Here is a 230,686-nt window from a genome sequence, read left to right on the forward strand (position 1 = left end):
CGCCGAGCAATCAGTGCGCCGAGTGCGTGCGGTTCGGGCGGTGCGTGTGCAGCGTCGAGGCCCGGACCGTGCCCGGCTCAGGCTCCGCGCTCGGCGACGAAGCGCCGCGCCACCGAGAGATCCTCCTCGCCGAGGCCCGCCGCGACCAGCTCGTCGTACGCGCCCCGCAGCGCACCGAGCAGGGCGGGCGAGGTGCCGGTGTCCTCGGCGACGTCGGCCGCGAAGCCGAGGTCCTTGGTCATGTACGCGGCGATGCCGCCGGGGGAGTAGTCGCCGGTGACGAGCTTGTCGCGCTTGTCCGCCAGCAGCGTCGAGCCCGCGTAGCCGCCCTCGAGCACCTCGAACAGGTCCGCCGGGGCGATGCCGCTGCGCTCGGCGAGGACGGTCGCCTCGGAGATCGCCATCATCGTCGCGCCGACGATCATCTGGTTGCACGCCTTCGCGACCTCGCCGGCGCCCAGCGGGCCGAGGTGGCGCACCGTCCCGCAGGGGTCCAGCAACGTGCGCGCCCGCTCGACGTCGGCCGACTCACCGCCGGCCATGATCGACAGCGTCCCCGCCCGCGCCCCGGCCTCGCCGCCGGAGACCGGCACGTCCACGAGGCGCACCCGGCCGCCCGTCTCGCCGACCAGCCGGTCCGCGAGCTCGCGCACCCCGCGCGGGGAGCTCGTCGAGCCGATCATGAGCAGCAGCTCCGTGCCGGCGGCGAGCAGGGAGTCCGGGCCCTCGAGCATCGGGGTGAGCTGGGGCAGGTCCGGGAGCATCACGAGGATGGCGTCGACCTGCTCGGCGAGCTCGCGAGGGGTGTCCGTCCAGGTCGCACCGGCCTCGAGCAGTGACGCCTTGCGGGTGCGGGAGTGCACCGCGAGGGTGCCGTGCGCGGCGAGCAGGTGGCCGGCCATCGGCTCTCCCATCGACCCCAGGCCGATCACCCCCAGGCGTGCGCGGGCGGGCGAGAGCGTGGAGGAAGCGTCATCGATTCGCATGGCGACAGACTACGACAGTCCACTGGGCTGGACGCTGTTCACTCCACTGAATCTGGGGTACGCTCGCCCCGCAGTCACCGCAGACCGTCCCGTCCGAGCGAAGGAGCTTCGATGACGACCACCCCCGAGCAGTCGGCCCCCGCCGATGCCGCCCGCCCCCGCGTCGTGATCGGCGTGGACCTCCCCGAGGAGCTCTGCGCCCGCATCGCGCAGGCCGAGCCGCGCGTCGAGGTGGTCCGCGACCACGAGCTCTACCGCCCCCGCCGCTTCCCGGCCGACTGGGACGGCGACCCCGCCCACCAGCGCACCGAGGAGCAGCAGCGCCGCTTCGAGGAAATGGTCGACAGCGCCGACGTCCTCTTCTCCCTCCCCGACGTCGACCCCTCCCAGCTCGCGCGCACCGCGAGCGCCAACCCGCGCCTGCGCTGGGTGATGACCATGGCCGCCGGCGGCGGCTCCCAGCTGCGCGCCGCCGGCCTCGCGCCCGAGCAGCTCGAGCGCATCGCCGTCACCACCAGCGCCGGCACCCACGGCGGCCCGCTCGCGGAGTTCGCCCTGCTCGGCGTGCTCGCCGGCGCGAAGACCCTGCCCCGCCTCCTCGCCCAGCAGCGCGACCACGACTGGTCACCGCGCTGGGAGATGCGCCAGCTCGACACCATGCGGGTGCTGGTCGTCGGCCTCGGCGGGATCGGGAAGGCCTGCGCTGCGCTGTTCCACGCCGTCGGCGCGACCGTGCTGGGCACCACCCGCTCCGGCGCCCCTGTCGAGGGCGTCGACGAGCTCGTCCCGATCGAGGAGCTCGCCGGTGCGGCCGCCGACGTCGATGCGATCGTCGTGACCCTCCCCGGCACCGACGCCACCGTCGGCCTCGTCGGCCGGGAGGTGCTCGGCGCCGTCCGGCCCGGGACGATCCTGGTCAACGTCGGCCGCGGCACCGTCGTCGACGAGCTGTCGCTGCTGGACGCCCTCGAGGCCGGCCAGATCGGCTTCGCCGCCCTCGACGTCGTCGCCCGCGAGCCGCTCACCGCCGACAGCCCCCTCTGGGATCACCCGAACGTGCTGATCAGCCCGCACACCGCGGCGCTCGACCGGCGCGAGGAGGAGCGGATCGTCGCGCAGTTCATCGAGAACCTCCGCCGGTTCCTGGACGGCGAGGCGCTCGCCAACCGGGTCGACACCGTCGAGTTCTACTGAGCCGGCAGGTCACCATGCCCGAGACGACCCGCGACCCCGCCCCCGCCGTCACCCGCGCGCTGCGCGTGCTCGAACTGCTCGAGCAGTCGGGCGGCGCCCCGCTGACCCTCTCCGACCTCGCCCGCGCCCTCGGCGCCGCGAAGTCCTCCACCTCCAACATCTGCGCCGTGCTCGAGGACGGCGGGATGATCCGCCGCGTCGAGGCGGGCTACCGCCTGGGCCGACGCACCGCCGAGCTCGGCGGCGCCTTCGCCCACGAGTTCAACCAGATCCGCGAGTTCTACGGCGTCGTCGAGGCCGACCCGGTGCTGCGCGGGGAGGTCGTGCAGGTCGCGATGCTCGACGGGGAGTACTCCCTCTACCTCGCCCGGCACGAGGGACGCGCCCACCGGCTCGGCACCCCGCTCGGCTCCCGCCTGGCCGCCGTCACCACCGGCGCCGGGCTCGCGATGCTCTCGCGACTGGACGACGCCCGCGTCGACGAAGCCATCGCCCGCACCGAGGCGCCCGACCTGCCGCCCGCGGAGCAGATCCGCGCCCAGATCGCCGAGACCCGCGAGCGCGGCTGGTCCGTCGACCCCGGCCGCGGGCTGGAGGGGATCTGGGGCGTGGCCGTGCCGCTGGAGCCCTGGCGACCCACCGACCCGCCCCTCGCCCTCGGCGTCGCGCTCCCCGCCGCCGAGGCCGACGAGCAGACCCTCGAGCGCCTCGGCCGCGCCGCCCTCGGCGTCGCCGCCCAGCTCACCAACCCGTTCCTCCGACCCGCCGGCTGACCCCGGCGCAGAACACCCCCGGGGCCCGTCGGCCCCTCTCTGAGCCATCGAAGGAGATGTCCCATGAGCTCCACCCCCAGCCCCACGACCCCGCCTGATGCGGTCGCCGCGGACGCGGACCGCGAGTACCAGGCGAACCTGCGCCGGGCCACGCTCTCCTCGAGCGTCGGCAGCGCGCTGGAGTACTTCGACTTCGCGATGTACGGCCTGATGACCGCCCTGGTCTTCAACCAGCTGTTCTTCGACCAGTCGAACCCCGCGATGGCCCTCATCGCCGCCTTCGGCGTCTACGGCGTCGGCTTCGCGGCCCGCCCCATCGGCGGCCTCGTCTTCGGCCTGCTCGGCGACAAGGTCGGCCGACGCTTCGTGCTGGTCACCACGATCGTGCTGATGGGCGGCTCGTCCATGCTCATCGGCGTGCTGCCCACCTACGAGTCCGTCGGCGCGCTCGCGCCCGCGCTGCTCGTGATCCTGCGGCTCGCCCAGGGCTTCGGCGCGGGCGCCGAACAGGCCGGCTCCACCGTGCTGATGGCCGAGTACGCCCCCGTGAAACGGCGCGGCTTCTTCTCCGCCCTGCCCTTCGTCGGCATCCAGGCCGGCACCCTGCTGGCCGGCCTCGCCTTCTCCGCACTGACGCTGCTGCCCGAGGAGCAGTTCCTCTCCTGGGGCTGGCGCCTGCCGTTCCTCGCCTCCGTGGTGCTGATCCTGGTGGCGCTGTGGATCCGGGCGAAGCTCGAGGAGACCCCCACCTTCGTGCACCTCGAGAAGCGCGAGCAGACCGCCGAGCGGCCGCTGCGCGACATCTTCACCAAGGGCCTGCCGGGCGTGGTCACCGGCATCGGCCTGCGCATGGCCGAGAACGGCGGCTCCTACCTCTTCCAGTCCGTCTCCCTCGCCTTCGTCACCTCCGCCGCGATCGGCCTGGACCGCGGCTCCGTCGCCTGGGGCGTGACCCTCGGCAGCCTCATCGGCGTCTTCTCCGTGCCGCTGACCGGCGCGATCTCCGACAAGGTGGGGCGAGTGCCCGTCTACCGCTTCGGCGCCGTGTTCATGCTGGTCTACAGCTTCCCGGCCTGGTGGATGCTGTCGCTGGGCAGCACCGGACTCTCGATCGCCGTGGTCGCGATCGGCATCGGCGTGGCCGTGAACTCCATGCTCGGCCCGCAGTGCGCGATGCTCCCCGAGCTCTTCGGCAACCGTCACCGCTATCTCGGCGTCGCGATGGCCCGCGAGCTCTCCGCGGTGCTGGCCGGCGGCCTCGCCGGCGTGCTCGGCGCCTCCCTGATGGCCTGGACCGACGGCAACTGGATCGTGCTGGGCCTGTACATGGCGACCCTCGCCGCGATCACCACCGCCTCCACCTTCCTGGTCCCCGAGACCCGCGGCCGCGACCTGCTGCGCACCGAGGACGCGATCCGGCTGTCCACCACTGAGAAGGACTCCGCCTACGAGGCCGAGGCCGCCGTCGTCCCCGGCTCCGGCGGCGCGGACGAGACGTCGCGCCCCGCACGGGCCTGAGATCCTCCAAGCAGGCCCGGGCCCGCTCCACGGCCCGGGCCTTCTCGTCCGACCGCGCCCCTGCACGTCCCTCACGAAGGAGAGACATCGTGTCCGACCTGTTCGACCTCACCGGCCGCACCGCCCTGGTCACCGGCTCCACCCGCGGCATCGGCCGCGCGCTCGCCACCGGCCTCGTCCGGGCAGGGGCCCGCGTGATCGTGCACGGCCGGGACGCGGGACGCGCTGCTGCCGCGGCCGAGGAGATCGCCGCAGCCGTCGCCGCGGAGCGCGCGGGCGCGGCCGACGGGACGACCGCCGCCGACGGGACCGGCGTGGGCGCCGAGGCGACGGGCGGGGCCGGCGAGGTGCCGGAGGTCCTCTCGGCCGGCTTCGACGTCACCGATCCCGCCGCCGTCGACGCGGCGCTGACCGAGATCGAGGCCGCGCACGGCACCCCGGACGTGCTGGTCAACAACGCCGGTATCCAGCGTCGGGCGCCGATCGCGGAGTTCGCCGACGAGGACTGGGATGCGCTGCTGGCCACGAACCTCTCCGCCGCCTTCTACTGCGCCCGCCGCGTCGCCCGCGGCATGATCGCGCGCGGCAGCGGGAAGATCGTGCAGATCGGCTCGGTCCAGTCCCAGCTCGCCCGCCCCTCGATCGCCGCCTACAGCGCGACCAAGGGCGGGATCGCGATGTTGACCAAGGGGCTCGCGGCGGACCTCGCCCCGCACGGCATCCAGGTCAACACCCTCGCCCCCGGCTACTTCGCCACCGAGCTCACGAAGGCGCTGGTCGAGGACGAGGAGTTCTCCGCCTGGGTCACCCGCCGCACTCCCGACGGGCACTGGGGCGACGTCGAGGACCTCGTCGGCCCGCTGGTGTTCCTCGCCTCCGACGCGAGCCGCTTCGTCAACGGCCAGACCCTCCACGTCGACGGCGGGATGACCGCGGTGGTGTGAGCGGCCGGGCGGGCACAGGACGACTAACCGGGAACGCGGGGAAGGAGCTACGGATCCCGGCCCGCCGCCGGTCGGAGGAGCCGCGTACCCTACGAGCTGTGAGCTCCTCGTCCCGCCGCCCCACCTCCGCCGACGTCGCGGCGCGTGCGGGTGTCTCGCGGGCCACCGTCTCGATGGTGCTCAACGGACGTGTGGAGGGGACGGTCGCCGTGGCCACCCAGCAGCGCGTGCTCGCCGCCGCCGCCGAGCTCGGCTACACCCGCTCGGCCCTCGCGATCTCCCTCAAGGAGCGTCGCTCGCGCACGATCGGTCTCATCACCGACGAGATCGCGACCTCGCCCTTCGCCGGCCGTATGGCGCGCGCCGCCTCGATGGTCGCCGCCCGGCACGATCACCTCGTGATCACCGTGGACCTCTCGCTGCGCGACCACACCGTCGAGGATGCCGCCCGCCTCCTTGCCGAGCGCCAGGTGGACGGACTGCTCTACGCGACCATGGGCCGCATGAGGGGCCCTCTCCCCGTCGTGCCGCCGGGGATCCCGCTGGTGCTGGCGAACCACGAACCTGTGCCGCCCGGGGCGGACGAGCGCGGCGAGGGTGCCGAGCTGCCGCCCACCTTCGTGCCCGACGACTACGGCGGCGCTCGACGTGCTGCTCGTCGCCTGGTCGAGGCCGGTCATCGGCGGATCGCCATGCTCTCCGGCGACGATCGCTCCGTGGCCGTTCTCGAGCGCGAGGCCGGCTTTCGTGACGAGCTGGCGGACGCAGGCCTCGAACCGCGGATGGTGAAGGCGGGGTGGCAGATCGACGACGGCTACCGGGCCGCCGCCCGGCTGTTCGCGGGGGAGGACCCGCCGACGGGAGTGTTCTGCATCCGTGACCGGGTCGCTGCCGGGGTGCTCCAGGCCGCGGCCGCGGCGGGCATCGCCGTTCCAGGGGATCTCTCGGTGATCGGCTTCGATGACGAGGACTTCTTCGCCGAGCGGCTCGTTCCGAAGCTCACGACGATCGCCCTGCCCCACGAGGAGATGGGGCGCCGGGCGATGGCTGCGCTGTTCGCGCGACTGGAGGGCGAGGCGGCGGGCGACGACGCGGGTCTCGTGGTCGTCGACTGCCCGCTCGTCGAGCGGGAGTCGGTGGGGATGGCTCGGGGGCGCTGACCTCGCTCGACGTCCGCTGCGAGGGCTGGTCGAGGCAGGACCGGTGGTGCTCCGCCCGGGTCTGGGCCGGCTCCGGGACCGGGCTGGTCTCGGGCTGGGCGAACCGGCCCGCGTCATGGGTTCCGGGCGCTGCCGCGGAATCAGGGTTGACACGTGTGAAAGCTGCGCCGCATACTGGTTCCGGGCGACTTCGACACGTGTGCAAGCGGTGAGTCGGCGAGGACGCCGGACAGCCGCATCGACGCGCACCTCCTCCCTCGACCCGCTTCGACCGTCCCGACTCTCGACGAAGAGGACCGCATGGCCAGCCCCTCCACCCTCACCCGCCGCGCCCTCCTCGGCGCCGGCGGCGCGGCAGCCCTCTCCGGCACCGTCGCCGCCTGGCCCCGCCTCACCGGCGCCGACATCCCCGGCCGCGGCCAGGACGCCCTGACGATCCTGATCCTCGGTACCTCGCAGGACGCGGCCGGGCGTCAGGCGATCGCGGACGGCTTCATGGAGACCCATCCCGACATCCCCGTGCTGATCCAGTCGGTGCAGGCCACCGACTGGGGCGACTTCTTCGCGAAGATCCTCACGATGGTCGCCTCCGGCACCCAGCCCGACATCGTCTACACCGCCACAGAGGGGGCGCAGCTCTTCGCCGAACGCCTCGCGCTGCCGCTGGACGACTACCTCCTGCGCGACGCCGAGGAGATGAAGGACTACTTCGAGGACGTCCACCCCAGCCTCATCGAGGCGTTCATGTACAAGGGCTCCCTCTACCAGCTCCCGCTCGACTTCAACGCCGCGAACATGTACCTCAACCTCGACGTCCTCGAGCGCAATGGCCTCGAGATGCCGGGGGAGGACTGGACGAAGGACGACTTCACCGAGCTGCTGCGCGGCATGAAGGGCGACGCCACCCCGTACTACTGGACCAATCGTCTCTTCGGCGGGATCGTGCCCTGGCTCTACGTCAACGACACCTCCTTCCTGATCGAGGAGCGGGCGAGCGGCGGCGAGGACTTCTGGTCCACCTTCTATCCCGGCGAGCAGCGCTCCGGCGGTTATCTCTGGACCGGCTCCAACGCGACCGACGACCGCGTCCACGAGAGCTTCGAGCACCTGCGCGGCCTCGTCGGCGAGGGCCTCGCCGTGCGTCCCGAGGAGGGCGGCGGCAACACCCTCGTCGGCTTGTTCGCCTCCGGTCGCATCGGCACCACTCCCGCGGGCGGCTACTGGGTGCAGGGGCTCGCCGAGGGCGGCATGCGTCCCGAGCAGTACGACGTGCAGTTCTTCCCGCGCTGGAAGACCCAGCGTCACCAGTTCGGAGGCGCCGGATACGCGGTCATGAAGACCACCGACAAGCCGGACCAGGCCTGGGAGTGGATCAAGTACACCGCCTCGAAGGAGGCGATGGAGCTCGCCTTCCCGACCCCCTCGACCACTCCGACCCGGCGCTCGATGGTGAACGACTCCCTGTACACCGGCATCGGCCCGGAGCACTGGTCACGCTTCTACGAGACCCTCGACCGCTTCCCGTCCACCGGACCGATCCCCGCCCCGCCGCAGCAGGCCGCCGTCGAGACGGCGCTCATCCGCAATGTCTCCACCGCGCTGTCCGGCGGTCCTGAGCAGGTCGCGCGGTCGCTCGCGGATCTGGACGCCGACCTGCTCGCCGTCTTCTCCGAGGAGGACCCCTCATGACCGCCGATCGCGACAGCGCCCTGCTGCGCTGGCTCTTCCTCGCCCCGACGATGCTCGGCATCGGCATCTTCGTGGTGCTGCCGATCGTCGGCTCGCTCGCTCTCGCCTTCTTCCGCTGGGACATCATCACCTCCCCGCAGTTCGTGGGGCTGGAGAACTTCGCCGACCTCGCCACCGACCGCACCGTCGGCATCTCCTTCCTGAACACCGCCGTGTTCGTGGTCGTCGCGGTCGCCGCCCAGCTCGTCATCGCGATGCTGCTCGCGGTGCTGGTCAGCTCCCGGATGCCTCCGTGGCTGCGGGTGTTCTTCCGCTCGACCTTCTTCTTCCCCCTCGTGCTGTCCGCGGCGAGCGTCTCGATCCTCATGAAGTACCTGTTCAACGAGAGCTACGGCGTCATCAACTGGCTGCTCTCGCTGGTGGGGATCCCGGCCGTGCCCTGGCTGACCAGCCCGCAGTGGGCCATGGTCGTGGTGATCGCGGTGTACGTGTGGCAGAACTTCGGCTTCTCGTTCCTGCTCTTCATCGGCGGCCTGAGCTCGATTCCCACCGAGATCTACGAGGCCGGCTCCATCGACGGGGCTACCGGCTGGCGCCAGTTCCGCCATCTCACCCTGCCGCTGGTGAGTCCCACCGTGCTGGTCGCCTCGGTGATGGCGATCATCTCCGCGCTGCAGGTCTTCGACCAGCCCTACGTGCTCACGCGCGGCGGGCCCGGGGACTCCACCCGCACGGTCGTGATGGTCATCTACGAGAGCGCCTTCCGCGAGCTCGAGTTCGGGCGTGCCAGCGCGATCGGCCTGGTCCTCATGGTCCTGATCATGCTCGTCACCGCCGCCCAGTTCCGCCTCGCCCGACGCTTCGTCTTCTATCAGTGAGCCGCGCTCCCGCCGTCGCGAGCGCCCCTGTCCCCGTCCGGAAGGACCCCCGATGACACGCCGCCTGCCCGCCCTCGCCAAGTACTCCGCCCTGTTCGTCGCCGCCGTGCTCACGCTCGGTCCGGTGTGGTGGACGTTCACCACCTCGCTCCGGCCCGCCGCGGAGTCCTTCAGCCTCCCCCCGAGCTTCTTCCCCACGTCACCGGACTTCTCGAGCTACACCGCGGTGTTCGAGCAGATCGCGGTGCCGCTGCTGGTGCTCAACAGCGCCCTGGTCACCGGGGTCGTCGCGATCGGGCAGATGCTCACCGCCGCGATGGCGGGATACGTCTTCGCCCGCATGGAGTTCCGCGGCAAGAACGCCCTGTTCGCGATCGTGCTGTCGACGATGATGGTCCCGGTGCAGGTCACGATCGTGCCGGTGTTCATGATCATCCGCGGCATGGGGCTCTCCGACACGCTGCTCGCGCTGATCCTCCCCGCGATCCCCACCGCCTTCGGGACCTTCCTGATGCGCCAGTACTTCCTGGGGCTCCCGCTCGAGCTGGGAGAGGCCGCGGCGCTCGACGGCGCGAGCCCCTGGCGCACCTTTTTCTCGATCTACGCGCCGCTGGCGCTGTCCGGCATGGCGATCGTGGGCGTCCTCGCCTTCAACTACCACTGGAACGAGTTCTTCCGCCCGCTGATCTTCATGATCTCCGAGCAGAACTACACCCTGCCGCTCGGCCTCGTGACCCTCCAGGGCAACCTCGGCACGGGTTCGATCTCGGTCGTGCTGGCGGGAGTGATCCTCTCGATGGTGCCCGCCGTGGTGGTGTTCCTCTTCGGCCAGCGCTACCTCCGCGAGGGCCTCACCGCCGGGTCCTCGAAATGACCCCTGCCCACCGTCCCCGCCCCCACGTCACCAGGAGCAGCATCACGATGACCGCCACGCTCGACCTCGGCTTCCCGGCCCTCCACCGCGTCCACCCTCTCGGCTGGATCAACGACCCCAACGGCATCCACCGCACCGCCGACGGCCGTTGGCACGTGTTCTTCCAGTACAACCCCGCGTCCACCCGCCACGAGCACATCCACTGGGGGCACATGTCCTCCTCGGATCTGGTGAGCTGGCGCGAGGAGCCGCTGGGCCCCGTGCCCCGCCCGGGAGAGGCCGACCAGGACGGCTGCTGGAGCGGCGTCGGACTCCTCGACCACGCGCCCGACGCGAGCGCCGCCGAGGATGCCGAGCTGTCCGCCGGACCCGTCGCAGGCGAGCCCGGTGCTCCCGCCGTGCCCACACTCGTCTACTCCGGGGTCGACGGGATCGAGAACCAGCTCGCCCGCGTGCTCGTCACCCGCCTCGATGAGAGCGGCACCGAGCTGGTCCGCACCGGCGTGGTCGCCGCCGAGGTGCCCGAGGTGCCCGGACTGATCGGGATCCGCGACCCCTTCGTGTTCACCTACGGCGGGAAGCGCTGGGGGATCCAAGGCGCGGGGGTGCGCGAGGGCGGTCGCTTCGTGCCGACGCTGCTGCTGTACTCGTGCGAGGACCTCGAGAACTGGGAGCTCGTCGGCACGCTGCTGCACGGGGACGACCCTGTCGCCGCCGAGCACTCGCCCGCCGATCTCTGGGAGTGCCCGCAGCTCGTGCCCGTCGGCGGGCGCTGGGTGCTGCTGCTGTCCCGCTGGGGGCACCCTTCCACCCACGAGCGCTCCACCCTCCAGGTCGACTACCTGGTGGGGGACCTCGTCGACGGCCCGGACGGCGCGCCGCGCTTCGCTCCGACCGCCGGGGGGCAGGTCGACATCGGTCCCGACTTCTACGCACCCCAGGCCGTCGTCGACGCCGAGGGCGGCCGGGTGCTGCTGTGGGGCTGGTCATGGGAGGGGCAGCAGCGCAGCCAGGAGCAGACCGACGCCCAGGGCTGGGCCGGAGCGCTGACCTTCCCGCGGGAGCTGCGGCTCGACGGGGAGGAGCTGCGCAGCGCGCCGGTCCCGGAGCTGCGCGCGCTGCGGGCCGAGGCGCTGCCCCTGGAGGCGGCGGACGACGTCGACGTGCCCGGGGCCACCGGGGCCGGCGGCACTGTCGAGCTCCTGCTCGAGACTCCCGCGCGGGCCGAGGTGCGCACTCGCGGGGCCGTCACGGTCGAGATCCTCGGAGCCGACGGCACTGCGCGCGAGGTTCTCTCGGCCGATGACGGACCCGCGACGCTGTTCCTCGACGCGAGCCTCCTCGAGCACCTCCCGGACGCGGTTTCCCCGTGCACTCTGCGCTTCTACCCGGCAGACGGCGATCGGGTCCGCGTGCGCGGGGCGCTCGCCGAGGCGTGGGCGCTCGAGCTGCCCGGGCGCTGAGCCTCCCGCCGCGGCATCCCGAGCGCTGCCGGGTCCGGTTCCCCCGATCCGAGGCCCGGCACCGTCGGTGGCATGGTCGGTCACGGGCGTCTGGCGTACCTCTATGCCTATATAGGCATAGAGGTACGCCCTGCGCCAGTAGTCGACCATGCTCTGCGGGCTGCGGGCTGCGGGCTGCGGGCTGCGGGCTTGGGGCTGGGGGCGGTGGCTGCAGGGTGCCTGGAGCTGAGTGCGCCCTGGCCCTCCGCGGGCGGGGTGGGCCGGGTGTCAGCGCACCCCGAGCGGCAGCATCTCCGCGAGCGCCGTGCGCCAGCGCGCGAGGTCCCAGCCCTGCGCGGCGACCCAGTCGTCGTCGAAGTAGGTGTCGGTGTAGCGGTCGCCCGGATCGCACAGCAGCGTCAGCACCGAGCCGGTCTCGCCCGCCTCGCGCATCTGCGTGATCAGCTGCGCAGCGGCGATGAGGTTCGTGCCGGTCGAGGCGCCGACGCGCCTGCCGAGCACCTCCGAGAGGTGGCGCGCCGCGGCGACGGAGGCGGCATCCGGCACCCGGATCATCCGGTCCACGACTCCGGGCACGAAGCTCGGCTCGACCTGCGGGCGGCCGATGCCCTCGATCCGCGAGCCGGACCCAGTGGTGAGATGCCGATCCTCCTGCACCCATCCGGGGAAGAACGCGGAGTTCTCCACGTCCGCGACGCAGAGCGAAGTGGGCAGGGATCGGTAGCGCAGCAGGCGACCGAAGGTCGCGCTGGTCCCGCCGGTGCCGGCGCCGACCACGATCCAGCGAGGCACCGGATGCGGCTCGAGCTCGAGCTGGGCGAGGGCGCTGACGGCGATGGAGTTGTTGCCCCGCCAGTCGGTGGCGCGCTCGGCGTGGGTGAACTGGTCCAGGAAGAGCCCGCCGAGCTCGTCGGCCAGGCGCTGCGCCTCCCGGCTCATGTCCGCCGCGCCGTCCACGACGTGGCACTGCCCGCCGGCGAACTCGATCAGCGCGATCTTTCGCGCGCTCGTGCCGCGCGGGACCACGGCCACGAAGGGGATGTCGAGCATCCGCGCCACGTGGGCCTCGCTCACGGCGGTCGAGCCCGACGACGCCTCGATCACCGGCATCCCCGGTCGCAGTTGTCCGTTGACCAGGGCGAACAGGAACAGCGAGCGGGCCAGGCGGTGCTTGAGGCTGCCGGAGGAGTGGGTCGTCTCGTCCTTGAGGTAGAGCTGGATGTCCCAGTCCTCGGGCAGATCCAGGCGCACCAGGTGGGTGTCGGCGCTGCGGCGCCCGTCGGCGTCCAGGCGGTGGATCCGCTCGGCGACCCAGGCCCGCAGGTCCTCGTCGCTGCGGTCGACGTCCTGCAGGGGCTCGGGCCACAACGCGCTCTCGGTCATGGCACGACGGTACCGACTCGCGCTCCTTCAGGCCGGGGAGAGCTCAGACGCGGCCCGGGGCGGCGGCGTCTGCGAAGGCCGACAGCAGCAGCACCGTCGAGGCGCCGACGATCGCGACGGCGAGCCGTGCCGGGGCGACCGACGGCGTGTTGAGCGTCCCCCTCCCCAGTGGCGCAGCTGGGTCCAGACGGCGAAGGCGATGACGACGGCAAGGAGCGCGGAAGGAGCAGGGCGCCGCTCAGGGCGTGCGCAGCGCCCCGAAGGTGAGGCGGCGCCGCAGCGTGAAGCCGAGCTTCTCGTAGCCGGCGATCGCGGCGGTGTTCGCGGCGGAGGCGTGCAGCAGTGCCCGGTCCCCGCGGCGCTGGATGTAGTGGGCGACGTCGAGCACGAGGCGGGAGGCGAGGCCCTGCCGGCGGTGCTCGGGATGGACCGCGACCGCGCTGATCTCGGTCCAGCCCTCGGGGTGGAGGCGCTCGCCGGCCATCGCGATCAGCTGCCCGTCCCGTCGGATCCCCACGTAACGGCCCATCTCGTGGGTGCGCGCCTCGAAGGGCCCGGGCCTGGTCTGCGCGATCAGGGCGAGCATCTCGTCGGTGTCGGCCGCTCCGAGCTCGACCGCCTCCGGCTCGGGGCGCGGGGCGAGGCGGTCGGTCTGGACGAGCTGCACGCCCGGGATCTGGAACTCCGGCGCCCAGCCGGCCGGCAGCAGCGGATCGGCGTGGGAGACGGAGACCACGGCATCGTGCCCGAACACGTCGAGGATCGCGTCCCATACGTCGGGGTGCTCCCAGTCGCGCACGCCCACGAAGGGGGAGACGTCCTCCGGATAGCGAAGCACGTGCTCGTTGCCGATCGCGAGCTCGCGGTGGGCGCCGGTGAGCGAGGACCAGGCGGGGTTGTCGAGCACCGGATGCTCCGCGCCCGAGGGGGCGTCGGCGCTCCCGACGTGGGGCTGTTCGTCCAGCGGCATGCGGTGTCCTCGTGCGGCGGAGCGGGCGTGACCGGGCCACGCTACTCCCGACGGGGCATCGGCGCGCAGCTCTGTCACTCCGCGTGAACGGCGGGGGCCGGCGGGGCTCGGGGGTGATGGGGGCGCGGCCGACGAGGACGATGCCCACCGCTTCGTGAGAAAAGGCGAGTTGTCATTGAGGTAAAGAGGTCGTAAAGTCATCGGCGAGCGGTCCTCGCGACCGCGACCCGGACGGCCGCTGCGGAGCGCGCGGCGACGGGGAACCCCCAGGGGAGGTCGGGATGTCGAGGACAGTGACGTCGAGGACAGCAGGGGTGGGTGCGGCGGTGTCGGGGGACACCGGGGCACGAGGGGCTCGCCGCGGCACGAGGCTGCGCGGAGGGGCGTCCCTCGCGGCGCTGCTCGCCGCCGGTGCGCTGCTGGCGGGCTGCGGGACGGCCGTGCCCGAGGCGGCCGACGCCGAGGGCCCGGAGCCGGCCGCGGTCGCGATCCCGGCCCCGGCCGCGCCGGAGCAGGACGGCGCGGCGGCGGACGACGCGGCAGGGAACGCCTCCGGCATCGTGACGACCGGGGGTGAGCAAGGTGAGGGCGGCCAGGGCCAGGACGGCGATGGCCAGAGCGGCGACGAGCAGGGCCAGGGAGGCGACTACCAGGGCGAGGACGCCCCGGGCCCGTCCGCGGCGGACCTGCCCGCCTCGTGGGCCGGCACCTACTCGGCCGAGAGCCTTCCCCTCGGCGGCGGGTATCTCGTCGTGCAGAACCTCTACGGCGAGCACCGCGGGGCCACGTCCCTGGAGGCCTCCGACATCGCCGGCCAGGAGTACTTCGCGAGCAGCGGAGCGACCTGCGAGGGCGCGGCGACCCTCGCCGGCGACACCGCCGACTGCGTCCTGCCCGACGACGGCCGGGGCATGGGCGAGCAGACCGCTGTCGTCCACCTCGTCCCTGCGGCGTTCGGCGCGACCTCGCTGCTCGTCGAGGTCGGCGTCACGGACGGCCTCGCCGTCGCCGAGGCCCCGCAGGGCATCGGCGGCCTGAGCGCGGCGGTGCCGAGCGAGGTCACGCTGGAGGAGGTCGAGGGCGCCATGGTCACCGCGGTGATGATGGCCGACAGTCCCGAGGGTCCGCTGCCCGAGGAGCTCGACGTGCGATGCGAGCTGCGCGACGGCGGCCGGCACGCGCTGTGCGAGATCGTCGGCACCCCCGACGGCGGCGGCGACGGCAGCTGGTACGGCACGCTGCAGCCCGGCTACGGCAACTACGTCGTGCTCGCCACGAAGCTGCCCGCCTGACCTGAGACCGCCGGGCCGCCGGCGGTGCTCAGGCGAAGGGCGCCGAGGCCTCGTCCAGGGCGGCGACGTCCTGAGCGGAGAGCTCGAGAGCCGTGCCTGCGAGGAGGGCCGGCAGCTGCTCGGGCGTGCTCGCCGAGGCGATCGGGGCGGTCGTGCCCTTGGCCAGCAGCCAGGCGATCGCGACGGACGCCGGCTCCGCGTCGTGCGTCGCGGCGACCTCGGTGAGCACGTCCACCACGGCCAGGGCGTCCTCGGTGAGATTGTCCTCGACCATGCCCTTGCGGGCGCGGCCCTCGAGGTCCTCCTTCGTGCGGTACTTGCCGGTCAGCAGGCCGGAGGCGAGGGAGAAGTAGGGCATGACGGCCGCGTCGAACTCGCGTGCGATCGGGGCGTAGTCCTTCTCGTACGCGGCGCGGGCCAGCAGGTTGTAGTGCGGCTGGATCGCGACCGGCACGGTGAGGCCCTCGCGGGTCGCGACCTCGAACCACTCCCGCATGCGCTCCGGCGAGAAGTTCGACAGGCCCAGGTGGTGCACCCTGCCGGAGCGGACCAGGCCGTCGGCGATCCGCACCTGCTCCTCGATCGAGACCTCCTCGTCGTCGTAGTGGGCATAGTAGAGGTCGATGCGGTCGGTGCGCAGCCGCTCTAGCGACTCGTCCAGCGCCGCCTCGACGTTCGCGGCCGACAGGCCCGTGCGCGACGGCTTCGCGCCGACCTTGGTGGCCAGCACGATCTCCTCGCGATTCCCGCGCGCCTCGAACCATTCGCCGAGCACCGTCTCGGAGTCGCCGCCCTCGCTGCCCTCGGCCCAGGCGGCGTAGGCGTCGGCGGTGTCGATGAAGCTGCCGCCGGCGGCGACGAAGGCGTCCAGCACGGCGAAGGACGTCTCGCGGTCCGAGGTCCAGCCGAAGGTGTTCCCGCCGAGGTTCAGGGGGAGCACCTCGAGGTCGGTGCGGGGCAGACGGGTCAGGGATGCGGTCGGAGCAGAGGTCATGGAGCACTCCTCGTGACGTTGCGGGGCCGGGTGCGTCCGCGCCCGTCGGCTCTCGGGCCGCGGGCGCGGCGGTGACCGGCCGGTACGCGCACGACGCTAGCGCGCCTCCCTGACCGGCGGCCGATGCCGTCCGGGGGCGGGGCGAGTGGCGTGGCAGCTCGGGCGCCGCGCGGCGCAGTCGGCGGTCGGCGCGAGGTTCGTCGTCCAGCCCGGTCCCCGGGAGGTCGACTACCGTGGCCGTGCCCGCCCCGCCGGGCCCCGACCAGCCCCGGAAGGAGCACGGCACGTGCCGAACGCCCAGGACCCCAGCACCCCGGACCCCGACCCCCGCGCACCCCGCCGACCCGCCCCGAGGGCCGTCGCGCTGGTGCTGATCGGGATCATCCTGCTCCTCTCGATCGGTGCGTACGCGCTGGTCACCGCCTGGCTCGGCTGAGCCTGCCGCGCCGTCGTCGGCAAGGGCCCGCGACCCCCGCCGCTCCGTCGTGCCCGTCCTCTAGGCTCGATGCATGAGCACGGGACGGGGGACGCCCTCCGACTACGACTGGGAGGACGGCGCCGACGCGCCGGACGCCTCCGACCCGTCCGCGCGCACCCCCGCCGACCCCGCCGCCCTGCCCGCGCTTCCCCGCCGGGGCGCGCGTGCCGTCCCCTCGCGCGACCTCACGGCCGACGTCCCCGCCTGGTCAGCGGGGGCCGAGGCCGACGCGACCGGCGCGGCCTCCGAGGAGCCCTCCGGCATCCCCGACGGCCTCTTCGACACCCCCGCCGAGGGCCCCTACGGCGCGCCGTCCTTCACCTACGACGCCCTGGAGGGGACGCCCGACGAGGAGCGCCGCGACGGCCGCCTGCCCGCCTGGGTGATCCTCGCCATGGTCGCCGTGCAGGGCGCGGCCGCCGTCGCGATCGTCGCCCTCGTGCTCGGCGCCGGGCAGAACCTGCTCGGCGGCGGTGCGGCGGATCCGTCGGCCGCGCCGTCCTCCGCGCCCGCCACCCGCTCCGCGCCGCCCGCGCAGACCGAGCAGCCGCGCGAGCCCGGCACCGTCCTCGACGCGGACGGGCGCGAGGTCACCGACGGCACCGGCGGCTACGACCGGCCCGCGACCGTCGGCGAGCACACCGTCGCCTGGAGCGTCTGGACCGGCGGGACGCTCAGCGTCACCCCGCTGGCGGTCGACCTCGACGCGACCCTGCCCGGTGCGAACGGCGAGGGCGCCATCCAGGAGGGCTATCGCCTGGTCCTGGTCGAGTACGAGGTGCGCTACGACGGGACCGGGCACCTCGCGCCCGCCGAGGAGCTGTGGCTGACCGGCGAGTCCTCGCGCACCTACTTCCCGGACGTCGGCGAAGGCCTCGTCCCGGACCCGATGAAGCGCATCACCCCGCTCGCCGACGGGGCCAGTGCCCGCTTCCACAGCGCCTTCGTGGTGCCCGAGGCGGAGGTGGAGAGCTTCCGGCTCGGGGTCGAGACGTTCAGCGGAGAGGTCCTCTACTTCGCGACCACCTGAGCGCGCCGTCGGCTGGTGGTCGCCGGCGCCCGGGCGCCGGCGCGTCGGCCGCGAGCCGGGGGCTTGCGGACCGGAGGGGCGCGGGACGGAGGAAGCAGGCCGCGTGCGCTAGCGTGAGGGTGCCCCGCGCAGGGGCAGCGCACCGCACCGGGGGAGGGGCGGCGACGACCGCGGAGCGGCGCGCCGCAGGAGGGGTCGACATGCAGCCCACGCCGCCCACCCAGCCGCTGCCCGAACACCGCCCCCGCACCTCCTTCTACGTCGCGGTCGCCGCCGTCTCGGTGATCGCGGGACTGCTGCTCGGCGTCGGCGGCTTCTTCGGGATCCGGGCGCTGCAGGAGCCGCCCTTCCCGGGCGAGGAGGAGGTCGCGACGGAGCAGACCGTCCCCGAGGGCGGCGAGGTCCTCGCCGAGGCCCCCGTCGGCCCCGACGAGGCGGTGGCGCACGACGCCGTCGTCCCCTTCGAGCCGACCGAGGACAGCGGCCGCGTCGACGTGCGGATCACCGCCGTGGACTGGGACGCGACCGAGGAGATCCGGGAGACGAACTCCCTCAACGACGAGCCCGCCGAGGGGATGAAGAACATCATGGTCACCTTCGAGGGGGTCCATCGCGGGGAGAAGCCCTTCGCCACCTACGGCGGTCACTGGGTCGACGTCACCTACGTGGCCGCCGACGGCACCGAGTACAAGAACGGCGCCCAGGCCACCCCGCTCTACGACGAGATCTCGCAGAAGGAGACCGCCGTGCCGACGGACGAGATCCTCTCCCAGCAGGCCTTCGTGGTCCCCGAGGGGATCCGGGGGGAGGGGCACTTCGTGCTCACCCCGCGCGCGGGCGATGTCCAGGAGGGCATCTGGATCCGTGCGAGCTGAGGCGGTCGGACGGAGCGGCCCCGGTGGACACCCGGCCCCGACCTGGGGCATGATCTACCTGAAACCCGCAGTATCAGACAACTGTGCGGCACTCGACGACGAGAACGCGAAAGGCCCCTGATGAGCAGCTACACCGAGCACGTCACCCGAGTCGTCACGGAGGATCGCGAGCATCCCGGACTCGGCACCGTGGCCGTTCTGACCTTCGCCCCGCCGGAGGGCGAGGAGCGCCGCCCCGCGACCCTCGGCCCCCGTTCCATCGACGCCGTCACCGGCGCGATCGCCGCCGCGCTCGACCGTGCCGAGGCCGGGGAGATCCGCGCAATCGCCCTGACCGGCACCGGCCGCACCTTCCTCGCCGGCGCCGACCTGTCGATGTTCGCCGACCCCACCGCCGCCGAGAACGTCCGCGCGATGACCCGCGCCGCCCACGACCTGCAGGTCCGCGTGCGCACCAGCCCCGTCCCGATCCTCGCCCACCTGAACGGCGTCGCCCTCGGCGGCGGCCTCGAAGTCGCGCTCATGGCCGACGTGCGCACCGCCGCCCCCGGCGTGCGCGGCATCGGCCTGCCCGAGACCAGCCTCGGCATCCTCCCCGGCTGGGGCGGCACCACGCTGCTGCAGTCCGTCGTCGGCGCGGAGACCGCCGTGCGGATGATCCTCGAGGACCCCGCCCGCGACCGCCAGCTCACCGCCGAGAAGGCCCAGGAGGCCGGGCTCGTCGACGAGATCGCCGCCGACCTCGACGAGGCCCTCGAGCAGTTCGCCGCCCTGGTCGCCGCCCACGTCGACGTCGACGAGACCGACACCGACGTGGTCGACCCCGCCGTCGTCGGCGAGACCGCCCCGGCCGGAGCGGCCGGCGCCTGGGGCGGCCGCGCCCCGGCCCTGCCCGCCGCCGACTCGCCCGAGGCCGAGGAGCTGCTGGACGCGCTCGACGCCCCGCACAGCCCCGCCGAGACCCGCCGCGCCTGGGCGCAGCGCCTCGAGGCGCAGGGCGCCCCCGCCGTCGGCCGAGCCCTGATCCTGCTACAGCAGCTGCCCGGCTCCACCCTCGAGGACGCCCTGACCCGCGAGGGTGACGCGCTCGCCGAGCTCGTCCGCAGCGATGCCGCCTCCGCGTCCCTCTACTCCGCCGAGCTGCTGCGCCGCGGCAAGCCCGGCCGCACCCCGGTCGAGGGCGCGCGGGAGACCACGCGCGTCGGCGTCGCCGGCGCCGGGCTGATGGCCTCCCAGATCGCGGCGCAGCTCGCGCTCGGCCTGCAGGTCCCCGTCGTGATGCGCGACCTCGACGAGACCATCGCCGAGAAGGGCCTGGCCGCCGCCCGCGACGTGATCGCCCAGACCGCCGCCCGCGGTCATCTCGACGAGCAGACCGCGACCGCGATCGCCGAGAACCTCTCCGCCACCACCGACCTGCAGGAGCTCGCCGGCTGCGACCTCGTGATCGAGGCGGTGCCGGAGGTGCTGACGATCAAGAAGTCCGTCTTCGCCGAGCTCGAGGGCGTCCTCGCCGAGGACGCGCTGCTGGTCACCAACACCTCCTCGCTCTCCGTGTCGAAGATGGCCGAGGACCTGGCCCGCCCCGAGCGGGTCGTCGGCCTGCACTTCTTCAACCCCGTCGCGAAGATGCCGCTGGTCGAGGTGATCCACACCGAGAAGACCGATGAGCAGACCCTCGCCACCGGTCTCGAGGTGGTGCGCCGCCTGCGGAAGTTCGCGGTGCGCAGCGCCGACGCGCCCGGCTTCATCGTCAACCGACTGCTCTTCCGCGTGCTCGGCGGGGTGCTCGCCTCCCTCGACGCCGGCGCGGACCCGGTGGAGGTCGACGCCTCCCTCGACGCGCTCGGCATGCCGATGCGCCCCTTCGAGCTGCTGGACCTGGTGGGGCTCGGCGTCGCCGACCACGTGGGCCAGGTGCTGCTCGAGGAGCTCGGCGACCGCTTCCACGCCTCGCCAGGGCTCGGCGTCATGGCGCAGGGCGGCGTCCACTTCACCGAGCGCAGCCGCACCTCCGTGCACCCGCCGGTCTCCCCGACGGTCGCGCAGGTCTTCGGCGAGGGCGAGCGCCCCGCCGGCATCGAGCCGCTGGTCGGCGAGGCGCTGCTGGAGAAGGTGCGGGCCGGCCTGGCCGAGGAGATCCAGCTGATGATCGAGGAGGGTGTGGTCGAGCAGCCCGAGCAGGTGGACCTCGCGCTGATCCTCGGCGCGGGCTTCCCCCGCCACCGCGGCGGGATCACCCCCTATCTCGACGCCTCCGGCGCCTCCGAGCGCACCACCGGCAGCGCCTTCCACGGGGAGCGGTTCACCGCGGGGCGCTGAGCCCGGTCCTGACGGGGGCGGCCGTCGCGCGGAGACGCGCGGCGCCGCCCCCGTTCTCGTGCGCGGAGCATCGTGACCGGACTGCGACATGGGGAGAGCTGAACGGCGCCTGGACGCGCTCTACGATGACGCGGACGGACCCGCGCGGGTTCGTGCAGAGCACGTCCCGTCAGCAGAGAGGGGTCGGCGCCGCAGTCGGCGCCGGAACGGACCATGTCGCAGCCACCGCAGAACCCGTGGGGTCAGCCCCCGTCCGACGACCAGCACGGCCAGCAGTCCGCGAACGGCGGCTACGGGCAGGGCCCGCAGCCCTATGGCCAGCAGCAGGGCTACGGCGAGGAGGGGTACGGGCAGCAGGGGTACGGCCAGGGCTCGCCGAGCGGTGCCTACGGGCAGCCCTCCCCGAACTCCGGCTACGGCCAGGATCCGCAGGGCTGGGGTCAGGCGCCGTCCGCCGCGCCCGCCTTCGGGGCCGACGGCCAGCAGCCCTACGCCCAGCACGCCGAACCGCCGAAGAAGTCCTCGAAGACCCCGCTGATCGTCTGCGCGGGCTGTGCGGTGCTGGCCCTGATCGTGCTCCTCGTCGGCGGCGGCATCTTCCTGTTCACCCGCGACGGCGGGGAGCCCACGGACGACCGGACCACCTCGGAGCAGGCCACCACCGAGGACGGCGAGGAGACCTCCGAGGAGCCGACCGAGGAGGAGACCTCCGAGGAGGCGACGAACGAGGAGGCCACCTCGGAGGAGGCGACCGAGGCCGCCGCCGACGGCAAGGGCACCAAGGACGCCCCCTACGCGATCGGCGAGAAGTTCACCGTCGAGGACGGCGAGGGCGGGACCCTCGACGTCACCATCGGTGACGTGAACTGGGACGCGACCGACGAGGTCATGGGTGCCAACGAGTTCAACGAGGAGCCCGGGGAGGGCGAGACCTACATCCTCGTGCCGGTGTCGATGACCTACCACGGAGACGGCACGTCGGAGCCCGGCTTCTCCCTCATGGTCGACTACGTGACCGAGGGAGGGAACTCCTACAGCGACGCCGGCTCCGTGACGCCGAAGAGCTGGCTCGACGTGGGCACCCTCCACGACGGCGGCACCGGGGAGTGGGAGATCGGCATCCTGATCCCGGCCGACCAGGCGAAGAACGGCCACTTCGCCGTCTCCCCGCTGCTGAACTTCAGCGCTGAGGACGTCTGGGTCAAGGCCGCCTGAGGCCGAGCCCGCCACCATGACGGCCCGCCGGCTTCCGGAGCGCACCGGAAGCCGGCGGGCCGTCGTCCGTGAGGGGCCGCGCACACTGCGCTGCGGGGCGAGCCGCGGGCGCTGATGCCGGTGGGGCGGGGACCGGCCCTCCGGTCGTCCGAGGGAGTCGGCTGCAGCGTCCGTCGGCAGTCCAGCGACGGGACCCGCTCAGCGGCGGGGCGCCGCCCAGCTCTCGAGCCGCTCCAGCGCCTGCTCGATCGTCGCGCGCGACTTGCAGAAGGCGAGCCGCAGGTGCGAGGAGGCGTCGCCCGCCTCGCCGTCGCGGTAGAAGGCCGACAGCGGGATCGCGACCACCCCGGCCTCCTCGGGGAGGCGCTCGGCCAGGGCGCGGGCGTCGCTCTCGCCGAGCGGGCCCGCGTCGGCGACGGTGAAGTATCCGGCCTCCGGCACGCTCACCCGGAAGCCGATCCGGCGCAGACCGTCGGTGAGCAGGTCGCGCCGAGCGCGCAGGTCGGCGGCGAGATCGTGGAAGACCGTCGGATCCATCCGCAGCCCGGCGGCGACCGCGGGCTGGAAGGGAGCGCCCGAGGCGTAGGTCAGCCACTGCTTGACCCCGGTGATCGCCGTGATCAGCTCGGGCCGCGCCGTGATCCAGCCGATCTTCCACCCGGTCACGGCGAAGGTCTTGCCCGCCGAGGAGATCGAGATCGTGCGGTCCTGCGCCCCGGGCAGCGTCGCCGGCGGCAGATGGGCGGGGCCGAAGGTGAGGTGCTCGTAGACCTCGTCGGTGACGATCAGCGCATCGTGCCGCTCCGCCTCCTCGACGATCGCCTGCAGCGCCTCCACCCACAGCATCAGACCGGTGGGGTTGTGCGGGGTGTTCACCAGCACCAGGCGGGTGTGCTCGGAGAACGCCGCGCGCAGCGCGTCCCGGTCCACGTCCAGCACCAGGTCCCCGTCGTCGGCCGCCGAGCCGGTGCCTGTGGCGGAGCCCGGCCGGGAGGTGATCGGGACGGTGCGGTGCACGCCGCCCGCGAGCGCGATCAGCGCCGCGTACTGGTCGTAGAACGGCTCGAGCGTGATCACCTCGTCGCCCGGCTCGACCAGCGCCAGGATCGTCGCGGCCAGCGCCTCCGTCGCCCCGGTCGTGACCAGCACCTCCGTGGCAGGGTCCCAGCGCAGTCCGTACCAGCCGGCCTGATGCTCGGCCACGGCCTCGCGCAGCTCCGCCTCGCCCGCACCCGGCGGGTACTGGTTGCGGCCGCGCCGGATCGCGTCGATCGCCGCCTCGGCGACCAGGGCGGGCGGGTCGTCGTCGGGATAGCCCTGCCCGAGGTTCAGCGCGTCGTGGGCGGCGGCCTTCGCCGACATCTGCGCGAACACGGTGGGACGGGCCTGCCCGCCCACGAGCAGGCCGGCAGCGGCGGCGGCACGGGTCCAGGGACCGGAGGAGTTCATGGGCCCGAGTCTCTCAGAGCCGCGGAGCAGTACGGCAGCGATCGCCGGGGTGACGAGCGGCCCGATGCTCAACGGCGGGGGAAGACCAGCCGCCCGTAGGTGACATAGCGGAACGAGGTCGAGACGATCTGGCCGACGAAGGTGCCGGAGATGTTGTCCGCGAGCGGGGAGTCCAGTCCCAGCACGTACCGCGAGAACGCCAGGCAGGCGAGCTGCAGCCCCGTCGCGATCACGTTGACCAGGATGAACAGCATGATCGAGCGGGTCGTGTCCGGGCGGGGCCGGTCCCCGAAGGTCCACAGCCGGTTGCCCAGATAGGTCAGGCACGAGGCGACCGCGATCGTGAGCACCTTCGCCGTGAGCGGGCTTCCGTGCATGATGCCCTCGCCCCAGCCCTGCGTGGGATGCCAGAACACCAGCAGGTTGTACATCGCGGCGTCCAGCAGGAACACCAGCCCGCCGACGACCAGGAACTTCAGGGTCGAGCGGAGGTGTTCGTCCACCAGCGCGCCCGCCCGGTCGCGGAGGGAGTGTCGGGAGCCGGCCGACGGATCGGAGGTCGTGCCCTGGGCCGGGCCGCCGTCGGCCGACGGTCCGGCCTCGTGCGCTGCGCTCGCGGGGGCCGTGCCGCCCTCGGACAGGGGGGTGCCGCGGAGCGTGGTGGACGGAGCGCTGCGCCCCGTCGTCTCGTCCGGCGACAGCACGCCCGGCACTGTACCGGACCCGGTACCATCGTGGACCTGCCGCAGCGACGGGTCGGCGGCGCCGTACGTAGCGCCCGGCCCTGGGAGCGCGCGGCACCGACCGCTGCGACGGGAGGCGCCCCCGAGAGGTGCGCCGGCCCTGGGAGCGCGCGGTCACGTCGCCCGACGGCGCCCGTCCCCGGACGGCACCCGTCACGAGGCGGAGCTCGTCGGCCCCCGCGCCGCAGACCGCCTCGGCGACACCGACGCACACACTCCGAGAAAGGCCCCCATGACTCACGTCGCCCTGACCATCGCCGGCTCCGAGGCCTCCGGAGGTGCCGGCGCCCAGGCGGACATCAAGACCTTCCACCAGCTGGGCACCTTCGGCGCTGCGGCGCTGACCTGCATCGTCTCCTTCGACCCCAAGAACGACTGGAGCCACCGCTTCGTGCCGCTGGAGCCGCAGCTGATCCTCGATCAGATCGAGGCGAGCACCGCGGTGCACGACATCGACACCACGAAGATCGGCATGCTCGGCACCCCCGCCACGATCGAGACCGTAGCCGGCGCGCTCGCCGAGCGGTCCTTCACCAACGTCGTGCTCGACCCGGTGCTGATCTGCAAGGGCAACGAGGGCGGCTTCGCCCAGGACACCGACGACGCGCTCAAGGCGCAGATCCTGCCGCTGGCCACCTTCGTCACCCCCAACCACTTCGAGACCCTGGCGCTCTCCGGCATGGAGAGCATCGAGACGGTCGAGGAGCTGGCCGAGGCCGCGAAGCGCATCCACGAGGCCTTCGACGTGATCGTGCTGGCCAAGGGCGGGGTCGTGCTCGAGGGCGAGGACGCGGTGGACGTGTTCTACGACGGCGAGCAGACCGTCGAGCTGCGCAGCCCCAAGATCGGCCAGGAGCGCGTCAACGGCGCCGGCTGCACCCTCGCCGCCGCCGTCACCGCCGAGCTCGCCAAGGGCGCCACCCCGCTCGAGGCCGCCCGGACCGCGAAGGCCGTGGTCACCAGCTCCATCGAGAACCGCCAGAAGGGCCACACCCCCTTCGACTCCGTCTACCAGGGCAAGTACCAGGGCTGACGGGTCCCGGGGCGGCCCGGGGTCGGCGACGCCGGGCCGCGCGGCCTCCCGGGGCCGGCCCGTCGGCCATCGACTGGCAGGTTTCGACCGGTATTCCGGCGGCCGCCTCAACGGGTGAGGGCCGGACGCCTGTCGGGGAGGGGCCGGTAGCCGCGGGGCGGGAAGCCGCCGCCGGCGACCGACAGGGCGGTCAGGCAGAGCGCGTGCGGGAAGCCGGTGCCGGGTGGTGCAGACGGGGTGGCTGGGCCGGAGACAGGAGCGGGGCAACCGGCCGGCGGACGACTGAGCAGGGCGGGGGAGCGCGGCTTACCGCCCCCGGCCACGGTCACGAATACATCCCGACATCCGATCAGCGCCCCCCTCATGTGGACAGATGTCGCCGGGGGCAGCATTCTCGGAGCATGAACGAGCGCACCACGCCGCCCGACTCCGACGTCGCGGGGCAGGACCCGACCCGCCCCGAGGGCGCGCCCCGCACCGGCGAGCCCCTGATCTCCGTGCGCGGCGTCGACAAGCTGTTCGGCGACTTCCAGGCGCTGAAGGGCATCGACCTCGACATCCACCGCGGCGAGGTCGTCGCCCTGATCGGCGCCTCCGGCTCCGGGAAGTCGACCCTGTGCCGCTGCCTGAACCGGCTCGAGACGATCACCGCCGGGGAGATCACCATCGACGGGGAGCGGCTGCCCGAGGAGGGCAGGGAGCTCACCCGCCTGCGCGCCGACGTCGGCATGGTGTTCCAGAGCTTCAACCTCTTCCCGCACCTCAAGGCGATCGACAACGTGACCCTCGGCCCGCGCAAGGTGCGCGGAGTGCCGAAGGCAGAGGCGGACCAGCAGGCGATGGAGCTGCTGGAGCGCGTAGGCCTCGCCGACAAGGCGAACTCCCTGCCCACGGCGCTGTCCGGAGGCCAGCAGCAGCGCGTGGCGATCGCCCGGGCGCTGGCGATGAAGCCCAAGGCGCTCCTCTTCGACGAGCCGACCTCGGCCCTGGACCCCGAGGTGATCAACGAGGTCCTGGACGTCATGGCCGAGCTCGCGAAGGCCGGGATGACGATGCTCGTGGTCACCCACGAGATGGGCTTCGCCCGCCACGTCTGCGACCGCGTGGTCTACATGGACGCCGGCGAGATCGTCGAGGAGGGCGAGCCCGAGCAGTTCTTCACCGCCCCGCGCAGCGACCGCGCCAAGGCCTTCCTGTCCAAGATCCTCGCGCACTGACCCCGGCGCAGCCCGACGCTCGCGCCGCCGCCCCTCGCACACCCCGACCCCCGCTCCGCCCGGAGCGCACGCAGAAACCGGAGAGACCCATGAACCCCACGAGCTTCCGCCCCCGCCGCCGGGCCGTCGTCGCCGCGGCGGCCGCCCTGCCCCTGGTGGGCCTGGCCGCCTGCGCTTCCGACACCGGTGACGGCCCCGACCTCGGCGGCGGCGCGGACGGCGGCTCCGACGGCGGCGGCGAGGGCTCGGCCTTCGCCGACGTGATCGCCTCCGGCCCCGTCGCTGCCGAAGACGCCGTCGCCGGCAGTGCCTGGGCCGCCGCGATCAAGGAGAAGGGCCAGCTGATCCGCGGCGGCACCGTCGCCAACCAGGTCTTCTCCCTCGCCTCGACCACCGGCGGGCAGCCCACCGGCTTCGATGCCGGCATCACCCAGCTGCTGGCCAAGTACATCCTCGGCGAGGGCGGCGAGGAGAAGGTCGAGTACATCGACACCACCGTCGAGACCCGCGAGACCCTCGTCCAGAACGGGACCGTGGACTGTGTGATCGCGACCTACTCGATCACCCCCGAGCGTCTCGAGGTCATCGACTTCGCCGGCCCGTACTACCTCTCCGGCACCGCCATCCAGGTGCGCACCGAGGACGCGGAGTCGATCTCCGGGCCCGAGGACCTCACCGGCAAGAACCTGGTCACCCAGGCGAACTCCACCGGCATCCAGGCGATCGAGGAGTTCGTGACCGATCCCGGCGATGTCCAGACCCTCCCGGACAACGAGTCCTGCGTCGCCGCGCTCAAGCAGGGCCGGGCCGACGCCTACGTGCTCGACCAGGGCGTCCTGCTCGGCAACTCCGCCGCGGACCCCGAGGTCACCGTCGTCGGCGAGCCCTTCGTGGACGACCCCTACGGCGTCGGCCTGTCCAAGGACGCCGAGGGCGCGGTCGAATTCGTCAACGCCTTCCTGCAGGAGATCATCGACTCCGGCGCCTGGGAGAAGCTGTGGACCGCCACGATCGGCGAGGTCATGGACACCGAGGCCCCCGAGCCGCCCGTCCCCGGCGAGCTGCCCTCCTGACGGGCTGAGCCGCCCGGCCGACGGACGGGCCGCCGGCCCGTCGGCCGGGCGTCGGCCCGCAGACCGGGCGTCGTCCCGTCGGCCGTCCTTGTTCCCTTCCCCGATCGCACCGAGAGGCCCCTGATGGACGCCATCCGCGAGAACATCCCGCTGCTGCTGCAGGGCATCGGGACGACCGTCGCCCTGACGGTGCTCGGCTACGTGTTCGCGCTCGTCGTCGGCACCGTGATGGCGGTGGCGCGGGTCAGCCCGATCCCGCCGCTGCGCTGGGCGGCGACCGTGTACGTCGAGATCTTCCGCAACATCCCGCTGCTGAGCCTGCTGATCCTCATCTCCTTCGGCCTGCCGGACGTCGGGCTGCGCCTGCCGTACTTCTGGTGCGGCGTGCTGGGGCTGACGCTGTCCTCGGCCGCGTTCGTGTGCGAGAACGTGCGCTCGGGCATCAACACGGTGCCCGTCGGCCATGCGGAGGCGGCCCGCTCGATCGGGCTCGGCTTCTTCGGCACGCTGCGCCACGTGGTGCTGCCGCAGGCGTTCCGCTCGATGGTGCAGCCGCTGGTCAACGTGTTCATCGGCACCGTGATCGGCTCGGCGCTGTGCTCGGCGATCGCGGTGCAGGAGGTCACCTGGGTGACGCAGACGCTGAACATCCGCTACGCCCAGGCGGTGCTGATGTTCCTCATCGCCGGCGCCGTCTATCTCGTGCTGTCCCTCGGCGGCGCCGCTCTCGGCGGGGCGATCGAGCGGGCCGTCTCCCCGGGCGGTCGCGACCGCTCGCGCGCGAGCAAGGCGCTCGACGTGACGGCAGGAGCCCAGGCATGAGCTCAACCGCCACCCAGGTCCTCTTCGACGCGCCCGGTCCGAAGGGCCGTCGGCGCATCCTGCTGCTGTCGGTCCTCAGCGTGGTCGCGATCCTCGCGCTGCTCGCGGGGGCGCTGTGGCAGTTCCGGTCCAACGGCCAGCTCGACCCGGGCAAGTGGATCGTATACCTGCGGGTGGACTACCTCGCCTTCCTCGGCCAGGGCCTGTGGGGAACCCTCAAGGTCACGGCGCTCGCCGCCGTGGTCGCCTTCCCGCTCGGCCTGCTGCTGGCGCTGGCGCGCCTGTCCCGCTTCCGGGTGCTGAGCACGCTCGCGGCGGTGTGGATCGAGTTCTACCGCGGCATCCCGATGCTGCTGGTGGTCTACGCGTTCCTGCTGGCCCTGCCCGCCTTCGGTGTGACCTTCCCGCGGTTCTGGATGCTGGTGATCCCGATGATCCTGGTCTCCTCCGCCACCACGGCCGAGGTGTTCCGCGCCGGGATCAACGCCGTGGACCGCGGCCAGCACGAGGCGGCCGCTGCGATCGGGCTCTCGCGGCGCGATGCGATGGCCTCGGTGATCCTGCCGCAGGCGGTGCGCCTGGTGCTGCCGAGCCTCATCCTCGCCCTGGTCACGCTGCTGAAGGACTCGACCCTCGGCTACGTGGTCAGCTACAACGAGCTGCAGTTCCAGGGCAAGACGCTCGTGTCGATCACCCGCTACCTGGTGCAGACGTACCTGGTGGTCTCGGTGATCTACATCGTCATCAACTTCCTGCTCACCCGGATCGCGCTCGCGCTGGACGCGCGGATGAAGGCCCGCGCCGCCGCGGGCTGAGCGCGGCGGGGCGGGCTTCGGCCGCACCGGCTCGTCCCCTCCCTCGATCCGTCCCGTAGGGCGACCGGCGCGACCGCTGTCCCATCGGCCGCCCCGCCCTCGCCCCCTCCAGGAAGGCTTCTCCCATGTGCCGTCTGCTCGGCGTCGTCTCCCGCGGCGCGCTCCCGCTGCCCGAGGTGGTCCCCGGCGAGCTGCCGCTGTTCACGGCGCTCTCCGAGCGGCACAAGGACGGCTGGGGCGTGGCCTCGTATCCCGCGGGCACGGGGGCCGACGGGGGCGACGACCCCGCCCCGATGCTCCCGCTGCTGCGCCGCGGCACCGACACCGCTCTCGCCTCGAACGACTACGGGGAGGCGGTCGCGGAGGCGCGCGGCGAGGCGATCGTGGTGCACCTGCGTCGGGCGAGCGTGGGCCTCGCGCTGACCCCCGAGAACACCCACCCCTTCGTCGAGGGGGAGATGACCTTCAGCCACAACGGTCAGTTCGACCTCTCCGACGAGCTGCGCGAGCGGATCCTCGCTCGCGGCGGCCGCGCCCCGCTCGGCACCACCGACTCCGAGCTGTTCCTCTCGCTGGTCACCGCCAGGGCGGGCGAGCTCCCGCCGCGGGAGGGGCAGACGGACTGGGCGCTCGCGATCCAGCACGCGGCCGCCGAGCTCACCGCGCTGACGATGGAGCTCTTCGGCCGCCCGCCCGAGTCGCTGAACTGCCTGCTCACCACGCCCGGCACGCTCGTCGCCTTCGCCCAGCACGACCCGCCCCAGGCCCCGGCCGATCAGCCGGCGGAGGTGTACGACCTGCGCTGGCGCGCCGACCACGACCGGGTGCTCGTCTCCTCGACCGGCTACCCGCAGGCGGGCTTCGCGACCTTCGCACAGGGGGCGGCGCTGACCGTGCACCGCGGCAGCCTCCGCGTCGAGGAGCATCCGCCGCTGGGTCGGTGAACGCGGCGGACCGAACGGCCTGGCGCGGCCCCGCGCGTCGGGCCACTCGATAGGGTTGGTCCCTCCGGCAGTGACAGCTCGTCGGCCCGACCGCCCTGGGAGGCCTCGTGATCGGTTTCGAGAACGTCCGCAAGGAGTATCCGGGCGGCACGCTCGCGGTCGAGGACTTCACCCTCGAGATCGCGTCCCACGAGGCGGTCGCGCTCGTGGGCACCTCCGGCTCCGGCAAGACCACCCTGATGCGGATGATCAACCGCATGGTCGACCCCACCTCCGGGCGGGTCACCATCGACGGCGAGGACGTCGCCGCGATGGACCCGGTGCGACTGCGCCGCTCCATCGGCTACGTCATGCAGGCCTCGGGCCTGCTGCCCCACCGCACCGTGCTGGACAACATCACCACCGTCCCCGTGCTGCGCGGCACCGCGAAGGGCGAGGCGCGCGAGCGGGCCCGCGAGCTCATGGACACCGTGGGCCTGGACCCGGAGCTCGCCTCCCGCTATCCCGCACAGCTCTCCGGCGGCCAGCAGCAGCGCGTCGGCGTCGCCCGCGGCCTCGCTGCCGACCCGAACATCCTGCTCATGGACGAGCCCTTCGGCGCCGTCGACCCGATCGTGCGCGAGGAGCTGCAGAGCGAGCTGCAGCGCCTCCAGCGCGATCTGCGCAAGACGATCGTCTTCGTCACCCACGACATCGACGAAGCCTTCCGCATCGGCGACCGCGTCGTGATCCTCCGCCCCGGCGGCCGGATCGCCCAGGTCGGCACCCCGCAGGAGATCCTCGCCGACCCGGCCGACGACTTCGTGGCCAGCTTCGTCGGCGCCGACCGCGGCGCCCGCACCCTGCACGTCGAGCATGTCGACGGCCGCGACGTCGTCGTCGACGCGGACGGGCGCGCCGCCGGGGTGCTCGCCGGCGCCCCCGCGGCCGACGGGGGCCGCGAGGGCGAGCGCGGGCAGGAGCGGCCCCGGTGAGCTGGGTCCTCGACAACCTCGACGTGATCGCGGGATACGCCGGCGCGCACCTGGTCCAGGCGCTGCCGCCGATCCTGCTCGCCTTCGCGCTCTCCCTGCCGCTGGCGAAGCTCGCGAACTCCCGCGGCTGGCTGCGCACCGGCGTGACCACCACCTCCGGGCTGATGTACGCGATCCCGTCCCTGCCGCTGTTCGTGCTGCTGCCGGGCCTGATCGGCACCGGCGTGCGCAGTCCGCTGAATATCGTCGTCGCCCTGACCCTCTACGGCCTCGCGCTCATGGTCCCCACCGCCTCCGACGGCTTCCGCTCCGTCTCCCGCGATGTGCTCGGCTCCGCGACCGCGCAGGGCTTCGCCCCCGTCGCCCGCTTCTGGCAGGTTGAGCTGCCGCTGGCCGGACCGGTGCTGCTGGGCGGGGTGCGGGTCGTCGCGGTCAGCACGATCTCGCTGGTCACCGTCGGCGGTGTGCTCGGCGTGCCGAGCCTGGGGATGCTGTTCGTGGACGGGGTGCGGCGAGGGATCGTCGCCGAGATCGCCGCCGGCGTCGTCGCGACCGCCGCCCTCGCGCTGCTCACCGATGCGCTGCTGGTGCTGCTGGGCCGGGCGCTCATGCCCTGGCACCGCGGGCGGAAGGAGGGCAGGCCGTGAACGAGAACCCCTTCGCCGGCGCCCTCGAATGGCTCTCCGACCCGGTGCGCTGGACCGGGCCGTCCGGGATCCCCCTGCGCACCGCCGAGCACCTCGGCTACACCGCGCTCGGCGTGCTGGTCGCGGCGCTGATCGCCGTGCCCGTCGGGCTGTACGTCGGCCACACCGGCCGGTTCAAGGGCCTCGCCGTCGGCGCCGCGGGCGCGGCCCGCGCACTGCCCACCCTGGGCCTGGTGACCCTGTTCGCGCTGCTGGTGGGGATCGGGCTCACCGCGCCGCTGCTCTCCTTCGTGATCCTGGCGATCCCATCGCTGCTCGCCGGGGCCTACTCCGCCGTCGAGTCCGCAGACCCAGCGACAGTCGACGCCGCCCGCGCCCAGGGCATGACCGAATGGCAGATCCTCACCCGGGTCGAGCTCCCGCTGGGGATGCCGCTGCTGGTGGGAGGGGTACGCGGCGCGACCGTGCAGGTCGTCGCCACCGCCATGCTCGCCGCCTATGTGGGCAGCGGCGGCCTGGGCCGGTACATCTTCCAGGGCCTCGGCTCCCAGGACTATCCGCAGATGATCGCCGGGTCACTGCTGGTCATCGTGCTCGCCCTCGTGCTCGACCTGGCCCTGCTGCTGCTCCAGCGCGCGACCGCACCGCGCGGGACGGCCGCCGCATGAGTCCCGACCGTTCCCTCCCCGCCGCACGCTCCGTCCGACCTCACCTCCCAGGAGAACCCTCATGAGCATCCACAGCACCCGTCGTCACCTGCTGGGCGCCCTCGGCGCTGGCGGGCTCGCTCTCGGCGCCGCGGCCTGCGGCAGCTCCGACCCCTTCGAGGAGGACGGCGGCTCCGGCGCCGCCGGCTCCGACGGCGGCGGCGAGGCCCCCGCGGGCACGCTCGCCATCGGCTCCCAGGCCTACTACTCCAACGAGATCATCGCCGAGCTGTTCGCGCAGGTGCTCGAGAAGGCGGGCTTCACCGTCGACCGCCAGTACCAGATCGGCCAGCGCGAGGTGTACATGCCCGAGCTCGAGGCCGGGTCACTGGACCTGCTGCCCGAGTACCTCGGCAACCTCCTGCAGCACTACGAGTCCGACGCGGGCTCCGCGAGCCCCGAGGAGATCCGCTCCTCCCTCGAGGAGGCCCTGCCGGAGGGGCTGCGCGTGCTCTCCTTCGCCGAGGCCTCCGACCAGGACTCGTACACCACCACCTCCGATTTCGCCTCCACGCACTCCCTCAGCGCGATCGGCGACCTCGCCGGCGTCGAGGAGGACCTGAAGATCGCCGCGAACAGCGAGTTCGAGACGCGGCCCTACGGCCCCGAGGGCGCGAAGGCCGTGTACGACGTCGACATCGCGGTGGTGCCCGTGGAGGACTCCGGCGGTCCGCTGACCGTCCAGGCCCTCCTGGACGGGGACGTCCAGCTCGCCGACATCTACAGCGCCGATCCCTCCATCGCCGAGAACGACCTGGTGGTGCTCGAGGACCCGGAGTCGATGATCCTGCCGCAGAACGTGGTCCCCGTCGTCTCCGAGAAGATCGACGAGCAGGCGGCCGAGGCGATCGAGAGCGTGATCGCCGAGCTCAGCGCCGACGACCTCGTCGAGCTGAACCGGCAGAGCGTCGTGGACCAGGCCTCCAGCGCCGACATCGCCACCGGCTGGCTGACGGAGAAGGGCCTGCTCTGATGCGCATCGTGGTCACCGGGGCGAGCGGCAAGGTGGGCGGCGAGGTCGCCCGCCTGCTCCACGGGGCGCCCGGGGTCACGCTGCGCCTGGTCGGCCGGAGCCTCAAGCGCCTCCCCGCGCTCGAGGGCGTCGAGCAGGCGCAGGCCGGGTTCGGCGACGCGGACGCCTGCGCCGCCGCCTTCGACGGGGCCGACGCGCTGCTGCTGGTCTCCGCCGGCGAGGCCGAGGACCGGCTCGACCAGCACCGGACCGCGATCGACGCCGCCGCCCGTGCCGGGGTCCGGCACGTGGTCTACACGTCCTTCCTCGGCGCGTCCGATGACGCGGGCTTCACCCTCGCCCGCGACCATGGCGCGACCGAAGAGATGCTGCGCGGCTCGGGGATGGCCTGGACGTTCCTGCGCGACAGCTTCTACGCCGACGTGCTGCTCGACTTCGCCGGCGACGACCGGGTGATCCGGGGCCCGGGCGGCACGGGACGCTGTGCCTTCATCGCCCGCCGCGACGTGGCCGAGGTCGCCGCCCGGATCTTACGCGACCCCGCCCCCTACGCCGGGCGGGCGCTGGACCTGACCGGCCCTGTCGCGGTCAGCCTCGCCGAGGCGGCGCTGCTGATGACGCGCGCGACGGGGGAGGAGTACGAGTACGTCGACGAGTCGATGGCCGAGGCCCGCGCCTCCCGTGCCCCCTACGGCGCACCGGACTGGCAGGTCGAGGCGTGGATCAGCACCTACACCGCGATCCGCGACGGCGAGCTCGATCTCGTCTCCGGGCACGTCCAGGAGGTCCTGGGGCGGGCGCCGCTCGGCCTCGAGGAGGCGGTCGCCGACCCGCTGTGAGCGGGGGAGGGGCTCCTCAGCCCGGGCTCACCGCGCCGAGCCGGCGGGAGATCGCGTCGGCGGCGGCACGGGTCCGGGCGGCGAGCTCGGGGAGCTGCTCGGCCCCGCCGCGGTAGAACGGCGCCGCGAGCAGCACCGCGCCGACGACCTCCCCGCGGTGGTCACGCACCGGCGCGGAGAGGGAGACCTCGTCCTCGGAGGTCTCGCGGTCGTTGAGCGCGTACCCCTGCTCCCGCACGCGGGCGAGCCGCTCCATGTAGTCGCCGGTCTCCCACCCCTCCTCGAGACGGATCGTGCCGGCAACGACCAGGGCCTCCGCTACGGCGGGCTCGAGGGCTGCGAGGAGCACCTGCACGGTCGAGCTCAGCGCCGTGCGGTAGTGGCTTCCGAGCACTGAGGTGTGCTTGATCTGATGGCGGCTCGGGACCTGCTCCACCGTCACCGACGCCGCGCCGTTCCAGACCGCGAGCGCGGAGGTCTCCCCGGTGCGCTCGGCGAGCTCCCGCAGGTCCTCGAGCGCGACCCGGCGCACGTCGAGCTCCGCCAGCAGCGGCCCGGCCACGGCGATCAGGCCCAGGCCCAGCCGGTAGCGGCGGGAGGCCTCGTCGCGCTCGACCACCCGCTCCTGCTCGAGGGTCGCCAGGATCCGCGAGACGCTCGACTTGTGCAGGCCGACCTGCTCCGCGATCTCGGTGACGCCCTGCTGCGGATGCTCCACGGTGAAGCAGCGGATGATCCGCAGGACGTTCACGATGACGGAGGCGCCGCGGCCGCTCTCGGAGCGCTCCTGCTCGTTGGTGCTGGTCATCCTCGAATCCTATCGGCGCCGTCGTCCCCAGGGGCCTCGCCGCGGGAGACCGTGTCGGTGGAGGGCTCGTCGCGGGAGGCCGATTCGGCGTCGCGTGCGGCGAGGGCCTTGCGGTACGAGCCGAAGCCGCTCATGTCGAAGTGCCCCGTCGGCCCCCATGCCACGAGCACCTGCAGCGGCTCGTCGCCCTCGCAGGCCAGGTCGTGCTCGATGCCGGCCGGGGCGCGCAGCGCGTCCCCGGGGCCCAGCAGATACGTCTCGCCGTCCTGGCGGATGCGGGCCCGCCCGGAGAGGACCAGGTAGATCTCCTCGAGCGACGGCTCGTCATGGGCGTGCATGCCCTCGTAGGCGCCCGGGGCGAGGGTCCAGGTCTGCAGCGCGACGGGCAGCTGCGAGCTGCCGGCGAAGTGATGGCGGATGCGGAGGTCACCGGCGCCCTCGTGCAGGGTGTGCGCGAACTCGTGCACGCCGGCCCGCTCGACGGGGTCGTCCGACTGGTCGGGGGCCGCGGGCCGGTGCTGCGGTGTCTCCGGGCTGCTCATGCGGGGCTCCTGGGGTCGGGGATCGGGCCGGCAGGCGGTGAAGATGGTCGTGAGGCGGCTCAGGGCGTACCAGTACGCCTATATAGGCGTAGTGGCACGCCCAGCGCCCGTGATCGACCATGACCGATCATGCCGCTCTGGTCGGGTCGGGGCGGGGCAGCACGGGCGGGTGCGGCGGGGACGAGGACGCCGGCCGGCATCGTCCGCGGGTGCGGTGATGCCGGCCGGCGTCCCCTGTGCCTGATCAGGCCGGGATGATGTTGTGCTCCGGGCCGAAGGGGAACTTCGTGATGTTCTCGGCGCCGTCCTCGCCGACCACGAGGATGTCGTGCTCGCGGTAGCCGCCCGCGCCGGGCTGGCCCTCGGGCACGGTGATCATCGGCTCCATCGAGACGACCATGCCCGGCTCGAGCACGGTGTCGATGTCCTCGCGCAGCTCCAGGCCGGCCTCGCGGCCGTAGTAGTGCGAGAGGACGCCGAAGGAGTGGCCGTAGCCGAAGGTGCGGTTCGGCAGCAGGCCGTGGCCGATGTAGATCTTGTTCAGCTCATGGGCGATGTCCTTGCACACGGTGCCGGGCTTGATCAGCTCGATGCCGGCGCGGTGCACCTCGACGTTGATGTTCCACAGGCGCAGCGACTCCTCGTCGGGCTCACCGAAGAACAGCGTGCGCTCGAGGGCGGTGTAGTAGCCGGTGGGCATCGGGAAGGCGTTCAGCGACAGGATGTCGTGCTCCTGCACCTTCCGGGTGGTGGCCCAGTTGTGGGCGCCGTCGGTGTTGATGCCGGACTGGAACCACACCCAGGTGTCCCGCACCTCGCGGTGCGGGAAGGTCTTCGCGATCTCGCGGGTCATGGCCTCGGTGCCGGCCAGCGCCACCTCGAACTCCTGCACACCGGCGTGGACGGCGTTCTTGATCGCCTCGCCGCCGATGTCGCCGATCCGCGCGCTCTCCTTGATCACCGCGATCTCCTCGGCGGACTTGATCATCCGCTGGCGCATCGCGTCCTGGGAGACGTCGACCAGCCCGGCGCCGGGGAAGGCGTCCTGGAGGCGGCGGAGGATCTGCAGCGTGACGGTGTCGTCCTCGATGCCCAGGCGCCTCGGGTCGGTGATCCCGCGCTGGGCCAGGGCCTGCTGGAGCGCGTAGTAGAAGTTGTCGCGGTTCCAGTCGGTGTAGACGATGTTCTCGCCGTAGCTGGTGCGCCAGGGCATGCCCGCGTCGATGTTCGCGGTGATGGTGCAGGTGTCGTCGGCGGTGACGACCATGCCGTAGGAGCGGCCGAAGTACGTGAACAGGAAGTCCGAGTAGTACTTGATGCCCTGGTAGCTGGTGAGGATCACGGCGTCGAGGTTCTTCTCGGCCATGATCCTGCGCAGGCCGCTGAGGCGGCGCTCGAACTCGGCGTCGGAGAAGGTCAGCTGCTGCTTCTCGCCGTTGTGGAGGACCTTGAGGCGCTCGAGGTCGTTGACGGAGGTTGCGGTGGTCGCGGTCATGATTGTCTCCTTCGGCGGGGCACGGCACGGTACGTGGCCTTGGTGGTTGCCTTGAGTGCAACCCTGTTGCGTCAGTGTTGCGCGTGAGGGGCGTCACGTCAAGCGGTTCGGGGAGGAAGTTGCTGACCCGTGATGGTGGGGCGGGCGGAGGTGGGATCGGCGATGCAGGCGGGGCCGGCGGGGCCGCCCGGCGGACGACGAGCCCCGCCCCTCGCCCGAGGCGGACGCGGGGCGAGGCTCGTCGAGGTCAGAGTCCGAGCTCGGTGCGCAGCTCCGCCGCGAGGTCCGCAACGGTCTGCGTGAACAGCAGCTCGCCCTTCTCGGCGCTCGCGCCGTCGGGCGCCGAGAGGCAGCCGGTCTCCGGCGTCCGCTCGGGCACGACCGGCAGGCGGTCGAAGCGGTACGGCGCGGCGGGCGGATGGCTCACCGCGCGGTCCATGTGCACCAGCTCCGGCCGCAGGTGCAGCAGCAGCGCGGTCTCCAGCACCCCGCCGTGCTCCACGTCCCAGCCGGGGAACCCGCCCGGGTAGACGACCTCGAGAGTCGGCGCGGAGACGTAGTCCCAGTAGGACAGCAGCACCACCGACTGCTCCGCGCCCGGGGCCAGGCCCAGGTCGCGCAGCGCCAGGTCCGCGCCCTCGTAGAGGAACTGAGTGTTCTCGTAGTGGCCGTTGAGCACCACCACGTGCCGCACGCCCTGGGCGAGCAGGGCCCGGATCAGCTGGCGCGCCTGGGCGATGAGCGCATCGGCGTCGAGGCTGAGCGTGCCGGGCAGGTGGTTCCCTCCGCCCGAACGCTGCTGGGACTTGTACCCGAGCGTGAACGGCTCGAGCACCTTCGCCCCGGTCTGCTCGGCGACGGCGGTCGCGACCGCCGTGGAGAGGATCGCGTCGGTCCCCAGCGGCAGGTGCGGGCCGTGCTGCTCGAACGCCCCGGTGGGCAGGATCGCGACGGCGCTCCCGCCGCCCACCCACTCCTCGTACTCCCGGGCGGTCATCGTCGCCAGACGCACGGTGCGGGCGGGCCCGTCGGCCGACGGGAGGTCGGGCGTGGTGGGCTCTGTCATCGGTAGTCATCCCTTCGGTCGTCGTGCCGGCGGATCGTCTGCGGGGGCACGAAGGTGCCCTCGCCGACGCCGCGCTTGGGGTCGGGGATCCCGTCCTCGTCGACGAACTCGTCCTCGGGGCGGGGCTCGGGGTCGTTGATCTCGCGCTCGGTCCGCACGACCGCGGCGTTGCGGCGGCGCAGTCGCCGGATCAGGTTCACGATCATCAGGATGATCACGAAGGAGAACGGGAAGGCGCCGATGATCGTGCCGGTCTGGACGGTGTCCACCACGGCCGCGCCGCCGAGGGACAGCAGCACCGCCGCGACGGTCGCGATCGAGATCACGAGCACCACGCGGAAGGCAGGGCCGGACTTTTTGGGGGCCGAGACGAACTCCGCCAGCGCGTAGGTGCCGGAGTCGAGGCTGGTCACGTAGTAGGTCGCGACCAGCACGGTCGCCATGATGATGAGGAGGATGCCGATGCCCGGCACCATCTCCAGCATCCGGAACAGCGCCACCGAGAGGTCCTCGTTCACTGCCTCGGAGATCACCAGGCCGTTCTGGTCGTCGTAGCGGATGCCGGCCGAGGCGATGACCGCGGTCCACACCATCACGATCAGCGAGGGCACGATCGTCACGCCGAGCACGAACTCGCGGAGCGTGCGGCCGCGGGAGATCCGGGCGATGAAGCCTGCGACGAAGGGTGAGAACGCGATCACCCAGCACCAGATGAACACGGTCCACGGGCCGTTCCAGAGCTCGTCCCAGGGGGCTCCGCTGCCGGCGGTCTCGGCCTCGGTCCAGAAGCTCATGGCCGGGAAGGAGGCGAAGAAGCCGCCGAAGGTCTGGAACATGTTCGAGAGGATGAAGATCGTCGGCCCGAAGACGAACACGCCGACCACCAGCACGATGCTGAGCACGGAGTTCAGCTCGCTGATCCGCTTCATGCCCTTGTTCACACCCATGAAGGCGGAGACGGCGGTGAGCGCGCCGAGCACGACGATCACGATCATCCAGACCAGGGGGCCGGAGGCGACCCCGGTGAAGGCGTTCAGGCCCGAGGAGAACTGCATCGCCGCGAAGCCGAACGAGGTCGCCAGTCCCAGCACGGTCGCGATGATCGCGAGCAGCTCGATGACCACGCCGGCGGGGCGGCGCATGGCCGAGGGGAGGATGTCGACGGTCGCCTCGCGGAAGGTGAGGGTCTTGCCGAGGTTGTGGTGCGAGTAGGCCAGGCAGATCGCGACCGCGCAGTACATCGCCCAGGCGGTGGGACCCCAGTGGAAGTAGGTCCAGATGATGCCGGACTGGCCGGCATTGCCCATGTCCGAGGCCACCGGGGCGCCGTCGCGCAGCATCATCGGCTCGGCGAGGGACCAGAAGATCAGGCCCACGCCCTGCCCGCAGGCGAAGAGCATCGAGTACCAGGCGAAGTTGCCGTGGGCCGGCCGGGCCTTCGGGCCGCCCAGGCGGATGCGGCCCAGCGGGCTGATGCACAGCCACACGCAGACCGCCACGGCGATCAGCGAGTAGAGCACGAACCACCAGGTGAACCCGCCGGTGACGAAGGAGCGCAGGTTCGAGATGAGGTTCGCGGAGGCGTCGGGTGCGAGGATCACCGCGATGACGACGCCGACGATCAGCAGCGGCGGCAGCACCATGATGATCGTGCGATCCAGCGCCGGGATCTGGAATCCGCGGAAGCGGGGGAGGTCGACCGTGCGCTCATCGGCGCGGGAGGCGCCCTCGGGCGTCTCCGCCGCACCTTCGCGGTTCTCGGGCTCAGGGGGCGAGGACGGGTCCTCGGCGCCGGAATGGTTCGTCTCTGTGGTCGTCATGGGACACCCCTCGGGATGGTCGGTGCGGCCGGGCCTACGACGATCGTTCTCGATCGCTCGACGGTCCGCGGGACTGATTCCCCTGCACTGTTGCGTTGGTCACAACGCGGTTGCCCAATCATTCACGTGGCGGCGGTCACAGTCAAGGGGGTTCTGGGGCACGGCGCGCCGCGCGGCACCTGTGAGGCGCCCACGCGACGCGTCGGGCGCTCAGGGGGCGGCGAGCTGCTCCTGCTCCTCGCGGGCGGCCTGTTCCCGGGCGGCCTTCGGATCGTACGAGTCGCCCTGGAGGATCAGCGCGACCAGCCCGAGCAGCGAGAGCCCCATGATGAGGAAGGCCGGCGAGTACGAGTTGTCCGTGACCGAGATCAGCCAGGTCGCGATGAACGGCGCGGTGCCGCCGAAGATCGCGTTGCCGAAGTTGAAGGGGATCGCGAAGCCGGAGAGGCGCACCTGCGGCGGCACCGCCTCGACGAAATAGACGGCGAAGGTCGAGTCGTTGAGGCTGAACAGCGCCACCAGCGAGATCTGGATCAGCAGCACGCCGAGGAAGCCGGACTGCCCCAGCAGCACGAAGGCCGGGTAGCTCAGCAGGATGAACCCGATCGCGTTGATCAGCAGCAGTCGACGCCTGCCGAAGGTGTCCGAGAGCCAGGCGCCCACGAAGATCAGCGGCAGGTAGAGCACCAGCGCGAGCGAGAGGATCAGGCTGGACTGGAAGGCCGTCAGCCCCAGCTCGACCTCGATGTAGGTGGCCATGTAGGTGAGCACCAGGTAGTAGCCGCTCGCGTTCACGGCCATGATGAAGAGCATCCGCAGCATCGAGGGCCAGTGGCCCTTGATCAGCTCGAGCAGCGGAGCGGTCGCGACCGCCTCCTCCTGCTCCATCTGCTCGCGCACCGGCGAGTCGGAGACCTTGCGGCGGATCCAGCGCACCACGATCGTGAGCACCGCCGCGGCGAGGAACGGGATCCTCCAGCCCCACTCCTGCACGGCCTCCTCGGGCAGCAGGCCGTTCAGCAGCGAGGCCATCACCGACGCACCGAGGAAGCCGGCCGACGTCGCGATCGGGACGGTCGAGACCCAGCGGGCGCGCTTGTGCGCCGGGGCGTGCTCGGCCAGCAGCACCGCCGCGCCCGAGTACTCGCCCGCGGCGCAGAAGCTCTGCAGCATCCGGGCCGCGAGCAGCAGGATCGGGGCAGCGAGCCCGATCGTGGCGTAGCCGGGCAGCACGCCGATGGCGAAGGTCGCCAGCCCCATGCCCACGATCGTGAGGGTGAGCGTGCGCTTCGGGCCGATCCTGTCGCCGAAGTGGCCCCAGAACAGCCCGCCGATCGGTCGGACCAGGAACGAGAGCGCGAAGACGCCGAAGGTCTGCATCAGCGCGATGCCGGGGTCGGTACTCGGGAAGAACACCTGGGCGATGGTGGTGGCGAGATAGGCGTAGCTGGCGTACTCGAACCACTCGATGAAGGTGCCCAGGCCGACGGTGCTGAGCGTCAGCCTGACCTGGCCGCGCTCGAGCCGCGTCGCCGCGGCCGCGGTCGCATGGGAGGGGGTGCTGGACATCGGGGCTCCTGTCTTCCTCCCGCCGTCGGGAGGGGCCGTCGGCTCGCTCGGGGGCGACGCGGGAGGAGGTGCGCGCCGGCGAACTCGTGCGTTGCGTTCAGTACAACTGAGTTGCCAGCATGTCCTGTGGGCTGGGTCACGTCAAGGAGATCGGTGGCCCGTGACCGTCTCGTTGCACGCCGGGCCGGATGCTGGTTTCAGAGCACCGTGCGGATGGAGGACTCGAACTCCGCGACGTGCTGCGCGACGAGCTCGGCGGCGCGGTCGTCGTCACCCGCGAGCATCGCGTCGAGCATCTCCCGCAGCTCGGTGACGTGCGAGGTCAGGCCCGGCAGGCGGTGCATCGCCACGCACCAGATGCGGGTGGAGAGGTTGTCCAGGCGCAGCAGCGTCTCGGCGAGATAGACGTTCCCGCAGGCGCGGTAGATCGCGCGGTGCACGCCGACGTCGACCTGCAGGGCATGGCGCGGGTCCGCGGCCTCGGGCTCGGCCTCGAGCGAGTCGAGTGAGCGCAGCGACTCCTCGAGGGCGGCTCGGGCCGAGGGATCCTGGTTCGCGGACGCGGCGCGGACCGCGACCGGCTCGAGCGCCGCGCGCACCTGGGTGATCGCCGCCAGCGCCGTGATGTCGACCGTGGTGGCGAAGGTGCCGCGGCGGGGATAGGTGACCACGAGATGGTCGAGCTCGAGGTGCTTGATCGCCTCACGCACCGGAGTGCGGCCCACGCCGAGCCCCTCGGCGATCCGGCCCTCCTGGAGCGGCTCGCCCGGGGCGATCTCGAGCATGATCAGCCGGTCGCGCAGGGCCAGGTATGCCTGCTCGGCGAGCGAGGCGGGGGAGGTGCCGAGGGGCGTGGTCATCTCTGCTCCTGAGCGTCGGGGCGGCCGGTATTGACACCGGATGTGTCCCACCCTACAGTGAGCGACCAGTGATATATCAGTCACAGTCGACTGGTCGACACACGCTCCGTCCGGCTCACCGCCGGCGACGGCGCGCCCCGTCCCCCTCTGCGAAGGAACCCTCCATGGCCGACCTTCTTCCCGAGCATCCCGATTTCCTGTGGCACTCGCCCGAGCCGAGGTCCGGCTACGACGTCGTGATCGTCGGCGGCGGCGGCCACGGCCTCGCGGCCGCCTACTACCTGGCCTCCCGCCACGGCATCACGAACGTCGCCGTGCTCGAGCGCGGCTGGCTGGCCGGCGGCAACATGGCCCGCAACACCACGATCATCCGCTCGAACTACCTGTGGGACGAGTCGGCGATGATCTACGAGGCCTCGCTGAAGCTGTGGGAGCAGCTGCCCGAGGAGCTCGAGTACGACTTCCTGTTCAGCCAGCGCGGCGTGCTCAACCTCGACCACACCCTCGGCGACGTGCGCGGCTCCGTGCGCCGCGTCAACGCCAACAAGCTCAACGGCGTGGACGCCGAGTGGCTCGACCCGAAGCAGGTCAAGGAGGTCGTGCCGATCCTCAACATCTCCGAGGACATCCGCTACCCCGTCCTCGGTGGCACCTACCAGCCCCGCGCCGGCATCGCCAAGCACGACCACGTCGCCTGGGCGCTCGCCCGCAAGGCGGACGAGATGGGCGTGCACATCATCCAGAACTGCGAGGTCACAGGCGTGATCGTCGAGAACGGCCGCGCCGTCGGCGTCGAGACGACCCGCGGCCGGATCAACGCCGGGAAGGTCGCGCTCGCCGCGGCCGGGCACTCCACCGAGGTCTCCGAGACCGCCGGCGTGCGCCTCCCCGTCCAGTCCCGCCCCCTCCAGGCCCTGGTCAGCGAGCTGTTCGAGCCCGTCCATCCCGCCGTCGTGATGAGCAACCACGTGCACGTCTACGTCTCCCAGGCCCACAAGGGGGAGCTCGTGATGGGCGCGGGCGTGGACCAGTACAACGGCTACGGCCAGCGCGGTGCCTTCCACGTCGTCGAGGACCAGCTCGCCGCCGCCGTGGAGCTCTTCCCGATCTTCTCCCGGGCCCGCGTGCTGCGCACCTGGGGCGGGATCGTCGACGTCACCGCCGACGCCTCGCCGATCATCTCGAAGACCGAGGTGGACCAGCTGTACGTCAACTGCGGCTGGGGCACCGGCGGCTTCAAGGCCACCCCCGGCGCCGGCTTCGCCCTCGCGCACACGATCGCGCACGACGAGCCGCACGAGATCAACACGCCCTTCACCCTCGACCGTTTCGAGACGGGCCACCTCATCGACGAGCACGGCGCCGCCGGCGTCGCCCACTGACCGCGCCCCGGCGCCACGACCCCAGGAGGCCACCATGCTCCTCATCGACTGCCCCCACTGCGGACCCCGCAACGAGGTCGAGTTCCACTACGGCGGCGAGGCCCACGTGCCCTACCCCGAGGACCCCTCGGCCCTCGACGACCGCGAGTGGTCCCGCTACCTCTTCTACCGCGCCAACACCAAGGGCATCCTCGCCGAGCGCTGGCAGCACTCGGCCGGCTGCCGCAAGTGGTTCAACGCCCTGCGCGACACCCGCACCTACCGCTTCGAGCGCATCTACCCGATGGGCTCCCCGCGCCCCGACCTGCCCGGCCCCGAGAAGGTCCCGGCCGACGCCGCCGAGCCGGACCGCTTCGCCTCGATGACCACCACCGAGGGACGCACCGACGGCTCCCTCGCCGATCCCTCCGCCGCCGGCAGCGCCGCCGACGGCTCCACCCCTGCCCCCGAGGCTCGCACCGGGAACGAGGACGACCATGCCTGAGAACCAGACCCCCCGCCGCGGCCCCGCCCACGGGGTCGACCCCGCGCGGCCCCTGACCCTCACGGTCGAGGGCGAGACGCTGCCCGCGCTCGCCGGCGACACCGTCGCCAGCGCCCTGCTGGCCGCCGGTCGCCTGGCCGTGGCCCCCTCGATCTACCTCGCCCGTCCCCGCGGCCTCATGGCCGCCGGCCTCGAGGAGACCAACGCCCTGATCACGGTCCACGACCGACGGGAGGACGGGGTCGACGAGTCGATGCTCCCGGCCACCGCGGTCGAGGCCGTCGACGGGCTCGAGGCGAGCCTGCTCAGCGGGCTCGGGACGCTCGACCCGCGCGAGGACCGCGCCTACTACGACCACAAGCACGTCCACACCGACGTGCTCGTCGTCGGCGCCGGCCCCGCCGGGCTCGCCGCCGCCCGTGAGGCGGCCCGCTCGGGCGCCCGCGTCATGCTGCTGGACGAGCAGCCCCTCGCCGGCGGCTCGCTGCTGTCCTCTCGGGGCCTGCGGATCGACGACCAGGACGCCATGGACTGGGTCGACGCGACCGTCGCCGAGCTGCGCCGCACCGAGGACGTCACCGTGCTCGAGCGCACGAACGTCTTCGGCAGCTACGACTCGAACTACATCACCGCCCTGCAGAAGCGCACCGACCACCTCGGACTCCCCGCGGAGGGCGCGGACGGCGGCCGCCCCGGCGTCTCCCGCCAGCGCGTCTGGCACATCCGCGCCAAGCAGGTCGTGCTCGCCCCCGGCGCGATGGACCGCCCCGTCGTGTTCGCGCACAACGACCGCCCGGGCGTCATGCTCGCCGCGGCCGTGCAGACCTACCTCAACCGCTTCGGCGTCGCCGCGGGCGAGGACGTCGCGGTGCTGACCACGAACGACTCCGCCTGGGAGCTCGTCGCGGATCTGCACGACGCGGGCGTGCGCCTGCCCCTCGTGCTCGACTCCCGGCCCGAGCCCAGCGCCCGCGCCGCGGCCGTCCTCGAGGCGACCGGCGTCGACGCCCGCTTCGGCTGGTCCGTCGTGGACACCGTCGGCGGCGGCGACGGGGACCGCCTCACCGCGGTGCAGATCGCGCCGCTGGGCGCCGACGGCGAGATCGCCGGTGAGGTCGAGACCGTCGCCGCGGACCTCCTCGCCGTCTCCGGCGGGCTCTCCCCGCTCGTGCACCTGCACTCCCAGCGCCAGGGTCGGATCCAGTACGACGAGGCGCTGACCTCGTTCGTCGCCGTCCCCTCGGTCGAGGACCAGCACCTGGCCGGCTCCGTGCTCGGCACCGCCGACCTCGCCGGCGCTCTCTCCCAGGGCGCTGAGGCCGGTGCCGCCGCCGCGACCGCCGCCGGACACCCGGTCTCGGCGAAGGCTCCGCAGGCCGAGGCGTCGGCCCCCGTGGCACCGGCCCGGCCGCTGTGGCTCGTGCCCAGCCCGGACAGCGGTCCCGTCTCCGCGGCGACCGAGGACCCCGAGCGCTGGCGCGAGCACTTCGTGGACCTGCAGCGCGACCAGACCGTGCGCGACGTGCTGCGCGCGCTGGGCGCGGGCATGCGCGCCGTCGAGCACGTCAAGCGCTATACCTCGATCAGCACCGGCGCCGACCAGGGCAAGACCTCCGGCGTCGCCGCGATCGGCGTGATGAGCGTGCTGCTGGGGGAGGAGGACCTCGGCGGGATCGGCACCACCACCTACCGGGCGCCCTACGCCCCGGTGAGCTTCGCCGCCCTCGCCGGACGCCGCCGCGGGCAGATGTTCGACCCCGCCCGCATCACCTCCATCCACCAGTGGCATCTCGAGCACGGCGCCGTCTGGGAGGACGTGGGCCAGTGGAAGCGCCCGCGGTACTTCCCGCAGGGCGAGGAGGACATGGACGCGGCGGTGCTGCGCGAGTGCGCCGGCGTGCGCGACTCCGTCGGCATGATGGACGGCACCACCCTGGGCAAGATCGAGATCCGCGGCGCGGATGCGGCGCGGTTCCTCAACCGCATGTACACCAACGGCTTCCTCAAGCTGCCGGTCGGCAAGGGCCGCTACGGCGTGATGTGCGGGCCCGACGGCATGATCATGGACGACGGCGTCACGCTGCGCGTGGCCGAGGACCACTTCTTCATGACCACCACGACCTCGGGCGCCGCCGCCGTGCTCGACCACCTCGAGGAGTGGCACCAGACGGAGTGGCCGGAGCTGGACGTGTCCATGACGTCGGTGACCGAGCAGTGGGCCACGATCACCGTCGCCGGTCCCCGCTCCCGCGACGTGATCGCGAAGGTCGCCCCCGACCTCGACGTCTCCCAGGAGGCGTTCGGGTTCATGGAGTTCCGCGACACGGTCCTGGCCAGCGGCATCCCGGCCCGGATCCCGCGGATCTCGTTCTCCGGCGAGCTCGCCTTCGAGATCAACGTCGAGGCCTTCTACGGGCGGACCGTGTGGGAGGCCGTGCACGAGGCCGGCCAGGAGTTCGGCATCGTCGTCTACGGCACCGAGACCATGCACGTGCTGCGCGCCGAGAAGGGCCTGATCATCGTCGGCCAGGACACCGACGGCACGATCACCCCGCAGGACGCGAACATGTCGTGGATCATCGGCGCGAAGAAGAAGGACTTCGTGGGCAAGCGGTCCCTGGACCGCCCGGACTCCGTGCGCGAGGACCGACGCCAGCTCGTCGGCCTGCTCAGCGACGACGGCAGCACGCGCCTCGAGGAGGGCGCGCAGATCGTCGACGCCGACACCCCGATCACGCCCGAGGACGGGCCCGTGCCGATGATCGGCTGGGTCTCCTCCTCGTACCTCTCGGCGGCTCTCGACCAGCCGTTCGCGCTCGCCCTGGTCGACGGCGGCCTCGGCCGCATCGGCGAGAAGGTCCGCTCCCCGCAGGGGGACCGGATCATCGACCTGACCATCACCTCTCCCGTGCTCGTCGACCCCGAAGGAGCCCGCCGTGACGGCTGACAGCACCACCCCGACCACCTCGATGGACGTCCTGGAGCCGCTGCGCGCCGCCCCCGCCCGCCATCTGACCGACCTGATGGAGGGAGCCGCCGTCACCGGGGCGCGCGCCGTGACCCTGCGCGAGCACGAGTTCGCCGTGCAGATCGGCCTGCGGGCCGTGCCCGGCGAGCAGGGCGCGTCGGCGCTCGAGTCCGTGCTGGGCGTGCCGCTGCCGACGGCGCACGGCGAGGTGACCGGCGACCTGGACGGCCTGCACGTCCTGCGCCTCTCGCCGGACGAGTTCCTCGCCGTGGACGTCTCCCGCCGACAGGAGCCCGGCGTCGAGGCGCCCTACCAGGAGGCGCTCGAGGAGGGGGTCCCCGGCCAGGCAGTGGACCTCTCCGCCAACCGCACCGTGCTGGTGCTCGAGGGCCCCGGCGCCCGCGAGGTGCTCGAGAAGAGCGTCGCGCTGGACCTGCACCCGCGCGTGTTCGGCGTCGGCCGGGCCGAGGCGACGCTGCTGAGCACCATCCCGGTGGTGCTCGTGCGCAGCGGCGAGGAGACCTGGCGGATCCTGCCCCGCGCCTCCTTCGCGGACCACATGGTGCGCTGGCTCGTCGACGGCATGACGGAGCTCGGCTCCGCCTGCCCGGAGGAGGAGTCCGCGCAGCGCTCGGTGCGCCCCGCGCAGCACGCCTGAGCTCGCCCGCGGCACGGCGCGAGGGGCCGACGGGATCCGTCCGTCGGCCCCTCGCGCCGTGCCCGGCTGCTCCCAGGGAGTCCCTGCGCCGCGGTGAGCAGGCAGTTCGACCGCCCGGTCGTCGCGGCGTGACATCGCGGAGCTTCCGCGGCAGGGTGGAGGGATGAACACAGAGCAGACCCATCTGACCGTCACCCGCACGATCGACGCCCCCTCGAAGGACATCTTCGGCGTGCTGACGCTCCCCGCGCGCCACCACGAGTTCGACGGCTCCGGCTTCGTCCGCGCCTCCGACGACACCGAGCGGATCACCGCCGCGGGCGAGAAGTTCGTGATGAACATGCACGGCGACCACATGGGCGGCGACTACCGCACCCACAACTTCGTCACCGCATACGACGAGAACAAGATGGTGGGCTGGAAGCCGGCTCCCGAGGGGGAGGACGGCAGCGCCCCCGAGGGCCCGAAGGGCTGGGAGTGGCTCTACGAGCTCACCCCGCAGGGCTCGGACGCGACCGAGGTGTCGCTGACCTACAGCTGGTCCGACGTCACCGATCCCGAGCTGCTCAAGCAGATCCGCTTCCCGATGATCCCCGAGGAGGATCTCGAGCAGTCGCTGAACCTGCTCGCCGCCGCGGTCACGAAGGACTGACCTCGCAGGACGCCCGCCCTCCTGCCGGGGCGGGCGTCCTCGTGCGCGCAGACCGCCCGCACCCGTCGGCCGGAGGAGGAGCCTCGCCCGAGCCGCCGATCTCTGGCACGCTTCGTGCAGACGGCGACGACGCCGCCCCGACCCGAGGAGCACCGCCATGGCCGACGCACAGTCCCTCCCCGCCGACGCCCCCGTCCCCGACGAGATCGTGCACAGCGTGCTGATCGACGCGAGCGCGGAGAAGGTGTTCGCGGTCGTCCGCGAACCCGGCTGGTTCATCAACGACGGCGAGCACCGCGAGCACGAGATCACCACGTCGGGCCCGGTCACGCACGTGGTCGATCCCGTCCACGGCAGCTTCCAGCTCGCGATCGAGGCGCACGAGCCGCCGAACCGCGTCGCGTTCCGCTGGCTCGGAGGCGGGCTCGGCGAGATCTCCGACGCCCCGAACAACACCGTCGAGTTCGTGATCGACCCCGCCGGCACCGCGGCCCGGAACCGTGTGCGGCTGACCGTGCGCGAGCGCGGCTTCGCGAAGCTGGGCCTGGACGAGGCGGTGCGGCGGCGCAACTACGAGGAGAACCTCCACGGCTGGCAGCTGGAGCTCGACCTCGCCAAGCGCCTAGCGGAGAACGGTCGCAACGGCACCGGTGCGCCGGAAGCCGCCGAGGACGCCCAGGAGTGACCGCCCGCAGCGCCGGAGCACCTCCGGCGCCGTGACCGGAGCGTCGGCCGCCCTCCCGTGCCCTGCCCTCGCCGGGCCGTCGGCCCGCGGCATGCCCCGTCGGGCTCTCCCCGCGCACGTCCCTCGTCGACCCCGTCCCGTGCCCGGCCGCGCCCCAGGTGAGCGGACTATCCTCGAGGGATGGGCAGGGTCACCGACAGCACGCGGATCCGCACCGTCCGGGTGCGGGACGGGAAGCTCTACGCCGGACGCAAGGGCGACCATGTCGCCGTCGAGGAGCCGCTGGACATCCGCCTGAACGGGCAGCAGCTCTCCCTCACCATGCGCACCCCCGGGAACGACGTCGAGCTGATCCACGGCTTCCTGCACGCCGAGGGTCTGATCCGTGACCGCGAGGACGTGGCCGAGGCCCGCTACTGCGACGGCGCCGTGGTCGACGCCGGCAGCGGCTTCGCCCAGAACACCTACAACGTCATGGACTTCACGACCACCCGGCCGCAGCTGCTGCCCCAGGTCGCGCGCGCCTTCACCACCACCTCCGCCTGCGGGGTGTGCGGTGCGGAGAGCATCGACGCCGTCCGGCAGAAGAGCCGCTACACGCTGCTGCAGTCCTGGGTGGCGGACCCGCACGTGATCCTCCGCGCCGCCCGCGAGCTCTCCGACCAGCAGGCCGTATTCGCCCGCACCGGCGGCGTCCATGCCGCCGCGCTCGTGGACCTCGAGGGGAACCTGCTCGTTGTCCGCGAGGACGTGGGCCGGCACAACGCGGTCGACAAGGTGATCGGCTGGGCCCTGCTCGAGGACCGCCTGCCGCTGCGGGACTGCTTCCTGCTGGTCTCCTCCCGGGCCAGCTTCGAGATCGTCCAGAAGGCCTGCATGGCCGGGATACCGCTGGTGGCCTGCGTCTCCGCCGCGAGCTCCCTCGCCGTCGAGACCGCCCGCGAGTTCGGCCAGACGCTCGTCGGCTTCACCCGCGCGCGGGAGGACGGCGACGGCCGCATGAACCTCTACACCCACCCCGAGCGCCTCGACCTCTCCGCCGCCGAGGGCTGAGAGAAAAGAGGTCCGGCATGGCCTCCGTGCCCGGTAGGGTGCGTGGGTGACCAGCGACGACGCCGCCCTTCACCAGTTCTGGGCCGAGGCCCGCACCGCCCGCCCCGAGCTGCCCGCGCAGCTGCCGGAGGCATGGGCGTTCGGCGCCACCCCCGAGCACGCCGACGGGCTCCTCCGCCTCGTGCTCGACGGGGTGAAGACGGGGACCGCCTCCTCGCTCTGCGACTACGAGGTCGACGGGGACCCGCTCCCGGAGGTCGGCGAGCTGTCCATCATCCTCGACGGCAGCGGCGCGCCCCGCGCGGTGCTGGAGACCACGGAGGTCGTGACCGTCCCCTTCGACCAGGTCACCGCCGAGCACGCCCGCTCCGAGGGGGAGGGCGACCGGACCCTCGCGGCCTGGCGGCAGATCCACGAGCGCTTCTGGACCGAGCACTCGCACGGCGGCTTCGCCCCGGACATGCCCGTCGTCTGCGAGCGCTTCCGCCTGATCCACCCCCGCTGACCGCATGATCACTCGGGTGACTGCCTGATCCCCGGCGGCGGCCGCTCGTCCCGCCGTCCGGCAGCCCTTCCCGACCGCGTCGCCCCGCCCGGGCGCCGACCGGTCGCGATCGAGACGTGGATCTGTCTCGTTATTCGCCGCCATACCGACACATAGCCACGTCTCGGCATCGCGAGGATGGGGGCCGGCGGACGGCGTCGTGGGGCTGGGGCAGGGCAGAGGTGCTGCCGTGCAGAGCAGGGCGGGTCGCCTCAGCGCAGGGCGAGCAGCGCCGTGGCGGTGACCGCGTCGATGACCAGGTCCGTCGCGACCCCGGCCCGCAGCGCCGCCCGCAGCGGCAGCGCCTTGCGAGAGCCGGAGGCGACCAGGAGGCGGCGCGGGATCCGGGCCAGGCGGTCCGGGGCGGTGCCCGAGCCGCGCGCGTTCATGGCGATGTCGCGGAAGGTGCCGTCGGCCCGCAGGAACACGGTGCACACATCGCCCACCGCGCCGTCGGCCCGCAGCGAGCGCAGGTCGGCGGCCGTGAGGTAGTTGTGGGTGTAGACGTGGCTGGGGACCTCCGCGTCGAAGGCGCCGACGCTGAACACTGCGACCGTGGCCTGCGTCTGCGTCTCCAGCACCCGCTGCACCGAGCGCTCGTGCCACATGGCCTCGCGCGTCGCGGCGTAGTCGAAGAAGGCCGGGACCGGGAACTGGTGCACCGTCGCGTCCCATCGCTCCGCCGCCCGGGCTAGCACGGTGGCGATATAGGTCAGGCCCGAGCCCTCGACGTTGATCGCGCCGTTGAGCTGCACGATCCGCATCCCGGGAACGGGGCGTGGTCGGACCGTGCTCAGCAGCGCCGCGACCGTCGTGCCCCAGGCGACCCCGAGCGTGGAACCGGGCTCGAGCATCTGATCGAGCAGCTCCGCGGCTTCCTCGACCACGGCGGCGAGGCGGTCGCGCTGATCACCCTCGGGCGGATCCGGCACCACGTGCACCCTCACCCCGTATTGACGGGCGATGCGTCGTCCGAGGTCCTCCACGCGATGCGCCTCGGGCGGGCGCAGGGTGATCTGGACCAGACCTGCCTCACGCGCGTCCCGCAGCATCCGTGACACCGTCGAGCGGGACACCCCGAGCTCCCCGGCGATCGCCTCCATGGTCTGGCTCTGCCCGTAGTACATCCGTGCAGCGGTGAAGAGGTCCTCGAGCCGGGAAGCGGGGGTCATGGACACCAGTCTTGCACGTTCGTGCACCAGGCTTGCGCGATGCTGCACGCCCGTCCCAGGATGGCCGCGTCACCGCCGCGGAGAGCGCGACGGGCCCGGCCGCGAGCGCCGGGATCACCAGGTGCCGATGCGAAGGAGCAGCCAGCGTGTCCGAACAGCAGCGATCCGCACTCACCCCCGAGGGCCGCGGCGAGCACCTCGCCCGCCTGCGCGCCACGACCCCCGAGAACCCGCTGGACGTCCTCGTCGTCGGCGGCGGGGTGAACGGGGCGGGCGCCGCCTTCGACGCCGCGACCCGCGGCCTGTCCGTCGGCCTCGTGGAGTCCCACGACTGGGCCTCCGGCACCTCCTCCCGCTCCTCCAAGCTCATGCACGGCGGCCTGCGCTACCTGCAGATGCTCGACTTCAAGCTGGTCGCCGAGGCGCTGCGCGAGCGGGACCTGCTGCTCGAGCACACCGCCCCGCACCTGGTGAAGCCGATCAAGTTCGTCTTCCCCTTCTTCAAGAAGGTCATCGACCGCGGCTTCATCGGCTCAGGCGTCATGCTCTACGACGCGATGCAGTCCCTGGGCCGCAAGCGCGCCGTCCCCTTCCACCGCCATCTCCTGCACGACAAGATGCTCGAGGTGTTCCCGGCGCTCGACGGCGACAAGGCCGTCGGCGCGCTCGAGTACTACGACGCGCAGATGGACGACGCCCGCTTCGTGATGATGCTGGTGCGCTCCGCCGCCCAGCTCGACGCGTCGGTCGCGAACTACACCACCGTCGTCGATTACCTCCACGAGGGCGAGCGCGTGGTCGGCGCCCGGGTGCGCGACGAGGAGAGCGGCGAGGAGTTCGACGTCCGCGCCCGACAGGTCATCCTCGCCGGCGGCGTCTGGACCCAGGACCAGCAGGAGCTCGCCGGGGCCGACGCCGGCCTCGAGGTCCTCGCCTCCAAGGGCATCCACGTCACCGTCGCCCGCGACCGGATCCCCGCCGTCCCCGACACCGGCATCATCACCCAGACCGAGAAGTCGGTGCTGTTCATCATCCCGTGGGACGAGTACTGGGTCATCGGCACCACCGACACCCCCTGGACCGAGGACCCCCGCGACGTGGGCGCGACCTCGGACGACATCGACTACGTGCTCGAGCACGCCAACGCCGTGCTCGCCGACGACCTCACCCGCGAGGACGTCATCGGCGTGTACTCGGGCCTGCGCCCCCTGCTGCAGCCGGTGAAGAAGGGCTCGGACAAGGGCTCGACCAAGGTCTCCCGCGAGCACACCGTCATGCAGGTCGAGCCCGGCCTCTCCGCGATCGCGGGCGGCAAGTTCACCACCTACCGCGTCATGGCCGAGGACGTCGTCGACTTCGCGATCAAGGACACCGAGCCCGGCCGCCCCTCGCTGACCCGCTCCGTCCCCGTCATCGGCGCGCAGGGCTACGCGGCCCTGGTGCGTGACAAGGCGGAGATCGGCCGACGGCACGGCTTCGACGAGATCCGCACGGACCGGCTCCTGTTCCGCTACGGCAGCCTGCTGACCGACGTCCTCGCCCTGATCGACGAGGACCCCTCGCTCGCGACCCCGCTCGAGCATGCCCCCCGCTACCTGCGCGCCGAGGTGGTCTATGCCGCCCGCGCCGAGGGGGCCCGGCACCTCGCCGACGTGCTCGAGCGCCGCACCCGTCTGGACTACGAGACCCGCGACCGCGGTGTCGCGGCGGCCGACGAGGTCGCCGCGCTGCTCGCGCCGGAGCTCGGCTGGGACGAGACGGCCGTGCGCGCCGAGGTCGACGCCTATCGCGGGTACATCGAGGCCCGTCTCGCCGGGGAGGCCACCGTCTCCGATGCCGAGGCCGCCTCCCGCATCGCGGCCGCCGCGGAGGTGCCCACCCGCGGCTGACCCAGAACCCCTCCCCGGTCGTGATCCGGCCGGGGAGGCTCTCCGCGGGCGACTCCGCCCGCGGACCATCGGCGGGCAGGACCCGCCCCTCTCCCCACCAACTGGATGCCACCGGTCCCGCAGAGCTGCGGGACCGCTCGACGAGGAGGCCCCATGGCAACCATCTTCCTGTACGAGATCGCCGGCACGGCGATGCTCACCCTGCTCGGCGGCGGCGTCGTCGCCAACGCGATCCTCGGCAAGACCAAGGGCAACGGCGGCGGCTGGCTGATGATCAACTTCGGCTGGGGCCTCGCGGTCTTCGCCGGCGTGTACGTCGCCTACAAGACCGGCGCCCACCTGAACCCCGCGGTGACCCTCGGCCTGGCCGCGAGCGGCGGCGACTACGCCGAAGGGATCCCCGTGACCTTCGGGAACACCATCGCCTACCTGCTGGCGGAGCTGATCGGCGCCTTCCTCGGCGCCGTCCTGGCCTGGATGGCCTACAAGACCCACTACGACCAGGAGACCGACCCCGGCACGATCCTCGGCACCTTCTCCACCGGTCCGGAGATCCGCTCCTACGGCTGGAACTTCGTCACCGAGGTCATCGCGACCTTCGTGCTGGTGTTCGTGATCATCATGTTCGGCAGCACGCCGAGCGGACTCGGCCCCCTCGCGGTCGCGCTGCTGGTCGTCTCGATCGGCGCGTCCCTCGGCGGGCCCACCGGCTACGCGATCAACCCCGCCCGTGACCTCGGCCCCCGCCTCGCCCACGCGATCCTCCCGATCCCGCACAAGGGCAGCAGCGACTGGGGCTACTCCTGGGTCCCGATCGCCGGCCCGATCGTCGGCGGTGTCCTCGCCGGCCTGGCGAGCTTCGCCTTCTGACCCGGCCCGCACCCCTCCACAGCCGGGCGGTTCCCGTGCGCCGCGCGGGGCCGTCCGGCACCATGACCACCACCTGTTCATCACCACGAAGGAGTTCCGATGACCGACTCGACGAAGTACATCCTCTCGATCGACCAGGGCACCACCTCGACCCGCGCGATCGTCTTCGACCACGCCGGCCAGATCGTCTCGACCGGCCAGCAGGAGCACGAGCAGATCTTCCCCAAGTCCGGCTGGGTCGAGCACGACCCGATGGAGATCTGGCGCAACACCCGCTCCGTCGTCGGCTCCGCGCTGACCGGCGCGGAGATCAACCGCCACCAGCTCGCCGCCGTCGGCATCACCAACCAGCGCGAGACCGCGGTGGTGTGGGACAGGAACACCGGCGAGCCCGTCTACAACGCGATCGTCTGGCAGGACACCCGCACCCAGAAGATCTGCGACCGCCTCGCCGGCGACGAGGGCGCCGACAAGTACAAGGAGCGCGTGGGCCTGCCGCTGGCGACCTACTTCTCCGGCCCCAAGATCGCCTGGATCCTCGAGAACGTCGACGGCGCGCGCGAGCGGGCCGAGGCCGGCGACCTGCTGTTCGGCAACACCGACTCCTGGCTGGTGTGGAACCTGACCGGCGGCGTCAACGGCGGCGTGCACGTCACCGACGTCACCAACGCCTCGCGCACCATGCTCATGAACATCGACACCCTCGACTGGAACGAGGACATCGCGAAGGACATGGGAATCCCGATGTCGATGCTCCCGGAGATCAAGTCCTCCTCCGAGGTGTACGGGTACGGCCGCAAGAACGACCTCCTCATCGACACCCCGATCGCCGGCATCCTCGGCGACCAGCAGGCCGCGACCTTCGGCCAGGCCTGCTTCGAGATCGGCATGGGCAAGAACACCTACGGCACCGGCAACTTCATGCTGGTCAACACCGGTGAGGACCTGGTCCGCAGCGAGAACGGGCTGCTCACCACCGTCGCCTACAAGATCGGCGACAACAAGCCCGTCTACGCCCTCGAGGGCTCGGTCGCGGTGACCGGCTCGCTCGTGCAGTGGATCCGCGACAACCTCGGCCTGATCAAGGACGCCCCGGAGGTCGAGGAGCTCGCCAAGAAGGTCGACGACAACGGCGGCCTGTTCGTGGTCCCGGCGTTCTCGGGCCTGTTCGCCCCGCACTGGCGCTCCGACGCCCGCGGCGTGATGGTCGGCATGACCCGCTTCCACAACAAGAACCACATCGCCCGCGCGGTCCTGGAGGCCACGGCCTTCCAGTCCCGCGAGGTGCTCGACGCGGCGATCGCGGATGCCGCCTCCGAGGGCGTGGAGCTCACCGAGCTCAAGGTCGACGGCGGCATGGTCATGAACGAGACGCTCATGCAGTTCCAGGCCGACATCCTCGGCGTGCCCGTGGTGCGCCCGAAGGTCATCGAGACCACCGCGCTCGGCGCCGCCTACGCGGCCGGCATCGCGGTCGGCTACTGGGAGGGCGAGCAGGACGTCATCGACAACTGGGCCGAGGACAAGCGCTGGGAGCCCCAGATGGACGAGGAGACCCGCGACCGCTACATGCGCCTGTGGCGCAAGGCCGTCGAGCGGACCCTCGACTGGATCGACGACGACACCGAGGCGCTGTTCGGCTGATCGACGAACTGCGGGCGCGGAGCGGTCGGCGAGGGACGAGCCGCCCGCGCAGCGCCTGCGGGAGGAGATCAGCGCGGAAGTGCGGCTGATCGACGTACGGACGCCCGGCATCCCGAGGGGTGCCGGGCGTCCGCGCGTCCGCAGGGAGGTCACCGTCCGGACACGGGACGAGGTGATCGGCGTCACGTCGGCGTAGGATTCGCGGCACCTGCCCTTCCGGGCGCCGGTACGGTGGCGCGTCGTCCCCGGCCGGCCCGTCGGCCCCTGCGAGCGAGGACGCCCGCGGCGGTCGCGGTGTCGGACTGTCCGCCCTTCCCCACCAGAGATCGGAGACTTCCATGGAGCTCGCCTTCAAGCTGGTCGCCCTCGTCGTGTATTTCGGCGGCATGATCGGCATCGGTCTGTACGCCTTCCGCAAGACCGAGGGCGGCGAGGACTACATGCTCGGCGGCCGACAGTTGCACCCCTTCGTCGCGGCACTCTCCGCCGGGGCCTCCGACATGTCGGGCTGGCTGCTCATGGGCCTGCCCGGCGCGCTGTACATGAGCGGCATGGTCGAGGCGTGGATCGCGATCGGCCTGACCATCGGCGCCGGTCTGAACTGGATCTTCGTCGCCCCGCGCCTGCGCCAGTACACCCAGATCGCCGGCAACGCGATCACGGTGCCGAGCTACTTCGGCAACCGCCTCCACGACCGCACGAACATCCTGCGGATCGCAGCGGGCCTGATCATCCTGGTGTTCTTCACCTTCTACGTCTCCTCCGGCATGGTCGCCGGCGGCGTGTTCTTCCAGTCGATGTTCGGCGGCCCCTACCTGACCGGACTGCTCCTCGTGGGCGGCGTGACGATCCTGTACACCCTCTTCGGCGGCTTCCTCGGCGCGAGCTACACCGACGTGGTGCAGGGCCTGATCATGCTGGTCTCCCTGATCATCGTGCCGATCACCGCGATGTTCGTCGTCGGCGGGCCGACGGCGATGTTCGCCTCGGTGCGCGAGGTCGACCCCTCCTTCGGCTCCCTCGTCTCCGGCGGCACGTGGGTGGGGATCCTCTCCGCCGTCGCCTGGGGCCTGGGCTACTTCGGCCAGCCCCACATCATCGTGCGCTTCATGGCGCTGCGCTCCTCGCGCGACGCGAAGTACGGCACGATCGTCGGGATGAGCTGGATGATCCTGTGCGTGACCGGCGCCGTGTTCACCGCGATGGCGGGCCTGGCCTACTTCCAGCAGAACCGGGACGTGCAGATCACCGACGCGACCAACGGCGAGTCGGTGTTCCTCGACCTCGCACAGATCCTGTTCCATCCGCTGATCGCCGGCATCCTGCTGGCGGCCGTGCTCGCGGCGATCATGTCCACGATCTCCTCGCAGCTGATCGTGACCACCTCCGCGCTGGTCGAGGACATCGTCGGCGGCGTGGGCGTGAAGCTCAGCGACGGCGCCAAGCTCTGGGGCGGACGGATCGGCGTGCTCGTGGTCTCCGTCATCGCGGTGATCCTGGCCCTGGATCCCGAGAGCTCGGTGCTGGCGCTGGTCGCCTTCGCCTGGGCGGGCTTCGGTGCCGCCTTCGGGCCGATCGTGCTGCTGTCGCTGTTCTGGCGACGGCTCACCATGGCCGGGGCCGCCGTGGGCATGGTCGCGGGTGCGGTGGTCGCCTTCGTCTGGGGCCAGTCCTGGGGTGCGGAGAAGCAGCCTCTCGATGTCACCCTGGGCCTCTTCGGCGGAGAGCACCTGTACGAGATCATCCCCGGCTTCGCGATCTGCCTCGTGCTCGCGGTCGTGGTCAGCCTGATCACCCCGCAGCCGCCCGCCAAGGCGATGGAGGAGTACGACGACATGCTCGACTCCCTCGCCACCGGCGTGGCCCGCGACCGCTCGGCGGAGGCGACGACCGCGTCCTGAGCGCGGCCACCTCGGCCGGGGCCGCACGATTCTGCGCTCCTGGCGTGACCTCACCGGCCATACGGCCCCGAGGTCACGCCAGGAGCGCCTTCGTCGTCACGGCCGGACGACCGGGGAGCGTCGGGGTCAGTCGTCCGCGTCGGTGTCGTCGGGATCGCCGAAGAGGTTCTCCTCGGCGGGGCCGACGACGCCCGGACGCACCGAGAACAGCGAGCCGGCCTCCGGATCGTCCCCGTCGGCCAGGTTCTCCCGGCTGGTGGTGATGAACAGGGTCCCGCGGTCCTCGCCGCCGAAGGTGCAGGCCGTGACCTGGCGCGCCCCCACCGAGATCCGCTCGGCGACCCCGCCCCGCTCGTCCAGGCCCAGCACCTGCGAGCCGCCGAACATCGCCACCCACACCCGGCCCTCGGCGTCCAGGCACAGCCCGTCCGGGCCGCCGTCCTCGCCGGAGAGGTCCGCGAAGGGCCGGCGCTCGACGAGCCCGTCGGCGTCGGACCAGTCGAAGAGGTCGACCCGTCCGGTGGGGGTGTCGATGTAGAAGGCGCGCGTCCCGTCGGCCGTGAAGGCGAGGCCGTTGGAGATCGTGAGGTCCCCGAACTGCTGGGTGGTGGTGCCGTCGGGCATCAGGCGCCACATCGCGGCGGCGCCGGGCCGCTGGTCATAGGCCATCGACCCGCACAGGAAGGAGCCGTCCGGCGCGATCGCGCCCTCGTTCATGCGCACGTCCTCGTCCCACAGCGGTGGCAGTGCGCGGATGGACCCGTCGGCGTCCTCGAGGCCGAAGCCCTTCTCGAGGGCGAGCACCGCCCCGCCGTCGGCCGCAGGGCGCACGCAGGCCACGACCGGGCTCGGGGTGGGCAGGCGCCGAGCCGTCCCGTCGGCGCCGAGATGCAGCATGTCCCCGGCGAGCATGTCCACCCAGCGCAGGCCGCCCCAGGTCTCCGACCAGTACGGCCCCTCCGCATGGTGGCAGAGGGATTGGGTGAGTCGATCGGCATGCATGGGGCTCCCCTTCCGGGCGCTGGATGCGGTCGACCGGCGCGCGGAGGTGCCGGTGGGGCCACCGTACGGGGTGCGCGGGAACGGCGTGCGGGAGTCCCGGCCTCAGTGCTCCTGCATCGCCGCGAGCGCGTGGGTGATCTCGTAGGTCGCGGGGTAGAGGTCGCGGTAGAGCCGGTACAGCTCGTCGTACCGCTCGCGCCGCGCCGTGTCCGGGACGATCTCGTGATCGGTGGGGTTCCAGCGGGAGACGTCGGTGCCGTGGGCGAGGCGCGCGGCGAGCATCGAGCCGCCGTAGGAGGCGCCGACGACGCGCCGCGGTATCCGCTGGACCAGGCCCGTCACGTCGGAGACGATCTGCGGCCACAGGTCGCTGCGGGCCCCTCCGCCGACGGCGACGACCCGGTCCAGGCTGAGCTCGGCCGCGGTGAGGGTCTCGAGGTGGTGGCGCACCCCGAAGGCGGCGGCCTCGAGCGCGGCGCGGTAGAGGTCCCCTCGGTTGTGGGAGAGGGTCAGGCCCGCGATCACCCCACGGGCGCCGGGGTCGGCGATGGGGGAGCGCTCGCCGGCGAAGTAGGGGAGCATGACCAGCCCGTTCGCGCCGGGACCGCTTTCCTCCGCCTCCGCCAGAAGCTCGTCGAACTCCGGGGAGCCGGTCAGCTCGCGCAGCCAGCCGGTGATCGCCCCGGAGGAGGCCATGCCGCCCGAGAGCGCATAGGCGCCCGGCTCCACCCCGGAGGTGGGCCACAGGGTGCGGCTCGCGACGGGCTCCACGGTGGTCGCGACGAGGAAGGTGGTGGTGCCGTACATCAGCATCAGGTCGCCCGGGGAGGCGGCGTCGACGCTGACGGCCTCCGCCCAGGCGTCGATGGTGCCGGTGATGACGGGGGTCCCGGCGCGCAGACCGGGCACGAGCCGCGTGATCGCGCTCTGCACGGTCCCCGCCGCCTCGCCCGCCCAGCGCAGGTCCGGGAGCTCGAGGCCGGGGCCGACGCGCTCGGCCCACTCGGGATGCCACGTCTGGTGGCGCAGGCTGTACATCGGCGCGGACTGGCTGGCGCTGACGTGGTCGAGCACGTACTCGCCGGTGAGGCGGAAGGCGAGATACGAGGCCGGCATGAACAGCCGACGCGCCCGTGCGTAGACCTCCGGCTCGTGCCGGGCGACCCAGGCGACCTTCGGTCCGGCCGCCTGCGAGGTGAGCATCCCGCCGCAGTGCGCGACGATCTCCTCCCTGCCCAGCACGTTCGTGAGATGGCGGATCTCGTCGCCCGCGCGGGTGTCCACGCCGTAGAGGATCGCGGGGCGCACCGGCTCGCCGCGCTCGTCGGTGAGCAGCACGCAGGGGCCCATCCCCGAGACGCCGATCGCGGTGACCTCCGCGGTCACGTCCGCGGCGCCGTCGGCGGTGAGCTCGCGGGCGATGTCCAGGAACTCGTCCCACCAGATCTCCGCGTCCATCTCGACGTGGCCCGGTGCGGGGCGCGAGACCGAGTGCTCGCGCACGGCGGTGGCGAGGATGGTCCCGTCGAGCGCGACGAGGGTGCCCTTCGTGCTCGAGGTGCCGACGTCGACCCCCAGGACGGCGGGGACCCTCGCGCCGGCGGGCGCTCCGGCCGGACGGGGCACAGCCGCCGTCGGTGAGGCGGGCTGCTCTGCCGGCCCTGTGGGCGCTGGCGACGCTGCCGAGGAGTCCGACGGAGAGATCCGCGGAGCAGGAGTCGTCGCCCCCGTGCCTGCCGTCATCGCGCCGCCTCTCCGTGCCGTCATCGCCGCAGACCATCCTGCCACCGACGGCCCTGCCAGAGGCGCAGGACGGGCCCTGTTCCGCAGCACCGCCCGGCGTTCATTAGGATCATCGGCGCGAGCCCTGCCGCCCCGGGGCCCGGACACGGCCTTCACGGAGAGGGAGGAGCATCGATGCTCGAGACCGCGATGGACCTCCAGCTGCTCCACCGCGCCGCCTCCGCCTACTACGTCGACGGGGTGCGACAGGCGGAGGTCGCCGAGCGCCTGGGCGTCTCCCGGCCCACGGTCTCCAAGCTCCTCGCCGAGGCGCGACGGATCGGGATGGTGCGCTTCGAGGTGCTCGAGCCGCCCACTGCCGACCTGCCCGATCTCGGCGCCCGCCTGCAGGACGTGCTCGGCGTCCGCTCCGTGCGCATCGCCCCGGGCAACCAGGTCCAGCGCGACTACCGCGGCATCGGCGACCTGCTGGGGGAGGAGCTGCGCTCGCTGGACCTGCAGCGGGGCGATGTGCTGCTGATCTCCTCGGGGAAGACGACCTACGCCGTCAGCGGCATGCCCGGGCTGCCCGAGCTGCCGGGAGTGGTGATCGCCCCGACCGTCGGCGGGCAGCAGGAGACCGACCCGTCCTTCCAGACCAACGAGATCGTGCGCCGCTTCGCGGACCGCACCCGGGCCGAGCCGAGGTTCATGTTCGCCCCGGCGAGCCCCTCGGAGCAGCTCTGGGAGTCGCTGCAGGCCGACCCCAGCTTCCGCGAGATCACCGACCTGTGGGCGCGGGCCCGCGCCGTGGTGGTCGGGATCGGCGAGCCCTACCGGGGTCGCGCGGCGCTGACCTCCGTGGTGCCGCGCGACGAGACGGCGCTGCTCCCGGCCGTCGGCGACATCAACCTCCACTTCTACGACATCGCCGGGCACCCGGTGAGCTACCCCGGCTCGGAGCTGCTGGTGCGCCCGCCGCGCGCGCTGCTCACCGCGCTGCCGACCTCGATCGCGATGGCCGCGGGGGAGCGCAAGGCGCCCTCGATCCTCGCCGGCGCCCGCACCGGGCTGTACACGACGCTGCTGACCGACGAGCCGACGGCCCAGGCCGTGCTCGCGCTCGCCGTCTCGATGGGCTGACCCCGCCCGATCCGCCCCTTGACAAGCTTCTGACCTGCGACACTCCTGCGTGGAACATTTGTGCTTGACGTTTGTTCCCGGCCTGCCTAGAGTGTTCCTGGTCAGGCCCGACCCGTCGGCGCGCCCTGTGGGGCCACCAGGCCGGGCGGAACGTATCGAAGGAGATGTGTCTCTGTGAGCCAGCTGCCCGCCACCATGCAGGCCGTCGTCATGCATGCCCCCGAGGACTACCGCCTCGAGGAGCGCCCGGTCCCGACCCCCGCCGCCGATGAGCTCCTGATCCAGGTCGAGGCCGTCGGCGTCTGCGCCTCCGACCTCAAGGCCTACGCCGGCGCCGCCAAGTTCTGGGGCGACGAGAACCGCGACCGCTGGGTCGAGCCGGGCATCATCCCCGGCCACGAGATCACCGGCACCGTCGTGCAAGGCTCCGACGAGATCCTCGCCCACCACGGCGTCTCCGTCGGCGACCGCATCGTCGTCGAGCAGATCGTCCCCTGCGGCGAGTGCATGTACTGCCAGCGCGGCTGGTACTGGATGTGCGCCCCGCACGACATGTTCGGCTTCAAGCACTACCACGGCGGCATGGCCGAGTACATGATCGTGCCGAAGCTCGCCCGCGCCCACCGGATCTCCAAGGACATCGCCCCGCAGCACGCCGCCTACGCCGAGCCGCTGTCCTGCTCGATGCACGCCGTCGAGCGCGCCGAGCTGCAGTTCGACGACGTCGTCGTCATCGCCGGCGCCGGCCCCATCGGCCTCGGCGCGATCATCGGCGCGGCCCACAAGAACCCCAAGCTCGTCATCGCCCTCGACTTCGACGACGACAAGCTCGAGCTCGCGAAGAAGTGCGGCGCCGACCTCACCCTGAACCCCTCGAAGGTCGACATCTACGAGGAGATCCGCGGCCTCACCGGCGGCTACGGCGCCGACGTCTACATCGAGTGCACCGGCCACCCCAGCGCCGTCCCGCAGGGCCTGAACCTGCTGCGCAAGCTCGGCCGCTTCGTGGAGTACTCCGTGTTCAAGGAGAACGTCTCCGTGGACTGGTCGATCATCTCCGATGACAAGGAGCTCGACGTGCGCGGCGCCCACCTCGGCCCGCACACCTGGCCCGCCGCCATCAAGATCATCGAGAAGGGCGACCTGCCGCTCGACGAGATCTGCACCCACCAGTTCGGCCTCGCCGACTTCCAGAAGGCCCTCGACTCGGTCGCCGACTCCGCCGGCGCCTCCGTCAAGGTCTCCATCCTCCCCGGCCGCTGAGCACGGCCCCGCTGATCCCGGATCAGCCCTGACGGGGCGGCCGACGCCTCGATGATGTCGTCGGCCGCCCCGTGTCTCTCCCCCTCGCACACAGGAGTGCCCTTATGAGCGCCGTACCCTCGACCACCCAGGCCGGACCCGCCGTCCCGGCCGCCGGGTCGTCCCAGGAGACCTTCCTGGACCGACTCGGCATCCCCCATCCGCTGCGGTGGGGCTTCCTCGGCGTGCTCGTCTTCATGACGGGCAACGGCGTGGAGACCAACTTCGTCTCCCCGCACATGGCGAACGTCTTCGGCGGCGGCGACGAGATGATCAATGTCGCCGCCACCATCATCACCTTCTACTCCCTCGCCTCTCTGGTCGGCTCGTACCTCGCCGGCGCCCTCTCGGACCTGTGGGGCCCGCGCAGGGTGATGCTGCTCGGCCTCGTCGTCTGGCTGGTGTTCCAGGCCGCGTTCCTGGGCGCGCTGTCCACCGAGTCGATCCCGCTGGTGGCCGCGACCTACTTCTTCCGCGGCTTCGGCTTCCCGCTGTTCGCCTTCTCCTTCCTGGTCTGGGTGAACGCCGTGGTGCCCAAGGAGCGCAACGGCGCGGCAGTCGGCTGGTTCTACGTCATGTTCACCGGCGGCATGCCCACCATCGGCTCGCTCGTCGCGATCGGTCTGATCCCCGCCTTCGGCGGCGGCTTCTTCGGCGAGCGGTGGGCCATGGCCGTCTCCTCGCTGATCGTGATCGCCGGCTTCCTGATCGCCTGGCTCGGGGTGCGCGAGAAGCACGGCTCCATCCGCCTGGCCCCGGAGGGCGAGACCTCCCGCCAGGTGATCTTCTCGGGCGTGCACCTCGCGTTCACGAACAAGCGCGTGATGATGGGCTTCCTGACCCGTCTGATCAACACCGCCCCGCAGTTCGGCATGTTCATCATCCTGCCCACCGTCATCGCCGAGACCCTCGGCTGGGGGCAGAGCCGCTGGCTGCTGATGACCTCGATCGTCTTCGCCGGCAACATCCTGTTCAACGCCGCCTTCGGCGCCCTCGGCGACCGCATCGGCTGGACCACCACGGTGCGCTGGTTCGGCATCGTCGGCTCCGCGATCGGCCTGCTGCTGTGGTGGTACGTGCCGCACTGGGTGCCGGCCGGCTCCGACTGGGGCTTCGTCGTCGCCGTCATCGCGGGCACCGTCTTCGGCATCCTGCTGGCCGGCTTCGTGCCGCTCGGCGCGATCATGCCGGCGCTCGCCCCCGACCACAAGGGCGCCGCGATGGCGATGTACACGACCGCCGCGGGCGGTGCGACCTTCCTCGGCTCGGCCGTGGTCGCCGTCGTCCGCCCCTGGGGAGGGGACGTCGGCGTGGTCTGGGCGTTCGTGGGCCTGTATGCCCTCGCCTTCCTGATGACCTTCGCGCTGAAGGTCGACCAGCCCCGCGTCGGCAAGAAGGAAATCGCCGCCGCCGAGGCCTGATCCGCGCCCCGGGGGCCGACGGGATGACCGTCGGCCCCCGGGCCCCGTCCGCCCCGACCGATCCGCCCGCTCGTCCGTCGCGCCCCGCCCCGCGCGCAGCGCCCGCCGGCCCCGTCCGCCCACTGCTTCGAAGGAGTCCTTCATGACCTCCGCCATCAGCCCCATGTTCGACCTCACCGGGCGCACCGCCCTCGTCACCGGCGGCGCGAAGGGCCTCGGCCTCGCGATGGCCCGCGGCCTCGCCCAGCACGGCGCCCCGATCGTGCTCGCCGACATCGACGACGCGACCGGCGAGCAGGCCGCGAAGGACCTCGCCGCCGAGACCGGGGTGGAGGTCTCCTACCGCCACCTCGACGTCACCGACCAGGCGATGGTCGAGAAGGTCGTCGCCGAGATCGACCAGGAGGTCGGCGGGATCGAGATCCTGCTGAACAACGCCGGGCGCACCATCCACCACCCGGTCGAGGACGGGGACGGCGAGAAGTGGCGGGCCGTGATGTCCCTGAACCTCGACGGCGTCTACCACGTGCTCTCGGCCGTCGGCCGGGCCATGCTCGAGCGGGGCCGCGGCAGCATCATCAACACCGGCTCCATGAGCGGCATCATCGCCAACGTGCCCCAGACCCAGGCCTCCTACAACGCCTCCAAGGCCGCGGTCCACAACCTCACCCGCTCCGCCGCGCTCGAGTGGGCCTCCCGCGGCGTGCGCGTGAACGCGATCGCGCCCGGCTACATGCGCACCGAGCTGACCCGCGGCTTCTACGAGGAGGGCGGCGAGCAGATCGACATCTGGAACGCGATGACCCCGATGTCCCGCCCGGGCGAGCCGGAGGAGCTCGCCGGCGCCGCCGTGTACCTCGCTTCCGACGCCGCGAGCTTCGTGACAGGCTCGATCCTGTCGATCGACGGCGGCTACACCGCCGCCTGAGCCTCGGCGGCCGACGGGCCACCCCGTCGGCCGCCGAGCCCGTCGGCCGAGGCGCCGTGGGGGCCGCGGCCCGCCGCCGGCCCCGCGCCCGTCACCAAGGCCGCCGTGCCCGCCCGGCGCCGGCCCAATGGCCGTCGCACATGCCCCCATCCGCACCGACCCCGCCGATCCGGAGAGACCCGATGACCTACCTGTTCGATGACCCCCAGACCTTCCCCTCCGACGCCGTCGAGGGCCTGGTCGCCGCGCACCCCGAGGAGCTGCTGCGCGTGCACGGCGGCGTGGTGCGCGCGAAGCGGACCCCCGCCGGGCAGCCCGCGCTCGTCGTCGGCGGCGGGTCCGGCCACTACCCGGCCTTCGCCGGCTGGGTCGGCCCTGGCTTCGCCCACGGCGCGCCCTGCGGGAACATCTTCTCCTCGCCGTCCTCCGACCAGGTGTACTCGGTCGCGAAGAACTCCGAGAACGGCGGCGGCGTGATCCTCGGCTTCGGCCACTACGCCGGGGACGTGCTCCACTTCGGCGTCGCCGCCGAGAAGCTGCGCGCCGAGGGCATCGACGTGCGCATCGTCGCCGTCAGCGACGACATCGCCTCCGGCCGCGAGGGCGAGCACCGCGATCGCCGCGGCATCGCGGGCGACCTGCCCGTCTTCAAGGTCGCCGGAGCCGCGATCCAGGCCGGCGCCGACCTCGACGACGCCGAGCGCCTCGCCTGGAAGGCGAACGACGCCACCCGCTCGCTCGGCGTCGCCTTCGACGGCTGCACCCTGCCCGGCGCGGAGGACGCGCTCTTCCACGTCCCCGAGGGGCGGATGGCGATCGGCCTGGGTATCCACGGCGAGCCCGGCATTGACGAGCAGCCCATGCCGAGCGCGAAGGAGCTCGCGAAGGTGCTGGTCGACGGCGTGCTCGGCGAGACCCCCGAGCTCGACTCGGACCGCGTCGCCGTGGTGCTGAACGGTCTGGGCACCGTGAAGTACGAGGAGATGTTCGTGGTGTGGAAGCACGCCTCGCAGCTCCTGCAGGAAGCGGGCCTGACCATCGTGCGCCCCGAGGTGGGTGAGCACGTCACGAGCCTCGACATGGCCGGGCTGTCCCTGACCGTGATGCGCCTGGACGAGGAGCTCGAGCAGCACTGGCTCGCCGCGGCCGACGCCCCCGCCTTCCGTCGCGGCGGCACCGTCGAGGGCGACCTCGGCACCGAGCGCACCGAGATCTACACCCCCGGCGAGGACCCGATCCCGGACGCGTCCGACGAGTCGAAGGAGTCGGCGCAGCGGATCGCCGGGATCCTCGCCGACGTCGAGGCGCTGCTGGTCGAGCTCGAGCCGGAGCTCGGCCGGATGGACGCGATCGCCGGCGACGGCGACCACGGCCAGGGCATGGTCCTCGGCGCGAAGGCCGCCCGCAGGGCCGCCGACCGGGTGATCGCCGGCGGCTGCGGCGCCCGCACCGTCCTCGTCCAGGCCGGTGCGGCCTGGTCCGCCGAGGCCGGCGGCACCTCCGGCGCGCTGTGGGGCGCGGCGCTGACCAGCCTCGGCAGCGCCTTCTCCGACGACGCCTCCGTCTCCGGCGAGCACCTGCTCACCGGTCTGGTCCAGGCCGTCGAGGCCGTCGAACGGCTCGGCGGGGCGAAGCCCGGCGACAAGACCATGGTCGATGCGGCCGTGCCCTTCCGCGAGGCGATCGCCCTCGCCCGGGCCTCGGGCGCCGAGAAGGGCGACGGCGCCGCCGCCTCCGCCTCCCGGACGGTCGAGACCGCGGCGGCCCGCGCCGTCGAGGCGGCCGAGGCCACCGCGGACATCTCCGCGACCCTGGGCCGCGCCCGCAACCACGGCGACAAGTCCGTGGGCACCCCCGACCCCGGCGCGATCTCGTTCTCGAAGATCGTCACGCTGCTGGCCGAGAAGCTCTCGGCCTGAGCGGGGCGGCCGCGGCGCCTCACTGCGCCGTCGCCTCCGTCTCACTTGCACTTCCGTCATTCGTCACCGAAGGAGAACATCATGGCTCTGACCATCGTCACCGGTTCCGACAACGCCGGCTACGGCCACAAGTCCGCGCTCAAGGAGCTGCTCGAGAACGATCCCCGCGTCGAGAAGGTCATCGACGTGGGCGTGACCGGCCGTGAGGACGGCACCTATTACCCGAACGTCGCGGTCGAGGCGGCGGAGAAGATCGCCGCGGGCGAGGCGGACCGTGCGCTGCTGATCTGCGGCACGGGCCTGGGTGTCGCGATCGCGGCGAACAAGGTCTCCGGCATCCGCGCCGTGACCGCGCACGACCTCTACTCGGTGCAGCGCTCGGTGCTGTCGAACAACGCGCAGGTCCTGTGCATGGGCGAGCGTGTGATCGGGCTGGAGCTCGCGAAGGAGCTGGTGAAGGTGTGGCTCGACCTCGAGTTCGACCCGGAGTCCTCGTCGGCGGCGAAGGTCGACGCGATCTGCGCCTACGACGGCTCTCTCGACAAGTGAGCGGACGCCGGGCCCGGGCCCGGCATGGTGCCCCGGGCTCGGGAACGGGTTGACCGGCTCGGGGAGTGGCTCTGTCCCGGTGCTCCGGGCTCGGCACCCCGGGCTCGGGCTCGGTATGACCGGTTCGGCCCCGGCACGCGGGCCGGCGGCGTCCCCTCACCCCGCACGCGCCTATCACCGGCCAGTTGATCGACGTCGGGTACCAGGACCGCGCCAGTTGTTCGACGTCCGGTACCAGGAAACTGGTACCGGACGTCGAACAACCTCTGCCGCGCGGTACCGGACGTCGAACAACACGTGCCTGGTGACGCGGGGCGCTGATCGTCGCAGCCCCCTGCCGTCGCGGCAGCGCCGGAGACCTACTCCGCCAGCGCCTTCCCCCGCTGCTCGGGCAGGGTGAAGGCCGCGGCGGCGGCGACGGCGAAGGCGAGCGCGAACACCCCGAAGGCGAGCCACTGCCCGCCGGCGAGCACCAGCGCCGGCACCAGGAACGGGGCGATGATCGAGGCGAGGCGGCCGAAGGCGGCGGCCGCGCCCGTGCCCGTGCCGCGCACCGCGGTGGGGTAGAGCTCCGGGCCGATCGCGTACAGCGCGCCCCAGGCGCCGAGGTTGAAGAAGCTCAGCAGGCAGCCGGCCACCAGGATCATCGCCTCGGAGTCGGCCATGCCGTAGCCCACGGCGGACAGCGCCGAGCCGGCGAGGAAGATCGTGAGGGTCCAGCGCCGTCCCAGCACCTCGATCAGCCAGGCCGCAGCGGCGTAGCCGGGGATCTGGGCGAGCGTGATGATCAGCGTGAAGGTGAAGGACTTCGTGAGGTCGAAGCCGCGGTCCACCAGCAGCGTCGGGATCCAGATGAACGCGCCGTAGTAGGAGAGGTTGATGCAGAACCACACCACCCACAGCCCGGCGGTGCGGGCGCGGAGGGACGCCGACCAGATGCCGCCGGTCGCGACCTGATCGGCCTCCGGCACGACGCCGACCGCGTCGGCGGAGACACGGCCGGACCCGTCGGCGGCGACGATGCCCGTCTCCTCGACGGGCAGCGTCACGGCGGAGTCCGTGGATTCTGCCGCGCGACCGATCCTGCCGGGACCGTCGGCGGCGGGGGCCTCGGTGGACGCCTCGACCTGCGAGGGCGCCCCGATCCCGGCGGAGGCCTCGAAGTCGCGGACGATCCGCTCGGCCTCCTCGTGACGGCCCTTCGTCTCCAGGAAGCGCACGGACTCGGGCATCCCGAGACGGATCACCAGCGAGTAGACGGCCGGGATCATGCCGAGCGCGAGCGCCCAGCGCCATCCGGCCGGCCCCGACGTCGCCACGAACGTGCCGATCACGGCGGCGAGGATCCAGCCGCCGGCCCAGAACGCCTCGAGCCACACGATGATCCGGCCGCGGATCCGGGCAGGTGCGAACTCGCTCATCAGCGTCGAGGCGACGGGCAGCTCGGCGCCGAGCCCCAGGCCCACCACGAAGCGCAGCGCGATCAGCGCGCCGACGCCCAGGGCGAGTGCGGAGGCGCCGGTGGCCAGGCCGTAGACGAGCAGGGTCAGGGCGAAGACGGAGCGTCGGCCGATCCTGTCGGCCAGCAGCCCGCCGAGGCTCGCGCCGATCGCCATCCCGGCGAAGCCGGCGGAGGCGATGAGGGACCCGTCGGACTTCGCGAGGTCCCAGTGGACGGTGAGCGCGGCGATGACGAAGGAGATCAGGCCGACGTCCATCGCGTCGAGCGCCCAGCCGATGCCGGAGGCGCCCAGCAGCTTGCCGTGCTTGCGGGTGAAGGGGAGGCGATCCAGGCGCTGCGACCGGGTGAGCGGCCGGCTGACCGGGGCCGCGGACTCCGGGGCGAGGGGGGAGGGGCTCATGTCATCTCCGACGACGAGGGGAGGGGTGGGCACATCATGGCCCACCGCGACCGCTGCATCGTGCGGTGTGGATCACACTGTCGGGCGGTGCGGCGCGCTGCCGGAGGCAGGACTCCTGGTCAGGGTGAGAAAAAGTGGGACGTCTCGGAATGGTTGCGGTTCGGGGGTGTCTCGCGCGGTCTCGGCACGCGGGACGATCGGCGGCCGACGGGCGTCGCGCCCGAGGGCATCGTCGCCGGCGAGCTGCCGCGCCCGACGGGTGCCGTCGGCCGTTCGGCCTTGGACCTCCCGACGGGACCGACAGGTCAGCGCCGGGAATGGGAGACCAGGTCCACCTCGGCCTCGCCGCGCAGCACCGCGAGAGCGCGCCGGGCACGGGCGGCGCCCCAGGTCGACAGCAGCTCCGCCCGGTCCTCCTCGATGAGCGCCCAGTCGTCGAGCTCCGAGGCCTGCGGCACGATCTCCGCCTCGAGTTGTGCGCGCGGGATCACGCCGGCGTCGAAGATGAAGTGCACGCCCATCGGCGCGCTGCGCACGGGACTCGCCGGCAGCCAGTCCACGGCGAGAAGGCGACCCACCTCGACGTCCAGGCCCAGCTCCTCCATGACCTCGCGCTGGGCGCACTGCCGGGCGTCCTCGCCGGGATCGACCCCGCCGCCGGGCAGCAGCCAGTGCAGGCGGTAGTTCGGCTTCTCGATGACGAAGCGGTCGTCCTCGTCGCGCAGGATCACCGCTCCCGAGGTGATGACCTTGGGCAGCGAGGCGAAGTAGGCGGGGTCGGGGAGGAGGCGCGGCATGCCGTCCATCGTGTCATCGGCGGGCGGGTGGCGACCAGCGCGTCCCGTCGCCGTCCGTGGTGACGAAGCGCAGGCGGATGCCCGGCCCCGCCTGGGCGAGACGGTCCAAGCCCTCTCGCGTGACCACGGCGATCACCGGGTAGCCGCCGGTGGTGGGGTGGTCGGGGCCGAACACGACCGGGAGACCCGAGGGCGGCACCTGGACCGCCCCGGGCAGCATCGGCTCGCTCGGCACGGACGCCGCGCCCGAGGGGACCGGCATCGCCGGCCCGTCGAGTCGCACCCCGACACGGTCCGAGTCGGGTCGCACGGTCCAGTCCGTGCCGAGCAGCGCCTCGACCGCCTCGTCGCCGAGCAGCTCGGCGCGCGGCCCGATGAGCACGGGGATGCGGACGGCGTCCCCGTCGGCCCCTTCGGGGGCGTCCGGCGCGGTCCCCGCCGGGGCGACGACGGTCGGCACAGCGTCGAGGCCCCGCTCGGGGCCGACGAGCAGCAGGTCACCGTCCTGCAGCGGATCCGGGCCGAGGCCGGAGAGGGTGTCGCGGGAGCGTGCGCCGAGCACCTCGAGCAGCTCGTCGTCGGCGGGATCCTGCCGCCTCACCTGCGTGATCCCGCCCCGGACCGCGAGGACCAGCCGCAGCCCGTCCGCGGCCGGGCCCACCTCGATCCGGTCGCCGGGGTCCAGGGCGAGAGCCTGCTCGCGGGAGGCGTCGGCCGGCAGCGCCACATCGCCGACCTCTTCGTCGCCGCGCCCGATCCGCACCGGAGCCTGAGCCCCGGAGACGGCGACGACCGTCGGCGCGGCGGCGCGCAGCGCGAGCGGACCCAGCAGGATCTCGAGCCCGGCGGCGCCGGGGGGATTGCCGACGGCGCGGTTCGCGCGCTGCAGGGCGCCGCGGTCGAAGGCCCCCGACCGGCTCACGCCGATCGCCGCCCGCCCGGGCCGGCCGGCGTCCTCGACCAGCGTCAGCGGACCGGGGGAGAGGATCTCGAGCGCGGGACGGGAGCTCGTGCCCGGGCCCGCGCCGCGATGGAGCCCGAGCCGGGCGGGGACGGCGGCGGCCTCCCGGGCGGCGCGGGCGAGGGCTGCGGCGGTCGCGGCGGTCGGACGGGAGGCGGCGCGCTGCGGCGTGAAGCGCACCCGCGTGCCGGGGCTGAGCAGTGCGGGCGGCTCCCGGTGCACGTCGAACAGGGGCGCGTCGCTGCGGCCGATCAGCTGCCAGCCGCCGGGGGAGGGGCGCGGGTAGATGCCGCAGTAGCGGGAGGCGAGGCCGACGGCGCCCGCGGGCACCGACGTGCGGGGCTCGGCGCGGCGCGGCACCTCCCAGGGCGGGCCGGACGCCTCGTGCGGATCGTCGGCGACCAGATAGGGGAAGCCGGGCGCGAAGCCGCCGAAGGCGACCGCCCACGTCGCCCCGGAATGCGCGCTGATCAGTGCGTCCGTGCTCATCCCGAGTAGCTCCGCGACCTCCTCCAGGTCCTCGCCGTCGTAGACGATGCCGATGCTGGTCTCGCCGCTGCCGCTCTCCTCACGCGCGGCGCGGGGGAGTCGCGAGAGCAGGTCCGCGAACAGGCGCACGTCGCGCGGCGCCGCGCCGTGCAGCAGCAGGGTGCGCTCGGCGGGGACGAGCTCCAGCAGGTGTGCGGGGGAGAGGGCGCGCACGGCCGCGGCCGCGGCGAGCACGGCGGGGGTGTCGGGATACTCGGCGAGGATGCTGGTCTCCCCGGCGCGGTGCACGCGCAGCGGGGGAGGGAGGGTGTCCGTTGCCCCGTCCCTCACAGCGCTGCCTTCAGGTCCACGCCCGCCTCCTCGAGTCGGGCCCGCACCGCCCGGGCGAGCTCGACGGCGCCGGGGGTGTCCCCGTGCAGGCACAGCGACCGCACCGGCAGATCGACCCAGGTGCCGTCGGCCGTGCGCACCCCGCCCTCGGTCGCGATCGACAGCGCCTGGGCCGTGACCGCCTCGGGGTCGGTGAGCACGGCGCCGGGCCGCGTGCGCGGGGTGAGGGTGCCGTCGGGGAGATAGGCGCGGTCGGCGAAGCCCTCGAGCACCACCGGCAGGCCCGCCGCCTCTGCCGCGGGGACGACCACGGCGCCGGGCGCCGCGACCAGGGGCAGGCCGTCGAGCTCGCCGAGCGCCCTCACCACCGCGCCGGCCTGCGCCTCGTGACGGGCGAGCGCGTTGTACAGGGCGCCGTGGGGCTTCACCCCGCGCACGCTGGTCCCCTCCGCGCGGGCCATCGCCTGCAGCGCCCCGACCTGGACGACCACCTGGTCCGTGAGGTCATCAGGGGCGATCTCGAGGAAGCGCCGGCCGAAGCCCTGCAGATCCGGATAGGCGACATGCGCCGTGATCGCGACGCCGCGTGCGGCGGCTGCCCGGCAGGCGGCGCGCATCGTCGAGCCGTCCCCGGCGTGGCCGCCGCAGGCGATGTTCGCGGTGGTGACGACCTCGAGCATCGCGGCGTCGTCCCCCATCGACCAGTCGCCGAAGCCCTCCCCGAGGTCGGCGTTGAGGTCGACGACGGCGGTGGCGGTCATGGGCGGGCTCCTTCGTCCGACGGCGGGGTCCTCCCCATTGTCGGCCCCGACCGCGCGGACGTCACCTCGCCCTGCGTCCGACGGGACGCGCGGGCGTCATGCCGCGCGTTCGCATGCCCCGGCGCGCGAGCGTTCCCCCGACCTTCTGCGCCCGGGACGACTCATGGACGCCGCGATATGAGTCGCCACCGGCACAGAACCTGGCCGGCCGGGGTCCGGGGCGGCGGTGGCTGGTGCGGCCCCGCACCGAGGGCCGGAGCCGAGGTGCTGCACCGCTGAGGACCCGTGCTGGCGACGAGATGAGTCCTCAGCGGCGCAGAACCTGCGGCCCCCGATAGCCTCGGGGGATGAGCGCGACCCCGGCGTCCCCCGCCCCTGACGCGTCGGCCGAGGCGTCGACACGGATCCCCGACCTCCCCGCCGGGATCGGCGGCACCGATCCGACCGCACCGCTGCAGTACACCGCCGAGGACGTCGCTGCCGCCCGTGACCTGCTCGAACGGGTGCGGAGAGGAGAGGCGACGGGGTCGGACGTCGCGCCTCGCCCGTCCGACCCGTCGGCCGCGCAGGAGGCCACTGCGGTGGTGACCCTGAGCGATGAGCAGATCGCCGCGCTCGACGGGTACGAGCGCCGCCAGTTCGTGGCCCTGCCCTGGCTCGACGCGCAACCCGAGCAGCGACGCGTCGCCGCGGCCGTCGCGCTGCGCGGCATGATCGCCGGCGGTCAGGTCCTCACCCGCACCGCCCGGCACGAGGAGGGGCCGCGCTGGCGGGCCAGCCCCGAGATCTCCGGCTGCCTCGTGCTGCGTCGCACCGCGGAGTCGTTCACCACCGCCGAGCGGACCGTTCGCACCGAGGCCGGGCCGCAGGTCCATCGCCTGCACTGCTACAGCCACCCCGGCGGGGTGCTCGAGGAGGAGACGACGGCCGACGGCCTCCACCGCTTCACCGTGCTCCGCGCCGAGGAGGCGACCGTGCGCCTGGCCGCCTTCCTCGACCCCGCGGGCCTCGCCGATCCCGCCGCCGATGCCGAGTCCGACGCCGGCGGCAGCGTCCACGTGCGCGGCTCGGAGCTGCCCGCCCACCCGCTCGCCGCGCAGCTGGCCGCGACCCGGGCGCTGACCGTCCTGACCCGCGTGCGCACGGCTGACGGGACCGTCCAGCAGCTCAGCGCCTACGCGACCGCCGGCGGGATGCTCACCATGGAGGCCCTCGACCCCGGCGTCGAGGACCCCCGCCTCGAGTTCCGCCGCGTCGGCCCCGCGTCCCTGCGCGCGCTCGCGACGGTGCTGGTCAGCGGCCAGGGCGCGCCGCAGTGACGCCGCCGGCGGGGGAGTACTCGCGGTCATCGGCGCGGGGGTCGACGCCGCTCCCAGGACCGCCCTCCGCGCCTCGATCGGACCCGGACCTCACATCCCGGGCCGCCCGCGCGTCTGCCGGGTGATGACCATGAAGATCCCCTACGAGACCGCGGTCCAGCGGCACGGCCCCACCGTGCTGCGGGTGTGCTGCGCCGTGCTCGGCCCGGGACCCGACGCCGAGGACGCCTGGGCGGAGACGTTCCTGGCGGCGCTGACCTCCTGGCCCGATCTCGCGGAGGACACCAACGTCGAGGCCTGGCTGGTGCGCGTCGCCCATCGCAAGGCCATCGACGTCACCCGCCGCCGGGCCCGGCACGCCGTGCCCACGGACGACCTGCCCGAGCAGACCTCCCGCCGCGGGAACCCCGGCCGGGACGACGGGGTCTGGACCGCCGTCGCGGCCCTGCCCGAGCGGCAGCGGCTCGCCGTCGCCTATCACTACCTCGGCGGACTCCCGCACGCCGAGACCGCCGCCCTGATCGGCGGGAGTGCCGAGGCCGTCCGCCGCGCCTCGGCCGACGGCATCCGAGCCCTGCGTCGGACCTTCGCCGCAGGCGACGACACGGAAGGAGCCGCGCGATGACCGATACCCCGAGCCTCCCCGAGCACCTCACGACGAACGAGCGGGAGGCGCTCTTCCCGCTCCCCGACCCGGCCCTGGCAGGACTCCGCGCCCGCCTCGTGCAGCAGGCCGACGACGCCGGCCTCGTCGAGGTCGCCTATCGCACGCTCGACACCCCCGTCGGCCCCCTCCTGCTCGCCGCGACCGCGCAGGGCCTGGTCCGCGTCGCCTTCGAGCGTGAGGGCTTCGACGCCGTGCTCGCCGCACTCGCGACGAGGGTCAGTCCCCGCGTGCTGGAGGCGCCGCGCCGGCTCGACCATGCGGCCGCCGAGCTGGAGGAGTACTTCACCGGCGCCCGCCGCCGCTTCGACCTGCCGCTGGACCGCGCCCTGTCCACCGGCTTCCGCGAGAAGGTCCAGCGCGTCCTGCCGCAGATCGACTACGGCTCCACCCGCTCCTACAAGGAGATCGCCGAGCTCGTGGGCAGCCCGCGGGCCGTCCGCGCCGTCGGCACCGCCTGCGCCACCAACCCGCTGCCGATCGTCGTGCCCTGCCATCGCGTGCTGCGCACCGACGGCGCGCTCGGCGGCTACGTCGGCGGCCTCGACGCGAAGACCGCCCTGCTGACCCTGGAGAGGACCGCATGACCGCCCCCGACCCCCGCACCGGCCCCGACACCGGCGCGCGCCCCGACGCGGACCCTCGCACCGGCACCGGCACCGGCACCGGCACCGGCATCGTGATCGGCGAGGACGGCCTGGCCCGCCCCGCCTGGGCGGCGAGCGACCCGATGCTGCGCGAGTACTACGACACCGAGTGGGGCATGCCCGTCCGCGACGAGCAGGGCATGTACGAGCGGATCAGCCTCGAGGCCTTCCAGGCCGGGCTGTCCTGGGCGACGATCCTGCGCAAGCGGCCCGCCTTCCGCACTGCCTTCGACGGCTTCGACCCCGAGGTCGTCTCCCGCTACGGTGAGGCGGAGGTCGAGCGGCTCATGGCCGACGCCGGCATCGTGCGCAACCGCGCGAAGATCCTCGCGACCATCACCAACGCGAAGGCGACCCTGGCGCTGCGGGAGAAGGGCGGGCTCGTCGACCTCGTGTGGTCCTTCCAGCCGGGGACGACCCCCGCCCCGAGGACCGTCGCCGAGATCCCCACCCGATCGCCGCAGTCGACGGCGCTGTCGAAGGCCCTGCGCAAGGAGGGCTTCGCCTTCGTGGGGCCGACGACGATGTTCGCGCTGATGGAGGCCGTCGGCATCCTCGACACCCACCTGCTGGGCTCGCACCGCCGCGGCGCCTCCGGCGTCTGGGAGGCCTGAGGGTCCGGGCGGGGCCGACGGGACGGCCGGTCCGGATCAGCCCGCCGCGCCGTGCTCGACGCCGCCCGTGGCGTCGTCCGTCGCGCCGAGCTCCGCGCCGACGGCGCCGGCCCACTGCGCGAGCACGTCCTCGAGGCGGCCATGGACGCGCAGGGACGCGTCGGGATCGGCGCGGGTCGGGCCGTCGTTGAGGATCACCACCGGCTTGCCCTGCTTCCGAGCGGCGCGCACGAAGCGCAACCCCGACTGCACCGTCAGCGAGGAGCCCAGCACCAGCAGGGCGCTCGCCTCCTCGAGCGCGGCGAAGGCGGAGGCGACCACCTCGCGCCGGGCGGACTCGCCGAAGAAGACCACGTCGGGCTTGAGGATCCCGCCGCACAGCGGGCAGGGCGGGTAGCGGAAGGAGCTGGTGCGGTCGACCTCGGCGTCCCCGTCGGGCGCCTGGGCGGCATCGGCTGCGAGCTCGGGCAGGCGGGCCGCGAGCTCGGGGTTCATCGCGAGCATCCGGGCGTGCAGGGCCGCGCGCGAGGAGAGGGCGCCGCACTGCTGGCAGCGCACCCGGTCCAGGCGTCCGTGCAGGTCGATCACGGGGTCCGAGCCGGCGGCGGCATGCAGGCCGTCCACGTTCTGGGTGATCACGGCGGTGACGGGGAAGGCGGCGGGGTCCAGGGCCGCGAGCAGTCGGTGGGAACGGCCGGGCCGGGCGCTGCGGAACTGCTCCCAGCCGACGGTGGAGCGCGCCCAGTAGCGGCGCCTTGCGAGGTCGTGCCCCATGAACTCCTGGTAGGTCATGGGGGAGCGGGGCACCGCATCGCGGCCCCGGTAGTCCGGCAGACCCGAGCCCGTGGACATCCCCGCCCCGCTCAGCACCGCGACCGGCCGGTCCCGCAGCAGCGCGAGCGCCTCGTCGATCTCGTGGTCGTGGCTGCGCAGGCCGTAGCGCGCCCCCTCCATCGGCCCCCAGGCGGGCAGACGCGGCCCGCCGCGGGTCGGACCCGGGCCGTCCAGCGGGCGGGAGGTCGCGGTCGCGAACCAGCGGCCGACGTCCGCCGCGGGACCGGCGAGGCCGGAGCGGGGCGAGGTGTCCTCGGCGCGACTCATTCCTCGAGCGTAGAGCGCGAGTCCGTCGCCGTGGCGCCATCGGCGCCGGAGGTCACTCCATCCTCCCCGTCGGCCCGGTCCCGCCGCGAGCGGATCCGCTGGGTCGCCAGTCCCACCAGGGCGAGGACCCCGATCCCCGCCACGATCGAGGAGTAGATCCGCACGAAGCCCTCGAGCGCCTCGCCGCCGGCCTGTCCGAAGGCGTAGCCCGCGACCACGAACACCGCGTTCCAGATCGCGGAGCCGATCCCTGTGGCCAGCGCGAACAGCCACACGGGCATCTTCTCGATCCCCGCCGGGACCGAGATGAAGGTGCGCACCATCGGCACGAAGCGCGCGAGCGCCACGGCGGGGAAGCCCCAGCGCTCGAAGAACCGCATCGCCATGGTCACGTCCTTCTCCTCGAGCAGCGGGAGGCGTCGCACGAGCGCCGTGGTGCGCCGCAGCCCGAGCGCGCGCCCCACCGCGTACACGCCGAGCCCGCCGAGGACGGAGCCGAGCGTGGTCCAGAAGATCGGCACCAGCACGTGCTGGCCGTTCGCCGCGGCGGTGACGCCGGCGAAGGGGAGCAGCACCTCGCCGGGGACCGGCGGGAACAGCGCCTCGGAGGCGATCACGAGCGCGGTGCCGGGACCGCCCAGGAATTCCATCAGGGCGATCGCCCATGCCGTGACGTCCACAGGGGCCTCCCGTCCTGGCACATCGGCTGGCGCGTGCACCGTAGCGGGGGACGGTGGAGGGCAGGTGAACGGCGCGTGGCGACAGACCGGGCGCGCCCCCACCAGCGGCCTTGCAGAGGCGTGCTGCAACTTTGCAGCGACCTGTTGACAACGATGGAATGAAGCGCTTTCCTAGTGGTGATCCACCCCGCTCCAGCGTGATCGACTACCCCTGACCATGCTGAGTGGCTGCCCATGAAGGTGATGAAACCTTTCATGGTTCTGGGTCGCTGCGGCTGATCGTCGCCTCGTCCCCTGTCGGGCCTCGGACCCCGCACGGTCCCCGGCCCCTCGCCCCCTCCTGTGCGCGATGACCACGGCGGTCACCGCACGACCGCCGTCCCCGACGACCGCACGAAGATCAAAGGAGATCTCATGATCGACCGACGCTCAGCCCTTGCCCTCGGCCTCGCCGTCCCTGGACTCGCCGGCCTCGCCGCCTGCGGGCCCAACGCCTCCGGCGGGACCGGGGGCGGCGGAGGCGGCGGCAGCGCCGACTCCGGCTCCCTGCGCCTGGCCTGGTGGGGCAACCCCACCCGCAACGAGAACACCGAGAACGCGGTGGCCGCCTACAAGGAGTCCGCCCCCGACGTCACCATCTCCCTCGAGCCGGGGGAGTGGAGCGGCTACTGGGACAAGCTCGCCACCCAGACCGCCGGCGGCGACTTCCCCGACGTGGTCCAGATGGACGAGAAGTACCTCGCCGAGTACGGCGAGCGCGGCGCCCTGCTCGACCTGGCCGGCGCGGGTCTCGACACCTCCGAGTTCGTCGAGGGCTCCGTCGAGGTGGGCGAGCTGGCGGACGTCGGCCTCGCTGCGATCAACGCCGGCCTGAACGCCTTCGCCTTCGCGATCAACCCCGTCGTGTTCGAGCAGGCTGGCGTCGAGATCCCCGACGACACCACCTGGACCTGGGACGACGTGATCGACACCGCGGTCGCGATCTCCGAGGCGACCCCCGACGGCACCTGGGGCATGACCCAGGTGGGCTCCGTCCAGGGCCTGTTCCAGGTGTGGGTGCGCCAGGCCGGCCAGGACCAGTACAAGGACGGCGCGGCGGGCTTCGACGCCCCCACCGCCACCGCCTGGTTCGAGTGGGCCAAGCGCATCCAGGACAGCGGCGCCGGGCCCGACGCCTCCACCTCCGTCGAGGACGCCGCCGCCTCCATGGATCAGTCGCTGTTCAACACCGGCAGGATCGGCATGACCGTGCTGTGGTCCAACCAGGTCGTCGCCCACGACGCGCTGGCCGAGAAGGGGATCCTCGTGCTGCGGCCGCCGTCGGTCGCGGGCTCCGCCGCCGAAGCTCAGCTCTGGTACAAGGCGTCGATGTACTGGGCCGTCTCCGCCAAGAGCGCGAACCCCGAGGCCGCCGTCGCCTTCGTCGACTTCCTCGTGAACTCGCCCGAGGCCGGGAAGGTCCTCTCCGTGGAGCGGGGCGTGCCCGGCAACCTCGCCGTGCGTGAGTCGATCGTCGGAGACCTCGACGAGTCCAGCAAGAAGGCCGTGGACTTCCTGAACGCGATCGAGTCCGAGCTCGGCGCCCCGCCGGAGATCACCCCGCAGGGCGGCGGAGAGTTCGAGGCCATCCTCACCCGCGCCTCCGACGACATGCTCTTCGGCACGATCACCGCCGAGGAGGCCGCCCAGCGGCTCCTCGACGAGCTGTCCGCGGCCCTGTCCTGACCCCCACCGACCACCGGCTCGCCAGGGGCCGGGCGAGCACCGCTCGGCCCGGCCCCGGCGCGCCCCGCAGATCCCCGAAGGGAGGACCCGCATGAGCGCCGTCGGAGAGCTCGCCCAGATCGTCTCCCGCCGTGACAAGCGCGGCCCCCGCGAGAAGCATCCCGACAACAAGGTCGGACTCGCCTTCATGACGCCCTGGCTGCTCGGCCTGCTGGGCATCACGATCCTGCCGATGATCGCCAGCCTGGTGCTGTCCTTCACCGACTACTCCATGCTCGCCGCCCCCGAGTGGGTGGGGCTGGAGAACTTCCAGCGGATGCTCGGCGACACCCGCCTGCACAACTCGCTGGTCGTCACCTTCGTCTACGTGATCGTGGGCGTTCCGCTGCAGCTCGCGGCCGCGTTGCTGCTGGCCGTGGTGCTGAACCATGGCATGCGCGGGCTGTCGTTCTACCGCTCGGTGTTCTACCTGCCCTCCCTGCTGGGCGGCTCGGTCGCGATCTCGATCCTGTGGCGGCAGATGTTCGGCGCTTCCGGCCTGGTCAACCAGCTGCTGGGCGCGCTCGGCTTCGAGAACCTCCCCGGCTGGGTCTCCACCCCGGACACGGCGCTGTGGACCATCATCCTGCTGCACGTGTGGACCTTCGGGTCCCCGATGATCATCTTCCTCGCGGGGCTGCGCCAGATCCCGCAGATGTACTACGAGGCCGCGTCCGTCGACGGCGCCTCGAAGGTGGCGCAGTTCTTCCGGATCACGATCCCGCTGCTCACCCCGATCATCTTCTTCAACCTGGTCCTGCAGGTGATCAACGCGTTCCAGACCTTCACCCAGGCCTTCGTGGTCTCGGGCGGGACCGGCGGACCGTCGGACTCGACGATGTTCTACACGCTCTACCTCTACCTCAAGGGCTTCGGCCAGTTCGACATGGGGTACGCCTCCGCGATGGCCTGGCTGCTGCTGGTCATCGTCGCGATCTTCACCGCGATCAACTTCTTCGTCTCCAAGTTCTGGGTGCATTACGATGACTGACCTCGCCCGCCCCGCCACCCCCGTCGACGAGACCTCGGCAGGCCCCGCCGCCGACGTCTCCGCGCCCCGCACACCGGTGGCCCCGCGCTCCCACGGCGCCCGCACCGTCAGGGCGGTGCTCAAGCACACGATGATGATCGCCGCGAGCCTGGCGATGATCTACCCGCTGCTGTGGATGGTGGTCTCGTCCCTGCGTCCCAACGACGAGATCTTCCGCAACCCGTCCCTGTTCCCGCTGTCCTTCGACATCGACAACTATGTGCGCGGATGGAGCGCGCAGTCGTTCGAGTTCTCGCACTACCTGATGAACTCGACTCTGCTCGTGGTGGGCTGCGTGATCGGCAACCTGTTCGCCTGCACGCTCACCGCCTACGCCTTCGCACGGCTGCGGTTCTGGGGCCGCAACATCGCCTTCGCGATGATGCTCATGACCCTGATGCTGCCGATCCACGTGGTGATCGTGCCGCAGTACATCATGTTCTCGCAGACCGGCTGGGTGAACACGATGTTGCCGCTGATCCTGCCGAAGTTCCTGGCGACAGATGCGTTCTTCGTGTTCCTGATGGTGCAGTTCATCCGCGGCATCCCGCGGGAGCTGGACGAGGCCGCGCGCATCGACGGCTGCGGGCACTTCCGGATCTTCTTCCGGATCATCCTGCCGCTGATGACGCCGGCGCTCGCGACCACCACGATCTTCACCTTCATGTGGACGTGGAACGACTTCTTCGGCTCGCTGATCTACCTCACCACGCCCGACAACTTCACCGTCCCGCTGGCGCTGAAGTCCTTCCTGGACGGGCAGGGCACGAGCGACTGGGGCGCCATGTTCGCGATGTCGATCGTGTCCCTGATCCCGCTGTTCCTGGTGTTCCTGTTTGGCCAGAGGTTCCTGGTCAAGGGCTTCGCCACTACCGGCATCAAATGAGAGCGGCGGCGCCGGCGACCTGCCGGCGCCGTCTGCCCCGCACCCCGTCGGCACCGCAGAGGCGCCGTCCGCCCCGCCCGTCCCGCCGCCCCGTCGTCCCCGCATCCCACGACCCTGGAGAGACATGACCACCCGCTACGCCCTGATCGGCTCGGGCCACCGCGCCCAGATGTACCTCGACGCGATCGCCGGCCCCCACGCCGACGTCGCCGAGCTGGTCGCGCTGATCGACGTGAACCCCTCCCGCCGCGAATTCCACCGCGACCGCGTCCCGACCTTCGCCGGGGTGCGCCTCGGCGGGCCCGAGGAGCTCGAGGTGATCGTCGAGCAGGAGCAGGTGGACCGGGTGATCGTCACCAGCGTCGACCGCCTGCACGCCGAGCACGTGGTCCGCTCCCTGGACGCGGGCGCCGACGTGGTCGTCGAGAAGCCGCTGACCATCGACGCCGAGAGCGCGCAGTCGATCCAGGCGGCGATCGACCGCACCGGACGCTCCGTGGTGGTGACCTTCAACTACCGCTACAGCCCCCGCAACACCGCGCTGAAGCAGGTCGTCGCCTCGGGCGAGATCGGTGAGGTGGTCTCGGCGACCTTCGAATGGGTGCTGGACACCCAGCACGGCGCCGACTACTTCCGCCGCTGGCACCGCGATAAGACCAGTTCCGGGGGCCTGTTCGTGCACAAGGCCGCCCACCACTTCGACCTCGTGAACTGGTGGCTGGACGACGTGCCCACCCGCGTCTACGCCCGCGGCGGCCTGCGCTTCTACGGGGCCGACGCCGCCCGGGAGCGCGGCCGGGAGGAGCTGCCCGCGCGCGGCACCCACGACGGGTCGCACGACCCCTTCGAGCTGGACCTGCGCTCCGACGAGCGCCTGGAGGCGCTGTACCTCCGCGCCGAGGAGCACGACGGCTACCTGCGCGATCGCTCCGTCTTCGACGCCGGGATCTCCATCGAGGACAACCTCACCGCGATCGTCGACTACGCCCGCGGGGCCGTGCTCACCTACGCGCTGAACGCCCACAGCCCCTGGGAGGGCTACCGGGTGGCGCTGAACGGCACCGCCGGCCGCGCCGAGCTCGAGGTGGTCGAGCGGGCCGAGGTCATCGCGCGGGACGAGGACGGCCGGGCGCATGTCGATCCGAGCGCGGTCGCGGTCACCGGCGAGGACTCCGGGGTGCGCGAGCGCGGCGAGCGCCTCGTGGTCCAGACCCACTTCGGCCCCGCCCGCGAGGTCGAGATCGTCACCGGCGAGGGCGGGCACGGCGGCGGCGATGCGCTGCTGCTGCGCGACGTGTTCGTCGGCCCCGACGAGGACCCGCTGGGCCGCGCCTCCGACCACCTCGACGGGATGCGCGCGATCGCCGTCGGGATCAGCGGCAACGCCTCGCTCGCCGGCGGCGCCCCGGTCGACGTGGCCGCGACCATGGGGGTGCCGCTCGAGGAGCGCGACCCGCAGCCCGAGGCGGCCCTGCGATGAGCGGCCCCGCGACCGGGACCCACCCCGCTGCCGGGACCGACCGTGCGAGGGGGACCGACCGTGCGACCGGGGCCGACCGGGCGACCGGGTCCGTCCCCGCTGCGGGGTCCGCCTCCGCCACGGCGGCCGCCGCGCCGGTCGGCACGTCGACCGCCGCCGCGCCGGTGCGCATCGCGCTGATCGGCACCCGCGGCTTCGGCCGGGTGCACCTGGAGAACCTCGAGCGGCTGCGCGAGGTGGGTCGGGCCGAGCTGATCGGCGTCGTCGACCTGCACGAGCCGCCCGCGGCCGTGCAGGGGATCTGGCATCGCGACCTCGCCTCCCTCCTCGCCGCGCACGCCGACGCCCCGCCGGAGGTGGTCGTGATCGCCACCCCGATCGACACCCACCTCCCGCTCGCGCTGCAGGCCCTCGAGGCGGGCGCGCACGTGTACCTCGAGAAGCCGCCCGTGCCCGCGCTCGCCGACCACGCGGTGCTCGAACAGGCTGCGCAGGCCGCGGGCCGCGTCGTGCAGATCGGCTTCCAGGCCCGCGGCGGCGCCGGGGTGGACGCGCTGCGGGAGCTCGTCGCCGCCGGCGAGCTCGGCGAGATCGACACCGTGCGCGTCCACGGCGCCTGGTCCCGCGACCGCGCCTACTACCGCCGCTCGCCCTGGGCAGGACGCCGCCGCCTGGACGGGCGCCGCGTCGCCGACGGGGTCGCCACCAACCCGCTCGCCCACGGCGTGCACGCGGGCCTCGTCGTCGCCGGCATCGACCGGCTCGAGGACATCGCCGCCGTCACCACCGAGCTGCGCCGCGCCCACGACATCGAGGCCGACGACACCGCCTTCGTGCGCATCGACCCGGTCCGCGGCGCAGCGGACGCCGACCTCGGCGAGGACACCCCGCCGCACGCCGACCCGACCTGCGAGGACACCGGGGCGTCCCGCCTGCGGCCTGCGGTCGTCTGCGCCCTGACCACCACTGCACCCGTCCAGGGCGCGCCGTGGATCGAGGTCGTCGGCACCGGGGGCGCCGCCCGGCTCTCCTATACCGAGGACCTCCTGCGCCGCACCGCCCCCGACGGCACCGTCACCGAGACCCGGCACGAGCGCACCGACCTGGTCGAGAACCTGCTCGCCCACGTGCGGGACCCCGAAGTCCCGCTGCTGTGCCCTCTGGCCGCGACCGCGCCCTTCAGCGCCGTGCTCGAGGCGATCCAGACCGCGCCCGATCCCGCGCCCATCGCCCCCGAGCACGTGACCTGGCTCGGCGAGGGAGAGGCCGCCCGGCCCATCGTCGACGGGATCGAGGAGGCGCTGACCGCCGCGCTCGAGACCGGCGCGCCCTTCAGCCGCAGCGGCGCGACCTGGGCCCACGAGGACGCCATCGCGACCTGGCACCCGTCGGCCGCGGTGCCCGAGCCGTCGGCCGCACCGCCACGCCCGTCGGCGACGCATGCCGACCCCACGACCACCACCGGATCCCGCGCCGACGGCCGGGACGCTCTCGACGAGGAGACCCGCTCATGACCCTGCGCACCGACCACCTCGAGGCGGATGTGCTCCGCACCGCCGACGGCAGCACCCTGCAGGTGCGCGCCGCCGACGCCGCCCGTCTCGCCCCCTTCGAGGGGGAGATCCGCCCCGACGGCGACGGGCACCTGCTCAGCGGCCCGCTCTCGCCCGCCAACGCCGCCGCGCTGCGCGAGGCGTTCGCGGTGCTGCGCCCCCGGCCGATCGGGGACACCCGCACCTCCGTCGGCACCGGCGACCGGCTGGGCCTGGCGACCGCCGGACAGGCCCGCGCCTTCCGCGACCAGGGCGCCGGCCTCGCCCCCGTGCTCGCCCAGCAGTCGATCCGCGAGATGGACCGGCTGGGCCGCGACGCCCTCTCCGTGATCGACGAGGCGACCTTCGGCTGCCTCGAGGAGGGGTGGGACGGCGGCTTTGGCGCGGACTGCGACCACATCAAGACCACCGAGGGCATCGACCGCGGCCTCGCCGCAGGGTTCGTGACCTTCACCCTCGACCCCGGCGACCACGTCGTCGACGTGACCGGCGGGATCACCGAGCAGCAGCTCGAGCAGGTGCCCTGGGAGGCGCTCGGCGACGACCTCGAGTCGCTGCGCGCCCGCTACATCGGCACCGTCCTCGACCTCGGCACGCAGCGCCTCGAGATCACCCGCGAGGCGATCGACACCGCGGCCGTGAAGTACGGCGCGGCCGTCGCCGAGGCCGCGCGGCTGTTCCGCCACCTGACGGGCAGCGCCCGCCACGAGGTCGAGGCCGAGATCGCGGTGGACGAGACGGCCTGGCTGACCACCTTCGTCGAGCACCACTACATGGCCGCCGAGCTCGACCGCCTCGGCGTGGAATGGTTCAGCTTCGCACCCCGCTACGTCGACGGCTTCGAGAAGGGCGTGGAGTTCATCGGCGACGAGGACGAGCTGCGCGAGAACCTCACCGCCCACCACGCGATCTCCCGCCTCCACGGCGGGTACAAGATCTCCCTGCACTCCGGCTCGGACAAGTTCTCGATCTACCCCCTCGCCGTCGCCGCGACGGACGGGCACGTGCACCTGAAGACCTCCGGCACCAGTTACCTCTGCGCCCTCGAGGTCATCGCCCGCCACGACCCCGAGCTGCTGGCGCAGATCTGGGACATCTCCCGCGCCGCGTACGCCCGCTCCCGCGCCTCCTACCAGGTCTCCGCCCACGAGGACCGCACCCCCGAGACCTTGGAGGGGGTCGACACCGCCGCGCTGATCGCCGCCTCCGACTCGCGGCAGATCCTCCACGTCGGCTACGGGGAATCCCTGGTCGCGAGCGACGCGCAGGGCGTCGTGCTGGGCGAGCGCCTGCGCAGGGTGCTCGAGGCCCATCACGCCGAGTACTCCGAGGTGCTCGCCGCGCACATCGGCCGCCACCTCGCCCCCTTCGCCGCCGCGGCGGGGGAGACGCAGGAGAGGACCGACGCCGTCGGCGTGGCCTGAGCCGGGGCCCGACCTCGCGGTCGGCCGGAGGGGCAGACCGGCGGAGAGCGGACCCATAGGGGCCGCTCGGCGAAGATCATGGTGGGAGCCGGGCGCGCCCGGGACGGAGCAGCAGGGAGGAGGACGGGATGAGGGTGACGCTGCGCGACGTCGCGGAGCAGGCCGGGGTGTCGGTCGCGACGGTCTCCCGCGCCCTGAGCCGCCCCGAGATGGTCAGCGACGAGGCCCGCGACCGGATCCAGGAGATCTCCCTCCAGCTCGGCTACCGGCCCTCCCGGGAGGCGCGCGGGATCGCGCCCGGCAGCGCCGGGACCCTCGGCGTGATCGTCCCCGACCTGCTGAACCCCTTCTACCCGGCGCTGCTCAAGGGCGCCCAGGCCCGGGCCCGTGAGCACGGCCTGCACCTGCTGCTGGCCGACGCGGAGGAGGCGCCCGACGGCGAGCTGCCGCTCGTGCAGACCCTCGCCCCACAGGTCGACGGGATCCTGCTGTGCTCCAGCCGGATGAGCGAGAGCGACCTCGAGGCGGCGTCGGGCCTGACCCGGCTGTGCCTGGTCAACCGCCGCCACCGGGACCTGTCGACCGTCTCCTTCGACGCGCTGAGCGGGGTGCGGGCCGCGGTGCGGCACCTGGTCGCGCTCGGCCACCGCCGGATCGGCTACGTCGGCGGCCCCCGCGCGAGCCGCTCCGAGTCCGAGCGCCGCACCGCCCTCGAGCAGGTCGGGGCCGAGCTCGAGGTCGAGATCGTGGACGTCGGCCACTTCCCGCCCGGCATCCAGGGCGGGATCTCCGCGGCCGAGCCGCTGCTGCTGCGCGAGCTGAGCGCGGCGCTCGCCTACAACGACGTCCTCGCCCTCGGGCTGATTTCGGGGCTGCGCGCCCTCGGCCTCTCCGTGCCGGAGGACGTCTCGGTGGTGGGCTGGGACGACATCGAGTACGCGGCCGTGTCCAGCCCGGCGCTGAGCACCGTGCGGGTGCCGCGCCACCGCATCGGCGCGCTCGGGATCGACGCGCTCGTCGCCCCCGCCGGGGCCGTCACCGGGCAACGGCTCGAGACCCGCTTTGTGCCGAGGGATTCCACCGCGCGCCGCGGCGGGACCGTGCCGGAGCGACCGCAGCAGGCCCCCGAGGGACAGCGAGCCTGAGCCCCGCAGGGATGCAGGACGGGCGCTGCCGCAGGGACGCGGAGCGGCGCAGATTACAGTGGGGTGACCTGCACGGACCGTCGGACCGGCAGCAGGAGTGCTCCAGGAGGGAACAGGCCATGGCACGGACGGCGGCCAGCATTAAGGACGTGGCGAGGGAGGCCGGGGTGTCGATCGGCACCGTCTCCAACGTGCTGAACCGCCCCGACATCGTCTCCCCCGAGCGGCGGGACCGCGTGCTCGAGGCGATCCGTGCGCTCGGCTACGTCCGCAACGACGCCGCGAGGCAGCTCAAGCTGGGCCGCTCCTCGACCGTCGGCGCGATCGTGCTGGACATGGGCAACCCCTTCTACGCCCAGCTCGTCGGCGGGATCGAGGCCGCAGCGGAGGCGTCCTCCCTCGCCGTGATCTCCGGCAGCTCCGGCAACCGCGAGCAGCGCGAGCAGCTCTACCTCTCCCTCTTCGAGGAGCAGCGGGTGCGGGGGATCCTGCTCGCCTCGACAGGGGCGAGCGAGGAGCTGATCGAGCAGATCCGCGAGCGCGGCACGCCGGTGGTCCTGGTGGAGCGCGAGCGCGCCTCGACCGGCGGCTCCTCCGTGAGCGTCGACGACTTCGCCGGCGGGGAGATCGCGGTGCGCCACCTCACCGGGCTCGGCCGTCGACGGATCGGCGTGGTCGCGGCCCGGCAGGACCTGCGCCAGGTCAGGGCCCGTCTGGACGGGGCGCGCGCCGCCGCCGAGGCCGCCGGCGCCTCCCTCGAGGTGATCGAGGCGGAGGGCCTCACCGTGCTCGCTGGCCGCGCCGCGGGGGAGAGCGTCGTCGCCCGACCCCGTCCCGAGCGGCCGGACGCGCTGTTCTGCGTCAACGACCTGCTCGCCGTCGGGGCGCTGCAGGCCTTCGCCTTCCGGCACCAGGTCGCCGTGCCCGAGGAGATCGCGCTGGTGGGCTACGACGACATCGCCTTCGCCCGCTCGACGGTGGTGCCGCTGACCTCGGTCTCCCAGCCCGCCGAGCTCATGGGCCGCACCGCGCTCGCACTGCTCGAGGAGGAGATCCTCGACCCCGACGCCCCTCGCCGGCACGTCTCCTTCCGCCCGAGCCTCGTCAAGCGGGAGTCGACGCTGGGCTGAACGGCTCCGGCCGACGGGGACGGTGATCCTGAGGGCGAAATCGCCGTCGGACGCGGTCCAGGAGACTTCGATGCGCCCGGGTCGGGGCGGCCGGCGCCTCGGAGCCCGTGGGTTCGGAGGACGGGAGCATGGGTTCCACCTCGTGCGTCGGGGGCGAGTCTCAGCGGGCGGTGACGGGATCGGGGGCCGGGTACGGGACGGAGGGCCGGAACCGCTCGAGCTCGATGCTCGCCCGAACCAGCTGACGGATCGCGTCCGGCTCCTGCGAGAGGGCGCCGAGCGTCCGCGACTGCAGGGCGACGTTCCCCAGCGCCGTCGCCTCCATGGGGCCGGCCACCACCTCGACCCCGAGCGCATCGGCCGTGAGCTGGTTGAGCAGGGCGTTGCGTGACCCTCCGCCCACCACGTGCAGCCGTTCGGGCAGGGGGACCTGCGCCAAGCGACAGGCGGCGTGCAGCTCCTCGCGGTAGGTCTCCGCGAGGGATTCGAGGATGCAGCGCACCACCGCGGCCTGGGTGCGGGGGAACGGGTCGTCCCCGTCGATCCGTCGGGCGGCGGTGCTCACGCGGTCCGCCATCCGCCCCGGGGCGAGGAACTGCTCGTCGGTGGGGTCGATGCGGAAGCGGTCCGCCGGAGACTGCGCGGCGGCGGCCAGCAGGTCCTCGAGGTCCACCTGCGCCCCGTCCTCCTCCCACTGCCGGATGGACTCGCTGACCAGCCACATCCCCGAGACGTTCTTGAGGAATCGCACCGTGCCGTCCACGCCGGCCTCGTTGGTGAAGCCCGCCAGGCGCGCCTCCTCGGTCGCGACCGCCGCGGGCAGCTCCAGGCCGATCAGCGACCAGGTGCCCGAGGAGATGAAGGCGACCGGGCTCGTCCCCGGCACCGCCGGGACGGCCAGCACCGCGGAGGCCGTGTCATGGGAGCCGATCGCGACCACCGGCACCTCCCCGATCCCGAGCTCGCGGCCGAGCTCCGGACGCACCGTGCCCAGGCGCTCGCCGGGGGCGATCAGCGGCGCGAGCAGCTCCCGGTCGATCCCCGCGGCGTCGAGCAGCTCGGAGTTCCAGCCCCCGTCGAGGCCCAGCATCCCGGTGCTCGACGCATTGGTGCTCTCGCTGCGCCGTACCCCGGTGAGCAGGTGCCCGATCAGATCGGGGACCATCAACAGGGTGCTGCCGGGCGGCAGATCCGCCGCGCGGTCGTCGGCGGCGAGCTGGTACAGGGTGTTGAAGGGCTGCTGCGCGATGCCCGTCAGCGCGAACTGCCGCTCCCGGGAGACGCGCTCGGCGACCCGGTCCGCGACCCCGTGGGTGCGGGAGTCGCGATAGGCGATCACCTCGCCGATCCGCTCGCCGCCGTCCGTTCCCTCGGGACCGACGAAGCCGTAGTCCACGGCCCAGGAGTCCACGCCGATCGAGGCGAGCCCCGCCAGTCCGCGCACCACGGTGAGGTCGTGGGCATCGGCCAGGCCCTGCCGGATCTCCGCCCACAGCGCATCGAGGTCCCAGCTCAGGTGGCCATCGCGCTCCACCAGGCGGTTCTCGAAGCGGCGCGCGGGGACCAGCTCGATCCGCCCCTCGGCGACGACCCCGAGCATCACTCGGCCCGAGGTCGCGCCGAGGTCGATCGCAGCGACGGCGAACGGCTCGCCGGCCGCGCCCGATCCGCCTGCCTCCCCGGATCCGCCTGCCGCGGCCGACCCGTCGACCGACGGCCCGGCCGCAACGGATACGGCGCGCATGTGCGAGCTCGGCCGGTCGGCCCCGGCGCTCATCGCAGGAACGCCGCGGCGACCCCCGCGTCGACGGGGACATGGAGACCGGTGGTGTGCGAGAGGTCCCCGGCGGTCAGCGCGAACACGGCGCTGGCGACGTTCTCCGGCAGCACCTCGCGCTTCAGCAGGGTGCGCTGGGCGTAGAACTCGCCGAGCTTCTCCTCCTCGACGCCGTAGACCTTCGCGCGGCTCGCGCCCCAGCCGCCGGCGAAGATGCCGGAGCCGCGCACCACCCCGTCGGGGTTGATGCCGTTGACGCGGATCTGGTGCTCGCCGAGCTCCGCCGCGAGCAGCCGCACCTGATGGGCCTGATCCGCCTTCGTCGCCGAGTAGGCGATGTTGTTGGGGCCGGCGAAGACGGAGTTCTTCGAGGAGATGTAGAGGATGTCCCCGCCCATGGCCTGCGCGATCATCACGCGAGCCGTCTCGCGGGAGACGAGGAAGCTGCCGCGCGCCATGACGTCGTGCTGCAGGTCCCAGTCCTTCGCGGTCGTCTCCAGCAGCGGCTTGGACAGCGAGAGCCCGGCGTTGTTGACGATGAGGTCGAGCCCGCCGAAGGCGAGCACCGCCTCGGCGACCATGTCGATCACCGCCTGCTCGTCGGAGACGTCGGCCCGCAGGGCGACCGCGCGGTCCGGGCCGCCGAGCTCCTCGGCGACGGCTCGGGCGTTCTCCAGGTTCAGGTCCGCGATCACGACGCATGCGCCCTCGGCGACGAGCCGCGTCGCGGTCGCCTTGCCGATCCCGGAGCCGCCGCCGGTCACGAGCGCGACGCGGGTGGCGAGCGGCTTGGGCGCCGGCCGACGCCGCAGCTTCGCCTCCTCCAGCTCCCAGTACTCGATGCGGAACTTCTCCGACTCGTCGATGGGGGAGTAGGTCGAGACCGCCTCCGCGCCGCGCATCACGTGGATCGCGTTGACGTAGAACTCCCCGGCGACCCGCGCGGTCTGCGCGTCGGCCCCGAAGGAGAACATCCCGACTCCCGGGACCAGCACGATCGCCGGATCCGCGCCGCGCATCGCGGGGGAGTTCTCGCTCGCGTGCCGGTCGTAGTAGGCGGCGTAGTCCGCGCGGTAGGACTCGTGCAGCTCGCGCAGGCGCGCGATTTGCTCCTCCACCGGGGCACTTGCGGGCAGGTCCAGGACCAGGGGCTTCACCTTGGTGCGCAGGAAGTGGTCGGGGCAGGAGGTGCCGAGCTCGGCGAGCGCAATGAGCTTCTCACCGGCCAGGAACTCGTGCACGTCCTCGCTGTCGGTCCAGTGGCCGATCATCGGCGCGTCGGTCGAGGCGAGACCGCGGATCACGGGGAACAGGGCCGACGCCTTCGCGCGCCGCTCCGCCTCCGGCAGCGCGGCGCGGGCGGGATCGGCCGGGCCGAAGGGCTCGGCGGCGCCGTGCGCGTCCAGGTGCGCCTGCGCCTCGCGGATGATCCGCAGCGAGTTCTCCTTCGCCTCCTCAGAGGTCTCGCCCCAGGCGGTGATGCCGTGCCCGCCGAGGATGCAGCCGATCGCCTCGGGGCTGCGCGCCTTGATCTCGGCGATGTCCAGCCCCAGCTGGAAGCTGGGCCGACGCCACGGCACCCACACCACCGCGTCGCCGAAGATCTCCCGGGTCAGGCGCTCCCCGTCGGCCGCGGTCGCGAGCGCGATCCCGGCATCGGGGTGGAGGTGGTCCACGTGCGGGGCGTCGACCAGGGCGTGCATGGCGGTGTCGATCGAGGGGGCGGCCCCGCCCTTGCCGAACAGGCAGTGGTCGAAGGCCGCGACCATCTCGTCCTCCCGCTCCACGCCCGGGTAGACGTCCTGCAGGGCGCGCACCCGGTCCAGGCGCAGCACCGCGAGGCCCTTCTCGGCCAGGGTGCCGAGGTCGCCGCCGGAGCCCTTCACCCACAGCAGCTCGACGTCCTGCCCGGTGACGGGGTCGGTGTCCGTGCCCTTGGCGGAGGTGTTGCCGCCGGCGTAGTTCGTCGTCGTCGGGTCGGCGCCCAGCTCGTTCGAGCGGGCCAGGAGGGCGTCGATCGTCTCTCGTGCGGTGCTCATTCAGGCTCCCCATCCCATCTGGTTCCCGCCGACGCGCTCGCCGGCGACCTTCTCCTCGTAGCCGCTCGCACGGAACGCCGCGAACGGATCCGCCGGCAGACCGCGCTCCTCGCGGAAGGCCGCGAGCGCCGGGCGCACGTCCGTCCAGAAGGCGTCCATGAGGACGCCGTGCGCCTCGAGCACGTCGTGGCGCTGCTGCGCATCGGCCAGGGCCTCGCGGTCCACCAGCAGCGCCTTGGCGAGGGTCTCCTGCACGTTCATCACCGAGCGGATCTGTCCCTGGATCTTCGACTCGAGGTTGTGGCACTCGTCGAGCATGAAGTTCACCCCGGAAGCGGGGCGGTGGGCGTCCTGCTGCACGATCTCGAACAGGATCCGGAACAGCTGGAACGGGTCCGCGGCGCCGACGATCAGATCGTCGTCGGCGTAGTTGCGGGAGTTGAAGTCGAAGGCCCCGAGCCGGTTCTGACGCAGCAGCTGGGCGACGATGAACTCGATGTTCGTGCCGGGGGCGTGGTGGCCGGTATCCAGCACCACCTGCGCCTGCTCCCCGAGGGCGAGGCAGTGCATGAGGCTCGTGCCCCAGTCGGGGACGTCGGTGTGGTAGAACGCCGGCTCGAAGAACTTGTACTCGAGCACCAGCCGCTCACCCTCGCGCAGGCCCGCGTAGATCTCCTGCAGCGACTCCGCCAGATGGTCCTGACGCCGACGGATCGAGTCCTGACCGGCGTAGTTCGTGCCGTCGGCGAGCCAGATCTTCAGCTCGTGCGAACCGGCCTCCCGCATCACGTCCAGGCACTCGAGGTGGTGGTCGATCGCGCGGCGGCGCACGGACGCGTCCGAGTGGGTGAGCGAGCCGAACTTGTACTCGTCGTCCTGGAAGGTGTTGGAGTTGATCATGCCGAGGGAGACCCCGAGCTCCGCGGCGTGGGCGCGCAGCGCGGCGACGTCCTCGACCCGGTCCCAGGGGTGGTGCAGGGACACGCGCGGGGCGAGGCCGGTGAAGGCGTGGGTCTGCGCGGCGTCGGCGATCTTCTCGAAGGGGTCCCGCGGGGTGCCCGGGGTGCCGAAGACCTTGAAGCGGGTGCCGGAGTTGCCGTAGGCCCAGCTCGGGACCTCGATCGAGAACTCCTCGAGGTCACGGGCGACCTCGGGGGGAAGCGTGGTGGGGGTGGTCATGGCGGCTCCTTCGGGATGGACCGGTCCGTGCGGGCGGCGTCGGCGGCGACGGCCTTGGACGAGCAGCGACCGGGTCTAGGCTTGAAACGACTCAAGAAAGAACCTAGCATTCCCGTCGGCGGTTCGACAACAGACGTCCCCGCCGCCCTCGCACCGATCCGTCGCGGGGGGACTCGCCCGATGAGGAGCAGCGATGACGCCGCCTGATCTCGACCACCTGCTGGCCACCACCAGTGCTCGCAGCCCGCGCCGCTGCTGTTTCCTGCTGCACGTGCGCCCCGAGAAGCTCACCGACTACGTCGCCGCGCACCAGGACGTCTGGGAGGAGATGCGCACAGCGCTCACCGACGCCGGATGGCGCAATTACTCCCTCTTCCTGCGTCCGGAGGACGGCCTGGTCGTCGGCTATTTCGAGGCCGACGACGTCGACGCCGCCCAGGACGCGATCGCCCGCGCCGCGATCAGCCCGCGCTGGGAGGCGGCGATGGCGGAGTACTTCACCCCCGGCGGTGGGGAGAAGCAGGTCCTGCCGCAGTACTTCCACCTCGCCTGACCGCGGCGGTCCGGCCGACGTGCGGCCGCCCCGGGCGGCTGCGGCCGAGCGACGGGACCGCCGGGTCGGCCCGCGCGCCGTCGCCTCACCCCCTGATCCCTGAGGAGGGACCCCATGAGCAACACCGTACCCACGCCGGCGCTCGCCCGGACCACGGGCCATGTCCGCGGCTGGAAGGCCACCATCGCCGTGGCCATGTCGAACTACATCGAGGCCGGCTCGATCATCGCCCTCGCGACCAGCCTCACGCTGTGGCAGGAGTACTTCGGCTTCTCCAACTGGGTCGTCGGCCTCGTCGCCGCGCTCTCGGCCAACGCCTTCGGCGCCGCGGTCGGCGCCATGATCGGCGGACCGCTCGGAGACCGCTACGGCCGCAAGTTCATCTACACCTACGACCTGATCCTCTACATGGTCGGCACCCTGTTCGTCGTCTTCGCCGCACAGGCGTGGATGCTCGTGCTCGGCGTGATCCTCACCGGCATCGCCGTCGGCGCCGGAGTGCCGGTGGCCTGGACGTACATCGCCGAGCAGGCGCCCGGCGCGAAGCGTGCCCGCCACGTGGGCACCGCGCAGCTCGCCTGGTCGCTCGGGCCGGCGGTCGTCTTCGCGATCGCCACCGCACTGGTCCCGCTCGGGCTGCTGGGATCGCGGCTGATCTTCGCCCACCTCTTCGTTGTCGCCTTCATCACCTGGTGGGTGCGTCGGGGTCTCGCGGAGTCCGACATCTGGGTCGAGCAGAAGAAGGTCCGTGACGATGCTGCGGCCCGAGGTGAGGTGGTCACGCACCGCGGCCTGAAGGAGCTCCTCTCCCGTCGCCAGAACGTCACCGCGCTGCTGTTCCTGATCGGCGTCTACGGCCTGTGGAACATGGTGGCCGGGCAGATGGGCATCTTCATGCCCCGGGTCTACGAGACCGCCGGGGTGGCGAGCGCCGCGAGCCAGAACCTCCTGCAGGTGCTGCTGTGGACCATGACCGTCGCGGCGACCTACTTCGGATTCATGCTCCTCGGGGACAAGGTCGACCGACGCCTGCTCTACGGGATCGGGGCCGTGCTCGGGCTGGCCGCCTGGGTGCTCCTCGTGTTCGCGCACGTCACCACGCCGCTGCTGATCGCCTTCGCGGTGCTGTGGGGCGTCTCGGCAGGCATCGGCGCTCAGGCCTTCTATGCGCTGTGGACCGCGGAGATGTTCGCGACCCCGTACCGGGCGACGGCGCAGGGCGTGCTGTTCTTCGCCGCGAGAATTCTCGTCGGCGTGCTCAGCTACGTCTTCCCGACGCTGCTCGCGGCGCGGGGAGTGCCGTTCGTCGGGATGATCATGATCGGCTTCCTGCTCGTCGCCCTGGTGATCGGCGTGATCGGTGCACCGGACACGCGTGGCAAGAGCCTCGAGCAGATCGAGGAGGAGCGGTACGGCGCCACGGTGTGAGGTACGCGTGCCTTCCTGCCGCGCCAAGGGTGGAAAGCGCTTGACCGCCAGGGGGTGCGCGGCCGAGGATAGGGGCCCGGTCCGGATCCGGCGTTCACCGCGGAGGTGATCGGGACCGGCCCCGACGAGGCGGCCACCCCGCACCGCCGCGTCCCCTGCCGATCAGCCGCCCCCGCGGCCGCGCATCCCTGACGAGGAGCCCCGATGACCGCCGAGCCCGTCCCGCAGGTCCTGAACTCCAACGGCGCCTGGTGCTGGTTCCAGGACGAGCGCGCCCTCGTCGACCCCGAGCGGCGGCAGCTCGTCGTCGGCTCGATCGCGTCCGTCGCCGGGAAGGACGGGGACCGTCGCGGCGGCGACCTCGACCTCTCCGTCGTCGACCTCGACACCGGGGAGGTGCAGGTCGTGACGCTGCACGAGGGCTTCGAGTCCGACGACCACGACGTGCCTGCCCTCTGGCTTCGCCCCGACGGGCGCTGGCTCGCCGTCTACGCCCGCCACAAGACCGACGACAACACCTACTGGCGGATCAGCGAGCCGCACGACCCCACCCGCTGGGGCGAGGAGAAGCTGTTCGACTGGTCCGAGCTCACCGAGGGCCGCCACGTCACCTATTCCAACCTCCACGAGCTCGATGGACGGCTCTACTGCTTCGTCCGCGCGATCAACGACGACCCCTGCGCGCTGGTCTCCGACGACCACGGCGACACCTGGACCTTCGCCGGCAAGCTCTTCGAGCGCGAGAAGATCGGCTACGTCAACGCCTACGCCCGCTACGCCGAGGGCCCCGACGGGCTGCACGTCATCGCCACCGACCACCACCCCCGCGACTACGACAACGCGATCCACCACGGCGTGCTCTCCGGGGGCTGGCGCCACGACTCGACCGGCGCCGTGGTGGGCGGCGAGCTGTTCACCGAGCCCGCCCCGAACCAGGACCGGCTCACCACGATCCTGCCCGTCGGCAGCGAGGTGGGCGGGGCGCGCCTCACCCACGCCTGGACCACCGACCTGCGGGTCGTCGACGGGGTGGTCTCCGCCGTGATGACCGCCCGCGCGGACCACCCCGGCTGGCCCGAAGGGGCCGAGATCACCGGACCCGACGCGGTGAGGGACGCCGACGGCAACGACGTCCCCATCCCCGACCTGCGCCTTGTCTACGCCCGCCTCGGCAAGGGCGGCACCTGGGCCGTCCACCCCCTCGCCGATGCCGGCCCCGGCCTGCTGCCCCACGAGCAGGACTACACGGGCCTCGCCGCCCTGGACCCCTACGACCCCGACCACCTCGTGCTCTCCACCCCCATCGACCCGCGCGACGGCCGCGCACTGCCGCACCGCGAGCTGTTCCGCGGCCGCACCGAGGACGGCGGCGCGAGCTGGGCCTGGATGGCGATCACCGAGGACTCCGAGGTCGACAACCTCCGACCGATCCTCGCTCCCGGAGACCCCGCCGCCGAGCACCTGCTCTGGTTCCGCGGCACCATGGCCTCCTCGCAGCGCTTCGACTGCGAGGTCGTGCTGCGCTCCGCGCCGCGCATCGCCGACACCACCACGCCCGACGCAGGAGAGACCCGATGACCACGCCCCCGCCGACCGCGCCCGCCGCGGAGCCGTTCGCGCCGACCGACCCGCGCGGTGAGATGCTGCGCCGCCTGGAGGCTCTGCGCGGCGCGAGCAGCTGGGACGAGGTCCCCGCCGCGGCGCGCGAGGCCTGGGAGGCGCCCTACGGCCCGGCAGAGCGCCTCGACCTGCGCATCGAGGACCGCGAGGCCCGCGGCCCCCACGGCATCGTCCCCCTGCGCGTCTACAGCCCCGCCGCGCGCAGCCGCCGGCCCAGGGCCGCGCTCGTGTGGTGCCACGGCGGCTCCTTCCAGCACGGCGACCTCGACATGCCCGAGGCGCACGAGACCGCTCGCCGCATCGCCGCCCGGGCGGATGCCGTGGTCGTCTCCGTCGACTACCGGCTGTGCGACGAGCCCGCCGAGACCGGCGGCGCCCCTGCGAGGCGACTGCCCGGCGAGACCTTCCCCGTCCACGCCCCGATTCCCGGAGACGACGTCATGGCCGCCGTGCGCTGGACCCGCTCGATGGCGCGCCTGCTCGGCATCGACCCCGGCCGCGTCGCGCTCGGCGGTGCGAGCGCCGGCGGCAACCTCGCCGCCGCCGTCTCCTTGCGCCTGGCCGAGGAGGGCGAAGCGCCCGCCGCGAGCCTGCTGATGTACCCGGTCACGCATCCGCTGAACCCCGAGCCCACCGCCGAGGAGGCCGCGGCGCTCGCCGAGGTGCCGGGCATGTTCCGTTTCCCGCCGGAGAACATGCGGCGGATGGCCGAGGCGTACCTCGGCCGTCCTCTCGAGCAGGCCACCGTCCACGAGTTCCCGGGCCTGGGCACCGCGGAGCAGCTGGCCGTGCTGCCCCGCACCTATCTTGAGGCCGACGAGTACGACGACCTGCGCCTCGGCGCCCGCCGCTACGCCGAGCAGCTCGCCGCCGCCGGCGTCGACGTGCGCGACGAGGTGCGCCGCGGCGTCACCCACGGCCACCTCAACAAGCTGGGCCTCCCGCAGGCGGCCGAGTCCTGCGAGGCCATGGCGCAGGTCCTGCGGGAGATCTGAGAGCACGGTCTGCCCTGTCGAGGCGCGGGCTGACCACCCGGGAGGACGGCGAGCGGACCTGGCTGGGCGGACGTACAGTTCCGCCATGAACCCCCTGGAGGACGCCGGGCGCGCTGCCCGCGACGGCGCCGAGGCGGCCGAGCGCACCGCCGAGACCGTGACCGATCATCCCGTCTTCGGGGGCATCGCCCGCGGTGGCTTCGTGATGAGCGGCCTGGTGCACGTGCTCATCGGCTGGTTCGCGCTGCGCGTCGCCCTCGGTGACTCGGGGCAGGACGCCGACCAGTCCGGCGCGCTGCGCACCGTCGCCGCCGCCCCCGGCGGGAACCTGCTGCTGTGGATCGGGGGCCTGGCGATGCTCGCCCTGGCCCTCTGGCACCTCGCCGAGGCGTACTTCGGCGCGAAATGGGCCGACGACGACTGCCGGCGCGTCACCCATGTCGTGACGACCCTCGGCAAGGCCGGGGTGTACGGGGCGCTCGGGGTGACCGCGCTGCGCTTCGCCGCGGGCGGCAGCAGCGACTCCGGGCAGCAGACCTCCGAGCTCACCGCGGGACTGCTCGGCAGCCCGGTGGGCCGCGGGGCGGTGGTCCTGCTCGGTCTCGTCGTCCTCGCGATCGGCGGATACCACGTGGTCAAGGGAGCGGGCCGGGGCTTCGAGGATGATCTCCGCCCGCCCGGCGACCAGCGGATCAGTATGGTCGTGCTCGTCACCGGCGTGATCGGCTACATCGCCAAGGGCGTCGCGCTGATCGCCGTCGGGATCCTGTTCGGCTGGGCCGCGATCGGCTCGGACCCCGAGAAGGCGACCGGCCTGGACGGCGCGTTCCAGACCGTGGCCTCGCTGCCCGCCGGCGCCGTGCTGCTGGTCGTGGTCGCGGTCGGAGTGATGCTCTACGGCGTCTACGCCGTGCTGCGCTCGCGCTACGCGCCGCTGTGAGCGGTCCGTGCGCGGGCGGCAGCCCTGCCTGAGCGCGTCGGCGCGCGAGCAGGTGCGCCGGCTGCGTGGCGCCGCGGCGGCCGACGGGTCACTGCGACGGCTGCATCCCCTCCAGCACCGTGAGGATCTCCTGCGCCGTCGCCTGCGCGTCCTTCGACCCGAAGTAGTACTCCTGGCTGATCCGGGTGAACTCCTCGCCGAAGCCGACGGCGTCCGCAGGGGTGACCAGCGGCGCGGGGGAGACCTCCGCCTGCAGGTCACGGGCGAAGTCAAGGCAGATCCGCTCGATCTCGTCGAGGTCGCCCTCGATCGCGCTCTGCACCTCGGGGAAGGCCGTCACGCCCCGCTCGAGCCGCAGCGCCTTCGCGGCCTCCGGATCGGTGAGCAGGAAGTCCATGAGGATGCCGGCGCTCTCGGGGGCGGCCGACGTCGCCGCGATCGACCAGTACATCGACGCCTTGTTCACCATCTGGTGGTCGCCGCTGGTCCGGGCCGGCAGCCGCAGCAGCGTCATCGCCGCCCCGGAGGCGCTCGCGAAGGTCTGCACCTGGGTGTGGAACTGGAGGTGGAAGACGGACTTCCCGGTGCCGAACAGGCCCTGCTCGACCCCGGCGCCCACGTCCTCGATCTGCGCGTCGACACCGGGCGTGGCGCCCTCGTCGATCAGCGACTTCGCGTACTCGAGGAAGGAGGTGATGGTCTCCGCGTCCACCGCGGTCTCGTCCTCGCGGGGGAAGAGCTGCTGCCCGGACTGGCGGGCCCAGGCGCCGAGCTCGGCCGCGCCCTGGCCGAAGACGTCCAGCCCGGTCACGCCCTGGTCGGCGCCCCACTCGCTGATCGCCGCGGCGGTCTTGCGCAGCTCCTCCCAGGTCCAGGTGGTGTCGTCGGGCAGCTCCTGGCCGGAGGCCTCGAGCAGGTCGAGGTTCACACCGACCGAGAAGATCCCGATGCCGAGCGGCGCGCCGACCAGGGTGCCGTCGGCGAGACGACCGGTGTCCAGCACCTTCGCGTCCATCGCCGAGAGATCCAGCGCCTCGCCGAGGCTCTCGAGGTCCAGCAAGGACCCCCGGGCCCCGTACGAGTCGATGTACGCCTCGTCCATCTGCAGCAGATCCGGCATGTCGCCGCCCGCGGTCTGGGTGGCGAGCTTGTCCCAGTAGCCGGTCCACTCGCTGTACTCGGGCTCGACCGTGATCTCCGCGTTCTGCGCGCCGAACAGCTCCAGCGCCTCCTCGGTCATGGTCTGGCGCAGGTCGCCGCCCCACCAGTAGATGCGCACCGTGCCCGAGTCCTCGCCCCCGCCGCCGCCGCCGGTGGAGGCGTTCGGGCCGCAGGAGGCGAGGACGGGGATCGCGCCGGCGGCGGCGAGGAGAGCGAGGGTCTGGCGTCGGGTGAACATGGGGCCTCCGAGGATGAGCGTCGTTGCCGGGTCGTGAGGGTGAAGCGTGCCAACCGGGGTGGGAAAACGCTAACCCAAGTCGGACGCCGAGGCCAGAGGGAGTCCGCGTCGCGAGGAGGGGGACCCCGATGGCGTGACGTGGGCGCGCTCCAGGATGCGGCCATGAGCGACTCGATCCGCCAAGACCTCTGCCCGCTCCCCGACCGGCTGACCGATGCCCGCTTCGACCTGATGCTCGACGCGGCGCTGTTCGGCCCGTCCGCGCGCTCGAAGGTGGAGCGCCACGGGATGCTGTGGCAGGACGGCGGCGGCAGCTGGCTGCAGGTGGTCCTGCTGGCCGGCGACCGCGCAGCGGGAGTCCTGGCCCTCCTCGGAGGGGGCCTGGCCCTTCTCCGGTCCCGCAGGATCCGCTGACCTCTGCCGCTCACGCCCCGAGCAGCCGGTCCACGTATCCGTTGCGGAACACGCGGCCCGGGTCCAGCCGGTCCCGCAGCGCCCGGAAGCGCTCCAGGTCCGGATACTGCGCCTGCACCACCTCCGGGTCCAGCGTGAACACCTTCCCCCAGTGCGGCCGAGGCGCGAAAGGGGCGAGGCGCCCCTCGATCTCGGGCAGCAGCGCCGCGACCTCGGCGGGCCGCTGCTTCCACGTGAAGTGCACGCAGGCGCTGTCCCGGTGCTGGGCGGGGGAGAGCCACAGCTCGTCGGCCGCGACGGTCCGCACCTCGGAGGCGTGCAGCAGCGGACGGATCCGCTCGCCGAGCGGCATCACCGCCGCGAGCGCCTCGCCGATCCGCTCGCGCGGCACGAAGTACTCCGACTGGATCTCCTCGCCGCTGGACGGGGTGAACTCGAGCCGGAAGTGCGGCAGACGCTCGTGGGCCGGACCCGGCTCCCCGGTCTGGTCGGTGCAGAAGTCGGCGGGCATCCCCGGCAGCGGGTGCACAGGCCCGCCCGCCCGTCGGCCGCCGAGCCAGTGCTCCGGCAGCGCCGCGTCCTCGTCCACGCGCTGCTTCACCCAGGCCTGGGCGATGTGCCCGTCCCAGTGGTGGAACAGGCTCACGCTCGCGCCCGCCCCGAGCATCTCCGCGAGGCTGCCCTCGTCCATCCGTTCGGCGGGGAAGTCGAGGTGGACCGTCTGCCGCATCGGCGCGGCCGGCACCAGGTCGAGGGTCAGGTGCGTGACGATCCCGAGCGTGCCGAGGGAGAGGACCGCCCCGTCGAACACGTCCGGGTCTGCCTCGCGCGAGAGCGTCAGCAGGTCTCCGCCGGCCGTGACCAGCTCGATCTCCCGCACCGAGGAGGCGAGGGAGCGCGAGCGGTTCCCGGAGCCGTGGGTGCCGGTCGCGCTCGCCCCGCCCACGGAGATGTGCGGCAGCGAGCCCATGTTCGCCAGCGCCAGCCCGGCCGCATGGGCGGCGACGGCGAGCTCGCCGTAGCGCACCCCCGCGCCGACGCGGACGGTGCTCGCCTCGGTGTCGATCTCGATCTCCGGCGTCATCGCCGTGAGCGTCACCAGCGGCCCGTCCGACGCGGCGACCTCGGAGAAGGAGTGCCGGGTGCCGAGCGCCCGCAGCCTCGTGCTGCCGGCGACGAGCTGTTGCAGCGCGGCGAGAGAGGTCGGCGCGTGCAGCGGCCCCGGCCCGTAGTCCACGGTGCCCGACCAGCTCAGCCCGGGGGCGTGGAGGACGGTGTCGGGGGTGCTCGAGCTGGGCATCATCGCTCCGAAAGGTCGGGGGAGTCGGTCTCCGGGTGCTGGACTGCGCGGCCCGGGCGAGGTCCGCGACAGCGCGCGGCGCGACAGGCCCGCAGCTGCGGCGTCGGGCATGGCAGGAAATGTACCGCCAGGTCCAATGTGGGGCTCTGCATGAGTCCTGGCGGCAGCAAAAGCTGTCGACCATCGGCCGACGGGGCCCGTCGGACGGGCCCGCGCGGCCGACGGAACGGGCCGCCCGTCCCGTCGGCCGCCCCACCCCGTCCCGTCGGCCGGGCCGCTCAGAACCCCTGGGCGAGGCGGTGGAAGACCTGGTTGGTGCGCAGCTCCTGGGCGAAGGAGCGCACGGTCGTGGACTCGTCGATGATCGCGAGCTCGATGTCCGCGATCGTGGCGAGGTCCTCCCACACCTCCAGGCCCACCGCCGTGGTCATCACGGTGTGGTGGGCGGCGCCGGCGGTCAGCCAGCACTCGGCGGAGGTGGCGAAGTCGGGCTGCGGCTCCCACACGGCGCAGGCGACCGGCAGCTTCGGCAGCTTCTCGTCGGGTTCGACCACCTCGACGACGTTCGCGACCAGGCGGAACCGCTCGCGCATGTCTGACAGCGCCACGACCACCGCGGGGCCCGCGTCGGCCATGAACTTCAGGCGCACCGGGTCCTCGCGGTCCCCGATCCCCAGCGGGTGGATCTCGAGCGCGGGCCTGCCGGTGGTGAGGGTCGGGGAGACCTCGAGCATGTGCGCGCCGAGGATCTTCTCGCTGCCCGGCGTCATCTCGTAGGTGTAGTCCTCCATCAGAGAGGCGCCGCCGGGCAGGCCGTAGCCCATCACCGCGGCCACCCGCACCAGGATCGCGGTCTTCCAGTCGCCCTCGGCGCCGAAGCCGTAGCCGTCGGCCATGAGGCGCTGGACGGCCAGGCCCGGCAGCTGACGCAGCCCGCCGAGGTCCTCGAAGTTCGTGGTGAACGCGCCGAAGCCGCCGTCCTCGAGGAAGCGGCGCAGGCCCAGCTCCTGCCGGGCGCCGTAGCGCAGCGACTCGTGGCGCTCGCCGCCGCGGCGCAGCTCGGGCACCACGTCGTAGAGCTCCTCGTACTCCGCGACGAGCTCGTCGACCGCGGAGTCCTCGATCCCGTCGACCACCTCGACCAGGTCGTTCACGCCCCAGGTGTTCACGGAGACGCCGAGACGCAGCTCGGCCTCGGTCTTGTCGCCCTCGGTGACGGCGACGCCGCGCATGTTGTCGCCGAAGCGGGCGAGCTTCAGGGAGTGCATCTCCGCCCAGCCGGTCGCGGCGCGGGCCCAGCGACCGATCTTGGCCTGCACCGTCTCGTCCGAGGCATGGCCGACCACGGTCTTGCGGTCCACGCCGAGCCGCGTGGCGATGTACCCGAACTCGCGGTCGCCGTGCGCGGCCTGGTTGAGGTTCATGAAGTCCATGTCGATCGTGGACCAGGGCAGCTCCACGTTCGCCTGCGTGTGCAGGTGCAGCAGCGGGGTGGCCAGCGCATCGAGGCCCTGGATCCACATCTTCGCCGGGGAGAAGGTGTGCATCCAGGTGATGACGCCGACGCAGGCCGGGTCCGCGTTCGCCGCCAGCGCCACCTCGCGGATCGCATCGCGGTCGGTGAGCACGGGCTTCCACACGATCCGCACCGGGATGTCGGAGGCGGCGTCGAGGCTCTCGGCGATGGTGCGGGACTGCGCGGCGACCTGCTCGAGGGTCTCGGGGCCGTACAGACCCTGGCTGCCGGTGAGGAACCAGATCTCGCGGGTCTCGAAGGGGTTGTGCATGGTGGGGTCCTCGTCTCTGAGTGGGATCGGTGCGGCCGATGGTCGGCGGGTCGGCGGGTCGGCGGGTCGGTGGAAGCTGGTGGCGCAGGAGGCGGGGCGTACGCCGGGTGGGCCGGTGTCAGCGCTGGCCGTAGACGTTCTGGTAGCGGTCGAAGAGGGAGTCGACGAGCGACTGCTCGATGGGCAGCGGCTCGCCGAGCTGGCGGGAGACGTGCACGGTGCGTGCCACCTCCTCGCACATCACGGCGGCCTTCACCGCGGCGCGGGCGTCCCTGCCGATGGTGAAGGGGCCGTGGTTCTGCATGAGCACGGCGGGGGAGCGGGACTCTCGCAGCGTCTCGACGATGCCGCGGCCGATCGAGTCGTCGCCGATCACGGCGAAGGGGCCCACGGGGATGGGGCCGCCGAACTCGTCGGCCATCATCGTCAGCACGCAGGGGATCTCCTCCCCGCGCGCCGCCCACGCGGTCGCGTAGGTGGAGTGGGTGTGCACCACCCCGCCCACGTGGTCCATGTGCTCGTAGACGTAGGCGTGGGCGGCCGTGTCCGAGGAGGGGGAGAGCGCATCGGGGGTGCCGTCGACGATCTTCGCGCCGTCGAGGGTGCACACCACCATCGTCTCGGGGGTCAGCTCGTCGTAGGAGACGCCGGAGGGCTTGATGACGAACAGGCCGGGGACGCCCTCCGGCAGATCCGGGACGCGCTCGGAGACGTTCCCGGCGGTCCACACCACCAGCTGGTTGCGGGGCAGCTCGGCGTGCAGGGCGGCGACGCGCTCGCGCGTCGCGGCGACGGCGCGCTGGGCGGCGTCGGGCAGGTCGGTCAGGACCAGGGTCATGGGGCTTCCTTCCGGTGCGGGGTCTGCAGTGCTGTCAACGTTCACAGTTGGAGCCGAGGGCGATGCCGCCCGGTCGGCGGGCGAGGTCGGAGGCGTCCGGCGGGCCGATCTGCTGTGGTGGTGAGACGGTCGTGGCGGTCGCGCGAGCAGTCGGCCGACGGGCCGCTCGTGCGCCGCGCTGGTCGCCGGATCAGCCGAGCAGGTCCCCGGCCCGTCGGGCGAGCGGGAGCCCGTCGCGGTAGGCGTCCAGCCAGGTCGTGTGACCTTCGCGGCCGGCGGCGTCGGGGGAGCGGGTGGTGATGTCCTGGCCGGCGAAGACGACCTCGTCGAGATAGGCGCTGAGGGACTGCGCGCCACCCGCGGCGGTGGCGCCCGATCCGTCGGCCGCTCCGCCGTCTGCTCCGCCGGCGGCTCCGTCGGCCGCGGCGGTGCGGGCGGTGTGCGCGGCGAGCAGCGCCATGCCCCAGGCGCCGCCCTCGCCGGCCGACTCGCCGAGTGCGACCGGCACGCCGAGCGCGTCGGCGAGCACCTGCTGGGCGACGCCCCGGGTGCGGAAGATGCCGCCGTGGGCGTACATGACGTCCAGTCGCACGCCCTCGTCCTTCAGCAGCGCGTCCATTCCCACGGCGAGGGCTCCGAAGGCGCCGTACAGCTGGGCGCGCATGAAGTTCTCGAGCGTGAAGCGGGCGGACTGCTCGCGCACCAGCAGCGGGCGGCCGGAGGCGACGCCGGTCTGGTGCTCACCGGAGACGTAGTTGTAGGTCAGCACGCCGCCGGCGTCGGCGTCCCCGTCGGCCCCCGCGGAGAACAGCGTCCCGTAGAGGTCCTCGGCGGACTGCGGCGCGCCGATGAGCGCCGCGAACTGCGAGAACAGGCCCAGCCAGGCGTCGAGGTCGGTGGTGCAGTTGTTCGTGTGGATCATCGCGACCGGGTGGCCCGACGGCGTGGTGACCAGGTCGATCTCCTCGCGCGGCCCGGACAGCGGGCCCTCGAGGACGACCATCGCGAAGGCGCTGGTGCCGGCCGAGACGTTGCCGGTGCGGGGCTCGACGGCCTGGGTGGCGACCATGCCGGTGCCGGCGTCGCCCTCGGGCGGGGCGGTGATCGCCCCGGGCTGCAGCGTCCCCGTCGGGTCCAGGAGGGCCGCGCCCTCGGGGGTCAGGTGTCCGGCGTCCTGTCCGGCGACGAGCACCTCGGGCAGCAGGTCCGGCAGCGACCAGGGCATCGCCGCGATCGGGTCGAGCGCGGAGGTGCGCTCGAGCAGCTCGGCGTCGAAGGCGTCGCCCGAGGCGCCGATCGGGAACATGCCGCTGGCGTCGCCGACGCCGAGCACCTTCCTGCCGGTGAGCTTCCAGTGCACGTAGCCGGCGAGGGTGGTGAGGAAGTGGAGGCGCTCCACGTGCTCCTCGCCCTGCTGCACGGCGTGCAGCAGGTGGGAGATGCTCCAGCGCAGCGGGATGTTCTGCGCGAGCGTCTCGCTGAGCAGCGCCGCGGCCTCGGTGGTGAAGGTGTTGCGCCAGGTGCGGAACTCGGCGAGCTGCTCGCCGCCCGCGTCGAGGGCGAGATAGCCGTGCATCATCGCGGAGATGCCGAGGCCGCCGAGGGTCGTGAGCTCTGTGCCGTGCTGCGCGCGCACCTCGCGGGCGAGGTCGGCGTAGCAGTCGCGGATCCCTGCCCACACCGCGTCCAGCGAGTAGGTCCAGGTCTCGCCCACCAGCTCGTTCTCCCAGGCGTGGGAGCCGGTGGCGAGCACCGCGCCCGTGCCGTCGACCAGGGCGGCCTTGATGCGGGTGGAGCCCAGCTCGATCCCGAGGTGGGCGCCGCCGTCGGCGATCAGGGCCGCGGCGTCGTCCCCTCCGGGCACGGGGGAGGGGGACTGGGCGGGGGACACGTCGGCGTGCGTCATGGGATCACTGAACCAGGTGCCCACCCGCTCTGTCAACGTTCACATCCGGGTGTCCGGCTCCCTGACGGGGCCGCTCAGTGAGTCCGTTCGGGGCGGGTCGAGCGGCGCACCACCAGGCGCGGCGACAGGGGCGGCGGGGGAGGGCCGGGATCCTCCGGATCCTCCAGCAGCTCCAGCAGGCGATGGAGCGCCAGGCGGCCCAGCTCCGCGAAGGGCTGGGAGACCGTGGTCAGCGAGGGGAGCAGGTACTCCGCGCCGACGGTGTCGTCGAAGCCCGCCACGGCGACGTCCACCGGCACCCGCGCGCCGTGCTCGTGCAGGGCGTGCAGTGCTCCGATCGCCATCATGTCGTTCGCCGCGAAGATCGCCTCCGGGACGCCGCCCGCGAGCAGGCCGCGCGTCAGTTCGTACCCGGACCTCGGCGTCCAGTCTCCGGGCGCGGTCGTCGTCCCCTCCAGGCCCAGCTCCGCGGTCGCCTCGTGGAAGCCGTCGAGGCGGGCGCGGGCGTCGTACCAGTCCGTCGGGCCGGCCAGGTGGGCGACGGAGCACACGCCCGTGCGTGCGAGGTGTTCGACCACCGCATGCGAGCCGAGGCGCTGGTCCACGCCCACGACCTGGGTGGATGCGGTCGCAGGGGGCTGTGCGGAGACGGCGAGGACGGGGATCGTGGAGGCCGCCGCCGCGACCACCGGCTGCATCCCCTCGTGCGCCGCGACCACGAGGATCCCGTCGACGCCTGAGCCGATCAGCTCGGCGCCCGGCGCCGCCCCCGCAGGGTCCCCGGGGCGGACCGTCGTCAGCAGCACCGAGTAGCCCGCCTCGCGGGCCGCGGTCTCGATCGCGGTGACCGTCTCGGAGGGGCCGAACAGCGAGGAGCCGTCGGTGAGCAGGCCGATCTGCGAGGAGCGGGTGGTCTTCAGTGCGCGGGCCGCACGGTTCGGGGTGTAGCCGGTCTCGGCGATCGCCGCGAGCACCCGCTCCCGGGTCTCGGGCCGGACGATGCCGGGCTGGTTGAGCACGCGGGAGACGGTCTGGTACGAGACGCCGGCGCGGCCTGCGACGTCGGCCATCGACGGGCGGCGCGTCGCTGGGCTCATGGCGTCCTCCTCGCGGACGGTCGGTGGAGCGGCACTCTACAGGGCGATGACCTGCGCGGATCGCCCGGTCCGAGCTCGGCGGGCGGTGACGGTGGGCGCGCCCGGCAGGGTGCGGCGCGAGGTGCGATCGGCGGCGTTGCGACATCGTGACCCACGGCGCGGCCGGCGTCGGTTGACACACGACTCGATGTGAACGTTATCATCCTGGCGACCGATGTCATGGAGTGCATCGGGCGAAACGGACGCGGGACCGCTGTCGGCCCGACGTCCACGCCGACGAACGGCCGGCCCCCACGGCGAAGGTGCCCGGGGGAGCCGATGTGCCGCACGCGGTGTCCCGTTCCCGATGAGGGGAGCGGGCGGAGACTTCGACGAGGAGAGATCCATGCACAACCGCAGAAGCTTCATCCTGGGCGGCACAGCCGCCGCGGCAGCGCTCGGCCTCGCGGCCTGCGGCGGGACCGGCGCCGGCTCCGGCGGCCCCGACCCCGACGCCGCCCCCGAGGACCAGACCGTCGGCGTCGCCATGCCGACCCAGACCTACGAGCGCTGGGTCGCCGACGGGAACAACATCAAGAAGGGCCTGGAGGACAAGGGCTTCACCGTCGACATGCAGTACGCCGACGACGACATCCCCACCCAGCAGCAGCAGATCGACCAGATGATCAACTCCGGCGTCTCCGTGCTGCTGATCGCCTCGATCGACGGCGCCTCGCTCTCCGCGCAGCTCGACGCCGCCGAGGCCGCAGGGATCCCCGTGATCGCCTACGACCGCCTGCTCACCGACAACGAGAACGTCGACTTCTACGTCACCTTCGACAACTACAAGGTCGGCGTGAACCAGGCCAACGCGCTCCTGTTCGGCCTGGGAATGCTCGACGAGTCGTTCGAGCCCGCGGCCGATGCTCCCGAGGGCCCGCTGAACGTCGAGCTGTTCGCCGGCTCGCTGGACGACAACAACGCCCACCTGTTCTGGAAGGGCGCGATCGACACCCTGCAGCCCTACTTCGACGAGGGCACCCTGAAGGTCCTCTCGGGGCAGATGGACATCGAGCAGGCCGCCACCCAGCGCTGGGAGCAGGAGACCGCGCAGAAGCGCATGGAGAACCTCCTGACCACCCACTACAACGGCGGCGAGGAGCTAGCCGGCGTGCTCGCCCCGGCCGATCCGCTCTCGCGCGGCATCATCAACGCCCTGCAGAACGCGGGCCTCGGCCCCACCATCGAGGAGGGCCTGCCGATCGTCACCGGCCAGGACGCCGAGATCGCCTCGATCAAGCTGATCGCCGACGGGGTCCAGTCCTCCACGATCTTCAAGGACACCCGCAACCTCGCCGAGCAGGCGATCGTGGCCGCGGAGTCGATCCTCAACGGCGAGGAGCCCGAGGCGAACGACACCGAGACCTACGACAACGGCGTGGTCGTCGTCCCCTCCTACCTGCTCGAGGTGCAGATGGTCCTCGAGAGCAACTACGAGGAGATCATGGTCGACTCCGGCTACTACACGGCGGAGCAGGTGGAGTCCGGCCAGCTCTGACGCAGGCGAGAAGCACCGAACCACCGGTGGGGTCCCGGCGCGCCGTCGTGCCGTCGGGACCCCCTGCCCGAAGGAGGTCCCCGTGGCCGAGAACATCCTCGAGATGCGGTCCATCACCAAACGCTTCCCCGGCGTCGTCGCCTTGAAGGACGTGTCCCTGACCGTCGGCGAGGGGGAGATCCACGCGATCTGCGGCGAGAACGGCGCCGGCAAGTCCACGCTCATGAAGGTCCTCTCGGGGGTCGAGCCCGCCGGCACCTACGAGGGCGAGATCCACTACTGCGGCCGCCCCGTCAGCTTCGCGAGCATCAACGACTCCGAGGCCGAGGGGATCGTGATCATCCATCAGGAGCTCGCGCTCATCCCCCACCTCTCCATCGCCGAGAACATCTTCCTCGGCAACGAGCAGACCCGCGGCAGGGTGATCAGCTGGCACGAGACCAACGCCCGCGCCGCCGAGCTGCTCGAGCGCGTGGGGCTGAAGGAGAAGCCCGTCACCCCCGTCGGCCAGCTGGGCGTGGGAAAGCAGCAGCTCGTCGAGATCGCCAAGGCGCTCTCGAAGGACGTGAGCCTGCTGATCCTCGACGAGCCGACCGCCGCCCTGAACGACGACGACTCCGAGCACCTGCTCGGGCTCATCCGCGACCTGCGCGACAAAAGCGGCGTCACCAGCATCATCATCTCCCACAAGCTCGGGGAGATCGCCGCGGTCGCCGACGCCACCACCGTCATCCGCGACGGCTCCACGATCGAGACGATCGACATGCGCGTGCCCGAGCAGGAGCGGGGCACGCTCGTCCCGCGGATCATCCGCGGCATGGTCGGGCGCGACATCGACAGCCTCTATCCCGAGCGGACGGCCGAGATCGGCGAGGAGATCCTGCGGATCGAGGACTGGCACGTCGGCCACCCCACCCAGCCCGGCCGCGTCGTCGTCGACGGGGCGTCGCTGACCGTCCGCGCCGGCGAGGTCGTCGGCATCGCGGGGCTGATGGGCGCCGGCCGCACCGAGCTCGCCATGAGCGTGTTCGGCCGGTCCTACGGCCGCGACATCTCCGGCCGCGCCCTCATCCACGGCAAGGAGGTGCAGCTGCGCTCGGTCGCCGACGCGATCGACGCCGGCATCGCCTACGTCTCCGAGGATCGCAAGCGGTACGGGCTGAACCTGATCCAGGACATCCGCACCAACATCACCGCCGCGGCGCTGACGAAGATCCGCACGGGCGGCTGGCTGAACGGCAACGAGGAGATCGCGGTCGCCGAGCGCTACCGCTCCTCGCTGAACATCAAGACGCCGACGGTCATGGCGACCGTCGGCAAGCTCTCGGGCGGCAACCAGCAGAAGGTCGTGCTCAGCAAGTGGCTGTACACCGAGCCGGACCTGCTGATCCTCGACGAGCCCACCCGCGGCGTCGACGTCGGCGCCAAGTTCGAGATCTACACGATCATCAACGAGCTCGCCGAGGCGGGCAAGGCCATCATCGTCATCTCCTCGGAGCTTCCCGAGGTGATGGGGCTGGCCGATCGCATCTTTACGCTGTCCGCGGGCCGGGTCACCGGCGAGGTCGCCGCCCAGGACGCCACCCAGGAGCGCCTCATGGAGCTCATGACCATGGAGAGGGAGTGAGCGCGGCTCATGGCCGGGACTTCTGACATCAAGGAGCTGCTCACGCGCAACCTGCGCACCAGCGGCATCTACATCGCGTTCGTGTTCATCATCCTGCTGTTCACGATCCTCACCGGCGGCCAGCTGCTCAGCCCCGGCAACCTCACGAACCTCGTCCTGCAGTACTCCTACATCCTGATCCTCGCCATCGGCATGGTGCTGGTCATCGTGGGCGGGCACATCGACCTCTCCGTCGGCTCGGTGGTCGCGCTGACCGGCGCGGTCGCGGCAGTGGTGGTGATCGGCAACGGCCTGCCCTGGTGGCTGGGCGTGCTCGCCGCGCTCGGCACCGGCGTGCTGGTCGGGATCTGGCAGGGCTTCTGGGTCGCGTACGTGGGAATCCCCGCGTTCATCGTGACCCTGGCCGGCATGCTCATCTTCCGCGGCCTGACCATGCAGGTGCTCGGCAACGTGTCCCTCTCGCCGTTCCCGCGGGAGTACCAGTTCATCTCCGGCGGCTTCCTCAACGGGCTGCTGGGCGGCAACGGCTTCGACGCCTTCACCCTGTTCCTCGCCGCGGCGCTGGTGGTGGTCTTCGCGATCCAGGAGTACCGCAGCCGGCTCGCGAAGCTGAAGTACAAGCAGCAGGTCGAGGCGTTCCCGCTGTTCTGGGTGAAGATCGCCGTGGTCGCGATCGTGGTCATGGCCTTCGCCTGGCAGCTCGCGCACTCGCGCGGCCTGCCGGTGGTGCTGATCCTGCTGGCAGCGCTCGTGCTGGTCTACGGCTTCATCAGCCAGCGCACGATCGTCGGCCGACACATCTACGCCATGGGCGGCAACCTCCAGGCCGCGAAGCTCTCCGGCGTGAAGACCACGCGCGTGAACATGTGGCTGTTCATCAACATGGGCCTGCTCTCCGCGGTCGCGGGCATCGTCTATTCGGCCCGCTCGAACTCGGCCCAGCCCGGCGCGGGCAACATGTTCGAGCTCGACGCGATCGCCGCGGCCTTCATCGGCGGCGCGGCCGTCACCGGCGGCATCGGCAAGGTGCACGGTGCGATCATCGGCGGCCTGATCATGGCGGTGATGTCCAACGGCATGCAGATCATGGGCATCGACCAGTCCACCCAGTCCGTGGTGCGCGGCGTGGTGCTGCTGGTCGCGGTGGCCTTCGACGTCTGGAACAAGAAGCGCTCGCAGGCCGGCGCCTGAGCCCGACACGCTTCTGGCCCTCGCCGAGAGCACCGAAACCTGGCCTTTGCGCCAGGTTTCGGTGCTCTCGACGCGCGTGTCGGCCCAGGGGACGTGCGGGGGCCGGCGCAGAGGAGGAGCGGGTGTCCGCCCCCGGGGTCGGGGCGCTGGGAGGGAACAGGGGCGGCAGGTGAGCGGGCAGGGCGGGAGCCCGCCGCGACGCGTCGGCCGGGGAGTGTTGACGCTCACGTTACAACGATGTAAATTCGAACTCAGCACACGAAGATCTGGGCGGGGAGCCCGCGGCGCAGCCGCCCGCCCCGCCCACCACGAAGAGGTGGCCCGCATGATGCATGGTTCTTCCCGCGCTCCCCGCGCCGGTGCCCGGACGGGCCCCGTGCTGGGCAGGCGCTCCCTGATGCAGGGCGCCGGGGCGCTCGCCGCACTCGGCGGCCTCGGCACGCTCGCCGGCTGCGCCGGCGCGTCGGCCAGGCCCAGCGACGACATCGCCTTCTGGCACCTGCTCTCCGGCCCCGACGGGGTGACGATGGGCGAGCTGCTCGACGGCTACATGGCCACCGACGGCGCCGCGAAGGTCACCCAGACCGTCCTGGCCTGGGGCGCGCCGTACTACACGAAGCTCGCCATGGCCTCGGCCGGCGGCCGCGCCCCTGACCTCGCGGTCATGCACGCCGCCCGCGTTCCCGGCTATGCGCCCGGCGGGCTCCTGGACGAATGGGACCTTGACCTGCTGGGCGAGTTCGGGATCCGCCAGGAGGACTTCCCGGAGCTGATCTGGGACAAGATGGTCGTCAACGACAAGCTCACCGCGATCGCGCTGGACTCCCACCCCTTCGTCCTCTACTACAACACCGAGATCGCCGAGGCCGCCGGGGTGCTCGGCAGCGACGGGCTGCTGCTGCCCACGGACACCCCCGAGGACTTCCGCGCCCTCGCCCTCGAGCTCGGCGGGAAGGCGCCCAGCGGCTTCGGCCTCAGCTGGGGCTATCTCGGCGACGGCTCGAACCAGTGGCGCATGTTCTCCACCTACTACTCCCAGCTCGGCGGCACGATCGAGCTGCCCGAGGGCGGGACCATGCAGTACCAGGAGGAGCTCGTCGTCCAGGCGATCGAATGGATTCTCTCCCTCATCGACGGCGAGGTCGGCAACGGCGGCCACGACGGCGGCACCGCCATCTCCGAGTTCGCCACCGGCGGCTCCGGCGCCTTCTACGGCGGCGTGTGGGAGACCGGCAGCTACAAGAACGAGGGCCTGCCCTTCGACATCACGATGATCCCCGGCGTCTTCGGCGAGCCGGTCGCCTATGCCGACTCCCACTCCTTCGTCCTGCCCCACCAGATGAACCCCGACGAGGAGCGCCGACGCACCGTCCACGCCGTGGTCGCGCACCTGCTGAAGAACTCGATCGACTGGGCGGCGGCCGGCCACATCCCCGCCTACTCCCCGGTGGTCGAGGACCCGGCCTACGGCGAGCTGATCCCGCAGTCCCACTACGCCGACGCCGTGGACCACCTGGTCTACGACCCGCCGGCCTGGTTCACCGGCTCCGGCAGCGACTTCCACACCTACTTCGGCAACGACATGCAGAACGTGTGGGCGAGGCGCACCGACCCGCTCGACGGGTGGAACGCCTTCGTCGCCCGGATCGACGCGCTGCTGCAGAAGCCCAGCCCGATGTGAGCGCGGAGCCCCTCATGCCCGACACGCCCGCCGCCCCCGCCGTCGTCCGCGCGCTCCGCGCCCCGATCCGTCGGCCCCGCCCGTCCCTGCCCCGTCCGCCCGTCGAAGGAGACGTTCGATGACCACCGCAGACGGCCTCGTCACCCCGCCGGGGAAGACCGCCGCCCCCTCTCCCGCGCTCACCCCGGCGCTGAGCCCCGCCCGTCGGCGCCGACGCCGCAGCGACAACCTCCGCGGCTGGCTCTACCTCGCCCCGTTCCTGCTCGCCTTCGGCCTGTTCCTCATCTGGCCGACGGTCTACGGGCTGTGGATGAGCTTCACCGGCACCTCGCTCGCCGGCACGAACACCCAGTTCGTGGGGCTCGCGAACTGGAAGGAGGCGCTCGGCGACCCGCAGGTGTGGACGTCGCTGGGCAACACGGTGTGGTTCACCGTGCTCTCCACGATCCCGCTGGTGCTGGTGGCGATGCTGCTGGCGGTGCTGGTGAACATCGGCCTGCCGGGGCAGTGGTTCTGGCGGCTGAGCTTCTTCATGCCCTTCCTGCTCGCCTCCACCGTCGTCTCCCAGTTCTGGAACTGGATGTACAACCCGCAGCTGGGGCTCGTGAACACGATCCTGGGATGGTTCGGGATCGCGGGGCCCGCCTGGCTGCAGGACCCGAACACCGCGATGATCTCCGTGGTCATCACCACCGTGTGGTGGACCATCGGCTTCAACTTCCTGCTCTACCTCGCCGCGCTGCAGAACATCCCCGACCAGCTCTACGAGGCCGCCTCCCTCGACGGCGCCGGCGCCTGGCAGAAGTTCCGCTCGATCACCCTGCCGCAGCTCGCGCCGACGACGGTGCTGGTGCTCGTGCTGCAGATGCTCGCCTCGCTGAAGGTCTTCGACCAGATCTACCAGATGACCGGCGGCGGCCCCGGCGGCTCCACCCGCCCGGTGCTGCTGTACATCTACGAGGTCGGCTTCACCGGGTACCGCCTGGGCTACGCCTCGGCGATCTCGTACATCTTCTTCTTCCTGATCATCATCGTCTCGATCGCCTACATGGTGATCTCCTCCCGACGGAGCGTGAAGGCATGACCCCGACCCCGACCGCCCGCCCGGCACAGGCCGCGCTCCCGTCCCCCGCCCCGTTCCCCTCCACGTCGAAGGAGTTCCGCTCATGAGCGCCGCGAACCCCGTCGCCGCCCCCGCCGTGCCCGTGCGCCCCCGGGCCGCCGCGAAGGCCCAGCCCGTGACCGTCGCCGGCCGACGCCGACGCGGCCCCGCCCCCGCTCGGATCCTCGCCTTCGTGATCCTCGCCGTGTTCGCCCTCGCCTGGCTCACCCCGGTGCTGTGGGCGGCGCTGACCTCCTTCAAGACGGAGGCGGAGGCCGCGGCGATGCCGGTGACGATCGTGCCGGAGAACGGCTTCACCCTCGAGGCCTATCTGAACGTGCTGCGCGAGGGGCTCGTGCCCCGCTGGGCGTGGAACAGCCTGATCACCTCAGCGGCGGTCACCCTGATCACCGTCGCGATCTCGGCGCTGGCCGGCTACGCCCTCTCCCGCCTGCGCTTCGCGGGGCGGCAGATGGTGGTGATGCTGATCGTCGCCTCGATCATGATCCCCGGTCAGATCCTCATCGTGCCGCTGTTCCAGCTGATGCTCTCGCTGAACCTGGTGGACACCTACTGGGGGATCATCCTGCCGCAGGTGGTCGCGGCCCCGATGGTGTTCATCCTCAAGAAGTTCTTCGACCAGATCCCCTTCGAGCTGGAGGAGGCCGCGCTGATGGACGGCGCGAGCCGGCTGCGGATCTTCTGGTCGATCGTGCTGCCGCTGTCCCGCCCGATCCTCGGCGCGGTCGCGATCTTCGTGTTCATCGGCGCGTGGAACAACTTCCTGTGGCCCTTCATCGTCGTCAACGACTCGAACCTGATGACGCTGCCGACGGGCCTGCAGACCGTGATCAGCGCATACGGCATCCAGTACGCGCAGAACATGGCCCAGGCGATGCTCGCCGCGCTGCCGCTGATCGTAGTGTTCATGTTCTTCCAGCGTCAGATCATCAAGGGCATCGCCACCACCGGCATCGCCGGCACCTGAGCGCAGCGCACTGGGCTGAGCGCCGCGAGGTCCGGGAGGGTGCGGCCAGGTCGTCCGCCCCTCCCGGAACCGTTGCAGAGATGTGACCGAGGTTACGGTTTACAACGTTAAACTCGGGTCAGCACCGCGACGGCGCGGTGCTGCGTCGCCCCGGCGACGACCTGGCACATCACAGGAGATGGCTATGACCCGCAACGCTGCTCTTCCCGGCTCCCCCCGATCCCGCCGGCTCTCCCGGCGCAGCGCCCTCGGCCTCGGCGGCGTCGCCCTCGCCGGCGGCACGCTCGCCGCGTGCGGCGGTAACACCGGCGGCCTCACCGACACCGGCGGAGGCGGTGGTGGCGAGACGCTCTCGCAGTGGTACCACCAGTACGGCGAGGACGGCACGCAGGAGGCCGTGAAGAAGTATGTCGAGGGGTACAACAAGGCGACGGTGAACGTCAACTGGGTCACCGGCGACTACGCGGCGCGGCTCTCCACCGCGCTGCTCTCCGGCGGCGGCGTGGACGTGTTCGAGAACAACGCCATCGCCGTGGACCAGGCCGAGCAGGGCCGCTACGTCGACCTCACCGACGTCATGGAGCCGGTCAAGGACCAGTTCAACGAGGCGTCCCTCGGACCCGTCACGATCGACGGCAAGATCTGGGGCATCCCGATGATCCTTGATCCCCAGCACTTCTACTACCGCAAGAGCCTGTTCGAGAAGGCCGGGATCCAGCCGCCGGAGACCTGGGACGACCTCGTCGCCGCCGCCACCGAGCTCACGACGCCCGATCAGAAGGGCCTGTTCCTCGGCAACAACTTCGATGCGAACTCCTGGGCGATGGTCTGGGCGGCCGGCGGCTCCCCGATGAACGAGGCGAAGGACGCCGTCGCCTACAACACGCCCGGCTACGCCGAGGGGCTCGGCGCCGTCCAGCAGATGATCGAGGACGGGGTGCTGCTGACCGGCGCGCCCTCGGACTGGGCCGATCCCGCGGCCTTCGCCGCCGGGCTCTCCGCGATCACCTGGGGCGGCTGCTGGGCGCTGCCGGCCCTCGAGGAGCAGCTGGACGACATCGGCGTCTTCCCCCATCCCGCCGTCGGCGCGGACGGGCGCCAGGTCGCGTTCATGGGCTCGTGGAACGAGCAGGTCGCCGGCAACAGCGAGAAGATCGACGCGGCCAAGGAGTTCGCGAAGTGGCTGTGGATCGATCAGACCGAGTCCCAGACCGACTGGGCGCTCAGCTACGGCTTCCACATCCCGCCGATCACCGCCGTGGCCGAGCAGGCCGAGGCGCTCAAGGAGGGCAACGGCCTCGAGATCGCGACCATGGCCAAGGACATGGGCGTGACCGGCCCGCCCGAGTGGACCGGTGACATCAGCACCCCGCACTCGGACGCGGTCAGCAACATCCTCAAGAACGGCGCCGACCCCGCCGAGGAGCTGGCGAAGGCCGAGGAGGCCAGCAACCGGGCGATCGGGTCGTGAGCGCCTCGACCGAGGTGCGGGCCGCCGCCCCGGCGCGAGCGGCCCGCACCGGTCCCACCAGGATCAAGGGCAGCGGCCTCGCGTTCTGGCTGTTCTTCACCCCGTTCCTGGTGGGCCTGCTCGTCTTCACGATCCTGCCGCTGATCTGGGGCGGGACCCTGAGCCTGTTCGAGGCGCGCGGCACCGTGCTGCCCACGAAGTTCATCGGCCTGGACAACTTCCGCGGCTTCCTCGTCGACACGGCGTTCCTGCAGTCCCTGCGCACCTTCATCGTCTTCGCACTGTTCATCGTGCCGGTGACGATGGCGTCCTCGCTGGCCCTTGCGGTGCTGGTCAACGGCCTGCCGCGCTTCCAGATGTTCTTCCGCTCGGTGTTCTTCCTGCCCACCGCCTGCAGCTACGTCGTCGCCTGCGTGGTGTGGCGGCTGTCGCTGTTCAACGGCCTGGAGTCCGGTGTGGTCAACCAGGTCCTCGGCGTCCTCGGGATGGAGTCGGTCTCCTCCTGGCTCTCCGCCTCCCCGTACTGGTGGATCGTGCTGGTCAGCGTGCGGCTCTGGCTGCAGGTCGGCTTCTACATGCTGCTGTTCCTCGCAGGCCTGCAGGCGATCCCCACCCAGCTGTACGAGGCGGCGGCGGTGGACGGGCTCAGCCCCGGCGGGTTCCGCATGTTCCGCCTGATCACCCTGCCGCAGCTGCGCACCACCTCCGCGGCGGTGCTGCTGCTCCTGCTCATCGCGGCCTTCCAGGCGTTCGACGAGTTCTACAACCTCACCGGCAACAACCCCGAGACGCGGCCGCCGCTGGTGTACCTGTACAACATCGCGCTCGGGCCGCAGCAGGACTTCGGTCGCGGCTCGGCCGGCGCCCTGGTGCTCACCGCGATCATGGTGATCGCCGGGCTGCTGCAGACGTGGCTGGTGGGCTTCGGCTCCGACGACGACCGGCGCGGCGGACGCTTCGGTCTCCTGCGCAGGCTGCTGCGTCGGCCCGCGGTCACCCCGCAGGAGGGAGCGCGATGACCGCCCAGCTGCACATCGTCGGTCAGCGGCGCAGCAGCGCCGGGCGCGTGCTGCGCTATGCCGTCGCCTCCGTGCTCGCGCTGATCTTCCTGATCCCGTTCTACGCGATGGTGAAGACTGCCCTGTCCACGAACGAGGAGATCTACTCGCAGGACTTCGTGTTCTGGCCGAGCGACCCGCAGTGGCAGCGGATCCCCGAGCTGTTCGCGGACCCGCGCTATCTCGACGCGCTCATGAACTCGGCGATCATGGCGGTGGTCTCCACCTCGCTGTCGATCCTCATCGCCTCGCTCGCGGGCTATGCGCTCGTGCGCATCCCGAACCGGGCCGCGAAGCCGATGTTCACCCTGGTCATCGTGGTGCTTCTGGTCCCGGCGACCACGGCGTTCGTCCCGAACTTCATCATCGTCGCGTCGCTGGGCTGGATCGGGACGCTGCAGGGCCTCATCGTCCCGGGCCTGTTCAGTGCGTTCAACGTGTTCCTGTTCCGGCAGTTCTACGTGAATTTCCCCCGGGAGATCGAGGAGGCCGCGTACATCGACGGCGCGGGATTCTTCCGCACCTTCTTCCGGGTGGTCTTCCCCAACACCCTGCCGTTCGCCTCCGCGCTGACCGTGCTGGGGCTCATCGGCTCCTGGAACGCGTTCCTGTGGCCGCTGGTGGTCGCCGGCGACGGGCAGAACGCGATGACGGTGCAGATCTACCTGTCCTCCTTCCTCACCGCGCAGACCTTCGACTACGGGGGCCTGTTCATGGCGGCGACGGTGAGCCTCATCCCGGTGCTGCTGGTGTTCTTCGTGCTCCAGCGCTACCTGGTGGCGGGCATCGCGGCGACGGGCCTGAAGGGATGAGCCGCGCCGTCCCCGCCTGGGAGATGCCGCTGGCCGATCCGGACGTGGTCCGCGTGCCGGGAGGCTGGATCGCCTACGGCACGGGGCCCGTCCGGGACGGGAGGGCAGTGCCCGCCGCGTTCTCGGAGGACCTCGACTCCTGGCGCGGGATCGGGAACGTCCTCGAAGCGCTCGGCCCCGAGGCGGGGGAGTCGTACTGGGCACCCGAGGTGTGCGAGCGCGACGGTGCCTGGTGGATGTACTACTCCGTCGGCCACGGAGACCGCGGCCACCGGGTGCGGGTCGCCCGGGCCGACGCGCCCGAGGGCCCGTTCCAGGATCAGGGTGCGGTGCTCACCCCCGAGGAGCCGTTCGCGATCGACGCCTCGCCGTGCCGCCTGCCCGACGGGCGCTGGTGGCTGTTCTTCGCCCGCGACGTGCTGGACCACGAGCGTCCCGGCACCCACCTCGCCGGCGCCGAGCTGCTCACCCCCACCGTGCTCGGCCCGATCCACGAGGTGCTCGCGCCATATGCGGACTGGCAGGTCTTCGCCCACGACCGCGAGATGTACGGGCAGGTGCTGGACTGGCACACGCTCGAGGGACCGCATGTCCTTCTCGCCGGGGGGCTGCTGCTGATGACCTTCTCCGGCGGGTCCTGGCAGGGGCCGGGCTATCGCACCGCGTGGGCCTGGTCCCGTTCGCCCGAGGGGCCGTGGACGGTGCCGGAGGCGGGAGAGGACGTGCTCCTGCGCACGGACGAGGAGTTCATCGGTCCTGGACACAACTCCTGCACCCAGGGCCCCGACGGTCGCCCGCTCATCGCGTTCCACGCCTGGGACGACGCGGCCAGCGGCCGGTACATGCATCTGCGCGAGCTCGCGGTGGGGGAGGATCCGCCCTCGCTGCGGGTCCTGCCGAGGCGTCCCGTCGTCGGCCCCGGGGAGGCGACCGCGGCCCTGGGGAGCTGACACCGGCCCTGGGAACGCCGCAAAGATCACAGAGGTTTGCCTTACCTCCCGTCCCTGGCCTGGGATGGAGGGACGGTCGCCGGCACGCGGCGGCCCCGTCCCGCAGGAGGCAGCCCATGACGACTCTCGAGCACTCGATCGTGATGGGCGGAAGCATGGCCGGACTGCTCGCCGCCGCGGCTGTCGCCCCGCACAGCGCCCGCGTCACGATCGTCGACCGCGACCCGCTGCCGGTCGACGGGCCCGACGCCTTCGCCCCGCGCCGCGGCGTGCCCCAGGGCGGAACCGTCCACCGCCTGCTCGCCCTCGGCGAGGCGCAGATGGAGGAGCTCCTGCCGGGCCTGCGCGCGGATCTCCTCGCCGCCGGCGCCACCCCGCGCGCCGCCCGCGAGGCGGACCCCGTGCTCGACGAGGCGACCCCGAACGAAGGCGCCCCCGCCGCCGCCGACGGCCCGCTCGGGACCGACGAGCACGATGCCCCGGACGTCGACGAGCCCGGCACCCTGTGGCTCACCCGCCCCGTCCTCGAGGGCGTGGTCCGTCGCCGCGTGCTCGCCCTGCCCGGCGTCGAGGCGGTCCAGGGCGCCGTCGGCGGACTCCTGACCAGCGACGACAAGCGCACCGTGACCGGCGTGCAGCTCCGCGGCGGGGACGCCGGCGAGCTGCACGGCGACCTCGTCGTCGATGCGGCCGGGCGCAGCAGCCGCGCCGCCACCTGGGTCGAGGGCCTCGGGTTCGAGCGCCCGCGCACCCTCGGCACCCGCGTCCACGTCGCCTACACCTCGCAGCGCCTGCGCCTGCGCGAGGGCGCGATGCCCGAGGGCGCCGAGTCTCTCGGGCAGCCGGCGACCGGCAACAGCCCCTTCACGATCGACCTCGAGCCGTGCGGGGCCGACGAGCACATCCTCTCCATCGCCGGCACCGCCCGCCACCAGCCGCCCACCGATCTCGAGGGCCTGCTGGACATGGTCGCGCTGCTGCCTGAGCGGGAGACCGCCGACGCCCTGGACAGCGCCCTCGAGGGCGCGGAGCCGGTGGGGGAGCCGTCGGTCGCGAAGGCCGCGGGCGCCCACCGCCAGCTCTGGGAGGAGACGACCGACGGCCCCGCAGGCCTCGTCCACATCGGCGACTCCGCCGCGATGTTCACCCCGCTGTACGGCCAGGGCATGGCCATGGCCGCGGTCGGCGCGGTCGCGCTGGGGGTCACGCTCGCGGACGACGGGGCCGACGGCCTCGCCGCCCGCTTCCCCCGCCTGCTCGGCGCCCTGCTGGACCGCGCCTGGGAGATCACCACCTCCCGCGACGCGCAGATCCCCGGCGCCGAGATGCTGGTCGACGGCGCGGTGGTCGAGGAGCTGCCGGCGGCCGGGTCGCTCGTCGGCGCCGCCTCGGGCGAGTAGACCGCGGCGTCCGGCGTCCGGCGTCGGGCGTCCGGTGCTCCGGTGCCCGACTCCGCGCCGTGGCGCGCCGCGGCAGAGTTCCTCGCCGACCAGGCGCGGCTCAGCGCGAGTAGGTGAGGATCCGGTAGCGCAGCCCGTTCGCGGCCTCGTGCCAGCCCTCGGTAGGATCGGCAGCGGTGACCGTGAAGTCCGCGGGGATCTCGGGGGCGAGGGTGTCCCCGTCGACCTGGAGGTCGATCTCGGTGACGACCACCCGTTCGGCGACCTCGATCGCGTCGGCGTAGATCGAGCCGCCGCCGATCACCCAGGTGGTCCCTGTCGGGCCGGCCTCGGTCGCGGCGAGCTCGAGCGCCTCCGGCAGCGAGCGGGCGCGCACCGCGCCCGGCAGGTCGAGGGAGTCGTCGCGGGTGATGACGATGTTCGTCCGCCCCGGCAGGGGGCGGAACCTCGGCGGGAAGGACTCCCAGGTGCGCCGTCCCATCACGACGGGGGAGCCGGAGGTGGTGCGCTTGAAGTGCCTCAGGTCCTCGGGCAGGTGCCAGGGCATGGTGCCGCCGGCGCCGATCACCCCGCCGCGCGCCTGCGCCCAGATCATGCCGATCCGCGGTGTGGTCGTCCCCTCGGCCGCACCGGTCTCGCTCGCTGCGAGCTCGTCGGCCGCGCCCATCGCGCGCGCAGCGGCCGGGCCAGTGCCCGGGGCCGCGCCTGCGCTGCTCGCCCCGTCGGCCGCGCTCACACCGCCACCGGAGCCTTGATGCCCGGGTGGTGCTGGTAGCCGACGATCTCGATGTCCTCGGGCTCGTACTCGAGGATCGAGTCGGGCCGGCGGTTCAGTCGCAGCTCGGGGTAGGGGTACGGCTCACGGGAGAGCTGCCGCTCCACCTGCTCGACGTGGTTGTCGTAGATGTGGCAGTCCCCGCCGGTCCACACGAAGTCGCCCACCTCGAGACCGGTCTGCTGGGCGACCATGTGGGTGAGCAGCGCGTAGCTGGCGATGTTGAAGGGCACGCCGAGGAACAGGTCGGCGCTGCGCTGGTACAGCTGGCAGGAGAGCTTCCCGTCGTGCACCTCGAACTGGAACAGGGCGTGGCACGGCGCGAGCGCCATCTGCGGGATGTCCGCCGGGTTCCAGGCCGAGACGATCAGGCGCCGCGAGTCGGGGTTCGTGCGGATCTGCTCGACCACGTCGGTGATCTGGTCGATCATGCCGCCGTCGGGGGTGGGCCAGGAGCGCCACTGCGCCCCGTAGACCGGGCCGAGGTCGCCGTTCTCGTCGGCCCACTCGTCCCAGATCGTCACGTCGTGCTCGTGGAGGTAGCCGATGTTCGTGTCCCCGCGCAGGAACCACAGCAGCTCCACGATGATCGACCGGGTGTGCACGCGCTTGGTCGTGACCAGCGGGAACCCCTCGGAGAGGTCGTAGCGGATCTGCTTGCCGAAGAGGCTGCGGGTGCCGGTGCCAGTGCGGTCGCCCTTGGCGTGGCCGGTCTCCAGGACCTCGCGCAGCAGGTCCTCGTAGGGGGTCGGGATCGTCACCGGGGGAGCTCCTCGTTCTCGGGGCGGGCAGTGGACTCGCGCACGACCAGCGAGTACGGCGTGTCGATCGTGCGGGGCGGGCCGTCGTAGCCCTGGATCCGCTCGGCGAGCAGATCCAGCGCGGTCGCGGCGAGGGTGAGCTTGTCGGGCGCGATGGTGGACAGCGACGGGATGGTGAAGGGGCTGTCGGGGGTGTCGTCGTAGCCGATCACGGCGACGTCCTCGGGCACGCGCCGGCCCAGGCGGCGAAGCATAGCGAGCGCGCCGGTGGCGAGGTCGTCGTTGCCGCACACGATCCCGTCGACCTCCGGATGGCGCGCGAGCAGCTCGCGCGCCCCGCCGAAGCCGTCCTCGCGACGCCAGTCGTCCACGACCTGGATCCGGGCGGGCTCGCCGCCGAGGTCGTGCGCGTCCAGCGCCGCGAGGAAGCCGTCGCGCCGCATCGTCCCGGAGGAGTGGGGCTGCTTGCCCTGGGCGGTGTCGATCGCGCCGATGAACGCCAGGCGCCGACGGCCCTGCGCGATCAGGTGCGAGGTCGCCTCGTACGCGGCGCCGACGTTGTCGATGCGCACGTAGTCGCTGCCCTGCGGGAGCGTCTCGGGCAGGTGCTCGCCGATGAACACGGTGGGCTGGCTGGTGCGCTCCATCCGCGCGAACAGCTCCTCCTCGAGCATCAGCGGGTTGAAGATGACCCCGTCGCCGAGCACGCGCTTGAACCCCTCGAGCACGGTCCGCTCCGCCTCGCGCCCGCCGGAGGTCGAGTGCAGCAGGATCGTCTGTCCGCGCTCCTGCGCCACCTCGATGAACTGCTGGGCCAGGTTCGAGAAGTAGGAGAAGTCCAGCGAGGGGACGGCGAGGGTGATCATGCCGCTCGCCCCGGTGCGCAGCTGCTGCGCTGCGACCTGGGGGCGGTAGCCCACCTGCAGGATCGCCTCGCGCACCTTCTCGCGGGTGGAGTCCTTCACGTGCGGGTAGTCGTTGACCACGTTGGAGACGGTCTTGATCGAGACGCCCGCGAGCTCGGCGACGTCGCGCAGCGACGGCGGACGTCGGCGGCGGGTCGCGGGGCTCGAGGGCATGAGGTCGATTCTCGCACCGCCGGGCCTGCGGGGGAGCCGACGTGACCGAGGTCGTGTCGAGAGCGCCGGGGCGGGGTGTCAGCAGAAAGGGGACTGCAGCGGCATGCCGCGCGGCTGAGCGGCTCAGTGTGCCGATGGAGTCCCGTTTCTGCAGAAGCCCGGGAGCGGCGGGACGCCGTTGACGGGGAGGCAGGCCTGTGGAAGCATGTTTGCAACGTTGTATAAACTGTCGTCGCGCCGGGCGCAGCTGCCCGGTGGCACGACCTCGCCGCTCCCTCGCTCCGCCGTCGATCGTCGCTCCGACGCCGCATCGCCGGCCCGCCCCACTCCAAGGATGCCGACACCGATGTCTTCGCCCGTCACCCTCACCCTGCACCCGTCCTTCCAGGTCGCACCCGTGCGCCGTCGCACCTTCGGCGCCTTCGTCGAGCACCTCGGGCGCTGCGTCTACACCGGCATCTTCGAGCCGGACCACCCCTCGGCCGACGAGGATGGCTTCCGCGCCGACGTGCTCGCCCTGACCCGCGAGCTCGGCGTGAGCTCCGTGCGCTACCCGGGCGGGAACTTCGTCTCCGGCTACCGCTGGGAGGACGGCGTGGGCCCTGTCGAGGAGCGCCCCGCCCGCCACGACCTCGCCTGGCACTCCACCGAGCCCAACACCGTCGGGCTCGACGAGTTCATGGCCTGGGCGGGCAAGGCCGAGGTCGAGCCGATGTACGCGGTGAACCTCGGCACCCGCGGGATCGAGGAGGCGCTCGACGTGCTCCAGTACGCGAACGCCCCGCAGGGCATCGCGTACTCGGACCAGCGCGCCGAGAACGGCCACGCCGAGCCCTACGGCATCCGCATGTGGTGCCTGGGCAACGAGATGGACGGCCCCTGGCAGGCCGGGCACAAGACCGCCGAGGAGTACGCCCGGATCGCCACCGAGGCCGCCCGCCTCATGCGCCAGGAGGACCCGGAGCTCGAGCTGATCGCCTGCGGCTCCTCCAGCTCGCAGATGGAGACCTTCGCGGCCTGGGAGAACACCGTCCTCACCGAGTCCTACGACCTGGTCGACATGATCTCCGCCCACGCCTACTACTCGGAGAAGGACGGCGACCAGGCCTCCTTCCTCGCCTCAGCCGACGACATGGACCACTTCATCGACTCCGTCGTCGCGACCGCCGACCACGTGCGCGCCAAGCTCAAGCGCGACAAGCGCATCATGATCAGCTTCGACGAGTGGAACATCTGGTACCAGCACCGCGCCGAGTCCCGCCCGCCCAGCGGTGACGACTGGCCGGTCGCACCGGTGCTGCTCGAGGACACCTACAGCGCGATGGACGCCGTCGTCTTCGGCAACCTGCTGATCTCCCTGCTGCGCCACAGCGACCGCGTCGCCTCCGCGTCCCTCGCCCAGCTCGTCAACGTCATCGCCCCGATCATGACCGCGCCCGGCGGGGAGGCCTGGAAGCAGACCACCTTCCATCCCTTCGCGCTCACCTCCCGTCACGCGGCCGGGCAGGTGCTCGACGTGCGCGTGACGGCGCCGAGCTTCGAGAACGCCCGCTTCGGGAAGAGCTCTGCGGCCGATGCGGTGGCGACCTGGGACGAGGAGTCCGGCGCGCTGACCCTGTTCGTGGTGAACCGCGGGCCCGAGGGCGAGCAGGCGCTGAACGCGGACCTGAGCGGCTTCGGCGATCTCGAGCTGGTCGAGGCCGTCACCCTCCACCACGAGGACCCCTACGCCGCGAACACCCAGGACGCGCCCGAGACCGTCGTGCCCGCACCGAACGACTCGGTCGCGCTGGACGGCGGCCACCTCGTCGGCGCGCTGCCCGCGATCTCCTGGTCGATGATCCGTCTGGCCCGCCGGGCCTGACCCCCTGACACGGTCCGGCCGGGTGGAGCGACCCCGGCCGGGCCGCCACCCACCCACACCCACCGACCGCGTCTGCAGATGTGGGCTTCCAGCGGCACGCTGAGCCGCTGAGCGCCGCAGCGTGCCGCTGGGATCCCCTTTCTGCAGACGTTCCGCCCCGTCGTCCCGTCCTACCTCCCCGAGGAGCCCTCGATGACCGCCCGCACCCTGACCACCGGCCTCCTCGGCGCCCTCGCCCCGACCTCGACCGGCACCCGCCCGCTCGCCCCGCGCACCGGAGAGACCGACGGGCCCGCCCGCGTCGTGATCGACCTGGACCTGCCCGGCGCCACGATCTCCCGCCACCTCTACGGCCACTTCGCCGAGCACCTGGGCCGCTGCATCTACGGCGGCTTCTACGTGGGCGAGGACTCCGAGATCCCTAACGTGCGCGGCATCCGCACCGACGTGGTCGAGGCGCTGCGAGCCCTGCGGATCCCGAACCTGCGCTGGCCCGGCGGCTGCTTCGCCGACGACTACCACTGGCGCGACGGGATCGGCCCGCGCGGGGACCGCCCCCGCATGGTCAACTCCCACTGGGGCGACATCGTCGAGGACAACTCCTTCGGCACCCACGAGTTCATGGACCTCGTCGAGCTGCTCGGCACCGAGGCGTACGTCAACGGCAACGTCGGCTCCGGCACGGTGCGCGAGATGAGCGACTGGATCGAGTACCTCACCCGCGCCGACGACTCGCCGATGGCGGCGCTGCGCCGCGAGAACGGCCGCGACGAGCCGTGGACCGTGCCGTTCTTCGGCATCGGCAACGAGGCCTGGGGCTGCGGCGGGAACATGCGCGCCGAGGACTACGCCGCGCTCGCCCGCCAGTACGCCACCTACGTGCGCGACCACGGCGACAACCAGGTCACCCGCATCGCCGCCGGCGCCTCCGACGGCGACTACGCCTGGACCGAGGCGCTGATGCGCGCGATCGACGGCCTCGAGGGCCGTGACGGCCGGCCCGGCCCCTTCCAGGCGATCTCCCTCCACTACTACACGATGTCCGGGCCGTGGGAGGACAAGGGCAGCGCCACCGAGTTCAGCGACCAGGAGTGGTACCGCACCCTCTCCCGCGCCGTCCGCGCCGAGGAGCTCGTGGCCCGCCACGCCACCGTCATGGACCGCCACGACCCGTACAGGAAGGTCGGCCTGGTGTTCGACGAATGGGGCACCTGGTGGAACGTCGAGCCCGGCACGAACCCCGGATTCCTGTACCAGCAGAACACCGTGCGCGACGCGCTCGTCGCCTCGCTGCACTTCGACGGCTTCCACCGCCACGCGGACCGGCTCCTCATGGCGAACATCGCCCAGACCGTGAACGTGCTCCAGGCGATGATCCTCACCGACCCGGACTCCGGCGCGCTCGTGCTCACCCCGACGTACCACGTCTTCGCCATGAACGCCGGGCACCAGGACGCCGCCGCGCTCGACGCCCACCTGCTGCTGCCCGAGGAGGTCGCCGAGGTCGACGGCCGCCCGCTGCCGCTGGTCTCCGCCTCCGCCTCGCTGCGGGCCGACGAGGGCACGGCGCTCGTCTCGCTGTCGAACCTCTCGGCCGACGAGCCTCGCACCCTCGTCCTGGACCTGCGCGGCCGTGAGGTCGTGGGCCATGAGGTGACCGTGCTGACCGGCGCCACGACCGCCGCCCACAACACCCCCGAGAAACCGGACGCCGTCGCCCCGGTGCCGCTGACGGACGTGCGCGAGCACGAGCGCGGGCTCGAGGTGACCCTGCCGCCGCACTCCTTCGCGACGGTGCGGCTTGACCTCGCCTGACCGCGGCGCCGACCAGCCCCGGCAGGGCGCGAGAGTGGAGAGGTCCGGTGCGTCGGCCGGTGGTGCGGAGGAGCGCCGCGAGCACCTCCGCACCCTGCTGGGTCTCGACCCCACCACGACGGAGGGAAGCCTCGCCGCCGTGCCGCCGGCCCCGTCGGACGGCGGCCCGGTCGAGGTGCAGCTGCTCGCCCCGTGCGGGGAGCCAGGAGCCGCGCCGGATGCCGACCCCGACGTGATCCCGGCGTTCCTGCTGCGCCCCGACCCGGCCGTCGACACCGGCGCCGGCGTCGTGCTGGTCGCCGGGCACGGTCGCGGCATCGACGCCCTCGTCGCGACCGACCCTCCCGACGAGTACCACGACGCCCTCGCCCACAAGCTCGTCCGCGCCGGACTGACGGTGCTGTGCCCGGAGATGATCAGCTTCGGCCGACGCCGCGTCCCGCCCCCGCCGGGCGGCGCCCCCCGGGTGCCCGAGGAGAAGACCTGCGAGATCGACGCCGCGCGCCACCTGCTGCACGGCCGACCGGTCATGGGTCGCCGCATCGCCGACGCCCGCGCCGCCGTCCAGGCGCTGCGCGCCCTGCCGGACGTCGACCCGCAACGGGTCGCCGTCGCCGGCGGCTCCGGGGGAGGGGCGGTCGCCCTGCTGCTGGCCGCGGCCGACGAGACGATCTCCGCGGCGCTGGTCGCGACCTTTTTCTGCAGCTTCGCAGCGAGCATCGCCTCCATCCGGCACTGCCCCTGCAACATCGTCCCTGGCCTGCTGCCCGAGCTCGAGATGGCGGACATCGCCGCGCTGATCGCCCCGCGCCCGCTGGTGATCGAGGCGGGGGAGCGCGACCCCATCTTCCCGATCGCCGCGACACGTGGGGCCTTCGCGCAGCTGCGGCCGGTGTGGGAGGCGTACGGTGCCGTCCCGCCCGAGCTCGTCGTCACCCCGGGCGGACATGCCTTCCGCGCCGAGCGCTCCCTCGAGGCGCTGTGCGAGCACCTCGCCGGCTGAGGGTGCCGCCGTCGGTCGCCGGGCGGCCGAGGTCTCCGTCGGTCGCGAGATGCGCCGCGAGCGAGCGTCCGCCGGCCGCCCCGGTCACCGGCCCCGCCCGTCGGCCGCTCCCGCGCACGCGCTGTCAGAGTGACAAGATCGAGTGTTTGCGCCCAGGGGTGGGGGAGATGTCCCCTTCTGCCGTACGGTGAACGGTGTGCTGGACGCCGCACCCCGACGAGGGGACGCGCGCGGCACCCGAGACCTCAGTCCCTGTCCCTTCGACGATTGTGAATCCCCTTATGCAGGTAGCTGCCCGCAACAAGCTGTCCGCTCCTCCTCGCCTGGCCAAGAACGGCCTGCGCATCACCCCGCTCGGCGGCCTCGGCGAGGTCGGCCGCAACATGACCGTGTTCGAGCACCACGGCAAGCTGCTCATCGTGGACATCGGCGTGCTCTTCCCCGAGGACCACCAGCCCGGCATCGACGTGATCCTGCCGGACTTCACCTCGATCCGCGACCGCCTCGACGACATCGTCGGCATCGTGCTCACCCACGGCCACGAGGACCACATCGGCGGCGTCCCGTACCTCCTCAAGGAGCGGGCCGACATCCCGCTGTACGGCTCGGAGCTGACCCTCGCCTTCATCACCGCGAAGCTCAAGGAGCATCGCATCACCCCGAAGACCATGCAGGTCAAGGCCGGGGACCGCCAGAAGGCTGGGCCCTTCGACCTCGAGTTCGTCGCGGTGAACCACTCCATCCCGGACTCCCTCGCGGTGTTCATCCGCACCTCCGCCGGCTCCGTGCTGCACACCGGCGACTTCAAGATGGACCAGTTCCCGCTGGACGGTCGCATCACCGACCTGCGCGCCTTCGCGCGCCTCGGCGAGGAGGGCGTGGACGTGTTCCTCACCGACTCGACCAACGCCGAGGTCCCCGGCTTCACGATGAGCGAGCGGGACCTCACCCCCGCGATCGACCGGGTCTTCGCGACCTCACCGCGCCGCGTGATCGTCTCGAGCTTCGCCAGCCACGTCCACCGCATCCAGCAGGTGCTCGACGCCGCCCACGCCAACGGCCGCAAGGTCGCCTTCGTGGGCCGCTCGATGGTGCGCAACATGAAGATCGCGCGCGAGCTCGGCTACCTCTCCATCCCCCGCGGCCTGGTCGTCGACTTCCGCAAGATCCAGTCGATGCCCGATCACAAGATCACCCTGATCTGCACCGGCTCCCAGGGCGAGCCGATGGCGGCGCTGGCGCGCATGGCCAACGGCGACCACCAGATCCAGGTGGGCGAGGGCGACACCGTGCTGATGGCCTCCTCGCTGATCCCCGGCAACGAGAACGCGATCTACGGGATCATCAACAAGCTCATCGACCTCGGCGCGAACATCGTCCACAAGGGCAACGCGAAGGTGCACGTCTCCGGTCACGCGAGCGCCGGCGAGCTCGTGTACTGCTACAACATCGTCAAGCCGAGGAACGTGCTGCCGGTGCACGGCGAGTCCAAGCACCTGCACGCCAACGCCGATCTCGCCCGACGCACCGGAGTGCCCGAGGACCGCGTGGTCGTCGGCTTCGACGGCGTGGTCGTGGACCTCGTGGACGGCAAGATCAAGGTCGCCGGCAAGGTCGACGCGGGCCTCGTCTACGTGGACGGCCAGACCATCGGCACCGCCACCGAGGACACCCTCGCCGAGCGCCGCATGCTCTCCGGCGGCGGCGTGGTCACGGTGGTCGCGCTGATCGACCCCAAGACCCACAAGCCGGTCGAGCCGGTCGAGTTCCTCACCAAGGGCTTCGTGCACGACAAGAAGACCTTCGAGGGCGCCTCCGCCCAGGTCGAGAAGGCACTCGCGCAGTCGAAGACCGACAAGATCGACGACATCGCCGAGATCGAGCAGATCGTGGTCGACACGGTCAGCAATCACCTGCGCCGCACCTACCGCCGCGAGCCCGCGGTGATGGCCGTGGTCATCGACAGCTGAGCCCTCGAGCCGGGCGGCATGGTCCGCGCCGGTCATGACGGTCGCCGCGGGCGGCGCTCCGGATAGCAGGGACGCCGCCCGTGGCGCGTCGGGGGATCGCGATCATGCAGGCCCCTCGTGCGGGCCCTGCGCTGCTCCCCGCGAGGCCGCCTGGCTCTGCCTCCCGAGGCCGCTTTTTCGCGGTGAGCTCACCAGGCCGGGGATCCGCTTGTAGTTCAAGAGGGCAAGTTCCATCACGGGCAAGAGCGCCCGGGCCTGCCCCCAGTGGGAGGTTCCATGCTGCCATGCTGAGGTATACCTCAGAGCGCAGATCTGTCCCAAAACTGCTGTTTCGGACCCTGTGGGACGGGGGAGCTTACGGTGCCGTAGCTGTCACGCAGGGTGCTGCTCAATGCAGCAGAAGTGTCACGTTGGGGTGTCGCCAGCTCGTGCAGTACGCCAAGGTTGGTGCCTGATCACGCGTCGGTCCTGACGCGCTTGGCTATTGCACGCAACCGAGGGTCTCGTGATTCGACTTGGCGAGCGAGTATCGCCCGAGTGGACGGCGTATCCAGGTCGAAGAGGGCCATAGCGGCGGAGGTTCGTACGTCGGCATCGGCATCGTCGAGTGCTGTCGCGAGAGCGTTCATCGCAGCTTCCGCGGCAGGCCCGACGAAGCAGAGCACCTCCGCGGCATGCCGGCGAACTGTGGGTGCAGCGTCGGATAGCGCGGCGGTCAGTGCGGGCACGGCAGCCTCTCCGAAGGTCGCGAGCTCGCGGGTCAGGCTGTTCCAGCGGCTGTCGTCCCCTTCGCCTAAGTGCCTGGTGAGGATGGGTATGGTCCGGGGGTCTCCGATGCGTGTGAGCGCCCACCGAGCCTTCGCAGCCACGTCAGAGTTGCTGTCGTCCGCGAGAGGAAGGATGGCGTCCAGGGTGGACGGGTGTGCGATCTTGCTCAGCACGTGCAGGGATTGCACTCGAGCGGCGGGGTCAGTGCTGTCCAGGGCGTCGAGCAGCAGTGGAACGGCGGCGTCGGCGATCCGAGCCGCAGCCCACGAGATCGTGTCGCGCACAAAGAAGTCCCGTTCGGACCACAGTCGAGCAACGAGGGCCGGTGCGGTCGCGGGCACAGCGAGCGTGCCGAGTTCGAGGGCAGCAGCTTGACGCACGTCGCGGTCGATATCGATCAGTCCGCGGAGCGCCCTGTCGACCGCGGGGTCCCCGGTGAACTCGATAGGCGCTGGTACGACGTCGCTGGTGGTGGGCTGGCTGGGAGTCATGACAGGGGACGCTAGAGGTTGCCGTAACGGGAAGGTCAAACCTGGATACTCTGGGATCGTGCAGTACTCGATCAGTGATGCGGCGAAGATGGCGGGTGTATCAACGCGCACACTTCGCCACTACGACGAGATCGGTCTTCTGGCCCCCGCAGCGGTCGCCGCCAATGGCTACCGCTGGTACGGCCGGGACGAGCTGCGTCGCCTGCAGCGGATCTTGCTCCTGCGCGAGATGGACGTTCCGCTACCGGAGATCGGGGCGATCCTTGCCGGTTCCGAAGACGAAACGGCCGCGCTACGCCGGCACCTGGCGCTGGTCCTCGCGGAGCGCGATCGACTCGACCAGATAGCCACCACCATCAACCGGACGATCGCCGATCTCGAAGGTCATCGACGACTGCCCGACGTCGACTTCTTCCGCGGCTTGCATCAGACCCGGGACAGCCTCGCTGCCACCTTGCATGAGCGATTCGGCGAAGAAGCCGTGAGAGCTCTGCAACACGGCATCTCTTGCATGGAGGGCTGGGCACGGAGTGACCACGACGAGATGGCCACCACCGGTGACGAGCTCTACGGGCGCCTCTCGCGCGCACGGCGCGCCGGAGTTGCTCCCGCCTCGTCCCAAGCACTCGATCTCGTCGCCGAACACTACGAAGCTGTCCAAGCGGTGTGGCCGGTCGACCCCGCGACGTACTACGACATCGGTGACTTGATCGAGACCGACGTCGACCAACGAGCGATCGTCGAGTCCGTTGATCCCGCGCTTCCTGCCTGGCTTGGAACAGCTATCAAGCACTTCGCCACGCATCGACTCGGGCTTGCACCCTGAGCGCCTCTTCGAGTATGCCGCCCTCGTTCCGCGGGAATGTCACGATGGGGTATACCCAGTGCGACGGATGTGTCGCAAAAGTGCACCTTTGAGCCGTAATGGGAACCGTAAATGATTGGCCAGTAACTGTCCTGCTGGGGTGTACCTGTTTGGTGCTGCTCCGGCGACTGGGGAAGTCTCCGAGTAGTTCTCGTCTCGCTAGATGCACCTTGTGTGGCGGCCCCCGGAGGGCTCGCTGTGGCTGTCTTGGGCGTGTTGCGGGCAGCTTGGTGATCGGCGAGAGCGCAGCTGGCGAGGAAGCTCCTGCTGGTCGGGCGTGACCTTGTTACCTAACTGGGATGGTTCTGGTAGTTGGCTGGGCGGTTCTGGGGTGCATGATGTGCTCAATCTCCGGCGTCGGGGGGGGGGTGGAGCAGCGTGGGTGCTGCGAGTGGGTAGGAGTTCCTGCGTTGGAGATCCCTGTGTTCGGCCGGTGGTACCGCCGCGTCCTGGTGAGTGTTTCTGCTGTGTGTGCTGCGGCGTTGGTGGTCTCGGGGCTGCCGTCGGATCAGGCGTGGGGTGAGGATCCGCCGGTGGAGCCCTCGCCGGAGGTGTCGGCGCCGGTGTCTCCAGAGACGGTGGATTTCCCGTCGGCGGTGGTGCAGGCGCGTGCGACGGGTGAGCGGGTGGAAGTCACTGCGGAGCGGACGGATTCCTCGACGACGTGGGTGAACCCTGACGGCACCGTGACGACGACGCAGCACGCGGCGCCGGTGCGGTTCCAGGATGGTGAGGGGGCGTGGCAGGAGTACGACACCACGCTGGTGGAGCAGGAGGACGGGTCGATCGCGCCGGCCGCGGTGCCGGACGGGGTGGTGCTGGCCGGGGAGGTCGAGGGGTCGAGCGCGGAGCCGGCCCCCGTGGCGGAGGTCGGCGCGGGCGAGGACGCGTCGGTGGCAGTGGCGTGGGAGGACTCGCTGCCCGCCCCGGTGCTGGAGGGTTCCGCGGCGACCTATGCGGGGGCGTGGCCGGGGATCGATCTGGTGGTCCATGCGACGCGGGACGGGTTCGAGCAGTCGTTCGTAATCTCCGACCGTCAGGCGCTGCTGGAGTACGTCGGGGCCGCGCCGGCTGCGAGTGATGGTGGGGGTGAGCCGGCGCCGAGCGATGGCGGGGGCGCGGAGCCGGCACCGGTCGATGAGCCGGGCGTGGTGTCGTGGGATGTGCCGCTGCAGGTCTCCGAGGGGCTGACCGCGCGGGAAGCGGGCGGGGAGCGGATTGAGTTCGTCGATGGCGACGAAGTCGTGGTCTCCACGTTCGAGGCGCCGCTGGCGTGGGATGCGAGCGTGGATGAGGCCTCGCGGGAGCATCTCCAGCGCGCCGGGGTGAGCGTTGCGATCGTGGAGCAGTCGGGGACGGCGGTGACGCTGCGGCTCGGGGTGGAGCGGGAGTGGCTGCTGGACGAGGCCCGGGTGTTCCCGGTGACGGTGGACCCGGTGTATGCGAAGGGGACGGCGCGGCCGACCTTCGATGCGTTCGTGCAGACGAACTACTCCTCGGATCGCTCGAGCGAGCAGGAGCTGAAGGTCGGCACGTATGACGGGACGAACAAGGCCCGTTCGTTCCTGACGTTCTCGAACACGGCGTTCAAGGACGTGAAGGTCCAGTCCGCGACGTTGAACCTGTACGAGACGTGGTCGTATTCGTGCACGGCATCGGCGGTGGAGGTGTGGAACTCCGGGAGCGTGTCGACGGCGACGCGGTGGACGAACCAGCCGGCGCTGGGCACGAAGTACGGGTCGGTCACGGTCGCGAAGGGCGCGAACATCTCCTGCGCTGCGGGCTGGGTGAACATCCCGATCACGTCGCTGGCGCAGTCCTGGTCGACCAACGCCGCGGCGTCGGTGACGCTGGCACTGAAGGCGGGCTCGGAGACGAACGTGCAGGGGTGGAAGCGGTTCGGGTCGATGGAGTCGACCACGCCGCCGTCGATCACCTTCACTTACAACCGCAAGCCGAACCTCGCCACCGCGCCGACGGTCGCGGGCGCGGCGACCTCGGGGACGGAGACGTTCGTGCCGGGCAAGCGGCCGGTGCTCTCCTCGACCGCGACCGATCCGGACGGGAACCGGGTCAAGACGAATCTCCAGGTCCACACCTCGGCGACCGCGACGGCGACCACGTTGGTCGCGAAGTGCACCACGCCGCTGGGGGCCTCGGGCTCGACCCTGTCCTGCACCCCGGATGCGGACCTGCCGGATAACAAGACCCTGTACGTGCGGGCGTCCGTGGCGGATGAGCTGGGCCTGTCCAACGGGGGCTGGTCGAAGTCGACGGTGATCAAGACGGCGCAGGCCACTCCGGCCAAGCCCACGATCACCTGCGGCAGCACGTACACCAACGGCGGCTGGGTCCAGACGCCGCCGAGCGCGGATGTGAAGTGCACGGTGACGGCCCCGGCGACGACGGGCAACAACCAGGCGATCCAGCTCGATGCCCGTATCGACGGGAACGTGAAGGCGCAGATCTTCACGGTCACGGCGGGGAAGTCCGTGACGGTGACGCTGCCGAAGACCGAGGGTGGGCATCAGATCCGGGCGCGGGTGTACACGGCGTCGCGTCTGGGCAGTGACGCGGCGGTGTTCACGACCGGCTGGGGTGGGCCCTCGCTGCTGTTGCCAGGCCCGCTAGCGGCCTCGAACGGAAAGTTCCAGGTCCAGGCCACGGCTCCGCCGCGCACCGCGAGCGAGACCACCGCGGTGACCGCGCAGATGCAGTGGCGCCTGGCCGGCACGAACGATGCCTGGACCAACGCCGGGACGGCCACGAACGTCACCGCACCGCTGGGCACCCCGGTGGAGCTGACGTCGACGTTCGATGCGGCTGCGGCCTTGGCCGCGGCGGGCAACACCTCCCGCGCCCCGGTGCGGATGCAGTTCCAGGTCTGCTTCTCCTACACCGGAGTTGCGGCACCCTCGTGCACGGGGCAGACGCAGGAGTCGGTGCTGGTGCGGATCCCGCACGCCTTCGGCGGCGGATACCCCACCACCGACGTGGAGGCGGGGCAGGTCGCCCTGTACACGGGCGAGTTCCAGACCACGGCCACGGACGTGACCGTGCCCGGGTACGGCTCGAACCTCACCCTGGAACGCTCCCACCTCTCCTACACCGGGACGGGGGATGTGAAGGCCTGGCCGACCGATCCCGTGACCGGCGTGTTCGGTCCCGGGTTCACCGCGAACCTCGAGGGTGATGACGCGGTGGGGCTCGCCGGGATGGACGTGGTCGACCAGCGGATGAGCGACGGGACGATCGCGCTGCTGGACGAGGAGGGTGAGGCCCTCGTCTTCGTCAACGCCACCGGGAAGACCGGCACCGTCGTCGGTGCCCTCGTGCCCGGCACGGAGGACACCGATCTGTCCGGTGTCAGCGCGACTCTCACGGGGACCGCGGCGGCGCCGTCGCTGGTGGTGACCGAGAGCGATGGCACGAAGACGACGTTCGTGCCGGTCACGGGCGGGGCCTCGAAGAACCTCGACTGGCGGCCCGCCTCGATCGCGGAGCCCGGCCAGGCCGGGTCCACCACCTTCGGGCACAACCCCACCACCGGGGTCGTCACCCGGATCGTGGCCCCGCTGCCCGATGGGCTCTCCGGCACCGCCTGCCCCACCGCGGGCACTCTCGCGGCGGGCTGCCGGGCGATCGATCTGAGCTACACGACGGTCACCGACCCGAACGGCAAGCAGGCCCAGCGCCTGACGCAGGTCTCCGCAGTGATGTACAACGCGGGCACGAAGACGGTCGAGTCCCAGCCCGTCACCCGCTACACCTATGACTCGCTCTCGCGACTCTCGCGAGTGACCGATGTGCGCTCGAACCTGTCGACCACCTACACGTGGGAGGGCAGCACCACCCGGATCAAGACGATCACCCCGTCCGGGCTTGCCGGGTACACGCTGAACTACGCCGCGAACCCTGATACGTCGGTCCCGACGCAGGTGGTCAAGAACGTCCAGCGCGGCGCGCAGACCAGCGGCGGACAGCCGGTGCAGATCGCCTCGATCGTCTACAACGTGCCTGTCTCCGGGAGCGGGCTGCCGAACCTCTCCGAGGACGGGATCGCGGCGTGGGTGAAGGACGTGCCGGGCTCGGCCGAGCACCTCGGGCAGAAGCCCGTGAACGGGTATGCGGTGTTCGGGCCGGACAAGCCCGTCACCGCGCTGGTCGGGACCGGGGTCTCGGCGGCGGATCTCCAGTACGCGGATCTGCAGTACATCAACTCCGAGGCCTACACGGTCAACACCGCGTCCTACGGCGCCGGGGCCTGGCAGATCACCGCGACCCGGTACGACGATCAGGGCAACGTGACCCGCGAGCTCGACGCCACCGCGATCCAGACCGCGATCGCCGACCCCAGCCTCGACGGCCCGCAGGTAGATGATCTGGGCACGCGCACCGTCTTCAACGACGAGAAGAAGGACGCCGCCGGCACGGTGATCCTGCCTGCTGGGTCCGTGGTGACAGAGACGTTCGGGCCCGCCCGCACGGTGATGCTCGCCGACGGCACCACGGACAGGCTGCGCCCCCACACCCTCACGACGTACGACGAGGGTGCACCGAACGGTGGGGTGAATCCGGTGACCGGGCAGGCCTATGCCCTGCCGACCACGGTCACCGTGAACGCCACCGATATGAACGACGGCGTGACCACGGTGGTGGAGGAGGTCTCGAAGACCACCAACGGCTACGCCCCGATCGACGGAAAGGCGGCGGATGACCCGACCTCGGGCTGGGTCCTCGGCGTTTCGACCACCGTCACCGACGCGGCGGGGAAGACCACGAAGCAGCGCTTCGATGCCCGCGGCAAGGTGCTCGAGACCCGTATGCCGGCCTCGAACGGCTCCGATGCCGGCACCACCAAGACGATCTACTACACCGCCGGCGCGAACTCCGCGGATGCGTCCTGCGGGGCGAGCGACCAGGCGAAGGCCTGGGCCGGCGAGCTCTGCCGCACCTATCCCGCGGCTGCGCCCAGCAGCGGCCCCACCCTGCCCTCGACGAAGGTCACCGGGTATGACTACTGGCTGGCCCCGACCACCACGGTCGAGACCTCCGGCTCCGCGACCCGCACCAGCGAGGTGAAGTACGACGCCGCGGGCCGGGCGGTGTGGGAGAAGACCTCCACCAGCGGCGTTGCCGGGTCGGTCGCGACCGAGGCGATCTTCACCCAGTACAACCCCACCACCGGCCTGGTCGACGCGGTCGGCGTCGCCGACCCGCTGGGCACCGGGATCGGCGGCGCGAAGGACACCTTCACCTACGACCTGTGGGGCAAGGAGACCAGCTACACCAACCAGCTGGGCGAGAAGACCTCCACCAGCTACGACACCGCCGCGCGCGTCACCTCGACCGCTGACCCCAAGGGCACCACGACCTTCGCCTACGACGGCACTGACGCGAACGGGAAGCCCGAACGCCGCGGCGTGGTCACGACGCAGAAGGTCACCCGGACCGGCGCCGAGGTCCTCACCTACACCGCGGCCTATGACCCCAGTGGTGCGATGACGACGGAGAAGCTGCCCGGCGGCATCACCGTCTCCCATCACGTGGACGAGGCCGGGGAAGAGGTGGGACTGACCTACGCGGGACAGCTCACCGACCCCGAGACGGGCGATGTCACCTCGGGGGACTGGATCGCGTGGTCCCAGACCAACGACATCCTCGGCCGGGTCCGCACCGACCAGACCACGTTCGCCTCCGCCATCGCGACCACCGCCGGGATCCTCCCCGACGGCGGCACCACCGACGGGGAGATGACCGAACCGACCGGCGGGAACCCGCTGGACTTCGACCACCGCTTTACCTATGACAAGTCCGGGAACCTCGCCAAGGTCGAGGACCTCACCGGCACCCCGGTCGAGGGCAGCGACGTCAGCCCCTACACGGTGCGGGACTACACCTTCACCACCAACGGCGCCCGCGCCACGCTGAAGGAGACGATCCGGGCCGACGGCACCCCCACCGGCACCGCCACCACCGGCATCGACCAGACCCTGACCTACGACACCGCCGACCGGCTCACCGGCGGCTACGTCTACGACCCGCTCGGCCGGCAGACGACCCTCCCCGCAGCCCACGCCCCGAACCCCGCCGGTGGCGACGTGCAGCTGGGGTACTTCGATGACGACCTTCCCCAGAAGGTCGCCCAGGACGGCACCACCACGACCTTCACCCTGGACGTAGCCAAGCGGCGCCTGGTCCAGGCGAGCGACACGGGCGGGGAGGTGACGACCACGACCCGGCACTACACCGACTCCTCCGACAACCCCTCCTGGATCGAGACGACCAAGCCCGACGGGTCCACCGAGACCCTCCGCTACACCAGCTCCATCAGCGGAGACCTCGGCGCCAGCATCGCCACTGACGGCGGCGTCTCCCTCATGCTCCCCAACATCCACGACGACATCACCACCACCATCCCGATTCCCGCCGGCACCCCCGCCACCACGGCAGCAACCACCATCGCCGGCTGGTCCAGCTACACCGAATACGGCACCCCCATCGACCCCGCCCAGACAGAGACCGTCGGCACCAGCGCCGGCTACGGCTGGCTCGGAGCCAAGGAACGCTCCACCACCGCCGAGACAGCGAACCTCACCCTCATGGGCGTCCGCTACTACAATCGGATCACTGGATCATTTACCAGCCCAGACCCAATCCCGGGTGCGAACGCCACCGCCTACAACTATCCCACGGACCCCATTAACTTCGACGACACCTCCGGAGAGCGTCCAAGAATGCGGCACGACGGAGGGGGAATCGGCGGAAGTGCCGGCGGCGGCAGAAGAGTCGGCGGAGGGAAAGTAGCTGTAAGGGTCCCTCTCTATGGGAAAGCTTCCTATGCGCGAGCAAACAAGGCCTTTGACGTTCCGAAACAGTCCGGCGTGTATGTAGTCCATTTCAAGAGCGGCCACAAGTATGTTGGGCGCAGCAACAACATGTACCGACGCATTGGTGAGCATCAGAACCGCGGGAAGTTTGATAAGCATGGCGGGATCTCCAAGATCACCTTCTCAAGAAGAAGACGTCAAAGTCGCTGCGACAGCAAGAGAACGATGCGTACTGGTATTGGCGAGGAGTCGTTGGAGAAGATAAAATGGACAACATCATCAAGCCCTGTCGGCACAGACAGTGCCGTTAACTCTGTGAAAGGTGGGGGAATGTCCGAAGACGACTTCTGGAATCTTATCGCCGACGCTAGCGAGCGGGGCAAGCTAAGTATGCAGAAGCTTGAGAATTGCTTGGAGCGCCTCCCGGACGAGCAGATCATCGAGTTCGATGGCCATCTAATTGATCGGATCGACGAACTCGACATCGACCGTTGCTTGAAGGCGCTCCAACGTAATCCCGAGGTCGAACAGTCGATGTCCGACGACGGGCTCGAGTACCTGCTCTCTGGTGTGATCTCTCGGGGGCGAGAAGTGTTCGAGGAAGTGCGTCGTGATGCCAGTGTGCTCGAATCTGGCCAGTGGTTCGAGCATGAAGACCTGCTTCATGTCGCGTCAGAGTTGATCGAGGCCCGCGAGGATTCGCCGCAAACAGCAACCTCGAGACGGGGGACTGTCAGTTCTCCGGCCCGAGTATTTAGTGAGCGCTATCCGGTTCCGCCGAAAGATCTCGAAACGGACTTCCCGGCGGACACCTTCGGATGGATCCTAGCCGATGTTCAAGATGCCAGTTTCCCGGCGATCGAAGAGCTAGTTTACAATGGCGGGTCGTTCGCGATCTACCCCGAAAGTGACAGTGATTCTGTGCGATCTGCGTTCGCGGGGCCCGCCGATGCCGCCTGCGAAAAATTGCGATCAGCTATCGATTTTAGGGAGATTCCCGGGCTTGTTCTAAATATAAGTATCACAGTCGGCGATCAATCATACGGACCTGAGGTTCGGCCGATTTGCTCGAGGAACGGCCCATTTGACCTTCGGCCTGGGGTGGCAATTGGGATAGATCGGCGGTCCCTCCCTAAGTCAGAGTCCCCTGAGCTAGATATCTTAGGCGCCTCGGTAGTCTTCGATGCACTTGAGGTATATTTCGCGGGCCATGCGCAAGAACTCGCCGCCATATCTCTCCTGCGAGGTTCTTGATCAGGTCTACCGACAGTAATTGGCCAATGACTGATGTTTAACTGTCTTCAGTCGTAACGTCCCAGTACATAGCGCGACTCCTCTTAAGTGAGACTTCGGGGTTCTCCACTGAATATCGGTACGAGCCCTGGCAGGAAGGTGCACTGCGATAGGTCGCCGTTTGTGTGCCACTCGTCGGACCATCGGCCAATAGACGGCCCACTCCGGGGCGGTGCGGAAGACGGCTATCGTCGCAGGATGAGGGTGATGAAGCGGTTGCGTGAGCAGGAGGAGTGACCTGCTCAGCCCGCAGCCGAGCCTCCAGCCGGACCTGGGGCCGTCGCAGCGGGCAATCGATGCGGGATGCAAAGCCTTCGCAGGACGAGCAACCTCCGGGTTCACTCAGGGCCGCGATGTCCTCGTGACGCACAGGGGAGAAGTCCCGGAAAGCTCTCTTCTCTAGCGCCTTAACGGCGAACCTGCGAGCCCCCGGATCGATGGCCGCGTCTTCTGCATCGATATCTGCTTCCCGACGATCTCTCCCGACGCAGTCTCCGACGAACTCGGCCCGGGGGGTGAGCTGAGGTCGGGTTGACGCTCTCTGGGGGTGGTGGCGTGGTGCAAACCGCGCGCCGTTGGCTGGCTGCCACCGCTGCTGGCCGAGAGGGCAGGCGCATAGTTTGCACGCGGGGGTTACGGCCGAGACGTTCACACCGGTTTCCCCGATGGGCACTGAAGGGCCCCGCTCGATGAACGGCGGCGTGAGGCGTAACCGAATAGCCCCATTGGGGTATACCCCGCGCGACAAATGTGTCGCAAAACTGTGAAAACGAACCCTATCGGCAACCGTAAGTAACCGGCACGTAACTGTCGTGCTGGGGTCCCCCTGTTCGTTGCATGCTCCGTCGTGGGTGGATGCAGGCCATCGCTCGCTGCTCCCGTCGGTAGCCCACGGCATGCCGCGAGGGTAAGAATGGCTGGCAGCAGACCTGGTTCCCACAGGGTTGGCGGTCACCTATCGGAAGTAGACGGAGACACGGGCGACATGAGCCGGCAACGGTCCTCAAGAAGTAGTGCGAGAGACGACTCGGCCAGCACCATGCGTGAGGTGCTCGACGAGGTGCACCGCATGGTCAACCCTCTCGACAAGTACGCGCACATGGGGCCGGGCGACTTCAATGACGATGACATGACGTTCCTGCGCCACCCCAACGGGGAGCTGCTCCACCTAGCCGAATGGGAGCTCGACCTCGAGGATGCGCGCAATATCGTTCGGGCCGGCGCAGATGTCTACGTCAACCCTGAGAGCTTCTCGTCGTTCCTCGGTGCGACACGGTACAAGAGCGAACGGCAGACGTGGCTCCTCGGCGCTGATGCTTCACTCCTGCACGAGGCCACGCCGTTGGTCGGCAAGCACCACGCACGCATCCGCATATCGCTGTACAAGTCCGACAATGGCACGCTGGCGGTGCACGTCACCGGTGCGTTCGCCTGGCCTGAGTAGCAGACCAGCATCGGCGTCACCGGCGCGGCAGATGGCGCCTCTGAATCAGTCGACCCAGATCTGACAGATGTTGTTGCGGGTGAACTTGACGACTTGATCGGCATGGAGGAGCCCTTCGAGGGCCACTGGATCGTTGTCGAGCACCCCGGTGAAGCGCGATCCGACCGTCGCTGTCACGCGCACCCACATCCGCTCGCTGAGGCCCGTGGCTCCGACTTCCCAGATCAACTTCACGAGGTCGCCGACACCCACGGCGTCGAGCTCCTCGGCAGTGGGAACCTCGAACGTCCGTGGGTGCCGCCGGTTACGTTCGCCCACATCTACGAGGTGTAGAGCCGCAACCAGCTGGCTGAGCGGCATGCTTGCGGCGCGCCCCCGCCGAGCTCGCTGCATCCTTGAACGAGAAATTGGCATACGACGGAGTTTAGGGGGCGCCGACACTCAACGGCCGATCGACCCGAAGCGCGCCCGCCCCAGCTCTCCGCCGTTTGCTCGCACACGCAAACCAGCCAGCTCGCCCCACTTGGGTATACCCCAATGAGACACTCGAGCCCGGACGTGCCCACGGTTCCCGTTAGGGTCCTCCGCCGTGATTTCGCGACAGATCTGTCCAGGTAAGTGCGTCGGCCACCTCAACGCGACAGGCGGCGTTACCGCGGCTCGAGTGAACCCGCTTCACGCGCTCGCACCTGCCTGCCGGCGAGGAAATGCTGGCCGCGGGCGCCCGCGGTCGATGGGATCCTCTGCGCGTCTGGCGGCGGAACCGCGCCCGTGCTGCGCTCCGCGCGCCGGGCCGGGTGCTCCGTGCCGGGTGAGACCCCTGTAGCCGGCGTCGACGACGCGGCCGCCGCCCTGGACCCGCCGCTGAACAGCTTGCGCCAACCGAGCCTCGTCGTGTGCGAGTCTACGGCGGTGCCGGCCGACGGGGCGGGGCACGCGGAGGGACGGGTGATGACAGCAACGAACACGGCTCTGAAGGTGGGGCGATGACGGCCGTCGGCGGATCCGGCGCCCGCGACGAGCCGAGCCTTGCGGGCGGGCGCGCCCCGCTGCAGCTGCGGGTCGGCGGGGCGAGCAGGGAGGAGCTGCACACCCGGCTCGCGAAGCTCGGCATCCAGCTGAACGACGGCGCGCGCACGCTTCTCGAGGATTCGTGCTTCGACACCCGCGCACCGGAGATGCTCGAGGTCGTGCAGCGTAGCCTCCACCAGCTCGGCCTCGCCTCGGGCGGCACCCTCCCGCAGGTCACCGCTGCGGCACGGGCGCAGGGTCTCGCCCCGCTGCCGCCGGACACCGGCCCTTACCTCCGCCTCGCCATCACGGACCAGGGGCAGGCCCCGGACTCGATCCTCTCCGCTGGGAGGGCGCCGACCGGCGCCGTGCACGTCCACTCCGCACCTCTCCGCGCGGACCACGACTACCCCAAGGGCTTCTACCTGCGTGTCGTCGACGGCGTCACCTGGCTGCGGGCCTTTCGCTGCGACGACGAGTACGTGTGGCCGGCCGACGCCGTCCTCGCCCTGCGGGCCCCCGAGGGGTGAGGGGTCCCCGCGTCATCTGACCGCGAGGCGGTGCCTGAGTGCTGAGCGCACCGCGGCGTCCGCCCGAGCGGCGGCGCCTGAACGCACCGCGGCACCCCGCCGTCCCATCCCGTGGACGAAGTGGCCCAGATCACCACCCCGCGCCGTTCCGCCCCTAGGCTTCGAGAATGTTCTCCTGCCTGTCGCCCGGAGCGCTGGGGCTCCCCCTGGACCACACCGCCGCCATCGAGCTCGCCGTCACGCACGGCTTCGGGGGCGTGGATCCCGACCCCGAGCACTTCCGCACCCTCCTGGCCGACGGCGGCCTCGAGGCCGTCTCCGCCCACGGCGACGCCGTGCGGGCGAAGGGCCTGCAGTGGGGGATGGCCGGCCTCCCGATCGCGCTGGACTCCCCGGCCGAGGAGTTCCGCGCCGCCCTCGGCTCCCTGCCCGACGCCCTCGGGCTGCTCACCGCCGCCGGGGTCACCGCCGTCGGCACCTGGATCCGCCCCATGCACCAGACCCTCGACCACGCCGCCAACTGGCGTCTGCACGCCGGACGGCTCTCCCTGGTCTCCGAGATCCTCGCCGACCACGGGCTGCGGCTCGGACTGGAGTACATCGGGCCGAAGACCTTCTGGTCCACCGAACGCCACCCCTTCGTCCACGACATCACCGACGCCCGCGCCCTCATCGCCGAGACCGACGCTAGCAACATCGGCCTGATCCTCGACAGCTACCACTGGTTTACCGCCGGGGAGACCCCCGAGGACCTCACCGGCCTCGCCGCCTCCGACATCGTCTCCGTCGACATCAACGACGCCCGCCCGGACCGGGCGCGTGACGAGCAGATGGACCTCGACCGCCGCCTGCCCTACGACACCGGGGTGATCGACCTCGACGGGTTCATGGGAGCGATCCGCGCGGCCGGGTACACCGGCCCCGTGAAGGTCGAGCCGTTCATGAAGAGCCTCGCCGAGCAGCCCGTCGACGAGGTCCTCGCCGACATCTCCTCCCGCCTGGACCGGGCGATCACCGGCGCCTGACCCGCCCCGGCCCGGCCGGCGCAGTGGCTACTGGTACGAGACGAACCAGGGGCGCGGCTCCAGGGCGTAGGTCTCCTCCGGAGTGAACATCGGGGTGTCCTCGTCGTGGAAGTTCTTCCACGCCATGAAGATCCCGCCCGGCAGGTCCTGCTGGAGCGCGTTCCAGGTGGCGAGCTTGTCCTCGGGGGTGCCGTGCCCGTCGGCGTGCAGGGTGATCGCGAGCTCGGGGCGGGAGGTGTCCACGTCCTGACGGTCCGAGATCATCGAGAGGTTGAACTGGTGCAGGATCAGCACCTTCTGCGGCAGGCCGTGCTCCGCGGTGAGATCCGCGAGCCAGGTCGAGACCTCGTTGATCTCCGCCGCGGTGACCGAGCCGATCTGCTCGAGATGCTTCTGCCCCGGCTCCAGCCGCCACTCGGCATCCAGCGCCAGGCCGACGTGCGGGGCGGTCAGCAGCTCCTCGTAGAGCTTCGCCTGGGTGAGGAAGTCGGTGGTGCCCGGCTGCAGGTCCAGCACCACGTACACCCCGGCCTCGCCCGCCGCGTGGACCCACTCGCGCAGGCCCTCGACGCCGAGCTCGGAGGAGAAGTCGCCGTCGCCGCCCGGCTCCGAGGAGGCGATGGTCGTGATGATCTCGAGGGCGGGGACGATCGGCTCCTCGGCGAGCCCCTCGTACTCGGCGACCATCTCCTGCACCCGCTCGAGGGTCTGCTCGAGGTCCTGCTCGCCGAGGATCCCGAGCGAGGGCACGGCGGGGGAGCCGTAGGCCGCGATCATGCGCCGGCCGGGGAAGGCCGTGATGCCGCCGCCGGGCAGCTCGGTCGTGGTCGCGGCCCGGCCCAGCGCCTCCACCAGCGCCGAGGCGTCGCCGAAGGAGTCGCCGAGCGCGAGCACGCCCGTCGAGGCGTCCTCTCCGGCCGCCTCCTTCGCCGCGGCGACGCTCTCGCCGCTGCGGCCGACGTCCCCGCCGGGCGTCTCGACGACGGTGCCGCCCGCGGCGGAGACCGCGGCGCTCGCGAGCGCCTGCGCGGGCGAGGCCGCCTCCGGGTCGACCAGCAGCGTCACGGCGGTGGTCGCCTCCCCGGCGGAGACCTTCGGGAGGTCGGGGTTCTCGGCGGAGAGGTCGAGCTCGACGACCTCGCGCCCGTCCCCGAGATCGCCGGGGTCCATGCCCGCCGGGACGACGAGGGTGCCGGCGCCGAGCCGTTCGATCTCGTCGGCGACCGCCTGGTCGACGCCCGCCAGGAGTGGGGCGGGGAAGCCCTCGAGCGTCGGCAGCAGCGCCTCGAGCGAGGCCTCGTCGGCGAGGACGGCGACGTCCGAGGAGGTGAACAGCGCCGCGCTCGCCGCGGCGGACGCCGCGGCGAGATCATCGCCCGGCAGCACCGTGGTCTCGGGGGACTCGGTGCGCTCGACGGAGAGGTCACCGCCGGTGCAGGCCGCGAGGCCGCCCGCGAGCGCGAGCACCGTCGCGCCCGCGAACGTTCGCCGGGTGATGATCGCCGGTCGTCGGTCTCGTGCTGTCACGGCGGTGACCTCCTCTGCGATGTGGGCGAATGCCGGCGATCAGGCCGGCCCAAGTACGGGCTGGTGCGGTCGCATGGCGCCCATGCTGTCAGAGCCGCGGAAGGGCGGATGGCACGGAGAACCCCGTGTCGGGTCTCTCCGGCTGTTCGTCGTCGCTCGCTGCGGACCCGATGCAGTCGGCACGCGCTTGCCTGGCTGAGCGGCTCCGTGGTCTAATCGTTCGAAACGGAAAGCGGTTACCGTCGCCGGGGGTAGCGAGTGCGGCCCTACGACCTCGAAGGAGAGCAGCCACATGGCAGAACGCAGGATCGGCATCATCGTCAACGGCGCGACCGGGCGCATGGGCTACCGCCAGCACCTGGTCCGCTCCCTCCTCGCCATCCGCGATCAGGGCGGCGTCGAGATCGCCGACGGAGACCGGCTGGTGCCGGACCTGCTGCTCGTCGGCCGCAACGAGGAGAAGCTGCGCACGATCGCCGAGCGCCACGACCTGAAGAACTGGACCACCGACGTCGACGAGGCGCTCGCGAATCCGGACTACGAGGTCTACTTCGACGCGCTGGTGACGAACCTGCGGGTGGCGAACCTGAAGAAGGCGATCTCCGCCGGCAAGGCGATCTACACCGAGAAGCCCACCGCCGAGTCCTTCGAGGACGCGCTCGAGCTCGCCCGCCTGGCGAAGGAGGCCGGGGTCGTGAACGGCGTCGTCCACGACAAGCTCTACCTCCCCGGCCTGCTCAAGCTGCGCCGCCTGATCGACTCCGGCTTCTTCGGCGAGATCCTCTCCGTGCGCGGCGAGTTCGGCTACTGGGTCTACGAGGGCGACTGGCAGAGTGCCCAGCGGCCCTCCTGGAACTACCGCTCAGAGGACGGCGGCGGCATCGTCGCGGACATGTTCCCGCACTGGAACTACGTCATCGAGGAGCTCTTCGGCCGCATCGAGGACGTCTACGCCCAGACCGCCACGCACATCGGGACGCGCTGGGACGAGAGGGGCCAGGAGTACACCGCCACCGCCGACGACGCCGCCTACGGCGTCTTCCGCCTCGAGGGCGGGGCCGTCGTGCAGATGAACTCCAGCTGGGACGTGCGCGTCCACCGCGACGAGCTGGTCGAGTTCCAGGTCGACGGCACCAAGGGCTCGGCCGTCGTCGGGCTCCACGGCGCGCGGATCCAGCCGCGCGAGGCGACCCCGAAGCCCGTGTGGAACCCCGACGTCAAGGACCCCCACGACTACCGCGCCGACTGGATCGAGGTCCCGGACAACGCCGGGCCCGACGGCTTCGACAACGGCTTCAAGGTGCAGTGGGAGGACTTCCTGCGCCATGTGGCAGGCGCTGAGGAGGGTTCCGACTATCCGTACGACTTCCTCTCCGGCGCGCGCGGCGTGCGGCTGGCAGAGGCCGGCCTCGCCAGCTCGGCGGAGGGTCGCCGCATCTCCCTCGACCCGCTGACGGAGGTGTGAGAGACATGAGCGACCTGCAGCTGACCCTCCTCGACGAGGACGGCGCCCTGCGCCGCATCCCGCTCGCCGGGGCACCTGCCTTCGCCCGCCCCACCGCGCCGCTGCGCTCCCGCGTGGTGTACGCGGCGGTGCACGTGGTCCCGCTGGTCCACGGCGACAACACCCCCGGCGCCCCGGCCCGGATCGACTGGGACGCGACCCTCGCCTTCCGTCGCACCATGTGGTCGCGCGGGCTCGGCGTGGCCGACGCGATGGACACCGCCCAGCGCGGCATGGGCCTGGACCCCGCCGCGACCCGCGAGCTCATCACCCGCACCGCCGACGCCGCCCGCGAGGCCCTCGAGGACCCGGAGATCTCCGCCGTCTTCCCCGCCGGCGCCACGGTGAGCGACCTCGTCGTCGCCGGGGTGAACACCGATCAGCGCACCGAGCAGGAGCTCGGCCTCGACGAGATCGTCGAGGCCTACGTCGAGCAGCTCCGCGCCACCGAGCGGGCCGGCGCCGGCGCCGTGCTGATGGCCTCCCGCCACCTCGCCCGCACCGCGCGCTCCGCCGCGGACTACGAGGAGGTCTACCGTCGTGTCCTCGCCGAGGCGACCGCCCCGGTGGTCCTGCACTGGCTCGGCACCGTCTTCGACCCGCAGCTGAAGGGCTACTTCGGCAGCGACGACCCCGCCGTCGGGGCGGACGCCCTCCTGCGCATCATCGAGGAGGACGCCACGAGGATCCGCGGCGTGAAGATGAGCCTGCTGGACGATGCTGCCGAGATCGCCGTGCGCGAGCGCCTGCCCGAGGGCGTGCGCATGCTGACCGGTGACGACTTCCACTTCTCCCACCTGATCGTCGGCGACGGCACCGTGACGACCGGGGCCGACAGCGCCCAGGTGCGCGGGGGGTACTCCGACGCGCTGCTCGGCGCGTTCGCCGCGACCGCTCCCGCCGCCTCTGCCGCCGTGCAGGCGCTGGACCGCGGGGACGTGGACGAGGCGGGGCGCATCCTGGATGCCGCCGAGCAGCTGGGACGGCACGTGTTCTCCGCCCCGACCTACCACTACAAGACCGGGGTCGCGTTCCTTGCCTGGCTGAACGGCCACCAGCAGGCGTTCACGATGGTGGGCGGGATGCACTCCGCCCGCAGCCTCCCGCACCTCTCGCGCACCATCGAGCTCGCCGCCACCACCGGCAACCTCGAGGACCCGGTGCTCGCCGCCGAGCGCTGGCACGGGATGCTGCGACTGGCCGGCTACGAGATCGACTCTGCCACCGCCAGCGCGGCGGACTCGGGCGGGGCGACCGCCGCGAGCGAGGACGCCGCCGCATCGCGGACCGCACGGACGGGAGACGCCGCATGACCACGCAGACCAGCTCGACCGCCATCGACGCCGAGGCTGCCGGCACGGTGCCCCGGCTGTCCCTGAACCGCTGGACCTTCCGCACCACGCCGGTGCAGGAGTTCCTCGAGGCGACGACCTCCCGCGGCATCGAAGCCGTCGGCCTTTGGCGCCAGGACGTCGAGGAGGTGGGCCTGGACGCGCTGCGCCGCCGCGTGGACGATGCCGGGCTGCGTGTCAGCTCCCTGTGCCGCGGCGGGTTCCTCACCGCCTCCGCCGAGGCGGACCGTGCCGCGGCGCTCGCCGACAACCGTCGGGCCATCGACGAGACGGCCGCGCTCGGTGCCCCCACCCTGGTCATGGTCGTCGGCGGCGTGGACCGTGCCGACAAGGACATCGTCGGCGCCCGGGCCCGGGTCACGGAGGCGATCACCGAGCTGGCCCCCTACGCCGAGCAGCGCGGCGTGAGCCTCTCCCTCGAGCCGATGCACCCGATGTTCGCCGCCGACCGGGCGGTGCTCTCCACGATCGACCAGGCCCTCGACATCGCCGAGGCCTCCGGCAGCTCCGCCGTCGGTGTCGTGGTGGACACCTACCACGTGTGGTGGGACCCCTCCGTCGAGCGCGCCATCCAGCGCGCCGCGGCCTCGGATCGTCTGCTCGCCTACCAGGTGTGCGACTGGAACCTGCCGCTCGCCGCGGAGCCGCTGCACTCCCGCGGTTACATGGGTGACGGGTTCATCGACTTCCCCGCGATCACCCGCATGATCGCTGCGACCGGATTTACCGGCGACATCGAGGTGGAGATCTTCAACGAGGACGTGTGGGCGACGCCGGCCGAGGAGTCGGCGCGGATCATCGCCGAGCGGTACCAGGAGCTCGTGCTGCCCTACGCGTGAGGCAGTGCCCGTCTGGGGCGCCTGGAACCGGGCCACCGGGAGCCGGGGTGGCCGGGCCGTGTCCTGGACGGGCGCTGGGCAGCACGATCTGGCGATATCGCCACGTCGTGCCGCTATGCGCCCGTGCAGGACCGGCTGACCCCCGAGCGCAGCGTCGGCGCGCCGACGGCAGGGGGAGGGGCAGGCAGGAGCGGGCAGGTGCACGACCAGGTGCGCGGGCCGACGCCGCCGGGGTGCCCTGCCAGGGCCTGGCTCGCGCCGGCAGGGGGGTGGTGGACTCGATCCGTCCCCACCCCCTGCGCGAGGAAAGGTCCCCGCCTGCCGTGACCACCACCCGTCCCGCCCCGTCCGCGCCGGCCGTCTCCCGGGCCCTGCCCTGGATCCTGCTGCTGCTGACGGTCTTCGGGCCCATCTCGATGGACCTCTACCTCCCGGCGCTGCCCGCCCTGACCCGGGAGCTCGAGGCCACCACCTCGATCGCCCAGCTCACCGTGACCGCCTGCCTGCTGGGCCTCGCCGCCGGGCAGCTGCTCGCCGGTCCCGTCTCCGACCAGCACGGACGGCGCCGCATCCTGCTGATCGGCGTCGCCGCCTATGTGCTCACCTCGACCCTGTGCGCGCTGAGCCCCAGCATCGAGGTGCTGGTCGTCGCCCGCTTCGTGCAGGGCCTCGCCGGCGGCGTCGGCATCGTCATCGCCCAGGCCGCGGGGCGCGACATCTTCGACGGTCGCGAGCTGATCCGCTTCTACGGCCGCCTCGCGGTCGCTGGGCCCACCGCCGCGATCGTCGGCCCGATGATCGGCGGGCTGCTGAACACGTTCATGGACTGGCGCGGCCTGTTCGGATTCCTCGCCGTGGTGGGTCTCGCGCTGCTGCTGATGTCCGCGACGCTGTTCACCGAGACGCTCCCGCCCGAGCGGCGCACCGCCGGCGGGCTGCGCCGCACCGGCGCCGCGCTGCGGGTGCTGGGCGCGGATCGGGTGTTCGTCGGCGCAGTCCTCTCCCAGGGCTTCGTCTACGCGGCGATCTTCGCCTATCTCGCCGGATCCACCTTCGTGCTCCAGGAGATCTACGGCCTTTCCCCGCAGTGGTACGCGGCCGCGTTCGCCCTGAACTCCGCCGGAGGAGTGTTATTCGGCTGGCTGGGCGGCCGCACCGCCGAGCGATGGAACGTGCACGGCGCGCTGTTCCTCGGCATCGCGCTGACCGGCACCGGTTGCCTCGGCCTGCTCCTGGCGGGACTGGCGCCGATGCCGCTCGCGGCGGTGATCGCCTCGCTGTTCCTGCTCGCCTCGGGCGCGCAGTTCTCGTCCCCCGCGGGCACCACCCTCGCGCTGTCCGAGTACCCGCAGATGGCGGGCACCGCGGGCTCGATCCTCGGCACCGCCCGTTTCGGTCTCGGCGCGCTCGCCGCCCCCTTCGTGGGGATCGCCGGTTCGCTGAGCATCCTGCCGCTAGGGGTGATCACCACCGGCGCTGCGGTGCTCGCCGCGGCCGGTGCGCTGCTGACGCTGCGCCGTCGCGCCCCCGGGTCCGTGGTGCACGCCGCGACGGCCTGACGCCCGCGGCGCACTGAGGCGGATCCTCCGCCGCACGGGCCGGGGGAGCGGCGAGGGCGAGGCGATCGTCGGGCGTCCATCGCCCAGTGCGCCCGACGCGGGGCCCGGCGCTCAGCTCCGCTTCCAGTATGCGAGCGAGTGCACGCGCTCCTTCGGCAGCCCCAGCTCGCGACGCAGCGCCCCGGCGAGCCGGCGCGTCGGCACCCCCTCGAGGGCGACCATGACGCTCGTCCCCTCGGGCCTCACCTCATCCCCGAGGCGGTCATGTGTCACCCGGTCAGCGAGGTGCGATCCCCGTCGATTCGCGCAGCGCCACGTCTCCGCGCACCCGCACCTCGCGCACCCCGTCGGCCGACGGGTCCTCGCCGGAGCCGCTCGCGGCCTCCGCATCGTCCGCCGACCGGTGCGCGGGGGCGACGCCCTCGAGCACCCACGCCGCCGCCTGCGCGGCCATCTCCGACAGCGGCAGCGCGATCGTGGTCAGCGAGGGGTTCGCATCCGCCGCGGCGGTCACCCCGCCGAAGCCGGCGACCGCGACCTGGCCGGGCACGTCCAGGCCGCGACGGCGCAGCTCGCCGAGCGCGCCGAGGGCCATCACGTCGGCCGGGGCGAACAGGCACAGCGGGCCCTGCCCGGAGCCGCCGGCTCCCTCGAGATGCTCCTGGATGCGGGCGGCGAGCTCGAGCCCGCCGTCGCGGGTGAGGTCCGCGGCGATGCTCAGCTCGGGCTCGATCCCCGCCTCCGTCAGCGCGGCGATGAAGCCGCTGGTGCGGGAGCCGGCCGAGGGGATCCCGGCGATGCCCTCGACCACGGCGAAGCGTCGATGGCCCTCGACGACCAGGGCGGTGGCGAGCTCGTGGGAGTCCGCGGCGTCGTCGGAGATGATCGTGCGGCCGACGCCGAGGGACTGGCCCAGCCCCACGACCTTCCCGCCGTTGCGCTCGAATCCCTGCAGCAGCGTGCTGATCGCGGTGTCGTCCTCGGTGCCGTAGCGGTGCGTGCCCACCAGCACGAGTGCGTCGACCTGCTGCGCGATCAGGGAGCGCAGCGCCCGCACCTCGGTGTCGATCCGGCGATCGGTCTGCGTGAGCAGCACCTGCGACTGCGAGGCGAACAGCTGCTGCTGGATCTCGCCCGCGATGGTCGCGAAGTACGGATCGGCGAGGTCGTGCACGACCAGGCCGATCAGCCCCGAGCGGGAGCGGGCCAGGGCCTGGGCCTGGGCGTTGGGGACGTAGCCGAGGCGGTCCGCGGAGGCGCGCACCCGTTCGGCGACCTCCTTGCCGGGCACGCGGGCCGAGCCGTTGAGGACGCGGGAGGCGGTGGCGAGCGAGACGCCCGCATCCTGGGCGACGTCGCTGAGGCGCACGGCGGGCATCGGGGGCTCCTTCGTGGTGAGGCGGTCCTCCCGTCGGTGACCGTCCGGGCGGTGCGCACCGGAGCGGTGCGCACCGGAGCGGTCCGACGGGTCCGACGGGTGGGTCCGGCAGGGCTGCCGGGGAGGGCCGACGAGAGGGTGGGAAACGCTGTCCCGGGAGGGCCAGCATAACGAGGCGATCACGGCCACGAGGCCGGCACGGCAGGTCGGGGAACGTGATCCCGGTCGGGATGCGGGTCAGGCCATGGAGTCCTGGCGGCTCCCGTCCACGGGATAGCGCGGAGGCTCCCCGGCGGCGAGCCGTCGCAGCTCCTCGAGCGCGGCCTCGCCCAAGCGGTGCAGCTCGTTGCCCTGGGAGCCGGCGAGGTGCGGGGTCAGCTGCGCGAGCTCCGCCTCCCACAGCGGGTCGTCGTCGGCGAGGTCGTCGTGCACGTCGAGGACCGCGCTGAGCCTGCCCGAGAGCACCTCGTCCCGCAGCGCGTCGATGTCCACCAGTGCGGGCCGGGCGGTGTTGAGGAAGGTGGTGCCGTCGCGCATCAGGCCGAGCAGCTCGCGGGTGACCATGCCCTTCGTCGAGGGCACGTCCGGGGCGTGCAGGCTCACCACGTCGCTGCGGGCGTAGAGCTCCTCCGGATCGACCTTCCTCGCGCCGAGCTCCGCGATCTGCTCGGTGCTCGCGAAGGGGTCGGTGACCAGCACCTCGAGGTCGAAACGGCGCAGGTGCTCGGCCACCAGCGTCCCGATCCGGGAGGCGCCGATCAGGCCGACGACCCCGCCGTGGTTCCCGATCCCGGGATCGGCCGCCGTGGCCGGGCCGACGGTGCGCTCGCGCCGGTAGCGTGCCTGCTGGGCGAGGGTCCGCTTCCCGGCGAGCAGGATCTGCGCGAGCGCGTACTCGGCGACCGGGACGGCGTTCGCCTCGGTCGCGGAGGTCACCACGATGTCGCCCCTGTCCCACACGGCGTCGGTGACGACGGAGCGGACGGTGCCGGCGGTGTGCACGATCGCGCGCAGACGAGGCATCCGCGCGAGCGCCGCGGCGTCGACGGCGGGGGAGCCCCAGCCGGTGACCAGCACCTCCACCTCGGCGAGCTCCTCGTCCGGCGCGGCGGCGAGGTCCGGGACGGTGCGGGAGACGTCGGTGCCGGTGATCTCCGCGAGGCGCTCCCGCTGGGCGGGGGAGAACATCCTGTCCTGCAGCCCCTCGGGCATCGCCAGCAGCGTCCTCATCGCGCGAGCTCCTCGCCGGCGGTGATCAGGGTGCGCAGGGTGTCCGCCTCGCGGGGCAGCAGCGCGGGGTCGTCGCCCGGCACGAACTCCAGCAGCGCATCGCGGTCCGCGCCGTTCGCGGCGAGGACCGCGAAGGCCGGCTCCCACAGGTCCGAGCGCTCGGCGAGCGGCAGGCGCTCGTGGCCCGGCCACCAGGAGAAGACGTGGATCGTGGAGGTGCGGGGCAGCGCCTGGCGCAGCGTGTCCAGCGCCGGCTCGACGGGCATGTCCTGATGCGGCTGCCAGTAGGTGAGCACGTTCGTCCGTCCCACCTCGTCCAGCAGGCGCAGGGTCGAGCCGATCTCGTCGGTGAGGGTGCCGCCGTGGAACTCGAGCCCGAGCTCCAGCCCGTGGGCGGCGACGCGGTCGGCGAGCTCCCGGATCCGGCCGACGGTGACGGCACGGTCCTCGGCGGAGGTCTCCGCCGAGCCGGTGCGGGTCGCCCACACCCGGATCCGCGGGGCGCCGAGCGCGCGGGCCGCGGCGATCACCGCCCCGCCCGCGGCGTGCACCTCCTCGTCGGAGCCGACGAAGGTGAGGTACGAGCCGTAGGAGGTGACCGCGAGGCCCGCCTCCTCGGTGACGGTGCGGGCGTGGGTGGCCGCGTCGAGGTCGCCCGGCGGGACGTGTGCGTCCCCGGCCCACTCGATGCCCTCGAGTCCGGCGGAGGCGGCGTGGCGCACCACCTCCTCGACCGGCAGCGAGCGGAAGGTGACGGAGCACAGGCCCGGGCGGATCATGACGATCCCTCCGATCTCGACGAGGCGGGAAAGCGGTTGCGCTCAGCGTATCGCAGGTCCGCGAAGTGCCCGACGGGTCACCTGTGGGGTCCGGTCCGACGCGGCCGGAAAACAGGCGCCCGACGGGTCGGAACCGAGGGGCCGGCCGCCCGGATCAGCCCTCGCGCTGCGCCCGCTCGGCCTCCTCCTGCCGCCAGACCTTCTCCTTGGCGATGAACTCGTTGTCCTCCGAGACGAGCTCCGCGATCTCCTCGTCGCCGTGGATCCGGCGCACTTCGAGCTTCATGCCGGGCCCCAGCGGGCAGCGCTCGGCCCACTGCCGCGCCTCCTCACGGGAGGGCACGTTCAGGATCCAGAAGCCGTTGAACAGGGACTCCGTCGGCCCGTAGGGCTCCTCGGAGAAAATGGGCGGGGTGGAGGAGAAGTCGAGCACGAAGTTCTCCTCCGCGCTCGGTTCGGTGAGCCCCTCGCCGCCGGCGAGCACTCCCGCGTCGTGCATCGCCTCGTTGTAGGCGCCCATCTGGTTGACTACCTCCTCGAAGTCCACCTCGGCGCTCGCGGCGAGGGCGGCATCGGTCGCGCGCATGATCAGCATGTACTTCATCGGGGCTCCTCCCGGTGGGGTCCGCGGCGATCCGCGGGCCGTCTGCGGTCAGCGTAGGGCCGCCTCGATCTGGGCACGCGGCGAATGGGCGGTTCAGGTCAGCCGAAGCCCGCCGCCTGACCGTCAGGGAGACGCAGACCGGCCCGGGGCCGTGACGGTCCCGGGCCGGTCGAGGTGCCGTTCCGGATCAGCGACGGGGCAGCAGGTCGTCCATCGGCACGAAGTCGGCGAACTCGGGGTCCAGGGCGGGGCGTGCGGGGGCGGCGTCGGCCGATGCGTCCTCGACGGCCTGCGCCTCGGCGGAGCGGTCGGCCGCAGAAGCCTTGCCCGCGGCGCCGGCGACCGGGAGCGCCGTCCCGCCACGGGTCCGCAGCATCGTCGCGAGCTCGTCCGCCGCACGACGCACCCGCACCGCGAGGGGCTGCGCGTCGGCCTGCCCCTCGGTGTCCGCGCCGAAGTCCGCCGAGGCCGCGAACACGGAGGTCGGCACGAGGTCCGCCTTCAAGTAGCCGAACATCGGGCGGACCGCGTAGTCGATCGCGAGGGAGTGGCGGGCGGTGCCGGCGGTCGCGCCGAGCAGCACCGGCTTGTCCTTCCACAGCTCGATGTCCAGCGCGTCGAAGAACGTCTTGAAGAGCCCGGCCGGTCCCGCGTTGAAGATCGGGGTGACCGCGATGACGGCGTCCGCCGCGCGCACCTGCTCGATCACCATCGAGAGGCGCTCACTGGGGAAGCGGGTCAGCAGCGCATCGGTGAGGTCGTGGGCATGCTCGCGCAGCTCGACGGTGATCACCTCGACCGCGGTGCCGTCGGTCCCGAGCGCGGCCGACGCCTCACGGGTCAGCTGGTCGGCGAGCATGCGCGTGGAGCTCGGGGTGGAGAGTCCTGCGGACAGGGCGAGCAGGCGGAACGTGTCGGTCATGAGGAGTCCTCTCGAGGAGCGGCGGACGGCGGAGCGGCAAGGGGCGGAGCGTGGCGGGAGCTTCTGCGCCCGAGAGGACCGATGGCCGGTCGGGCATCGGTCCTCGGGGCATCAAGAGCTGCGTGGACGGCGGCCGGGGTCGATCACGGGTATCGACGGGCCCGGACGGCCGCGCCCGGTCAGCGGCGGGCGTCCTCGGCGCGCAGGCCGGTCCAGTTGTCGCCGGTCTCGAACTTGTAGCTGTCGTCGAAGGCGCCGTTCTCCGCCTCCGCGGCGGCGACCCGGGAGGCGTGGGTGGGCGCCTCGGGGACGTCGGCGGGCTTGCGGGCCTCGAGCTCGCGGCGCAGCACCGGGACGACCTCGGTGCCCAGCAGCTCGATCTGCTCCAGGACCGTCTTCTGCGGCAGACCCGCGTGGTCCATGAGGAACATCTGGCGCTGGTAGTCGCCGACGTGGTCGGCCATGGTCAGGTAGCGCTCGACGACCTGCTCGGGGGAGCCGACGGTCAGCGGGGTCTGCGCGGTGAAGTCCTCCATCGAGGGGCCGCCGCCGTAGACGGGGGCGTTGTCGAAGTAGGGGCGAAACTCGTTCCACGCGTCCTGGGAGTTCTTGCGCATGAACGCCTGGCCCCCGAGGCCCACGTAGGCCTGATGCGCCTTGCCGTGGCCGTAGTGCTCGTAGCGCTCGCGGTACAGCTGCACCATCTGCTCGGTGTGGCTCATGGGCCAGAAGATGTTGTTGTGCAGGAAGCCGTCGCCGTAGTACGCGGCCTGCTCGGCGATCTGCGGGGAGCGGATCGAGCCGTGCCACACGAAGGGCGCCACGCCGTCCAGCGGGCGCGGGGTGGAGGTGAACTGCTGCAGCGGGGTGCGGAACTGGCCCTCCCAGTTCACGACGTCCTCGGTCCACAGCCGGCGCAGCAGGTCGTAGTTCTCGATCGCGATCTCAATGCCCTTGCGGATGTCCTGCCCGAACCAGGGGTAGACCGGACCGGTGTTGCCGCGGCCCATCACCAGGTCCACGCGGCCGCCGGTGAGGTGGTGCAGCATCGCGTAGTCCTCCGCGATCTTCACCGGGTCGTTGGTGGTGATCAGCGTGGTCGCGGTGGAGAGGATGATCTTCTCGGTCTGCGCGCCGAGGTAGGCGAGGGTGGTGGTGGGGGAGGAGGTGACGAAGGGCGGGTTGTGGTGCTCGCCGATCGCGAACACGTCCAGGCCCACCTGCTCGGCGAGCCTGCCCATCTCGACCATGTTCTTCAGGCGCTCGTTCTCGGTGGGCACCTTCCCGGTCATGGGGTCGGGGGTGATGTCGGCGATGGTGAAGATTCCGAACTGCATGGCAGGCTCCTTGAGGTGCGTCGCGGGCATCCGGGAGGGCAGTGGCGAGGTCCCGCCCGGACCCGCCGAGAAGATGCTGCAACTTTAAACTATCGCGGGCGGACTGGCAAGCACGGGGTGACCCCGGTCGCCCTCGCCGGCCGCATCGCCGCCGAGTCCGAGCCCTCTACTGTGCCGACCCCGAGTCCGCTCCGTCCCGAACGACGTCGAGCCCTCGCCCGCGGTCGAGACGTAGATTTCCGTCCGTATGGAGCGTCATAGGGGCGGAAATCTACGTCTCGGCGAGTGCGTGGGCGCGTGGGTGCGTGGCTGCGAGGGATCGGGAGTGAGCGCGCCCGCGATCTGCGCATTCGCGCCCGTCGGCCGACGGGCAGGTGCGAGGATGGCGAGCCATGACCTCCATGAGCATCGAGACCCTGCTGGACGCGACCCGACTGGCCGCCCTCGAGACCACCGAGGGAGGGAGGGTCGTGGCGAAGGTGTCCGGCCTCGATCAGAAGGGCACCTCCTATCGCGGCTCCCTCGTCGAGATCGACGGGGACCGCCTGGTCCCGCTCACCCGCGGCAGCGCCTCCGTCGGCGCCGTGGCGCTCGCCGAGGACGGCACCACCTACTTCACCGCGAAGCGCGCGGGCGAGGACGGCGAGGAGTCCGAGGACGCCCAGCTCTGGGCGCTGCCCGCCCGCGGCGAGGCGCGCGAGCTCGCGAACCGTCCCGGCGGATTCGGCGGCCTCGTCGTCGCCGGACGCCACCTGGTCACCGAGTTCGAGGTCCACTCCCAGGCGGCCGACGAGACCGAGCACGCCGAGCTCGCCGCGACGCGGAAGAAGGCCAAGGTCAGCGCCGCGTTCCACACCGGCTTCCCGACCCGGTACTGGGACCACGACCTCGGCCCCACCCGCCCTGTCCTCGCCATCGCCGCCCTGCCCGAGGATCTCGCCGCCGCCGAGCGCACCGCCGCGCCCTCGGCCGGCGGGGCCGACGCGGACGAGGGCGCCGCCACCCAGGTCCTCCACTTCCGCCACGTCACCATGCCGCCCGGACGCCTCGAGGGCTGGACCGTCGACCGCAGCGGCGAGCAGGCCCTCGTCGCCATGGCCGACTCCCGTGACGACCGCCTCGCCGTCACCGACCTCTACCTCCTCGACCTCGTCGGCGCCCAGCCACCGCGACTTCTGCGCGAGGGCTCGAACGAGGTCGAGTATGGACCCGGCGAGTTCAGCCCCTCCGGCGACCGGGTCCTCATCAGCCGCCACCGCCACTGGACGCAGACCGCCTCGCTCCACGCAGGGGTCGAGCTGCTCGACATCGCCACCGGCGAGTCCGCCCCCGTCTGGCCGGAGCTGGACCACTGGTTCGACCCCGTCTGGCTGGACGAGAACACCCTGGTCGCCGCCTCCGACGACACCGGTCGCGGTGCCGTCTGGATCGGCGACGTCACCGACGCCGCGCCGCGCCGCCTCGCCGGCGGCCCCGGCCAGGACCTCGCCTTCTCCGACCTCTCCATCGCCGGCGGCGAGATCATCGCCTCCGCCTCCGGGATCGCCGTCGCCCCGCATCCGGTGCGGATCGACCGCAGCAGCGGCGCCGTCGAGGAGCTGCCGAACCCGGCCGACGCGCTCGCCCAGCCGGGCACGCTCACCGAGGTCACCGCCGCCGCGGAGGACGGCACGGAGCTGCGGGCCTGGCTGCGCCTGCCCGACGGCGAGGGGCCGCACCCGCTGGTCGTGTTCGCCCACGGCGGTCCGTGGGGCTCGTGGAACGCCTGGACCTACCGCTGGAACCCCGGCCCCTTCGTCGACGCCGGCTACGCGGTGCTGCTGCCGGACCCCGCGATCTCCACCGGCTACGGCCAGTCCATGATCGACCGCGGCCAGCACGAGCTCGGCGGCGCCCCGTTCGCCGACATCATGTCGCTGACCGACCAGGCGATCGCGCGCGAGGACATCGACGAGGATCGCACCGCCTTCGCCGGCGGCTCCTACGGCGGGTACATGGCCAACTGGGTCGCCGGGCACACCGGGGACCGGTTCCGCTGCATCGTCACCCATGCCTCGCTGTGGGACACCGAGTCGATGGGCCGCACCACCGACAACGCCGCCTGGCACCGGCCGATGCTCGCCCAGAACGCGCGCTACAACCCCCGCGACTTCGTGGGCGAGATCGTGGCGCCGATGCTCGTCATCCACGGCGACAAGGACTACCGCGTCCCGATCGCGCAGGGCCACGCCCTCTGGCACGACCTCCACGAGTACTCGGCCACCCCGCGCGATGCGCAGGGCCGCAGTCGCCACCGCTACCTGTACTTCCCCGACGAGGGCCATTGGATCCAGGGCCGCGGCAACGCGCAGGTCTGGTACGAGACCTTCCTCGGCTTCCTCGACGAGCACGTGCGCGGTAAGGACTGGGAGCGACCCGCGACCCTCGGCTGAGCGGACGGCCCCGCACGCTTGACGCCGCTTCGAACGCGTGTTCGACTATCGGGCATGCGGTGGAGCGGACAGGAGATCGGCCCGGGGTCGGAGCGGCAGACGGGCGCGCCCGCGCTGCTGGGCCTCTCGGGCCTGGTGCGCAGCGTGACCACGCCCGAGTTCCAGGGGGTCACCTTCCATGAGGTCACCGCGAAGTCCGCGCTGAACCGCGTGCCCGCCGCCAGCTCGATGCCCTTCGAGTGGACGGTGAACCCGTATCGCGGCTGCTCCCACGCCTGCGTGTACTGCTTCGCGCGCAGCACCCACCGCTATCTCGACCTCGACGCGGGCGCCGACTTCGATCAGCAGGTGATCGTGAAGGTCAACGTCGCCGAGGTGCTGCGGGCCGAGCTCGCCCGTCGCTCCTGGAACGGGGACCTCGTCGCGCTCGGCACCAACACCGACCCCTACCAGCGGGCCGAGGGCCGCTACCGGCTCATGCCCGGGATCATCGATGCGCTCGCCGAGTCCGGCACGCCGCTGTCGATCCTCACCAAGGGCACCCTGCTGCGCCGCGATCTGCCGCAGCTCGAGCAGGCCGCCCGGCGCGTCCCGGTGGACCTCTCGATGTCGATCGCGGTGTTCGACGACGCGCTCCAGAAGGCCGTCGAGCCCGGCACCCCCACCACCGCGGCGCGGCTCGCGACCGTGCGCGCCGCGGCCGACGCCGGCTTCGCCGTCACCGTCTTCCTGATGCCGATCATGCCCTGGCTGACCGACGGGGACGCGCAGCTCGACGACGCCCTCGCCCGGATCGCCGAGGCGGGAGCTTCGCGCGTCGTGTTCGGGGCGCTGCATCTGCGGCCGGGGGCGAAGGAGTGGTTCCTCGAGTGGATCCAGCGCGAGCACCCGCACCTGGCCACCGGGTACCGACGCTTCTACGGCAGCTCCTCCTACGCCCCGGCGAGCTACCGCGCCCAGCTGGCCCGGCGCCTGCGGCCCCTGCTGCGGCGCCACGGCCTGGACGCCCTGGAGGACGAGGACCAGCCGGAGCAGCGCCGCCTCGCCCGTGGGTCCGCACGCCGGCCCGCCTCACTGCCGCCCGCCCTCGACCCGATGCCGCAGCCGGCGCTGTTCTGACGGAGGCGCCCGTCTCGGCGCGTCCCGGCGCCCCGTCCCGCTCCGCGCTCGGCCCCGGAGTCCCGGCCCGCCCTGCGCACGGCCACGGATCCCGCGCCGCAGCGCAGGCGACGGCCGGTCGACTCAGACGGTGGCGTCGGGGTCAGGCGACGGCGTCGGGCGCCGCGGACCAGGTGTCGCAGCTGCGCAGCACGCCCTCGCTGTCCTTCCCCTGCCCCACCCACACCGCACGGGCCTCGGCGCTCGGCTCCCCGGCGGTCGCGGGCGCGGCCTGCGCGTCGACCGAGGTCACGAAGCCCTCCACCCGGCCCGCGGGACGGATCCCCTCGGGCATCCGGTAGACGGCCGCGGAGGCGATGCAGGAGACCTGCAGGGCGTAGCGGCGCTGCGACTCCTCGGCGCGCTCCGGCTCCTCGGCCAGGGAGATCAGCAGCGTCCCGAAGTAGTCGTCCAGCGAGACGGCGCTCATCGCGAACAGCGCATAGGAGTAGGAGAGGTGCCACATGTACAGCTGCGGCACCTCCTCCGCATCGGTGTTCGAGAAGCCGGGGTCCCAGGCCGCCGGCCAGTACAGGGTGTTGTCGGCCTGGCACACCACTGGCGTCGCCTCGGAGAAGCGCGCCGGATCGCAGGCCGAGTCCTCGGGCAGCGCATCGACGGTGTAGACGACGACGTCCGGGCCGGTGAAGTCGACGCCGACCGCGCCGAGCGCCTCGCCCCAGCTGGACTCGAGGCAGTCGGCCCCGGCCTCGAGATAGCCGGCCAGCTCCTCCGGTGCGAGTGCGCCGCCGTCGGTCGGCGGCAGCTCGCAGCCGGTGGGGGCCTGCAGCGTCGCCTCCTGCAGCGGGTTCTCGGCGAGGACCTGCTCGAGATCGTCGGCGGTGCCGGTGGGCTCCTGCCCCTCCTCGAGCGGCTGCCAGACGCCGGGCTCGGCCTGGGCGGAGCTGCTCGAGGACTCCGCGGCGGGGGTCGGCTCGGCGTCGCGATTGCCGAGCCACACCGCGGTCAGGCCGCCGCCCACGCCCAGCAGCAGGAGCAGCGCGCAGCCGAAGGCGATCGCCGGCACCAGCAGCCCGCGCCGGCGAGGACCGGTCGCGTCGATCCCCGGCGGGGCGCCGGGCGGTGCGGGGGAGGAGGGCGACGGACTCCCGTCGGCCGGCTGCGAGCCCCGTGACGGCGAGACGGCCGGCGGTCCGGTCGAGCGGGCCCGGGAGGCCGGCGGCGTCCCGCCGACAGGTGCCGAGGACGGCTCCGCCGGCGGAGCCGGGGACTGTCGCGCCGGCGAGATCGGGGAACGCCGCCCCGAGGTGGTCGACGCGGCAGGGTACTCGAAGCGGGGCCGCTGGTCGAAGCGCTGGATCGGACCGGTGTCAGGCAGAAAGGGCCTGCCGCCGGGAGAGGGGTCGAACAGTCCGCCTCCGGCACGGCGCACCACGGTGTCGTCGTCGGCGTCCGAGGGCGGGACCTCGTGGACCAGCGCGTCGCCGTCGGCCTCCGTGGGTGGTGCCTCGCGCAGCACGGTGTCGTCCTCGGGCGGGTCCTCGCCGGAGCCGTCCGGCACGGTCTCCTCGGCGTCGCCCGGGCGGTGATCGGCCGGGGCCCGTTCCGAGGGCGTGCGTCGGACGGTGTCCTCGAGGTCGGGATCCGCCGGGGAGCCGTTCCCGGCCTCGCCGCTCTGATCGCTCATCGTCCTCCTTCCCTCAGGGCCCGGCGGCCGGCGGCTCCTCCGCCAGAGGCCCGGCGCCGTGCCCGAGCCGTCCGGTCAGGAGACCGTCTCGGTCTCCGCCGTCCAGGTGTTGCACTTCGCGAGGTCGCCGCCCGAGTCGAAGCCCGCCGAGATCCAGCGCGCCCGGTTCTCCGGCGTGATGTCGTTCGGCGGCTCCCCGGCCTCCCAGGCGTCGGGCGAGCCGAGCGCGTCCCGCAGCTCCTGGCTGGGCTGCGCGGCGCTGGGGACCTGCATCGACGCGGCCGAGGCCCAGCAGATCCACTGCAGCGAGTTGCGGCGCCAGGCGTCGTCGAACGACTCCGGATCGGTGTTCTCGTACTGGTTGCGCAGCTCGCCCTGGTAGAACACCAGCGTGCTGTTCCAGCTGGCGGCGTTGGAGTACATGTAGGCGAGGTCCCACAGGTAGGCGCCGGGGACGTGCGCCTCGTCCTCGAGATCCGTCCCGGTGCCGTAGCCGAGCGGCCAGTAGATCGTGGAGTCGAGGTTGCACATCCGCGGGAAGTCCTCGGCGAAGGTGTCCGCCTCGCAGCTGGAGGACGAGGGGACGTCCGGCCAGGTGTAGACGACCACGTCGGGCGCGGTCCAGGGCAGCCCGCGGTCGGAGCTCGCGACCGACCACACCTGGTTCAGGCATCCCGAGGCCGCCTCGAGTACCGCCTGGAGCTGCTCCTGGGAGGGAGCGGTCGGGGTGGCAGGCAGGTCGCAGCTGCCCACGTCCGGGAGGCCGCCCTCGGTGAGGGGGTTGTCCTGCATGACGCCCAGGAGCTCCTCGGGCGTGGCCTCGGGGAACTCCCCGAGACCCAGCACACGGAACTCCGAGTAGTCCGACGCCTCGGTCGTCGGCGTCTCCTCCTCGGTGGAGGTGGCCTCGGAATCGCTGGGCTCGATCGACTCCGACGACGTCGTGGGATCGCCGGCGACGGGCTCCGGACCCCCGCGGTTCAGCGCGAGGAAGGTGATCCCTCCGCCCACCACCAGGATCATCGCGAGGATGCAGCTCGCCGCGACGGCGAGCAGAGCCCACGGCCGCTTCCGCTGCGGTGCGGGAGGCTGCACGCCGGGGGCCTGTCCGTAGCCGGGGCCCTGGGGCGGCTGCGACGGAGGCTGCTGCCACTGCGGCGACTGCCACGGGCCCTGGGGTGCGCCGCCCTGCGGTCCGCCCTGGCCCTGGCCACCCTGCGGACCGCCCTGCCATGGCCCGCCCTGGCCCTGTCCCTGCGGGCCGGCCCCGTCCCCCGGGCCTCCCCATCCTGCGTTCGACATCTGGTCCCCCTCGTCTTCGCCGCCGCACTGCCACCGCACTGCTGGTGTGCAGGATATCCGGGCATCTCGCCCAGGGAAGACCGTTCCATGCGCGGGGGAGAGGGGACCCCTTCGGCGCCCCGGCGGCGCGGCTGCACCGGCCGGACATGCGGAAAGACCCCTGCCCGGCGAGTGAACTCGCTGGTCAGGGGTCTTTCTCCGGCGGAGGATGGGGGATTTGAACCCCCGAGGGCGTTAACCCAACACGCGTTCCAGGCGTGCGCCATAGGCCGCTAGGCGAATCCTCCAGCGCTCGTGAAGAGCGATGATCAGAGTACCTGAGAGTGCAGGCCTGCGCGAACCGAGCGGGCGCACGTCACACTCAGCCCGTCCTCGCGGCCGTCGCGGCCGCATCGAGCCGGCGCCCGCCGCTCTCGCCTCTCCGCCCGGCCCGCGATCGCACAGCGATGGTCAGGTGCAGGCGCATGGCGTGCCGCTGCGCCTGGATAAGCGCAGCGGCACGCCATGCGCCTGTGATCGACGCTCATCGCGAGGCAGGGGCCGGGCCGGTGGAGTCCCGGAGGCGCAGCACGGGCTCGGCGATGCTGCGGGAGTCCGTGCGACGGCCCTCGCGTCGCTCCTGCAGCATCCGCGCCGCGATCCGCCCCATCTCCTGCCGGGGCTGGTTCACGCTGGTCAGGTGCGGCCTGACGGTGAGCGCGACGGCGGAGGAGTCGTAGCCCACCACGCTGAGCCGCTCGGGCACCGCCACCCCGAGATCGGCGGCGCGGTGTAGCACCCGCACCGCGGCGATGTCGTTGGCGGCGAACACTGCGGTCGGGGCCTCCTCGGCGCCGCGCCGCAGCGCGCGGAGCAGCAGGTCGATGCCCTCGTCGGCCGAGTCCGGACCGATCACCGTGACCGCATCGGCGAGCCCGAGCCGCGCCGTCTCGGCGAGGAACCCGGTGCGCCGGGCGGCGGGACCCGGTCGCGAGGACAGGGTCACGTGGGCGAGGCGGCGATGACCGGCCGCGACAAGATGCCGCACCGCGAGCGCGGCGCCGGCGGTGTCGTCGGTGATCACCGCATCGGTGCCCGGCACCGGGTCCTGCATCCGCCCGATCACCACCACCGGCACCGAGCGGGCCGCCCGCTCGAGCGCCTCCGGCGGCAGCCAGGTGGTCACCGCGATGACCCCGTCCACCTCGAGGTCCAGCAGGCGCTGCAGCTGCCGCTCCGTGTGCGCCGTGTCCCGCCTGCCGTGGGCGATCACGACCCCCGCCCCGAGCGCCTCCGCCGTCGCCTCGATGCCCGCGATGACGTCGGTGTGGTACGGATTCCCGAGGTCCGTCGGCAGGATCCCGAACAGCGTCGTCGCCCGCCTCCGCCGCCCGTAGCCGAGCCGCCGTGCGGCCTCCCGCACCCGCTCCCTGGTCGCCGGCGCGATGCCGGGCCGCTCGTTCAGCGCCATCGACGCGGCGGCAGAGGAGACCCCCGCCGCGCGCGCCACATCGGCCAGGCTCGGGCGCTTCCCAGGGGCGGTCACGAGACCGGTCTATCAGCTCCGAGCGCGGTCCTGACCGGCGGATCTGAAGGTTTTCAGTCCCGGACCCAAAGGCGTGCCGACGGGTTCACCCTCCGTTCACGGGGCGCGCCCCCATGCCGCCTAGCGTCGAGATCACCGGCCCCGCGCCGCCCCCGCTCCTCCCCGTCGAAGGACCTCTGTGATCACTGCGCCCCGCACTCTCGATCCCGCCGTCCCGGCCGTCCCGCTCCCCGCGGCGGGCGGGGTCCCGCAGTTGCCCGCCCCCGCGGCGCTGCTCCTGGACTTCGGCGGCGTGGTCGTCACGACCGTCTCCCGGGCGACCTGGTCGCAGGAGCTCGCCGAGGACGTCGTCGCCCGGGCCGCGACGCTCGGCGCCCGTCTCGACGCAGGTTCGGTCGCGGAGTCGCTGCGCGCCGGGCGATCCGCCCTCTCGATGTGGAAGAACGCCGCCTCCCGCCGCCTCGCCCCGCGCGAGCTGGCCCCGGCCGAGATCGTGGGCGACTTCCTCCTCGCCGATCTCCCGGACCCGGTGCGGCGCACCCTCGCCCTCGACGCCGGCGAGCTGCTCTCGACGATGGCGACCCTGGTCTCCGAGCACCACCAGCGCCCGGGCATCGACGAGCTGCTCGCCGAGTGCGCCGCGCGCAGGATCCCCCTCGGGATCGTCTCCAACGCCCACTCCGGTCGGGCCCACCGCGCGATCCTCGCCGACCTGAGGCTGGACCGCTTCTTCGGCGTGCAGGTGTACTCCGACGAGGTCGGGATCCGCAAGCCGCACCCGGGCATGATCCGCCTGGCCGCGGAGGGGCTCGGCGTCGCCCTGCCGCAGGCCTGGTACGTCGGCGACACCCTCGACCGGGACGTGGTCGCCGCGCGCCGTGCCGGGGTCGGCGCCGTGGTGATCACCCGCGACCGACGCACCGACACCCCGCCGTTTCGCATCGCCGAGGCTCCCGATCTCGTGCTCGAGACCCCGGAGGGGCTGATCGCCCCGCTGCGCGCCGCGCTCGATCGTGCAGCGGCCGCAGCGCCGTCGTCGGCGGCCGCCTCGGCCGGCGCCGCACCCGCCCCCTCGCGCCGCGGCCGGCCCGCCGTGCTCCTGGACCACGGCGGCGTGATCACGCTGTCCACCCCGAATCCTGCCCGGGACGAGGAGGTCGGCGCGCTGATCGTCGCCCTCTCCGAGCGGATCGGCCACCCGATCGAACTCGAGACCGCCGCCCGGGCCGTCGCCGAGGGGTGGGAACGGCACCGCGCCCGCAAGCGCGCCCGCGACACCTCCGCCGACCCTTCGCACCGCCACGACGAGATCGATCCGGCCGTGCTCTGGGGCGACCTCGTGGGGGAAGGCCTGCCCGAGCCGCTGCGCGCCGCGCTGCGCCTGGACGGCGCGCAGTTCTCCCTCGCCCTGCACCGGGCGAAGTCCGTGCCCGCGCCGCGACCCGGGGCGCTCGAGCTGATCCGCTGGTGCCGCGAGCAGGGGATCGTCGTCGGCATCGTCTCCAACACGATCTCGGGCCGCGGGGTGCGGGAGATCCTCGCGCGCTACGGCGTGCTCGCTGACCTCGGCCCCTCCGCGTACTCCGACGAGGTCGGGGTGCGCAAGCCCGGCCGCGAGATCTTCGAGGCCGCGCTCGCCGGGCTCGACGCCGACCCCGCCGACGTGCTCTACGTCGGCGACAAGTCCGTCAACGACGGCCGCGGCGGGAAGGGCGCCGGCATCGGCACCGTCTGCCTGCTGCGCGGCGGCAAGGACTCCGACGAGGAGCTCGCGCGGGCGCTCGCGGGCGGCTTCGCCGACCACGTCCTCGACTCCCCGGACGCGCTCATCGACCTGCTCGTCGAGCGCCTGCGCGAGACCGCGCGGACGCCCGCCGCGGCGGGTGCGCACCCCGCCCCCTGATCCCGGCGTCCCCGCGGCGTCGTCGTCCCCCGTCCCCTCGCCGACCGTCCCTGCGACCCGCTCCCTCGGCCGCAGTCCGTCCCGTCCGCCGGCCCTCACCGCCCCCGCACGCCCCGAACCTCTCGAAGGAGCCTCCCGTGACCACCCAGAACCCTCCCCGTCCTGCCGAGGACGAGCGCCGCGGCACCCTCCGCGGCACCATCGACGGGGTGCGCAGCGTCCAGCTGTCCACCTCGCAGAAGCTGATGATCTTCGTGCTGTCGATGTCGCTGTTCGGCCTGTCGAACATCATCCTGGAGATCATCCCGGACCCCTCGATCGGCCCCGTCGACGTCTCCGTGTCCTACATGGTGTTCGTTCCGCTGACGATCGCGGCGCTGTTCTCCCCGTTCTGGGCCGCGCTCGGAGCACCGCTCGGCGAGATCGTGTTCACCGACCTGCTGATGGGTGACTTCTCCGGCCTCGCCGAGGTCGAGGGCTTCCTGCAGATGTTCCTCGCCGTGTTCCTCGCCGGCTCCCTGATCCGCAACCCGCGCTCCCGGGGCCAGATCGCGCTCGGTGCGATCGTGCTGGTGCTCGTGGACAAGATCCTCTCCGCGATCGTGGACCTCTCCAAGGTCTGGATCGGCGTGGAGGACGCGGAGTTCGTCGAGGGCCTGCCCGAGTCGATGCTGGCGCTGGAGCTGCTGGGCCTCGGCGTGGACGTGCTGATGTCCGGGATCCTGCTCGGCGCGATCCCCGCGATGTGGCTGATCCCGGCCCTGCACGGGAAGATCGAGCCGTTGATGGGCATGCGTCCCCGGGTCCCCGGCGAGCCGATCCCGGGCCAGGCCCGCCTCTCCGGCACCTTCATCGGCTTCGCGGTGCTGCTCGGCGTGGCGAGCTTCGGCTTCGCCTTCCTCGAGGCCTTCGACATCTCCGCCGGCGCCTTCGAGCCCGACTTCATCGACCGGTTCGGCGACTGGTTCCTCCTCGTCTCCGTGCTCGCGATCGCCGTGGTCCTGGGGATCGCGATCCTGCTCTTCCGCCGGGCGCAGGCCTCGCGCGGGACCGCCGACCGCGCCTGAGCGGCGACCCCCGACCTCGGAGACCCTGATGCAGACCGTTCCCCCGACCACCGCTCCCGCCCCGGCACCCGCCGGCGACAGGCGGGCGGACCCCGTGATCCGCGTGAAGGACCTGTCCTTCCGGTACCCGGGCACCGACCGAGACACCCTGCGCAACGTCGACCTCACCGTCGAGCGGGGCGACTTCGTGGCGGTGGTCGGGGGCAACGGCTCCGCCAAGACCACCCTGTGCAAGACCTTCAACGGCCTCGTCCCGCACTACTGGAGCGGCGACTTCGCCGGGTCCGTGCACGTGGACGGGGTCGACACCTGGGACTCGTCCGTCGCGGAGCTCTCCAGCCGTGTCGGCTACGTCTACCAGGACTTCCAGAACCAGCTGGTGCGTCCGACGGTCCGCGACGAGGTCGCCTTCGGACCCCTGAACTTCGGTCACGCTGACTACCGCGAGCGCACCGACGAGGCCCTCGAGCACCTGGGCATCGCCCACCTGCGCGACCAGTTCGTCTGGCAGCTCTCCGGCGGCCAGTCCCATCTCGTGGCCCTCGCCGCGGTGCTCGCCCTGCGCCCCGAGGTGATCGTGGTCGACGAACCGGTCGCCGAGCTCGACCCGGCCCGGGCGCGGGAGATCTACCTGCGACTGCGCGAGCTCAACGAGCGCGACGGCATCACCGTGATCACCATCGAGCACCACGCCGAGTTCATCGCGGAGTTCGCTCGCTCCGTGGTGCTCATGGCCGACGGCGCGCCCGTCTGGCACCTGCCCGTGCAGGAGGCGATGGACCGCCACGCGGACCTCGCCGCCCACGGGGTCCCCGCCCCGGACGCGGTTGCGCTCTCGGCCGCGGCCGGTGCGCGGCCGGTCGCGCTCGACGTCCCCTCCGCCGCCGCGGCCCTGCGGCCCGTCGTGCGGGAACGGCCGACGGGGGAGCGGCCGACGGGGGCCGACGCCCCTGAGGGCGCCGATCCCGCGCCCGTCGTCGACACCGCCGACCAGACTGCCGGGGCCGAGCACGCGCCCGCTGCGCCCGCAGCGCCCGTCGCGTCCGCCGAGATCGTCGCGACGCTGCGCGGCGTCCGCCACGGCTACCGCTCCGTCGCAGGCGGGCTCTCCACCGTCCTCGACGACCTCGACCTGGACCTGCGCGCGGGGGAGCGCATCGCCCTGGTCGGCACCAACGGCGCCGGCAAGACCACGCTGATGAAGCTGCTGACCGGCCTGATCGTGCCGCGCGCGGGCACCGTCACGGTCGACGGGATCGACACTCGCACTCGCTCGGCCGCGAAGATGGCCGACCACGTCTCCTACCTCTACCAGCACCCCCAGCAGATGTTCCTCAAGGACACCGTGCGCGAGGACATCGCCCTGTTCCCGCGCGGGCGGAAGGTGCCCGACGCGGAGGCGATCGTCGAGAGGATCATCGAGGACGTGGGACTCTCCGCCCTCGCGGACCGCGACGGACGCTCCCTCTCCGGCGGCCAGCAGCGCCGCGCGACGCTCGGCATCGGCCTGGCCATGAGGCCCTCGCTGCTGCTCCTGGACGAGCCGACATCGAGCCTGGACATCCGCTCCCGCGACGACGTCACCGCCATGCTCGCCGCGCTCGCAGAGACCGTGCGCTGCGCCGTCGTCGCCACCCACGACATGGAGCTCGTCGCCACCTGGGCGAGCCGCGTCCTCGTGCTCGACCAGGGGAAGGTGCTCGCCGACGTCACCCCGCGCGAGCTCTTCTCCCGCCCCGAGCTCACCGCCCGCACCCGGCTGGTCCCGCCGCAGGCCGCGCGCATCGCGCTCGAGTTGGGCCTGGATCCTCTGCCGCTGACCGCGGCCGAGCTGCGGCAATGGCTGCCGGAGCCCGCGGGAGCCGCTCGGGAGTCCGGCCCGCCGGCCGCGCCCGCACCGCCGTCTGCACCCGCGGAGCCGGACCCGTCGGCCGTCCCCGTCGGCCCCACCGCGAAGGAGGTGCGCTGATGGCGCGCAGGACGCACGACGTGCTCAGCGTCGACTGGATCCGGCTCGAACTGCTGCGCACCGCGTACTCGACCCGCGGCGGGCTGTTCTCGCGGATGGATCCGCGGATCGTGCTGGCCTGGTACCTGATGATGGCGCTCGCACCCTGGTTCACCCATGACACCGGCGTGCTGCTCGTGCTGTTCGCGCTCGGGGTCGTCTCCGTGGCCCTCGCTCGGGTGGGGCCGCTGGTGCTGGGGCTGTTCCTCATCGGCCTGCTCGGCAACGTGATCGGCCTGTTCGTCGCCTCGTTCCTGTTCGGCGGGAACCTCGACACCCTCGTCGCGCTCGCCGAGCTGAACCTCAAGCTCGGCGCCGTCTCCATGGCGTCGATGGCGGCGTTCGTGTCACTGGACCCGGAGAAGCTCTCCGACGCGCTGCTGTGGTTCCGCGCCCCCGAGCTGCTCGCCTTCGGCGTCAGCTACGGCTACCGGATGCTGCCGATCCTGGTGGACGAGTACGTGACCGTCTTCGAGGGGCAGCGCCTGCGGCACGCGCCGGTGGAGAGACCGGGCCTGCTGGGGTGGCGGGTGATGGGTCAGTGGTGCGTCCTCGCCGTCACCGCGTTCTACCCGATCATGCTCAACACCGCGAAGAACGTGCGCACGACGGTCGAGGCGCTCGAGACGCGCGGCTTCACCTACGGTGCCTCGAACCCCGCCGGACGTTCGCTGCGGCTGGCCTACCTGCGCGTCTCGGCGCTGGACCTCGCCGTGCTGCTCGCGACCGCGGTGCTCGTCGTCGCCGCCTTCCCGCTCGGCGCGCGGATCCCTTGGCTCGGGTGAGAGGCAGGGCCATCGGCTGCGGCCCGGGGCGCCCTCGTGGAGCCGGAACAGTCAGGAGACGGCGCAGGGGCGACCAGTACGCCCGTACAGGCATAGTGGTCGCCCCTGCGCCATGAGTCGCCAGGTTCGGCCGACGGGAGCGGCGGCACGGCGCCGAGCACGGGCGCGCTGCGGCGCACGGCAGGGCCCGACCGGTACCCGACCTGCACGGTCGAGCTGCCCGCCGGGCCCTGGCGGGAGCCGAGCTCAGCTTTTGCGGACCTCGTCGGCGGTTCCCTTGGCGGAATCCACCACATCGTCCTTCTGGGCCTGGCCCTCGGACTTCACGGTATCGACGCTGTCGGCCGCGGACTCCTTGACGGTCTGGGCCGCCTGCTGCGCGGGCTCCTTGAGATCCTCGGCGACGGACCGTGCCTGGTCCTTGACGTCCTCGAGCACGGGCTGTGCCGTCTCCTCGAGGCGCGAGACCAGATGCTGCTCCTTGCCGGAGGCGGGGATCAGCGAGGCGGCGAGCCAGCCCACGCCCAGGGCGATGACCCCGGCGGCGAGCGGGTTGCCCTGCGTCTTGCGCTTCAGCTGCTGCGGAGCGCGCTGGGCGGCGTCCTGGGCGTCGCCGGCGGCCGAGCGCACCGAGTCCTTCACATTCGAGGCTTGATCGGACAGCTGCGCACCGGTGCCCTCGGCGGAGCCCATGATGCGGTCCTTCACGCCGCCCACGGCGTCCCGGACCTTGTCGGCCTGGCGGTGGGCGACCTTCGACGGGGTCACCTTCTCGGCCATGGCATCGACGTCGTTCGAGAGGGCGTTGCGGGTGCGCTCGATATCGGCACGGATCTGGTCAGGGTTCTGCTGTGTCATCGTGATTCCTTCGAGGGGGTAACGGCTTCGGGGATGTCCTTGAGGGTCTCAGCGGTGCGCGGCATGCCGTCGACCTCGTCGATGCTCTTCTTGCCGAGGGCCGCGAGGATGCCGGCCACGATCGCCCAGAGGACGGCCACGATCAGCGCGGACCAGGCGTAGCCGACGTCCGTGCCGCCGATCGCGGCCCACAGGGAGATCGACAGGAACAGGAGCACGAAGTGCCCGGCGATGCCGGCGCCGCCGAACATGCCGGCGCCCTTGCCCGCTTCCTTCGCAGACGCCGCCAGCTCGGCCTTGGCCAGGGCGATCTCCTGGCGGATCAGGGTCGACAGGTCCGTGGTCACCTGGGACATGAGGCTGCCCAGGGATTCGGTCTCGGCCCGGCGTTCGGGATCGGTCGGAGGAGGCGTGTAGGGCGCGCTCACCGGTTACCACCCTGCCCGTAGGGGTCGGTCGGGTGCGGTCCGGCCGGGAGCGGCGGATCCACCGGGGTGGCCGCGTCGCTGTACGGCGGTGCCTGCGGAACGCCTGGCCGGGCATGCGTGCCCGGTGCGCCGGCCCCCGGGGCGGGTGGTGCCGGCGGCACGGGCGGGACCGGTGCGGCGAGCGGCGGCGGGGGCACCTGACCCGTGGCCGGGTACCCGTAGCCGGCGCCGGCCGGAGCGGCGGGCGCGTGACGCGGCCCGCCGGAGAGCTGGCCGGAGTCGTCGTCGTCCATGTGGTTCTGCGCGACGCCGCGGGTGAGGCGTCCGGCGGCGAAGCCGATGCCGGCGGCGATCGCGAGGAAGGCCACCGGGCGGCGGCGGGCGAAGCGCTGGACCTCGTCGAGCAGGTCGGCGGGCTCATGGTGCTCGAGCCAGGTCGCGAGCGCCTCGGTCCGGTCGGTGAGCTGGCCGGTGAGCTCGGTGGCCAGGCCCGCCTCGGGCTGCTCGCCGCGGGCCATGCGACCCAGGTCGTCGGTGAACGTGCGCACCGTGCCGGCGGCGCGGTTCATCTGGTCGGTCGCCTGGGTGCTGAGCGTGGACGTGGTCTCGTCCCACAGCTTCCTGCCCTCGCGGGCGGCGTCCTCCTTCACGCTCGCGGCTTCGCTCTTCGCGGTCTCGGCGACCGCGCGTCCGGCGCCCTGGGCGTCCGTCGCGACCTCTCGCGCCGCACCCTTGGCCTGGTCGGCCTTGGACCGGTCGGAGGACGAGGAGCTGTCGACACCGCCGACGGGGCCCGGCGTGGGCGGCGGGCTCCATGGGTCTGGAGCATGCGAGGGGGTCTGCGCACCGTAGGAATCAGTCATGACGTACCTCCCAGTATTAGGAACACACCCGCGACGGTGTGATGGGGGCCACAACACTAGGTCGGTCGGTGCGGCTTCGGGAGGGGCGGCGGCGCGGCGGACCTGCTGTGAGCATCCGCGCGATGTAGCCGATGGGCGCGGTCGTCGGTGCCGGCGACCGCCGGGGGCTGGAATCGGTCCGCTCCCGATCTAGCGTCTGACCTGGGCGTCACAGGGTCGGCGAGATCGCGGCGGGTGGCCGGTAAGCGGCTGATGGGACGCTTCGCGGCGGGTGTTCGGCGGGCTGCTGCGGGCCTGGTCTTCCGGATAGCGACCGCCTGGTCGAGGACAGTCCGCGGAGCGCCGGCGGGGATCCGTTCGGACGCGGAAAGGGTCCCGGGAGGCGCCGATCCCTCGGCACCTCCCCGGACCCTGCGGCGGCGCAGCGTGCGACCGCGGTGAGGCAGCCGCCCGGGCCAGAAAGGTGCCGGAGTCGTGGCACCTTTCCGGACCGGGCGGCGGCGCGGCGCACGGCGCCGCCTGCAGCGGCCCGCGCCGCCGCTCAGTCGTTCTCGGAGGCCTCGGGGTGGCGGGCGATGTTGACGATGGCGGCGCCGAGGCCGCCCCAGACGGTGACGATCGCGACGATCATCATGGTGATGGCGGAGAAGGACATGGTCGCTCCTGGGAGATGGGGGCCGGTGGGGCCGGGACGGGAGGCTGGTCGGGCGTCGGCCGGGACGGGAGGCTGGCCGGGCGTCGGCCGCCACGAGGGCGGGGCCGACGCCCGCAGCTCACGAGCGGGTAGAGCGCAGCTCGTGCGGGGTCCGGGCCGCGGGGTCCGCTGCCAGCCCTCCACCGGTGACGGCCTCCGGGGCGATCGGGTCGCCGTCGGAGTCGTGCTTGTGGAGGTTGGAGCTGGCCGGCCACGGGATCAGCGACAGCACCACCGCCGCGACCACCAGGCCGATGGCCATCAGCCAGCCGAACAGGAGCACGAACCAGCCGGGGTAGTCCTCATAGGTCCCCTCTGCGGTCAGCAGCGTCCAGGTGCTGATGACGAGGGAGACGCCGAGGACCAGCGGGGCGATGACCGCCAGCGAGAGCGTCCAGACGCGGTTGACCGGGAAGGTGCCGAAGAAGTTCAGATGATCGCGCAGCGTGGGCAGACCGCGCACGATGTAGACCACCACGATCGTGGAGACCAGCGCGGCCGCGACGATGCCGTACTCGTTGGCCCACTTGTCGAGCACGTCCAGCAGCGGCAGGCCCATCGTGGTGGAGAACAGTCCCACCGAGACGATCGCCAGCGGCACGCAGACCCCCAGGGTGGCGGGCAGGCGCGAGAGGCCGAACTTGTCCTGGAACGCGGCGATGATCACCTCGACGATCGAGACCAGCGAGGTGAAGCCGGCCAGCACCAGCGAGCCGAAGAACAGCACGCCGATCAGGGCGCCTACCGGCGCCTCGCTGATGATCGCCGGGAACGCGATGAAGGCCAAGCCGACGCCGGAGGTGACGACCTCGTCGATCGCCACGCCCTGCGCCTGGGCCATGAAGCCCAGCGCCGAGAACACGCCGATGCCGCAGAGGATCTCGAAGCTCGAGTTCGCGAAGCCGACCACGAGCCCGGAGCCGGTGAGGTCGGTCTTCTTCTTCAGGTAGGAGGCGTAGGTGAGCATGATGCCGAAGGCCACCGACAGCGAGAAGAAGATCTGGCCGTAGGCCGCGACCCAGACCCCCGGGTCCAGCAGCGCCGACCAGTTGGGCTTGAAGAAGGCGTCCAGGCCCGCGATCGCACCGGGCAGGGTCAGCGAGACGATCACCAGGATCACGAACATGACTATCAGCAGCGGGATGAAGACGATCGCGCTCTTGGCGATGCCGTTGTGCACGCCCAGCGCCATCACCACGATGACCGCGATCCACACCAGGACCATGGAGATCAGCACGGCGGGCACGTAGTCGAAGGCGATCGTGGCGTCGGCGCCGCCGAGGGCGCGGGTGTACTCCCCGAAGAAGCCCGCCGGATCGTCGCCCCAGCGCTTGTCGAAGGAGAAGATCGTGTAGTTCGTGGCCCACGCCAGGATCAGCGCGTAGTAGACCGCGATGATCACGCAGATCAGCACCTGCCACCAGCCGATGAACTCGGTCCAGCGACGGAAGCGGCGCCACGCGGCGGGGGCGGAGCCGCGCCAGCGATGCCCGATCGCGTAGTCGAGGAAGAGCAGCGGGATGCCCGCGGTCAGCAGCGCGACGAGATACGGCAGGATGAACGCGCCGCCGCCGTTGTCGTAGGCGACTGCGGGGAAGCGCCAGATGTTGCCGAGGCCGACGGCGGAGCCGATGGCCGCGAAGATGAAGGCGGTGCGGCCGCGGAACGCACCGCGATCGGCGCTCTGGGTGGCGGCGCCGGCGGACGGGGTTGGTGCACTCACGATGAGCCTCCGGGTGAGCTGCGCCGGTCACGGCGCGGGGGAGAGAGGTCGACGACGTCGGCGACCCGGGGAAGATGCGCCGCCTGAGGGGACGACGGCACGACGGCCGCGGGAGACGGCCCTGGACCGCAGGGATGGGCGGTCCGACGCACGGCGCGGTGCGGGATCGCCGCGGGGCACCGTGGGGGGATCGTACCGTCCAGAGGGATGGACGCGCGCGGGACGGGCGCGGCAGATCGGCTCCGTCCGCCCGGCGGCGCCCGGGCGAGCGGACCTGCCGGTGCGTCGGAGCTGCTGCGCCGACGCACCGACGGTGATCACTCGCCGGGCGGCGGCGGAGGCGTCGGGGCGCCGACGGGCGGTGCGACGCGCGGATGGGTCGTCGCGGGGCGGGAGGGCTCGTCGGCCCCGGCCTGTGCCCCGGCTCCGACGGGGGCGCGCGCGGGCGAGGGATCCCAGCCCGTGTCCACTGCACGACGCTGCATGAGGATCGCGGCTCCCAGGAGCACGGCGCCCAGCACGATCAGCAGGACGATGCCGGGCAGCACCCCGGTGCGCGCCGAGTAGCCGATGAGGATGCCGAACCAGCCGAAGTCGGTGTCGCCGAAGGTAGTGTTCGCGGAGCCGAAGGTGCCCAGCACCTTCAGCAGCAGCGCCGGCAGGAAGGTGACCAGCAGGCCGTTGACGAATCCGCCCGCGACCGCGCCGCGTCGGCCGCCGGTGGCGTTGCCGTACACGCCCGCGGCGCCGCCGGTGAAGAAGTGCGGGACCAGGCCCGGCAGGATCAGCGCGAGGCCGAGCACCGGGCCGAGCCACACGCCGAGCACCAGCAGGCCCACGAGACCGCCCGCGAAGCTCGACAGGAACCCGATCAACACCGCGTTCTGGGCGTAGGGGAACACGATCGGGGCGTCGAGGGCCGGGATCGCGCCGGGCACGACCTTCGCGGCGATGCCCTGGAAGGCGGGGACGAGCTCGCCGAGGATCGTGCGCACGCCGAAGAGGATCACGGCGACCGCGATGCCGAACTGCAGACCCTGGGTCACCGACTGCATGAGGTAGTTGCCCACCCCCGTCGCCCCGCCCTCGAAGGCGCCGAAGGCGGTCTCCTGCCCGGCCCGCGCGAGATACGCGACGGCGACCACGAGATACATCAGCACCATCGACAGAGCGGTGGCGACCATGGAGTCGCGCAGGAAGCGGAGCGACTCGGGGACCTTGAGGTCCTCGGTGGAGCGGCTCTTCCCCTTCGGGTCGACGAGCCGGCCGACGGCGCCGGCGGCGATGTAGCCCGCCGTGCCGAAGTGACCGATCGCGATCGAGTCGTCCCCGGTGATCCGCCGGGTCCAGGGCTGGGCGAGAGCGGGCAGGGCCACCATGAGGATGCCCAGCAGCACCGCGCCGAGCACGACCACGACCACGGTGGGCATCCCGGCCGAGGCCATCACGATCGTGATCAGGGTGGCCATGAACAGCAGGTGGTGACCGGTGAGGAAGACGTAGCGCAGCGGCGTGAAGCGGGCGAGCAGGATCGCGACCACGAAGCCGAGGATCATCAGCCACGCGACCTGGGCGCCGAACTCCTCCTGCGCGATGCCCGCGATCGCCTCGTTGGTCGGGACCACGCCCTGGGCGCCGAGCGCGCCCTGGATCATCACCCCCAGCGGGGTGAGGGAGGCGGTGACGAGCGTGGCGCCGGCGCCGATGAGCAGGAAGCCGAGCACGGCCTTCAGCGCACCGCCGGCCACCTGCCCGGCGGACTTGCGCAGGGCGATCAGGCCGATCGCGGTGATGATGCCGATGAGATAGGCGGGGACGGAGAGCACCTCGTTGACGAGGAACTCGGCGATCGTGACGAGCACGTTCATGGTTCTTCTCCGGGGAGTGGGGACGGGGGAGGGGTGGCCGACAGGTCGGAGAGGGCGGATGCGTCAGACGGCGTAGATGCGGCGCAGGGCCGCGTCGATCTCCGCCTGCGAGGTGAAGTTCTCGATCACCTCGACGCGCACGCCGACCTCGCCGAGGGTGTCCGCGATCGCACCGGAGGTGAGGATCGCGTCGGAGTCCTTGGCGCGGCCCTTCGCAGAGATCGTGTCGGTGGCCTGCACGTCCAGGTGCGAGGACCAGCCCCAGCGGTCCAGCACCTGCTCGGCCGTGTTCTTCAGGAACAGGCTCGTGCCCAGCCCGTTCCCGCACACCGTGAGCAGGAGCTTCTTCGAGGGGACGGCGTCGGCATCGACCATGGCGCCCGTGCCGGAGCCGGAGCCGGAGCCGGTGTCGGTCCGGGCCTCGGCGCCGGACCGGGAGTCCTCTGCCGACCTCGCGCCCGGACCAGCGCCGTCGGCCGCGAGAGCTGCGAGCACGTCCTCTCGCGTCCGCGCCGCGTCGAGCAGGGAACGGCGGGCCGGGTCGGCGAGCACCCCGGCGAGGGCCGCGAGCGCCTCGCGGTGCGCGGAGCTGTCCGCCGCAGCCAGCGCCATGACCAGCGTGACGGGGTCGTTGGCCGCGTTGCCGAAGGCGATCGGCTCCGCCAGGCGCACGAACGACATCCCCGTGCGATGCACCGACTCGTCGGGTCGGGAATGGGCGAGCGCGAATCCCGGTGCGATGACGATGTAGGGGCCGTGCTCCTCGACGGTGCGGATCATCGCCTCGGTGTAGGCGGGGTCGGTGGCGCCGGTGGAGACCAGCAGCTCGCCGGAGCGACGTATCGCCTCGCGCCAGTCGGCGGCATCGGCGTCCAGGAGGATCGTGGACGGGGAGAGCAGTTCGCTGAGCTGTGACATGTCAAGGGCCTCTTCTCACGAGGGCGGCGCGGGGCGGGATCGAAACGCTACGCCTGAGCCGTCGACGATGGGGAGCGCGCCTGTCCCGGTGCGACGAGGCCCACCCGCCCTGCATGTCACGACCCCGCAACCGACGGCAGGCGCGCACGAGGAGACGCGCCCCGACCGTTACGCTCGGGCCCATGTCTGAACCGTCCCCCGTGCGGCTCGGGTCCACCTCGACCGAGCCGTCCACCGCCTACATGCACCAGCTCGACGAGGAGAGGGAGGCGGCTCTGCGCACGCAGAGCCACCCCGGCTCCGACCACACCGGCGCCCCGGAGGCGCTGCGCTCCCGGCTCGAGGAGGAGGTCGACAAGGCCGGCCCCGAGCTCGTCGACCTGATGATCGACCTCGCCGAGCATCCCGAGGTCGCCTTCGAGGAGCACCGCTCCGCCGCCGCTATCGTGAGGATCCTCGAGGGCCACGGCATCGAGGCGCAGCTCGGCGCGCACGGCCTGGCCACCGCTGTCCGCGCCGAGATCCGCGGCGAGGGCGCCGGATCGGCCGACGCGCCGACCGTCGCGGTGCTCTCCGAGTACGACGCCCTGCCCGGCATCGGCCACGGCTGCGGCCACAACGTCATCGCCGTGATGGGCCTGGGCGCCTTCCTGGGGCTCGCGCAGCTCGCGAAGAGGGACCCCTCGGCCGTGCCCGGCACCGTCGTCTACCTCGGCACCCCCGCCGAGGAGGGCCACACCGGCAAGGAGTACATGGCCCGCCAGGGCGCCTTCGACGGGCTCGACGCCGCGGTCATGGCGCACGGCTATCCCGGCTACGACCTGGCCGACCAGGTGTGGCTGGGCCGGCGCACCCTCACCGTCGAGTTCCACGGCCACACCGCCCACGCCTCCGCGCAGCCGTTCATGGGACGCAACGCCCTGGACGCGGCGAGCCTGATGTACCAGGGCATCGGCCTGATGCGCCAGCAGACCCCGCCCAGCGACCGCATCCACGCCGTGATCCGCGAGGGCGGCGAGCGGGCCAGCGTCGTCCCCGACCGCGCGAGGCTCGACCTGTACGTGCGCTCCCAGCGCCCCGAGACCCTCAAGGACCTCTCGCGCCGGGTCGAGGACGTCGCCCACGGCGCGGCCCTGATGGCCGGCGTCGGCGTGACCGTCTCCTGGGACCGCCACCCGCCCTCCCTGCCGGTGCGCACCAACGACGCGCTGACCGGCCGCTGGGTCGAGGCGCAGCGCCGCCGCGGCCGCGACCCGCTGCCGCTGGGCGTGGTCTCCACGACCCTCGCCGCCTCCACCGACTTCGGCAACGTCAGCTACCGCCTGCCCGGCATGCATCCGCTGATCCGCATCGCCCCGGCCGACGTCGCCCTGCACACCCGCGAGTTCGCGGCCGAGTCCACCTCGGCCGACGCCCGCGCGGCGGCGACCGACGGGGCCTACGGCCTGGCCGCCACCCTGCTCGACGTCCTCCACGACCCGGCGCTCGCCGCCGCCGTCGCCGAGGAGTTCGCCGCCGCCGGCGGCGCGATCGACGTCCCCTCCTTCTTCGACTGATCCGCCGCGGCGGACGGCCCCTCCTCGGCCGTCCGCCGACGGACCCGTCGCAGCTGCCCCCGTCGGCCACCGTCGGCCGACGCCCCAAGGCCTCTCCCCACATCCTCTGGAGACTCCCATGAGCGCAACCCCCGCTCCGCCGGTGAAGACCGGCCTGACCGACAAGATCCTCAACGGCGTCGAGAGGGCGGGCAACAAGCTGCCCGAGCCCTTCATGCTGTTCCTCATCCTGTTCGCCGTCACCGGCGTGGTCTCCACGGCCATGGCCTGGGCGGACGTGGAGGTGACGGTGCCCGGCTCGGACGAGGCCACCGTCATCAAGGGCCTGTTCACCGGTGAGGGCCTGACCTGGCTGACCACCACCCTCGGCGAGAACTACATCGGCTTCCCACCGCTGGTGACGGTGCTGCCGATCCTGCTGGCGATCGGCATCTCCCAGCACTCCGGACTGCTCGCCGCCGCGATCCGCAAGCTGTTCGGCTCCTCGCCGTCGTGGATGCTCCCCTACGTGGTGGGCTTCGTGGGCGTCATCTCCTCGATCATGGCCGACTCCGCCTTCGTGGTGGTCCCGCCGCTGGCCGCGCTCGTGTTCAAGGCCGCCGGGCGACACCCCGTCGCGGGCCTGCTGGGCGGCTTCGCCGCCGCCGGCGCCGGCTACTCCACCAACATCTTCCCCACCTCGCTGGACGCGCTGTTCGCCGGGATCACCACCTCCGTGATGGACGCGCTGCCGGACTTCGAGTTCACCGCCGTGAACCCGGTCTCGAACTGGTTCTTCAACATCGCCTCGTCGCTGGTGCTCGGCGTCGTCGCCGGCTTCATCATCGACCGGATCCTGGAGCCGCGCCTGAACCGTCAGGGCATCGGCCGCGACGAGATCGCCGAGGAGGGCGAGGTCGCCACCAGCGGCGAGAGCGCCGAGCAGATGCGCGCCGAGCTGACCCCGACGGAGAACAAGGGCCTGATCGCCGCCGTGATCGCCGCCGTGGTGCTCACCGCGATCGTGCTGGCGGCGACGCTGGTGCCCGCCTCGCCGTGGCGGAACGAGGACGGCGGCTTCCTGCCCGAGTCGCCGCTGCTGGACTCGATCGTGTTCCTGGTCGTCGCCTACTTCATCGTGCTGGGCCTGACCTACGGCATCGTGGTCGGCACCCTGCGCAGCACCAAGGACGCGGTCGCGATGATGACCGAGTCGCTCAAGGAGATGCTGCCCTTCGTGGTGCTCGCCTTCATCCTGGGCAACTTCATCGCCCTGTTCAACTGGTCCGGGATCGGCACCTGGATCGCCGTGACCGGCGCCGCCGCCCTCGAGGGCATCGGCCTGACCGGCTTCCCCGCGGTGCTCGGCTTCATCCTGCTGGCCAGCTGCCTGAACCTGTTCATCATCTCCGGCTCCGGCATGTGGGCGATCATGGCCGCCGTGTTCGTGCCGATGTTCGCGCTGATCGGCTACGAGCCCGCCTTCACCCAGGCCGCGTTCCGCGTGGGCGACTCCGCCACACAGGTCATCACGCCGATGAACCCGTACATGATCGTGCTGCTGGGCATGCTGCGGAAGTACGAGCCCGGCGCGGGGCTCGGCTCGCTGATGGCGCGGATGCTGCCCTTCGTGGTCCCGTTCTGGTGCGTGTGGACTGTGATCCTGGCGGTCTTCTTCTTCGCGGACCTGCCGCTCGGCCCGGGCAACGGGATCTTCCTCGGCTGATCCCCCTCCGGCGGCCCCGTCGACCCCCTCGGCCCTGGAAGGCACGCCGTCCCCACACCTTGCCCATCGAGACGTTGCTTTGGTGCTCTATATGCCCGGAGAGAGCACCAAAGCTACGTCTCGATGGTGTGCCGGGGTCTGGGGTGAGCGGCGGGGCCGTCGGACCGACAGTTTCTGCTGCGCCCAGGACCTATGTCGCGCGTTGCATCGGTCCTGTGGGCAGCAAAACCTGAGCCGGGGTGTGCCTGGGTGCATCTGCCTCAGGCAGCGCTTCGCGCGACCGGTCGGCGGGAGCGAGGCGTCCCTACCCCGTCACCGGGTTGAGCGGCGGGGCGGCCGGCGCGAGGATGGCGGGCATGAGCGAACTCGCCGACCGCCTCCGCGCCCTGCCGTCCTTCCCCGAGGACATGCCCGGCCTCGACCCGGACTCCGCCCCCGAGGACCCGGCCGAGCTCTTCCTCGACTGGCTCGAGGGCGCGATCGCGAGCGGCGCCCGCCAGCCGCACGCCATGACCTTCCAGACCCTCGACGGCGGCGCGCCCGTCGGCCGCACCCTCATCCTCAAGGACCTCGACGAGCGCGGCCTGCACGTCTCCACCCACCGCACCTCCCGCAAGGGCGAGCAGCTCGCCGCCGACCCCCGCGCCGCGATGACCTTCTTCTGGCGCGAGAGCGGCCGACAGGTGCAGGTGGGCGGCGAGGTCGTCGCGCTGGACGAGGCGACCTCGCAGGCCGACTGGGCCTCGCGCCCCTCCTACGACGGCTCCCCGAACCCGGACTGGCAGGTCTACGCCCTGCAGCCGGCCTGGTACGAGTTCACCCAGTCGCGGCTGGACCGCAAGCACGTGCGCGTCGGCTACCGGCGCGAGGGCGGCGAATGGACGCACGCGCGAGTCACCACCCCGGCGGGCTGACCGGCCGGCGAGGCCGCCGTCCCCGTCGGCATCCGCTCCGCGCCTCCGGCGGCGCCGGTCCCCGCTCCGCAGCCCCGGCCGCACCGGTCCCGGACTCGCGCGCTCCGACGGGACTGGCCCCCACCTCAGCGCTCCCGGACGAAGCGCCGGTGCGGGCGGCCGTAGGCGTCGACGATCCCGTCGTCCGCGAAGCCGAGCCGGGCGAGCACCGCGGCCGAGGCCGGGTTCGCGAGGTCGGCGAGGCCGACGAGACGGCGCAGCCCGAGCGGCCCGTCGGCCGCCTCCACGCACAGCCGTCCCGCCTCGGTCGCGAGACCGCGGCCCCACCGGTCCCGGGCCAGCGTGTAGCCGAGCTCGATGCCCTGGTCGGTGACCTCCAGACCCGCATCGCCGACCAGCTCGCCGCGTGCACGCTCGATCACGGCCCAGAACGCGAAGCCGTGCCGGGCATGGTGGGCGGCGTAGTCGGCGAGCATCTGCGCGGACCGCTCCGGGGAGGCGGGATCGCCGTCGCCGACGAAGCGCATCACCTCGGGATCGCCGTAGACGCGATGCGCGGCCGCGGCGTCGTCGGCAGTGAACGGTCGCAGGTCCAGGCGCGGGCCGCGCAGCGGGAACCGGAGGGTCATCCCGCCAGTATGGCGAGGGGCCGGCCCGGCCGGGAGGTCAGCTGACGACCGTGGCGAGGCCCTGGCGTGCGTGGCGCAGCCGGTCGGGGGAGTAGGTGGTGATGCCGATCTCCTGGGCGCGGCCCGGATCGGAGACGCGCAGGTTCCCGTTCTCGTCCTCGCCCTGGGCGACGACGAAGTGGCCGTAGTCGGCCTCCTCCTCGCCGAGCAGCCGGCCGTGGTGGACGTGCAGGATCACGACCTTGCCGCGCGCGGCGGCCTCCAGCCCCTCCTCGAACCGGGCGCGGGTGGCGCGGGCGCCCGCGTCCCGCAGGCCGTTCTCGAGGTCGCCGAGATAGGCACCCGTGTAGTCGACGGTCTTCTTCTCGGGCTCGCCCCACGGGGACAGGCCGCAGCGGGCCCGCATCTCGATGACCGCCTTGCGGTTGCCGCCCACCGTCGTGCCCTTCTCGCCCGAGACGTAGTGCGGGACCTTCCTGCCCGCGGCGACCATGGCGATGACCGTCGAGGTGGGGCCGCAGTTCTCCGTGTCCCACGGACCGGTGCCGATCTGGTCGACGACCACGAGGTCGCCGGAGGCATGGGCCTGCGTGGATGCGAGCAGTCCGGCCGCGGTGAGGCCGAGGGCGCCGAAGCCGCGGAGCGCGGTGCGTCGGCTGAGGGTGCTGTCGAGCGGGGTGGGCAACCCGGTCACCTCCGAGGGGTCGAGGGGAGCGACCGGGCGAGCCTCGTCGGGCGGCAGTCGATCGCGCACCGTCCCCGCGAGACGCGACCGATGCGCCGAAATGAGCCATCGACGCTGTCACAGCGCACCCCCCGCACGGCAAGATGTGCGTGATCCACCGCTCGTGCGACACGAACCACATCGGGGCAGGCGCCCCGGTGCGGGCTACCCTTGCCGGGATGTCACGCGCCGCCCTCCTGCCTCCCGTGCTGCTCGGCCTCGTGGTCCTGCTGCTCGCGCAGATGGCGGGCCTGGCCGCGACGGCGATGCTCGACCTGCCCGTGCCCGGCGTGGTGCTCGGGATCGTGCTGCTGGTGCTGCTGGGCATCCTGCGGCCCACCCGCGGCGTGGTCCGCGCCGCCGAGCCCGCGGCAACCCCGCTGCTGGCCCACCTGCAGCTGCTGTTCGTCCCGCCCGGCGTGGGGATCCTGCTCGAGCTGGACACCCTCGCCGCGAACGCGCTCCCGCTCGCTCTCGCCGTGGGCGGGTCCTTCGTGCTCGCGCTGGTGATCTCCGGGCTGATGCTCCAGGCGCTGCTGCGCCGCCAGGACCGCCGACGGGGTGAGGCGGGCGGTCCCGACGCCCCGCCTCCGGCCGACGGGACGGACGGCCCCGGCAGGTCGCCGGGGCACGGCGGGGCCGGACCGTCGGCGGCCGCAGGAGGTGCCCGCGCATGAGCGCGCTGTACGAGCTGCCGGTCTTCGGCCTCACCCTGACCCTCGTCGTATACCTGCTGTCCTACGGGCTGTACCACCGGCTGGGTCGTCCCGGCCTGCTCTCCCCGGTGCTGGTCAGCGTGGTGGTGATCGCGACCGTGCTGCAGCTGACCGGGATGCCCTACGCCCTCTACCTCGAGCAGGTCGCGCTGCTGACGCTCCTGCTGGGCCCCGCGACCGTCGCCCTCGCCCTGCCGCTGCTGCGCAACGGCCGCGCGCTGCTCGCCTCGGCGCCGGCCGTGCTCGGAACCCTCCTGGTCGCGGGGATCGTGAGCATCTCGGTGACCGTCGCCGCGATGGTCGCGCTCGGGGCCGACGAAGCGACGCTGCGCGCCGCACTGCCGCGCTCGGTCACCTCGCCCGTCGGTCTCACGATCGCCGAGAGTCTCGGGGCGTCGGTGCCGCTCGCGGTGGTGCTGACCCTGGTCTCCGGCACGCTCGGCGCGGTGGTGGGGCCGGCGCTGCTGAGCCTGATGCGTGTCCGCGACGAGCGGGCGCGCGGCTTCGCGATCGGCCTGACCTCTCACGGGATCGGCACTTCGCGGGTGCTGGGGGAGTCGACGGTCTCCGGCGGCTGGTCGAGCGCCGCGATGGTGCTGAACGCGCTCGCGATGACGGTGACGCTGCCGGTCGTCGCGCACCTGGTGACCGGCTGAGCGCCCGCGTTCAGAGCATCGCGTCGTATCCCGCCCGGAAGTCCGGGAACTCGAGCTCGCCCAGCAGCTCGTGCAGCGCGGTCGCATCCAGCACGGTGCCTGCCCCGGGATCAGGTGAGGTGCGCGGCGGCGCGGGCACGCCGAGACGCTGGGCGAGATGTGCGACGACCTCGCCGAGCAGGGCGGGTGCGCCGTCCGTCGCATGGAGCAGCGCCGGCGGTGCGGGCGAGGACAGCAGTGCGAGGATCGCGCGGGCGAGATCGGCCTCGTGGATCCGGTTCGTCCGACGACCGTGCTCGACCGGGCGCCCCTCGAGGACGGTCCGGATCAGACGGTTCCTGCCGGGCCCGTAGATCCCCGCCGGGCGCAGGATCACCGCGCCGAACAGCTCGCGCGCCGTCTCCTCGCCCTCGATCAGCACGCGGGCGCGGTCGGAGCGCGGTCGCGCGGGGTCCGCCTCGGTGAGCGGACGCGAGGCGTCGTATCCCTCGAGGACCCGGGTGGAGGAGACGAACACCGTGCGCCGTGGGACCTCGGGCAGCGCGGCCGCGAGATGCGCGAGAGGCTCGCGATAGCTCGGAGCGGCCGACGGGGTGAGGGTGACGACCATGGCGTCGACCCGCGGCAGCGGGGTGGGGAGGGCGGCGGAGAGATCGGCGGCGACGGGCACGAACCCCGGCGGCAGGGAGCTCGGGTCGCGGCGCAGCCCGAGGACCTCGTGACGACCTCTCTCGTCCTGATCAGCGAGCAGCAGCTCGCCCACCCGCAGGCCCAGGCGCCCGCAGCCCACCAGCAAGGTCCTCGTCGTCATGGCCGTCCTTCCGCGCGGGGAGCCTCCAGTATGGCGTGATCCGGCCCGCTCGGTGCGGCCAGTCTGACCGGTCGAGCCCGATGTCGCCGGTACGCCCAGGTGCCTCGGATCTCAGCCGCGATGGCCGAAAGTCGGGTGCGCCGGGCGGTGCTCCCGGGGGAGGATTGCTCCTCGGACCGGCCCTGTGCGCCTGAGCCCCTGCCGCGACCAGCGGTCCCGCTCCGGCAGCGCCCGTCACCCCGGGCTCCGGCAGGTCCGGCGCACGCCCCGCCGACCACTCGGCCGACGAACCCGTCGGCCACTTCGAGGACAGGACCTGTCCTCACCCCGTCCTACGCTCCGACGAGACCCCGGCCGCTCACCCCCGTCGGCCGGGCCGCACCACCCTGCTCCGGGAGATCCCCTCATGCTCTGGACCCTGATCCGGCGCCATCTGCGGCCCTACCTGCCGCACGTGGCCGCCGTGGCCGTCCTCCAGCTCGCGACCGTGCTCGCGACCCTCTACCTGCCCAGCCTCAACGCCGACATCATCGACAACGGCGTCGCCACCGGCGACACCGACTACATCTGGCGCATCGGGGGGATCATGCTGATCGTCGCGATGGCGCAGGTCATCACCGCGATCGCGTCGGTCTGGTTCGGCGCCCGCGTCGCGATGGGCATGGGCCGCGACATCCGCCGCTCCGTCTACACCCGCGTGGACCGCTTCTCGACCGAGGAGATGGGCCGCTACGGCGCCCCGACCCTCATCACGCGCGCGACCAACGACGTCCAGCAGGTGCAGATGCTCGTGCTGATGACCCTGAACTTCATGGTCATGGTGCCGATCATGTCCATCGGCGGGATCGTCATGGCGATCCAGGAGGACCCGGGGCTGTCCTGGCTGGTGTGGGTGTCCGTGCCGGTGCTGATGGTGATCGTCGGCCTGCTGGTCACCCGGCTGATGCCGCTGTTCCAGCGGATGCAGGACAACATCGACTCCATCAACGGCGTGATGCGCGAGCAGATCATGGGGATCCGCGTGGTGCGCGCCTTCGTGCGGGAGGAGCACGAGACCGGCCGCTTCCGCGACGCGAACGCGACCCTCACCGACACCTCGGTGCGGATCGGTCGCCTCTTCGTGATCATGGGCCCGGCGATCACGATCGTGCTCCACCTCGCCACCGCCGCCGTGCTCTGGTTCGGCGGTCACCGCGTGGACGCGGGGCTCGTCGAGGTCGGCGCGCTCACCGCCTTCATGCAGTACCTGCTGCAGATCCTGATGGCGGTCATGATGGGCACCTTCATGTTCATGATGTTCCCGCGCGCGATCATCTCCGCCCGCCGCATCGGCGAGGTCCTCGAGACCGCCCCCACCCTCCACGAGCCCGCCGCCCCGACCCCGCTGCCGGCGGCCGACGGGGGCGCGACCGTCGAGTTCCGCGACGTCACCTTCTCCTACCCGGGCGCCGAGTCCCCGGTGCTGGACGGCGTCTCGTTCACCGCCGAGGCCGGCCGCACCACCGCGATCATCGGCTCGACCGGTTCCGGCAAGACCACGCTGGTCAGCCTCATCCCGCGCCTGCACGACGCGACCAGCGGCCAGGTGCTGCTGGACGGGGTACCGGTCACCGACCTCGCCCGCGCCGACATCTCCGCCGCCGTCGGCCTCGTGCCGCAGAAGCCCTACCTGTTCTCCGGCACCATCGCGCACAACCTCCGCTTCGGCGACCCGTCGGCCGACGAGAAGCAGCTCTGGGACGCGCTCGAGGTCGCCCAGGGCGCCGGTTTCGTGCGGGAGCGCAGCTCCGGCGAGGGCGAGGACGTCGCCACCGGGCTCGAGTCCACCGTCTCCCAGGGCGGCACCAACGTCTCGGGCGGCCAGCGGCAGCGCCTGTGCATCGCCCGCACCCTCGTCGCCGCGCCGCGCGTGTTCGTCTTCGACGACTCGTTCTCGGCGCTGGACGTCACCACGGACGCGAAGGTGCGCGAGGGCCTCGCCCGGCACACTCGCGGCGCGACCACGATCATCGTCGCCCAGCGCATCTCCACCATCACCTCCGCCGACCAGATCCTCGTGCTCGAGGAGGGTCGGATCGTCGGCCGCGGCACCCACGAGGAGCTGCTGGAGAGCTCCGAGACCTACCGGGAGATCGTCGACTCCCAGATCACCGCGGAGGAGATGGCATGAGCACCAGGAAGAAGACCTCCGCGAAGAAGTTTTCCGAGGCCAAGGGCGCCGGGACCGCCGAGCTCACCGAGGCCGAGATCCTCGAGATGCAGGACTCGATGAGCAGCGAATGGGGCGAGGGCGCGCCCCGCAAGGCGAAGGCGTTCTGGCCCTCCGCGCTGCGGCTCGCCGGCACCTTCCGCGAGCACAAGCTGGGGCTCGCCGTGGTGCTCGCCTTCGGCATCGTCTCGACGGTGCTCACCGTGTGGGCGCCCTCGATCCTCGGCGACGCCATGGACGTCATCTTCGACGGCTTCCTCGGCGACGGCGTCGAGTTCGGGGCGCTCGGCCGGTTGCTGCTGATCGTGCTGGGGATGTACGTGATCGCGGCGCTGTTCGACTGGCTGCAGGGCCGGCTGCTGAACGACGTGGTGATGGACATCGTCTACGACCTGCGCGAGCGGATCGAGGCGAAGGTCAACCGCCTGCCGCTGAGCTACTTCGACACCCGCCAGCGCGGCGACCTGCTCTCCCGCACCACCAACGACGTCGACAACGTCCAGACCGCCCTGCAGCAGGCCTTCGCCTCGCTCGTGTACGCGGTCCTCACCATCGTCGGCATCACCGTGATGATGTTCTGGCTGTCCTGGCAGCTCGCGCTCATCGCCCTGATCGCCCTGCCGATCTCCGGCGTGGTCATCGGCATCATCGGCGCGAAGTCGCAGAAGCTCTTCACCGCCCAGTGGCGGGGCACCGGGCGGCTGAACGGCCATGTCGAGGAGTCCTTCACCGGCCACGACCTGGTCACCGTCTTCGACCGCCAGGACTCGATGCGCGAGCAGTTCGATACGCGCAACGAGGAGCTGTGGGAGGCGTCGTTCAAGGCGCAGTTCTATTCCGGCATGATCATGCCGATCATGCAGTGGGTGACCTACCTCGGCTATGTCGGCATCGCCGTGGTCGGCGGTCTGCGGATCGCGGCCGGGCAGATGAGCCTCGGTCAGGTCACCGCGTTCATCCAGTACTCCCGTGAGTTCAACGCGCCGCTGGGCGAGGTGGCGGGGATGGCGAACATGCTCATCTCCGGCGTCGCCTCCGCCGAGCGGATCTTCGAGCTGCTGGATGCCGAGGAGCAGGAGCCCGACGGGCAGATCACCGCGCGCGGGCCCGTGGGCGAGGAGGCGGCCGGTGCCATGGGCTCGGCCGATGCGTCGGCTGCCGTGCACGCCGAGGCGTCGGCCCCCGCGGGGCGCATCGTCCCGCGCCAGGAGCTCACCGGGGCGACCCGCGGCCGGATCGAGTTCGACCACGTCGCCTTCTCCTACACCCCGGAGAAGCCGCTGATCAGCGACCTGTCGCTGACCGCGGAGCCCGGGCAGACAGTCGCGATCGTCGGCCCTACCGGTGCGGGCAAGACCACCCTGGTCAACCTCATCATGCGGTTCTATGAGATCGACGCCGGCGAGATCCGGCTCGACGGCGTGGACATCCGCGCCCTGGACCGCGGCGCGGTGCGCTCCCGCGTGGGCATGGTGCTCCAGGACGCGGTGCTCTTCGGCGGCACGATCCGGGAGAACATCCGCTACGGCCGGCTGGATGCGACCGACGAGGAGGTGGTCGCCGCCGCGACCGCCACCTTCGTGGACCGCTTCGTGCACACCCTCCCCGACGGCTACGACACCGTCATCGAGGACGAGGGCGCGAACGTCTCCGCCGGCGAGCGTCAGCTGATCACGATCGCCCGCGCCTTCCTCGCGGACCCCGCGCTGCTGATCCTCGACGAGGCCACCAGCTCCGTGGACACCCGCACCGAGGTGCTCGTGCAGGAGGCGATGGCGGCGCTGCGCACCGACCGCACCAGCTTCGTCATCGCGCACCGGCTCTCCACGATCCGCGACGCGGACGTGATCCTGGTGATGGAGCACGGCGACATCGTCGAGCAGGGCTCGCACGACGAGCTGCTCGCCGCGGGCGGCGCCTACCACCGGCTGTACTGGTCGCAGTTCGCCGACGGCATGGACCCCGACGAGGACGAGGCCGTGCTCGAGGGCACCACCACCGGGCCGGTCCCCGCCGTCGCCGCGACCGAGGGGGCCGCCGTCCCCGGCGAACAGGGGGCGGCCGGCGCGCAGTAGGCCCGTCGGCCGGCGGCGAGCAGGCACGTCTGCCGGTCGGGCTGACAGGCGATCGGGCGTCGGCCCGTCGGCCGACAGGGCGGATGGCATTCGAGACGTAGGTTCTGCGCGGAATGAGCCCGCTTACGGAGCAGAACCTACGTCTCGCCGATGAGGTGGGCGAGGCGGCCCTGCTGCAGCGGCCCTGCAAGAATCCCCCTGGGCAGGAGCGGGCGCGGCCGGTAGCGTCGAGGCCATGGACGTCACCGTCATCGGAGGCGGCATCGCCGGCCTCGCCCTCGCCCACCAGCTCGCCCCCGACCACGACGTCACCGTGCTCGAGGCCTCCCCGGGCCCCCGCGGCGGCGGCTACATGATCGACTTCTTCGGCCCCGGATTCGTCGCCGCCGAGCGGATGGGGATCATCGACGAGCTCCGCGCCCGCGGTCACGTCTACGAGGGCGTGCGCTACGGGACGCCCGACGGGGCCGAGTCCGGCCGGATCGACGTCAGGCCGCTCGCCGCGGCCCTGGGTGGCCGCTACTTCTCCATCCTCCGCCCGGAGGTCGAGCTCGGGCTCCTCGCCGTGCTGCCGCGCTCCGTCGACCTGCGCTACGGCGCCCGCGCGGTCGCGGTCCGCGACATCGGGCTGCAGGGCGGCGGCTCCCCGCGCGGCGCCCTGGTCGAGCTCGCCGACGGGACCACGCTCGCCTCCGACCTCGTCGTGGCCTGCGACGGGGTGCGCTCCCCGGTGCGGGAGAGGGTCGCGCCCGGGCACGGGGAGATCGTGCCGATGGGCTATCGCGTGGCGAGCTACCTCTATCCGGATCCGGAGCTCGCAGGCGAGCTGGGGGAGCGGATGCTCATGACCGACACCGTCGGCCGGGTGGGCTGGGCGTACGCGGCCGGCGACGGCCGGGTCGGGGCGATGTTCGCCGAGCGCAATGATGCGGCGAGCACCGAGCGGCCCGTCCCCGATCGGGAACGGCTCCAGCGCGACTTCGCCGGCCTCCACCCGCAGGTCGACCGGGCCCTCGCGAACGCCCCGGAGTCCTTCTACGACGACCTCGCCGCCCAGGCGATCGCACCCCGCTGGAGCCGCGGGCGCGTGGTCCTCGCCGGGGACGCCGCCCACGCCCCCTCGCTCCTGGCCGGGCAGGGCACCTCGCTCGCGATCGCGGGGGCCGAGGCGCTGGCCCGGAGCCTCCGCGCGGCCGGCCCGCACGTCGAGGTGGGGCTGGTCGAGTACGAACGGCGCTGGCGGCCGACGGCCGAGCAGGTGCAGCTCGCGGGCCGTCGCAGCGCCTCCTTCTTCGCGCCCGCGACCCGGCTCCAGCTGCGCCTCCAGCAGATCGCCCGCCGGGCGGTCACGCTCCCCGGGGCGAGCCTGTTCGCCGCCCGGAGCGTCCTCGGCCACTGAGCCGCCTGCGCTCGACGGCGGACGGACGCCCCGTCGAGCCGTGCGCGTCGTCGGAGGGCCTTCGGCTGATCCCGATCGGCCGGGCGTGACCGGTCGAGGGGTGCCGCCGGCGGATCCCCATCGGCCGGGCGTGACCGGCCGACGGGCTCCGCCCGGCGGATCCCACCCGTCGACGGGGCCGGTTCCCCCGCGCGGGGGAGGTGCGGAGCACGTCCTCCGAGAAGGCTCGGGGCATGACCACGAACACGCCCGCACCGTCCCTGACCGACACCGACCGACCTGCCGCCGCGCCCCGCGCCCTGCTGCTCGCGGCCGTCCTGGCCAGCGCGCTCATCGCCCTGCTCGGGGCGGCGTGGGCGCTCGCCCCGGACGCCGATCTGCTCGGCGGACCACCCGATCGCACGCCCCTCGAGCTGCTCCTCGGCCCGACGGGCGCCGTCGCGACGCTCGCCGCCGTCTCCCTGCTCGGAGTCGGTGCGGCGCTGACCGCCCTCTCCCGGAGGCTGCCGCGCCCAGCGCTGCTGACCGTCGCGGCCGCGCAGGTGCTGGTCGCCGGGGTGGGGATGGGCAGCATGTCCACCCTGTCCACGGCCGGTTACCTGCTCGCGCTCGCGATGCCCGCCGTCGTCGGGCTGCTGGTCGTGCAGGTGATCCGCCGATACCCGCGCGTGCGCGTGCCCGTCGCCGGGATCGTCGTGATCGCGCTGGCGGCCGGAGCGCTGTTCCTCGGCGAGGCGCTGCTGGACCTCGCCGGCTATCTCCTGCCGGCCTTCGTCGCCGAGATCCCGATGATCTCGACGACCCTGCTGCTCGTCGCCGGCGGCGCCCTGTGGGCCGCTCTCGCCGCCGCGGCCCTGCGCAGCGACGGGAGTGCCGCGCGCCTCGCAGCACGGGTGACCCGTCACCGGGTGCCCCTGACGCTCGTCGCCGCCGCCTGCCCGCTGCCCTACGCGCTGATCCGGCTGTCCTGGCTGACACCCTGGCCGCTGATGGCACCCGACGGGCTCGAGCTCAGCACGCGGCTGTGGGGCCTCGCCCTCTCCTCCGGCAGCTGGCTCGCCGTGGTGCTCACCCTCGGGCTGATCCTGCCGTGGGGCGAGAGGTTCCCTCGCTGGATGCCGGTCGTCGCGGGCCGGGAGGTGCCGATCGCCGCGGCCGCGGTGCCCGGCGGTGCGGTCGCCGCGCTGTTCACCTTCGCCGCCGTGCCGATGCTGGTCGGCGCGGAGATGATGACCGCCGCCGACCGTCTCCTGTTCGCCGTGACCTTCCCCTGCTGGCTGTGGGGCCCCGCGCTCGCCCTGGCCGTCCGGGGATACATCGGCCACCGTCGTGACCAGGAGCGTCGCGGATCCGCGCCGGAAGTCGCTGGTGCCCGCCGCGCATGATCGACGACGATGTGCGGATGGAGATCCTCCGACGGCAGGGCCGCCGCCTCGCGTGGCTGATGGCGGGAGCCGCCATCGGCCTGGCGGTGGTCCTGCTGGTCGTCGTCGTGGCGGCCGTCGCCGTCGGCCTCGGCGGGGAGCCGGGGTCCGAGGCCGGCTCGGGCACGGTCGGCGGCCTCCGGGGAGCCGGTCCCGTGGCCACGATCGCGGGAGCGAGCGTGCTGCTCGCGGCGCTGCTGGGCCTCGTGCCCGGGGTGCGGGAGCTCGAGGTGACCGGGGCCCGCGGCATGCTCGGCGCCGACGGGGAGCTGCTCGTGCCGCGCCGGCCCCGCGCCGGTCACCATGCCCGCACCGCCCTGTGGGTCGTGCTCCATCTGGGCTCCGGGCTGCTCTGCGCGACGCTGCTGGCGACCTTCGTGCCCTCGGCCGCGCTGTTCCTCGTCGAGCTCGCGGCCGGCCGGTCCTTCGGCTCCGGGCTGCCGCTGCCGGAGGGTGCGGTCGGGCGGCTCGGCGCGGCCGCGCTCGCCCTGCTGATCGGGGCGGCCTCGGCGCTCGCGTGGTGGCCGCTGGGCGCCGCCCTCTCCCGTCTCGCTCCCCACCTGCTGGGGCCGACGGCGACCGACCGGCTCGAGGCGGCCGAGCAGCGCGTCGCCCGCGAGGCGGAGCGCACCCGGATCGCGCGCGAGCTGCACGACGGGATCGGGCATGCCCTGACCGTGGTCAGCGTGCAGGCCGCCGCGGCGCGCACCGTGCAGCACAGGGATCCCGAGGTGACCGCGGCCGCGCTCGCGGCGATCGAGGAGACCGCCCGCGGCGCGACCGGGGAGCTCGATGCGGTCCTCGCCCTGCTGCGCGAGGAGGAGAGCGGCCGACGGGCGCCGCGGCGCCCCGCCGCGCCGGACGGCCGCGCCACGGACGCGCCCGCTGCTCCCGGTGACGGACCCGCTGCCGGGGACGAGCTCGAGCGGCTCCTGGCCGGGCACCGCCGCGCCGGGATGGACCTGCACCGACGCGGCGAGCTCCCCGCCGATCTCGCTCCTCTCCAGCACTGCCATCTGGTGCGCGGCCTGGGCGAGCTGCTCACCAACGCCCAGCGCCATGCGGCGCCCGGACCCGTCACCCTCGTGCTCGGCGCCGACGACGGACGCGTGCACCTCGAGGTGACCAGCCCCCTCGACGATGCGCTCGCGGAGCCCGCCGACGACGCCGCCGCGCCGCCTGCGGACTCTGCCGCGCAGCCCGCCGCCGTCCCGGGAGGGCACGGTCTCGTCGGCCTGCGCGAGCGCGCCGTGCTCCTGGGCGGCACCCTCGAGGCCGGACCCCGCGGCGAGCACTGGATCGCGCGCCTGGACCTGCCCCTGCTGCGCGAGGAGGAGCGATGACCGACCCCGCGAACGAGCCCGCCGAGCCCACCGGCCCTGCGCGTCCCGTCGACGCCCCGGACCCCGTCCGCCTCGTCGTCGTCGACGACGAGCCCCTGGTCCGGCAGGGCCTGTCGCTGATCCTCGGCGCCGAGGACGACCTCGAGATCGTGGGCGAGGCGGCCGACGGCGACGAGGCGCTGCGCATCGTCCGCGCGACGCGGCCGCACGTGGTGTGCATGGACGTGCGCATGCCCGGGATCGACGGGATCCGCGCGACCGAGCTCCTGCTGCACCTCCCGGAGCCGCCGAAGGTGCTGGTCGTGACCACGTTCGAGCATGACCAGCATGTGCACGACGCGCTCCTCGCCGGGGCCTCCGGGTTCCTGCTCAAGCGCGCGACCGGGCCGGAGATGGTCCGGGCGGTGCGCACGATCGCCCACGGCACGAGCCTGCTGTTCCCCGACGCCGTGCGGGATCTGCTGCGTCCCAGCGCCCGCACCGCCCGGCACGACGGCCCGCCGCTGACCGAGCGCGAGGCCGAGGTCCTCGCGCATCTCGCCCGCGGGGAGACCAACGCCGAGATCGCCGCGGAGCTCTTCCTCGGCGTCGAGACGGTCCGTACGCACGTGGGGAACCTGTTGGCCAAGCTCGGTGCCCGCGACCGCACCCAGGCGGTGGTGATCGCCTACCGCACCGGTCTGGTGGACCCGCGCGCGAGCTGACCCTCCCGGGTGCGAGCTGATCCCAGAGAGCGCGAGCTGATCCGCCCGGCCGCGGGGTGACCCGACGGAGCGCGAGCTGACCCGCCCGGGCGCGAGTTGACCCGCCCGGGCTCGGGGTCCGCTTCTGCGTGCGCGAGATCGGCCGGTGGGCCATGGCGACGTCCCACGCGAGACAGGATGGTCGGCTGCTGGCGTGTGGCGTTCCGGTACGTCTATATAGGCGTACCGGAACGCCACACGCCAGTACTCGTCCAGATCCCGCTCGACGGCGAGCTCTCACCGCGCTCTGTGGGTCCGAGCAGGACGCGCCGTCCCCGGTCAGCGCCGTCGCGCGAACTCGGTGAAGCTCACCCCGGTCTCGTAGGTGCGGGTGCGCACGTGTTCGAACTGCTCGGGTACGTACTCGCCGGGCGCGAACAGCGGGATCCCGGCCCCGAACAGGAACGGCTGGCGCTTGAGCAGGAGCCGGTCGATCTCCCCGCGCAGCTGGATCGCGAGCCGGCCTCCGCCGCACAGCCAGATGTCCCCGCCGTCCTGCTGCTTCAGCTCCCGCACCACCGCGACCGGGTCCTCGTCGGTCACGCGCAGGTTCTCGGCGGGCTCGAGCGGACGGTGCGTGAACACGATCTGCTGGAGGTGGCGGTAGGGGCTGGGCATGTCCGGCAGGCCGACGGCGTGCGTGTTCGCGCCCATCAGCACGGTGTCGAAGCGGCCGCCCGACTGGTCGATACCGAGATGCGCGGCGATGTCGGTGGGGATCGTGACGGCGAACTCCTCGTTGATCCCCTCCATGTGGTCGCCCTCGATCAGGAAGGCGTCGAACTGGTGGTCGGGGCCGGCGATATAGCCGTCCAGGCTCACGGCGACGTAGTAGACGAGCTCTCGCATGGGTCCCCCTCGGGTCGGTGCCCCGCGGCGGCGCCGCGGCTCGGAGGACCGACACTACGGCGCAGCGGCGACCAGCGCCCCATGCTTTTCCGGGAGCCGGCCCCGCGGTGAGGGCGATGCCGGGACCGGAGCGCTCGAGGTGCGGTGACTTGGAAGGTGCCGAGTCGCTGCGCGACGGCCAGCCCCCGCGAGGACGGGGGCGCGGCGCCTCAGTGGGTGCCGAGCCGCTGGGCGGCGGTGCGTCCCCGGGAGGCCAGAGGAGCGGAGCCGACCGCCTTCGCGAGTCCCACCCGCGCCCCGTTGCCGTAGAACGTCTCGATCCCGTCCGCGGGCACGGCATAGGTCTCGTGCCAGATCCCGACCGCGCCGGGATGCGTCCGGGCCGCCTTGTTGAACGCCTTCCAGGCCGGCAGGTGCTCGGCACTCGACATCCGCGCGTAGGCGTAGAGGTGCTCGGTGCTGCGCCAGTACTGCACCACCCAGGGGCCCTTCGCGCCGATCAGGGTGTCCGCGCCGAGGAAGCCGAGGTCCTCGGCCTCGCCGCGCGCGGCAGTGGCGCGGTTGCGGTGCAGCTCGGCGAGCATGCGCGGCATCGCGGCGGCGACGGGGCCCCACAGGTCCGGCCGCCACGGGGCGCGGATGGTCATGCCGATGTGGAAGACGACCAGGTCGTCGACCGCGGCGTGGGTGAGGTTCGGAGGCTGGCGGTCGGTCGAGGCGGCCGGACGGTCAGCGGGAGCGGCGGGGCGGTCTATGAGGTCACCGTCCCCGAGGACCCCGACGAGGCCGTGCGCCGCGTGGTCGTCGGCACCGTGATGCTCGAGCCGGTGCTGCTCACCCTGCGCCTGCTCGCCCAGCGCGAGCTCTCCGTGCGTCGCGCGGAGACCGTCGACGGGGGCCGGCTCCGGACCGACCTTCGACGATGAGCGCCGCCTCGTCCCGAGCGGCTCAGTGGCCGCCCCGGCGGTTCAGTACGGCGTCGTGGGCGGCGCCCCGGGCGGAGGCTCCGGCGGTGGGGGCTGGTCAGGCTGGGGGAGCGGCTCCGGCGGCGGCTCCGGCGACGGCTCGGGCGGTCGCCCGGGGATCGGGGCCGGCGGGTCCGAGGGCGGCGCTCCCGGCGGCTCGGTGGGAGGCGCGGTCGGCGGCTCCGTGGGCGGCTTCCCGGGCGGGGTCATCGGCGGCTCGCTGGGCGGCGGCAGGCTGCCGCCGGACGGCGCGGACGCGAGCGAGCCGCTCGGCGCGTGCTCGGCATCAGGGAGGCCGACCGAGCGGACCTCGAGCGGGCGGCGGGTCATCGCGGACCGGTTCCCGGGATCTCGACCGGCACCCGGTCCTCGAGCATCCGCGAGCGGGTGAGGAACCGCTTCCCGTCGGGCGTCTCGAGGCTGAAGCCGCCGCCGCGCCCGTCGACCAGGTCGATCGTCAGGTGCGTGTGGCGCCAGTAGGCGAACTGCTCGCGGCTCATCCAGAAGTCCAGCGGGCTGGTGGCGCCGCCCGGCAGGGGCACCTCGACGTGGCCCATCCGCACATCGGCGTCGCCCGTGATGAAGTCGCCCTCGGGGTAGCACATGGGGGAGGAGCCGTCGCAGCAGCCGCCGGACTGGTGGAACATCAGCGGGCCGTTGCGGTCGATGAGCCGCTGGATCTGTGCGACCGCCGCGGACGTGAAGGCGACGCGGGAGAAGTCCTCGCCCTCGACCGTCGGCTCCATCTCCAGGACGTCGTCGGCCTCGGTCGGCTCCGGCAGCGGGGGTGCCGGCGGCTGCCCGGGCTGCGGTGCGGGAGTGGTGGAGGTGTCGGTCATCGGGCTCTCCTTCCAGCGCGGCCGACGGCGGGGCCGGCCGGGTGCGCGGCGGCGATCATCGGCCTCTGCGTCACGGGGACCCGGACGGCGGGTGCGACGGCCGACGTCGGCCGATGTGACGCGGGCCACCAGGATAGACCCGTGCCGGCGGACATAGGGTTGGGCACATGGAACATCGCCACCTCGGCCGCTCCGGCCTCAAGATCAGCGAGATCATCTACGGCAACTGGCTCACCCATGCCTCGCAGGTCGAGGACGACCGCGCCCGTGCCTGCGTCCGCGCCGCGCTCGACGCCGGCATCTCCACCTTCGACACCGCCGACACCTACGCCAACACCGCCGCGGAGGTCGTGCTCGGCGAGGCGCTGAAGGGCGAGCGCCGCGAGTCGCTCGAGATCTTCACCAAGGTGTACTTCCCCACCGGCCCGAAGGGGCACAACGACACCGGCCTCTCGCGCAAGCACATCCGCGAGTCGATCGACGGCTCGCTGCGCCGCCTGGGCACCGACTACGTCGACCTCTACCAGGCCCACCGCTACGACTACGCGACGCCGCTCGAGGAGACGATGCAGGCCTTCGCCGACGTCGTCCACTCCGGCAAGGCCCTGTACATCGGCGTCTCCGAGTGGAACGCGGACCAGCTGCGCGCCGGCCACCAGCTCGCCCGCGAGCTCGGCATCCAGCTCGTCTCCAACCAGCCGCAGTACTCGATGCTGTGGCGGGTCATCGAGGAGCGCGTCGTGCCGACCTCGCGCGAGCTGGGGATCTCCCAGATCGTCTGGTCACCGGTCGCGCAGGGCATCCTCACCGGCAAGTACAAGCCCGGGGCCGAGGCGCCCGAGGGCTCGCGCGCCCGCGACGAGAAGGGCGGCGCCGACATGATCAAGCGCTTCCTGAACGACGAGGTGCTCACCGCCGTGCAGGGTCTGCTGCCGATCGCGGAGGGGCTGGGGCTGACCCCGGCGCAGCTCGCGATCGCCTGGGTGCTCAGCAACGACAACGTCGCCGGTGCCATCATCGGCGCCTCCCGCCCCGAACAGGTCACCGACAACGTCAAGGCTGCGGGCGTCACGCTCGACGCCGACGTGAAGGCCCGGATCGACGAGATCCTCGGCGAGATCCCCGAGACCGACCCGGACCAGACCCGCTCGCCGGCGCAGCGCCTGGCCTGACCTGCCCCGGCGCAGCGCCTGGCCTGCCCCGGCGCGGCGCCGCCGCCCGCCACGGCGCCGCGCACAATTCTGCGCTCCCTGCGTGGCCTCACGCCGGATACGGCCTCGAGGTCACGCAGGGAGCGCATCTGTGTGCGGCGCGGACGTCCGGGAGGGCGGCGAGGCGCGGCACCGCTCAGTGGATCAGGCGAAGATCGCCTCGGGGGAGCCGCGCCCCGCACTCCTGGAGATCGCCCCGCACCCCTGGAAGTCCCCGCGTGGACGGAGGAGCGGCCGGCCCCGAGGACCGGCCGCTCCTCCGAGCGACAGCGGGTGGTGGTCCGCGTCAGCGGCCGGCGACCTTCTTCTCGAGGTCCTCCCCGGTCTCGCCGTGTCGGACCAGACCGTCGGCCCGCAGCTCCCAGAACTCAGCGTTCTTGATGCCGAGCAGGCGCGGATCGAACTGGGGGTCCTTGCCGGCCTTCTTCTGCTGCTGGTAGTCCTTCAGCGCCTTGAGCGCGGGGCCCTGGAGGATGAGGATCGCGACCACGTTCAGCCACGCCATCGCGCCGACGCCGATGTCGCCGAGCGCCCAGGCGTTGCCCGTGGTGGTCACCGAGCCGTACACGACGGCCACGAGGATCAGAGCCTGCAGGAAGCGCACCAGCGCACGACGCGCGGTGCGGTTGGGGATCCAGCGGCTGAGGTAGGTGAGGTTGACCTCGGCCATGTAGTAGTAGGCCACGATCGTGGTGAAGGCGAAGAAGAACAGCGCGATCGCCACGAAGGTCGGGCCCAGGCCGTGGAACACGGACTCGAAGCCGTTCTGCGCGAACTCGGGACCGTAGTCGGTGCCCTCGGGCACCGAGCCCGCGTAGATGAGCTCCTCGTCGGGCCCCTGGAACACCTGGTACATGTCGGTGGAGATGATCAGGAACGCGGTCGCCGTGCACACGAAGAGGGTGTCGATGTAGACCGCGAAGGACTGCGCGAAGCCCTGCTTGGCGGGGTGGGAGACTTCGGCTGCGGCGGCGGCGTGCGGGCCCGTGCCCTGACCGGCCTCGTTGGAGTACAGACCGCGCTTGACGCCCATCTCGACGGCCTTGCCGACGATCGCGCCGAAGACGGCGTGGGCGCCGAAGGCGCTCGAGAAGATCAGTCCGAAGACGTGGGGGATCTGATCGAAGTTGATGAAGAAGACGATCAGCGCGGCGATGATGTAGAGGATCGCCATCACGGGCACGACCAGCACGGCGAAGTGCGCGATGCGCTTCACGCCGCCGATGATGATGAAGGCCAGCAGGATGACCACGCCGACGGCGGTGACCCAGTGGGGCAGGCCCCAGGCCTCGTAGGCCGCGGAGGCCATGCCGTTGCCCTGCACGCCCGGCAGGAAGAAGCACATCGCCACGACGGTGACGATCGAGAACACGATCGCGTAGACGAGGAATGCCGGGGCGGCCGCGGTGTGCTTGAACGCCTTCTCGATGTAGTACGCGGGGCCGCCGCGGTACTCGCCGGTGTCCTTGTCCTTCTCCTTGTAGATCTGGCCGAGGGTGCACTCGACGAAGGAGGTCGCGGCGCCGAGGAAGGCGATCAGCCACATCCAGAACACGGCGCCTGGGCCGCCGATCGCGATCGCGGTGGCCACACCGCCGATGTTGCCCATGCCGACGCGTCCTGCGAGGGACATCATCAGCGACTGGAAGGACGAGGTGCCGTCTGGGGAGGCCTCGCCCTTCTTCAGCTGGGACAGCATGTCGGGGATGCAGCGGACCTGCAGGAACAGCGTGCGCAGGGAGAAGTAGAGGCCTGTCAGCAGCAGCAGGCCCACAAGGGGGAGCGACCACACGAGGTTGTTGGCCCCGGTGATCAAGGTGTCGAAGAACATGGGATCTCCATGGGGGAGGGGAAGGATGGTCGCGGACGGACATCGGGCTCGCCTGTGAGCCCGGTCACCGACATCGCCGTGGAGGAACAGTAGCGCGTCACAGCCCCGCAGACACGTCAAGAGATGCCCGTTATCCGACTGCAATGCGCGCGCAGCGGTGAATCCGGCGACATCCGACCGCTCCGGCATGACGCGGACCGGGCTCGTCTGTAGACTCGTCGGCGACCCCTCGTGCGGTGTCATCTTGCTGAACTCCCCCAGGGCTTGACGGCAGCAAGGGCAGGTGAGCTCTGGCAGGTGCGCGAGGGGTCGCTTCATGTCCGGGCGCAGGAGGTCCGACGGCCGCCGGCCCTGCAGGTCCGGCCATCGACGCGGCGCCTCCGGTCGACGAACGCGCCCCCTGTCGCGCCCCGAGCCCCCCGCAGCCGACGGGGGATGCCCCCACCGCGGCCGGGCGGTCCTCCCCGTACCGCCGCCCCGGGCACGATCCCTAGCGTGGACGACGATGCGGAGCCCGCCCCGGGACCCGCGCATCCCTCTCCAGGAGCGCACGATGTCGACGCCCCCGGCAGTCGCCCAGCCCGTCCTCGCCCCCGCCCCCTCTCTGCGCCGCGTGCTCGCCTTCCTCGGTGCGGCGCTCGCCGTCTCGACCGCCCTGTCCCTGCCCTTCGCGTTCGGGGCCCTGCCGCCGGCGGCCGTCGGCCTCGCCGTGCCGCTCGCGCAGCTCTCCCCGCTGCTGGCCGCGCTGCTGGTGCGTAGGCGCGGAGCGCCGTGGTGGCGCGCCCTCGCGCTCGCCGTCCCGTCCTGGCGGGCGCTCGAGGTCGCCGCGATCGCCGCGATCGCCGCGTTCGTCGCGGTGCCGCTGGCCAGGGTGCTGATCGGGCTCGGCGCCGGGGCGCCGCCGTCGGCCGATGCCCTCCCGCTGTCGTCCGTGCTCCTCGCCGTGCCGGCCGTGCTGGTGATGCAGTCGCTGTTCGCGATCGGCGAGGAGGCGGGGTGGCGAGGCTGGCTGCACGGAGAGCTCCGCCCGCTCGGGTTCTGGCCGATGTCCCTTCTCATCGGGGCGATGTGGGCGGTGTGGCATGCGCCGATCGTGCTCGCCCTCGGCCTCGCGCCGCGCGAGGCCGTGACCTATCTCGGCACCATCGTCGCCGTCGCACCGCTGCTGTCCGCGCTGCGCGAGATCTCCGGCACCGCCTGGGCGGCCGTGCTCGGCCACGGTCTGCTCAACAGCGCCCGTGTCGCGATCGAGCAGAACGTGCTCGGCCCGCTCGAGCCCGGGACCGCCTGGCAGCTGGATCTGAGCTCGTGGGCGCTGTGGCTCGCGGTCGCCGCGGCCGTGCTGCACCTCGGCGCCAGGCGTCGCGCGACGACGCCCGGAGCGGTGTCCGGGGCCGGCCTGCCGGTGCGGTGAGCCCCGGGCTCACGCTCACAGGTGCTCGGCCGGGAGCTCCTCCAGGGTGCTCGCCCGCTCCTCCACGGTCGGGACCGACGGGGTCGCGGCCCGGGGATCGCCGAGCACGGCGTTGACCAGCGCGGCGAGGACCACGAACGCCGCCGCTCCGGTCGGCAGCCACATCGCGGCCTCGGCCCCGACGCCGTCCGCGACCGCGCCGGTCAGCGCCGAGGTCGCGGACTGGCCGACGATCGTGGCCGAGCCGAGCATCGACATCAGCGTCGCCGAGCGGCCCTGCGGGGCGCGGTCCGCGGCGAGGCTGTAGATCGTCACGATCGTCGGCCCGATGCCGATGCCCGCCACGGCCATCGCCCCGACCAGGCCCCACAGTCCGCCGGCGAGCCCGAAGGCGATCATCGAGGCCAGCATCAGCACGGAGAACACCAGCCAGCGGTGGGAGCGGCGGAACCTCTCCGGGAACAGCGAGATCGACAGCGCCAGGATCGTCGAGCCGACGCCCATCACCCCGTACACAAGGCCGGCGGAGTCGCCTGCACCGCGGGTGTCGAGGAAGGCCGTCAGCGAGGTCAGCACTGTGCCGAAGAACAGGCCGACGCCGAGCGCCCCGGCGACCAGCACGAGCACCCGCGCGGTGCGGAGCTCGGCGGCGGGCGCCTGCTCGGTCGGCGACTCGCTGCTGGGCGCGGAGGCGCGCGCGGTGGGATGCAGCGCGAAGGCGGTGACGAACACCAGGGTCAGAAGGGCCGCGCCGATCATCGGCGCGGCCGGGGACATCGTCGTGGCCAGCAGGCCCACCACCACGGGGCCGAACACGAACGCGGTCTCGTCGGCAGCGGACTCGTAGCCCATCGTGGCGTTGAGGCTCTTCGCCCGACGTGCGACGGGCAGGCGGGTGAGGATCAGGTGCACCAGGCGGGTGCGCGAGAACGGGCCGATCTGCGGGGAGGACGCGCCGATCACGAAGCTGACGGCGAGCACCGCGACATCGGGCAGCGGGCTGAAGGCCACCCAGGCCAGGCCCATCAGCGCCAGCGAGTTCACGATCCCGGCCACCAGGATCACGCGGCGCTGGCCGAAGCGGTCCGCGGCGGCGCCCAGCAGCGGGCCCACCAGCGCGGAGCCGAGGCCGAGCACGGCCGAGTTCAGACCGCCCAGCGCGATCGAGTCGCGGGCGGCGACGACCAGGGTCAGGGTGCCCACGATCATCATCGCGAAGGGGAAGCGGGCGATGAACGCGATGGGGAAGTAGGCGGTCCCGGCCTCGCGGCGCAGCGTGGTGGGGGCGGGGGTGCCCAGGGCCGGGCCGTCGACGGGCTGGGCGTCGTCGACGCGGGGCTGCGGGGCGGTGTGCGGCGTGGTCATCGAACCTCCATGACGGTGGTGCCGCCTTGGACGATCCACGTCGTGGACCCGAGGTAGATGCACCCGGGAACCCGCCGGAGCGGGTGGGGAACGCATAGATCCTACGCGGGACGCGAGGGCGTGACCAGGGCGGGGGCAGGTGGGGTGCGCGGATTCGCCGGTGACCGGATCGAGACCGGTCCGCAACGATCGCGCCGGGTCCGGGACACCCCCGCGTCATGCGCCGTTCGCCTTCGCCCCGTACCTATGGGAGCGCTCCCATCCTCTGCTCCTCGCGACCCGAACGGACACCATGACCACCACTCCCTCGCCATCCCTGCGACGATCCCCGCGGCCCGGTCCTCCCGCCGCGACGGCCGCCGTCCCGGCCCCCTGCCGCGGCGTCCCGCTGCGCCGCGCCGGCATCGCCCTGCTCGCCGGCACCGCCCTCGCGCTCGGCCCCGCCGCCCTGCCGCTGACCGGACCGCTCGGCGTCTTCGCCGGCGGCGCCGTCCCCGCCGCACAGGCTGCCCCTGCCCCGGGCGGCCCGCTGCTGGTCACCGAGATCGCGCCGGACACCGTCGGGGCCGACGAGTTCGAGTTCCTCGAGCTCACCAACACCTCGACCGAGCCCGTCACCGTCGGCGGCGAGGACGGCCACTCGCTGAGCTACATCTACGCCGACAGCGCCGACACGGCCCGCGACGTCCCGCTCGACCTCGAGGGGTCGGTCGAGCTCGCCCCCGGCGACTCGCTCGTGCTGTGGCTGAGCTACGAGGCGAAGGACCTGGACTCCTTCTCCCGCACCGTGGAGGAGTTCCGCGCCCACTGGGGCGCCGCCGAGGACGTCCCCGTCGTGCGCGTGACCGGCCAGCCCGGCATGGCCAACGGCGGCGGACGCGGCGTGCGGGTGCTCGACGGCGACGGCGCCGAGGTCTCCCGCAGCTTCTACCCCGCCGGCTCCGTCGGCCAGGATCGCAGCGCCCACTTCGCGCTCCCCGCCGCCGACTCGCTCTCCGCGGCCCTGTTCGCGTCCGCCGCCGCCGCCTCCCCGGGCGCGGTCGAGGACGCCCAGCTCACACCCGCCGAGACCGAGCAGCCGGAGGAGCCGGAGGAGCCCGCCGAGCCCGCGGCGCCGCCGGTCGTGCCGCCCGCCGACTCCCTCGTCGGCCACCTGCAGATCACCGAGGTCACCCCGGACACCACCAACATCGACGGCGCCGACGGCTTTGAGTTCATCGAGCTGTACAACGCCACCTCGGCTCCGGTCTCGATGGCGGACTACGAGCTGCGCTACCTCTACACCGCCGACGGCGAGTCGATCACCAACGCCGCGGACTGGCCGCTCAGCCCGTCGGACGCCGTGATCGAGCCCGGCGGCACCCTCGTGGTCTGGGTGCGCAACGGCGCCAACGACGCCGCGACCGCCTCGGACTTCGCCGCGAACTACGGCGTGGACCCCGCCTCCGTGAACCTGGTGGAGACGGCCACGGCGGGGATGGCCAACGGCTCCGGACGCGGGCTCGAGATCCGCACCCGCGCCGGCGACAGCGTCCACCGTGCCTTCTACAACCTCTCCGGCGCCGACGACACCCAGCCAGACCAGGGCATCCAGTACCGCACCGGCGACGGCGCCGACGGCGAGCAGCCCGACTTCTCCCGTGCGGCGAAGACGGGCCTCGCCCCCGCCACCCCCGGCGCGGTGGACCCCTCCCAGGTGCCGGCAGAGCTCGTCGACGTCCCCGCCGACGCGCAGGCCCCCGAGGTCCGCGACCTCAGCCCCGCGGAGCTGGACCCGTCGGCCGATGCCGTGATCAGCCACGAGGTCACCGATGACGTGCAGGCCCGCACCGTCACCCTCCACCTCCGCTCCAGCGCCGAGGACGAGTTCACCCCGATCACCGTGCGCCGCACCGAGGGCGACCGCTTCGACCACGCCATCCCCGCCGCGGACCTCACCGGCAAGCGCTGGTTCGAGTACTACGTCGTCGCCTCCGACGGCACTCACGAGACCCGCACCGAACCCACCCGCGTGGCGCTGACCGGCGTCGACGCGGCCCCGCTGCGCATGAACCTCGCCGAGGGGCAGTACGTCTCCGGCACCGCCTCCGTCTCGGTGGCCGGGGACAAGTACCCGGCGGAGGCGACGGTGAGCATCGACGGGACCGAGCGCAGCGACGTCGTCCCCGCGCTCGAGGCCGCACCGGTCTTCGCGATGGACGTCTCCCAGACCGACACCTTCTTCCGCAACGGCGTGCTGGTGGGCGACGAGATCATCTCGATCTTCGATGAGGGCACCTACGCGAACTGGGTCGGCCACGACGCCGAGGTGCCGCTGCAGCACGTGGTGCGCGGCGAGCCGCTGACGGTGACGGTCGCCGCGGGCACCAAGGCGTATCCCGGCATCGACGAGAACGAGAACAACGACGACTTCTCGATCCGCAACCTGCGCCTGATCCTGCCCGACGGCCGCACCCTCCGCCCGGTCGACGGGGTGGACCCCGCCGAGATCATCGCGATGGGCGACTCGGCCGGCAAGCACGACCTCTACGACGCCGCCTTCGAGATCCCGGAGGACGCCTTCACCGCCCACGCCGTCGCCTGGGACACCACCGCCGTCGCCGACGGCGAGCACGTGCTGGCCGGCGCCGACGGGGACGGGAACCGCGTCGAGCGCACCGTGCTCGTCGACAACACCGCCCCGACCATCAGCACCGGGATCGAGGACGGCGCCGACTACCAGGGCACCTTCTCCCTGGACGTGACCGCGGAGGACGCCGGCAGCGGCCTCGCCTCCCTCACCGTGCTGCTGGACGGCGAGGAGGTCCAGCCGGGCGAGGAGCTCTCCTCCCTCACCCTCGACCCGGGCGAGCACACCCTGGAGATCACCGCGGCCGACGAGCTCGGCAACGAGGCGACGCGCACCCTCGCCTTCACCACCCCCGTCGAGGACCCGACCGCGACCCTCCTCACCGAGGACGGCCTGACCCTGCCGGTGTGCGAGGCACCCGATCTCGCCGCCCGCGTCACCGACCCGTCGGGCGATCCGATGGACGTCTCCTTCCGCGCCGGCACCTCCGCGTCGCTCGCCGACGGGACCGTCGTGGGCACCGCCGGCGAGGTGCGCGACGCCGACGCCGCCGAGCGCGAGGGCGAGACGCTCACCGGCGGGCAGACCACCGCCTCCGAGGACGCGCTGCCCTTCCACGAGTTCGACGTCGACGTCCCCGAGGGGGCGGGCGAGGACGCCGAGGTGCACGTGACCTGGGAGGGGAGCGCCGATCCCGGAGCACGGGTGCGGCTGCTGGTCGAGGAGACCGCCGGCGGCGAGCTCGTCGAGGTCGCCCACGCCTTCGCCGCCGAGGACGGCTCCGTCGCCTTCGACGAGGTGGTCCCTGCGGCCGGTCACGTCTCCGGCGGTCAGCTGCGCGCCGTCGTCCAGCACTCCGTGGGCTGGTCCGGAGGAGACCTCTCCTCCCGCGGCGACGCGACCGCCCCGCACCATCCGGAGGCGACCGACCGCTCGGAGTACGACTTCACGCTGGCCTGGGAGTCCGACACCCAGTACTACAACGAGGAGTTCTACGAGCACCAGCTGAACATCCACGAGTTCCTGCTCGAGCAGCGCGAGCCGATGAACCTGCAGTACCTGTTCCACACCGGCGACATCGTGGACGAGTCCGACAAGCCCGAGCAGTGGGCGAACGCGAACCCCGCCTACGCCCAGCTCGACGAGGCGGGCCTGCCCTACAACGTGCTCGCCGGCAACCACGACGTCGGCCACATGGACGGCGACTTTACCGAGTACTCGAAGCACTTCGGGAAGCACCGCTATGAGGACAATCCCTGGTACGGCGGGTTCTACGAGGACAACCGCGGCTCCTACACCCTGTTCAGCGCCGGCGGCGTCGACTTCATCGTGGTCTCCCAGGGCTGGGGCCCGGGAGATGCGGAGATCGACTGGATGAACGAGGTGCTCGCCCAGTACCCCGAACGCACCGCGATCATCAACCTCCACGAGTACATGCTCACCACCGGCGGGCTCGGCCCGATCCCGCAGCGGATCCAGGACGAGGTCGTGGCCACGAACCCCAACGTGTCCATGGTGATGAGCGGGCACTACCACGACGCCCACACCCGCGTGGACTCCTTCGACGACGACGGCGACGGCACCCCGGACCGCGAGGTCACGCAGATGCTGTTCGACTACCAGGGTCTGCCGGAGGGCGGTCAGGGCTTCCTGCGCCTGCTCCACTTCGACAACGAGGGCGAGCGCATGATCGTGCGCACCTTCTCGCCCTCGCTCGAGCAGTACTCGAGCGACGACGCGACCCTGACCCCCGAGGACCAGGACTTCGAGGTCTCCTACGCGCAGCTCGGCATCGACCCGACCGACAAGGAGCTCACCACCGACGCCTTCCGCGCGGACGTCCTCTCCTCCGAGGAGTTCGCACAGGTGGACGACGTCGCTTCGGGCGAGACCGTCGAGGCGGACTCCGCGGTGCTCGGCGCCGGGACCCACTCCTGGTACGTGCGCGTCACCGATCCCCACGGCGGCATCGCCCGCTCCGAGGTGCGTGGGCTGACGCTGACCGGGGACGCGACGGGCTGCGAGGGCGGCGCGCCGGGCGACGGCGGGGAGGGGCCCGACGGCGGCTCCGGCGGCGGCTCCGGCGGCGATGGCGGCTCCGGCGACGACGGCTCCGGCGAGCCGGGTGGCGGCGGCCAGGCCCCGGGTGCCGGTGACGGCTCCGGGAGCGCGGGCGGCTCGGAGGGCTCCGACGGGAACGGCGGCTCCGAGGGGTCGGGCGCCGGCGACGGCCCTGGCGGCGCGGACGGTGCCGCGGGGACCGACTCGGACTCCTCCGGCGCGACCGGCTCCGGAGCGACCGGATCCGGCGGCACCGAGGACGGTGCCGACGACGAGCGGGCCCACGACGGTGCCGTGAGCACAGGCTCGCTGGCCCGCACGGGCGTGGAGGTGGCGGGACTCGTCGCCCTCGCTCTGACCCTCACCGGTGCCGGGATCGCCCTGGTCAGGCGCCGCCGGGCCTGAGCGTCCGTCCGAGAACGGGTGATGCCCTGTCCCCTCGTCGAGGGACAGGGCATCACCTTCGGCGGCTGGCCCGTCACGCACGGGCCCCGTTCCCAACAACAACTGAGTCCCTGGCGTGACCTCACCCGCTGTACGGGGTCGAGGTCACGCCAAGGACTCAGAAGTGTGCGCTGGCGGCGCTGGCGCTGCCCGGGGTCAGGCGCGGGTGCCGGCCGCCTCGCGGGCGTCGGCCGCCTCGGAGGCATCCGTCGACGCGGCGGTTGCGCCGTCGGACTCCGCGCGCTCCACGGCGTCGGCCTCCGCCTTCTGCTCGGCCTGGATGGCCTGGAAGGAGGTGCGGGCCGCGGCGTCGTAGGCGTCCTGGTCCAGGATCTTCTCGCGCTTGGCGACGATCACGCCCACCAGCGACTGCCCGGTGACGTTCAGGGCGGTGCGGCCCATGTCGAGGATCGGGTCGATCGCGAGCAGCAGGCCCACGCCCTCGAGCGGGAGGCCCAGGGTGGACAGGGTCAGCGTGAGCATCACGGTCGCACCGGTCATGCCGGCGGTCGCGGCGGAACCGAGCACGGAGACGAGCACGATCAGCAGGTAGTCGGTCACGCCCAGCGGCACGCCGTAGAAGTTCGCGACGAAGATCGCGGCGAGCGAGGGGTAGATCGCGGCGCAGCCGTCCATCTTCGTGGTCGCGCCCAGCGGGATCGCGAAGGAGGCGTAGTGGCGCGGGACGCCCATGCGCTCGGTGACGGTCTGGGTCATCGGCATGGTGCCCAGCGAGGAGCGGGAGACGAAGCCGAGCGAGGTCGCCGGCCACACGCCGCGGAAGAAGGAGCCGATGGAGAGGCCGTTGACCTTCAGCAGGATCGGGTAGACGACCAGCAGCACGATCAGCATGCCCACGTAGACGTCGAGGGTGAACACGCCGAGCTGGCCGATCGCGTCCCAGCCGTAGGAGGCCACGGCGTTGCCGAGCAGGCCGATGGTGCCGATCGGGGCGAGGCGGATGACCCACCACAGCAGCTTCTGGACGATCTCCAGTGCGGAGCCGGTGAACTTGAGGAACGGCTCGGCCTTCTCGCCGACGGAGAGCACGGCGATGCCGACGGCGATGGAGATGACGAGGATCTGCAGGGCATTGAAGCTCAGGGAGACGGAGCCGTCGTCCCCGGCCGAGCCGGTGATGCCCAGGAAGTTCGAGGGGACCAGGCCCGTGAGGAAGTCGAGCCATCCGCCCTGGGTGGAGGAGGCCTCGGCGGAGTCCGCGGAGACCTGCGAGTTCGCGCCGGGGGTGGTCAGCACGCCGAGGGCGATGCCGATCGACACGGCGATCAGGGAGGTGATCCCGAACCACAGCAGGGTCTTGCCGGCCAGACGCGCGGCGTTCGTGACGCCGCGGAGGTTCGCGATCGAGGTGACGATCGCGAGGAAGATCAGCGGCGGGACCAGAGCCTTCAGCAGCGTCACGAAGATCGTGCCGATGGTGTCCAGCGTTGTGGTCAGCCAGTTCGCGCCGTCCGGGTTCGCCTCGGTCTCGGCGACCGGGCCCATCTGGGCGGCGACGAGGCCGAGGACGATGCCGAGGACGAGGCCGATCAGGACCTGCCAACCGAAGGGGATGCGGGTGATCGCGGTCAGCGGGTTGCGCGACCGCGTCGAAGCCGAGGAGGAGGTGGTTGATGTGCTCACGATCGGGACGCTACGCGCCCATGCTCCCAGGTTCAACCATATTGCTATGCGGTCACATTAGCGAGGCTTTGGGGTTATGTGCTGCTGCCAGGCGCTGGAGGGGGAGTCCGAGCGATGCGTGGTCGGGCCGGCGCGGCAGCGCAGGAGCCGTGCGGCCCTCGGCCGATCGGAGGATCTCGGCGAGGTGGGAACCGACGTGCGGAGGATGTCGGTCGCGAACAGGCCTGGCACGGTAGAGCCATGTCTCGCACACCTGTGGACCACGCCGATCCCGCCTCCTCGGACGAGGTGCTGAGGAGTGCTGCCGGTACGGCGGACGGCGCCGACGGGACGCCCGAGGGCGCGGACGGCACGCACGATGCCGTCGACGGGGCCGGCGGGACCGACGGGGCCGACGGGGCCGACGGGGCCGACGGGGTCGACGGGGTCGACGGGACGGCGGACGGGTTCGACGGCGCGGCCGACGGGCGCGACGGGAGCACCGACGCCGCCCAGGAGGAGGACGTCCCCTTCGGCGAGCATCCGGCGACCCGCTTCGCCGCCGACGTCGAGTACAGCGGCCGTGCCGGCGAGCACGACTATCTCGTCCGCGTGCGCCATCGCCTGCTGGACACCTCCTTCACCGTGGTCATCGACGGGGTCGAGCACGACCCCAAGGCGGAGGAGAAGGCACGGAAGGACCGGGAGAAGCGCGAGGCGAGCGACGGCGACGCGGCCGACAGCGACGCAGCCGACGGCGACGCAGCCGACGGCGACCTGCAGTTCAGCCTCGACCAAGGGTTCTCCACGCTGCGCTGCACCGTGGGCCGTCGCCGCGAGGGCGGCGAGGTGAAGGACTGCGAGGTGCTCACGATCCGCACCGCAGGACTCGGCGGCGCCGGCGAGGTCGAGGTCCGTCACGGGTTTCGGACCACCCTGCTCGTCCCGACCGAGGGGTCCCCGTCGGCCCTGCGCGACGAGAAGCGCACCGCCCACCCCACCCGCTATGCGCTGATCGCAGCGCTGGCGAAGGCGGCGAAGTTCCTGATCCCGCTGCTGGGACTCGGCGCGCTGTTCAGCGGGCTGCTCGACCCGGTCAAGGAGTGGATCGAGGCGCGGATCCGGCCCGTCGTCGACGCGATCGTCCAGGCCACCCAGCCGATCCGGGACTGGATCGGAGAGGTCACGCGCCCGGTGCGGGAGTTCCTCGACGCCCTGCTGAGCCCGGTCCAGGAGCTGATCGCCGCGATCCTCCGCCCGATCGGCGAGGCGGTGCGCTGGCTGATGGACCTGTTGCCGGACATCGGGCTCCCCTTCTCCGTGCCCGGCTGGCTGGTGGACGTGCTGGTGCCGGTGATCGTCGTCGTCGCAGTGTTCACGGCGACCCACCGCGCCCTGCGCACGCGCCGCGAGAAGCTCGCGGAGACGACGAGCGGCGCGGGTTCGGGCGATGACGCCCGAGCGCATGCCGCAAGGTCGGGCGGTGCGGGTTCAGACTCCGCGGACGGGGCGGATGCCGAGACGCCGAGAAGCGCGGACGCGGACGCCGCGCTGGGGAGCCGAGCGCACCTCGCAGGCGGCGACGACGGCGCGGAGGCCTCGGGGCCGTCGCCGTTGGAGGTCGAGGACGACGACCGCTCCGCGGGCGAGCGCAGCACGCAGGGCTGAATCTCGTCCGGACCGTGCAGGCGGGCCCGGCGACCTGGTCAGAGGAACTCGAGGAACTGCCTGTTCTCCGCCATGATCTCCTCGAGGCGGGTGCGCGGGGGCCGAGCGTACGGCTCGTCCCCGAGTGCGGTGCAGGCGCGGTCGAAGAAGTCGGCGGAGACCAGCACGCCGCGCGCTCGTGCTCCGCGGCTCATCACCGTGACGGGCTGACGGTGCGAGAGCTCGAGGAGCTCGCTGAGCCGCGTGCGGAACTCCGAGGCGGTCACGATCTTCGTGGTGACCGCGGCTTCGATCGCGGTCAGTGCAGAAGGGCCCATCGCCGGCCCGTCAAGTGGGGTCCCGATCGCGTCACTCACGTACCTCGCACGGCCAGTGCCCGTCATGCTCGTCTCGTCAGCCCGATCCGACTCGTCCGCTGCGTCGTCCCGATCCGACTCGTCCGCTGCGTCGTCCCAATTCGACTCGTCTGTCGCGTCGAGGCGATCCGATACCTCGCCCTCTGCTTCGATCTCTGCTTTCGATGCACTCTCGGCCATGCCGCTCATCCCTCCCGCATCCGTCGTGTCTCTGAGGGGGAGTCTCGGCCATCTGGTCGGTATCGGCTCCGCATGCGGTGTCCGTTGTGGAAAAGCACGTACATGACGTACGTGATGTACGCAGTTTTCTGCAGTACCTGTGCCGTGCGGCGTCGTGCGGCGTCGTGCGGTGCCGGAATGCCGCCGCCGCGCGTCGAATGACCGACGAGTGCCCGGGGGATGGCGGTCACCCAGCGCTGAATGGCCTCCGCGAGATGACCGCCGCCCGGCGTCGACGAGGGAAGCGGCGCCTCTCCTCCACAGTGCGGGGTTCTCCACGAGGATCCCCACGACGGTGGGGGAGCGTGGGTGGCCTCGACTAGCCTGTCGGGGTGGCCACCGCTCTGTACCGTCGTTACCGCCCGGAGTCCTTCGCCGAGGTGATCGGCCAGGACCACGTCACCACGCCCCTGCGGCGTGCGCTGCGCGCGGGCCGGGTCGGCCATGCCTACCTGTTCTCGGGGCCTCGCGGCTGCGGCAAGACGACCTCCGCCCGCATCCTCGCCCGTTGCCTGAACTGCGAGCAGGGGCCGACGGACACTCCCTGCGGGACCTGCGACTCCTGCCGCGACCTCGCGCGCGGCGGCGCCGGCTCGCTCGACGTGGTCGAGATCGACGCGGCCAGCCACGGCGGCGTGGACGACGCCCGCGAGCTGCGGGAGCGCGCGTCCTTCGCCCCGGTGCGGGACCGCTTCAAGGTGTTCATCATCGACGAGGCCCACATGGTCACCTCCGCCGGATTCAACGCGTTGCTCAAGCTCGTCGAGGAGCCGCCGGACCATGTGAAGTTCGTCTTCGCGACCACCGAGCCGGACAAGGTCATCGGCACGATCCGCTCCCGCACCCACCACTACCCCTTCCGGCTCATCCCGCCGCAGGTGCTCGGCCCCTACCTCGAGGAGGTCTGCGCCGCGGAGGACGTGAAGGTCGGCGAGGGCGTGATGCCGCTGGTCGTGCGCGCCGGCGGCGGCTCCGCCCGTGACTCGATGTCGGTGCTGGACCAGCTGATGGCCGGCGCCGGAGAGGACGGCCTGGACTTCCCCACCGCGATCGCGCTGCTCGGCTTCACCGATACGGCCCTGCTCGACCAGGCCGTCACCGCCATCGCCGAGCGGGACGCGGCCGCGCTCTACTCCGCGGTCGAGCACGTGCTCGCCACCGGCCACGAGCCGCGCCGCTTCGTCGAGGACCTGTTGGAGCGGATGCGGGACCTGATCGTGCTCGCTGCCGTGCCGGACAAGGGCGCCGACCTGCTCCCGCAGGTCCCGGCCGGTGAGCTCGAGCGGATGCTCGGCCAGGCCGCGCAGTTCGCCCCGGCCGATCTCTCCCAGTGCGGCGACCTGGTCCACGAGACCCTCTCGACCATGAGCGGCGCGACCTCGCCCCGTCTCCATCTCGAGCTGCTCGCGGCCCGACTGGTGCTGCGGGACGAGCGGGCGGCGCTCGCCGCGGCCGACGCGCCGGCCGTGCAGGGCGGAGCGCCCCAGGGCGGTGCGGCCGCAGGCCGCGGCGCGCAGGACCGCTCCGGTGCGGCGCCGACCGGCGGAGGTGGCGGCCGTGAGGAGGCCCGGCGCATCGCCCAGGAGCGCGCCGAGGCGGCCCGGCAGGCGCGCGGAGGCGGGCGGCCTGCCCCCGCGGCCGCCCCCAGCGCGCCGCCTGCCCCGACGCAGGACGCCCCGGCCGCCGCACAGGGCGGGAGTCCTCAGAGCGAGCCGACGAAGACGGCAACCGCCCCGGGTTCCTCCTGGGGTGCGGCGCCCCAGGGCGACGATCAGGCCGCTCAGGCCCCGCGGACCGAGCGCCCAGGTGCTCAAGGAACACAGCCCTCGTCCTCGCCGCGGCGTGAGGAGGCAGCTGCCTCCTGGGACGCGCTCGCTGGTGCTCGCCAGGCCTCGGGCGATAAGCGCCGTGAGCCGCCGGCCGGGCAGGGAGAGCCCGGCGGCCAGGGCGCTCCGGCACCGACGGCTCCACAGGGTGCCCCGACGGCTCCGCAGGGCGGCCCGACGGCTCCGCAGGGTGGACCGGCCGGACCGCAGGGCGGCCAGTCCACGCCGCAGGGTGCGGGCCCCGCGCCGCAGGGCGCGTCGGGCGCACCGCAGAACACTCCGGCTGCGCCGCAGGGTGCTCCCGCGTCGGGCGGCGGGCTCGATGCCGACGCAGTGCGCGGGCACTGGTCCGCGATCCTCGACGAGCTGCAGCAGATCCGCCGCCCCAGCTGGGCCCTGATCTCGCAGAACGCGCACGTCAACGGCGTGAACGGTAGCACCCTCGTGCTCGGATTCCGCACCGAGGGCCTCGTGAGCGCCTTCCGCCGCGGCACGGCGGCGGAGAACCTCGCCGACGCCGTCCGTCGCATCATGCACGTCGACGTCATGGTCGATGCCGTCGTCGGGGAGGATCCCGGCCCCGGCGGCGCTGGTACCGGTGGCGCTGGTCCCGGTGGTGCAGGCCCCGGCGGAGGTGGCACCGCAGGTCCAGGCTCCGCCGGCAGAGCTCCTGGAGGGAACGGTCCTGGCGGTGCTGGGCCGGATAACGCCGGTCCCGGCGACCCTGCCGGCTACAACGGCCCGAGCGGCTCGGGTGGTCGTGGCGGATCGGGCGACTGGGTTCCCCGCGGACAGGGTTCCGTCGGGCAGGACGCTCCCGACCCGGGCGGGCAGGGAGGCGGAGCCGCCGGCGGCCCGAATGCGGAGGACCCGTCCGGCCGCCAGGCTCCGCGGACCGGGGGAGCGCCGTGGGGAGATGCCGCCTCCGCGATGGCGCCGCGCGAATCCGCACCCGCCGCCGCGCCGTCCGCGCCGGGCTCCGCACCGTCCGCGCTGGGCTCCGCAGCTCCGTCGGCAGCCTCTTCGGCCGCGTCGCCGGCCGCCCCGTCGTCGGCCGCCCCGTCGGCGGTGCCCGCCGGCTGTGACGGTCCCGAGCGGCAGCAGCCCGCGTCCGTCGGCCAGCGCGCCTCGGAACGAGCGATGGCCGCCGCTGCGCGCGCCGCGAGGAACGCTCCGGCCGGGCCCTCCTACGCCCCGGCCGACGACTTCCCGTCGGAGCCCGACGACCCCTACCCGCCGGACCCCGAGGAGTACGGCCCGCCCGCGCAGCACCAGTCGCCCGCCGCGGCGCAGGGCGGAGGCCGCTGGTCGGACGCGCTCGAGGACCGAAGCACCGGAACCGGCGCCCCCGCCGCCCCGAACCGATCCGCCGCGCCTGCCGCCCCGTCGGCCCCGTCCGCATCCGGGGCCTCCGTGTCCACGGAGTCGGCAGCGGGCGATGCTCCTGGCCGGACGCTCCCGGACTCCGCGTCGGCGGGCCCGCCGCTCCAGGTCGAGGACGAGGGGCGCGACAGACTGCCGGCGGAGGAGCCCCGCACCTTCGGCCAGAACGCGCTCAAGCGTGCCCTCGCGGAGGGCCGCGTGGTCCGCTCGCTGCCCGCCGCGCACCTCGCGCAGGGGGCGGACGCCTCCGCCTCAGGACCGGGCGACTCCCCGGTCCGGGAGCCGGAGGACGTCGCGCAGGGCGGTGACATGCCGCATGAGTTCACCGCGGCCCCCGAGGTCGCCTCACCCACCTCGCCGGATTCAGCCCCACCGGCCGGGCTCGGCCGTGCCGTCCCGCACGGCGACGCCGTCCCGCACGGCGACCCAGCTCAGCCTTCCGGCCAGGTCGCGCCGGGCGGCGCGGATGGCTCCGCCTCCGCACGCGCGTCGAGCTCATGGGGCGCCGCGGCGGCGGTCACCGGCACCGCCTCGGGAGCATCCCCGGCGCCCTCCGCGGCACCGTCGGCTCCGCCCGCCGCAGCTCCGACCACGCCGCCCGCCGCAGCTCCCAGCACCGCACCCGCCGCATCGTCGGCGGCAGACGCGCCGCGCAGCGGTGCCGCGCTCGTCCGCGAGGCCGCGATGGCGTCCCGCACCGCAGGTCAGCGCCTGCGAGGAGGGCGAGGCCAGGCGGACCAGGCACCGGAGGCCGATCCGGACCCGACCGGCGGCGCGACCCGGGACGACGAGGATGCCGTCGTCGCGACCCGGAACGGCCGCGAGGTGATCGAGAAGATGCTCGGCGGCAGGGTCCTCGAGGTCATCGACGAGACCCGCCCGCGCTGACCCAACTCGTTCGGGTCAGCACCGCGAGGCCGACTGCCTGAGCCGGCGGGTGCAGAACCGGCGCGCACCCGCCCGCACGGCGATCAGCCGCGCGCCTCGAGCAGGGAGAACAGGTCCGTGCGCAGGGTCGCCGGGTTCATGTCGGGATGCGGCTCGGTGACGTAGAACTCCCAGAACGGGTACGTCATCTGCTCGTCCGACTCCCCGACCTGCTCGGTGAACGCCCCCCACTTCTCCGCGAGGCCGCCGTAGGCACCGATGTGCGAGATCCAGGCGATGCGACCGCCCGGGATGCTCGACCCGATGACCTCGTAGTCGCTGGGCAGCTCGAGGGTCTCGGTCAGCGGCGCGTCCACCGGGAAGCCCACCTCGAGATCGGCCGTCGCGACCGGTGCCCGGTGGTGCAGGGAGAACGCGGGGCCGATCGGGCGGATGCCCTGCGCCGCCAGCGCCTCGGCGAGGTGGGAGAACGTGCCGTCCATCAGGGCGGGCATGTCGTACATCGGGAAGTCGTGCTGGACCACGACGGCCGTCGTTATCTCGGGAGCCTCCGTGATCCGGCAGGAGGTGGCGGGCTCGGCGGCGTCGTACGGGGCGGGCATCGGCGACATCGGGACTCGTCCTGTTCGCGGTCGGCGGCGGGCCGGGCAGGATGGCGGCGGCCCGGTCAGACGCTATCGCGGCAGGCTGGACGCCACCAGCACCGCCGGGGGCCGGCGACCTCCGGGGCCGCCCGCCGTCATCGGTCCCGAGCTCCGGTCGCGCTCCGTCCCGGTCCGCCGCGCTCCGGGCTCAGGAGCGCTCCGTCGCTCCCTCGTGCGTGCCGGCACGATCCCTCTCCACACTGGCCAGATCCAGCGCCAGCTCGCAGAACATCGAGTTCGACCAGGAGAACCACTCCCGCGTGAACACCGTCGGATCGTCCACGTGCACGCCCTCGTGCATCATCCCGGTCCCGCCGTCCGTGCGGATCATCAGCTCGAGCAGACGCAGCTTCTCGCCACGCTCCGCACTGGTCAGCCCCTCGACCGCGAGCGCGATCGGCCACACATGGTCCTTCGGGGTGTGCGGGGAGCCGACGCCCTCGAGGTACAGCCCCTCGTAGTAGTACGGGTTGCTGCGCGAGAGCACCGCGGCGCGGGTGGCCAGGTACAGCGGATCATCCTGCGCCACGCAGCCCAGGTACGGCAGGGCGAGCAGGCTCGGCACGTTCGCGTCGTCCAGGAACCGGTGCTCGCCGCGGCCGTCGATCTCGTAGGCCCAGACCCTCTCGCCCGTCGGCCCCTCGATCGTGCCGTGCTCGACCAGCGCCGCACGGATCTGCTCCGCGCGCTCCCGCGCCTCGTCCGCCTCCGCCGGGGCGTCCGCGACCTGCTCCAGCAGCTCCGCGAGACGCTCCAGGGCGAGGGCGAGGAAGTGGTTGCCGGGGATGTTGTAGCCCAGCTCGCAGGCATCGTCCGAGGGGCGGAAGCCCGCCCACACCAGGCCGTTCGGCGTGGTCAGGGAGCCGCGCCCCTCCCGGGCGAGGGTGTCCTGGGCGGGCACGCCGGAGCGTCGGAAGAAGTACGCGGAGCGCTCCTCGTGGTGCTGCTCGGCCCGGACGGTGGAGAGGATCGCGCGGGCCGCGGGCAGGAAGCGCTCATCGGCCCACGAGGTGTCGCCGGTCGCCCGCCACAGCCGCCAGGCGAGGTCGGGGCCGTAGGAGAGGGAGTCGAGCTCGAACTTGCGCTCCCACGCCCAGGGGTTGTCGCGCTCGGTCTCGTCCGCGTCCCAGTGGGAGGAGTCCGGGGCGCGGTTGAAGGCGTTGGCGTACGGGTCGATCTCGAGATACTGCCAGTGGCGGCGCAGCAGCCCGGCGAGCAGCGCGACCAGCTCGGCGCGGTCCTCGTCGGCCCCCACCCCGGCGACCACGAGCCGCAGCAGCGGCGTCAGCTGCGCGGCGGAGTCCCGCAGCCACATCGCCGGGATATCGCCGGTGATCACGAAGGTGGTGCCGTCCTCGTCCACACTCACCGTGGTCTCGGAGGTGTTGCGCAGGTACGCGACCACGCGCTGCGCGATCTCGCCGACCAGCGCGTCGGAGGCGCCGAGGTCGGCGATGCCCTCGAGCACGCGCGCCTGCACCGCGTCGAGGAGGGTGTCGGGAAGCCTGGCCATGGTTCTCCGCATCGAGAGTGGGTCGGGATCGTCAGCGTATCGAGGTCTCGCCCGCCCGGTCCGGCCGTCCGCGGAGCGTGCAGCGATCCACACCACCTCGGCGCCGTCGCCGCACGTCGGCCCCGGGAACTAGAGTGAGACGCGTGTACGAAGGCATCGTCCAGGATCTCATCGACGAGCTCGGCAAGCTGCCGGGCATCGGCCCCAAGTCGGCGCAGCGGATCGCGTTCCATCTGCTGGACGCCGACGACGCCGCCGTGCGCCGGCTCGCCGAGGTGCTCGTCCAGGTCAAGGACACCGTCCGCTTCTGCGAGATCTGCGGGAACGTCTCGGCGGAGGAGAAGTGCCGCATCTGCACCGACCCGCGCCGCAGCGACGAGGTGATCTGCGTGGTCGAGGAGTCCAAGGACATCGTCGCGATCGAGAAGATCCGCGAGTTCAAGGGCCGCTACCACGTGCTCGGCGGCGCAATCGACCCGATCGGCGGCGTAGGCCCGAACGATCTGCGCATCACCCAGCTGATGAGCCGCCTCGGCTCCGGGGAGACCCAGGAGGTCATCCTCGCGCTGGACCCGAACATCGAGGGCGAGGCCACCGCCGCCTATCTCTCCCGCCTGCTCGGACCGCTCGAGCTGACCGTCACGCGCCTGGCCTCCGGGCTGCCCGTCGGCGGCGACCTCGACTACGCCGACGAGATGACCCTGGGCCGAGCCTTCCTCGGCCGCCGCACCGTCTGAGGCGCCGCCGGTTCCCGTGATGACCTCTCCCCACTCCCGGACGCTGCCGCCGTTGACGGACCTGCCGTCGCCGCCGCGGCTGCCGGAGGAGGAGACGCATCTGGTCTCGCCGGGGGAGATCATGGTCGAGTCCCGGCGCGAGATCCTCCGCAGCCTGCTGCGTCGACTCTGGGCGCCGGCGCTCGTGCTGCTCGGCCTTTGGTACGTGCTGCTGACCCTGTACGTCGTCGGCGCCTCGCCGACCTTCTGGCTCTTCTCCCTCCTCGCCGGCCTCGGCGATCCGGCCTACCTGCGCCAGGCGATGAGCGCCCTGAACTTCACCTCCGAGGGGCTGTGGACCGCGTTCCTGCTGCTGCCCGCCCTCGCGACGGTGCTGAGCCTGCTCGGGGCGCTGCTGGTGCCGCGCCTGGTCGCGCCGCTGCAGCCCCGCCGCTTCCTCTCCGAGATGCAGTTCCAGCGCGGCGTCGAGGACCGCACCACCGCGATGCTCCTCGCGCTGCCGGTGCTCACCGTCCTCGCCCTGCCGCTGACGGTCGTGCTCGGCCTGCCGCAGCCCTGGACCGGGCTCGGCGCGGGCCCCCTGTCCGTGTGGTGCGCCGGACTGGTCGCCCTGGAGCTCGCCTGGGTGCTCGTGCGTCGCACCGTGCCCGCCGCGCGGCTGCTCGGGATCACCTCCCACGAGGTGCTGCACACCGAGGCGCGCATCGGCACCGACCCGGAGCGCCGACGCGCCGCCGCCCGGCAGCACCTCGCCCAGGACCGCCGGCACCTGCCGCCGAACCCCGGCACCCCCGCGGCCGACGGGGCGAGGAGCCCCCGCGGCGCCCTCACCGCGCTCGCCCTCATCGCCCGGTCAGCACTGACCTGGGTGCTGCCCGCCCTGGCCGGGACCTCCTGGCTGGTGCTCGGCATCGCGGACCTCGTCACCGTCCTGGGCTCCCTGTCCGCGACGGGACTGTCCCAGGTCGAGACCCCGATGCGCTGGCAGCACCTCGCCGTCGGCCTCCCCCTGCTCGGGTTCGTCGCGGCCGGCTGCGCGCTCGCCCCGGCGCTCGCGGTCCCGCTCTCCTCCGGCCACCGCGCCCAGGTGCGCGACCAGCGCACCTACGCCGAGTGGGCGCACCGGGCCCGCGTGAATCCGTGGGAGGCGCGGGTGTGCACGCTGACCGGCTGGCTCTGCGCGGGCTGGGCGCTCGCCGGGACGGTGCTCGCCGCGGTCCTGCTCCCGCTGCTCGGCGCCGGGACGGCCCTGACCTGGGTGTTCCTCACCCTCCTCGCGCTCATGGTCGTGCCGCTGCTGGGTGTCGCGGCGACGCAGGCGATGAAGAGTGGACTGCGCGACGTGCTCTACGGCTCACCCGGTGGCTTCATGCGCCGCCAGACCCCGTACGCGCTGGTCGCCCCCGAGTTCGGCACCCGCGCCGACCGCGCGAAGGACCCCGCGGTGCGCGCCGCGCTGCGCAAGCGCCTCCAGGCCGACGGCGGCGACCACGCGCTGGAGATCTTCGACCTCGACGCGGCCGGGGAGCGGCTGTGGGTGGACGAGAACGCCCCCGGAGCGAGCGACACCGCCGTGCGGCAGACCGACCTCGCCCAGGGCGTGCTGCCGGACTTCGGCTCCGAGGGATCGGCCTTCACCGGCGGCGGCAACAGCCCCTCCGAGCAGGCCTCGCACCTGCACGACATCCCCGACACGGTCACCGGGCTGCGCGAGCGCTGAACCGGCGGCCCTGTACCGGCCCTCGGCGCGTGGTCGACTGATGGCGTCCTGCGTCCCGGTACGGATATATCGCCGTACCGGAACGCAGGACGCCATCACCTGACCACGACCGGCCCCATCGCCTCAGGCGATCCGGGTGCCCGCGCCGAGGTGCCTGACCGGCACGGCGAGCCGCCGCACCGCGACCAGGAGCGACAGCACCCCGACGAGCAGCCACAGCCCGAGCCCCATCGGCCACACCGGACGGTTCGGCGGCGTGCCGAGATCGGTGGGATAGCCGGGGTCCTCCGGCGAGCAGTGCACGGAGTGGACGGGGTGGGTGGTGGTCGCGGCGGAGCGCATCCCGGTCTTCAGCGTCGTCAGCAGGTCCGTGTCCGGGTCCTCGAGGGGGTCGTAGTCCTCGGGGAGCGTCGGCGCGGCCTCGGCCAGGAGCACCACCGGGTTCCCCCACAGCAGCGGCAGGGAGAGGTCCAGCCGCGGCACCGTCTCCTCGACCTGCTCCGCCACGCACCGGCTCTTCTCCATCGAGTACTCGTCGTCGTAGACGCTGTAGTAGTTCGTGACCTCCCGCTCCTCGTTCAGCACCACGGCGGTCGAGCCCCACGCGATCGGCAGCACCACCGTCACCCCGAACACGATCACGTAGGCGAGCACCACCGAGCCGAGCTGCCGCGAGGTGAGCGCCGAGAGCCCGAGCCCCACCGCGGTCACGCACAGGGTGAGCAGCACGATCACCCCGAGCAGCCGCAGCATGTACAGGATCCCGATGCTGCCCAGCAGCGCGATCGGCACCAGCGAGGGCAGGGCGAGGACCAGGAAGGCGAGGCCGGTGAGGAAGCCTGCGAGCAGCTTGCCGAGCACGATCTCGGTGGGGCTGAGCAGGCTGGCCTGCAGCGTGGCGAGGGTCCCGGCGGTGCGGTCGCCGTTGATGGATCCGGCCGACAGTGCCGGCACCACCAGCAGCATCGCGAAGAGCACCAGGATCATCTGCAGGCTGAACACCATCGCCGCGATCGGGCCGACCTCGTCCCACTGCGCGGAGTACAGCGTCGGGCCGAGGCCGAGCGCGCCGATGCCCATCATCACCAGCGTCCACACCGCCAGTGCCACGTACCAGCGCTTGGAGCGCAGGCGCTGGCGCAGCTCGAGCGAGGTGACCAGCCGCAGTCCGCGCCAGCGCAGCGCATAGCGGCCGCGGCCGCGGGGACGGTCGGTCCCGGGACCGGCCTCGAGGGTCTGGGGAGTGCTCATCACAGGGCTCCTTCTCGCTGGGCGGCGTCGGAGGCGAGATAGGCGGCCTCGAGCCTGCCCGTCGTCGGGCCGAAGCCGATGATCCGGGCGCCCGCGGCGGTGAGATCCGCGAGCAGGCGGGCGGCGGTCGCGTCGTCGGGCAGCTCCACCACCGCCTCCGCATGACCGGAGGTGGTGCGGTCGCCGGCGACCACCCCGCCGTGGCGCACCTGCAGCTGGTCGAGCGCCTCGACGAGCGCCTGGTGGTGCAGCGAGGAGATCCGCCACGGGCGCGGCCGGGCGGCCAGGTCGCGAAGGCTCGAGGCGTCCACGGCGCGACCGCCGTCCATGAAGACGACGTGGTCGGCCATCTCCTCGAGCTCGCCGAGGATGTGGCTGGAGACCAGCACGGTCGCCCCGTCGGCCGCCCGTGAGCGGACCACCTGCAGCAGGCGGCGTCGCGAGGCGGGGTCCAGGCCGGAGGCGGGCTCGTCGAGGACCAGCACCTGCGGGTCGTGCACGAGCGCGCGGGCCAGGCCCAGGCGCTGCTTCTGCCCGCGGGAGAGCACGTGCGCGGGCTGCTGCGCGAGCGGCACGAGGTCCAGCAGCTCCAGCAGCTCGTCCACTCTCCCGCGCAGAGGCGCGGTGGGCAGGAAGTAGGCGCGGCCCATCACCTCGAGCACCTCGGCGACCCGCAGCGAGTCCCACGCCCCGAACTGGTCCGGCATCCAGCCCACCTGCGCGCGCACCGCGGCGGAGTCCTCTGCGGGGTCGACGCCGCCGACGAACACCCGGCCAGAGTCGGGGGCGAGCAGCGAGGCGAGCATGAGCATCAGCGTCGACTTGCCGCAGCCGTTCGGGCCGACCAGCGCCGTGACCGCCCCGCGCGGCGCGGTGAAGCTCAGGTCCGCCACCGCCTGCACGCTGCCGAAGGCGCGGCTGACGTGCTCGGCGACGATCCCCGGCCCCTCCGGACCGGGAGCCCTCTGCGGGGAGGCATGGTCGACCGGCGGGAGGGGCGGAGGCGGGCCGTCCGCGGGTGTGCTCTGTGTCATGGGGCTACATTCCCACGCCCTGACCTGGAGCGACAGCCCTTCCTGGGCACGTTCGGGGCACGAACTGTGAGGGAGCGGTGGAGAGCCCGCGGCTCACTCCGCCATGGCGGCGTTGCCCTCCTCCTGCGCCTGCGGGATCCCGTCGGCGGCGGAGAGCCGGCCGATGAAGACCTCCTGGAAGATCGGCATCGCGGCGGTCAGCCCCGCGTTCGCACGGGCGCCGGTGTCGGCCTCGGCGGGGTTCTTCGCCGCCTCGACGAACACGCTCACGTCCACGCCCTTGCCCTTCCAGAACTCGATGTACGCGTCCTGCGCGTCGACGTGGCCGGGGAAGGAGACGCCCTGCTCCGCGAGCGGCAGCTGTCCGTCCTTCGAGCCGAGCCAGGTCAGCAGCTCGGCGATGCCGGCCTGCTGCTCGTCGTCGGCTTTCGCGTTGCCGACGGCGACCACGCCGTGGACCAGCGACTTCGCCCCGTCGGGGCCGGCGACCGGGGCGGCGAGCGCCCACTCGAAGGAGTCGGCGACGCCGTCGGAGACCGGCAGCAGGTTGTAGGGCCCGGACTGGAACAGGGCGAGCTTGCCCTGGGTGAACAGGTCGCGGGTGAAGTCGCCGTTCTCGTTGGTGTCCGCGGCGCTGGGCGCGATGTTCTCGACGTTGATCAGGTCCGCCATGTACTGGAACGCCTCGATGCCCTCGGGGGAGGCGAAGGTGTACACGTCCTCGTCCTGCCACTGCGCGCCGTTCGAGGCGAGCATCGGGCCGATGATCGCCTGCCGGTCGGCCTGCGAGTTGAAGCCGAACTGCGCGCGGGAGTCCACGTCGAAGCCGTCCTCGCCCGGGTGGCGGCCCTCGCCGTCCGCCGTGAGCTTCCGGCCCGCCTCGCGCAGGGAGTCCGTGTCGGCGGCCGGGTCGAAGGCGAGGGCCGACGGGTCCACGCCCGCCTCCTCGACCAGCGCCTTGTTGTAGAACACGGCGATCGAGTCCCAGATCTGCGGCACGCCCCAGAGCCCGCCGTCGCGCGAGTACAGGTCCACCACGGCCTTCTCCCACTGGGAGGCGCCGTCGGGGACGACCTCGTTGATGTCCAGCAGGTCGCCGGAGTCCTTGTACAGCACGTAGTTCGCGGAGTTCATCCAGTACACGTCGGCCGCATCGCCGCTGGCGACGTCCAGCGGCAGGCGCGTCCAGTAGTCCGCCCACGGCACCACGTCGATCTTCACGTTCCAGCCGGACTGCTCGGTGAACGCGGCGAAGGACTCCTCGTAGGCGGCCACCGCGTTCTCGTCCCACAGGCGGAAGGTCAGCGTGCCCTTGTCGCCGCCGCTGCTGCCGCCGGCGTCGCTGCCGCCGCCCTCGCCGCCGGAGCCGCTGTCACCGCCGCCCGACGGGGAGCAGGCCGCCGCGGTGCCGAGCAGGCCGGCGGCGGCGAAGGAGGAGAGGAGGGTACGACGCTTCAGCATGGGAGGTCCTTCCGGGAAGTGGTGTTCTGTCCATTATCGTCCGCGGCCCTCGTCGTGGGGCGCTGTATGACCTACCGAGACGGGGCGGGGCGCGGCCCTCAGCGCAGCGTCGCGTCGCCGACCGAGCGCGTGATCTGCTTCTGGAAGACGATCATGAGGATCACCAGCGGCAGCATCGCCAGCGTCGTCCCGGCCATCACCAGGGTCCAGTTGTTGTTGTACTGCGACTGCAGCGCGGAGGTCGCCACGGTGATCACGCGCCATTCGGGCCCGGAGGTGATCACCATCGGCCACATGAAGCTGTTCCAGTGGGTGACCACCGTGATCAGCACCAGCGTGACGATGATCGGCCGGTTCAGCGGCACCACGAGGTGCCACAGCAGGCGCAGGGTGCCCGCGCCGTCGATCCGCATGGCGTCCATGAGCTCGGAGGGAATGCCGCGGAAGTTCTCCCGCAGCAGGAAGATCGCGTAGGGGGAGCCGAGCACGAAGGGCAGCACGAGCGCCCAGAAGGTGTTGCGCAGCCCCATCTCCGAGAGCATCAGGTACAGCGGCACCACGACCACCACCTGCGGCACCATCAGCGTCGCGATGTACACCCAGAACAGCAGGTCACGGCCGGGGAAGCGGAGCTGGGCGAAGGCATAGGCGGCGAGCACCGAGAACACCATCTGCCCCACCAGGATCACGGCGACCATCTGCACGGTCACCGCGACCGGGGTGACGAAGCCGTCCTCGGAGCTGAACAGGGCGATCACGTTGTCCAGCACCGGCGGGGCGGGGAGCGACAGCGGCCCCTCCTGCGCGAACTGCGTGGTGGAGGTCAGCGCCGTCATCACCGAGAACAGGAACGGCCCGAGCGTGAGCGCGGCCGCGACGATCAGCACGAGATAGGTCGCGCCGTGGCCGAGCACGCGGCGCGCGAGCAGCGAGCCGGTCAGCGGCCGACGGCGCCCGGAGGGGCGGGCGGTGCGCCGGTGATCGCGGCCGCCGGAGCCGCCGCCGTCGGCAGGCGCGGAGCGCTCGTCGGCCGGTCTGGTGCCGTGGCCGCCAGCCGGGCTCGGATCCTGAGCAGTCATCTCGTCCCTCCTCTCAGCTCATGTCGTAGGTGATGCGCCGGGAGAACCAGCGCTGCTGGATCACCGTGATCACCACCAGCAGGACGAACAGGATCACCGCCACGGCGCTCGCGCGGCCCAGGCGGCTGGCCTCGAAGGCCTCGTGGTAGATCAGGGAGGCGATCACCTCGGTGCGGTGCTGCGGCCCGCCGCCGGTGAGGGCGAAGACCATGTCGAACACCTGGAAGGAGGCGACCACCTGGGTGACGGCGAGGAAGAACGTCGTCGGTCGCAGCAGCGGGATCGTCATGAACCACAGCTGCTGCCCGGCGTTCGCGCCGTCGATCCGGGCGGCCTCGTAGATCGAGCCGGGGATCCGCGACAGCCCCGCCTGGAAGAACAGCGAGATGTAGCCGACGTTCTGCCAGATCGCGACGAAGGCGACCGCCGGCAGGGCGAGCGAGGGATCGGTCAGCCACTCGATCCGCACCCCGAGGATCTGGTTCAGCGCGCCGACCGACGGCTGGAAGATCCACTTCCACACCACGCCGAGCGCGAGCGGCGCGCACACCCACGGGATCACCACGATCACCCGCACGATCGCCGAGCCCGGCAGCGCCCGCACCAGCTGCGTGGCGAGCACGAGCCCGATCGCGAGCGACACCGGCACCGAGATCAGCGTGAACACGCCCGTGACCAGCAGGGAGTTCGCGAGCGCACCGTCGGCCAGCAGGGAGGCGTAGTTGCCCAGGCCGAGGAAGGTGCGCGTCCCCAGCAGGTCCCAGCGGAACAGGGACACCACGAAGGCGAGCACCACCGGCAGGATCAGGAAGCAGGTGACGCCGATCAGGCTCGGGGCGATCAGGAGCCAGCCGAGAAAGGGTCTGCGAGAGCTCATCGTCGATGCCTCCCGCCTGCGACGTGCCGATGTTCCACCGGGTCAAGCTATCGCAGCGCAGCCCAGGTCGTGGTGCTGTCCGTCCCTGTCGACACCGACCTGCCCCGTGTGCGCGGAGCTATCCACGGGAGGGCGCCGAGCGGCACCGGGCCTGCATGTGACAGGCCGTGTGCCGCTCACGTCCCCTCGGCGGACACGGCCCATTACGCTCGAGCCATGACCTCTGCGACGGACACCGCCGGTCACGCGGCCGCGGCCACGGACCCCCATGCCTCGATCTACGACCACGGCTTCGTGCGCGTCGCCGCGGTGACCCTGCCGGTCGCGCTCGCCGACCCGGCCGCGAACGCCGAGCGCCATCTCGAGGTGCTGCGCGACCTGCACGACCAGCAGGTCGGGATCGCGGTCTTCCCCGAGCTGTCCCTGACCGGGTACTCCCTCGACGACCTCGTCCTGCAGGAGCCGCTGCTGGACGCGGCCGAGCAGGCGGTGCTCACCGTGCTCGAGGCGAGCGAGGAGCTGATGCCGATCATCGTGCTCGGCGCCCCGCTGCGCGCGAAGGACCGCTCCCGCGTCTTCAACTGCGCCGTCGTGATCCATCGGGGGCAGATCCTCGGCATCGCCCCGAAGCAGAACCTCCCCACCTATCGCGAGTTCTACGAGCGGCGCTGGTTCGCCCCGGGCGACGACGCGGCGGGCGAGGAGGTGATCCTCGGCGGACAGTTCGCGCAGCTCACCCCGCACGGCATCATCCAAGTCGAGGACGTGCCCGGCCTGTCGCTGTTCGTCGAGGTCTGCGAGGACATGTGGGTGCCGGTCCCGCCGTCGGCCGAGGCCGCGCTCGCCGGCGCCACCGTGATCGCGAACCTGTCGGGCTCCCCGATCACGATCGGCCGCGCCGAGGACCGCAAGCTCATGGCCCGCTCCGCCTCCGCCCGCGGCCAGGCCGCCTACATCTACGCCGCCGCCGGCGAGGGCGAGTCCACGACGGATCTCGCCTGGGACGGGCAGACCTTCGTGTACGAGTGCGGTGACCTGCTGGGGGAGTCCGAGCGGTTCCCGACGGGCGTGCGCTCCACGATCGTCGACGTCGACCTCGACCGGATCGTCGTCGAGCGGCGTCGGCAGAACACCTTCGACGACAACCGCCGCACCCACGCCGCCTCGCTCGAGAAGTTCGACGGCTGGGAGGAGACCACCCTGTTCGGCCCCTGGGACGCTCCCGACTGCTGGGACGACTCGGACGAGGACGACGAGGAGGCGCCCGAGCCGATCCTCCTCGGCGGCCGGCGTCGCGCCGCCCAGGCCCGGCACGACGCCCGCTCCGCCGCGACCGGTGCTGAGCTGCCCGCCCTGCGGACCCCGCCCGCGACCGGTCCGCTGCGCCGTCACCACGACCGCTTCCCCTTCGTGCCCGACGACCCCGCGCGCCTCGCCCAGGACTGCTACGAGGCGTACAACATCCAGGTCGCAGGGCTGGTGCGACGCCTGAAGCAGATCGGCGGGGACATGCCCGGCGGCACCCGCCCCGTCATCGGCGTCTCCGGGGGCCTGGACTCCACCCACGCCCTGATCGTGTGCGCCCGCGCGATGGACCTGCTGGGCCGCGACCGCTCCGAGATCCTCGCCTACACGATGCCGGGCTTCGCCACCACCGAGCACACCCGCTCCAATGCCGAGCTGCTCTCGAGGGCGATCGGCGCGAGCTTCGAGACGATCGACATCCGTCCCGCGTCCACCCAGATGCTCAAGGACATGGGCCATCCCTTCGGCGAGGGTGAGCCGGTGTACGACGTGACCTTCGAGAACGTCCAGGCCGGGATGCGCTACGACTACCTGTTCCGCCTCGCCAACCACCACGGCGGCATCGTGGTCGGCACCGGCGATCTCTCCGAGCTGGCGCTGGGCTGGTGCACCTACGGGGTGGGCGACCACATGTCCCACTACGGCGTGAACGCGGGCGTGCCGAAGACCCTCATCCAGCACCTGATCCGCTGGGTCATCTCCGAGGGGATCTTCGACGCCGCGACCGCCGAGGTGCTGCGCGCCGTGCTCGACACCGAGATCTCCCCGGAGCTGATCCCCACCGCGCCCGGGCAGAAGGCGCAGTCCACCGAGGACTCCATCGGCCCCTACGCGCTGCACGACTTCGCGCTCTACCACCTGCTGCGC

At 72.3% G+C, this 230,686-nt stretch carries 184 protein-coding genes, 1 tRNA gene and 1 other RNA gene (1 of these 186 only partly in view); 114 read left to right on the forward strand and 72 right to left on the reverse strand.

Annotated features, from left to right (window positions below):
• Positions 1-77 precede the first annotated feature (77 nt).
• On the reverse strand, positions 78-986 hold the full coding sequence (locus DEU31_RS01320) for an NAD(P)-dependent oxidoreductase (protein WP_010549165.1): 909 nt from the start codon (positions 984-986) through the stop codon (positions 78-80).
• A gap of 111 nt (positions 987-1,097) precedes the next feature.
• On the opposite strand from DEU31_RS01320, the gene DEU31_RS01325 reads away from it, so the two are divergent.
• The 9 genes from DEU31_RS01325 (at position 1,098) to DEU31_RS01365 (ending at position 11,479) form a co-directional block, all read left to right on the forward strand.
• Positions 1,098-2,180 (forward strand): D-2-hydroxyacid dehydrogenase, encoded by a 1,083-nt coding sequence (locus tag DEU31_RS01325; protein WP_010549166.1) that lies wholly within the window; start codon positions 1,098-1,100, stop codon positions 2,178-2,180.
• A 14-nt stretch (positions 2,181-2,194) separates the two neighbouring features.
• The gene (locus DEU31_RS01330; RefSeq protein ID WP_133675199.1) at positions 2,195-2,953 is read left to right on the forward strand and encodes an IclR family transcriptional regulator; all 759 of its coding nucleotides are present in this window, start codon (positions 2,195-2,197) and stop codon (positions 2,951-2,953) included.
• A gap of 63 nt (positions 2,954-3,016) precedes the next feature.
• Entirely contained in the window at positions 3,017-4,471 is a 1,455-nt protein-coding gene (locus tag DEU31_RS01335; protein WP_133675201.1) for an MFS transporter, read from the forward strand.
• A gap of 89 nt (positions 4,472-4,560) precedes the next feature.
• Positions 4,561-5,415 (forward strand): SDR family oxidoreductase, encoded by an 855-nt coding sequence (locus DEU31_RS01340; protein ID WP_010549169.1) that lies wholly within the window; start codon positions 4,561-4,563, stop codon positions 5,413-5,415.
• Between the two features lie 98 nt (positions 5,416-5,513).
• Positions 5,514-6,575, forward strand: coding sequence for a LacI family DNA-binding transcriptional regulator (locus DEU31_RS01345; RefSeq protein WP_133675203.1), 1,062 nt, complete (start codon positions 5,514-5,516; stop codon positions 6,573-6,575).
• A 300-nt stretch (positions 6,576-6,875) separates the two neighbouring features.
• The gene (locus DEU31_RS01350) at positions 6,876-8,264 is read left to right on the forward strand and encodes an extracellular solute-binding protein (protein WP_133675205.1); all 1,389 of its coding nucleotides are present in this window, start codon (positions 6,876-6,878) and stop codon (positions 8,262-8,264) included.
• Positions 8,261-9,142, forward strand: coding sequence for a sugar ABC transporter permease (locus tag DEU31_RS01355; RefSeq protein ID WP_053915932.1), 882 nt, complete (start codon positions 8,261-8,263; stop codon positions 9,140-9,142). Before DEU31_RS01350 ends, DEU31_RS01355 begins: the two co-directional genes overlap by 4 nt.
• A 52-nt stretch (positions 9,143-9,194) precedes the next feature.
• Positions 9,195-10,016 carry a carbohydrate ABC transporter permease gene (locus DEU31_RS01360; protein ID WP_010549173.1) on the forward strand — a complete coding sequence of 274 codons (822 nt, stop codon included), beginning with the start codon at positions 9,195-9,197 and terminating at the stop codon, positions 10,014-10,016.
• A 47-nt stretch (positions 10,017-10,063) separates the two neighbouring features.
• On the forward strand, positions 10,064-11,479 hold the full coding sequence (locus DEU31_RS01365; RefSeq protein WP_133675207.1) for a glycoside hydrolase family 32 protein: 1,416 nt from the start codon (positions 10,064-10,066) through the stop codon (positions 11,477-11,479).
• 267 nt (positions 11,480-11,746) lie between these two features.
• Here DEU31_RS01365 and DEU31_RS01370 read toward each other — a convergent pair whose 3' ends face one another.
• Complete coding sequence (locus DEU31_RS01370) at positions 11,747-12,862, reverse strand: PLP-dependent cysteine synthase family protein (protein ID WP_133675209.1); 1,116 nt, start codon at positions 12,860-12,862, stop codon at positions 11,747-11,749.
• Positions 12,863-13,100: 238 nt separating this feature from the next.
• On the reverse strand, positions 13,101-13,832 hold the full coding sequence (locus DEU31_RS01375; protein WP_010549176.1) for a GNAT family N-acetyltransferase: 732 nt from the start codon (positions 13,830-13,832) through the stop codon (positions 13,101-13,103).
• A 314-nt stretch (positions 13,833-14,146) separates the two neighbouring features.
• Here DEU31_RS01375 and DEU31_RS01380 point away from each other — a divergent pair, with 314 nt between their 5' ends.
• A complete protein-coding gene (locus DEU31_RS01380) occupies positions 14,147-15,124 on the forward strand; it encodes a hypothetical protein (protein ID WP_133675211.1) in 978 nt (325 codons plus the stop codon).
• A 28-nt stretch (positions 15,125-15,152) separates the two neighbouring features.
• Here DEU31_RS01380 and DEU31_RS01385 read toward each other — a convergent pair whose 3' ends face one another.
• Entirely contained in the window at positions 15,153-16,118 is a 966-nt protein-coding gene (locus DEU31_RS01385; protein ID WP_010549178.1) for an aldo/keto reductase, read from the reverse strand.
• Between the two features lie 286 nt (positions 16,119-16,404).
• Here DEU31_RS01385 and DEU31_RS16675 point away from each other — a divergent pair, with 286 nt between their 5' ends.
• From DEU31_RS16675 to DEU31_RS01405, 5 genes are all read left to right on the forward strand, one after another.
• Positions 16,405-16,554, forward strand: coding sequence for a hypothetical protein (locus DEU31_RS16675; protein ID WP_166649340.1), 150 nt, complete (start codon positions 16,405-16,407; stop codon positions 16,552-16,554).
• 73 nt (positions 16,555-16,627) lie between these two features.
• A complete protein-coding gene (locus tag DEU31_RS01390) occupies positions 16,628-17,626 on the forward strand; it encodes a hypothetical protein (RefSeq protein ID WP_133675213.1) in 999 nt (332 codons plus the stop codon).
• Positions 17,627-17,826: 200 nt separating this feature from the next.
• Positions 17,827-18,501, forward strand: a complete 675-nt coding sequence (locus DEU31_RS01395; RefSeq protein WP_133675215.1) for a hypothetical protein — start codon at positions 17,827-17,829, stop codon at positions 18,499-18,501.
• 120 nt (positions 18,502-18,621) lie between these two features.
• Positions 18,622-20,823, forward strand: a complete 2,202-nt coding sequence (locus DEU31_RS01400; RefSeq protein ID WP_133675217.1) for a 3-hydroxyacyl-CoA dehydrogenase NAD-binding domain-containing protein — start codon at positions 18,622-18,624, stop codon at positions 20,821-20,823.
• Between the two features lie 213 nt (positions 20,824-21,036).
• Entirely contained in the window at positions 21,037-22,038 is a 1,002-nt protein-coding gene (locus DEU31_RS01405) for a hypothetical protein (RefSeq protein WP_133675219.1), read from the forward strand.
• A 198-nt stretch (positions 22,039-22,236) separates the two neighbouring features.
• On the opposite strand, the gene DEU31_RS01410 is transcribed toward DEU31_RS01405, so the two are convergent.
• Positions 22,237-23,487, reverse strand: coding sequence for an aminotransferase class I/II-fold pyridoxal phosphate-dependent enzyme (locus DEU31_RS01410; protein WP_133675221.1), 1,251 nt, complete (start codon positions 23,485-23,487; stop codon positions 22,237-22,239).
• A gap of 68 nt (positions 23,488-23,555) precedes the next feature.
• A complete protein-coding gene (locus DEU31_RS01415) occupies positions 23,556-24,191 on the reverse strand; it encodes a GtrA family protein (RefSeq protein ID WP_243733664.1) in 636 nt (211 codons plus the stop codon).
• Between the two features lie 271 nt (positions 24,192-24,462).
• On the opposite strand from DEU31_RS01415, the gene DEU31_RS01420 reads away from it, so the two are divergent.
• The 11 genes from DEU31_RS01420 to DEU31_RS01470 all read left to right on the forward strand — a co-directional run bounded on the left by DEU31_RS01420 (position 24,463) and on the right by DEU31_RS01470 (position 34,274).
• Positions 24,463-25,263, forward strand: coding sequence for a hydroxymethylpyrimidine/phosphomethylpyrimidine kinase (locus DEU31_RS01420; RefSeq protein ID WP_133675225.1), 801 nt, complete (start codon positions 24,463-24,465; stop codon positions 25,261-25,263).
• Between the two features lie 401 nt (positions 25,264-25,664).
• The gene (locus DEU31_RS01425; RefSeq protein ID WP_279535624.1) at positions 25,665-26,480 is read left to right on the forward strand and encodes an amino acid ABC transporter ATP-binding protein; all 816 of its coding nucleotides are present in this window, start codon (positions 25,665-25,667) and stop codon (positions 26,478-26,480) included.
• Positions 26,481-26,569: 89 nt separating this feature from the next.
• On the forward strand, positions 26,570-27,553 hold the full coding sequence (locus DEU31_RS01430) for a glutamate ABC transporter substrate-binding protein (protein ID WP_133675227.1): 984 nt from the start codon (positions 26,570-26,572) through the stop codon (positions 27,551-27,553).
• Positions 27,554-27,676: 123 nt separating this feature from the next.
• Complete coding sequence (locus DEU31_RS01435; RefSeq protein ID WP_010549189.1) at positions 27,677-28,375, forward strand: amino acid ABC transporter permease; 699 nt, start codon at positions 27,677-27,679, stop codon at positions 28,373-28,375.
• Complete coding sequence (locus DEU31_RS01440; RefSeq protein WP_010549190.1) at positions 28,372-29,190, forward strand: amino acid ABC transporter permease; 819 nt, start codon at positions 28,372-28,374, stop codon at positions 29,188-29,190. The genes DEU31_RS01435 and DEU31_RS01440 overlap by 4 nt, the downstream gene beginning before the upstream one ends.
• A 125-nt stretch (positions 29,191-29,315) precedes the next feature.
• Entirely contained in the window at positions 29,316-30,134 is an 819-nt protein-coding gene (locus DEU31_RS01445) for a class II glutamine amidotransferase (RefSeq protein ID WP_133675229.1), read from the forward strand.
• Positions 30,135-30,241: 107 nt separating this feature from the next.
• The gene (locus DEU31_RS01450; protein ID WP_010549192.1) at positions 30,242-31,108 is read left to right on the forward strand and encodes an ATP-binding cassette domain-containing protein; all 867 of its coding nucleotides are present in this window, start codon (positions 30,242-30,244) and stop codon (positions 31,106-31,108) included.
• Positions 31,105-31,755, forward strand: coding sequence for an ABC transporter permease subunit (locus DEU31_RS01455; protein ID WP_010549193.1), 651 nt, complete (start codon positions 31,105-31,107; stop codon positions 31,753-31,755). Before DEU31_RS01450 ends, DEU31_RS01455 begins: the two co-directional genes overlap by 4 nt.
• Entirely contained in the window at positions 31,752-32,423 is a 672-nt protein-coding gene (locus tag DEU31_RS01460) for an ABC transporter permease (RefSeq protein ID WP_010549194.1), read from the forward strand. The genes DEU31_RS01455 and DEU31_RS01460 overlap by 4 nt, the downstream gene beginning before the upstream one ends.
• 61 nt (positions 32,424-32,484) lie before the next feature.
• Complete coding sequence (locus DEU31_RS01465; RefSeq protein WP_133675231.1) at positions 32,485-33,435, forward strand: ABC transporter substrate-binding protein; 951 nt, start codon at positions 32,485-32,487, stop codon at positions 33,433-33,435.
• On the forward strand, positions 33,435-34,274 hold the full coding sequence (locus tag DEU31_RS01470) for an SDR family oxidoreductase (protein WP_133675233.1): 840 nt from the start codon (positions 33,435-33,437) through the stop codon (positions 34,272-34,274). Before DEU31_RS01465 ends, DEU31_RS01470 begins: the two co-directional genes overlap by 1 nt.
• Before the next feature lie 16 nt (positions 34,275-34,290).
• Here DEU31_RS01470 and DEU31_RS01475 read toward each other — a convergent pair whose 3' ends face one another.
• The 7 genes from DEU31_RS01475 to DEU31_RS01505 form a co-directional block, all read right to left on the reverse strand.
• Complete coding sequence (locus DEU31_RS01475) at positions 34,291-35,082, reverse strand: IclR family transcriptional regulator (protein ID WP_133675235.1); 792 nt, start codon at positions 35,080-35,082, stop codon at positions 34,291-34,293.
• Positions 35,079-35,624 carry a cupin domain-containing protein gene (locus DEU31_RS01480; protein ID WP_133675237.1) on the reverse strand — a complete coding sequence of 182 codons (546 nt, stop codon included), beginning with the start codon at positions 35,622-35,624 and terminating at the stop codon, positions 35,079-35,081. The genes DEU31_RS01475 and DEU31_RS01480 overlap by 4 nt, the downstream gene beginning before the upstream one ends.
• A 244-nt stretch (positions 35,625-35,868) precedes the next feature.
• Positions 35,869-37,119 carry an aminopeptidase P family protein gene (locus DEU31_RS01485; RefSeq protein ID WP_133675239.1) on the reverse strand — a complete coding sequence of 417 codons (1,251 nt, stop codon included), beginning with the start codon at positions 37,117-37,119 and terminating at the stop codon, positions 35,869-35,871.
• Between the two features lie 247 nt (positions 37,120-37,366).
• Positions 37,367-38,185, reverse strand: a complete 819-nt coding sequence (locus DEU31_RS01490; RefSeq protein WP_010549200.1) for a creatininase — start codon at positions 38,183-38,185, stop codon at positions 37,367-37,369.
• Positions 38,182-40,005, reverse strand: a complete 1,824-nt coding sequence (locus DEU31_RS01495; RefSeq protein WP_133675241.1) for a BCCT family transporter — start codon at positions 40,003-40,005, stop codon at positions 38,182-38,184. Before DEU31_RS01495 ends, DEU31_RS01490 begins: the two co-directional genes overlap by 4 nt.
• Before the next feature lie 210 nt (positions 40,006-40,215).
• Positions 40,216-41,574, reverse strand: coding sequence for an MFS transporter (locus DEU31_RS01500; protein ID WP_010549202.1), 1,359 nt, complete (start codon positions 41,572-41,574; stop codon positions 40,216-40,218).
• A gap of 197 nt (positions 41,575-41,771) precedes the next feature.
• Positions 41,772-42,434, reverse strand: coding sequence for a GntR family transcriptional regulator (locus tag DEU31_RS01505; RefSeq protein WP_010549203.1), 663 nt, complete (start codon positions 42,432-42,434; stop codon positions 41,772-41,774).
• Positions 42,435-42,598: 164 nt separating this feature from the next.
• Between DEU31_RS01505 and DEU31_RS01510 the strand changes: the two genes are divergently transcribed.
• The 8 genes from DEU31_RS01510 to DEU31_RS01545 all read left to right on the forward strand — a co-directional run bounded on the left by DEU31_RS01510 (position 42,599) and on the right by DEU31_RS01545 (position 50,821).
• The gene (locus DEU31_RS01510; RefSeq protein ID WP_133675243.1) at positions 42,599-43,816 is read left to right on the forward strand and encodes a sarcosine oxidase subunit beta family protein; all 1,218 of its coding nucleotides are present in this window, start codon (positions 42,599-42,601) and stop codon (positions 43,814-43,816) included.
• 34 nt (positions 43,817-43,850) lie between these two features.
• The gene (locus DEU31_RS01515; RefSeq protein WP_070499889.1) at positions 43,851-44,300 is read left to right on the forward strand and encodes a sarcosine oxidase subunit delta; all 450 of its coding nucleotides are present in this window, start codon (positions 43,851-43,853) and stop codon (positions 44,298-44,300) included.
• The gene (locus DEU31_RS01520) at positions 44,293-47,247 is read left to right on the forward strand and encodes an FAD-dependent oxidoreductase (RefSeq protein WP_133675245.1); all 2,955 of its coding nucleotides are present in this window, start codon (positions 44,293-44,295) and stop codon (positions 47,245-47,247) included. Before DEU31_RS01515 ends, DEU31_RS01520 begins: the two co-directional genes overlap by 8 nt.
• Positions 47,237-47,926 (forward strand): sarcosine oxidase subunit gamma family protein, encoded by a 690-nt coding sequence (locus DEU31_RS01525; protein ID WP_010549207.1) that lies wholly within the window; start codon positions 47,237-47,239, stop codon positions 47,924-47,926. The genes DEU31_RS01520 and DEU31_RS01525 overlap by 11 nt, the downstream gene beginning before the upstream one ends.
• 163 nt (positions 47,927-48,089) lie before the next feature.
• Positions 48,090-48,578: an SRPBCC family protein gene (locus tag DEU31_RS01530; RefSeq protein WP_010549208.1), complete on the forward strand. Its 489-nt coding sequence runs from the start codon at positions 48,090-48,092 to the stop codon at positions 48,576-48,578.
• Positions 48,579-48,735: 157 nt separating this feature from the next.
• Positions 48,736-49,263, forward strand: a complete 528-nt coding sequence (locus tag DEU31_RS01535) for a polyketide cyclase (RefSeq protein ID WP_133675247.1) — start codon at positions 48,736-48,738, stop codon at positions 49,261-49,263.
• Positions 49,264-49,443: 180 nt separating this feature from the next.
• Entirely contained in the window at positions 49,444-50,316 is an 873-nt protein-coding gene (fdhD, locus tag DEU31_RS01540) for a formate dehydrogenase accessory sulfurtransferase FdhD (RefSeq protein ID WP_126988352.1), read from the forward strand.
• Between the two features lie 46 nt (positions 50,317-50,362).
• The gene (locus DEU31_RS01545; RefSeq protein WP_010549211.1) at positions 50,363-50,821 is read left to right on the forward strand and encodes an ASCH domain-containing protein; all 459 of its coding nucleotides are present in this window, start codon (positions 50,363-50,365) and stop codon (positions 50,819-50,821) included.
• A gap of 251 nt (positions 50,822-51,072) precedes the next feature.
• Here DEU31_RS01545 and DEU31_RS01550 read toward each other — a convergent pair whose 3' ends face one another.
• Positions 51,073-52,032: a sugar-binding domain-containing protein gene (locus tag DEU31_RS01550; protein ID WP_010549212.1), complete on the reverse strand. Its 960-nt coding sequence runs from the start codon at positions 52,030-52,032 to the stop codon at positions 51,073-51,075.
• A gap of 146 nt (positions 52,033-52,178) precedes the next feature.
• Between DEU31_RS01550 and DEU31_RS01555 the strand changes: the two genes are divergently transcribed.
• The 4 genes from DEU31_RS01555 to putP all read left to right on the forward strand — a co-directional run bounded on the left by DEU31_RS01555 (position 52,179) and on the right by putP (position 58,336).
• Positions 52,179-53,921: a glycerol-3-phosphate dehydrogenase/oxidase gene (locus DEU31_RS01555; protein ID WP_133675249.1), complete on the forward strand. Its 1,743-nt coding sequence runs from the start codon at positions 52,179-52,181 to the stop codon at positions 53,919-53,921.
• 153 nt (positions 53,922-54,074) lie between these two features.
• Complete coding sequence (locus DEU31_RS01560) at positions 54,075-54,791, forward strand: MIP/aquaporin family protein (RefSeq protein ID WP_133675251.1); 717 nt, start codon at positions 54,075-54,077, stop codon at positions 54,789-54,791.
• Positions 54,792-54,890: 99 nt separating this feature from the next.
• Positions 54,891-56,435 carry a glycerol kinase GlpK gene (glpK, locus tag DEU31_RS01565; RefSeq protein ID WP_133675253.1) on the forward strand — a complete coding sequence of 515 codons (1,545 nt, stop codon included), beginning with the start codon at positions 54,891-54,893 and terminating at the stop codon, positions 56,433-56,435.
• A gap of 338 nt (positions 56,436-56,773) precedes the next feature.
• Entirely contained in the window at positions 56,774-58,336 is a 1,563-nt protein-coding gene (gene putP / locus DEU31_RS01570) for a sodium/proline symporter PutP (protein ID WP_133675255.1), read from the forward strand.
• Positions 58,337-58,462: 126 nt separating this feature from the next.
• Here the strand turns inward: putP and DEU31_RS01575 are convergent, their stop codons facing one another.
• The gene (locus tag DEU31_RS01575; protein WP_133675257.1) at positions 58,463-59,338 is read right to left on the reverse strand and encodes an SMP-30/gluconolactonase/LRE family protein; all 876 of its coding nucleotides are present in this window, start codon (positions 59,336-59,338) and stop codon (positions 58,463-58,465) included.
• 102 nt (positions 59,339-59,440) lie between these two features.
• Positions 59,441-60,964 carry an FGGY-family carbohydrate kinase gene (locus DEU31_RS01580; protein WP_133675259.1) on the reverse strand — a complete coding sequence of 508 codons (1,524 nt, stop codon included), beginning with the start codon at positions 60,962-60,964 and terminating at the stop codon, positions 59,441-59,443.
• Positions 60,965-61,255: 291 nt separating this feature from the next.
• Here DEU31_RS01580 and DEU31_RS01585 point away from each other — a divergent pair, with 291 nt between their 5' ends.
• The 6 genes from DEU31_RS01585 (at position 61,256) to DEU31_RS01610 (ending at position 68,322) form a co-directional block, all read left to right on the forward strand.
• On the forward strand, positions 61,256-62,203 hold the full coding sequence (locus DEU31_RS01585; protein ID WP_133675261.1) for a sugar-binding domain-containing protein: 948 nt from the start codon (positions 61,256-61,258) through the stop codon (positions 62,201-62,203).
• Positions 62,204-62,377: 174 nt separating this feature from the next.
• Entirely contained in the window at positions 62,378-63,466 is a 1,089-nt protein-coding gene (locus DEU31_RS01590; protein WP_133675263.1) for a zinc-binding dehydrogenase, read from the forward strand.
• A 104-nt stretch (positions 63,467-63,570) separates the two neighbouring features.
• Positions 63,571-64,926, forward strand: coding sequence for an RbtT/DalT/CsbX family MFS transporter (locus tag DEU31_RS01595; protein WP_133675265.1), 1,356 nt, complete (start codon positions 63,571-63,573; stop codon positions 64,924-64,926).
• 142 nt (positions 64,927-65,068) lie between these two features.
• Positions 65,069-65,854 carry an SDR family oxidoreductase gene (locus DEU31_RS01600; protein ID WP_133675267.1) on the forward strand — a complete coding sequence of 262 codons (786 nt, stop codon included), beginning with the start codon at positions 65,069-65,071 and terminating at the stop codon, positions 65,852-65,854.
• A gap of 182 nt (positions 65,855-66,036) precedes the next feature.
• Positions 66,037-67,773 carry a dihydroxyacetone kinase family protein gene (locus tag DEU31_RS01605; RefSeq protein WP_133675269.1) on the forward strand — a complete coding sequence of 579 codons (1,737 nt, stop codon included), beginning with the start codon at positions 66,037-66,039 and terminating at the stop codon, positions 67,771-67,773.
• Positions 67,774-67,854: 81 nt separating this feature from the next.
• Positions 67,855-68,322 carry a ribose-5-phosphate isomerase gene (locus DEU31_RS01610; RefSeq protein ID WP_010549224.1) on the forward strand — a complete coding sequence of 156 codons (468 nt, stop codon included), beginning with the start codon at positions 67,855-67,857 and terminating at the stop codon, positions 68,320-68,322.
• Between the two features lie 359 nt (positions 68,323-68,681).
• Here the strand turns inward: DEU31_RS01610 and DEU31_RS01615 are convergent, their stop codons facing one another.
• From DEU31_RS01615 to DEU31_RS01630, 4 genes are all read right to left on the reverse strand, one after another.
• Positions 68,682-70,184 (reverse strand): MFS transporter, encoded by a 1,503-nt coding sequence (locus DEU31_RS01615; RefSeq protein WP_133675271.1) that lies wholly within the window; start codon positions 70,182-70,184, stop codon positions 68,682-68,684.
• 305 nt (positions 70,185-70,489) lie between these two features.
• A complete protein-coding gene (locus DEU31_RS01620) occupies positions 70,490-70,981 on the reverse strand; it encodes an NUDIX hydrolase (protein ID WP_133675273.1) in 492 nt (163 codons plus the stop codon).
• 13 nt (positions 70,982-70,994) lie between these two features.
• Positions 70,995-72,761, reverse strand: coding sequence for a carboxyltransferase domain-containing protein (locus DEU31_RS01625; RefSeq protein WP_133675275.1), 1,767 nt, complete (start codon positions 72,759-72,761; stop codon positions 70,995-70,997).
• Positions 72,758-73,522, reverse strand: coding sequence for a 5-oxoprolinase subunit PxpA (locus tag DEU31_RS01630; protein ID WP_133675277.1), 765 nt, complete (start codon positions 73,520-73,522; stop codon positions 72,758-72,760). The genes DEU31_RS01625 and DEU31_RS01630 overlap by 4 nt, the downstream gene beginning before the upstream one ends.
• A 347-nt stretch (positions 73,523-73,869) precedes the next feature.
• Here DEU31_RS01630 and DEU31_RS01635 point away from each other — a divergent pair, with 347 nt between their 5' ends.
• The 4 genes from DEU31_RS01635 to DEU31_RS01650 all read left to right on the forward strand — a co-directional run bounded on the left by DEU31_RS01635 (position 73,870) and on the right by DEU31_RS01650 (position 76,766).
• Positions 73,870-74,841, forward strand: a complete 972-nt coding sequence (locus tag DEU31_RS01635; protein WP_133675279.1) for a hypothetical protein — start codon at positions 73,870-73,872, stop codon at positions 74,839-74,841.
• A 130-nt stretch (positions 74,842-74,971) separates the two neighbouring features.
• The gene (locus DEU31_RS01640) at positions 74,972-75,466 is read left to right on the forward strand and encodes a sigma-70 family RNA polymerase sigma factor (protein ID WP_133675281.1); all 495 of its coding nucleotides are present in this window, start codon (positions 74,972-74,974) and stop codon (positions 75,464-75,466) included.
• Positions 75,463-76,092, forward strand: coding sequence for a methylated-DNA--[protein]-cysteine S-methyltransferase (locus DEU31_RS01645; protein ID WP_133675283.1), 630 nt, complete (start codon positions 75,463-75,465; stop codon positions 76,090-76,092). The genes DEU31_RS01640 and DEU31_RS01645 overlap by 4 nt, the downstream gene beginning before the upstream one ends.
• Positions 76,089-76,766: a DNA-3-methyladenine glycosylase I gene (locus DEU31_RS01650; protein WP_243733666.1), complete on the forward strand. Its 678-nt coding sequence runs from the start codon at positions 76,089-76,091 to the stop codon at positions 76,764-76,766. Before DEU31_RS01645 ends, DEU31_RS01650 begins: the two co-directional genes overlap by 4 nt.
• Positions 76,767-76,802: 36 nt before the next feature.
• Here DEU31_RS01650 and DEU31_RS01655 read toward each other — a convergent pair whose 3' ends face one another.
• Positions 76,803-77,867 carry an NAD-dependent protein deacetylase gene (locus DEU31_RS01655; RefSeq protein ID WP_133675285.1) on the reverse strand — a complete coding sequence of 355 codons (1,065 nt, stop codon included), beginning with the start codon at positions 77,865-77,867 and terminating at the stop codon, positions 76,803-76,805.
• Positions 77,864-78,547 carry a DedA family protein gene (locus tag DEU31_RS01660; protein WP_133675287.1) on the reverse strand — a complete coding sequence of 228 codons (684 nt, stop codon included), beginning with the start codon at positions 78,545-78,547 and terminating at the stop codon, positions 77,864-77,866. The genes DEU31_RS01655 and DEU31_RS01660 overlap by 4 nt, the downstream gene beginning before the upstream one ends.
• Before the next feature lie 414 nt (positions 78,548-78,961).
• Here DEU31_RS01660 and DEU31_RS01665 point away from each other — a divergent pair, with 414 nt between their 5' ends.
• The 8 genes from DEU31_RS01665 to DEU31_RS01700 all read left to right on the forward strand — a co-directional run bounded on the left by DEU31_RS01665 (position 78,962) and on the right by DEU31_RS01700 (position 88,959).
• Entirely contained in the window at positions 78,962-80,272 is a 1,311-nt protein-coding gene (locus tag DEU31_RS01665) for an extracellular solute-binding protein (protein WP_133675289.1), read from the forward strand.
• A gap of 91 nt (positions 80,273-80,363) precedes the next feature.
• Entirely contained in the window at positions 80,364-81,302 is a 939-nt protein-coding gene (locus tag DEU31_RS01670; protein ID WP_133675291.1) for a sugar ABC transporter permease, read from the forward strand.
• Positions 81,295-82,227, forward strand: coding sequence for a carbohydrate ABC transporter permease (locus tag DEU31_RS01675; RefSeq protein ID WP_133675293.1), 933 nt, complete (start codon positions 81,295-81,297; stop codon positions 82,225-82,227). Before DEU31_RS01670 ends, DEU31_RS01675 begins: the two co-directional genes overlap by 8 nt.
• A 124-nt stretch (positions 82,228-82,351) precedes the next feature.
• Positions 82,352-83,707, forward strand: a complete 1,356-nt coding sequence (locus DEU31_RS01680; protein ID WP_133675295.1) for a Gfo/Idh/MocA family oxidoreductase — start codon at positions 82,352-82,354, stop codon at positions 83,705-83,707.
• The gene (locus tag DEU31_RS01685) at positions 83,704-85,221 is read left to right on the forward strand and encodes a Gfo/Idh/MocA family oxidoreductase (protein WP_133675297.1); all 1,518 of its coding nucleotides are present in this window, start codon (positions 83,704-83,706) and stop codon (positions 85,219-85,221) included. The genes DEU31_RS01680 and DEU31_RS01685 overlap by 4 nt, the downstream gene beginning before the upstream one ends.
• Positions 85,218-86,684, forward strand: a complete 1,467-nt coding sequence (locus DEU31_RS01690) for a tagaturonate epimerase family protein (protein WP_133675299.1) — start codon at positions 85,218-85,220, stop codon at positions 86,682-86,684. The genes DEU31_RS01685 and DEU31_RS01690 overlap by 4 nt, the downstream gene beginning before the upstream one ends.
• Before the next feature lie 128 nt (positions 86,685-86,812).
• Positions 86,813-87,829, forward strand: a complete 1,017-nt coding sequence (locus DEU31_RS01695) for a LacI family DNA-binding transcriptional regulator (RefSeq protein WP_133675300.1) — start codon at positions 86,813-86,815, stop codon at positions 87,827-87,829.
• 119 nt (positions 87,830-87,948) lie between these two features.
• Positions 87,949-88,959, forward strand: coding sequence for a LacI family DNA-binding transcriptional regulator (locus DEU31_RS01700; protein WP_133675302.1), 1,011 nt, complete (start codon positions 87,949-87,951; stop codon positions 88,957-88,959).
• Between the two features lie 160 nt (positions 88,960-89,119).
• On the opposite strand, the gene DEU31_RS01705 is transcribed toward DEU31_RS01700, so the two are convergent.
• The 3 genes from DEU31_RS01705 to rhaI are packed head-to-tail and all read right to left on the reverse strand — an operon-like array spanning position 89,120 to position 93,954.
• Entirely contained in the window at positions 89,120-90,703 is a 1,584-nt protein-coding gene (locus tag DEU31_RS01705; RefSeq protein WP_133675304.1) for a rhamnulokinase family protein, read from the reverse strand.
• Between the two features lie 29 nt (positions 90,704-90,732).
• Entirely contained in the window at positions 90,733-92,775 is a 2,043-nt protein-coding gene (locus DEU31_RS01710) for a bifunctional aldolase/short-chain dehydrogenase (protein ID WP_133675306.1), read from the reverse strand.
• Entirely contained in the window at positions 92,776-93,954 is a 1,179-nt protein-coding gene (gene rhaI / locus DEU31_RS01715) for an L-rhamnose isomerase (RefSeq protein WP_133675308.1), read from the reverse strand.
• 193 nt (positions 93,955-94,147) lie between these two features.
• Between rhaI and DEU31_RS01720 the strand changes: the two genes are divergently transcribed.
• From DEU31_RS01720 to DEU31_RS01740, 5 genes are all read left to right on the forward strand, one after another.
• Positions 94,148-94,507 (forward strand): L-rhamnose mutarotase, encoded by a 360-nt coding sequence (locus DEU31_RS01720; RefSeq protein WP_133675313.1) that lies wholly within the window; start codon positions 94,148-94,150, stop codon positions 94,505-94,507.
• A 114-nt stretch (positions 94,508-94,621) separates the two neighbouring features.
• Positions 94,622-95,935: an MFS transporter gene (locus DEU31_RS01725; protein ID WP_133675315.1), complete on the forward strand. Its 1,314-nt coding sequence runs from the start codon at positions 94,622-94,624 to the stop codon at positions 95,933-95,935.
• 204 nt (positions 95,936-96,139) lie between these two features.
• Positions 96,140-97,513, forward strand: coding sequence for a BNR-4 repeat-containing protein (locus tag DEU31_RS01730; protein ID WP_133675317.1), 1,374 nt, complete (start codon positions 96,140-96,142; stop codon positions 97,511-97,513).
• A complete protein-coding gene (locus DEU31_RS01735; protein WP_133675319.1) occupies positions 97,510-98,550 on the forward strand; it encodes an alpha/beta hydrolase fold domain-containing protein in 1,041 nt (346 codons plus the stop codon). The genes DEU31_RS01730 and DEU31_RS01735 overlap by 4 nt, the downstream gene beginning before the upstream one ends.
• Positions 98,551-98,635: 85 nt before the next feature.
• Positions 98,636-99,490: a DUF1206 domain-containing protein gene (locus tag DEU31_RS01740; protein WP_133675321.1), complete on the forward strand. Its 855-nt coding sequence runs from the start codon at positions 98,636-98,638 to the stop codon at positions 99,488-99,490.
• A gap of 88 nt (positions 99,491-99,578) precedes the next feature.
• Here DEU31_RS01740 and DEU31_RS01745 read toward each other — a convergent pair whose 3' ends face one another.
• On the reverse strand, positions 99,579-100,889 hold the full coding sequence (locus tag DEU31_RS01745; protein WP_133675323.1) for an extracellular solute-binding protein: 1,311 nt from the start codon (positions 100,887-100,889) through the stop codon (positions 99,579-99,581).
• 162 nt (positions 100,890-101,051) lie between these two features.
• Between DEU31_RS01745 and DEU31_RS01750 the strand changes: the two genes are divergently transcribed.
• A complete protein-coding gene (locus DEU31_RS01750) occupies positions 101,052-101,303 on the forward strand; it encodes a hypothetical protein (protein ID WP_133675325.1) in 252 nt (83 codons plus the stop codon).
• A 10-nt stretch (positions 101,304-101,313) separates the two neighbouring features.
• On the opposite strand, the gene DEU31_RS01755 is transcribed toward DEU31_RS01750, so the two are convergent.
• The 5 genes from DEU31_RS01755 to DEU31_RS01775 form a co-directional block, all read right to left on the reverse strand.
• The gene (locus tag DEU31_RS01755) at positions 101,314-102,603 is read right to left on the reverse strand and encodes a D-arabinono-1,4-lactone oxidase (protein ID WP_133675327.1); all 1,290 of its coding nucleotides are present in this window, start codon (positions 102,601-102,603) and stop codon (positions 101,314-101,316) included.
• A 278-nt stretch (positions 102,604-102,881) separates the two neighbouring features.
• The gene (gene araA / locus DEU31_RS01760; RefSeq protein WP_133675329.1) at positions 102,882-104,390 is read right to left on the reverse strand and encodes an L-arabinose isomerase; all 1,509 of its coding nucleotides are present in this window, start codon (positions 104,388-104,390) and stop codon (positions 102,882-102,884) included.
• Between the two features lie 118 nt (positions 104,391-104,508).
• Positions 104,509-105,228, reverse strand: a complete 720-nt coding sequence (locus DEU31_RS01765; RefSeq protein ID WP_133675331.1) for an L-ribulose-5-phosphate 4-epimerase — start codon at positions 105,226-105,228, stop codon at positions 104,509-104,511.
• Between the two features lie 190 nt (positions 105,229-105,418).
• On the reverse strand, positions 105,419-107,134 hold the full coding sequence (locus tag DEU31_RS01770) for an FGGY-family carbohydrate kinase (protein WP_133675333.1): 1,716 nt from the start codon (positions 107,132-107,134) through the stop codon (positions 105,419-105,421).
• Positions 107,135-107,208: 74 nt separating this feature from the next.
• A complete protein-coding gene (locus tag DEU31_RS01775) occupies positions 107,209-108,231 on the reverse strand; it encodes a LacI family DNA-binding transcriptional regulator (protein ID WP_133675335.1) in 1,023 nt (340 codons plus the stop codon).
• 385 nt (positions 108,232-108,616) lie between these two features.
• Here DEU31_RS01775 and chvE point away from each other — a divergent pair, with 385 nt between their 5' ends.
• The 11 genes from chvE to DEU31_RS01830 all read left to right on the forward strand — a co-directional run bounded on the left by chvE (position 108,617) and on the right by DEU31_RS01830 (position 122,048).
• Positions 108,617-109,768, forward strand: coding sequence for a multiple monosaccharide ABC transporter substrate-binding protein (gene chvE / locus DEU31_RS01780; RefSeq protein WP_133675337.1), 1,152 nt, complete (start codon positions 108,617-108,619; stop codon positions 109,766-109,768).
• An 82-nt stretch (positions 109,769-109,850) separates the two neighbouring features.
• Entirely contained in the window at positions 109,851-111,395 is a 1,545-nt protein-coding gene (gene mmsA, locus DEU31_RS01785; protein WP_133675339.1) for a multiple monosaccharide ABC transporter ATP-binding protein, read from the forward strand.
• Between the two features lie 9 nt (positions 111,396-111,404).
• On the forward strand, positions 111,405-112,586 hold the full coding sequence (mmsB, locus tag DEU31_RS01790; RefSeq protein ID WP_133675341.1) for a multiple monosaccharide ABC transporter permease: 1,182 nt from the start codon (positions 111,405-111,407) through the stop codon (positions 112,584-112,586).
• A 397-nt stretch (positions 112,587-112,983) separates the two neighbouring features.
• Positions 112,984-114,267, forward strand: a complete 1,284-nt coding sequence (locus DEU31_RS01795) for an extracellular solute-binding protein (protein ID WP_208109960.1) — start codon at positions 112,984-112,986, stop codon at positions 114,265-114,267.
• A 118-nt stretch (positions 114,268-114,385) separates the two neighbouring features.
• Positions 114,386-115,351: a sugar ABC transporter permease gene (locus tag DEU31_RS01800; protein ID WP_133675343.1), complete on the forward strand. Its 966-nt coding sequence runs from the start codon at positions 114,386-114,388 to the stop codon at positions 115,349-115,351.
• A gap of 82 nt (positions 115,352-115,433) precedes the next feature.
• Positions 115,434-116,357 (forward strand): carbohydrate ABC transporter permease, encoded by a 924-nt coding sequence (locus DEU31_RS01805; RefSeq protein WP_133675345.1) that lies wholly within the window; start codon positions 115,434-115,436, stop codon positions 116,355-116,357.
• A 184-nt stretch (positions 116,358-116,541) separates the two neighbouring features.
• On the forward strand, positions 116,542-117,828 hold the full coding sequence (locus DEU31_RS01810; protein WP_166649341.1) for a sugar ABC transporter substrate-binding protein: 1,287 nt from the start codon (positions 116,542-116,544) through the stop codon (positions 117,826-117,828).
• Positions 117,825-118,847, forward strand: a complete 1,023-nt coding sequence (locus tag DEU31_RS01815) for a sugar ABC transporter permease (protein ID WP_133675349.1) — start codon at positions 117,825-117,827, stop codon at positions 118,845-118,847. The genes DEU31_RS01810 and DEU31_RS01815 overlap by 4 nt, the downstream gene beginning before the upstream one ends.
• Positions 118,844-119,698: a carbohydrate ABC transporter permease gene (locus DEU31_RS01820; RefSeq protein ID WP_133675351.1), complete on the forward strand. Its 855-nt coding sequence runs from the start codon at positions 118,844-118,846 to the stop codon at positions 119,696-119,698. The genes DEU31_RS01815 and DEU31_RS01820 overlap by 4 nt, the downstream gene beginning before the upstream one ends.
• Entirely contained in the window at positions 119,695-120,648 is a 954-nt protein-coding gene (locus tag DEU31_RS01825) for a glycoside hydrolase family 43 protein (RefSeq protein WP_133675353.1), read from the forward strand. The genes DEU31_RS01820 and DEU31_RS01825 overlap by 4 nt, the downstream gene beginning before the upstream one ends.
• 116 nt (positions 120,649-120,764) lie before the next feature.
• On the forward strand, positions 120,765-122,048 hold the full coding sequence (locus DEU31_RS01830; RefSeq protein WP_133675355.1) for a hypothetical protein: 1,284 nt from the start codon (positions 120,765-120,767) through the stop codon (positions 122,046-122,048).
• Positions 122,049-122,148: 100 nt separating this feature from the next.
• Here DEU31_RS01830 and DEU31_RS01835 read toward each other — a convergent pair whose 3' ends face one another.
• The 3 genes from DEU31_RS01835 to DEU31_RS01845 are packed head-to-tail and all read right to left on the reverse strand — an operon-like array spanning position 122,149 to position 124,663.
• Positions 122,149-122,784 (reverse strand): dihydrofolate reductase, encoded by a 636-nt coding sequence (locus DEU31_RS01835; protein ID WP_243733667.1) that lies wholly within the window; start codon positions 122,782-122,784, stop codon positions 122,149-122,151.
• A complete protein-coding gene (locus DEU31_RS01840; protein ID WP_133675357.1) occupies positions 122,781-123,584 on the reverse strand; it encodes a thymidylate synthase in 804 nt (267 codons plus the stop codon). Before DEU31_RS01840 ends, DEU31_RS01835 begins: the two co-directional genes overlap by 4 nt.
• The gene (locus DEU31_RS01845) at positions 123,581-124,663 is read right to left on the reverse strand and encodes a LacI family DNA-binding transcriptional regulator (RefSeq protein ID WP_133675359.1); all 1,083 of its coding nucleotides are present in this window, start codon (positions 124,661-124,663) and stop codon (positions 123,581-123,583) included. Before DEU31_RS01845 ends, DEU31_RS01840 begins: the two co-directional genes overlap by 4 nt.
• 346 nt (positions 124,664-125,009) lie before the next feature.
• On the opposite strand from DEU31_RS01845, the gene DEU31_RS01850 reads away from it, so the two are divergent.
• From DEU31_RS01850 to DEU31_RS01865, 4 genes are all read left to right on the forward strand, one after another.
• Entirely contained in the window at positions 125,010-126,527 is a 1,518-nt protein-coding gene (locus DEU31_RS01850; RefSeq protein ID WP_133675363.1) for an alpha-N-arabinofuranosidase, read from the forward strand.
• Between the two features lie 192 nt (positions 126,528-126,719).
• Complete coding sequence (locus DEU31_RS01855; RefSeq protein ID WP_133675365.1) at positions 126,720-128,342, forward strand: alpha-L-arabinofuranosidase C-terminal domain-containing protein; 1,623 nt, start codon at positions 126,720-126,722, stop codon at positions 128,340-128,342.
• Positions 128,329-129,345, forward strand: a complete 1,017-nt coding sequence (locus tag DEU31_RS01860) for a dienelactone hydrolase family protein (protein WP_243733668.1) — start codon at positions 128,329-128,331, stop codon at positions 129,343-129,345. The genes DEU31_RS01855 and DEU31_RS01860 overlap by 14 nt, the downstream gene beginning before the upstream one ends.
• Before the next feature lie 281 nt (positions 129,346-129,626).
• The gene (locus DEU31_RS01865; protein ID WP_133675367.1) at positions 129,627-131,315 is read left to right on the forward strand and encodes a ribonuclease J; all 1,689 of its coding nucleotides are present in this window, start codon (positions 129,627-129,629) and stop codon (positions 131,313-131,315) included.
• A gap of 455 nt (positions 131,316-131,770) precedes the next feature.
• On the opposite strand, the gene DEU31_RS01870 is transcribed toward DEU31_RS01865, so the two are convergent.
• Positions 131,771-132,574, reverse strand: a complete 804-nt coding sequence (locus DEU31_RS01870; protein WP_133675369.1) for a HEAT repeat domain-containing protein — start codon at positions 132,572-132,574, stop codon at positions 131,771-131,773.
• 58 nt (positions 132,575-132,632) lie between these two features.
• Between DEU31_RS01870 and DEU31_RS01875 the strand changes: the two genes are divergently transcribed.
• From DEU31_RS01875 to DEU31_RS01885, 3 genes are all read left to right on the forward strand, one after another.
• Positions 132,633-133,400 carry a MerR family transcriptional regulator gene (locus DEU31_RS01875; protein WP_166649342.1) on the forward strand — a complete coding sequence of 256 codons (768 nt, stop codon included), beginning with the start codon at positions 132,633-132,635 and terminating at the stop codon, positions 133,398-133,400.
• A gap of 449 nt (positions 133,401-133,849) precedes the next feature.
• Entirely contained in the window at positions 133,850-141,523 is a 7,674-nt protein-coding gene (locus DEU31_RS17245; RefSeq protein ID WP_133675373.1) for a DNRLRE domain-containing protein, read from the forward strand.
• A gap of 1,087 nt (positions 141,524-142,610) precedes the next feature.
• On the forward strand, positions 142,611-143,006 hold the full coding sequence (locus tag DEU31_RS01885) for a hypothetical protein (RefSeq protein ID WP_133675375.1): 396 nt from the start codon (positions 142,611-142,613) through the stop codon (positions 143,004-143,006).
• 45 nt (positions 143,007-143,051) lie between these two features.
• Here DEU31_RS01885 and DEU31_RS01890 read toward each other — a convergent pair whose 3' ends face one another.
• Complete coding sequence (locus DEU31_RS01890) at positions 143,052-143,324, reverse strand: DUF2314 domain-containing protein (protein ID WP_157998664.1); 273 nt, start codon at positions 143,322-143,324, stop codon at positions 143,052-143,054.
• A 300-nt stretch (positions 143,325-143,624) separates the two neighbouring features.
• Between DEU31_RS01890 and DEU31_RS01895 the strand changes: the two genes are divergently transcribed.
• The 3 genes from DEU31_RS01895 to DEU31_RS01905 all read left to right on the forward strand — a co-directional run bounded on the left by DEU31_RS01895 (position 143,625) and on the right by DEU31_RS01905 (position 145,572).
• On the forward strand, positions 143,625-143,996 hold the full coding sequence (locus tag DEU31_RS01895; protein ID WP_133675379.1) for a substrate-binding domain-containing protein: 372 nt from the start codon (positions 143,625-143,627) through the stop codon (positions 143,994-143,996).
• Positions 143,993-144,547, forward strand: coding sequence for a hypothetical protein (locus DEU31_RS01900; protein WP_133675381.1), 555 nt, complete (start codon positions 143,993-143,995; stop codon positions 144,545-144,547). Before DEU31_RS01895 ends, DEU31_RS01900 begins: the two co-directional genes overlap by 4 nt.
• Positions 144,548-144,714: 167 nt before the next feature.
• Positions 144,715-145,572 carry a sugar phosphate isomerase/epimerase family protein gene (locus DEU31_RS01905; protein WP_133675383.1) on the forward strand — a complete coding sequence of 286 codons (858 nt, stop codon included), beginning with the start codon at positions 144,715-144,717 and terminating at the stop codon, positions 145,570-145,572.
• A gap of 27 nt (positions 145,573-145,599) precedes the next feature.
• On the opposite strand, the gene DEU31_RS01910 is transcribed toward DEU31_RS01905, so the two are convergent.
• The gene (locus DEU31_RS01910; RefSeq protein ID WP_133675385.1) at positions 145,600-147,099 is read right to left on the reverse strand and encodes a hypothetical protein; all 1,500 of its coding nucleotides are present in this window, start codon (positions 147,097-147,099) and stop codon (positions 145,600-145,602) included.
• Between the two features lie 292 nt (positions 147,100-147,391).
• On the opposite strand from DEU31_RS01910, the gene DEU31_RS01915 reads away from it, so the two are divergent.
• From DEU31_RS01915 to DEU31_RS01930, 4 genes are all read left to right on the forward strand, one after another.
• Positions 147,392-148,564: a Gfo/Idh/MocA family oxidoreductase gene (locus DEU31_RS01915; protein WP_133675387.1), complete on the forward strand. Its 1,173-nt coding sequence runs from the start codon at positions 147,392-147,394 to the stop codon at positions 148,562-148,564.
• A 5-nt stretch (positions 148,565-148,569) separates the two neighbouring features.
• Positions 148,570-149,916, forward strand: coding sequence for a DUF993 family protein (locus DEU31_RS01920; RefSeq protein ID WP_133675389.1), 1,347 nt, complete (start codon positions 148,570-148,572; stop codon positions 149,914-149,916).
• Positions 149,913-150,794, forward strand: coding sequence for a sugar phosphate isomerase/epimerase family protein (locus tag DEU31_RS01925; protein ID WP_133675391.1), 882 nt, complete (start codon positions 149,913-149,915; stop codon positions 150,792-150,794). Before DEU31_RS01920 ends, DEU31_RS01925 begins: the two co-directional genes overlap by 4 nt.
• Before the next feature lie 323 nt (positions 150,795-151,117).
• On the forward strand, positions 151,118-152,353 hold the full coding sequence (locus DEU31_RS01930) for a multidrug effflux MFS transporter (RefSeq protein ID WP_133675393.1): 1,236 nt from the start codon (positions 151,118-151,120) through the stop codon (positions 152,351-152,353).
• A 111-nt stretch (positions 152,354-152,464) separates the two neighbouring features.
• Here the strand turns inward: DEU31_RS01930 and DEU31_RS17250 are convergent, their stop codons facing one another.
• From DEU31_RS17250 to DEU31_RS01960, 7 genes are all read right to left on the reverse strand, one after another.
• On the reverse strand, positions 152,465-152,575 hold the full coding sequence (locus tag DEU31_RS17250) for a siderophore-interacting protein (protein WP_166649343.1): 111 nt from the start codon (positions 152,573-152,575) through the stop codon (positions 152,465-152,467).
• A gap of 55 nt (positions 152,576-152,630) precedes the next feature.
• The gene (locus DEU31_RS01935) at positions 152,631-153,731 is read right to left on the reverse strand and encodes a LacI family DNA-binding transcriptional regulator (RefSeq protein ID WP_133675395.1); all 1,101 of its coding nucleotides are present in this window, start codon (positions 153,729-153,731) and stop codon (positions 152,631-152,633) included.
• A 237-nt stretch (positions 153,732-153,968) separates the two neighbouring features.
• Positions 153,969-154,961, reverse strand: coding sequence for a hydroxyacid dehydrogenase (locus DEU31_RS01940; RefSeq protein WP_133675397.1), 993 nt, complete (start codon positions 154,959-154,961; stop codon positions 153,969-153,971).
• Entirely contained in the window at positions 154,958-155,740 is a 783-nt protein-coding gene (locus tag DEU31_RS01945; protein ID WP_133675399.1) for a sugar phosphate isomerase/epimerase, read from the reverse strand. Before DEU31_RS01945 ends, DEU31_RS01940 begins: the two co-directional genes overlap by 4 nt.
• Positions 155,741-155,894: 154 nt before the next feature.
• Positions 155,895-156,344, reverse strand: coding sequence for a YciI family protein (locus DEU31_RS01950; RefSeq protein WP_133675401.1), 450 nt, complete (start codon positions 156,342-156,344; stop codon positions 155,895-155,897).
• Positions 156,345-156,531: 187 nt separating this feature from the next.
• Positions 156,532-157,266, reverse strand: a complete 735-nt coding sequence (locus DEU31_RS01955) for a CE1759 family FMN reductase (RefSeq protein WP_133675403.1) — start codon at positions 157,264-157,266, stop codon at positions 156,532-156,534.
• 179 nt (positions 157,267-157,445) lie between these two features.
• On the reverse strand, positions 157,446-158,603 hold the full coding sequence (locus DEU31_RS01960; RefSeq protein ID WP_133675405.1) for an LLM class flavin-dependent oxidoreductase: 1,158 nt from the start codon (positions 158,601-158,603) through the stop codon (positions 157,446-157,448).
• 392 nt (positions 158,604-158,995) lie between these two features.
• Between DEU31_RS01960 and DEU31_RS01965 the strand changes: the two genes are divergently transcribed.
• On the forward strand, positions 158,996-161,035 hold the full coding sequence (locus tag DEU31_RS01965; protein WP_133675407.1) for an alpha/beta fold hydrolase: 2,040 nt from the start codon (positions 158,996-158,998) through the stop codon (positions 161,033-161,035).
• A 54-nt stretch (positions 161,036-161,089) separates the two neighbouring features.
• Positions 161,090-162,154, forward strand: coding sequence for an Rv2578c family radical SAM protein (locus DEU31_RS01970; RefSeq protein ID WP_010549306.1), 1,065 nt, complete (start codon positions 161,090-161,092; stop codon positions 162,152-162,154).
• Between the two features lie 142 nt (positions 162,155-162,296).
• Here the strand turns inward: DEU31_RS01970 and DEU31_RS17020 are convergent, their stop codons facing one another.
• The 4 genes from DEU31_RS17020 to DEU31_RS01995 form a co-directional block, all read right to left on the reverse strand.
• Positions 162,297-163,841 carry a hypothetical protein gene (locus DEU31_RS17020; protein WP_243733736.1) on the reverse strand — a complete coding sequence of 515 codons (1,545 nt, stop codon included), beginning with the start codon at positions 163,839-163,841 and terminating at the stop codon, positions 162,297-162,299.
• Between the two features lie 75 nt (positions 163,842-163,916).
• Positions 163,917-165,143, reverse strand: coding sequence for a hypothetical protein (locus DEU31_RS01980; RefSeq protein WP_243733669.1), 1,227 nt, complete (start codon positions 165,141-165,143; stop codon positions 163,917-163,919).
• A 202-nt stretch (positions 165,144-165,345) separates the two neighbouring features.
• A tRNA-Ser gene (locus DEU31_RS01990) sits at positions 165,346-165,430 on the reverse strand.
• Positions 165,431-165,666: 236 nt separating this feature from the next.
• Positions 165,667-166,668, reverse strand: coding sequence for a substrate-binding domain-containing protein (locus DEU31_RS01995; protein ID WP_133675409.1), 1,002 nt, complete (start codon positions 166,666-166,668; stop codon positions 165,667-165,669).
• A gap of 178 nt (positions 166,669-166,846) precedes the next feature.
• Here DEU31_RS01995 and DEU31_RS02000 point away from each other — a divergent pair, with 178 nt between their 5' ends.
• The 4 genes from DEU31_RS02000 (at position 166,847) to DEU31_RS02015 (ending at position 172,431) form a co-directional block, all read left to right on the forward strand.
• Entirely contained in the window at positions 166,847-168,571 is a 1,725-nt protein-coding gene (locus DEU31_RS02000) for an HAD-IA family hydrolase (RefSeq protein WP_133675411.1), read from the forward strand.
• 137 nt (positions 168,572-168,708) lie between these two features.
• Complete coding sequence (locus DEU31_RS02005; RefSeq protein ID WP_133675413.1) at positions 168,709-169,638, forward strand: cell division protein FtsQ; 930 nt, start codon at positions 168,709-168,711, stop codon at positions 169,636-169,638.
• A gap of 28 nt (positions 169,639-169,666) precedes the next feature.
• A complete protein-coding gene (locus DEU31_RS02010) occupies positions 169,667-171,607 on the forward strand; it encodes an ABC transporter ATP-binding protein (protein ID WP_243733671.1) in 1,941 nt (646 codons plus the stop codon).
• Complete coding sequence (locus DEU31_RS02015; protein ID WP_133675415.1) at positions 171,607-172,431, forward strand: energy-coupling factor transporter transmembrane component T; 825 nt, start codon at positions 171,607-171,609, stop codon at positions 172,429-172,431. Before DEU31_RS02010 ends, DEU31_RS02015 begins: the two co-directional genes overlap by 1 nt.
• Positions 172,432-172,677: 246 nt before the next feature.
• On the opposite strand, the gene DEU31_RS02020 is transcribed toward DEU31_RS02015, so the two are convergent.
• From DEU31_RS02020 to DEU31_RS02050, 7 genes are all read right to left on the reverse strand, one after another.
• Positions 172,678-173,289, reverse strand: a complete 612-nt coding sequence (locus DEU31_RS02020) for a DUF3618 domain-containing protein (RefSeq protein WP_133675417.1) — start codon at positions 173,287-173,289, stop codon at positions 172,678-172,680.
• Positions 173,286-173,717 (reverse strand): phage holin family protein, encoded by a 432-nt coding sequence (locus DEU31_RS02025; RefSeq protein ID WP_133675419.1) that lies wholly within the window; start codon positions 173,715-173,717, stop codon positions 173,286-173,288. Before DEU31_RS02025 ends, DEU31_RS02020 begins: the two co-directional genes overlap by 4 nt.
• Entirely contained in the window at positions 173,714-174,580 is an 867-nt protein-coding gene (locus DEU31_RS02030) for a hypothetical protein (protein ID WP_133675421.1), read from the reverse strand. The genes DEU31_RS02025 and DEU31_RS02030 overlap by 4 nt, the downstream gene beginning before the upstream one ends.
• A gap of 541 nt (positions 174,581-175,121) precedes the next feature.
• Positions 175,122-175,235 (reverse strand): methionine/alanine import family NSS transporter small subunit, encoded by a 114-nt coding sequence (locus DEU31_RS02035; protein WP_133675422.1) that lies wholly within the window; start codon positions 175,233-175,235, stop codon positions 175,122-175,124.
• Positions 175,236-175,353: 118 nt separating this feature from the next.
• Positions 175,354-176,997, reverse strand: a complete 1,644-nt coding sequence (locus DEU31_RS02040) for a sodium-dependent transporter (protein ID WP_133675424.1) — start codon at positions 176,995-176,997, stop codon at positions 175,354-175,356.
• A 317-nt stretch (positions 176,998-177,314) separates the two neighbouring features.
• Positions 177,315-178,865: a PTS ascorbate transporter subunit IIC gene (locus tag DEU31_RS02045; RefSeq protein WP_133675426.1), complete on the reverse strand. Its 1,551-nt coding sequence runs from the start codon at positions 178,863-178,865 to the stop codon at positions 177,315-177,317.
• A 63-nt stretch (positions 178,866-178,928) separates the two neighbouring features.
• Positions 178,929-179,783 (reverse strand): PTS sugar transporter subunit IIA, encoded by an 855-nt coding sequence (locus tag DEU31_RS02050; RefSeq protein WP_133675428.1) that lies wholly within the window; start codon positions 179,781-179,783, stop codon positions 178,929-178,931.
• Positions 179,784-179,965: 182 nt separating this feature from the next.
• On the opposite strand from DEU31_RS02050, the gene DEU31_RS02055 reads away from it, so the two are divergent.
• The 3 genes from DEU31_RS02055 (at position 179,966) to DEU31_RS02065 (ending at position 183,958) form a co-directional block, all read left to right on the forward strand.
• The gene (locus tag DEU31_RS02055) at positions 179,966-181,339 is read left to right on the forward strand and encodes a M20 family metallopeptidase (RefSeq protein ID WP_133675430.1); all 1,374 of its coding nucleotides are present in this window, start codon (positions 179,966-179,968) and stop codon (positions 181,337-181,339) included.
• Between the two features lie 118 nt (positions 181,340-181,457).
• A complete protein-coding gene (locus DEU31_RS02060; RefSeq protein WP_133675432.1) occupies positions 181,458-183,044 on the forward strand; it encodes an AbgT family transporter in 1,587 nt (528 codons plus the stop codon).
• 356 nt (positions 183,045-183,400) lie between these two features.
• Positions 183,401-183,958, forward strand: a complete 558-nt coding sequence (locus DEU31_RS02065) for a pyridoxamine 5'-phosphate oxidase family protein (RefSeq protein ID WP_010549320.1) — start codon at positions 183,401-183,403, stop codon at positions 183,956-183,958.
• A gap of 125 nt (positions 183,959-184,083) precedes the next feature.
• On the opposite strand, the gene DEU31_RS02070 is transcribed toward DEU31_RS02065, so the two are convergent.
• Together DEU31_RS02070 and DEU31_RS02075 are read right to left on the reverse strand one after the other, a co-directional pair.
• Positions 184,084-184,587, reverse strand: a complete 504-nt coding sequence (locus tag DEU31_RS02070) for a GNAT family N-acetyltransferase (protein ID WP_133675434.1) — start codon at positions 184,585-184,587, stop codon at positions 184,084-184,086.
• A gap of 37 nt (positions 184,588-184,624) precedes the next feature.
• Complete coding sequence (locus DEU31_RS02075) at positions 184,625-185,272, reverse strand: hypothetical protein (protein WP_133675436.1); 648 nt, start codon at positions 185,270-185,272, stop codon at positions 184,625-184,627.
• 218 nt (positions 185,273-185,490) lie between these two features.
• Between DEU31_RS02075 and DEU31_RS02080 the strand changes: the two genes are divergently transcribed.
• Positions 185,491-185,988: a CidA/LrgA family protein gene (locus DEU31_RS02080; protein WP_133675438.1), complete on the forward strand. Its 498-nt coding sequence runs from the start codon at positions 185,491-185,493 to the stop codon at positions 185,986-185,988.
• Positions 185,985-186,683, forward strand: a complete 699-nt coding sequence (locus tag DEU31_RS02085; RefSeq protein ID WP_133675440.1) for an LrgB family protein — start codon at positions 185,985-185,987, stop codon at positions 186,681-186,683. Before DEU31_RS02080 ends, DEU31_RS02085 begins: the two co-directional genes overlap by 4 nt.
• A 10-nt stretch (positions 186,684-186,693) precedes the next feature.
• Here the strand turns inward: DEU31_RS02085 and DEU31_RS02090 are convergent, their stop codons facing one another.
• Positions 186,694-187,494: a sugar nucleotide-binding protein gene (locus DEU31_RS02090; protein WP_133675441.1), complete on the reverse strand. Its 801-nt coding sequence runs from the start codon at positions 187,492-187,494 to the stop codon at positions 186,694-186,696.
• 406 nt (positions 187,495-187,900) lie between these two features.
• On the opposite strand from DEU31_RS02090, the gene DEU31_RS02095 reads away from it, so the two are divergent.
• The 6 genes from DEU31_RS02095 (at position 187,901) to DEU31_RS02120 (ending at position 196,648) form a co-directional block, all read left to right on the forward strand.
• Complete coding sequence (locus tag DEU31_RS02095; protein ID WP_133675443.1) at positions 187,901-189,664, forward strand: ABC transporter ATP-binding protein; 1,764 nt, start codon at positions 187,901-187,903, stop codon at positions 189,662-189,664.
• Entirely contained in the window at positions 189,661-191,778 is a 2,118-nt protein-coding gene (locus DEU31_RS02100; RefSeq protein WP_133675445.1) for an ABC transporter ATP-binding protein, read from the forward strand. The genes DEU31_RS02095 and DEU31_RS02100 overlap by 4 nt, the downstream gene beginning before the upstream one ends.
• Positions 191,779-192,013: 235 nt before the next feature.
• A complete protein-coding gene (locus tag DEU31_RS02105) occupies positions 192,014-193,177 on the forward strand; it encodes an FAD-dependent oxidoreductase (RefSeq protein ID WP_133675447.1) in 1,164 nt (387 codons plus the stop codon).
• A 233-nt stretch (positions 193,178-193,410) separates the two neighbouring features.
• Entirely contained in the window at positions 193,411-194,562 is a 1,152-nt protein-coding gene (locus tag DEU31_RS02110) for a hypothetical protein (protein WP_133675449.1), read from the forward strand.
• On the forward strand, positions 194,559-195,944 hold the full coding sequence (locus tag DEU31_RS02115) for a histidine kinase (RefSeq protein WP_133675451.1): 1,386 nt from the start codon (positions 194,559-194,561) through the stop codon (positions 195,942-195,944). Before DEU31_RS02110 ends, DEU31_RS02115 begins: the two co-directional genes overlap by 4 nt.
• Positions 195,941-196,648 carry a response regulator transcription factor gene (locus tag DEU31_RS02120; protein WP_133675453.1) on the forward strand — a complete coding sequence of 236 codons (708 nt, stop codon included), beginning with the start codon at positions 195,941-195,943 and terminating at the stop codon, positions 196,646-196,648. Before DEU31_RS02115 ends, DEU31_RS02120 begins: the two co-directional genes overlap by 4 nt.
• 318 nt (positions 196,649-196,966) lie before the next feature.
• Here DEU31_RS02120 and DEU31_RS02125 read toward each other — a convergent pair whose 3' ends face one another.
• Both DEU31_RS02125 and DEU31_RS02130 read right to left on the reverse strand, forming a co-directional pair.
• Positions 196,967-197,536 (reverse strand): dihydrofolate reductase family protein, encoded by a 570-nt coding sequence (locus DEU31_RS02125; RefSeq protein ID WP_133675455.1) that lies wholly within the window; start codon positions 197,534-197,536, stop codon positions 196,967-196,969.
• Positions 197,537-197,745: 209 nt separating this feature from the next.
• Positions 197,746-198,183, reverse strand: a complete 438-nt coding sequence (locus tag DEU31_RS02130) for a DUF4188 domain-containing protein (RefSeq protein ID WP_208109948.1) — start codon at positions 198,181-198,183, stop codon at positions 197,746-197,748.
• 6 nt (positions 198,184-198,189) lie between these two features.
• Here DEU31_RS02130 and DEU31_RS02135 point away from each other — a divergent pair, with 6 nt between their 5' ends.
• Positions 198,190-198,462, forward strand: a complete 273-nt coding sequence (locus DEU31_RS02135; protein ID WP_010549334.1) for a hypothetical protein — start codon at positions 198,190-198,192, stop codon at positions 198,460-198,462.
• A gap of 365 nt (positions 198,463-198,827) precedes the next feature.
• Here the strand turns inward: DEU31_RS02135 and DEU31_RS02140 are convergent, their stop codons facing one another.
• Positions 198,828-199,340, reverse strand: a complete 513-nt coding sequence (locus tag DEU31_RS02140) for a DUF779 domain-containing protein (RefSeq protein WP_133675459.1) — start codon at positions 199,338-199,340, stop codon at positions 198,828-198,830.
• A 167-nt stretch (positions 199,341-199,507) separates the two neighbouring features.
• Here DEU31_RS02140 and DEU31_RS02145 point away from each other — a divergent pair, with 167 nt between their 5' ends.
• The gene (locus DEU31_RS02145) at positions 199,508-200,512 is read left to right on the forward strand and encodes an aldo/keto reductase family protein (RefSeq protein WP_010549336.1); all 1,005 of its coding nucleotides are present in this window, start codon (positions 199,508-199,510) and stop codon (positions 200,510-200,512) included.
• 325 nt (positions 200,513-200,837) lie between these two features.
• On the opposite strand, the gene DEU31_RS02150 is transcribed toward DEU31_RS02145, so the two are convergent.
• A complete protein-coding gene (locus tag DEU31_RS02150; RefSeq protein ID WP_133675461.1) occupies positions 200,838-202,382 on the reverse strand; it encodes an alanine/glycine:cation symporter family protein in 1,545 nt (514 codons plus the stop codon).
• A gap of 220 nt (positions 202,383-202,602) precedes the next feature.
• Between DEU31_RS02150 and ffs the strand changes: the two genes are divergently transcribed.
• Together ffs and DEU31_RS02160 are read left to right on the forward strand one after the other, a co-directional pair.
• Positions 202,603-202,699: signal recognition particle sRNA small type (ffs, locus tag DEU31_RS02155), an RNA gene on the forward strand.
• 236 nt (positions 202,700-202,935) lie between these two features.
• Positions 202,936-203,796, forward strand: a complete 861-nt coding sequence (locus DEU31_RS02160) for a CPBP family intramembrane glutamic endopeptidase (RefSeq protein WP_133675462.1) — start codon at positions 202,936-202,938, stop codon at positions 203,794-203,796.
• A gap of 15 nt (positions 203,797-203,811) precedes the next feature.
• Here DEU31_RS02160 and DEU31_RS02165 read toward each other — a convergent pair whose 3' ends face one another.
• Positions 203,812-205,161 (reverse strand): MFS transporter, encoded by a 1,350-nt coding sequence (locus DEU31_RS02165; RefSeq protein WP_166649344.1) that lies wholly within the window; start codon positions 205,159-205,161, stop codon positions 203,812-203,814.
• A gap of 292 nt (positions 205,162-205,453) precedes the next feature.
• On the opposite strand from DEU31_RS02165, the gene DEU31_RS02170 reads away from it, so the two are divergent.
• Positions 205,454-210,196 carry a lamin tail domain-containing protein gene (locus DEU31_RS02170; protein ID WP_133675464.1) on the forward strand — a complete coding sequence of 1,581 codons (4,743 nt, stop codon included), beginning with the start codon at positions 205,454-205,456 and terminating at the stop codon, positions 210,194-210,196.
• A gap of 195 nt (positions 210,197-210,391) precedes the next feature.
• Here DEU31_RS02170 and DEU31_RS02175 read toward each other — a convergent pair whose 3' ends face one another.
• On the reverse strand, positions 210,392-211,879 hold the full coding sequence (locus tag DEU31_RS02175) for a dicarboxylate/amino acid:cation symporter (RefSeq protein ID WP_133675466.1): 1,488 nt from the start codon (positions 211,877-211,879) through the stop codon (positions 210,392-210,394).
• Positions 211,880-212,119: 240 nt separating this feature from the next.
• Between DEU31_RS02175 and DEU31_RS02185 the strand changes: the two genes are divergently transcribed.
• A complete protein-coding gene (locus DEU31_RS02185) occupies positions 212,120-213,526 on the forward strand; it encodes a hypothetical protein (RefSeq protein ID WP_166649345.1) in 1,407 nt (468 codons plus the stop codon).
• A 38-nt stretch (positions 213,527-213,564) separates the two neighbouring features.
• Here DEU31_RS02185 and DEU31_RS16685 read toward each other — a convergent pair whose 3' ends face one another.
• On the reverse strand, positions 213,565-213,843 hold the full coding sequence (locus DEU31_RS16685; protein WP_166649346.1) for a type II toxin-antitoxin system prevent-host-death family antitoxin: 279 nt from the start codon (positions 213,841-213,843) through the stop codon (positions 213,565-213,567).
• Between the two features lie 590 nt (positions 213,844-214,433).
• On the opposite strand from DEU31_RS16685, the gene DEU31_RS17255 reads away from it, so the two are divergent.
• Positions 214,434-218,198 (forward strand): DNA polymerase III subunit gamma and tau, encoded by a 3,765-nt coding sequence (locus DEU31_RS17255; protein WP_133675474.1) that lies wholly within the window; start codon positions 214,434-214,436, stop codon positions 218,196-218,198.
• 83 nt (positions 218,199-218,281) lie between these two features.
• Here the strand turns inward: DEU31_RS17255 and DEU31_RS02200 are convergent, their stop codons facing one another.
• Both DEU31_RS02200 and DEU31_RS02205 read right to left on the reverse strand, forming a co-directional pair.
• Positions 218,282-218,809: a GyrI-like domain-containing protein gene (locus DEU31_RS02200; RefSeq protein WP_010549344.1), complete on the reverse strand. Its 528-nt coding sequence runs from the start codon at positions 218,807-218,809 to the stop codon at positions 218,282-218,284.
• 181 nt (positions 218,810-218,990) lie between these two features.
• A complete protein-coding gene (locus DEU31_RS02205; protein WP_133675476.1) occupies positions 218,991-220,355 on the reverse strand; it encodes a glycoside hydrolase family 125 protein in 1,365 nt (454 codons plus the stop codon).
• 143 nt (positions 220,356-220,498) lie between these two features.
• On the opposite strand from DEU31_RS02205, the gene recR reads away from it, so the two are divergent.
• Both recR and DEU31_RS02215 read left to right on the forward strand, forming a co-directional pair.
• Positions 220,499-221,092 carry a recombination mediator RecR gene (gene recR, locus DEU31_RS02210; protein WP_010549346.1) on the forward strand — a complete coding sequence of 198 codons (594 nt, stop codon included), beginning with the start codon at positions 220,499-220,501 and terminating at the stop codon, positions 221,090-221,092.
• 19 nt (positions 221,093-221,111) lie between these two features.
• Positions 221,112-222,812, forward strand: coding sequence for a hypothetical protein (locus DEU31_RS02215; protein ID WP_133675478.1), 1,701 nt, complete (start codon positions 221,112-221,114; stop codon positions 222,810-222,812).
• A 123-nt stretch (positions 222,813-222,935) separates the two neighbouring features.
• Here the strand turns inward: DEU31_RS02215 and DEU31_RS02220 are convergent, their stop codons facing one another.
• The 5 genes from DEU31_RS02220 to DEU31_RS02240 all read right to left on the reverse strand — a co-directional run bounded on the left by DEU31_RS02220 (position 222,936) and on the right by DEU31_RS02240 (position 228,514).
• Entirely contained in the window at positions 222,936-224,063 is a 1,128-nt protein-coding gene (locus DEU31_RS02220) for an ABC transporter permease (RefSeq protein ID WP_133675480.1), read from the reverse strand.
• A complete protein-coding gene (locus tag DEU31_RS02225; RefSeq protein ID WP_133675482.1) occupies positions 224,063-225,097 on the reverse strand; it encodes an ATP-binding cassette domain-containing protein in 1,035 nt (344 codons plus the stop codon). The genes DEU31_RS02220 and DEU31_RS02225 overlap by 1 nt, the downstream gene beginning before the upstream one ends.
• A 93-nt stretch (positions 225,098-225,190) precedes the next feature.
• Positions 225,191-226,558, reverse strand: a complete 1,368-nt coding sequence (locus tag DEU31_RS02230; RefSeq protein ID WP_133675484.1) for a sugar ABC transporter substrate-binding protein — start codon at positions 226,556-226,558, stop codon at positions 225,191-225,193.
• A gap of 98 nt (positions 226,559-226,656) precedes the next feature.
• The gene (locus DEU31_RS02235; RefSeq protein WP_243733673.1) at positions 226,657-227,637 is read right to left on the reverse strand and encodes a carbohydrate ABC transporter permease; all 981 of its coding nucleotides are present in this window, start codon (positions 227,635-227,637) and stop codon (positions 226,657-226,659) included.
• A 13-nt stretch (positions 227,638-227,650) separates the two neighbouring features.
• The gene (locus DEU31_RS02240) at positions 227,651-228,514 is read right to left on the reverse strand and encodes a sugar ABC transporter permease (protein ID WP_133675486.1); all 864 of its coding nucleotides are present in this window, start codon (positions 228,512-228,514) and stop codon (positions 227,651-227,653) included.
• 216 nt (positions 228,515-228,730) lie between these two features.
• Between DEU31_RS02240 and DEU31_RS02245 the strand changes: the two genes are divergently transcribed.
• A protein-coding gene (locus DEU31_RS02245) for an NAD(+) synthase (protein WP_133675488.1) crosses the window boundary here: on the forward strand, positions 228,731-230,686 show its 5' portion. The gene runs 309 nt beyond the window's last position; the window shows 1,956 of its 2,265 coding nt (coding positions 1-1,956); the start codon lies at positions 228,731-228,733; the stop codon falls past the right edge of the window.

The sequence above is a fragment of the Brachybacterium sp. AG952 genome (genome assembly GCF_004362645.1).
GTDB classification, from domain to species: domain Bacteria; phylum Actinomycetota; class Actinomycetes; order Actinomycetales; family Dermabacteraceae; genus Brachybacterium; species Brachybacterium conglomeratum.

Coding starts and splice junctions, on each gene's coding strand:
- DEU31_RS01320 (WP_010549165.1), bottom strand. CDS start 986: ATGCGAATCGATGACGCTTCCTCCACGCTCTCGCCCGCCCGCGCACGC.
- DEU31_RS01325 (WP_010549166.1), top strand. CDS start 1,098: ATGACGACCACCCCCGAGCAGTCGGCCCCCGCCGATGCCGCCCGCCCC.
- DEU31_RS01330 (WP_133675199.1), top strand. CDS start 2,195: ATGCCCGAGACGACCCGCGACCCCGCCCCCGCCGTCACCCGCGCGCTG.
- DEU31_RS01335 (WP_133675201.1), top strand. CDS start 3,017: ATGAGCTCCACCCCCAGCCCCACGACCCCGCCTGATGCGGTCGCCGCG.
- DEU31_RS01350 (WP_133675205.1), top strand. CDS start 6,876: ATGGCCAGCCCCTCCACCCTCACCCGCCGCGCCCTCCTCGGCGCCGGC.
- DEU31_RS01355 (WP_053915932.1), top strand. CDS start 8,261: ATGACCGCCGATCGCGACAGCGCCCTGCTGCGCTGGCTCTTCCTCGCC.
- DEU31_RS01360 (WP_010549173.1), top strand. CDS start 9,195: ATGACACGCCGCCTGCCCGCCCTCGCCAAGTACTCCGCCCTGTTCGTC.
- DEU31_RS01365 (WP_133675207.1), top strand. CDS start 10,064: ATGACCGCCACGCTCGACCTCGGCTTCCCGGCCCTCCACCGCGTCCAC.
- DEU31_RS01370 (WP_133675209.1), bottom strand. CDS start 12,862: ATGACCGAGAGCGCGTTGTGGCCCGAGCCCCTGCAGGACGTCGACCGC.
- DEU31_RS01375 (WP_010549176.1), bottom strand. CDS start 13,832: ATGCCGCTGGACGAACAGCCCCACGTCGGGAGCGCCGACGCCCCCTCG.
- DEU31_RS01385 (WP_010549178.1), bottom strand. CDS start 16,118: ATGACCTCTGCTCCGACCGCATCCCTGACCCGTCTGCCCCGCACCGAC.
- DEU31_RS01390 (WP_133675213.1), top strand. CDS start 16,628: ATGAGCACGGGACGGGGGACGCCCTCCGACTACGACTGGGAGGACGGC.
- DEU31_RS01395 (WP_133675215.1), top strand. CDS start 17,827: ATGCAGCCCACGCCGCCCACCCAGCCGCTGCCCGAACACCGCCCCCGC.
- DEU31_RS01400 (WP_133675217.1), top strand. CDS start 18,622: ATGAGCAGCTACACCGAGCACGTCACCCGAGTCGTCACGGAGGATCGC.
- DEU31_RS01405 (WP_133675219.1), top strand. CDS start 21,037: ATGTCGCAGCCACCGCAGAACCCGTGGGGTCAGCCCCCGTCCGACGAC.
- DEU31_RS01410 (WP_133675221.1), bottom strand. CDS start 23,487: ATGAACTCCTCCGGTCCCTGGACCCGTGCCGCCGCCGCTGCCGGCCTG.
- DEU31_RS01420 (WP_133675225.1), top strand. CDS start 24,463: ATGACTCACGTCGCCCTGACCATCGCCGGCTCCGAGGCCTCCGGAGGT.
- DEU31_RS01425 (WP_279535624.1), top strand. CDS start 25,665: ATGAACGAGCGCACCACGCCGCCCGACTCCGACGTCGCGGGGCAGGAC.
- DEU31_RS01430 (WP_133675227.1), top strand. CDS start 26,570: ATGAACCCCACGAGCTTCCGCCCCCGCCGCCGGGCCGTCGTCGCCGCG.
- DEU31_RS01435 (WP_010549189.1), top strand. CDS start 27,677: ATGGACGCCATCCGCGAGAACATCCCGCTGCTGCTGCAGGGCATCGGG.
- DEU31_RS01440 (WP_010549190.1), top strand. CDS start 28,372: ATGAGCTCAACCGCCACCCAGGTCCTCTTCGACGCGCCCGGTCCGAAG.
- DEU31_RS01445 (WP_133675229.1), top strand. CDS start 29,316: ATGTGCCGTCTGCTCGGCGTCGTCTCCCGCGGCGCGCTCCCGCTGCCC.
- DEU31_RS01465 (WP_133675231.1), top strand. CDS start 32,485: ATGAGCATCCACAGCACCCGTCGTCACCTGCTGGGCGCCCTCGGCGCT.
- DEU31_RS01470 (WP_133675233.1), top strand. CDS start 33,435: ATGCGCATCGTGGTCACCGGGGCGAGCGGCAAGGTGGGCGGCGAGGTC.
- DEU31_RS01475 (WP_133675235.1), bottom strand. CDS start 35,082: ATGACCAGCACCAACGAGCAGGAGCGCTCCGAGAGCGGCCGCGGCGCC.
- DEU31_RS01480 (WP_133675237.1), bottom strand. CDS start 35,624: ATGAGCAGCCCGGAGACACCGCAGCACCGGCCCGCGGCCCCCGACCAG.
- DEU31_RS01485 (WP_133675239.1), bottom strand. CDS start 37,119: ATGACCGCGACCACCGCAACCTCCGTCAACGACCTCGAGCGCCTCAAG.
- DEU31_RS01490 (WP_010549200.1), bottom strand. CDS start 38,185: ATGACAGAGCCCACCACGCCCGACCTCCCGTCGGCCGACGGGCCCGCC.
- DEU31_RS01495 (WP_133675241.1), bottom strand. CDS start 40,005: ATGACGACCACAGAGACGAACCATTCCGGCGCCGAGGACCCGTCCTCG.
- DEU31_RS01500 (WP_010549202.1), bottom strand. CDS start 41,574: ATGTCCAGCACCCCCTCCCATGCGACCGCGGCCGCGGCGACGCGGCTC.
- DEU31_RS01505 (WP_010549203.1), bottom strand. CDS start 42,434: ATGACCACGCCCCTCGGCACCTCCCCCGCCTCGCTCGCCGAGCAGGCA.
- DEU31_RS01510 (WP_133675243.1), top strand. CDS start 42,599: ATGGCCGACCTTCTTCCCGAGCATCCCGATTTCCTGTGGCACTCGCCC.
- DEU31_RS01515 (WP_070499889.1), top strand. CDS start 43,851: ATGCTCCTCATCGACTGCCCCCACTGCGGACCCCGCAACGAGGTCGAG.
- DEU31_RS01520 (WP_133675245.1), top strand. CDS start 44,293: ATGCCTGAGAACCAGACCCCCCGCCGCGGCCCCGCCCACGGGGTCGAC.
- DEU31_RS01530 (WP_010549208.1), top strand. CDS start 48,090: ATGAACACAGAGCAGACCCATCTGACCGTCACCCGCACGATCGACGCC.
- DEU31_RS01535 (WP_133675247.1), top strand. CDS start 48,736: ATGGCCGACGCACAGTCCCTCCCCGCCGACGCCCCCGTCCCCGACGAG.
- fdhD (WP_126988352.1), top strand. CDS start 49,444: ATGGGCAGGGTCACCGACAGCACGCGGATCCGCACCGTCCGGGTGCGG.
- DEU31_RS01550 (WP_010549212.1), bottom strand. CDS start 52,032: ATGACCCCCGCTTCCCGGCTCGAGGACCTCTTCACCGCTGCACGGATG.
- DEU31_RS01560 (WP_133675251.1), top strand. CDS start 54,075: ATGGCAACCATCTTCCTGTACGAGATCGCCGGCACGGCGATGCTCACC.
- glpK (WP_133675253.1), top strand. CDS start 54,891: ATGACCGACTCGACGAAGTACATCCTCTCGATCGACCAGGGCACCACC.
- putP (WP_133675255.1), top strand. CDS start 56,774: ATGGAGCTCGCCTTCAAGCTGGTCGCCCTCGTCGTGTATTTCGGCGGC.
- DEU31_RS01575 (WP_133675257.1), bottom strand. CDS start 59,338: ATGCATGCCGATCGACTCACCCAATCCCTCTGCCACCATGCGGAGGGG.
- DEU31_RS01585 (WP_133675261.1), top strand. CDS start 61,256: ATGCTCGAGACCGCGATGGACCTCCAGCTGCTCCACCGCGCCGCCTCC.
- DEU31_RS01595 (WP_133675265.1), top strand. CDS start 63,571: ATGAGCGCCGTACCCTCGACCACCCAGGCCGGACCCGCCGTCCCGGCC.
- DEU31_RS01600 (WP_133675267.1), top strand. CDS start 65,069: ATGACCTCCGCCATCAGCCCCATGTTCGACCTCACCGGGCGCACCGCC.
- DEU31_RS01605 (WP_133675269.1), top strand. CDS start 66,037: ATGACCTACCTGTTCGATGACCCCCAGACCTTCCCCTCCGACGCCGTC.
- DEU31_RS01610 (WP_010549224.1), top strand. CDS start 67,855: ATGGCTCTGACCATCGTCACCGGTTCCGACAACGCCGGCTACGGCCAC.
- DEU31_RS01615 (WP_133675271.1), bottom strand. CDS start 70,184: ATGAGCCCCTCCCCCCTCGCCCCGGAGTCCGCGGCCCCGGTCAGCCGG.
- DEU31_RS01620 (WP_133675273.1), bottom strand. CDS start 70,981: ATGCCGCGCCTCCTCCCCGACCCCGCCTACTTCGCCTCGCTGCCCAAG.
- DEU31_RS01630 (WP_133675277.1), bottom strand. CDS start 73,522: ATGACCGCCACCGCCGTCGTCGACCTCAACGCCGACCTCGGGGAGGGC.
- DEU31_RS01635 (WP_133675279.1), top strand. CDS start 73,870: ATGAGCGCGACCCCGGCGTCCCCCGCCCCTGACGCGTCGGCCGAGGCG.
- DEU31_RS01640 (WP_133675281.1), top strand. CDS start 74,972: ATGAAGATCCCCTACGAGACCGCGGTCCAGCGGCACGGCCCCACCGTG.
- DEU31_RS01645 (WP_133675283.1), top strand. CDS start 75,463: ATGACCGATACCCCGAGCCTCCCCGAGCACCTCACGACGAACGAGCGG.
- DEU31_RS01650 (WP_243733666.1), top strand. CDS start 76,089: ATGACCGCCCCCGACCCCCGCACCGGCCCCGACACCGGCGCGCGCCCC.
- DEU31_RS01655 (WP_133675285.1), bottom strand. CDS start 77,867: ATGAGTCGCGCCGAGGACACCTCGCCCCGCTCCGGCCTCGCCGGTCCC.
- DEU31_RS01665 (WP_133675289.1), top strand. CDS start 78,962: ATGATCGACCGACGCTCAGCCCTTGCCCTCGGCCTCGCCGTCCCTGGA.
- DEU31_RS01670 (WP_133675291.1), top strand. CDS start 80,364: ATGAGCGCCGTCGGAGAGCTCGCCCAGATCGTCTCCCGCCGTGACAAG.
- DEU31_RS01675 (WP_133675293.1), top strand. CDS start 81,295: ATGACTGACCTCGCCCGCCCCGCCACCCCCGTCGACGAGACCTCGGCA.
- DEU31_RS01680 (WP_133675295.1), top strand. CDS start 82,352: ATGACCACCCGCTACGCCCTGATCGGCTCGGGCCACCGCGCCCAGATG.
- DEU31_RS01685 (WP_133675297.1), top strand. CDS start 83,704: ATGAGCGGCCCCGCGACCGGGACCCACCCCGCTGCCGGGACCGACCGT.
- DEU31_RS01690 (WP_133675299.1), top strand. CDS start 85,218: ATGACCCTGCGCACCGACCACCTCGAGGCGGATGTGCTCCGCACCGCC.
- DEU31_RS01695 (WP_133675300.1), top strand. CDS start 86,813: ATGAGGGTGACGCTGCGCGACGTCGCGGAGCAGGCCGGGGTGTCGGTC.
- DEU31_RS01700 (WP_133675302.1), top strand. CDS start 87,949: ATGGCACGGACGGCGGCCAGCATTAAGGACGTGGCGAGGGAGGCCGGG.
- DEU31_RS01705 (WP_133675304.1), bottom strand. CDS start 90,703: ATGCGCGCCGTATCCGTTGCGGCCGGGCCGTCGGTCGACGGGTCGGCC.
- DEU31_RS01710 (WP_133675306.1), bottom strand. CDS start 92,775: ATGAGCACCGCACGAGAGACGATCGACGCCCTCCTGGCCCGCTCGAAC.
- rhaI (WP_133675308.1), bottom strand. CDS start 93,954: ATGACCACCCCCACCACGCTTCCCCCCGAGGTCGCCCGTGACCTCGAG.
- DEU31_RS01720 (WP_133675313.1), top strand. CDS start 94,148: ATGACGCCGCCTGATCTCGACCACCTGCTGGCCACCACCAGTGCTCGC.
- DEU31_RS01725 (WP_133675315.1), top strand. CDS start 94,622: ATGAGCAACACCGTACCCACGCCGGCGCTCGCCCGGACCACGGGCCAT.
- DEU31_RS01730 (WP_133675317.1), top strand. CDS start 96,140: ATGACCGCCGAGCCCGTCCCGCAGGTCCTGAACTCCAACGGCGCCTGG.
- DEU31_RS01735 (WP_133675319.1), top strand. CDS start 97,510: ATGACCACGCCCCCGCCGACCGCGCCCGCCGCGGAGCCGTTCGCGCCG.
- DEU31_RS01740 (WP_133675321.1), top strand. CDS start 98,636: ATGAACCCCCTGGAGGACGCCGGGCGCGCTGCCCGCGACGGCGCCGAG.
- DEU31_RS01745 (WP_133675323.1), bottom strand. CDS start 100,889: ATGTTCACCCGACGCCAGACCCTCGCTCTCCTCGCCGCCGCCGGCGCG.
- DEU31_RS01750 (WP_133675325.1), top strand. CDS start 101,052: ATGAGCGACTCGATCCGCCAAGACCTCTGCCCGCTCCCCGACCGGCTG.
- DEU31_RS01755 (WP_133675327.1), bottom strand. CDS start 102,603: ATGCCCAGCTCGAGCACCCCCGACACCGTCCTCCACGCCCCCGGGCTG.
- araA (WP_133675329.1), bottom strand. CDS start 104,390: ATGCACAACCCCTTCGAGACCCGCGAGATCTGGTTCCTCACCGGCAGC.
- DEU31_RS01765 (WP_133675331.1), bottom strand. CDS start 105,228: ATGACCCTGGTCCTGACCGACCTGCCCGACGCCGCCCAGCGCGCCGTC.
- DEU31_RS01770 (WP_133675333.1), bottom strand. CDS start 107,134: ATGACGCACGCCGACGTGTCCCCCGCCCAGTCCCCCTCCCCCGTGCCC.
- DEU31_RS01775 (WP_133675335.1), bottom strand. CDS start 108,231: ATGAGCCCAGCGACGCGCCGCCCGTCGATGGCCGACGTCGCAGGCCGC.
- chvE (WP_133675337.1), top strand. CDS start 108,617: ATGCACAACCGCAGAAGCTTCATCCTGGGCGGCACAGCCGCCGCGGCA.
- mmsB (WP_133675341.1), top strand. CDS start 111,405: ATGGCCGGGACTTCTGACATCAAGGAGCTGCTCACGCGCAACCTGCGC.
- DEU31_RS01795 (WP_208109960.1), top strand. CDS start 112,984: ATGCAGGGCGCCGGGGCGCTCGCCGCACTCGGCGGCCTCGGCACGCTC.
- DEU31_RS01800 (WP_133675343.1), top strand. CDS start 114,386: ATGACCACCGCAGACGGCCTCGTCACCCCGCCGGGGAAGACCGCCGCC.
- DEU31_RS01805 (WP_133675345.1), top strand. CDS start 115,434: ATGAGCGCCGCGAACCCCGTCGCCGCCCCCGCCGTGCCCGTGCGCCCC.
- DEU31_RS01810 (WP_166649341.1), top strand. CDS start 116,542: ATGACCCGCAACGCTGCTCTTCCCGGCTCCCCCCGATCCCGCCGGCTC.
- DEU31_RS01820 (WP_133675351.1), top strand. CDS start 118,844: ATGACCGCCCAGCTGCACATCGTCGGTCAGCGGCGCAGCAGCGCCGGG.
- DEU31_RS01825 (WP_133675353.1), top strand. CDS start 119,695: ATGAGCCGCGCCGTCCCCGCCTGGGAGATGCCGCTGGCCGATCCGGAC.
- DEU31_RS01830 (WP_133675355.1), top strand. CDS start 120,765: ATGACGACTCTCGAGCACTCGATCGTGATGGGCGGAAGCATGGCCGGA.
- DEU31_RS01845 (WP_133675359.1), bottom strand. CDS start 124,663: ATGCCCTCGAGCCCCGCGACCCGCCGCCGACGTCCGCCGTCGCTGCGC.
- DEU31_RS01850 (WP_133675363.1), top strand. CDS start 125,010: ATGTCTTCGCCCGTCACCCTCACCCTGCACCCGTCCTTCCAGGTCGCA.
- DEU31_RS01855 (WP_133675365.1), top strand. CDS start 126,720: ATGACCGCCCGCACCCTGACCACCGGCCTCCTCGGCGCCCTCGCCCCG.
- DEU31_RS01865 (WP_133675367.1), top strand. CDS start 129,627: ATGCAGGTAGCTGCCCGCAACAAGCTGTCCGCTCCTCCTCGCCTGGCC.
- DEU31_RS01870 (WP_133675369.1), bottom strand. CDS start 132,574: ATGACTCCCAGCCAGCCCACCACCAGCGACGTCGTACCAGCGCCTATC.
- DEU31_RS01900 (WP_133675381.1), top strand. CDS start 143,993: ATGACGGCCGTCGGCGGATCCGGCGCCCGCGACGAGCCGAGCCTTGCG.
- DEU31_RS01905 (WP_133675383.1), top strand. CDS start 144,715: ATGTTCTCCTGCCTGTCGCCCGGAGCGCTGGGGCTCCCCCTGGACCAC.
- DEU31_RS01915 (WP_133675387.1), top strand. CDS start 147,392: ATGGCAGAACGCAGGATCGGCATCATCGTCAACGGCGCGACCGGGCGC.
- DEU31_RS01920 (WP_133675389.1), top strand. CDS start 148,570: ATGAGCGACCTGCAGCTGACCCTCCTCGACGAGGACGGCGCCCTGCGC.
- DEU31_RS01925 (WP_133675391.1), top strand. CDS start 149,913: ATGACCACGCAGACCAGCTCGACCGCCATCGACGCCGAGGCTGCCGGC.
- DEU31_RS17250 (WP_166649343.1), bottom strand. CDS start 152,575: ATGGTCGCCCTCGAGGGGGTGCCGACGCGCCGGCTCGCCGGGGCGCTG.
- DEU31_RS01935 (WP_133675395.1), bottom strand. CDS start 153,731: ATGCCCGCCGTGCGCCTCAGCGACGTCGCCCAGGATGCGGGCGTCTCG.
- DEU31_RS01940 (WP_133675397.1), bottom strand. CDS start 154,961: ATGAGGACGCTGCTGGCGATGCCCGAGGGGCTGCAGGACAGGATGTTC.
- DEU31_RS01945 (WP_133675399.1), bottom strand. CDS start 155,740: ATGATCCGCCCGGGCCTGTGCTCCGTCACCTTCCGCTCGCTGCCGGTC.
- DEU31_RS01950 (WP_133675401.1), bottom strand. CDS start 156,344: ATGAAGTACATGCTGATCATGCGCGCGACCGATGCCGCCCTCGCCGCG.
- DEU31_RS01955 (WP_133675403.1), bottom strand. CDS start 157,266: ATGACCGACACGTTCCGCCTGCTCGCCCTGTCCGCAGGACTCTCCACC.
- DEU31_RS01960 (WP_133675405.1), bottom strand. CDS start 158,603: ATGCAGTTCGGAATCTTCACCATCGCCGACATCACCCCCGACCCCATG.
- DEU31_RS01965 (WP_133675407.1), top strand. CDS start 158,996: ATGACCTCCATGAGCATCGAGACCCTGCTGGACGCGACCCGACTGGCC.
- DEU31_RS01970 (WP_010549306.1), top strand. CDS start 161,090: ATGCGGTGGAGCGGACAGGAGATCGGCCCGGGGTCGGAGCGGCAGACG.
- DEU31_RS17020 (WP_243733736.1), bottom strand. CDS start 163,841: ATGAGCGATCAGAGCGGCGAGGCCGGGAACGGCTCCCCGGCGGATCCC.
- DEU31_RS01980 (WP_243733669.1), bottom strand. CDS start 165,143: ATGTCGAACGCAGGATGGGGAGGCCCGGGGGACGGGGCCGGCCCGCAG.
- DEU31_RS02010 (WP_243733671.1), top strand. CDS start 169,667: ATGCAGACCGTTCCCCCGACCACCGCTCCCGCCCCGGCACCCGCCGGC.
- DEU31_RS02015 (WP_133675415.1), top strand. CDS start 171,607: ATGGCGCGCAGGACGCACGACGTGCTCAGCGTCGACTGGATCCGGCTC.
- DEU31_RS02020 (WP_133675417.1), bottom strand. CDS start 173,289: ATGACACAGCAGAACCCTGACCAGATCCGTGCCGATATCGAGCGCACC.
- DEU31_RS02030 (WP_133675421.1), bottom strand. CDS start 174,580: ATGACTGATTCCTACGGTGCGCAGACCCCCTCGCATGCTCCAGACCCA.
- DEU31_RS02035 (WP_133675422.1), bottom strand. CDS start 175,235: ATGTCCTTCTCCGCCATCACCATGATGATCGTCGCGATCGTCACCGTC.
- DEU31_RS02045 (WP_133675426.1), bottom strand. CDS start 178,865: ATGAACGTGCTCGTCACGATCGCCGAGTTCCTCGTCAACGAGGTGCTC.
- DEU31_RS02050 (WP_133675428.1), bottom strand. CDS start 179,783: ATGTCACAGCTCAGCGAACTGCTCTCCCCGTCCACGATCCTCCTGGAC.
- DEU31_RS02055 (WP_133675430.1), top strand. CDS start 179,966: ATGTCTGAACCGTCCCCCGTGCGGCTCGGGTCCACCTCGACCGAGCCG.
- DEU31_RS02060 (WP_133675432.1), top strand. CDS start 181,458: ATGAGCGCAACCCCCGCTCCGCCGGTGAAGACCGGCCTGACCGACAAG.
- DEU31_RS02065 (WP_010549320.1), top strand. CDS start 183,401: ATGAGCGAACTCGCCGACCGCCTCCGCGCCCTGCCGTCCTTCCCCGAG.
- DEU31_RS02070 (WP_133675434.1), bottom strand. CDS start 184,587: ATGACCCTCCGGTTCCCGCTGCGCGGCCCGCGCCTGGACCTGCGACCG.
- DEU31_RS02080 (WP_133675438.1), top strand. CDS start 185,491: ATGTCACGCGCCGCCCTCCTGCCTCCCGTGCTGCTCGGCCTCGTGGTC.
- DEU31_RS02085 (WP_133675440.1), top strand. CDS start 185,985: ATGAGCGCGCTGTACGAGCTGCCGGTCTTCGGCCTCACCCTGACCCTC.
- DEU31_RS02090 (WP_133675441.1), bottom strand. CDS start 187,494: ATGACGACGAGGACCTTGCTGGTGGGCTGCGGGCGCCTGGGCCTGCGG.
- DEU31_RS02095 (WP_133675443.1), top strand. CDS start 187,901: ATGCTCTGGACCCTGATCCGGCGCCATCTGCGGCCCTACCTGCCGCAC.
- DEU31_RS02100 (WP_133675445.1), top strand. CDS start 189,661: ATGAGCACCAGGAAGAAGACCTCCGCGAAGAAGTTTTCCGAGGCCAAG.
- DEU31_RS02105 (WP_133675447.1), top strand. CDS start 192,014: ATGGACGTCACCGTCATCGGAGGCGGCATCGCCGGCCTCGCCCTCGCC.
- DEU31_RS02110 (WP_133675449.1), top strand. CDS start 193,411: ATGACCACGAACACGCCCGCACCGTCCCTGACCGACACCGACCGACCT.
- DEU31_RS02115 (WP_133675451.1), top strand. CDS start 194,559: ATGATCGACGACGATGTGCGGATGGAGATCCTCCGACGGCAGGGCCGC.
- DEU31_RS02120 (WP_133675453.1), top strand. CDS start 195,941: ATGACCGACCCCGCGAACGAGCCCGCCGAGCCCACCGGCCCTGCGCGT.
- DEU31_RS02125 (WP_133675455.1), bottom strand. CDS start 197,536: ATGCGAGAGCTCGTCTACTACGTCGCCGTGAGCCTGGACGGCTATATC.
- DEU31_RS02130 (WP_208109948.1), bottom strand. CDS start 198,183: ATGACCATCCGCGCCCCGTGGCGGCCGGACCTGTGGGGCCCCGTCGCC.
- DEU31_RS02140 (WP_133675459.1), bottom strand. CDS start 199,340: ATGACCGACACCTCCACCACTCCCGCACCGCAGCCCGGGCAGCCGCCG.
- DEU31_RS02145 (WP_010549336.1), top strand. CDS start 199,508: ATGGAACATCGCCACCTCGGCCGCTCCGGCCTCAAGATCAGCGAGATC.
- DEU31_RS02150 (WP_133675461.1), bottom strand. CDS start 202,382: ATGTTCTTCGACACCTTGATCACCGGGGCCAACAACCTCGTGTGGTCG.
- DEU31_RS02160 (WP_133675462.1), top strand. CDS start 202,936: ATGTCGACGCCCCCGGCAGTCGCCCAGCCCGTCCTCGCCCCCGCCCCC.
- DEU31_RS02165 (WP_166649344.1), bottom strand. CDS start 205,161: ATGACCACGCCGCACACCGCCCCGCAGCCCCGCGTCGACGACGCCCAG.
- DEU31_RS02170 (WP_133675464.1), top strand. CDS start 205,454: ATGACCACCACTCCCTCGCCATCCCTGCGACGATCCCCGCGGCCCGGT.
- DEU31_RS02185 (WP_166649345.1), top strand. CDS start 212,120: ATGTCTCGCACACCTGTGGACCACGCCGATCCCGCCTCCTCGGACGAG.
- DEU31_RS16685 (WP_166649346.1), bottom strand. CDS start 213,843: ATGGGCCCTTCTGCACTGACCGCGATCGAAGCCGCGGTCACCACGAAG.
- DEU31_RS02200 (WP_010549344.1), bottom strand. CDS start 218,809: ATGTCGCCGATGCCCGCCCCGTACGACGCCGCCGAGCCCGCCACCTCC.
- DEU31_RS02205 (WP_133675476.1), bottom strand. CDS start 220,355: ATGGCCAGGCTTCCCGACACCCTCCTCGACGCGGTGCAGGCGCGCGTG.
- DEU31_RS02215 (WP_133675478.1), top strand. CDS start 221,112: ATGACCTCTCCCCACTCCCGGACGCTGCCGCCGTTGACGGACCTGCCG.
- DEU31_RS02220 (WP_133675480.1), bottom strand. CDS start 224,063: ATGAGCACTCCCCAGACCCTCGAGGCCGGTCCCGGGACCGACCGTCCC.
- DEU31_RS02225 (WP_133675482.1), bottom strand. CDS start 225,097: ATGACACAGAGCACACCCGCGGACGGCCCGCCTCCGCCCCTCCCGCCG.
- DEU31_RS02230 (WP_133675484.1), bottom strand. CDS start 226,558: ATGCTGAAGCGTCGTACCCTCCTCTCCTCCTTCGCCGCCGCCGGCCTG.
- DEU31_RS02235 (WP_243733673.1), bottom strand. CDS start 227,637: ATGACTGCTCAGGATCCGAGCCCGGCTGGCGGCCACGGCACCAGACCG.
- DEU31_RS02240 (WP_133675486.1), bottom strand. CDS start 228,514: ATGAGCTCTCGCAGACCCTTTCTCGGCTGGCTCCTGATCGCCCCGAGC.